Source organism: Paenibacillus sp. JNUCC-31 (genome assembly GCF_014844075.1).
Lineage (GTDB): Bacteria > Bacillota > Bacilli > Paenibacillales > Paenibacillaceae > Paenibacillus.
Genome location: NZ_CP062165.1, coordinates 173014 through 403699 on the forward strand (window position 1 = coordinate 173014; position 230686 = coordinate 403699).

The following is a 230686-nucleotide window of genomic DNA, read 5'->3' on the forward strand; positions in this document are numbered from 1 at the left end:
CCTTCACAGAGCCAAGCATGGCCCCTTTGACAAAATACTTTTGCAGGAAAGGATACACAATGATGATCGGAATGATCGCAAAAATGACGGTTGCTGCTCTCAATGTCCGCTCATTGTAATTCAGATCCACCGTTGAAGCAGCACCTGCCATCATAACGCTATCGTCGGTGATAAACTGTCTAATCTTGATCTGCAGCGGAAACCAGTTGGTATCCTGAAGAAAAAATAAAGGATGCTGAAACTGATTCCACAACACCACACCATAAAATAAGGCAAGGGTTGCCATTACAGCTTTGGACAAGGGAAGAACGAAATGGAACAGCATTCGGAAATAGCCACAGCCTTCAAGAAAGGCTGCTTCCTCCAGCTCTTTGGGAAATTGTTTGAAGAAGGTTCTCATGATGATCAAATTAAATGGATTCAGAATATGCGGTAAGATCAGGACCAGTGGATTATCATAGAGTCCAATACTGCGGACCGTGAGGAAATACGGAACGATCGGCGCTTTGAAAATCATTGCAATCACAACGCATACCATAATTACGGAGCCCCATCGAAACTCTGACTTCGACAGTGGATACGCGAACAAGGCTGTCATCAGTAGAGCTAGTACCGTTCCTATCACGGTCGTACCTACTGTCAGAAAGAAGGACCTCCATAGATCCGGACGATCAATGATGTATTTCCATGAATCTAGCGTAAATTCCTTTGGCCACAGTGTCACCAGGTTCATGTCCACGACGCTTTTGGAACTGAATGAGGTGGAAATTACAGACAATAGCGGAATAATGGCCGCAATGGAAAACAGGATGAGAAAAATGGTAACCCCGGTAACAAATGCTCGTTCTCTTCTCGCTTCAACCATTTTCACCAAAGCCCCCCATCCGACACTTTTTTGGACAGTTTATTAAATACAAATACCAGGATAAAGCCAATTACCGACTGAAATAATCCGACCGCTGTCGCGAAACTATACTGCCCTTGCTGAATACCGGTCCGGAACACGTACGTATCCAAAATATCTCCCACACTGTACGTCATTGGGGTGAGCATATTAAATACCTGATCAAATCCGAGATCCAGGAAGTTACCGATTTCGAGCAGGAAAAGCACAAGCACGGTTGGTAAGAGCAGCGGGAACGTGATATGACGAATCTGCCTTAGTTTTGATGCTCCATCAATCATTGCTGATTCGTAGAGTTGCGGGTCGATCGCGCTAATTGCTGCCATATACACCACAGTTCCCCACCCGGCGTCTCTCCAGATGGACGAGATGGCATAGATGGGTCTGAAATAGTCACTCTCCTGCATGGCCAGTACAGGATCCAGACCAAACCATCCGATTACGATATTAAACAATCCGCTTAAAGAAAAGAAATCGAACAAAATTCCGCCCACGATAACCCATGATAAAAAATGAGGGATATACAGTGCCGTTTGAATTCCTTTTTTCAACGCCGATTTGCGAATCTCGTTAATCATCAGAGCCAGTAATACAGGCACCGGAAAAACCAACACCAGTTTCAAAAATCCGAGCATTAGCGTATTTCCAAATACCCTCGCAAAATCGGGATGTTCGATTAAGGTCTTAAAATGTTTGAGTCCTACCCACGGACTGTCCCCGAACCCTTGAAATACCGAGTAATCCTTGAAAGCAATGATTGCACCGCCCAGCGGGACAAATTTAAACACAATGAGAAAAACGATACCCGGAATAGCCATCACGTATAGTGGCCAATACACTTTCATTCGATGAAACGCAAAAGCTTTCAACTTATCCCCCCCAGTATTCTCTAATGAATCCGCTTACAAGGTAACTATACAGCCAGAATAATCCTCACTCAATTAGGCATTTTTAAGTTAAAACAAGTGATTTTTAAGAAAAAAGAATGCCACTTCGTTATGAAGTGGCATCCTTGATTTTTATTGTTTTGCAAGACTTTTCCGATAATCCCTTGGCTTGAATCCGGTCCATTTTTCGAACATACGTGCAAAATGCTGCGCATCCGAATAACCTACCTTATGACAGATTTCATACACCTTCAAATCTGTCTGTTCAAGCAATTCTTTCGCTTTGCTGATCCGTATGTGGGTCAAAAAATTCAAATATGTTTCCCCTGTCTTTTGTTTGAAATATTGGCTTAAGTAATACGGGTTCATATAAAAGCGGGCAGCTAATTCGGCCAGGCTGATAGGTTCATCATAATGGTCTGTGACATATTCCTTGATCTCTGAGATCATGTCCTTTTTCTTGGGAGTACGTTGTTCCAGCAAAAATCCAATGATTCCACCAATGACTTCCACCATCCACTGCTCCAGAGACGCTAGCGTCTTAAACCGTGAAATCTCCTCCAAAGATAACAACTGACGACTTAACAACTTGTTCTGCTGAAGCTGCTGAAAAGATACTTTTCGAATGCTAAGCAAAAGGATGTTCAGGCATTGCAGCTGGAGATCTGCCGGACTGAAACCTGGGTCAGCTTCTATTCTTCTAAAGATCCGATGGATCATATCCACGCTATCCCTTTCATCCAGGTTGTCGATGGCAGCCTCCAGGTCCGCGATCATCTCCTCTGTAACCAGCTCGCTTTTCCCTGTCCGATTCATGATCTGGGTAAACGAAATGATGGGCTCTGCGCCCTTGATCACTTGATAGCTGAGGGCATTTCGCGCCTCTTCAAAGGATTGGCTAATTCCACCAGGCCGATTCTGAACGCTGCCGATGCCAATCACGCTGAAGACGTTCAGTTGTCTGAACAGAATCTCATGAAGGCGCTGTGCCGTGTTAACCATATCTCTGCTCTCCAAAGCTGCATTGTGGATCACAATCACTGCAATTTGTGCACCTGTATAGCGAAAACGATAAACACTACCGTACTGTCTAAACACCAGATCAATCTGTCTAAATACAGGATCAAAACCGAGCTCTTTTAGACCGTCTGCCTTACTGCGGATTTCAATCAGGATACAAGTAAATTGTGTGCCCTCCTTAGGCATGCATCCGATCCTTTGCAGCTCCTCTGCAATTTCGGTATGGTCGTTCCCCATATCCAGAATATCTCGCAAGCCATCTTCCTGCATACGGTGATGTGATGCCAGTTTTAATGCATCCATTTCCTGGACTTTGCTTCGCTCTATTTGAATTGTATCCATGACCTGACAAACACAGTCACGCAATTCCTGTTCCTCAACCGGCTTATTGATGTAAAAATTTACACCCAGCTTCATGCCTTTCCGGGCATATTCAAAGTCCGCATATCCACTTAGCAAGATGAATTTGCTCTGAATGTCGACCTCTTTGAGCATTTGGATCATTTCCAGTCCACCCGCCTGCGGCATTCGAATATCGGTAATAACGATGTCCGGCTGCCATTTTTGAATCAGCTCGAAGCCTTCACGTCCATTATAAGCTGTTCCGACCACTTCACATTCCGGAATATAGCGATCTATCATCTTTTTGAGTCCATCCAATATCCCTTTTTCGTCATCTACCAAAATCAGTTTCATTTCTCTCACCTTCCTTTTTCGCATCGAAACTTATGTGCTCAGGCTTGCCTATCCCGGGAATCCGAATTTCGATGGTCGTGCCATTCTCGATACCAGATAGCACCTTAATGTAATATGAATCTCCATAATGGAGCTTAATTCGTTCTGCAATATTGGTCAGTCCCAGACCGTTCTCTCCAAGGTCACTTTGGTTTTCAAGGCTGTATCTGTTTGAAGCCGCCTGTTCCAGCAGCGAATTCAGTTCCGTCCATTTCTCCGGCGACATTCCGGTTCCATTGTCCGAAATTCGGATCAGAATCTCTCCGTGTTCCGTCCAGCTCCCCTCGATTTTAATACATAATGCCTGGCTGTAGCCGGCAAAACCATGATTGATGCTATTTTCCACAATAGGCTGAAATACCAACGGAATGATGCTGCACTCCAGCATTTCACCCGGCATGTTGACGGACAATGTGAACATATCATCGAATCGGATGTTTTGAAGCTGCAGATAGTTGCCTGTGTACTCCAGTTCATGCTTAATCGAATGATGCCTTCCTTCTTTCCCAAGGGTTAACCGGAACATTCGAGCCAGAATTTTAATCATGCCTGCCGTATCCTCGTCATCTTTTACCAATGCCTTCATCCGAATCGATTCCAAGGTATTGTACAGCATATGGGGGTTAATCTGATGTTGAAGAGCGAGGAATTTGGCTTGCCGCTGCTTGATTTCTGCCACGTATACCTCTTCTATTAACGTTTTGATCGTGATAATCATTTTGTTGTAGCTGTATACCAGACTTCCAATTTCATCACTGGTCTGTTCTTTCTCTATGGGAAGATATTGACCTACCTCTGCCTGCTTCATGCTTCTTCGAAGTGCCTTGATGGGTCTTGTAATTGTATAACTGAGCCACAGCGAGATCAGAAAAATAATTAGGCAACTTGTCATGATCACAATCATGGTCAGCCCTTTCATTTGATTGATTTTCTGCAGCAATTTGGAGCGTGGTATCTCGGTTTTGATGAATAATTCCCCTTGGGCCGTATGTTCCGATAAAATAATCCGATCTTCATTTGCACGGTCTCCCGTAAGATCGAATCCTGAATGGAGCACCTGCTCCCATGTGATCCGGCCACTGGCAGCTTCGGAATGATAAACAATCTCTCTACGATCATTGCTTATAATCACGCTAATGCCATATTTATCACGAGCTTGCAGAAACTCATGCTCAAGCTGAAGCAGCGTAAAGGGATCGAGATCGATTAGAAGCATGCCGGCGTATGCTCCTTTCGAATTAAACAGTACTCTTCCCACGGTCACAACGGCTCCTGCGCCCTTATCCTCGTAATAGGAACGATCGTGCAGACCGCTAATAAAAAAGGTCTGATCCGAATTGCGGAGCTGATTGTACCAATCCTGGGATAACAGTCTGCTCTCATCGACTCGACTGGTCGTAGTCGTGTATTGGTACACGCTGTTATCCCGGCTGATCAGCATTACGGTGCCAATTTCGGATTTGAGCAATGAGACCCTCATGAGAAGCTGCTGTACGGCCACCCGCTGATTAACCTCCTCGTTCATGGGTATGCTTGACCCTTCTCCGAGCCTGTAGATCAATTCGTTTTCCACTAATACTGACTTCGTAATCTTGTCATATTCCTTGATAAATTCATTCAGCGAGGACTTGATCTGGGATGTATACAAGGAGGCAAATTCCTGTGAGGATTCTTCCAGCCCTTTAGCTGACTGATGAAAAATGAATACGCTTACAATTAATAGCGGAATGATGCAGGCCAGCAGGTAACTCAACATCAATTTGTTTTGAAACCTCAACTTTTTTATCATGGGCATCCCTTCCTTTGGTGCTCATCTTAACTTTTAATATCTATCGTCCGTCCATAATTGCGTTAACTTTAACGCTCCGACCCCTATCTTGTAAAGGGATTTTTGCTGGCTTCAAGCACAGTTTACAGCAAAATGAGACGTTGGATCATGCTCAACATGTACTGTCTTAAAAATAACTATGTATTTCCTTAAAAACAACCTGTTGATAGTGAAAAGGGAACCTCCCTTTTCCGGGAAACTGCCTTTACTTTACTGTACACTCACACGAGTCTATGGTAGGTTTAGGCAAGCATTTGGCACGAATCATTTACCAGTAAAATCCAATTCGACGAGAAAAAGCAAGGTCATGTATGGTGATTACACAACAACAAATTCTGAGGAGTAATTTTACACTATGATCAATCGATTTATCAGCTTATTTTCCATTCCTTCGTATGCTTTACTCTTTATGTGTATGGCATTACAAGGAATGGGCATTTCGCTCAGTACCCCCTTTTTATCTATTTATTTCACGGAACAGCTTGGCGTATCTATTGGCATGTTTGGGCTTTATCTAGCCGTTACACTAATTGCAGGAATATGGATCAGTACACTTATCGGGAGACGTTCTGACCTCGGCTTAAATCGAAAGAGCGTTTATCTTTTCTCTACTCTCGCTAATGCCCTGGCTTTTAGTGGTTACTTGTTCATTCATGATTTTCCAATTTTGTTCATTTACATGACTGTGTTTACTGCCCTTGGTGCACCAGGGATGCCTCAGTTGTTCGCTATTTCCAGAGAAGCAGTGATAAAGAGTCATTTTACTGAGCGTGCGTTTGCTAATTCTACCTTGCGTTCTGCTTTCTCTCTCGGCTTTATTACAGGTCCTTTAATCGGCACTTTATTACTCGCTGCTATTGGATTTAAGGGAATTTTTTTGGGTACAATCGGAGCTTTCTTGCTTGTTGCTCTGCTTGTTTTCCTGTTTCTCAAATCAAACACAGAAATGAAGAGCAATCATGCTGAAGTGAAAATAAAGAATTTCCGGCTGGCTCAAAACCGAGATATTTTGCTTCCTTTTCTAATTCTGATACTCATGTATACAGCTCATTGGATGAGCAGCATAAACACGGCTCTCTTTATTACAAACAATCTTGGGGGAACGACAAGCGATGTCGGTTTAGTCAGCAGTATATGTGCTGCACTGGAAATTCCTTTTATGATTGTACTCGGTCTACTTAGTGCAAAGTATAGTAACCGAATCTTGGTGTTTTGCGGGGCTATTTTCGGAGGAGCTTATTATTTCGTTATCCTTATTTCGAACGCGATGTGGCAAATGCTTTCAGCACAAATTTTGCTCGCTGTTTTTGTCGCCGTCATTTCTGCGATTGGAATTAGCTACATTCAGGACCTGCTGCCCAGAATGCCAGGATATGCTTCCACACTCTATTCGAATTCATCCACAATCGGCAGGCTGATTGGTAGTCTTCTTGGTGGTGGAGTAGCCAGCATTGTGGGTTACCGATACTCATTTATCTTCTGCTTTATACTTATCATTGTTGCTGTAATTATGCTTGTGGTAAGTGGACGACAGCCTGCAGATGAACCGCAAATTTCAACCTAACTACGCCGATTCAACGGGATAATGTAGATTTTTGAGCTTTTCCACCTATGGGGTTTGTCATCTTATCACTAAACTATCTGCACAAAAGTCGAACAAAGCAGCCGATCATAGATTAGCTGCTCTTGTTCGTTTTTTTGAATTTGATATCCTTATGATTTAAAAATTTCATTAAATCGTTACTCAGTAGAACAATCTCATTGTTAGCATTATTCGCATAATCCGGCAACATCATATCCCTAACCATATTCGTTCGTAGCCATGTCATAAAGAAAAGATCCAAAATTAAGTTTGGAAAATTAAGCACCATTTTAAGCATTGGTGGATCAATTGAAACACCAGCTTTTTGTATTGCCTTTAGATGCGCTTTTAAATTGACTGTTATTTTGCGTGCCGTCCTTCTGGTTCTGGCTGTTTTTTTGTCCATTATCTTATTCTCGGATTGTAAAACGCTCAACATGGCAATGTCTGATACAGAATGTGTGATTAGATACGACTGCATATCCTTTTTAATAACGTAAGGAAGCTTTGCTATTTTAAATATTTTTGCGAGGTTTTCTATGCGTTCTGTCACTACACCATTAATTTCTCCGAATGCAGTTGCCGCTATAATCTTTGGTAGAAATCGAGTATGCAATATTCCATCCTTAATCTGTCCGCCGAAGCCCGGAAAAGCGGGTAAAAGCCTATCACCTACGATATCCAGCCACGAAGAAAATCCCATTGAATTACTAATCATCGTAATTATATTTTCGCTTCGATTATCTTTTAGCGCTAACAACGCTGATTCGGACCGATCATAACGAACGGTAACGAAAATAAAATCGTATACATCGTCGTTTTCGAGTGTATCAATGACATTCACTTTTATCGATCTGACTGTACCTTTTTCCTTATACCGCAAGCCATTTTCTCTTAATGATATATATCTATTAGAACGTGCAAATAGGGTAACGTCAAACCCTGCTTCTATAAGCTTCATTGCATACATGCTCCCGATGACACCTGCACCAAAAATTAAAATTCGATCTTGTTTATTCGACATTAAAACCACTCCTACCGTTTACCATTTCTTATTTAATCATCCGACAACATGTTGTATGATGTGATTATAAATTTTCAATATTCATTGATCAACCATCAGTTTTTTATGATTTGTCGGATGATATTCTTATTCGCTAGTAGGAGGAAAACATGAAAAAGCAACCCCAAATAACGGAGAAAACAAGACAAACATTTGTTGAAGTTTTTTGTGAGTTATACAGCCAAAAACCAATTGAGAAAATTTCAGTTCAGGAAATTGCGAATAAGTCAGGATATAACCGCAGCACCTTTTATCAATACTTTACAGACATTTATGAATTACTAGAAACCGTTGAAAATGAGTTGTTAAATGACATCAAAAAAGAATTGGCGAATAAAGAGCTATCGATGCATACCGTTCAAGATACGCTCTATTGTCTGGACAAAAGAGAACATCTCCTGGTTCTTAATGCCCTTGTGGGTGATTATGGAAGTGCACGTTTCTTAAAACGTTTAAAAAAAGAAATCACTTTGGACCAATTGGAATTGAACGTTCCACAAAACCATGCCTTAACGCCATACTTAATTGAGTTTTACCTGACAACTTCCCTTTTTTTATTTCGTCTTTGGCTCCAGCGTCAAAAGGATTTATCGTCAGAAGAATTTTTTAAGTTAGTGGAGAACCTATATTCAAAAGGGATTACGCCCTATATTAAAGAATGAGTCGGTCATTTTTTAACAATGAAAAGCGCGCATAAGCTTGAATGAACAACCCACTCCCTAAAGACTAACCCACAGTTACCTGCCCGTTAACTTAACGAAACAGATAAATATCAAAAGCCGAAGTCTTTTATTATTGTGCTCACATTATCCTCAGGTTCACATAGTTAATAACGTTTTTTTAAACATTGGCAAGGCATCATGCTCGAAGCATTCCCTTAAAAGGAAACCAACCTTGTTCCTGCATAAAATAGGATCAAGGTTGGTTTCTTTAATTACAGCTGCAAGAAAATCTTATACAGAACCTGAGCAGCTTCTGCTCTGGTTGTCGTTCCAGCAGGACTCAGGGTGACATTGCTTCGCCCGTTTATGAAACCCATTTCAACCATTGCAGCCATGTCATCAACTGCGTACTTTGCTACATTTTCCGCATCTGTAAATCTCTTGAGATCCTCAGCTGTATGGGTCTGCTCAGTTTTCCCCACTGCCCGCAAAGCCCGCATGGTCAGCACAGTCAAATCTTGTCTAGCAATTTCCGTTTCCGGATAGAAGCTGCCGTTCGAGCCCAGGGCGATCCCGAGTGCTTTCGCTATTCCGATTTCCTCATAGTATAGGTCTGTTCCCTTCATATCACTGAAGGTGGTGTTGAACTCTGCTTTGAGATCCAGTGTCCTTACCAACCAAGCTAGATACTCACCTCTTGTGACCTTTTGGCCGGGACTAAAGCTTGTTGCTGATGTCCCGTCGATGAATCCTTTGGACGCCATTGTTTCAACCGCTGGTGCGTACCACGAATCCTTGATGACATCATTGAAGAACTTCTTCGTATAAACAACTGCATATTCACCTGTGTTTGCCGCTGGAAAAACAATGGCTTGTAGAGCACTGTCGTATTTGCCATTCAGTAGCTGAACAAATGTACTATTCGCAGCCACGTACGAAACTGTAAGGTATTTGGAATTGGCCAATTCTTCAACATCAGGAGCATAAGGCAGTCTGATTTCAGCCGGTGCATTCAAGGCTACCATTTCTTCTCCATCTAATTGGACAGCGAATGCAATAACAGGTCTGCTGGCTGTTACGGATTTTACTTCTGAATGTAGCTTTGCCGTATCTAGCCAGCTCAGTGTCAGTACCACACTTTTGGCACCTGACACATACTTCAGCAAATTAGAAGGTACTGCAACGGTTCCAAATTCCGTATTAATCTCGATCCTGATGTTGGCATGCTCTGCGGTTAGTGCAGCTGCAGGAAGCTCAACCGCATAGGAATTGGCACCCTTTGCTTTCGGAATGTCCACCATGATTGTTTTAATATTACTGCTATTCGCCTTTACATGCTCCAGAGCCTTATTAAGGTCTTCCTGCCGGATGGGTGCTCCTTTAGCTTTACCGGTTTTGATATCCGTCTTTGGTGCCACAATCTTAATCAAATTCCCTTCGACTTTGATGTTTTCAGGAGTCGGTGAAGGTGCGGTGACTGACACAGGTGCATCCATTGACGGCGGTGTTTCCGTCGGGTTCGGATTGATGACTGGATTGCTGATAACGACAGTAAGGGATTGGCTCGCATAATGAGTTGCCGTTTCTTTATATCTCACTTCGTAGATTCCGTTGCCAAGACCTGTAACCTCTGTGCCTGTGATCGCATGCCAGCTGTCGGCGTCTCCTCCCTCTTGCCGGTATTCCATTGCAGGACTTACACCAATGATCTTACCGTCCTTGACCCCCGCTGCACTGACATTTACAGCCTTGACCTCTGCACTGGACGGCGGATTCTGCTCCTGCTTGGTTCCGTCAGGCACAACGATCAGGATCGCAGGGCTTGGATTGCTCATATCTGTTCCGGCGTACCGGAGCTCATAGCTGCCGGCTACCAGACCTTCAATGCTGCTCCCACTGACCGGCATGTAACCACCGTGATCTGCCATCCGGTACTCCATATCGGCAGTCACATTTTCAATCCTGCCATCATTTCCGCCTGCTGCTGTAGGCGGTGTAATGACCAGTCCTTCCGCTGTTGGTGCCTCTCTGTCTTCCTTGGCTTCATTGCGAATGTCCACGGTTACCGGCGGACTTGCCTTTAGGCTGTCTGTGGCTGCGTACCGGATCTGATAGCTGCCAGGCTCCAGATCGCTGATACTTGAACCTGTAACAGGCATGTAGTCCTCTTCGCCAAGCTTCCGGTATTCCATCGTATCATTCAAACCCTCAATTTTGCCTTTTATGTCGATATCCGAATTGGCGTGTGAGATTACCCATCCACTCGCATCTGGTGCAGCCTGCTCCTGTGTCTGCCCTTCCGGTATAACGACTTCCTTATCCAGGCTGGCGCTCAGCGAACCAGTCTTCATATATCGGACATAATATTTACCGGCAGTGAGGCCTGTAACCTCAGTTTCTGCAATTGCAGTATAAACTTCTTCGCCTTCTTTCTTATACTCCATTTCGCTTGTCACACCAACCAGTTTGCCGTCATCTCCATGGAGAACGGACGGTGCCACCCCGGCTGGTGTTACTGGAGCCGCGCGATCAGGAATGGATCCGGCCTGGAGAACTTCCCATTCCCACAGGCCGACACCGTTGTCGCCTGCCTGTGATTGCTTGGCCAGGGTCACCCGCAGTGCTTTTACATTCAGCACTGGATCAAACGTGTACGGATTGGAGGATTCTGCCGGAGAATGTTCAACCACTTTGATTCCCTCCGTAACTGTTCCCGCTGTTACCCATTCATCAGTTGCGCTATCCGCCGGGATGTAGGAATACACAATTTGGGTAGGCGGCTTGATTCCGCCGGCATCTGACCACAGCACCAGATTCGAACTCCGGATGGAGGCACCCTGCGGCCATTCATATTGCACCCACTCCTCTGCGCCCTCATGGCCCCAGGTCCCCCAATGCGAAATGTTGTTGCCATCCTTCTTTCCGTCGTTTACTGCCGCCAGACTCTCCCAAGGAGAGGTATAGCTGGAAGAGGCATTTGCGAGGAAGGCCATATTGCCGTCTCTCGGACTGAGCAGACGCAAATCCGTCAGCAGCTTCTCAAGCGCCAGGGTAACTTCCTCGTCTATGGCATTCATATTCTTGATCACAGCAGATGCTTCTGTCTTCGCCGCTTCGATTGGCGCAAGGCCAGGATCTGCAAAGTTCGAAGCATTTAATGTATTTACATAGTTATAGACCTTAATCAGTTCTGACTTATCTACCGCTCCGGTATAGCCGTTTACCTTCCATTCCAGAATACCGCTGCCATTAACGGAAGGCTTCATGTCCATACGGACACCTGTAATATATGCAGGCTCAAAGGTAGTTGTATTATACTTATTTAGCTCATTGCCAAGTCCCTTAATGGCCCTTGGGGTGTACCATTTTCCATCTTCACCGCGAAGCATCATTTGCATATCCTTCGGACGGAAGTTCCCGCCGTTGTCCTGAAATACATATACATCCATGGAAGAGGCCAGGAATGGCTGATCCCATTCATACGTCACCCATGCCGGATCTCCTTCTCTTCCCCAGTTATGCCATGCACTGTTGGTGGCACCACGGTTCGGCGAGAAATCTGCCGAGCTCTTAGGTTCAATGCCGTTATTCATCGCTTCCGGATATCCGTCGCCACCAGAGAAGCTGGCGGAGGCCTTGGCTGTCAGCGCCGCATTCTGCAGCTCAGTATTCACGACATATACGGTAGCCCGAACCTCCAGAGCACTGCCATTGACGTTTCCCCTGGCTTCAAATTGGCCTGCATTCGCATAGTTGACTGGATCAATAACATCCCAAGTGATTTCCTGCTCTAGATACCCGTCCTCTGACAGAATATAGATTTGTCTAGGGAGTTCTGGCTCAGTATCCTTCTTGGTCACTACGCTGAGTGCCCGGTAAACATCAACGGTATCTTCCTTGATCTCTATCGTTATATCCTTGCTGGCCTTCTTGTCTCCGTCTGCCGCACTGAATGTAAACGTGTAGGTGCCGGCCTTGCTTACACGCGCATAGGCTGCAGCTTTGTCACCATCCACAAATGAAATGTCCGCTGAACCTTCAGGCTTTTGCTTGATGGCCCAAGTGTACTTCAACTGGGGTTCTTCTGCCTCGCCATGCACAGGGTCAGGAATGGCCTCCCCGGACAATACCACGATACTGTTATTGGCAACATCCTGAACCGCAGTCACTTGGCCAATTGCTGGAGGCTGTTTATCCGGCGGTGAAGCCAGCTCGAAGATGACTTGGCTGGAACCAGTCAGTTGTCCATCACTTGCGCTAAGCTTAACCGTATAAGAGCCTGCTTTGGTACCCGTAGCCTGTGTAATGCTTGCTTTCGGATGAGCAAAGGTTAGCTTGCCGCCTTCCGGGGCGCTGACCACTTCCCATTGGTAAGACAGAGTCCCTTCCGGCGCGCCATCATCGGTTACAATCCCATTCAGCATAAATGGAATCAACGCCTGTGGATGTTGTGTCGCCAGATCTACAGTAATTTGCGGAGCTTCATTTTCACCGCCGGCTGACTTTTCAATGATCAATTCAGCACGCTGCACGCTACCCATCTGAAACATGGCAACGCCTTCATTATTCTGAACATAGAACTGTCCGGCAGCTGCACCATTCAGCTTCATGGTATAATAGCCATTCTCCATCCCCACTCCATCGAACAAAATCCGTGAAGTATGCTCTTTCCCTGAGGGATTCAGGAGTTGGAGAGTAAAACCCTTACCATCTTTTTGAATTTGCGCGCTTTCCATTTTATCGCTTTCCAGCTCCAAATAGATTTTCTCATCGATTAGGTTGATCCGTTTGCCGAAACCGTCTTTTGGCGTAATGTTGTAGCTATCTCGTTCGTCAGTTACCAGCGCCCCATAACCAAACAGCCCGAATATCGGATCTGTAACAATATCAGAGCTGATGCTGAGAAGGGAACCATAGAGGCCTTCTTCCGATTCGCCCGAAAAATCATTCCAGCCGTTACTCATGACGCGTGAGCCGCCATCGTATACGTCCTTCGTACCTGTACCTCCCTTATACATCGAATATCTCCAAGAGGTACTGCCAACGGAATTAGCCGAAATCTGTCCCATATTGACGGCATTGAAGTTCGAAATCTTCGCGGCATAATTGCGCTGCTGTGCAATTGCCTTCTGCTCCACCGATCTGCCATCATTCTCATACCTTAACCAGTCATCCATAATGTATCCTGCTAAAGACGCAGTATATTGGAAATTCCACCAACCTTCACCGCCGCGGAAAACGGGCACGGAATAATGGAACCAGGTAGGCTGTATCCCGCGCATGGCACGTGTTTTCCAGTCGGCCATTTCCATACTTTTCTCAGCTGCACCTGTAAGCGCGTCTGCTGGATAGTACGTGCGCAGCGCCTTCGCTGCTGCATAAGCCCCTTCTTCGCCAGTATTATCATATTCAAATTCCGATCCGTAAGGATAAGTGGCTCTAGTCATATTCCGTCCCTTGTCGAGGGCGAACTTCTTCTGCAGATTGGCTGACTCGGTCTGCATCCCCTCTTCCTTCAGTGCTTCAATCATATCCGGGATTTGCTGCTCCCCATAGAATCCGATGGCCCCGGTGGAAACACGCTTATAGTAGATGTTATACGCTTTCTCCAGATAAAACTGAGGCGATTCCCGGTACTCGATCAGATTGGGATATGCCTTCTGAATCCGGTACATGTTGAAAAACCCGGTAGCTTCCATGATTTCGGAGAACGTACGTGTATAAGGCTTATCTTTGTCGGTGTAAGCTCCAGAATCTTTCAGCCAGTTCGCAACGATATGGCTATCCTGAGTATTCTTCATGTATCGTTCCCACATGAAGTCGATCAGATATGTCTCGATCGAGCGAATTTCATCAGGGTTGGGGGCCAGATAGTTCTTCATCGTCATGAAGTTGATGTTGTCGTGGCTCCAGTCATCTCCCCAATGGCTTGTATTGAGATCGATGCCGCTTGTAAGATACCAGTCGAAATAGTTCCCGTAAGTCGGACTTTCCTGATTCTTATCCTGTGTTTTCTGAACCATGAATTCGGAATGGGCATCCGAGATTGCATCCAGCTCGGCTAGAACATTGAATTCAAATTGAGTGAATTTATCCACCCATTCGTTGCCATCCTTCAGCTTATATTCGATACGAACGCTGTTGTTGCCGATCGAATCAAACTGAAGTGAATAGATATGATGCTGTTCACCATTTACGATCTTGGTCTCCACAAACTCAACTGACTCGTTGTAGCCAGGGTTTCCGTCAGGCAGTCCACGTCCGGCCCGCGAGTTGTCAACCATTTCCTTTCTGCTCTTCCCAGGCTTGATATCCGGAATATGTGCTTCGTCAAACGGATCATTCTCTTCCACATTCTGAATATCGATGGACTGTACATCAACGATACTGTCGTCATAGTGCAGGTCTAGCTTTACAGGCATATTGATCGCTGTCTGGAAGCCCGGCACCGCTAGGGCATCAATCATGCCAGATTTATATAGGATGGACCGGAGATTGGCTTCACGGTCTTCCATCGAGGTCGAACTGTTATTTGGGCTTTGGGGGCTTTCCTGCGGCGTATTGTCGCCTCCACGGACCGCTGAGAATTTGAACTTATACGTCTTGGACTCATCCGGTCCTAGGACGAGGCTGGAAGCATCGGTGAAGTATCCGCGTCCCGTTTTTTGGATTTCTTTGGAGTGGATATAGAGCACATTCAGTCCCGGATACCAGCCGCCACTGTCCCCTGTCCAGTTCTTAAAGGTATCTGCAGCACGCCGCTCTCCTGCTTCATGCATCCAATAATCCACATACTCGATTCGAGCGCCGCTCTCGGGCACTGGGGTGAAGAGCATAAAGTTCCCCTCACCACTGGTGCGGATGGCATAAGAATACCCACTGTCAGCACCTGCGAAATTATGCACTGTCACACGGTCATCATAGGTATCGGATAAGGTCTGGTATTTGTTATTCCAAGGCATCGGCAAGCCGATATCCCCGAATTCGATATACTGATTGCTCTTGTTCTTCACCGTAATCTCCCAAAGCATTGAACCGTCATTGGTCTCCATATCAAAAACGGATTTCACATCGAAACCCTTCATTACCCGCTGGTCTGTAGAGTCCAGGTTCTGTCCGATAAAGTTGACTTCTACCTTCTTGCCGTCTGCTGATGCCGTCTTGTTAATATAGGGGTTATCCGGATTGATGGTCGAATATTGTGTAGATCCTCCGGCGGCCAATGTTTTATTGATATCAACTTCTACAAAGCCGTCCCTGTTGTCAGGGAATTGTCCATTGGCACCCGTACGGTAAGAGAAGATCATTTCACCCATCCACTGGTGCTGGGTACCATTCTGCGGCGATGTAGTGTTAGGCAGGACGAAATTGATTGGCTCCCCCTGTTTATTGGCAGGATTGTTTTTGATATAGAGCTCTTCAATCTGGCCTAAGTCGCCGACTTTAGCCGACAGGCTGGCATTGGAGATACCGGTCTTTACCGCAGTGGCCGCAACCTCAGGCAAAGCGCTAACCTGCAACGGCAGACTTGGAATAGCCAGGAGCAGTGCGATCATAAGCTGCTTCCACTTCTTCGAAATCATTGTCATTATAACCTCCTGTATACATGTGATCATATCCATTAGGGGTTTAATTCTCTTAAACCGGTAAGTATAGTGTCTTCTACGAATTACCTTTGACCGATCAATCGAAAATGACGTTCATGCTTTCGTCTAAAGTAGAATCTCTAAGTCGTTTGTTAAAATATCGAATCCTATAACGGGATTTTCTTTTAACCTTTCACCCCGCCAACCGTGAGACCTGAGATAAAGTAGCGCTGAAAGAAAAGAAACAGAATCAAGATGGGCACAATGGCAAGCACGGCTCCTGAGATCAGTTCCTCATAATGATTGCCCAGCGGGGATACGAAGGAAGCCAGCCCAATCGGCAGGGTAAACTGTTCCGTTGTCCGCAGCACAATGAGTGGCCAGAGAAAGTTATTCCAGCTGTTCATGGCCTGCAAGATGGCAATTGCCCCAAATGCCGGGGCCATCAGCGGCACCATGATGCGGAAGAAGATGCCAAACTCGGTACAGCCGTCAATTCTGCCTGCATCCATAAAATCCTTGGGCAAACCCTGAGCGAATTGTCTGAAAAAGAAGATCGGCAAAGGCGCCACCACAAAAGGCAGAATAACGCCCCACACTGTATTAATCAGCTTCAGTTTAATCGTCAATTCATAAAGGGGCAGGATAATAATTTCCATCGGAATCATCATCACAACCAGCACGAGGGTGAAGATCAGATTTTGTCCTCTGAACCGGTACACGCCCAGTCCGTAACCGACCATGGACGAAAACAACAGGCTCAGTACCGTGAACAACGCGGTGATGACCAGACTGTTTTTGTACCACGTGAAGTAGTGGCCTGCCGCTCCCGATCCGGCAAAAATCGTCTTATAATTGTCCAGGCTCATTAAGGCCCAATCCCAACGAACGTTAAGGCCGTACCGGAACAGTTCGGCAGCTGGCTTCAGTGAGGCAAGTATTAATGCATACAGAGGAAACAGCATCAAGACAGCCAAAGCCGCAAACAGCGCCAGTAACAGCACAGAAGCACCATTTATTTTATTTTTTCGTGTCCCCAAGGTACTAATCCTCCTTCCTGAACATGCCCAGCACGGTAAGCTGAAGCATGCTGATCAGGAGCGTGATCACCAGCAATGTGATGCCGATGGCTGCACCGAATCCGAGATTAAAATATTGGAATCCCTGCTGATAGATATAACCCACCATCGTCAGTCCGATATTTTGTGGAGAGGGTTTGCCTGCCCAGAGCATGTAGCTCTCCGTGAACATCGCATACCCTCCATACAGCGTAATCGTAATCACATAGATGGTTATTGGCTTAAGCATGGGCACCGTAATACTCGTAAATTTCCTCATCACTCCAGCACCATCGATATCTGCGGCCTCATACAGATCCTTGGGAATGCTCTGCAGTGCCGAGAGAAAGTACAGCATGTTAATGCCCATCCAGCGCCAGCCTGCGAGCACGACCAGTGCAACCATGGCCAGTGACGAACTGTATAACCACTGCTGGCTTGGAATGCCAAAGGCATTCAGGATGGAATTCATCAGTGCTCCGTCGAGTTCTCCGAAGATGAGCCGGAATACAACCCCAGCCACAACAACCGAAGTCAGTGCAGGAATAAACAGGGCTGAGCGAAACAGGTTCCGCGCCATCATGCGACTGGAATTGAGCAATACGGCAAGCACCATGGGTACCGGAACCAACAGCAGCAGCGTCCAGAAGGTGTAACGCGTGCTATTCCATAGTGCAGCCCGAAAGTCGGCGTTCCAGAGTTTGCTGTAATGCTCCAGCCCCACAAACTGAACATCTCCAGGAAGAACTTGCTGAAAGCTCATCATGCCGGCCCGAAACAACGGATAAGCGAAAAAAATGAGAAATGAGAAGATAAACGGCAATACAAACCAATACGGAGCCCATGTTCTGGAATTGACTCTGATGCTCCGGCGCCTGTTGGCGCGTACAGAAGCTGTTTTTACCTTATGAAGCTGCACGGTGGACCAACCCCCAACCTGGAATAAGCCATATTTCCTCAATATCAAAAACGATCCCAACAATACCGTTTACCGAGTCAATTCAGCCTGCACGTCATTCAAAACTTGTTCAGGATCCTTCAGATTAATGAAGATCTCTGGCATCGCTTTATTACGCACCGCATCGAATACTTCAGGCGACTTCTCCCGAATGTGAACCGGAGCAATCTCATCCTTCACTTCGAGCAGGGTGTCGAAAATATCATCACCGAAATAATCCGTGTATTTGTTCGACTCCTTCATGGCTGCATCTGTCCAAACATCTGTGCGAATCGGGTCAAATCCAAGCTGCTTCCAGATCTGAATGTTACCCTCTTTGGACAGTTTGGCATAAGCGAGAAATTGCTCGGCGAGTTCAATCGAAGCGGACTGATTGGTAATAGACGTTGCTGTACCTCCCATGCCTGCGGAACGATTACCACCCTCTTCCCAGGCCGGCATTGGGCGAATGATCATCTTGCCCTTGAGATCCGGGATATGATCGGTGAACCGGTTCATGAACCAGAATGGCATAAACACTGCTGCTGCACTCCCCTTATCCATATATCCGAAGTATTCTTCCGTGTCATGCCCTGCACCGGGCGCGACAGCAGCAACACCTTCTTGGACCATTTTCTGAAAGAACCTCATCGTTTCAATATTGATGGGGGCGTTCACCGTTACATTGCCATCGGCATCCACCTGATCCGACTTCTGCTGGCTAATGGCCGGCCACCAGGACCAGTTCCCGTTACCTTCAAACGTGATCATCGGTTTGCCTGTCTTCTCGAGCACCTGCTTCCCTGCCTGCTCGAAATCACTCCATGTTTTGATATCATCTGCGTTAACGCCCGCTTGATCCAGAATGTCCCGGTTGTAATACATGACGGTGGCGCCCACATGATAATCGATACCGTAGTATTTACCTTCCTTGCTGTAGATCTCCACCCGGGATTGCACAATGTTATTCAGTTCGGGCTGAATCATATCCGTCAAATCCACCAGCTGCGGTACACCTTTCATAAAATTGGGGAACTTGCTCTGCTCGATATCAACCAGATCAGGTGCGCCCACACCGGATTGTAAGGCAAGCAATAGCTTGGTATGCATATCGTCATATGGAATCGTGGTTGCTTCCAGTTCAATCTGTTGGTCAGGATGCTCCTGATTCCACTGCTCTGCCATGCTCTCATAAAACTTCTGATGGGCATCCACAAACGTCCAGAAGACCAGTTTGGTCACTCCTCCGTTTCCTGCCTCTCCAGATGTCCCGCCTGCTGCTTCCTTTGTTGTACTGCAACCACTCAGAGCCATCACCACCACAAGAAGACATACCCCTAACCATACCTGCATTTTCTTCATGTTCAATCCCCTTCCCAAGGTTGTAATCTGAATCCGTTTAAGGATAGAAAACCGAATTTCGTAAGCGCTTTATTTTCTATGTTACTTGCTGTATCATAAAAAATAAATGCTTGATGCCAACATGAATTTTAAATATTTCAACCTGTTCGGAGGTGCCAATTGGACTCGCCCATCCTTCATTTCATCACCCCACCTATTCCCTACTTTATTGATTGCGGACGTGCTTATTACGAAGCTGGTGAGTATCACATCAGCCGCAGTGACATCGGTGTCTTTGATCTGATTGTCGTTACACACGGTTCACTCGCCATTAGTGAAAACGGGACAGAATGGCTTCTGAATCAAGGAGAAGCACTGATCCTTAAGCCGGATGGACACCATTACGGCAGCGCTGCCTGCAAGGCGGAAACGGAAATGATCTGGATTCATTTTCAAACCTATGGCAGCTGGAGAGAGTCTGCGAACATGGACGAATGCCTCGCCAATCAAAGTGAACTAATCGAGACACATAAGGTGAGCGCATATCTGAACCACTGTGATGTCTGTTCCATCTTCATTCCCAAACATATGCACATTGCATCCAAAGACATGGAACTGCTGGAGCATTTCTCTCAGCTTGATCAGGAGCCTCAGTCCATGCGCAACTGGAAACGACAGGCGACCTTCCAGCAATTTATGCAGCATCTGGACCTTGGGCTGTCCTCACTGTCCGACGTTGCGGCTATCCGGATCGCTGAGAAAGTTGAACTCTACATCCGCCACAATTACCCTCTACCGATCTCCAATCCGATGCTGCAAAGGGAACTCAACTACCATCCAAACTATCTCGCACGCAGCATGCTGAAAGTGTATGGCATGACACCCATGGAATATCTGCTGCATTACAGAATCGAACAGGCCAAAAAGCTGCTGCTGCAAACCGCCTGGTCCGTTGCTCGTATCGCCGAAGAGATCGGCTTTAATCATGTATCCTACTTCTCTTCCTGTTTCTCCAAAAAAGAGGGCATCTCTCCTTCCAACTTCCGCAGCAAGTTCACCAACACAGAAAATAAACCGACTCCTTCAGAACCGATACCCTGAAAAATAAACAGCGTCCGTTCACCAGAGATCGCGTTATCCTGCAACGCGTATTCTGGGTCGGACGCTTTCCCTTTTTGTCTAGCTTTTTTGAAGAAGCACTTTTCAACCTAAGCTTCACCTTTACCTTGCCCTTGCCCTGCTTCTGGTTCCTGTTCCTGTTCCGCAATCGTTACCGCGGCAACAGCTTTTAGCTCGGTCCCTTCCACTGTTCCTTGAACGGTAAAGGTACCCGCTTCTTTCGCTCACCATCTTCTCTCATGGTAGACATCCCCTTATTCGCACTCCCGAATCCAAACGCTCATTTCTCCCTCATCCCGATTGGCCCAAGTGAAGTAGGGAATGAAGCGAAGCTCGGCAGGCTGGGCATCCCAGTGGAGATCACTGCGATACAGATGTGTTCCCCAGTCTCCTTGGGATACCATTCGTCGCCCAATGGTTGTAAGTGCCGGAACTCCCAAAGGCATCCGCTCCCCGCTACCAATATGAAACTGGGCGTCCCGGGGCAGCTGAATGCGATGCAATCCGCGGCCATTGTCAACTTCTTCGAGACAGTACATAAACGGTCCCCGCTGTATGGCTACTTTTCCGAAAGTGGCTCTGATCTGATCGTGTCCTTTCATCCGCTGCAACTCCATTGGGAAGAGAAGCCTGATCTCATCACCGGCTTTCCATGTACGGGTCACTTTCATGTAACCGTATTCAAAAATAAATCCACCCTGTTCTGTCTTCTCCCCATTAATCCACAGCTCGGGAATTTCGCACCAGTCCGGCTTTCTCAGAGCTATCGTAAACTCCATACCCTCCGAGGAATCGGGCCGAACGATCAGCTTCACTTCTCCGGTGGAGGTATAGTCAGACGCCATAGTTAGCGCTGTTCTTCTACCCTTAAGTGTGAATTCCCCTTCCCCGCCGATATACAATTGCACATATAACGTAGCCTCTCCCACAGCTGGGGTATACACATATTGATCCAATGAGGCCAGTAATCGTGCAATGTTCGGCGGACAGCAGGCACAGCCAAACCACCCTTGTCGGCGTGTTCGCACGTGGGCATAATTAGGATTCACACGTTGAATCTCCGGATCGACTTCAAGCGGATTCACATAGAAGAAGCGTTGACCATCCAGGGACATTCCACTAATCACAGTATTGTATAGGGCCCGCTCCATAACGTCCGCGTACCGGCTATCATGCTTCATCTGAAGCATGCGCTTCGCCCAAAAAATCAGGCCAATCGAGGCACAGGTCTCTGCGTAGGCGGTATCTCCCGGCAGATCATAATCGCCTGTAAATGCTTCTTCTTTTGCTGATGAACCAATGCTTCCCGTAATGTACATTCGCTTGCTTACGGTGTTGCTCCACAACCGTTCACAGGCTTCTTTCAGCGATGTATCCCCCGTCTCTGCAGCTACATCTGCCATAGCCGCACACATGTACACCAGTCGAACCGCATGGCCTTCCGCTGTCGATTGCTCCCTAATGGGAAGATGGGACTGGGAGTAGGTGTGCCTGTGAACCATGTCCAACCCACCAAAATGTAGGGTACGGCCCCTTTGTTCCCATTCTTCTACAAAAAAGTGCGGACTCGCTCCCCGCTGATCCAAAAAATAACGGCTCAGTTCGAGATATTTCTCTTCCTTTGTAGTCTCATACAGCTTGAAGAGTGCAAGTTCAATCTCCTGATGCCCATCATAACCAGGCAATTGTCCCGGCTCTGTACCAAACACGGTGCCTATATGATCTGCCAAGCGAATAACCACATCCAGGAGCGTACGCTTGCCCGTGGCATGATAATACGCCACGCCAGCCTCAATCATATGTCCTGCACAATAGAGTTCATGACATTCGGCGAGGTTCGTCCAGCGCGCCCCAGGTTCACGCAAGGTAAAGTATGTGTTCAAGTAACCGTCGGCTTGCTGCGCCTTTGCTATGGTCTCTACAACGGAATCCACGAGGACTTCCAGTTCCGGATCGGGCTTCGCAGAGAGCAGATACGCAGCTGCTTCAATCCATTTCGCAACATCGCTGTCCTGAAATACCATGCCATAATGAACGCCCTCTTCCTCCCCTGCAGCGATGCGGAAATTCCGAATGGCCCGGCTTGGTTCAGCTCCTTCGATACGGTCATTGAGCGCTTCCCATTGATAGGGAACAACTACGTTGCGGACCAGTTCAATGTAATGCGACCAGAATGGATCATTGATTTTATGGCTATACCCTGGCGTCTGTGGATGGTTCGGTACATCTGGTTTTGTCATGGGAATCTCTCCTTGTTCTATTTAATATCCTTATTTTACAAATCATTACATCAGGGTGAAATCATTATTTCCAACTGAAATTTACATGATTGCAACCTATCACGACCGCCTTCCTTGCACCAATGTTCTTGTGTGGAACAAACTGGTCAGTATAACAAATCCCTTTACTTATAATGAATAATATAAATAATGGCTGCCCCTCAACAAAAATGTTGGGCAACCATTATTTTTGTAAATTTAGATTTTAGAGTTGTCCAGATTCTACTTTTCCAGGTGTGTCAGCAATCGGTAAATGACCGTCACCGCTTGCGCGCGTGTGGTCTGGCCATTAGGGATAAAGCGGCCATCCGGCATGCCCGTAATTAAACCACCCTTGCGAGCAGCCTCTACTGCTGCTGAGGATTCCGGAGAAAGATTATCCAAATCAACAAACTTCATAGAATCATCTTCCCCTTCGGTTGATAATGTAACATTTAAATTTTCTGCAAGACGATAAATCATCACAGCCATTTCCTCACGGGTAATGGGTTCATTGGGACCAAAAGTACCATCTGCTTTGCCTTTGACAATGCCCAGCTTATGCGCACTTACGATTGGAGTGTTATACCATGTGCCTTCTTTGATATCGCTAAATGCAGGTGTTGCTGTTTCATCCAACAAATCGAATGAGTTCATCAACGTTTTGAGGAATTCTGCTCGGGTTACTAGAGATGTTGGATTAAATTCTCCAGCTCCCGTTCCCTCAACAGCTCCTCTTGCTGCTAGGGCTTCAATGCCATCCACAGCCCAGTTCACATTGAATAAGTCCTTGAAGGCCACGTTTACGCCAAGTACTCCGAACATGCCGTTCTGCTGCATGTTAAACTCAAACATTTTAGTGGATGCATCATACTTACCACCGACTACAGCTTGGGCCACTCCGGCATCGTTCAGCGTAAATGCAACCACCTGGTGCCCTTTTATCCCTGCCTTCAACTGATAAGGCATAGCTAGTCTAAGTCCTTTTCCATGTAGTTCTTTAGAAGAAATACTTTTCCCATCTGCATTCATCGTGATGTTGCTGACTAAGTCTGCTTCAAGAAGTTTTCCAGCTTGTTTTGGCAACTGGCTTGGTTCCACGGCTTCAAAGACCACGCCCAGATTATTGATGTCCTTAATCGTAGTCAGGAATTGATGAGGTATCGTCAACACGGCTGATCCCATTTCAATTCTTACACTGGTTAAAGATTTCGTAGTACTAAGCGTCTTCCACGGGAGCATGGCTTCGACTTGTTGTGTTTCCAAGCCCTTTTGGATGATAATGGTTAACTTCCCGTCCTTCGTATCTTCCAGCGCTGCTTTAATATCGCTCTCTGTGAGCTGAACTTTGGCCTTACCATCTTTGTCGGTGGCAACTGCTTTTACATCGATTTTGCCTTGACCAACGGTAATCTCCGTAAGTTCTTTCGGATCCGTAGGCGTAGGAGCTGGTGCTGGAGCTGGTGCTGGAACTGGTGTTGGAGCCGATGGCGATGGGCTTGGAGTCGGTGTAGGTGTAGGCAACAGTTTTAATCCCGCAATGGCAGAATCCAGCGCGAGAACCGCAGCATCAATGTCAGCCTGTGAAGCGGATCCGCTCGTCAACAATTGTTCAGCTGATGACATCTTTTCCGCTAAGTTCTGCCAGCTTGCCGCCGTGTAGCGTTCTCGCTTCAACGCCCTTGCTTCATTCAGCTTTGCTTCGAGCGCTGCTGTATTTACTGGCGGATTTTCTGTAACCTTCAGGACAGTGTACGTCTTCGTTGTGATTTGATCAGAACCGGTTAACGTCACTTTGTATCCTGTCTTCAAATCAATTGCCGACGTCAACCCATCGGATTCGTAAACCGCAAATGTCACACTTGCGGGAACGTTTAAACCAGTTTTAAGTTCCTCCAGCGTTGTCGTTTCAGGAATTACAATTTCCTTGGTTAACTGATCCACAGAACTGCCCGGAATGTTTATACCGATAATAGATACATTGTGTTCCTCTACGGGCTCTAGAGCTTCAAAAGCTTCGAGCAACGTTTTGTACGCCGCATCGATATCTCCTTCGGTCGAAGCGTCATTTTTATAGACGTCACTAGCCATCTGCAAAGCTGCTTGCAACGTTTGCCATTGTTCCGGTGTGCCAATATAGTTCTCTTCGTTCACGGAAGGATCTGACGCAGCATCAATTGCCGCTTTTAGGCGGGACTTATCGTATTTGACATAAATACGAAGGCTTGCTCTTAGGTCGGTTCCTTCCACACTGCCAAGCACAACAAAATCAGTTGCGATGGATAGCTTATTTTCGGGAATCTCATCCCATACTACATTAGCCAACCCTTTCGTTTTGTCTTCATAAGTCACGGTAACTTGTGAAGGCAACTCAGGCATGATGTTGATGGTCGTATTGACCGATGCTGGATCAATGGCTGTTATCGCACCATGGTCCGTTTGAGGTGGTTCTTCCCCGTCAGGTTTGGCCGATATAGCACGCCATTCTTTTAAACCGGTGTATACCGAACTGCTTTGGTTTTTCATCGTTAAACGTAATTTGTCGGTCGTGACTTCATTAAAGGTGACTTGGTTGAATTTGCCCTTTTCCATTTTCTTCTCACTAAGTCCGGTAACCGCCACATACTCGCCTGTCTCCTGATCCCAATACTCAAAGTCGTAATCGGCAGGAACCTGTACGCCACCTCCATCATCATAAAAGTACATTGAACTGCCAGACAAGGTCACAGGCGTTTTCCATGTATACTCCACCCAATGACTCTGGTTAGGCGATCCCCAGTTTCCATATTGCGTTTCGATCTCTGGGTTGCCGATGCTTCCAGGGACTAATGGAATATACCCGTCATTCACCGAGTTCAAAGATTCCCATGCCGATGTATAAGAAGCACTTGGCGTAGCCAACAGGGCAGCATTGCGGTAACGAAGACTCTTCTCAGCAAGGCGCACTCGATTCGTCATGGACTGCACTTCATCAAGCGAATAATCATCTCGCGCAAGCAGTTCCTTGGCTTCAGTCAATGCTGCTTGCAACGCCTGCCAAGACTCCGGCGTGAAGTCATCCGCATTGCGGACAAGTTTGCCCTGTGGCGATACCCGGTCTGCAAACTTGGCAATGACATTAGACAATTCAGCTGTCGCTACGTATACCGTGATGGGCACTTCTACCTTCGTGATTGCATCCCCGTCGCTGACGCTCAACTCGTAGACGTATTCGCCTACCGCGCCGAATGTCACATTCAATGTCGCCTGATCCAGTGCCTCTGCCTGCACTGCACCAGCATCGCCTGATACTAGATTCCATGCATACGTCAAACGCCCGCTTGGCAGACCATCATCCGTAATTACTGGGGCCAACTTCAATGGAGCTCCTTGCTCCACGTTCACCGGCAGGTCTAGTTGCACTTTTGGTGCAAGATTCTCCGAAGGCGTAACGTTCAGGTCGTTATTGTAGATTTGAATTTCCTTAATTCCTGTTGAATAGCCCGATGCATGCGTAAAATGGACTCGGATAGCCGCTGTGTTCACCGCACTGAATTCAACATTATTGTAATTTGCGGCCACATAATTCGGATAACGGAATTGCCCTTCTACAGGCTTCCATGTGGTGCCGTCCGCGTCCAAGTATTCCACATCAAACGTTTGTGGAGCTGCATAGCCGTTTGGCCGCCGGTCATTATAAAAGTACACTTTTACATTATCCACCGTTTGGGCTCCATCAAATTGAAACGTGACTGAATCAGATGGATTCGGCGAGCCGCCGAACAACGCAGTATTCGAGGTATGGTTAATGGATGCAATCGTAGACCCGTCTGCCAGTCTGTTCACATTGGAATTGCTATGGATATAGCTGGATTCAACCGTAGTACCAGCTGCCGTTGCCAGGTTCACGCTGTTATGCTCCACATCAACTCCAGCTTTATTGAACATGTCCACTGCTTTTTCATTGCCTGCAAGTGAAGTATCGTCTGCCGAAGCCAGATTAACAGCACGACCAATTTCATAAATAACGTTGGTGTTTGTGTTGTCTCCAACCGCCCCCGGCACGTCCCCGTCCGGTTTTTCTACCTTGCCCGTTGCTGTATCAAAGATGATATGCGACATTTCATCCGTAGTCATGACACGTTCGCCATTGATGAACAATGAGTATCCCACGGGGATATCCTTGTAATATGGATCGCTATCGCTATATTTGGCCGGGTCTTGCCACACAATGGACAGATTGGCATCATGATAACGCAAATTGTCCACGGCGAAATGGTCATATTGGATATCAAGTGGCCATAGCTCGATTTTATCGTCCGCTCTTGGTTGAAGGCCTGCCATATCTTCCATGACGGAATAATTCATCATGCCCAGCGTATCGTGATGAATCCAGGCACGAACCATCTTGCCACTTGGGTTTGGCGGATTTTGTGGCGTCCAAGGTGTTCCGAAGAAATAATCCTCCAGCCAGAAAAACTCATTGGAATCCAGGTGATCCGTATTGCCTGGTTCAACCGTGTGTAACCATGCACCCCAGTCAAATAATGTTTTGTAGGTGTCGCTGTTGATATTCTCCACCGGGTAATGACGCAAGGAAGCACGAATCGTATTGATGTAATTTCCAAAGTTGCACCAAGCGAACTGGTCCGTTCCGAACGCGCTGGTCTCTCCATTCTGGAATGCTTCCACACGTTTCATGATACTGTGCTGATCTGCCGTAAAGAATGGGAAAATCGGGTAATAGTTCGGATCACCGTAATCGGATAACTGGGTCAAGTACTTGGATTCGTATCCTGCCTCCCCTTCTTTCGGCACTACACCGAAGTTAAACACAAACATATTGTTGTCACGCCATGGATTGAATACGTCTTGTTGGTTGATGACTTTTTTGTGCAAAAAGCTGCCTTCTCCGTTGGTATCGGCTTCGCCGTCACCGTCAAAATCTGCTTCGTCGTACCACATGTTGTTCAGAATGGCGTTCCGAATTCGCTGTGCCACCTCTTCCATGCGCTTCGCGTTTGCGTCATCCCCCAGTTGTTCGTACATTTGTTGGGTGGCTACTGTGTTTGCATATGCTGTAGAAGAACCGTCCAAACGCGCATAGTTTCCGTTTCCTTTCCAGTGCATGGACACGGTGTCTCCATCATTACCGGTAATTGGACCGTGATTGTAATAAACCAAATCAGGATTGGTACCCCTGAAATGATTCAGTGTGCCCGTCACATCGCTTGCCGAGAAATCGGCGAATTTTTTCAACACCTTTTCTCCGCCACCATAAATCTTGTACGCTTCCCAACCGACTTGCGAGGTATTTTGCATCATATCCCATGTCCAGATATTCGGTCTTCCCGGATTGTTTTTGTAGTTGGCGTTTTCAGAATATTCGCCTTGGGCTAGCCAAGTCCCGTATGCATAAGATGGGTCTCGTAGCCACTTCAAATCCTGCAACACCCACGGAACACTGACTGTGATGCCGTTGTTGTAACCCAGCACCCCTTCCATGTTCATCGGGAATTGCCAGTCGTTTCCGGGAATGTTCGCTTCCAGCAAGTTGAAGCGATTGGACCACCAACGATAATACAGAACCTTCTTCACATTCTCGTCTGGAATATCGATGTAGGGGATATTTTGTGCCCACCATTCGTTGTATTCCTTCACCTGATCATTGAAAGCCTTTTCATTATAGCTTGCTTTAAATTGAGCATACTGTGTTTTCGATGCCGGGATTTCTTCTGCCAACCACCCCATGACCACTTTTTCATCCACCGAGGTACCTGCAGGGACCGTAATTTCTTTCACCAAATCATTGCCAACAGGCGTCATGCCATCCCCGCTGAGATGAACGTCAACGTGGGACATCGCTTCCACATATTTCTCTCCAGCACGTCCAACCATAATTGGAGCAGCCACCCGTTTGCCGATCAATTCATCTCCCTCGGCTTCGGTTACAAATGGAGATTTGACGGTCATAGTTAGCGTAATTGGCGTATTACTGTTATTGGTTAACTTCAGTAGCGTAACTGCACTGTTAGAGGAGGTAATAAACTTACGCTGACTTATGTCCAAACGGCCACTCTTGTAGGTTTGGTCAGCATGGCTAGGGTAGTTTTTACGAGCAGCCTTGTCTTCCACTACGGCTCCCGTAGAAAGAGTTATGTTGTACATCGTATCCTTGTTGAGAGTATCCGCATAGTGTACCGTCCCAACAAAACCGAGCTGCCGGTTGTCCTGCGTTTTCATGTACAGCGCGCTCCCTCGGCTGAAGAGCGTGTTGGCACTGCCATCATCATTGTTATCGTCTGGGATGACACCCTCGTTAACCAGCAACTTATCGAGCCATGGCAAGTCGGCATGATCTGCAGCGAACTGGTCAAAATCAAAATCTTCGATGGCTTTCATCATTTGGCCGACGGTTTCCTGACTAAAATCCACGGGCTGGCTAACGATCTGATTGTTCTTCCATGTTGCATCGCCGTAGTCGGTACCTACGCCTTCATGCACAAAGTCTGTCGTGTAGTTCGCCGATGCAGGTATGATGCCTGTATTCAAGGTTACGACGGTGGCCAAAGCGGCCACCCACATTTTTGTTGCCCATTTGCTCTTCTTTGTCGCCATTGCTTCGTCTCCTCCTTATTAACCTTTAATTCCCGTCAACGTAATGCCTTCTACGAAATATTTGTTGCCGATCAGGAAAAACACCAGGCAGGGAAGTGTTACGATGAGTGCAAGCGCCATGACCTGCTCATAGTTTGGAATACGCATTCCGTTCACCATGTACAAGCCCATAGGCAAAGTATAATCGGCCTCTGTTTTCAGATAAATCATGGTATAGAAAAATTCATTCCAACAGTTAATGAAACTGAATAGAGCAACAACGATCATGGCAGGGCGAATGAGAGGCAGCATGATCCGGTAATAGATGCGGAAATAACCTGCGCCGTCGATTTTGGCCGCCTCGCTCAGTTCAGCAGGGATTGTCATAAAAAATTGTCTGAGCAGAAAAACAAAGTATGCATTGCCGCCTGCGCAAAAAAAGGCCGGAATAATTAGGGCAGGTTTGCCTGCAAGCCCAAGCGATGTATATAACGAAAATTGCGGCAGCAGTGTAACTGCACTAGGAAGCATCATACTGCTGATAACGAGCACAAACCAGGCGCCGCGCATGGGGAAACGTAATTTGGCAAACGCGTATGCTGCAAAGCTGGTCGTGATGACGGTGCCAATGACATACGGAACGACAATGGAGACCGAATTCCATAGCTGCCGCCAGAACTGAATCCGTTCCAGTCCTAGCCTGAAATTCTCGAACCCAAGCTCTTTCGGAAAAAATACAGGCGGTCTGGCCAATATTTCCGAATGACTCACCATTGCGCCACGTAACAGCCAGTACAATGGAAAAGCAAAAATGAATGCAAGCAGGAGAGATAACACAATCAAGCCGAGATGAATTGCTCTTCTTCGGTTTTTAGCCTGCTTGATGCTCGTATACTTCATCGGTGCAGGTGCCGTCTCCATTATCTCACCCACTTTCGTTTGCCCATGGCATCATCACGTTTGAGCGCGCCTTGAAAGTAAAACAACACGCCCGTAATCACCAACGTGATGAGAAATACGATCCAAGCTTCCGCCGATGCCAAACCTCGCATGCCCACTTGAACAAAGGAATGATCGTAGATCATGACGTTGATAAAGTATGTCATTCGGTCAGGCGCGCCATTTCTCGACAACACCACGCTTTGGGTATAAATCTGGATCGATGTCATCATACACATGATGAGCTGAAAAAAGAGTACGGGTTTAATCGTGGGATAAGTCACCTTTAAAAACTTGTGCCAGGCATTGCCTCCATCCATCTCAACGGCCTCCAGCAATTCTCCGGGGACATCCTGCAACGTGGCGATAAATACCACAATCGTCCCGCCGCATGTCCACAGGCTCATGATAAACAAGGTGTAAAAGATCCGAAGTGGGTCGCTCAGAAAATCCCATGGCGCAATGCCCATTTGTAGTAGAACCCAGTTGACGAGCCCGCCTTTGGCCTGATTTTGCAATAGCATCTGCCAAACGATCGTTGTCGCCAGCATCGGTACGACGGATGGAAGAAAAAAGATAGCTCTTAGCACATTTCTCCCAATAAACTTCCGGTTTAGTAGCAAAGCAACAATTAGGCAGAACACGATAACAAGCCCAACGTTTACAAAGGCATAGACCAGCGTAACCGTAATCGATTTTTTAAATTCAGAGCTCGGATTGCTGAAAATATACCTGAAGTTATCCAATCCAATCCATTCCATGACCTGACTGCCGCTCATAATCGTAATTTTATGAAAACTGTAATATAAACTGGCGAGCATTGGGTACATCGTCAGCACCAAAAATCCGATGATGGCTGGGGCAGCAAAAAGATATCCGGCAATGGCCTCTTTGGTGGCACCTTTTGCTATTCTTCTGGCAGGAACGGTTTCCGCACCGATTTTGCGTTCTGGATTCATAAGCATAGCCTCTCTTTTCGAATTCAAACTTCCTTCCTATGGCTAGGAAACCTTGCCGCTTTCCCACAGCGACTTGATTGCCGGCATAATCGCATCATAAATTTCTTTGACACTTTTCTGGCCGGATAATGCCTGGTCAATCGACTTTTCGTATTCTGTGTTCATTTTTAAATAAGCCGGGACATAATACGCAGGCCATTGGACAATGGCGCCCTCGGTCGTAGCATAGCTAAGGATGGTTTCCTTTGCGCTGGCTGGCAGATCAGCCGTCCATTGTTCAATTAAAGCGGGATCTGTATACCAGTCCGCCTGATTAGGCAGCCATGCTCCGCTTTTTAGCAAGTCTAGGCTGTTTTCTGGATTAACCATATAGGCGTAGAATTTCTTAGCCTCTTCGATATGTTTGGAGGTATTGTACACAACGAGTGGAGCTCCAGCATTCATGGTTACTGCTTTCTCCATTTTCGGGAGCACACCTACACCAATATCCTCATTGCCTTTGATATTCGCTAAATCCCAGGATCCGCTCACAGCCATAGCATAACCCCCGCTTAACGCATCCACAGCGGAGCCAATTCCAGAACTCCAGGTATAGCTAAAGGCCGAAGCAACTTTGTCTTTGTTCACAAGATCAGCCAGTTTTTGAATACCTTCTGTCGTTTGTGGTGAATCCCATTGAAACTCTTTTCCATCCGGGGATACAATGCCTCCTCCATTGGCGTTCGCTGCCCAGAAATGGTGAAATTCACGACCTGCCGTAAAACCAAGACCATAGTTTTCAGTCAATGCAGCATCGAATCCAGCATCAGCAGCTGTCTTACCACTCGAATCCTTGGTTAGCTTTTTAGCATTGGCAACAAAGGTATCCCAGTCCCAGGCTTCTTCAACCTTGGTAGGTGGATAGGGAACGCCTGCCTCATCAAATTTCGATTTGCTATAGAACAGCAGTTCCATTTGATTGGACAAGCCTACACCGATAACTTTCTGTTCTGGAGTATGGATGGTGATTGCAGGAAGTTTCTCCGGAATGGTTCCATCCGCAAGCAGGTCGGAAATGTCCTCTAAAATGCCCATCTCATTATACTTTTGAATGTCAGCTTCCCCCATGTAACTGATGTCCGGCAGTTCTCCGGATTGAAGCCTCGTCTGGATGAAGGTGTCAAATGTGCCGTCTGCCGGCAACACCTGCGCATTAATTTTCACCCCGGTGTCCGCTGTATATTTTTCTGCAGCGGATTCCACCAGTTGCTTCTGTACATCATCCCCCCAATACAACAACTCAAGGGTGATGCCCCCAGCGGACGGATCCCCCTTGCCTGCTGCTGCATTTTTGGCATTACCGGAAGTGTCCGAATTGCCAGAACAACCTGCCAGCGTGGAGAAAGCCAAGGTTAATGCGAGAGACAGAACCAACTTGCGCTTACCGAACCTCATGTTTGTTTCCTCCCTTTTTCAATGCTATTTATTTCAAGTCAACGAATTTAATCGTTTAACTTAAAAACATGGTCTTGCATCATATCCGGATGATTATGTGGTGCTGATCGTTAATCAAGTCTGTACTTCCTTTATAGAACAAGTGGGAACTGCCAAGTTAGCAGACTCGTCAAAGGCAATCGCAGAACTTTCCATTTTCCAGGCGAATGCTCTTTTGCAACGTTCCTTGAGGAGCTCTGAACTCTAAGTCTTCTTCACGGAATACGTACCTGGACGGATACGCCGCATAACTTTTCACGGTCCAACCATCATGCTCTTCTGTAACGAATCCGTTGACACATCTTAAAGTGCCTCCTTCATCTCGATAGAGGTACGTCGTAGTTCCAAACCCCAGCAAATATGCTACTAATTCCTCACCCATATCCCAATCATCCCCCGATACATCGGAGAACAAAGCGGCAAACAGCGGATCGTCTGCTCCCACGAACACCGATTGCCCAAAACGATTACGCGACAATTCCGGCATGTTCAAGTTGGGTGCAGATACACTATACGTCGATGCGGCTTCACCTTTCTCCAGCTTTCGCGGGGTGGATTTTACATTCCAGTCATAGCAATGGAAGATTGCCATTGTAGAGCGATAAGCTGCTTCCAGATATTCTGTATTACCGAGATGTTCATACGCAACCAATGCCGACGATGCCGCTAGTCCGCCCCATAAGGAATGAATCATTGGAGACAGTGCTTCCCACCATCGATCCGGATTTTGCAGCCTATAGTCGTTGCTGAATCCGATATTCGCCAAAATAAGCTGACCATATTGTGAAGCCTCGTCGGTATGCCCAAGGAAACATAATGCTGTGCACGTTGGACCAAATCCGGCATTATCATAAAAGTGCTCTGTAACGGCTCCGCCGTAGTGCCGAACACCAATTTCCATTTCTCGACCAAAGCGATCCCATAGCTGTCGTAGTTGATTATGTAATTCAGCATATCCTTTGTCTTTCAACGCTTGTAGTAGTTCACGTATGTAAAGAATAAACACGCCATTTAGACGCGATTCGTCCTTTTCTCGCTGACCTAAATGGCAATCGGGATCAAGTCGCAAACACATAACTTCGGCTGCCCATGTCAAATACTCGGAAGGAGAATGCAGATGAAGCAGCTCTTCATCCATTTGTGATAATAGATAAAAAACATGCGCGATATAATCGAAATCGTAGATACGATAGAAGTTACCGTACAAAAGTTGTGGCCGGGACAAATCACCGTCAATAAACCAGTGCACCTTCATATCCAGCACCGCTGCTGCTTCCGCCCTCATAACCTGCTCGGGAACAGGTAAAGACATCCAATTTTTCATTAATAAGAATGCCAATTTTCCCAGTGACTCACCTTGGTTAGATAACGGACGGAACGCATGGGGCCGAACCGCTGCCTCCCTGCCTTCATAGCTATTTACTGCCAGCCATTCTGCTCGCTTTTCAAGCAAGGTATGAACGGGTTCAAGGACATTCCAAACCAGCATGTCACGACGTCCGTCCTTGAGTATCAACTCCAGTTTGCGTTCTCCCGGTACGTCAGCGGGTAGGGTTACGATGAACTCCTGTTCAACGACAGGGTTGCTAATTTGAGCAGAGCCCACGTCTAGTGACATAGACTTTCCTGAAGGAATCAGTAGTGTCGAGATATCCTGCTCTTCGATGTCATTCGCGTGCCCAGGCGCACTGTATAGCTTTAACGACCTTATTTCAAGATCCCTAGGCAAACGGACTGAGGCTGTGAATTGTCCGCCTTCAGGCACAACGGGTGTAAAGCTACAGTGAGGATGTCCGAGAACCTTGCCTTGGTGGTAGAAATCCGCCAGGTTCTGGAATGATACAAATCCGTACTCCCAATTTTCCGCTTGTCCGGGCATTAACGTTAAAGAGTTGTAAGCGTCATCATATATCCAATCGGTAAGTACCAAATCTTTTAATGAGGACCCATCCTCCACCAAAGAAAGTCTGTGGTACAACAAGCCGTCCAAAGATGGAGAAACTTGTTCTAGAAAGCGGTTACAATAGCGACAAAGAGAACCCAAGGTGGATGTATTCCCTCTGAGCGTGTAGATTCCGAGATGAGGCCCTTCGTTACTTCGTCGTACAGCAGCAAATTTGGCAAAGTTCCCTCCGATGTGCGTATATACGGCGCAGGATTCATGCATGTTACGGTACACATCTTGCGTTCGAAACATAATGTAGGCGAGAGAAAACCAAACATGCAACCCTTGAATTTTAATGCTCTCATCCGATTCATTGGTCAGTTTGATACCCCAGCGGAATTGATCGCCTTCCAGCAAATATGAAAACAAGATCTTGACCTGTACGTCTTTGAACTCCACGGTAACATGGTTCGTGCTATGTTTCGTAATATTTGGCTTAAACATCGAGCTTTGAACAAACCTGTCATTCAACTGCAAACTCCATTCTCCAAAGAGCTTATCCTCATCATCTTGAAATCCAACCTCTCGCAAATAATGAGGATCTACTACCCAATTCATCTCATGGGGATCATCTTTCATCACCAATGACTGAACGGTACCACGTTCACCAAACTCGATCCTAAATTTTTCATTACTAAGAATGGTCACTTAGATCACCCTTTCATCGATCGGAATTAAGTTAAACGTTTAAATTAATTTCGAAAAGAGAAACTTAAGTTCCTCTATGGTATTGCGAAGCCTACCTGCGTTTGTTCTATGTATGGAAACTGGCATGCTCCTTTTTAGCTTTTAAGCTTCCAGAATCCGAACTGAATCACGCTCGATCAAGCGGCATTCCGGCATGGTTAGGTTTTGAACATCTTCTCCATTGATTAGGCGGTAAAGGGTTTCTATCGCTAAATATCCCATCTCATGAAGCGGTAATCCCATTGTTGTCAGACGTGGGCTCAGGTAATCGCTGAATTCCCTATCATCAAAACCAACTACAGAAATATCATCAGGGACGCTAAGCCCCTTTTCCTTCGCGGCCTGAAGAACCCCAACGCCCATAACATCGTTCATTGACAGAATCGCAGTCGGCGGATTGTCCATGTCGAGTAGCTCGTTAGCGTATCTATAGCCAGAATCTCTTTCCCAATCCCCCATCTTTATTAAGGAAGGGTCAAATGGCAGTTCAAAATCGGTAACTGCTTTGTAATAACCGTTTAATCGGCGTCTTGAAGGGATTGAATCCATTAAACCACTAATAATTGCGATGCGACTGTGTCCCTTTTGTACCAAGTACGACATCGCTTCATAAGATGCCTGTTCATCATTATACTGAATTGAAATATCGTCTTGTGTGTAACCGTAGGTATATATAATTGGTTTACCTTCAACATTGATCAGACCTGTCAAGTCGCGAGTGTGAACTCCAATATAGATAATGCCGTCTACTTGTTTACTAAGCAGTTCGGATACGGCATTGGTTGCATACTTACGATACGCTTCGACGTCCTGAAAATTGCGACCAATTCGCTTGTCTAGCCTAAGGTTGACGAGCAGGATATGAAGGTCATGACGGTCTCCAAAGTCGTTGATGCCATCGATAATATCCGGAGCATTAAATACAGTCACATCCTCCGTAATAACACCAATGGTGTTGGTACTGTTACGTTTAAGGCTTTTAGCAATCTCGTTCGGTTTGTAGTTTAATGCTTCGATGGCCTCCTGGACCCTCCTGCGCGTTTCCGGGCGGACATTGCGAGTGCCGTTAAGCACATAGGAGACTGTAGCAATAGAAACATTAGCCCTAAGTGCGATGTCCTTTATGCTGGTTTTTCTCATAAGTCTCTCCTGTCTAAGCATAAGAACCATCGTTCATTAGCTGTTTAAACGTTTAGATAAAAGTTTGATAGTTGAATAATACCTTACAATCACTGATTAAGCAATCGTTTTTTTGGGTTTTACTTCCACTTATGATGCCTAGAGATAGCGCCCATGTTGGGCACATAACAAAAAGCTCAACCAGTAAAAACTGACTGAGCTCATAAAATGACTGCCCCCGTATGACACCCATAACGTGAACGCATATCTCGATCGATTCAAAGCCTTCTTCACTTCTTCCGCGATGTGACTACGAAGTATTTGAATCACTATAGCACCATTTCATTGATGGAACAACCTCGCTGTCGACGCTTACGCGAACCAAAGAACTTTTTCACCAAGCGATCCAGCAGTCCATGGAAACAACTGGATAGACTCTTCCAGCCTAATGTGAGAACGAACTTCAGAAGATGGCCTTGTGAGCAACAATCTTCTGGAACTCAGCCATTAACTTGAAAACTCCCGCCAAGAAATTCATGGCTATATATGTCGGAGATTTTTTCCAGCACACGCTGCGCATGTTCAGTAAATTTCAAGTCCGCAATCCGATCTTTGAACAGAAACACGCCGGTCTCATTGCTGTTTTTGCCGAGTGCTCCCTCATATAATAGGTTGGCTCCATGAGTAGGCGGAGAGGAAAAAAATTTCATAAACAGTTCAAACCCTGCGGTCAGTCCGGAATCTTTTCCTTTTCTTAGCGTGTTGTTAATGCCCGGGTCAACGCTGCGGATCTTGATGTTTTCCTTGGCAAGCTGCGGTGCGATGGCTTGGGTCCACAACGAAAGAGCCAGCTTTGAAGTCGCATACGGTCCATACATTTTGCGGAAGGCTTTGGGATGCTCCAATTTGTCGATCGAAAACTCCTTCGTAAATCTAAACACCTGCGACGAAGTGTTAATCACCGTTTTTAAGCTGCCGTTCTTCAACAGCTCCTTCAATTCCATCAGAATAATATAAGGAACGACCGTCAACAATTCATAATGCAATTCGCGGCCTTGTTTCGAATAGCGCAGCTCGCTTAAGCCTCCTCCAGCGTTATTAAACAAAATATCGATCCGCTGTTCCTTGCTTTTTATTTCTTCCAAAGAGTGTCTCAAACTGTCATAATCGGTGAGATCCTTCACTTTATAGGCTCGGAGCCGTCCGTCCTTGAGATGATTTTGGAGGAATCTATCGTCTGCTGGAAAATCCGACCGGTTCAAAGCAACCACCTGCCAGTTCTCCGACAGCATTTTCCGGGTCAATGCCAACCCGATCCCGTTACTTGCCCCTGTAATCAGTGCAATATGTTCTCGTTGGTTCTTACTCAATGCATGTCCTCCTTCATTCAGAATTTCATCGGTTATATGTGCTCATCATTCGGAGTCGGGCAGGAGGATCAGTTTGCCGTGGGCACCCCCGCTCTGGCTGATTTCGACAGCTGAACGCCATGCGTCGAGTGCGAAAGTCTTCGCGACCGGAATCGTGAACTTTCCGTCTGCTGCGTACTGGGCAAAGTCGCCGACAACGTCATAACGCAGGGTATGTTCTTCTCCGTAGCTGGCGCGAGCGCCAAGTTCAACGGCCGCGGCGAAATCGCTGACGGTTAGGACGCGCTGGGGATGCCCATTGACGATATGGATCAGATCCATCATTGCGCCGCTGATTGGTGCGGTATCCAGAACAAGGTCAACCGGCTGCTCCGCCAGTTCGGTCACTCGTTCGACCATTCCATCACCGTACGAGGTCAGCAACGCTCCCATTGAGCGGAGCTTGTCGGCGTAGGTGGGACCAGCGGTTGCGATCACGCGGGCACCGCGCATGAGGGCAATCTGGACGGCGGCGAAGCCTACCGTTGTTCCAGCTCCGTGCACTAGTATGGTCTGGCCCGACCTTAACCCGAGAGTATCAATGCCTCGGTAGGCGGTTTCGACCGCCAATGGCAGTGCTGCAGCCTGTACAAAGTCGAGTCCGTCCGGTATGCGGAACCAGTAGTACATGATCGCCCGATCGGACGCACCGGCGCTCGATCCACCCATGAAATCGGCGGCACCCAGAACGGCATCGCCGATGGCGACATCGGTTACACCCTCTCCAACTGCGTCTACAATCCCTGACACGTCCAGCCCAATCCCGCGAGGCAAGGGCAGTTGACCGGCAAAGTGGCCTCGACACATCCCCCAGTCAACCGGATTTAACCCACAAGCGCGTACGCTCACGCGAATGCGTCCCGGGCCTGGTTCTGGGATCACCACCTCATCCAAGCACAAAACATCGGTTGGTTCGCCGTAGTTGTGGAACCGGATTGTCCGCATGGTATTCTCCATTGTGATATTCCCTCCATTTTGCTCTGATAGAATCGTGTTCTTGTGAACTCAAACGGTCTTCCAAGAAAAAACAACGATATCCTAAACTATAAAGTTCACTAGAAGGCAGGGTGTCTTGAGGGGAAAGCTACATGAAAATTCATGACCCTCCTACCCGCGCTTTAAAAGTAATGCGTGCGAACTTAGGGCGCTTAGATCTGGGAACCGCCTCCGTCGACAGGGAACTCAGCCCCGGTGGTATAGGTGGCCTCAAATGCCAGGAATGCTACGGCTTTGGCGACCTCGACTGGATCGCCGAAACGCAGCATCGGGATCTGCTGTTTTATCTGCGCCCCGGTCTGTTCTGCAGCTTCCTTCGGCATCGACCTCTCCAAGATGTCGGTGTCAATGGGGCCGGGGCTGACCGCGTTGACGCGAATCTTCCGCGGTAACAGCTCGCGGGCCAGACTGCGAGTCATGGAGCGCAGCGCTGCTTTACTGGCCGCGTACGCACTGATCATCGGGATTCCCAATACGTTCGTGATAGAGGTGGTAAGCACCACGCCACTTCCTGCGTTTAGCAATGGGGCAAGTTTCTGTACGGTGAAGTACGGACCTTTGGCGTTGATTGTAAGTAACTCGTCGTACACGTCTTCGGACATTGACTCGAAGGGGACATAGCGCGTGATACCGGCATTAACGAACAGAGCGTCGATCATGCCGAACTCGGCCTTGACCCGGTCGACCAACTCCTCGATATCCGTCAACGACGCGGCGTCGCTCAGCAATGCAACAGCGTTGTTGCCGAGTTGTTCACGAGCCGCATCCAGCGTCGTCTGAGTACGTCCAGTAATCAGAACGTGTGCGCCTTCATCCACTAGCAACTTCGCCGTCGCCAGGCCGATTCCGCTGCTACCTCCCGTGATCACGACCTTTTTGTCAGAGAATTTGCCTTTACTGAATGGTTCCATTTGAATCGTCCTCCCTTTGTATAATCCGTAATCGGATGATTAGGTACAGGATCGATTATATAGCAATAAATTTATTAAGTAAACTAATTTTATTAATTTAGTTCATTTAATTAATTTAATACATGAAAGGCAGCAAATTTGTTATAATAAGTTCGAGAGGCATTAAAGGGAGGCACTTATACGTGAGAAAAGCAGTGAGTGTAGATACATATGTAGAAAAAATAAAACCCGTTATAAGAAAAACAAAATTCAGCCAACTGAAAGTCGACGATCTCGCAAAATATATGGATATCAGCAAAGTGACACTCTATAAGCATTTTTCCTCCAAAGACGACATCATCGAACAAGTCGTGGATTATTACATTGATTATTCGAAGAAGGCTGACACCGTTGTCAAAGACGACTCCGTCTCTTTTTTGGATCGTTTTCAATTAACATTTTTACAATCTTTGATGTGTGCCGCGTATATCTCTGATTTGTTCTTGCAAGACCTGAAGGAATTTTATCCGCACCATTTTGAGAATCTGTCCCTTGCCCTACAGAATCGGAATAAAAGCTTACAAACTTTTTTTGAATCCGGTATGGAGCAACAGATTTTCAACAGATTGAATGCCGTGATGTTTATGGTTCAAGATGACGCTGTGTTGCGACGCTTTATCGAGCCGTCATTTTCGATTCAGTATGATATCACCTTGAAACAAGCGATAATGGATTTCTACAACATGAAGCAGTATCAATTGCTAAAACCCGAATATCTGAAAATGATAGACGACTCCGATATTGAAAGGAAGATTGTTAATATCTTGCAAGCCATTTCATAAGTGAAGCGTCCATATTCGATTCCGTTGTGGACGTCCGGCCGCGGACGGTTAGCTGATACTTGCGCAGGATGTCGTCCTGGTGTCTGTAGAAAATAAAGTATTAGATTCGATGTCTTGATACCACGCGGCTTTTAGAATTGCCATACGGCAGCCCTCATAAAATAAGTATTGGGCTGACCCTTGAAATCGAGAAAGCGACAGCCATGGACGAGAAAATAAAGTCCTAGACTGTCGCTTTTTCATTGAACTAACGTTACCCGTTAGCGGAATCGCTCAAACATACCAACGTTCGGCAATCCCTGTAATCTTTTCAATGACGGTTGGAACGTCTTCGTTACGGCTTATTAATATCAGGGTTGGAGATTACACCGAAGGTAAAGTAGAAAGGTACTTCATCCAGATTAGAGGTTAGCATAGACAACCCTCTCTTAGGCGTTATTCCGGCACTAAATGCCATAACCCCTGCCTTTAACTGCTTATCTAAGCGGTAATCGGACGATGTTCTTGTCCTTTACCGCAATCGGGACAAGAACTTGTACCGATAAAACAAAAAAGCCGCTATAATAGCGACTTGAATGGAACAATGTTCTTGTCTCTTGACAGTTCAACGCAATTACGTGTGTGTGGTCATTTAATCACATCAATTTATTTTATCATTACATTTTACTGCACGAAAACAGATATTTTGAACTACGCATCAAGCTCGCCAGGGCCAATCGGCGGGGCTCGCAACATCTCCATGATGCACAGAAGCCTTAGCCTAAAGGGCTAACCATTGTTCTGTTCAGCCTCGCACGATTCTATGTGAATTTCAAGTGCAATCGATTGGGTTCGGCAAGAGCACTCCATTTTGTCGTATCCATTGTTTTTCCTACAATGTACATTCGAATTTTCATTAATTCTTGGAGATCTTTTTCAAGTGGACCGTCATTTCTTTGAATTTTTCATGCCGTCTGAAGTTCTTCCAAAAGCTCAGCCAAACCGTTAATTGTCATTGAAAGTCCTTCCTTCATGCCCATTTTCAACGTTGTCTTGAGTTCTTCGGCTGAACCAAACGCGATCTGAACTGTAAGCTTGGTTTTTCTTTCCTGCTCAGTGAATGTGACTGTGGCCAGATGCTCCGGCTGACCTGCGACAGGATTGGCTTTTTCATCCGCAAAACCGCCAGTATAAACAATTCGTTCCGGCTTTACGATTTCCTGATAAACCGCCCTGCTCCAATGTCTGTTACCCTCTGGCGATTCCATGCAATAGTGCCAAATCCCCCCTGGGCGGAGGTCTATGTTGCAAACCGGGATTGTAAATGGTTCCGGTGCCCACCAGCGAGACACATGCTCAGGTTCGGTAAATGCCTTGAATACAAGCTCTCGAGGTGCATCAAAGACACGCTCCAATGTAAATTCCCGCTCTCCTACTTTTGAGGTAATGTTCTCCAATGCGTTGCTTTCTGTCATTACAAATCTCTCCTTATTGAATATTTGACATCGGTCTACAGCCTATTTGGTTCGCTGAAAAACGGCCGTGTCATCTTATGAATAAAATATACTCCAATAGGAATATTCCCGTCAAGGAATATTTAAATTTTTTTTATCCCTACACGTTAGTTCGCAGAGCTCAATTTTTGTGGTTATCGAATTTCAATCCTCCATCCCTTCAAACGTTCTGCACCATAGGTAAGGGTATAGTTTTGAATTAGTTGCTGTATTATTGTTATCTGTTCTGACATAACTTTACTGTTCGCTTTCACAATAAATACAGGATGAATATCGTTCTCGCTAAATTGATTTATAACCCTTGTCAGAACTTTAATATCACTGTTTAGAGAATTTAAAGTTTCTTCAAATCCAAAAACTTGATATGGGCTTAGGTTATGAACCTGAAGAATCCTATTAAAATTCTTATCTGAGTTGCGTTTAAGTAAATCAGAAATTTTAATCACATACAGAGAATTTGATTTTTGATCATAAGATCCAAATAGATCGAGGCTAATCCATTTATTTTGTTCACTGCTTATTGCTTCACAACTGTAAAATAACCCTTCATGCCTTGTTAGAACTAATGCTGGATCAATGATTTCTCTGCAGTGCTCTATCATCTCTTGCTTTTTTTTATTTTCTTGGCGAAATTCTTTCGGTCCCTCTGGGAAAATCTTATTAAATTTTTGATAAAAATATCTAGGAGAAGAAAAACTACTCTCGATTGATATTTCAACCAGACTTAAATTTGTCGTTAATAATAGTTTTATCGCATGCTCAATTCGTAAATAATGAAGTAAATTTTGCAGCGTATCTCCTATTAATAACTTAAACTGTGATGATAAATAATCTAAATTTAAATACTCCTCTGTCATTTTGGCAATTTCATTCAGAGAAGCCTTGTTGGTGTAACCTTGGTTATTAAATAAATAATCATAGATTTTCCATATTCGTTGTAGCTTAATTGGGTTGCCTTCGAAAATTCTTTTGATATCAAAATTCGTAATAAGCAGATCCAACAATGGTTCGATTATATTCATTAAGGTTAAAAAGCGTAGCTCACTCTTGTTGTTTACAACTGGAGTTATTAGTGTGCAGATCGCTTCCGTTATTTCTTTGACTCGTTCTAACCCTAGGTATGTTCCTGGGCCAAATTCGTGCGCAAACCAGATTTTAGATAAATCTGAACAGTGATCCTTAGCAAATTCAGCATCAATATTGATAATTAACACCAAATTATCTTCATTGGTATGTAACAGACGATGAACTTGATTGATATTGAAAATTTCTATCCCACCAACTCTTAATGTTCTTTTCTCGTCTGCAATGGCAGCATGAATGCTACCTTCCAGTACAATTACTACCTCAATGGAATTACTCCACCGAAACGGTTCATCTTTGATTCTTAGGAACTGCAATTTTAAGGGAGGATTTTGGGTCAAATACCTGCTCATTTTTTATGTCCTCCTTTCAATTCAACGATGATAAAGCTGCAGATCAATGATTCTAAGAAATGTACCCATAACTCTAAGAAATGTGAATTGTTCACTCTTCTTCATTTTAGGAAAATGAACTATAGAACATCAATGAAATTTAAAATGAAGGTTGGGGGAGATCACAGTGGAACAAATTGAAATTGCAATGAAGCTTAATCCACAGCAACAAGAACAAGTGGCCAATTTATTTTACGATGCTTTTCCATTGAAAGTAAAATATCTTTGGTTTTTTGCAAAATCGAGAGAACAGGCAGTTGAGCTATTAGCTCAATCCATTCAATTTGAACAAGGCATATATGCAATAAGAAATGATGAAGTGATTGGATTTCTCGGGTACAATATAGGAAAAAAGGCCTTTGCACCTGCGAATTATATCGCTTTTCGGAAGGTTTACCCTCCATTCGCATCGATGTGGCGATATTTCTTTTATACGTTTTATTTAAGGTTCCATTTGTACGACGAAGATATATTGCAGATTGACCCTATTGCTGTATCTGAAAAAGCGCCTGGTAATGGACTAGGTAAATTGCTATTAAATGAGGTGGAGAAACTGGCAAAAAGTATGAAAATCACTAAAATAAACCTAGAGGTTGTTGATACGAACCCGTCAGCACAAAAATTATATGAGCGTTTCGGTTATATTATCAAAAAAGAACTTACATCCGGTTCATTTAATGTAAAAGCTGGCTTCAAAAAAGTAATATTCATGCAAAAATATTTAGAGGTCACTACCACGACTTAATTCGACTAGTAGGCATATTCCCTTGTTCCTGGCTACGTTGTGTGGTCGCATATCGGCATCGGCTAAGATCGTCAACGGACAACTCGTCTTCGTTTCAACCAGTTATTTGTTGCACCGGGCCGTTCGTTCAATGGCATCAACAATAGTTTCATACAGTTGCGGTGGCATATCATGTCCCATGCCTTCAAGCAACATAAGCTCTGCGCCAGAAATGGCTTGTGCCGTATCTTCTCCACAGGCAGGGACAAACATTGGGTCGTCCATACCATAAATAATTAATGCTGGAACCTTCACTTTTTCAAAATGCGGACGGCGGTCGCCAGATACAGGCTATGGCTGCAAATTGCCGTCCAACACTGTCTGGATCATATGCTTGCTGAACTTCCCTCGAATGAGCGAAAGCTAATCATGGTTTAATAATCCAGGTTTTCATTTTGGAGTGTTACTTTTGAGCACAGCATTAACCTTCAAAAAGTGGGAGGTGTTACTACAGCAATAACTACCGTTTCTCCTTTCCATACATTCTTATAGCTATGCGGCGTCCTAGCATCGAAGTAGATGCTATCTCCCTCTTCCAGCGTATATCTGTCACTTCCAAGCACAAACTCCAAGCCTCCCGACTGCACATACAGAAACTCCTCGCCTTCACTGTGTCCTACACCAATATCTCCTGAGGTCGCACCTTCTTCAAGCACGCCCATTAATGGTCCCATCTTGTTTCTACTTCCCTCGCTAAGGGAATACCACGTAATACGAGAGCCTTCAGAATGTACCAGCGGTTTACGTTCGTTTTTTCTCACAACAATACTTTGCTCTTTCTGACCAAATAGATCAGTAAAATTAACGTTTAACGCATTAGCAATCCGTTTTAGCACACTGATTGATGGATTCGCTTTGTTACGTTCTATTTCGCTAAGAAAAGATAATGAGATGGACCCGGCTTTTGCCACTTCTTTAAGCGTTAATTTGTTTTGCTTGCGTGTATTCCTGATGACCTCGCCGATCGAATTCATATTTCATTTCTCCCACACATTCATTTTTTCGCTGTCAGCGAAATTTATATTTTGATATTAATCAAAATACCGAGCAATAGCAAGCTTTCTTGCTTAGGTTCAATTACGGTGTAAAAACGTTGATTTAACAGCATTATTGGACTAAGATTTTAGTAAGGCTGATGTGCAAATAAGTTCCCGGGACATTTACACATAATTCTTTTTCATATAGGATTTCATTTCCAGCGAAATTTCAACGAAAGTGATGTGGCACATGACGAAGCTACCTAAGATTTACACGGTGGGTGATACTACCGTAACTAGAGTTACTGAAATGGTAATTAGTGGTGTTCAACCTGAAATTTATTTCCCAGGTACATGGGATCCTACTCTTTTGGAAGCAAACCAACATTCCCTCCCCGAGGGCTTGATTGACGAAAATTCGCAACTGATTGTCAGTATCGGCACCTGGGTCGTGAAGACGCCCCATCATACAATTCTTATTGATACCGCTACAGGTAACGATAAAAACCTGCCACTGAATCCGGATCTTGCCAATCTGCAGTTGCCATATCTCGAACGACTCCAAGAGGCAGGTGTTACTCCAGAAGAAGTCGATTACGTGCTGTTAACTCATTTGCATGTGGATCACGTCGGTTGGAATACCAAGCTAGTTGATGGCAAGTGGGTACCGACATTCCCGAATGCAAAGTACGTATTCCCGCTTAAAGAACAAGAGTATTACTCCAGTGAAGCAAGCCATAACAAAGAAAATGAAGCAAACTTCAATGTTTACGAAGAAAGCGTACTTCCTGTCGTAGAGGCAGGTTTGACGGAAACGATTGCTCCAGAAGGCGGAACGTTTCTAGAACTATTTACATTTATTCCGACTCCAGGTCACAGTATTGGACAAATGTCCATTCGTCTTTCATCAGGTGGTGAAGAAGCTCTGTTCGGAGCCGATATCATGCATCATCCATTCCAAGTCTTAAGACCTGATTGGAATTCGATGTATTGTGAATTTGGTGATCAGGCTCGAATCTCACGCCGCTGGGCTTTAGAATATATCGCCGATCGTCCCATTATTTATTTCAGTACGCATTTCCCAGAGAGTTCAGCCGGTTATGTCACCCGAAGCAAAGATGGCTTCAACTGGCGGTTTATATAATACATCATCCATTTTATTAAAGAGAGGCGAACAATATCATGTCTAACAACACATTCAATAAATCCATTTCCATCATATCTGAGAATTTTAAAATAGCTAGTGATACGCCGGGAATTGAGTTATCCGTCCTTAATAAACGTCCTGCCTCTATGAATGTCTTCTCTAAAGAAAAAACGATCGTTATGGTTCATGGTGCAACTTATCCAGTGGGTAGCCTGTATGATGTGGAGCTTGACGGCTTTTCCTTCCTAGATTACCTTGCTAGTCACGGCTATGATGTCTATGCGGTAGATGTTCGTGGCTATGGCGGATCCACAAGACCATTGGAAATGGAACAACCTGCTGAGCAAAATCCTCCGCTTGTCCGTACAGAAACCGGAGTTCGTGATTTCGAATCGGCTGTAGACTTTGTCCTAAAACATCGTAATCTATCCAAGGTCAATATACTTGGGATGTCTTGGGGCGGTACGGTAGCTGGGGCATATACAAGCCGTAATAACGACAAGGTGAACAAGTTAACCCTCATTGCTCCTCAGTGGCTCAGCACCAAACCAATCCCGATCGATACAGGCGGTCCACTTGGCTCTTACCGTCTTGTGCCCGCAGGTTCTACGAAAGAACGATGGTTAAGTGCTGCTCCTGAAGGGAAACGTGACACTCTGCTCCCTGAGGGTTGGTTTGAGAAATGGGTTGAAGCAACTCTTGCTACTGATCCTAATACTCAGTCTGTACACCCTGAACATATTCGCGCTACCAACGGACCGATCCTAGACATCCGTGAATATTGGACGGTAGGCAAAGCTTTCTATGAACCTAAAGATATCACCGTACCTGTACTCCTCCTTCATGCGGAATGGGATATTGATGTGCCGTTAGATTTGGCACAAAACTTCTTCACTTCCCTAACCGGAGCTGCCTATCGACGTTGGGTTGAAATTGGAGAAGGTACCCATATGGTACTGCTTGAGAAAAATAGAGTTCAGGCGTTCCAAGCTGTTCAATCATTCCTAGACGAGAATTATACACCGGCGGGTCAATAACAACACAAGTAGCGGATATCAAAATACGATCTGACACCCCGCAGCTTATTGCTGCGGGTTCTTAATTACACATTACATGAACAGCAAAACATTCTGTATCGTTAGAGGAGGAAATTCATCATGAATCATACAGTTATTACATCCGCACAAGCGCCAGCGGCAATCGGTCCTTATTCACAAGCTATTAAGAATGGAAATGTGTTGTACACTTCCGGAATGCTCCCGATCGATGCTGAAGGTCAATTACAGGAAGGCATTATTGCACAAACTCAACAGATCCTGACGAACCTTCAGAATGTGTTATCTGAAGCTGGATTCTCCCTGGAAGACGTTGTGAAAACTTCTGTTTTTATGACGAACTTAGATCACTTTGAACAAATGAATGACGTTTATAGTCACTATTTTGGTAACCATCATCCCGCAAGAACTACCGTTCAGGTAGCTATGCTACCCCGTAGTGCTGAGATTGAGATTGAGCTAGTTGCTATCAAACGACAGCCTAACCAATAAGATGATCGGATTAGCTTAATTTTGAAAGAAGGCGCATTGGCTTGCGAACTTATCTGCTTCTCTTATTTTGTGCGACGCTTTATGGAAGTAACTTCGTACTCGGCTCACTCTTACTGCAGGAGTTTCCTGCAATGCATCTTTCCGCATACCGCCTTGCCGTCTCTTCCGTGTTCCTGATGGGCTATCTGATTTTGTCCAAACGTATGATACGGTTGACTGCACGGGATGTCATTTACCTCATCCCGATTGCCTTGATTGGAATGCTACTGCATCAGGTATCTTTCTTTACAGGATTGCAGACGATAGATGCAACTACGACTTCACTCATATTATCGCTCTCTCCTATATTTACTGCTCTACTAGCGAGAATCTTCTTAAGAGAATCATTCCCTCTGCGTATGGCGGTAGGATCGCTGGTTGCACTTATTGGTGTATTTTTCGTAGTCAGCCAAGGCAAAGGATTACATCTATCCCTAACAACGGGGATGGGAATCATGTTTATTTGCATGCTCGCATTCTCTGGTTCTACGATCCTGATGAGAAAACTCACGGAAAAAATGGATGCTCTCAGAGCGACTTCATATTCAACGTTGCTAGGCTGTGTGCTCGTATTTCCGGTGGCAGTGTGGCAAGAAGCTGATGAACAGAGCTCTCATTCTTTGGGATGGTGGATACTCTTGATCAGTTCGGCTCTGCTCATTCAAGGCTTATGTGCAATCATTTGGAACAATCAAATTCGGAAAGTTGGCGCTGCCAAAGCAACTGTATTTCTGAATCTCCAACCATTTGTCGCTATGGTGCTTGGATATCTCATGCTTGGTAACCCAGTCACTTTCACACAAATAGGTGGTTCCATCCTTATTGTAGGCGGCGTAGTTCTTTCTACTTTACAGAAGATACCAAGATACAATTCGCATAACAAGGCTTTATCACCAACTATAGAAAAGGAATAATTCGATTGACAACTTGTGTCCAGCTATCATGTACATGCCTACGTACAGCTGACCATAAGCTAACAAAAGCAACCGATCCATTTGGGTCGGTTGCTTTTGTTATTTTTTGGCTATGTTAATCCTCAATGTTGATATTTGATATTCACGAACAATCGTTCAGAAATTAGACAAATATCTTTTTTGTACTAAGTTAACTGAGCATGTACTTTAAATCGTATTTTTAACAAGCATCTCAATAGGAGGTATGTATTTAATGGAGGTTTCATTATGTAAAGCAGGTTTAAACGATGCAGTGACTATTCATGAAATGAAAGTCAAAGCATTTATGCCCTTGTTGAAAAAATATCAGGATTTTAAAACAAGCCCCGCCAATGAAACCGTAGAAAGAATTAATACTCAAATCAAAAAACATTTATAGATGATAGCCATTGGATTAAGTTAACCGCCTTTCAGTGGGCGGTTAACTTTTGTATGAAAATCAACAAACAAGTTTAACATAGCCATTTTTTAAAAGCATATAGATTCTGTTATCTGAATTACATTCTGTCATAACGCTGATCATTATGATAGGCTTCTTCATTAAAGTTATGTTCAAACTTTTTTTTCATTTTACTTGCTACTAAGTGGGTTCGGCGTGAATGAACAATGGCTCTAATGACAAAAAACAGAAGTAACAATACAATAATAAAATAAACGATAATCATCGAGAAACTCCTCTCTAGAAGGTAGATGTCCCTTCTTTTACCATTCAACCTGATCAAAACGCATGTCTTTGTAATAGAACTCTCGATCCAGTTCCGTAATCTCTCGTAAAACTCTGCATGGATTTCCCACAGCTATTACGTTCGCAGGCACATCTTTGGTTACGACACTACCAGCACCAATGACACTTCCTTCGCCAATCGTGACTCCAGGTAGAATAATCGCTCCGCTCCCAATCCACGCCCCATCTTCTATAACCACGGGTAAAGCAAACATCCCGCCTTCTTTACGTTTCTCAGGGTGCACAGGATGACTCGTTACAGCAATCGTTACATTGGGGCCAAACATGACATCATTCCCAATGGTAACTTTATAGTCATCAACCACGGTTAGATTGAAATTTATATATACATTATTTCCCACCGTCGTATTTGATCCATATGACATACGAAGCGGCGGCTCCATCCATACATTTTCTCCCATACTACCAAAAAGTTGTTTCATTAACGTTTTGCGCTTCTCAACATCGTCTGGATGCAAATTATTGATTTCATAGCATAAAGCCTTACCTCGCTGGCGTGCTTTAGCTAACTCCGCAGCCTCTTTCGGGTAATTCGCATCATCATCTGAAAATAATTGTTTGCTTGCCATTCGTTCTTTGATATTCATACCATCTTCTCCTCTTTGAAAAGCTAATATTTATTAGAGTAAATTACATAATCCTTAGTGAAGAGCAGGTTTCTTAAAGTTTCTAGTTAAGTTGTTCAGCCACTTATATTGACGGTATCGCGCTAAAGCAATAGGCAGTTTGATTAACTCGTCTAAGCTGATGATGACGTACAAGAAAATGGGAGACACATGCCAAACAAAAGCGCACAGGTAACTAAGTGGAAGAATAATAAGCCACATTACAATGGTATCGCACCATAATCCGAACTTGGCATCTCCACCAGCCGGGAATATACCTGCTATAGTTGTGGAGTTAAACGACTTCGCAATACAATAATACGCACTAATGTATAACATGCCATCCAGATAGCTTTGAGCGATTGGACTCAGATTGACGATGGAGTAAACCAAAGGTTTAATAAGCAAAATGGTACTGCCTGCAATGACTCCAAAAATGAAAGCATAATAACACATATGGTTACCCGCATACTTTGCTTTCTCCATTTCACCCTGTCCAAGATACTTTCCAATTAGTACAGAGCCCCCTGTGGCTATGCCGCCACAGAGAACAACCGCCAAGTTCTTAACTACAGATGCGATGGAGTTCGCCGCAACCATATCGGAGTTCACATGGCCTATAATGGCCGCCGTAGCGGTAAGCGCTCCTCCCCATACGATATAATTTCCCTGGAGAGGCAGTGTATATCTCAAGAAATCCTTCAATAAACTACGCTGAACATCGTCACGTATAGGCAAATGAAAACGAATGGTTCCCTTCGTTAAGGAGTGAAGCACACAACATGCCAGTTCAATCGTACGTGCCAACACCGTGGCAAGAGCAACAGCCACAATCGCAAGTTCCGGATTGGATGGGAACAGGACAAAGATGCAAATGGCATTAAACAAAATGTTTAAGACCAAACATAAAGAACTGATCCACGCACTGAGTTTTGCATTTTCCATACTTCGAATCACACTCAGATACATCTGCGATAATCCCATCACTAAGTAAGAAAAGGAATTGAACTGTAAAAACCTTGAACCATATTGAATCAATTCAGGATCATTGGTGAACAAGTGCATGAGTGCCTCGGGAATCAGGAAGGAAGACAAGAAAAACAGGATCGATATGCAAAAGGAGAATACACAGGCAATACTCAGAATGCGCTGTATGGCTAGTGTGTCCTTCTTCCCCCAGTACTGAGCAGTGAGGATACTCGCCCCCGCTGACAACCCCATATAAAATAATGTTAATGTGAAGGTGATTTGTCCTGCGAGCGATACGGCCGCCATTGCGGATTGACTCATCATACCCAACATGATCACATCAACAGATATCACCGTTGCTGATATTAGATTTTGTAATGCAATGGGGATCACAAGCGATATTAACTCTCGATTAAAGTCTCGTTTGCCGAAAACTTGCAGTTGCATGCGTTTTCTCACCTCTATCTGTTCTCTCCGTTATGTTCAATAATATAAGAATAGGATACATTGATTGTTGTTTCCATCAATATTGGCTATACTTTTATTAATATCGTATACATTTGTGTAAAGAAGGGATTCACAATGACAGATTTAGAAGTGTTCTCTGATTTATCAGAACGGTTGGATTATAATCTTCCTGATTTACCCCTTTATGTCCGCAAAGGAAGCCTTCATCAATTTAATAATCATGCAGCAGTTGCACATTGGCATGTGGATCTGGAGTTTATCTATATATTAAAGGGATCGATGGATTTCTCTGTTAATGGACGTATCACTCGACTGCATCAGGGAGATGGACTTTTTGTGAATAGCCAACGTTTGCATTATGGTTACGCTGTTGCGGATCACGACGATTGTTCGTTCCTAGTGGTCGTTATTCATCCCTCTATCCTTGGTGATAAAACTTCGTATCTTCAGACGTACTGGGAGGAGAAATTCAGTTCCAGAATGGCTGATTTTGTTGTACTTACGGAGCAGATGGCTTGGCAACAAGACATCGTACAGTCCATTCAGGAACTTTATCGGGAAATGCATAGAGAACATACACCTCCCAATCCACTTCGCTTGGTATCCCAAGCGTTGTCGTTGTGTGCTACAATTGGCGATCATTTAAAGCCTGTTTCCGGTCAGCCTGGCATATTAACGCATGTTCAGGAAATGACTCAATTCATTCACCAGAACTATGATCAGAAGATAACGCTTGAGGAGATCGCATCTGCCGGAGCTGTTTGCAGAAGCCGTTGTTGCAATTTATTTAACAAATATGTGGGCCAGTCGCCCAACAACTATGTCACACAATATCGACTTCAGAAAAGCTGCGAAATGTTAAGAGAAACACGGAGATCCATAAGTGAAATTGCACTTGCCTGTGGTTTCCAAAGCTCCAGTTATTTTTCTTCCATTTTCCGTAAACAGATGGGTGTAGTTCCGCAACAGTATCGTAGACAAGTGACGAACAGCGATCCAACGTAACGTTCTTATCCAATGAAAAATAGGGCAATCACATGATTGCCCTGTCATTTCGATAATACAATTCCCATTGACAGACAAGTATTACTGCAAATCCAGTGTTTTTTGAACTGTTAGAAGAACGCCATTCTCTTCGTTTGATTTCCTAATGAAGTTTGCTGCCTGGGTGCCCCTTTTCTTCACTTAACCAAAAGGCCACCCATTTCCTGCTCCAATGTCTTTAACCGATAGCTTACCGCAGCTTGTGACAGGTGCAGTCATTCGGCCGCTTTGTTTATACTCTCGGTCCGTACGATACTAAAAACGCTTCAATCCCAGGAAAATACATAGAATACCTCCTCAATATATAGAAATCATTAATATAGTTCACAAAATATTTGAGTTTTACAACATTATACTTTATGTTTAAAATTATTATTAATAAAGATGAGGGGTCAAATGTTTTTTCACTGGAGTGTCCTCGTCCAGATTGCTGTTGAAACGGCAAATGCGAAATACAGCCATAAAATTAAAGAATATGAATCTTGATTTTCCAAATTGACGGTGTGCTACAGTTTGATGCCGCTTTTTCCAAAGAGATATTGCTATATGAGAGGTGGTTTAGCAATGAAGATTCTCATCGTTGGTCATTTTAACGAGACCTCAAAATCAAATATTGCAGAGTATTTTCCGCAAGACTGGAATGTTGTAATCGTCCCGCCCGGACAAGAAATGCTGCATCATATTGAGGATTGCCAGGTAATCATCCCTGAACATATTAAAGTGGATCACAGCCTGCTTTCTATCGCCAAAAAATTAAAATTGGTACAGACGGGAGCAGGATTTGATAATGTCGATGTCCCTGCCTGTACACAGCTCGGCATTTGGGTGGCCAATGCTGCAGGAGTGAATGCACAGGCTGTGGCCGAGCACGTCATGGCATTGATATTGTCTTATTATAAAAACATACCGTTTCTTGATACTTTCATGAAAAACAAGATGGATGAAAATCAATTGGACTATACAGGGAGTGAATTAGAGGGCAAAACGATTGGGATTATCGGTTTGGGCGCTATCGGAAAAAAAGTAGCTGCGTTTTGCAGGGTTTTTGATATGAATGTGCTGGCTTATTCGAGAAATGCCATTGCACAATCGGACGGTTTTGTGAAAATGACGGATTTCGATACTCTTATAAGCACATCTGACATAGTCAGTGTACACGTACCCTTGAATCAGCAAACCAAACAGCTGATCAACAAAGCGGCATTCAAGAAAATGAAGAATACCACTCTTTTTATCAATACATCCCGCGGCGGGATTGTCAACGAAAGAGACTTGATTGATGCATTAAAAAACGGGGATATTTCAGGTGCATGCCTGGATGTGTTTGAATCTGAACCGCTTCCTATGGATAGTGAGCTCAGGAATCTGAGTAATGTGATACTTACTCCCCATACAGCAGGAATGCCTGATGGTCGGAAATTTCATAAAAAAAGATATGATTTCTTTATCAAGAATATAAAACGTGTAGAAAATGGTGAAGAGCCTGAAAGCAAGCTCAATCAGTTATTATAGTTATGGTGCAATAAAAATGAGCTATCGGACGCAGCTTCGTGTATCTGGGTGCTTTTCCGAGTTCTGCCCCAACGGATGAAATCATGGGATCTAATCGTCGTGGAAGAAGTTCTGCCAAGGCTCCTTTTTTTGATATTTAGTACTTCTAACATCAGATTGTTTTTTTCTAAGTAATTAAGTGTTTCATGATGGGATTCCAAGGGTAAAAATCAACTTTGAATCAGATAGCCAAAAAAGAAACCCGTTAATTTTCATCAATTGAAATCAACGGGTTTTAAAAACTCAATTTTCTTTACATATATATAAGATTAGTTTTAATTTTGCCGTAATGAAAATCAATTATATCTTCTAAATATCTAGAATCCTGTTGGGATGAAGCGCTCGTGCCATCGCAACCATATAACCCTGTACAGCACGCTGACTCACTTCTGTTTCAGGTGCAAAAATTTCGAAAAGGTGGAAGCAACCCGGATACAGATGAAATTCGACATCCACACCTGCTTGCGCAAGTCGGGCCACATACTCCATCGTCTCGTCTCGGAATAGATCGAGCTGACCTACACAAGTATAGGCAGGCGGCAATCCTGCCAAGCTCTCTGCTCTCGAAGGTACTGCGTAAGAAGAACTTCCACTGGCATTGTTCTCCTCACCAAGGTACATATTCCAAGCAGCCACGTTGTCCGTTCGGTTCCAGATTGAACCCTCTTCTGTAATCTCATGACTAGATGGCGTGATGTTGCGATTATCTAACATCGGGTACAATGGCATTTGGAAGATAATAGACGGACCTCCTTTATCACGTGCCATCAGCGCGAGTGCTGCTGTCAGTCCTCCACCACCGCTAGCACCGGCAATTGCAACTCGATTCACATCAATACCAAGCATTTCTGCTTCCTCCGTCATCCATACCAATCCAGCATAACAATCTTCAATCCCCGCAGGATAAGGATGCTCTGGAGCGAGCCTATAATCGACTGATACGACAATACATTCTGCTGTCTGAACAAAACGTTCGCACAATTTGTCGTCCATATCGGGATGTCCTAACACGTACCCACCCCCATGAATCCATAACATGGCTGGTAGTAAATCATTCGTTCGTTCGGCCGGCTCATAAATTTTGACCAGCATCTCACCTTTATCTCTCGGAATTTTCCGGCTAGTTGTGTTTACATGCTCTGATTTTTTCACTGATGCAGCCGATACTAAGCTTCTGCTCCACTCTAAATTTTTCTCCAATTCAAACCCTGGAAATTGTGAATATACCTCTCTTAACTCTGGTAATATACGTGTCTCAATACTCATGATAATTCCTCCAAATATAATAATGAATTCGATCATTTATGTTTTTTCAGTTAATTCTTATTTCATTTCAGCTTCCCACTTGGAAATTTCCTCTCGTACTCGCGGTGCAACCTCTTTACCGAGCAATTCTATAGCCCGCATTACCAACTCATGTGGCATCGTGCTTAAGGGAACATACATCATGAAACGTGTAATTCCTACATGCTTGCGAAGATGGATAATTTTTTGAGCGACTGTTTCCGGATCCCCTACATACAACGCACCATCAGAGCGGCGGGCAGCATCATAGCTTGAACGATCATAATATGCCCACCCCCGCTCTTTGCCGAGTTTATTCATGCCGTACTGAGTGGACGGGAAAAAGAGTTCTGCGGCCTTTTCCGTATCTTCTGCAACAAATCCGATAGAATGTGAACCTACCCGAAGCTGCGATACATCATGCCCGGCATGAGTTGCCGCCTTTTTATACAGTTCTACAAGCGGTGCAAATTTCGTTGGATCTCCACCGATAATTGCCAGAACTAGTGGCAGACCTAGAATTCCAGCACGTATGGCAGACTCCTGAGTACCTCCGCTACCGATCCATACAGGTATAGAATTCTGAACAGGACGCGGGTATACCCCCAGATTATGTATCGCTGGTCGATGGCCTCCACTCCAAGTTACTTTCTCGGATTCCCGTAATTTCAGAAGCAGTTCAATGTTTTCATTAAATAAATCCTCGTAGTCATGCAGGTTATAGCCAAACAGCGGAAAGGATTCAATGAAGGAACCCCGACCCGCTATAATCTCGGCACGTCCATTGGAGAGACCGTCAAGCGTGGCAAAATCCTGAAACACACGGACAGGATCTGCTGAAGATAGGACCGTCACAGCACTTGTCAATCGAATTCGTTTTGTTAGGGGCGCCGCAGCGGACAACACCATTGCTGGTGAAGATGCTGCATAATCATCACGATGATGCTCACCTATGCCAAACACATCAAGTCCTACCTGATCTGCAAGGACGATTTCTTCAACGACTTCTCGCAATCGCTGAGCGTGACTCATGACAACTCCGGTCTCTGTATCAGGCTTTGTTTCTACGAATGAAGTAACACCTATTTCCATAATTAATCTCTCCTTATATTTTCTTTCCTTAAGAGGAATGCTCAAGACAACGGATTAAAGCCGTCCAATCCAACTCACCATAACCATGGGCAATTCCTTCAGACAGGTGTTGATGGATAAGCTGACCTAAAGGTAGAGGAGCTTGAACCGACTTTGCTGCCTCGATAGCCAATGCAACATCTTTTAACCCGAGCTTCATTTTAAAACCGGCTGGTTCAAAGCGCTGTTCGGCCATGATCGCTCCATAGTTCTGATATACCGGAGATTGAAAAAGAGCATTCACGACATCCATATACCGGGACGACTTAATGCCGTGCTTTTCTACCATGAGCTGCGCTTCCGACAAAGCTTCCAGCATTGAAGCAATTAGAAAGTTAACTCCTATTTTGACAATGTTACCTTCTTCGCCATGATCCCCAATCTCAAATATCTCTTGACCTAGTGTTGTTAACATGGGAAGTACTCGTTGTCTTGCATGTTCCGGACCAGCTAAAATAATACGCAATGTAGCTGCTTTAGCGGCATCCGGGCGCCCCATCACGGTGGCAGACACAAAGTGTTGGTTTCTCTCCGCGTGCAAAGCGGATAATTTCCGAGCCAGATCTACGCTGATCGTACTGGCAGATACGTGAATTCCATTTTCAGATAATCCGTTCAGAACACCATTTGGTCCCTCAACAATCTCCTTCAAAGCAGCATCATCAGATAACATGGTAATTACAAGATTGCTTTCTTTCGCTGCCTCTAGTGGTGTTTGGACATATCGTGCTCCCTGTTCTATTAATGGTTCAACTTTTTCAGGGGTCCTATTGAAGAGGATTAATTCATAACCCGCGTTCAACAGGTTTTGTGCCATTGGAAGCCCCATATTTCCAAGCCCAATAAACGATACCTTCATTGGTTGCATCTCCTTATTTATGCTGGATTGTTTTAATAGCGGAATGATTGTTCCGGAATGATTAAAAAAATTTTGGCCTTACAGCTACTCTTCAAATGTGCATCTTCAAAATATGAGGAACATAATAACGGAACAATCATTCCAATATTGCCAAAAAAAAATTATATCCCTGCAATTACAAAGCTAATCATCTCTTTTGCACGTTCTGGATTCTGACCTGTTTTGGCCATAATATTTATGCTTTGATGTAAATTCAGCAATAAATAAGACAATGCTTTGATATCTGTAGTTTTATCTATCTCTCCCCATTGTTGGCCCTTCTCCAAAAGCTCACAAAATGCTTGTTCCAAATCCGAAAAACTAGTCTTTATCAAGACATTTATCTGTTCATCTGGCGACTCCAATGTTGTAGCTGTATTCGTTACAAAACATCCGCCCGGCAAGCTGGTATCGTATGCTGAAGCAATATGATACTCAAAAAATTGTAGAATTCCATCCTTAACGCTTGATGCATGTTCAAGAATAGTCTGCTTATTGAAACTCCCCTTTTTATAGTGCTCCAGGGCATCTCTATACAAAGTTTGCTTGTCGGAAAACGTATCGTAAAGACTGGATCGGCTAATGCCCATCACTTCTAGTAAATCCGGTATGCTAGCCGCTTCATAGCCTTTTTCCCAAAACAACAGCATCGCTTGATGAAGCGCTTGTTCTTTGTCAAATTCTTTTGTCCTGGCGATAAGTAACACCTCCCGTGAAAGAAATATAACATATCTGAACTGATCAGTCCAGAAAAAAGTGAGCAGATCTTACGTGCCACTCTTGGGACACACCAACTCTGCACTAAATTAGTTCCACCGCATAAAAAAATGATAGTAGTGAGTTTTCTAACTTACTCCATATGTATTATTTACATTCATCCATTCTTAACGATAAAACATATTACACAAACTAGAAAGATGAACGGTTCTTCAGCCCTTAACATCCCTCTTATTTGTTCTACCAATAAAGCAGGGGCTTTCTTTGGTCAACCCGTGTCAAACGGAAGCTGAGGATCGTATTCCAAAATCAGCTGGACTCCTTTACTCATATCTTCCAATTCCCATGCTATTAATTGAAGTGCCATATCGATACCAGAGGAGACACAGGCTGCTGTAACGATTTTGCCCTCACGAACCACTCTTTCATCTGCTGGAATTGTTCCAAGAGATTGAAGCAGGTCAAAGGACCCCCAATGACTGGTGGCTACGGTTCCATTTAACAAGCCTGCGGCGCTCAAAATCAGAGAGCCGTTACAAACCGACGTGGTCCATTTCGTTGTTTCATGCATTTGGCGAATCCAATTTAACGTTTCTTCGTCATTCATTGGAGTTTTATAATTTGGCGGGCTGCAACCTGGAACAACGAGAATACAGCTGAAGTAACTTCAGAAAAACTGTAATCTGCATGCAAATAACCCATATTTGAGTCCAGTTTGATTAACCCTTTTTTCTTAGCGACAAACTTTACTTCGACATACTATAAGATCATTTATCATCAACAAACGCCGTTGCAACAATATGCTACACGGCGTTTTTTATATATAATCATCAGGATTGAGAGTTTGTTACCTTATGCATCCATAACATCTAATAAAAAGCGATATGATGTTTCCGTTTAAATACGTGACTGTTAAGGCTACGTCCCGGTTCTGATTTACCATCCGATAGCCGCACCGTCACAGCGGGGGTCTGTGCCCCCGAGAAGGAAGCCATTGTCATCGATCATAATGGCATGCGCATGTCCCATGGCTCTAGCAAAATCTTCAACTGTGCGTACCTTGTGTCCGGCGAGCTGTAAACGCTGCTGCACTTCTCCCGCGATCCGTCCCTCCACTCTCAATTCTTGCGTCGCCTCTCCCCATGTTCTTCCCCACACCCAGCGGGGTTCACACACAGCGGTCTGGGGAGTCATACCATAATCCACCATGCGGGTCAGCAGCGCGGTCTGTGTCTGGGGCTGACCTTCTCCTCCCTGGGTACCGTACAAAATATACGGCTTCCCATCGCGGCAAGCCATCGCCGGCATCAGCGTATGAAAGGTTCTTTTGCCCGGTTCCAGCCTGTTCACATGCGACGAATCTAGCGAGAAGAACGAGCCTCGGTTCTGCAGCAATATACCGGTGTCTCCCCCAACCACAGCCGAGCCGAACTCAAAATAGAGACTTTGGATAAATGAAACGGCATTACCCTCGCTGTCTACTACCGCCGCATATGCCGTATCATGGCCTACCGGCTGGGTATTCATCGGCAGAGCTCGCTCCATATCGATGCAGGCCGCCAGCTTCGCGGCATAGGATTTGGATAGCAGTCGGTCCAGAGGAATGGAAGAAAATTGTGGGTCTGTCAAATAACGATCGCGGTCACGGAAGCTCAGCTTCAGCGCCTCCACGAGCAAGTGATAGTACTCATAGGAACCATGCTCGATACTCTCCAAATCAAACTGCTCTAGAATTTGAAGTGCCATTATACCGGTAAAGCCCTGTGAATTCGGTGGGACCTGATAAAGATCAAGCCCTCGGTAACTCCCTTTGACCGGTTCCACCCATTCACCTCTGTGTCTCGCAAAGTCCTCCAGTGTCAGCAGACCGCCCTGTTCCTTAAGTGAGCGAACAATCTCTTGACCCACACTGCCTGAATAAAATACGTCTCGACCCTGGTCCGCAACCTGGATCAGGCTCCTTCCCAAAGCAGACTGCACAAAGCGGCTGCCTAGCTCCGGGACCTTGCCTCCAGGCAGATAGATGGCGGCAGTCTGTGGATAAGCTGCCAGCACATCGAAACGCTCGCTCGTATTGACATGCTGGTCGGGCGACAGCGGGAAGCCTTCCAGTGCATAACGGATCGCGGGCTCAAGTACTTCTGCCAGCGTCATGGAGCCATATTCCTGTAATATGGCATCCCAGCCGTCCACCATCCCCGGCACGGTAATGACGCTTCGGGGTCCCCGCTGCGGAATGGCTGATTCGCCGGCAAAGCAGCTCGCGGTAATCCGGCTTCCCGAACGTCCACTCGCATTATATGCCCTTACTTTTCCCTCTTCGGTGCTATAGGTTAACCAGAAGGAATCGCCTCCCATTCCCGTCATATGGGGGTATACGACGGCAAGACAGGCGCTCACCGCCACGGCAGCATCAAAGGCGTTACCTCCCTGCTGCAAAATACGCGATCCTGCTGCGCTGGCCAAAGAATGTGGACTGACTACCATCGTCTGTGTGCCTGTGACTTGTGGAACCATCTTGCCACCTTCTTTCTCTCTTATGTTCAACTGACGGTAACTCCTGTTTGTTGTCTAATCATGTTACCCATTCAGACGCGAATGTCTGAGCTGTATGCAGAGCAGACTGCCATCTGCCGGAGGCATACACCCAGCGACTCATTTTTGTACCTGATAGCAGCTGCGTGACATCCGAAGCATCCGTAACAACAAAGTTGCAGGCGAGGCCTTCTTCTATTCCATACTCTTCGCAGCCCGTGATTTCAGCAGGTATATCCGTGATCATCCGCAGCAGCTGTACTAAATCCCGTTCACTGCCCATATGGGCAGCATAAGATGTGATTTGGGCGATCTGTATCAGATCCCCGCGGCCGAACGGATGGAACGGGTCTTGAATATTGTCGGAGGCCGCAGCAAGCGGAATGCCTTCGGCAAGCAGCTCGCGAATGCGTGTTGTGCCCCGTCTTACCAGGCCGCGATCTTCCCGTCCCTGAAGATACAGGTTCACCGCAGGCAGCGTTACCGCGTTCAGACCGGCTTCCTTCATCTTCGCCATCACATGCTGTGCTTCTTTTTCTGTCATTGCGGACAACGAGCACAGATGATCTGCCGTCACTCTGCCCTGATAACCGTAGCGAATCGTATGCTCTGCGATGCTGAGCACGGTTTTTTTTCCGGGATGATCACTTTCATCTGCATGCAGATCAATGGGTACGCCGAAACGTTCCGCTAACCGAAAAATCCTGCTAATCTCCCGTTCAGGGTCGTCTGCCAGATGAGGGGCTCCACCCAGTACATCAATTCCCATCCGCAGTGCTTCCTCGATTGCCTCATCCGCAGCTTCACGATTGCCGCGGAACGGAACCATGAGCGCATATTGGATAGCCATACTGCCCTTCAGCTTCTCCCGTACTTCCAAGGCTGCCTCGATCGTCCGAAAGGCCACCTCTCTCCCCAAATGAACAGGGAAGTCAAGGTGGCTCCTTATGGTCGTGGTCCCGTAGCTCTGTGCCATTCTGGCGGCAGTCAGCATGCGTTCCGCTAGCTGCTCCTTGCTGAATGTCTGTACAGCCTGGCTGTAATTAAGAATGGCTTCATGAAGTGTGCCGGATCGGTTCGACACCTGCGAGAGCGAAAAGGCCTTATCCAGATGCATATGACAGTCAACCAGGCCAGGAAGCATCATGCCGCCCTGCAGATCGATGCAATCCGCGTCTGCCAACCGTTTCAGATCTGATCCGGCCTGATGCGGGACCATCAGACGGGAAGCACCGCTTTCCCGTGCATCAAGGAAACGATCTTGCCGACGGATACTAACCCATTTTCCAACCTCCGCCTTTAGTTCATAAAGACAGAGGTCTTCCCGGTGCGGAAGGCGTACATTAATGAAATGCAGCCCTGCACTCATTGTGCGGTAGCCAGCGCCTGAAGCACGGCCAGATCCTCCTCGTCAAGCTCGGTGGCCGGACCCGCTTTGATCATATCCGAGAACATTTCGTCCGGTACCATGGTCGTCAGACAATACAGACGTGTGCTGCCCGTGTTAATAATATCGTGATGGTTGCCCGGTGGAATGATAATGAATGAGCCTTGGCGGATCGGAGTCTCATACTCGCTGCCAACTTTGGCTAGCCCTTCCCCTTTTAACACATAAAAATATTCATAAGCCTCCCGGTGTTCATTGGATGGAGTTCTGCCTCCAACCTCGAAAATCTCCACAAATGAAGTGAAAGGAACCTGCTCCCTGTCGCACAGCAGGATGAACTTATTCGTATCCTGTGCGGAAATTTTGTGGACGGGACAATTCTCAAAGTTACCAGCAACCAGACCTGGAATGTTCACCATATACATTCAACCTCACTTTGATTGATTTTAGTTTATGCTTCGCTTTTCATCTTTTTACCGGCAGCCTCAAACAGGATATGTCCTGTTCTGTACTGCGAACAGCCGTGGTGGCAATCTTCAACCCACCTGTTCCCGTGCTGTTCTTCTCGTCCCTAACACCGTTCGGATGCCGGGCGAATAACGGGAAGGCGCTGCCTGTCAACTCAAGCCGGACATACGAGCCAGCCGGAAGGGTAGCCGCCAAGGGACGCAGCCGGATCTGTGCTGTTCTCCATTCATTGGAAGCATCTGCTCCTTCACTGCAGATTTCCGTGCGACCCACACTGAGTAGCAGGGCCGTCCCTTGCTCGGATACGGTGGTGAGGATGGCTACCAGATCCGTCGGACCGCCCAATGTTTGGTACTGCACGGATAACTCCGGGGACCCAAAAATCGGGATATCCTCTGCAAGCGGTCCTCCCGTATATACCAGAATCTCTTGCCGTTCCTGAATGACAGCTCGGTCGGACGGCAGGTAAGAGTCCAGACGCATCGGCAGACGTGAGTCGTAAACGAATACATCCGGCACAGCCTCCTCCACATCTTCCTTATGCTTTTCCAGTCTCCCCCCTCCTGCCGCACCGTTCGCCGGGGTCTGTGACCCAGACAGATAAAACCATTCGGACGGAGAGGCCCCATCCTCAAATAGAGAAGGCAGCTGTTCCGCTGTATGCCATTCATGACTCAATTGGTCAAAATATCGGATCGGCAGTTCACCAGACAGTTCCATGTCTTCCTTGCCCTTCAGCCAATAATCAAACCAGCGCAGCTGCTCCAGATGATGACCACCATCTGCCTGCTCGCCATGATCGATTCCGCCCGCTCTGCGTCCCCATGGAATGTGGGCCCACGGGCCGACAACGAGCCGATGAAAGCAATCCGGCGTGGCCGTAGCTTGCAGAGCTTCGAACGATTGTAACGTACCCATGAGGAAACCGTCATACCATCCCCCAATATGAAGCGCCGGCACGGGTTCCTTTACGATATCGTTGATCCAGTTCATCTGCTCCCAGTACTCATCGTACGCTTGATGATCGATCCAATCATAAAATGCGGGAAAGTATTGCTCCAGAATCGGATGTCTTTCATTCAATGGCATTTTCCAAAGCATCTCATCGGGGCTGCGCATGAGTCGTGAGCATTGCTCTGCCGTTACGAAGTCACCCGCTCTTTGTGCCGTGTCACGAGCCAGCTGGAAAGCCCACGGCAGATGGTTGCCAAGTGCGAACGAGCCATGCGGATAAAATAAGCCATGATACATGTCTGCCGGACACATGCTCGGTGCAATCGCCTGGAGCGCAGGGGGGTGAAGGGAAGCTGCTGCCCATTGTGTTAGACCTTGATAAGAGAAACCGTACATGCCTACTTTGCCGGTCGAGCCGGACAGACCGGCTGCCCACTTGATGGTATCAAATCCGTCCTCTGCTTCTTGAACAAACGGATTAAATTCACCTTCCGACTCACCCCGCCCCCTGACGTCCTGGATTACAACGATATATCCCTTACTTGCATACCAGACGGGGTGGGCATGCGTAACGGTAGAAGCAATCGACCGTCCGTAGGGCTGGCGCATCAGCAGCACAGGATATTCTCCTGTCTCGTCCGGCAGGTATATATCTGAATACAACGTTATGCCGTCGCGCATCGTGCAAGGGACCTTTCGCCGGATGACCACATTTCCAAATTTCATGCAACTCGCTCCTTTGCTGTAGATACGGATTGACTATTAAAATCCGCATGGCACGTTAACTGCTGCAGGTTGCGCCATTCTTCCATCATCCGTTGATCAGACGCCACTGACAGCCGAACGCTTTAATTTCTCCTGATTCAAAATCCCCTTCGGGTCGTTGCGGTGTTTGATTTCCCATAAACGATCATGCGCGTAGGATCGCCCGCCCTCCTTCAAATCCCAAGTGTGCGGATTATTGACTATGACCCGGTTTTCCTCGTAACGTTCCATTAGCTGATTCAGGTTTTCCTCCGTTGTGAAGGGAACCAGTGGCAGGCCGGAGATCAGCAAATTTCCGTTTTGCCGGGCAAACTCGATATGATTCATCACTTCTGGATATTCCCTTTTCATTGATGAGATTTGCTCAAGGGCACTGGATGCTTCAAAATTTAGCTGCAGGTAGGTCAAGCCAGGGTCTGCCTTGCGCGCCCACAATGTCGTATGATTCCATGTGAAATCGGAGACCCCTACACCCTTATGGTACTGTTCGGCAGAAACCTTCATAGCCAAGTGACCTTCATATTCCGATAGGATACGTTCAAGCTGGGATTCGTTAGCTGTATCCACTTCCAGTAATGCGACAGCATGATCAGCGGGGAGATCAAGCGGAAGAAAATAGGACGGAACCGGCCATTCATGGATGGAAATTAGCCGTTTCACCAAGGAAGCGTCCTCAGCTACCGCCTGCCCGAAGCGAAAAGCCTGTTCAAAACGGTCAAAGGTCACTGCCCATTGCATCCATTCCACTCGGGGAGCCAGATTGATTTCCACTTCGGACAAAATGCCGATTGTACCGTAAGTATGAAGGTAAGGCAGCACTTCGTCTCCCTGGAGTTCAATGGTACGGGGATGAACCTCAACGGTCTTGATTTTTAGCGAACGTACCAACCCATCCCAGATCGTCCCCCAGCTGATCGAACCGATGCCGCCAAAACCGCCGCATAAAAACCCGCCGATCGTCGCGGATTGAAAGGTGGAAGGCATCGTACGCAGCTCATAACCTGCCTTGCGGGCAGTGGATTCCATTTTGCCGAGTCTAGCCCCGGCCTGGATCCGCATCGTGCCTTCTCCCATTTCGAGCACCTTGTTGTATTTGGCCAGATTCAGGACGATTCCGCCTGTGACCGGAACGCATTGACCATAGTTGCCGGTGCCGTTCCCCCTGATGGTTAGCGGAACTCCCAGCTCTGCTGCAATGGAGAGCAGATTGTCAAGCTCTTCCTCGGTGCGCGGACTGGCGATGCACTCGGCGACCTTACCCTGCAGCTGACTGGCCAGCACAGGAGAGAAGTGATGATAATCCATCGAATATTTGGCAAGCGCCGCCTCCTCCCACTGCAGTAATTCCGGCTCCATGCGTTCTTTCAATACGGCTATCCAATGTTCATTCATTCGGTTCCCCTCCCGTATTTGTAATACTGATCTCCCAAAGGAATCTCTTAGGAATTCGGCAAGAATTCATCCGTAAATACTTTGCTGACATCAGGCTCCTCTTTTAATGCCCCAATCTCCTTAAGCTGCTTTCCGAGCTCTGTCCAGCGTTCCTCTGTCATGTAGCCAACGCCATGTGTCGCCGCATCACCTTCATATACAAACGGGATAAGCGCTTCTGCGGCATAGTTCAGCTTTTCTTTCGTAAAATCAGGGTTTTCCTTTAGAATGACGTCATTCACGGTATCATAATTGGTCTTGTAATACTCCCAGCCCTTCATCGAAGCCTCGACATAACCGCGCACAATATCAGGATGATCCTGAATATACTGCTCCGTGGTGAACAGCACATTGGAATACGGGTTATAACCGGCATCTGCCAGTAGCAGGAAATTAATATCCACATTCTGCTGTTTCATCTCGTAAGGTTCACTGGTTACATATCCCTGAATGGCAACCGTTTCATCAGCTACAAAAGGAGCCAAAGAACCGGTATAAGCCAATTCCTTCACGTTACCCAATTGATATTTACTCTTCACAAAATCCCAAAACACCGAGCCTGTCCCCACGTATACGGAGCGGTTGTTCAAATCGGCCAGGGAGGACATGTTCTGATTGGCATGAACCATAAGTCCCTGCGGGCTTTTCTGGAATATCGTTGCAATCGCTACAAGAGGGATTCCTTCTTCACGAGCGACCAGCAATTGATCCGCTGTAGCCAGTCCGAACTGCGCCTTGCCTGAAGCCACGATCTGTGTTGGAGACACCTGCGGCCCACCTGCCTGGATGGTCATATCGAGACCAGCCTCATTGTAATATCCTTGTTCCTTTGCCGCATACAGACCCCCGTGCTCTGCTTGTGCAAACCAGTTCGTCACCTGTGTAATTGCCGTGAGTTCCTCGCTTCCCCCCGTAGCAGAGGCATTCTGAGCAGTTGGCTGTTTCCCGCAAGCTGCCAGCAATGTGGATAAGGAAAATATTGCTGCGAGTAAAACGACAGTTCCCTTTTGTCTGTACTTGTTCATCTCATTACCACTCCCCAAGGAAAATTACGGATGATTTATACGACTTCCCCTACCGGATTTCGAAGCGTCATAAAGCCACTGATTCTACACTCGGCGACATCTCCTTGCTGAATCTGGACGGACCCGGGTGTGCCTGTCATGATCACATCTCCCGGATAGAGAGTCATCATCTGTGAAAAATACGAGACAATGAACCATGGATGATACATCATGTGAGACACCGTATTGCTATGAATAACCTCATCATTCAACACCGTTTCAACGACGAGGCTCTGCAGATCACTTATTTCATCAGGTGTTATTAGTTGTGGTCCAAGACTGAAAAATGTATCGAATACCTTGGATCGCTGCAGGAATCTGGGGTTCCGTGCGTGAATGTCCTGGTTAGTCATATCCAGCGTTGCGGCAAAACCTGCAATGACCTCCTGCACACGTTCTTCCGGCACATTTTTGCAGGTTCGGCCGATGATAATGCCAAGCTCTGCTTCTGATGTCACATTCACATCCTGAGCTGTCAGCTGGATATACTCTTCCGGCCCGATCAGGCTTGAGTCCGGCTTCATGAAGCAGACTGGCTCACGCTCTGGAGGAGTAGATGCGAGATCGATCGCTTTTTGCACATAATTCATGCCAATTCCCCATATTTTACGAGGGTGGCGGAAGAGAGGAGCGGATATGGCTCCTGCTGAAGGTATGAAAGGTATTGATGAAACTGCCCTATCCCCGTGCTTCTGATACCACTGGATTAGCTCCTCTAGCTTGCCTTGCTGCAAAATCTCCATAACGGAGGTGCCCCATGAGCTTCCTTCCGCCCTGTTGATCTCCTCTAGAAGAAAGAATCGTTCCGCATGTTCAATCGCGGCCTGTTCACCATCGCCGTGTTTCAGACTGACGAGCTTCACGGGGTGCTTCCTGCTGGCTGTTGAACCGGTTCAGTCCCGCGGACATCGGTGATTTCAAAATCACACAGTTCCTCCAGCGCATCTGACAAAATCGTTGAGATTCTATCCTGAATAATGCTGCCTTTCTCAGGCGTGGCCGTCGTAGCATCACCAGCAATGCCGGTAGCGGAAATATCAGCCATCTTCCAGGCGAAGCGGATTTTCCCTTCTAATGTAAGAAAGCGGTAAGAGGACATATCAGGAAGCTCTTTGACGAGAAACTCCTCCTTCACCCAGTCCGGTTTGATGGACATCACGAGAGATGTCTCATAATCGCCACCATGAATACCGTATTCCAGTTCCTCGGAAGACAGGAGATCCTCTGCCACATTCAGACTGCTGGGACTGAGATAGAAAACCATCATCCCCGTTCTGATCCGTATTTCTCGGGATACCGTATTCAGCAAATCCACGTTGCCGCCATGGGTATTAAACAACAGTAACTTGCGAAAACCACTGGCCTTCAGACTTTCTGCAATGTCCAGCATGATGGCATGCAGTGTGCTCGCAGATAAGGAAATGGTGCCCGGGAGTCCGATATGTTCATTGCTTTTGCCATACGAGACCGGAGGCAGTAGCCAGATCTCCTTATCCGCCCGCACCCGCTCCAGCGTTTGTGATAATGTCGCTTCCCCAATCAAAGTGTCCGTATATACGGGCAGATGGGGGCCATGCTGCTCCACAGCTCCGACTGGGAGAATAATCAGAGCCTTATCCTTCGGCATTTCTTGGACCTGTTTGCTTGTCAGACGGGGCAAAAATCGTTCCTCCCAGGCTGTTCCTTCATATCGTTGAAACATAACTGACACCCTTTCTCCAGCGGCTTTAATGTTTTTTCGCGTAGCTTAATGTACATATATCGAATGATGCTCTTATCCTTTTACTTCTGAATTTACTGCTGAAAAAAAGGATGTGGCCCATTCCAGCAGACGCTGATCCTGTCCCGGACCGGCAATGATCGAAATACCCACCGGGTGGCCCAGTACCTCCGCAGCGGGAATCGTAAGCTGCGGCAGACCCGACAAGCCGGAAATGCAGGTTAAACGCATCGTTTTCACTCTTCGTTCTTCAATTAAAGGCCCGCCCAAGCCTAGCTTCGGGGCCGCTCCAGTCGTCGTCGGAATCACAAGCACCGTATCCGTTCTGAGCAGGTCAGTCATGTGCTTGCACACCTCGACTCGGCGTTTGGCTGCCTTCTCCTGATCGGCACGTTCAACAGTGCTTGCCCAGGAGAATCGCCCGGCCGTATCTGGCCCGAAGGTCGGCTGCTCACGTTCAATCCACGCCCCGTGCTCCTGCCATATTTCATAGCCCTGGATCGTCCTGAACATGGTCATCCATTCAGGTAGACCCTGCGGGGCGATGTGTACCGTTTCATGGCTCGCAGCCATGCCGCACAGCAGCTTCAGGTAAGGGGCAAGCGCCTCTTTGCTCTCCGTGTCAGCAAGCTCCCACGCATCCTCACCGATGAGCACCCGGCTAAAGCCTGTACCCGAGTCTGTCTGCGGCAAAAGCACTTCTCCTACCCGGCACAGCGTCTCGAGATCACGTGCCATCCAGCCGACGGTGTCGAAGCTGGGAGCGAGTGGGATAACACCTTTCTCGGAGACAATGCCATGTGATGGACGCATTCCATAAATTCCACAGTACGAAGATGGCACACGCACCGATCCTCCCGTATCCGTTCCAAGGGAGAAGTCAGCAAGCCCAGCGGCGACAGCAACCGCCGATCCGCTCGATGAACCGCCAGGGATACGATCGGGTGCCCTTGGATTCACTGGTGTTCCATAATGAACATTTTCACCATTCAAGCTGAACATCAGCTCATCCGTATGCGTCATCCCCGTTAGCCTTGCTCCTTGCTGCAATAGCAGGTTGAGCGTTTCCGCGTGTTCCGCCTCGGGCCCATGCGTCTGGAGCCAACATGGATTACCTGCGCCATTTATAATGTCACGGACGGCAAACACATCCTTGACCATAAAGCTGAGTCCGTTCAGCCTACCCTGTCCTGTCGGTTCAACGATCACCTGGTTGACCATGGCGTTCCATTGGTCCTTCATTGCTTCATCCCATCCTTCCGCTCAGCCTTCTAACGATGCCAGCTCTTCCGAGGTGTTTCTCTCTACAGGAGTCGCTCCCCCGCTCAGCTCTTGTACCAACCAGGTGGAATCTGTAACGAAGCCATAACATTGCTTGATATTGTACAATGTCGCTTCTATGCAGAAATCCGGGGAGCTTGTTGCCGAGCAATCCTCCAGAAGTATGCCGTCATATCCGAGACAAGCCGCGTCCTGCAGTGTATGCATGACACACTGATCGAGATTTACCCCGGCAAACAACACTGTTTGAATATTAAGATTGCGTAGAATACTGTCCAGTGGTGTATCCCAAAACCCGCTCATGCGGTATTTATCCACATAGATATCATCGGGAGATGAATCCAGGCCATCGACAATTGCCGTTCCCCAACTGCCTTTCTCCAGCACCTTGGAGCCGTTCCCTGGCAGCGGGTCCCCGATGCCGTTGCCCCGTCCATCCAAATTGTACACATGGAGCACGGATGGCGGCACGTTCATTCGGTCTTCCCGGTTGCCCCAGTTCACCCAAATCACAGGCACTCCCGCTTTACGCAGCTCGGGCATCAGTCGGTTCAGCCGGCTGACCGGGTTCAGCAGCGGCGAGGTATCGACCCCAATGGAATCCAGCCATCCCCCCGGTGTACAGAAATCATTCTGCATATCGATGACAATAACCGCTGTATGCTCGAGATCAAATATGACTTCCTGCGGCTGTGCAGGGAGGGTTACTGACTTGCCGTACTTTTGCGTTCGCCTTAGATCCACCAGCGTTTCGGACACTTGCCAATAGCTCTTTTGATTTCCAAGTTTGAACATATAAGTCCCCTCATTTTTTCTGAAATTTCTGATTTGAAGCCTTAAATACTTTTGGTTCAGGTTTATGGCTTCATCAGATACTCCGTTGTAAACGCCTGTGTAACATCTAGTGCCTTCGTTAATCCTCCACCCTTGATCATCTGATCCTGCAAGGTGCTCCAGCGTTCCTTTGTCATGTAACCAATACCGTTTGCCTCGGATTCCTTGTTAAGAATAAAGGGTTTTTCCTGCACTGCCTCATAATTCATTGCCTCTACCGTCATATCGGGATTGTAGGTTTGAATAAACGGGTTTACCTTTTCATAGTTGTCTAGATAATAACTCCAACCTTTCTGACTTGCCTGCACTACAGCTTCAACGACATCAGGGTGCTCTTTGAGGTAATCTTCAGTCGTAAAAAGAACGTCAGCATAGTTCGCATAACCGGAATCGGCGATTTTCAGATAGTCCACCTCAACCCCCTGCTGAGAAAGTGCGTAAGGCTCATTCGTGATGTAACCCTGATTGAGCGAACTGGGGTCATTGATAAAATTGACAAGCTGCCCGTTATACTTCATTTCTTTTACATCTGTCAGATTGTATTGGCTCTTGATATATTCCCAGTAAGGCACCGCTGTACCGATGTATACGGTTTTGCCGTTCAGGTCTGTGAAATCCTGAATGTTCTCCCCCTTGTGGTACATCAGAACCTGCGGTGTGCTTTGAAAACCAGCAAGGATACCGACAACAGGGATTCCCTGTTCCCGCGCCTTCAAAATTTCATCCGCATAAGAAATGCCGAATTCAGCTTTGCCTGCAGCGACTAGCTGCATGGTTGACACCTCGGGGCCTCCTGGCTGAATCGTCATGTCGATCCCTTTGTCCTTATAATAGTTCTGCTGCAATGCCGCAAAATAGCCTCCATCTTCCCCTTTGGCGTACCAGCCCTCGATCAGTTTCACCTGCTTCAAATCTGTTCCGGCTTCCCCTCCCGCCGGGGCGGCGGATTCTAGAGCGGAGGAATTGGAGCATGCGCTTAGAAGCAGTAGGATCAAAGATGCAGCCGACAGCAACCATTTCTTATAACGAAAGTTCATATGATGTTTGGACATGTTGGATCTCTCCCCCGGTTCTGGTATCATTTCATTGCTGATTCATGCCAGGACTTCAAAAGTTTGTTCGACACCATGTTGATGATTAGGAAAAATGCGATTCCTAGGGCGGATGCCGCTAAACCGCAGGCGAACAGATAAGGAGTTTGCAGGCGGGTTGCCGCAACGGTAATCCCGTAACCGAGTCCGCCTTGTCCGCCACCAATGCCTGCAATGTATTCACCAACGATCGCTCCGACAACCGAACTGGAGCATGAAATTTTCAGTCCTGCCATAATGTACGGAAGTGCCGCTGGAAATCTCAGCCTCCAAATGGTTTGCAGCTTGCTTGCATTATACAAATAGAATAAATTCTTCATGTTCTGATCCGTTGAGTTCAATCCGATGAGCGTATTTGATAAAATCGGGAAAAAGCTGATTAAGAATGAGATGATCACAATGGCATTTATTCCCGCTCCGAACCAGATTACAATGATTGGTGCTACCGCAACGACCGGAATAGTCTGTAGGATAATGGCGTACGGATATACGCTTTTTTCCACTGTTTTGGACAGAGCCAGCAGAATGGCCAATGAAATACCGAGCACGACACTGATCGTAAAACCGATCAACGCCTCAACAATGGTTGTGCTTACCGAAGCAATCAGATTTGTGCTGTTCTCAGCAGCGGCTGCGGCAATATCGGATGGCTTGGGCAAGATATATGGAGGCATTCCAAGTATCCGCACGATTAATTCCCATCCGCCGATAAACAGGACAAACACGACGATTGGCGGCAGAATTTTTTTCAGCAGTCCAATGACTGGGCTCTCTTCTGCCGGATGATGGCTGCGGATATTGTCCTTCTCGGAAGCTCGGATACCTGGTGTCGTTTCAACGGCTGGATTAGCTACCATCTCTTCCATGCTGCTTCCCTCTCCTCTCATTTCTGGCTATCAATGTTTCAGTACATTGGACACGCTGCGTACATATTCACCGAATTCAGGCTGGGTCCGGAATTCATCATCCCTCGGATAGGCAAACGGAATATCAATGAAATCCGAAATTTTACCGGGACGAGGCGTCATCACCACGACCTTTGTCGATAGGAACACACTTTCGAACACGTTATGCGTAATGAACAGAACCGACATCTTCTTGTCCTGTTCCCAAATATTTAGCAGTTCATTCTGCAGCGTCTGCCTGGTAATTTCATCAAGGGCGCCAAACGGTTCGTCCATTAACAGCAACTTGGGACGGGATATCAACGCTCTTGCAATAGATACTCTCATCTTCATTCCGCCTGACAACTCACGGGGCAGCACCTTCATATAATCCTTCAGGCCTACCAGCTCTAGAACCCGCTCCCCTTCGGTAATTCGCTCCTTTTTGGATACGCCACGCAAAGTAAGAGGCATGGTGACATTATCAATCAGCTTGGCCCACGGGAGCAGGGTATGCTCCTGAAATACAAAGGCAATTTCATTCTGTTTACGTGCTTCCTTTGGGGAAGTACCCAGCACGGTCAGATGACCGGAGGTCGGTTCCGTCAAACCGGCAATCATATTGAAAATGGTAGATTTCCCGCAACCGGAAGGACCGACAAAACATAGAAATTCTCCTTCCCCCACATGCAGATTCGCATGCTGCACAGCTACAGTGCCATTGGGGTAGATTTTGCCGACATCATCGATTACAAGCATGGAACGGCTGTCCTTTTGGGCCGCTGCCTGTTGATTTTGGGTGAGCTGCATCTGAATCCCCTCTTCTCTTTGAAGTTGTGTCCTATCATATAGCCAAAAAACATGTGTGTAAATATTCCTAACACAATTTTGGTTTTTCATCTAACGGTATACGCTTTACGTTGGTTCAAAAACAGAACATTTGATGTTTTAAGTTAACTTATATAACATACATATAACAAAAGGGATTGCAGAAATTCGACAAGACCCTATATAATTGCTTAAAAAGTTACGTGGTGTCCGGTACCTGATTCAGATATGTATCGTTTAGGAGGATGGATTGACATGCAATTAACTATAGAAGATGCGTTGGCGGTGTACCCGTTATCGGAAGGGAAGTTGGCAGCCGGTAAAAAAGGAATTTCTCGAACGATTAGCTCCATCAATTTGATGGATGCGCCGGATGTGATCAACTGGATGAAAGAAGGGGAGCTCTTATTGACTACAGCTTATGCGATTAGGGATTCACCCGAGGAATTTGTTAATTTGCTGCAAAAGCTGAATGAACGGGGGGCCTCCGGGCTTGGCATCAAGCTTGGTCGATACTGGGCGGAAATACCAGAGATAGCCCTGCTGGAAGCCGATCGGCTGGGCTTGCCCCTAATTGAGCTGCCTTTTCAATTCACCTTCTCCGAGCAGATCACCGCTCTCTACCAATCCGAGTTCCAACGCGATACCCGCCGGCTGAATGAATTGCTTGAAACGCAGAAGAAGCTGGTTGATTTTGCGATGCAGGCGGATGAGTACACCAATTACTTTCAAAGTATCACAAGCATATTAGGGGTTCCTTTAGCCATCGTTACCTCTGAAGGACAGGCCTTGTATAACATGACACGCTGTTCCGAAATGGAACTGTTGAGCGATTGGCCCTGGAATCAGGACAATCGGTTTTACAAGTCGGCGAGCAACCTGTTGTATCGGGTCCCCCTGCTGAAAAACGGAAAGTCATACGGTTACTTGCTGATACAAACTGAAAATCTGCTGGAAGCACATGAAATGGAGGGCATTTTTCACCAAGCTGCCGTTATTCTTTCCTATCATCTGGAGGTCATCCAGAATCAGGAGGCTACTGCGGCAGGCAGTCGTCTTGGCACGGCCATGGAACGTTACTTAAAGGGGAACGCCTCTCTGAAAACGGTGCTCGAATTTGCCGAAGCATTGGGAAGCACATTTTGGAGCACGCCCTACGTATGCATGGTATCTTCCACAAGAGCGGATGCTTGGGACCATGAAAGTCAGAGGCGCAAACTGAGGGAGATTCAGAATAAACTTCAGGACCATCCCAAAACGTCCTCCTTGGAATCCCATCATTTTTATGTGATGAACCGCATATATTCACTCTTACCACTTCTAGAAGAAGAAGCCAAGGAGCGAAGCCAGTATGAGAATTCGGCGCGTTTGTATGCGGATTTGATGCATGGATGGGACCACGGAGCAGGAGCATGGACATGTTATATCAGTAAAGTGAGAACGGGTATGGAGGAGTTCATCGACGGCTTCCGAGAGTGTGGGGAGGCTGAGAGAATCAGCACGGAGCTCGGTTTAAGCGAACCGGTTGTCATGTTTGCTGACCTGGAATTTATTTATCTCTTCAAGCATATTCCACAGGAGGTCATGGTCAGGTATTGCTCTTATTTGTTCCGTCCACTGCTGGACAAAGAAGAGGAATACACCAGTGAGATGATGCACACACTTGAAGCCTATTTCGCCAACAACGGCCAAGTGAATGAAACTGCACGTGAGCTATTTATCCATCGCAACACGGTGCTGTACAGGCTGGAGAAAATTTCGGGGCTGCTGAATCTGGATTTGAAGAATACCGATCATCTGCTGCTCTTAAAGCTGGGACTTATGTTTAGGCATTTGATATCGCCCGAGAGACAAATTTAAAAAAAGAGACGGGGGTATCCCGCGGAAGCCTCGATTCCTGGTCGCTGGTCAGCGCCACCCGTGAATAGTTGCAGATCGACATAACAAACAAGGCGAATGTTATAACCAAAACACCAAGTCGAACGATCTAGTTTAGACAACTATTACAAGTTAGACCCCATTTCTTTCAAGATAAATACATGGTAGGTGACGACGAATGCTCCCAATCACCATTACAGTTTTCAAGATACCAGTTCAGAAGCCAATTCAATGTTTTCATCATAGCAACTTAATTAGCTTTTCTAGCTCATCAACCAATACCTTTGCAAATTCAAAATTAGTATCTTTTAAAGCCAATTCTATTTTCATTTCAACTGATTTTTTCTTTTGTTCCGTTTCTAAATAGTCTTTGTTAAAATGACTCGCATAAATCATCTCTCTAAATTCTTGCATACTCATTTTACTAATTGTCTTATCGTCAATGATTAAAACATAATCCATGCCATTTACAACAGAATAGAAATCATGAGAATCGCACCTTTATAGTCCTCAATGGCTTTCTCGAGTGCAATTTGTGTATAGATGTCTAAATGGCTTGTCGGTTCATCAAGAAGCAGTACGTTTGCTTTACTGGCAGACACTTTAGCCAATTGAAGCATGTTTTTTTCTCCACCCGATAAAGATTCTATCTTTGAGTAAGGATTTCTCCACGTGGCGATCTCTCTAAGATTGTCGATGATGTGATCGTATCTCTCAATTTCTTCAGCTTCAGCAACTGCGATTTCCTGCAGCTCGATCTTAGTCTGAAGCAGCGAGAAGTTGTAATCAATATATCGCCCATCAAACTCTTGGATCTCCGTGTTTTCAAGGTGTAACTGAGCGGCGGCGTTCCGGCCTTCAAAGGACTTGTTCTCGTCCCTCACATATCTACATTTTCATTTTTATGGACACGACGGCTTTCCCCTTCAATCGACCTTCTCCAATATCACGAAACGCCTGAGCTGCTTCACTAAATGGGTACTGCCGATCAATAACCGGCAAAACTTGGCCTAATTCGATAAGCTCCTTCCAGACCTTCTGATCCCCATCGTTCGGTTTATGGACGAGCAGCATTATTTTCTTTTTTTCACGCCAGGAAATGAATGGAGCCCACAAAAGATTTTGGAGAATGCGTGACATAGGGCCTCCAATCATTACATACCTACCACCATTCCGTAGTGCGCGCTTCAAAGCTAAAACAGAACGGTTTCCAACGACATCAAGGATCAAGTCATATTGTTGTCCTCTTGCTGTGAAGTCTTCTTTCGTATAATCCAACACATGATCAGCCCCTAATGTCTGCAGCATATCTAGCTTCTCGCTACTGTCTACTCCAGTCACTTCTGCTCCATGCAATTTCGCATATTGGATGGCAAACGTCCCAACTCCGCCACCAGCGCCATTAATAAGAACGGTTTGCCCACTTTTGAGGCCTCCCGTATCACGTATACCTTGTAAAGCTAGCACGGCTGCCTGTGGGATAGCGGCCGCCTGTACAAAGCTGATTGCAGCAGGTTTTGGCGTCAAAACAGTCTCTTTAGCACATACATACTCCGCGAATCCACCCCATCCACAACCGGAAAGATCTCCGAACACCTCATCTCCAGATTTAAATCGTTTGACAGATGACCCAACCGCGATCACCCGCCCCGCTACGTCTGCTCCAAGAATCCTGTAACGAGGCTGACGGATTGCACCGATGCGGTTTACGAATGGTTTCCCCCGAAGGAGGTCCCAATCCCAGGAATTTACCGAAGTCGCATGAACCTCTATCAAAACTTCATTGTCCTTGGGCACAGGGATTGTGACTTGTTCAAATCGGAGAACTTCAGATGTTCCGTACGTATCATACACCATCGCATTCATTGAGTTGGTGTCCAGTTTGCTGGATGATCCCATATCAAACATATTCTCTCTCATGATCATTCTCCATTCCATAAACGAATGTGTACCGATACTGCAACCCGTGTAAGCATAAATTTAAAAGGATCATTCTCATCGTTTTTCTTCATCCAGACGACCCATAGCTTCTGACAACTAGCCCAGGTTGTTTCAGAACGATCTGAAATCGCCTTCCTGCACCTCAAAGAATACGGGGACGGTGCTGTAGCTTACCAGACCTTCAAATCAATTTTCGTGATTTGCATGTTTTCTTATCTCACTAGCTCGATCCATAGTTACGTTTCGAGTACGTTTCGCGGTTGAGCGGATGCTCTTACGGTCAGGGCGTCTACTGTGAATCTCAGACACCGTCTATTCCACTTTTTCAAAGGTGTTATCCCTTGCGCCGGGCTGTCCGTTCGATGCCATCAACAATCGTTTGGAACAGTTGCGGTGGCAGATCATGTCCCATGCCTTCAAGCAACATGAACTCTGCACCAGAGATGGCTTGCGCCGTATCTTTGCCACATGCGGGGACAAACATCGGGTCGTCCATTCCATGAATAATTAATGCTGGAACGGTTACTTTTGCCAGATGCGGACGACGGTCGCCAGAAACGGCAATTGCTGCGATTTGTCGCCCAACACTGCCCGGGTCATAAGCTCGCTGGACTTCCTCTCGAATGAGTGAACGATACTCGTTCTCTTCAAACGGATAGCTGGTGCCGGCAATGCGTTTGGCAAAAGCCAGGCTATGTGCCAAATATCCTGCCTCATCCTCCATCGGATTCGGTGCAGGCCGAGTCATCAACGCCATGACTTCCGGAGATGTTGGGGGAAGCTCGGGATTTCCTGTTGTCGACATGATGGAAGTAAGGGATAGAACTCGTTCCGGGTATCTGCTGGCTGCAAACTGGGCAATCATGCCGCCCATTGAGCGCCCAACGAAATGTGCCTTTTTAATCCCAAGGGCGTCGAGCAGTCCGACCGCATCGTTAGACATATCATCGAGTGTATATGGAATATCCGGGCGCTGTCCCGACATAAGTGTTTTAGCAAGTTCTTCAAAATCCAATGTAGCGTAATGGCTAAAGTGTGTGGATAGACCGGTATCACGATTGTCAAAGCGAATGACTCTAAATCCTCGCGCCACCAACATTTCACATAATGGAACGGTCCAACGGATCATTTGGGTTCCCAGCCCGGCGATCAGAAGAATGGTTTCGTCCGTTTCGTTGCCATAGCTGTCATAGGCGAGATCAATACCGTTTACTTTCAGAATATTCATTGTTGTTTTCTCCTTCATTTAAATGAATTTAGGAAGCTCTGTTATGGGGAGCAAGCGAGAATCTTCGATGGCCGCAGTCCGATGTCCAATACCTGCCAAGTTCGCTGTATGATTCGAAAAAGCAAGAAACGACTGCATGTTGCTCTTACGAATCAACATGACAAGATCCCACACTTTCATGTAAAAAAGGCAACATGTGTTATTTTTTCTGCTATTGTCAACAGATTTGACGTTGTTCTTAGGTTTCTTCCTCTATGAATGCATTCTCGGCTAATGTTTTGATATGGTCTCTGATATCGGGTGCCCAATCGTCAATCAATTGGTAAAAACGATCCTGATTCCCGGCATATAGTGCTCTTAAGGCCTCTTCGTGCTGAGGGAAATCGCCCGCCATTGCCGTCATAAAATGGTAACTTGCTTCTTGTGCCGTTCGTACCTTACTCTCATTTTTCCCAGAACGGCGAGCTTCATCGACCAGTTTTCGCAAAGTTACAGAAGCTCCTCCGGGTTGAGATTTAAGCCAATCCCAATGTCGAGGAAGTAAAGTAACCTCACCGGATACTACCCCCAACTTTGGACGACCAACCCGCCGCGTTGGTTGTTCACTTTCTTTCTCATCCGGTGTATGGCCAGCCTGATTGCTTAACCGTTGAAGTACCTCAGCTGTTTTTCCACGAAAATCAATATCAATTGGTTTTCCAGTAAAATCGTCAAAGATAAGCAATTGGGCAATTTCCCTATCCTCCAGGGTATCCTTTACGATAGCAACAACGTGCTGCAATGTCCCTTTGGCAATGAGTTGTCTCCCTACAAAGGCAGTACAACTTGTTTGTGTTGGTTCAGTCTGCATGCTATACCTCCTTTTTTACAGCTCTTCTTCAATGATTATACCCGGGTAAAATTTAATGTCAATATCACCCGGGTATAATTGCTTGGACGTCTCAATTCGTCATACCCTTTCCAGAGTACCTGTACTTTTTGGTTCATTACCAGTCTTATTGAAGTATTTCTTAATCCTGTATATTAAGACTCTTCTGCATTTAGGTATGCCGAAGCAAATTAATTACATGTATGCCTAATCGACATTCTGTACAAGTTCTTGTCCAGAGTCGAAGACAAGAACCTGTACGGTTAAAAGAAAAAAGCCGCTAAATTAGCGACTTCAATGGGACTATATTCTTTTCCCCGACAATATGCCATTATCAATTGACTGTTTTGCTGAGCACTTTGATGCTGATGTGGACTTGGTGTGGCTCTGGTAGGCGAGTGCGGACGCAGCTCTGATTCTCCACTCACTTTGCTAAAAATTAATGACCACAAGGAACAAGTTCTTCTCCTCCGACACCAATAGTTGCCTGTAGTTTCCAAATTGCCCCTGTCACTTCAAACATGCAATACCCGTTGACAGATAAGTATTACTGTAAATCCAGTATTTTTTGAACTGTTAGAAGAACACCATTCTCTTCGTTTGACTTCGTAATGAAGTTCGCTGCTTTTTTCGTATTTTCACAAGCATTACTTACTGCAAAACTGTATTTGGCGATAGTCATAAGCTCCACATCATTCTCACCGTCACCAAATGACATCGTTTCCTCGTATGTGACACCCAACATCTCTTGCAGTTTCTTAACGGTCTCCCCTTTATGCGTGTGCAATGCCGTAATATCCAGCCATTTAGCCTCCGAGTCAACAATGTAAATTTGTCCACTCAATGTACCCTCAACATGAGCTCTTAATGCTGTACTTCGTCCTTCCGAATCAAAGACCGTAATTTTGATAAAACGACTCTCGATATTTTCAAAGGAATCTATTTTTATTACACGTTCATAGGAGCCTTTAACCACTTTGTACATATCTTCTGCAATGGAAGAATGAACGTAAGCAGCATCGCTTGCACAGACGATAAGAGTCATCGTTTTGTCGAAGTCTTGAATACGATCAATCGCCTGCAGGGCGAGATCCCGACCAATGCTGAACTCTTTAACGACTTCACCATCTTTTTTAATTCGAGCAGCACTGTCACCCAGGATCCAAACTCCTTTGCCATGCTCGTCAAACAATTTTTCAACACGTTCACATTGTTTCCCGGTGCAAGCGACAAATGTAATTCCTTTTTGCTGCATCTCTGCATAAACTTTTTTGAAGAGTTCGACATCGTACAGACCTTTATTGTTCAGAAACGTTCCATCTAAATCAGTGACTACCAGTTTAATCATAGTTATGACCTCCATGTTTTAGTTTGACCTATTTTTCCTTTTGATTGAAATGATCTTCTTTATTCAAACGCTTTATAATGAATATTTAATAAGTGTCCAAAAAAGATTCATCAGGAGTTGCCACATGTATGATGTGTGATCTCTCGCTACAATGCAAGATTAAAATATGTAACTGGTTTCATGTCAACATTTTTTTTGCGAATGTAGATTGGTTGCTTTCTTGAAAGAAGCGAACTTGGGTCTATGTCCTTGCTTCACGACAAAAAAACCGTTGATCATTTCAGATGACGGTTTAATACATTCCATTTTATCATTCTCTTGAAGTATCTTGTTTATTGTAAGTCTTATAACTAGCACACTCATCGGTTAGTCGACGCTGCAAAGTACGATTACTCATGCCAAGTTCCTTGGCGACCATGTGTACATCAAGACTTCCTGCACTGAGCTACGCTTCATAATCCATTTGACCATCTCCGACAAGGAACGGTTTCCTTGATGTTCACAAGATTGATCGGTAACTAACCTTTTCAAATCTATTGTGCATTCCTCCCCATCTTCATTCATCTTTATACTTTCAGGAGGACAAAGTTGTTTATATCGACGATGGTTGTACCCCCTCCGGAATATCGAAATTGCAATCCTGGAATGACATTAACTTCCACGGACGAGGTATTTGCCGGATGCTGTCCATTCAGAATCTGCACTACCGTGGGAATTTCATTGGATCTTTCATAACCGGCTGAATCGTTACCCCGGCGCTATGACTCAATACCCCGGGCGTGTTGTAATGTTTCTTCCATTTCAATATAAAATTGAACTAGTAGAGGGTAACTATTCCATAACTGTAGACGTAAAAAGTCGTGAGTTATGATGAACTCACGACTTTCTAATCATCCGATTACAACCACGGTGTAACATTAACCCATTACCATTGTATGTACTTCCCGAATAAGCTTATAACATATGATCTTCTTTCTTTAATTTTCTTATCTGACTCATCTCTTTCCTAATTTCTAGTACGCGTTTGTGCGGCATACTTGGTTCTAATGACTCAGCTTCTACATTTTTGTATCGGATATCCAATTCATTCAATTGTTCCAGAGATGTTTTCTTGTTTGGATCTGGGCTAACTTGTTGTGTTCTAGGCTTGATCGATTTTGATCTCTTCGATTTCATGATTTGTTCAAATAAACTGTCTTCTTGAACCATTGCACATTCATCCCTTAGTCTGTAATGGTTCTATTGTAATCAATACTTTATATTTTGCAAACTACAAATTTGGAATCCCGCGAAAGGTTCCCGTCCCTGCTCATTATCTTCTGTTTTATATAAAAGTGGCACATCAAGTTTTTATCCCTCTACATGCATAAAGCTTGCAACCCAAAAAATGTTGATCTTTATCAGACCAACATTTTTTAGTTCGCTTTTAAATTATGTTTTTACTATAAATATCAATTGAACTTGCGCTGTCTTCTAATTCTTCATAATCAAACCAATCGAAATCGACTAATGAACAATTCTGATGATGGCCATTCTGGTTCAATGCTTCTATAAAATTAGGATCTGCTTGATCGCTTCCGTACAGACCAATGTAGGGCCCTATTCACTGTCACTGTAATCATTTCAATCAGAGAGTTGTAATTTAAAGCAACTTAATTAGCTCTTCTAGCTCATCAACCAATAGCTTTGCAAGTTCAAAATTAGTATCTTTTAAAGCCAATTCAATTTTCATTTCAACTGATTTTTTCTTTTGTTCCGTTTCTAAATAGTCTTTGTTAAAATGACTCGCATAAATCATCTCTCTAAATTCTGGCATACTCATTTTTCTAATCGTCTTATCGTCAATGATTAAAACATAATCCATCCCATTTACAACAGAATAGAAATCATGCGAAATCATGAGAATCGCACCTTTATAGTCCTCAATGGCTTTCTCCAGTGCTATTTGTGTATAGGTATCTAAATGGCTTGTCGGTTCATCCAGAAGCAATACGTTTGCTTTACTGGCAGACACTTTAGCCAATTGAAGCATGTTTTTTTCTCCACCCGATAAAGATTCTATCTTTTGAGTAAGGATTTCTCCTTCAAAGCCATAGTTTGAAAGGTACGATCTAATCTCATCGTACGTTTCAAACCCGGCATCAATGAAGTCGTTTAGTATTGTATTGGAATCCTTTAGCATTTCACCTTGAACCTGTGATAAATAAGCCACTTTGACATCGGGATTGATTTCAATTGAAGCATGATTATTTTTAAAGATTTCTCGGAGTAAAGTCGTTTTCCCGGTACCGTTTGGACCGATAATGGCTACTTTATCTGTCGATTTTATCTCAAAGTTAACATTGTCTAAAAGCAACTCATCAAAGGCAACGCTATAATGATTGACGTCAACCACAACGGTCTCTTCCATTTCCTTATCGATACCAAAACTGATATTCGGCTGCTTGATATCGACAAACGGCTCTTTTATTCGACGTGCTTCCAATCTCTCTTGGAACTTGACTCTGGCTTTTAACGCTCTGCCTCTGGAGGCTTCCGAATTATACGTGGCGATCTCTCTAAGATTGTCGATGATATGATCGTATCTCTCAATTTCTTCAGCTTCAGCAACTGCGATTTCTTGTAGCTCGATCTTAGTCTGAAGCAGCGAGAAATTGTAATCAATATATCGCCCATCAAACTCTTGGATCTCCGTGTTTTCAAGGTGTATAATTTTGTTAAAACAATGATTCAACAGATATCGGTTGTGCGTAACCACCAGCAGCATGCCCTTGTGGGAATTAATCAGCTTTTTAAGCGCATTTAGGTTTTCAAAGTCCAAAAATACATCGGGTTCGTCCATAATCATTAAGTCTGGACGATTAAGCATTTCCTTCATCACTTGAATAAGTTTGAATTCCCCACCACTCACGTCGGATATACTAAGATCTTTGAGCTTCATGAGGTTGGCCAGGTTTAGTTGCTTATTAATGGTGTTTTCGAAATTATCTCCATCCATCGAATCGAATGCGTCTAGAGCGAATTGAACTTTTTCCAGCAACGAATCCATATCCGATGTGGTTTCCATTTCAGCATAAATCGATGTGATTTTATCTTGTATCTTAATAAATTCTTCTCCGATATATTCAAAGACGGTCATTTCTTTCGTTTTGTCAACTTGCGAGAACTGACTGACATACCCGATTCTGCAATCCGGGTCTATCTCTAACTTCCCCTCGAACAAATATCTTTCCGGGTCCAACAGTATATCGATCAACGTACTTTTCCCACTGCCACTCGTTCCGATAAAAGCGCAATGTTGGCCCTCTTCAAACGTAAATGAAATGTTTTTATATAGTTCTTTTTGCGGAAATGAAAAGGATAAGTTTTCAACTTTTATCATAGTGTTACCTTTCTTTACAACTAAAATGGTGACTGTATTGTCGAACATAGACTTTTAGAGTAACACTGTTTACCACCAAGTTCAATCCATTTGTAATCCTTACCCTCACTTCGAAATTCTAATACTTTCTTTAAAATGGTGGCTTGTTGGATGATTTTCAGAATCAACCATGGCTTATGATAATGAAATCCATCAAAAACGATCAACTATATGGGGTTAACGGAACTTCATATTTCGAGTTTATATTCCATTTTTCAACATCCGTGATAAAATTGATATAGCTAAATAAACTCTATACAAGGAGTATTTATATATGAAAGCTATTCTTATTGACGATGAACTTTTAGCGTTGTCTTATTTGGAGCTTCAATTAATGAAGATGGATAACTTTAGTCTTGAAATTATTGGTAAATTCACAAACCCCTATGATGCCATGGCTATAGTAAAACATACTAAAGTGGATATCGCGTTTATTGATATTGAGTTACCTGAGATAAATGGTATTGAACTAGCAGAACGATTGTTGGAGGATCATCCTGGTCTGATGGTGGTATTTGTTACAGCCTATCAAGAGTACGCTGTGGAAGCCTTCGAATTAAACGCCATGGATTACATTGTAAAACCGGTCCGTTTTGATCGGTTGTCCAAAACGATGAATCGGATATTGAGCAAGAACAGAGTCAGTTTTAATAACCCTGACCCACATCCACCCCTTAGGATGACAATGTTCAGACAAGTCATGATAGAGGAGCCACAATCACCTGGTCAATTTTCGTTAATGCAATGGAGAACATCCAGAGCACAGGAACTTTTCCTGTATCTACTTCAGCACAGAGGACAGCTAGTTCGTAAATCATTTATCGTGGACTTACTATGGAGCAATATAGATTTAAACAAGGCATACTCACAACTGTATACAACGATTTACCATATTCGTAAAAGTCTTACCCCCTATGAAAAAAGATTTCAGATAAAGAGTGCAAATGAAGGTTATCTGTTGGAGCTAGATAATATTATTTTGGACGTAGCAGTATGGGATGACTCTTCACAGACTATTGATATTTCAGAGAATTTAGAGCTTTATCTTGAGAAGATGAGCAGCTATACAGGTGATTATTTGCAGGAATACGATTATTGGTGGGCCGAGGGAGAAAGGCAAAGACTTAAACAATTATGGTTAAATACGGCTTTACGCTTAGGCCAGTGGTATGAGGATCAGCAGAGATTTAACGATGCTTTGGCATCATATTTACAAATACGCCATCTATATCCAATGGAGGAAAAGTCTTCATTTGCCTTAATGAAGCTGTATGACAAGATGAGCGAACCACAAAAAACTCTGGAGTGTTACCAAGAACTTACGACACAACTAAAAGAGGAATACGATATTCCTCCAGGAAACGATATTCAACTATGGGTTAAGGAATGGAAAAAGAAACAACTTCCCTTAAAATCAGCATTTTTATAAACCCCACTATAAAGTATAAAAAAGGATTGTTAACGTTGCCATCATTCTTTCATATTAAGAAAAACATATCAAAACACAGGATGGCTTGGCTTATCCTCATTTACTTATTAGCTTTAATCAGTATGAGGCTGGTATGGTATACGGAGTTCTCCTCTCCCAGTCAGCCCCATGCAATTCAGGGAGAACTTGATTTATCTCACTGGAAATTTGATGATCAACAGACGGTCACACTGAGCGGGCAATGGGACTTTTACCCGGATACCTTCATGCCTTCCAGCACATCCTTTAATGACACATTACATGTTGCGAATTCAACAAAGGTTCCTGGTACTTTTAATGATACGAGTCCAGAGTCCCATTTCGGAACTTATCGACTTCGCGTACTTTTGCCTACATCAAATACGTCCTATGGCATTCATATTCCTGAAATAAAGACTGCTTATCGCTTATATATTAATGGAAGCCTTTTATATGAATCAGGCCATCCTGATGAAACTTCGATTGGAACGATCTCCAAGGTTGTACCCTATACAGGTAACTTTACAGTGGAGCAGTCCACAATGGATATAGTCATTCATGTCAGTAATTTTCACTATCATAACGAAGGTGGAATTATTCAATCCATAAAGTTTGGAACTCCATATTCTGTTGTGAATGAAAAACATTTTAGCGAGAATATGCAATTGCTAGTCTGCATTATTCTGCTGCTTCATATGTTATATATCGTTATCCTGCTTTTCGTCGGTCACCGACAGAAAGAGATCTTTTATTTTGCCGGAATTATTCTATTTGCCTTGATTGCTACGTTAATGGATGATGACAGAATGCTGCTTCAGTGGTTCCCGATTAATTTTGAATGGGCAATACGCATGAGAATTATTGGATACTCCGCCCTTTCATACTGTCTAGTATTGTGTACAAATCACCTGCTGACTGTACATAGTTTTAAGAAACTGATTTTTATTTTTTCTATTTTCTTTTACTCATATGCAACGACTACGCTTTTCTTTCCTATAGGTTGGCTGGATTACACGTCTAAGATTCTAGGTGTTTTTATGATCTCAGCTATCTTACTTGTACCTATTATTTCTAGACAGGCCGTCAGGACAGGTCAAGAAGCAGCTATTTCTATCCTACTAGCCGGAATTGCCGTTTCGTTCAATATGGTATTCAGCGGATTATTTAAGTCTTGGTTTGATAAAGATCTGCCTTATTACCCTATTGATCTTATTGTAGCTTTTGTTGTTTTTGCCTCCTTTTGGTTTGTGCGCTTCACTAAAACTGCAATACGTGCTGAAAAACAAGCGGAAGAGCTCAAAAAAGTGGACAAACAAAAAGATGAGTTTCTCGCTAATACGTCACATGAGCTTCGGAACCCGCTCCATGCGATCATTAATATGGCTCAATCGATTATTATTCGGAGGAGTAGTAAGCTAGATGCACCTGATCATGAAGATTTGATGCTAATTACTAAAGTTGGGCAACGTATGTCACATCTGCTCAATGACTTGATTGATATTACCCTTCTTAAAGAAGGCCGGATTACGCTAGATACAACAAGTGTCTCTTTACCTGCAGTGGCAAAGGGAGTAGTCCATATGCTGAACTATATGACGGTGAATAAGAACGTGAAGCTACAGAACGAGATTCATGATTCATTGCCTAACGTTGCAGCTGATGAAAACCGACTTACCCAAGTTATGTTCAACTTAGTTCACAATGCTTTGAAATATACGAAGGAAGGCAGTGTTTCCCTTCGTGCGGAGACCCAGAATGAAGCTGTTTATGTCCATATTATGGATACGGGAATTGGGATTAACGAAGAAATGCAACAAAAAATATTCTCCCCATATGAACAAGCTGATTCCAGCATAACTTCTCAAGGTAGCGGCTTAGGTCTTGGACTCAGCATATGCAAAAAATTAGTAGAACTTCATGGCGGAACATTGGAGCTTAAATCTGTGCTTGGACAAGGATCTGTCTTCACATTTTCCCTACCTCTTGCAGAGGCCATACCAGCTATAAAAGGTTTAAAGAACGGTGAAGTGATAGCGGGGCATTCTGTTCAGTTCGTACAAAACGCGATGAACGTAAATATGGAAGCAGCTGTTTCTTCAGAGAATAGATATAAGGTAGATAATGTCACGGGGGCTATCCTTTTAGTTGATGATGATGCCATCAATTTGAAGGTTATAAAGTCATTGCTGGAGCTGGACAATTATGAGGTAACCGCCGTAAATAGTGCTCAGAAGGCCCTTAAACAAATTAGCCATAAACAGTGGGATCTGGTTGTAACGGATGTCATGATGCCGGAAATGTCCGGTTACGAGCTTACTGAAATGATACGTAAGAAATTTACTATTTTCGAGCTGCCTGTACTGCTATTGACGGCAAGAATCAGACCAGAAGATATTCATACTGGCTTTCTTGCGGGTGCTAATGATTATTTAACAAAACCGGTTGAAATGGTAGAGCTACAGTCAAGAATTCGCGCATTAATCCATTTTAAACAATCCGTTGACGAGCAATTACGCATGGAAGCTGCATGGCTCCAAGCTCAGATTCAGCCTCACTTTTTGTTTAATACAATCAATTCCATTGCTTCGCTTAGTCTATTAGATCCAGATCGCATGATTACAATGCTTGAAGCATTTGGTGACTACTTAAAGGGAAGTTTTAATTCGAAGAATTTAGAACGTCTGGTACCCCTGTCCCATGAACTTGACTTACTACGAGCATACTTATATATCGAAAAGGAACGGTTTGGAGAACGATTGGAAGTGGAATGGAATCTGCCTGATCATTTGGATGCAAAACTTCCGCCACTAACCATCCAGCCTATCGTAGAAAATGCAATTCGTCACGGAATATTGAACCGTACAAGTGGAGGAAAGCTAACCCTATCGGCTTCGAAAGAAGAGGATTACATCAAGTTCATTATACATGATAACGGAGTCGGTATGGATGAGACAAAGCTGTCTTCCCTATTAGATGGCAAGAAAAAAGCTGGGACATCCGGTGTGGGATTAACGAATACGGATCGACGCCTTAAAAAAATTTATGGACAAGGCTTAACGATTCAAAGTATACCTGATGAAGGAACTACGGTTTCATTTATCGTACCGAACCCATAAGAACAGTATAAAAAGAAGGAGCGAGCATGATTTAAAATGTACCCCTTGTAAAGGACAATTAAAAAAAGGTTAGGCCACCTCAAGCTGCTGCCTGTAACGCGCAGGCGGCAGCTTCTTTAAGTTCCATTGACCTCGATAATGATTGTAATAGATCATGTAGCTTTTCACTTCTTGCGTAACTTCTTCCAAAGTCATACACGTTTTGAAATTCGTTTCATCTTTAAAATGCCCAAAGAATGATTCTTGTGGAGCGTTATCCCAACAGTTTCCTCTACGTGACATGGATTGACTTAGCCCCATTTCTTTCACAAGCTTTTGGAACTTCGGATTGGTGTAGTGAAATCCTTGATCCGAATGAATCAAGGCATCCGAGGTGAGATGGCGATGTTTCTTGAGTTGTTTCAACGTGTCGATCGCAATGTCCAAACCAAGTGAAGCAGAGACTTCATAGGCTAAAATTTCATTCGTTTCGGCGTCTTTTATCGTGGACAGATAGGCCCGCTTGTTTTTCCCATAGGTTAAATACGTGATGTCGGTTAAGAGAACTTGACCGGCGACCCCTGGCTTAAAGGCTCGCTTTAACGTGTTGGGACAGGTTCGATGCTCTTGAGTGGCTTTGGCCATACGTCGTGCAGGATTGGCTTTTCGAATCGGACAAACGATGTTGTACTTTTGCATGACTCGACGGATACGCTTGAGGTTGTATGTAACTCCATATTGGTTCTCCAGCGTCATTTTGATTTGACGAGCTCCCTTCTTCCTTCCCCGGTAACGGTAGGCTTTCAGAAGAATCGCTTTGACGTTTTCATCGTTTTGTTCCTGTTTTTGACGATGTAATTGAGCATTTTCACTACGATATCGATAGTAGCCCGAACGTGAGACCCCGGCGATTTCACATAGAACATGCACCTTTCGCTGGAGAGGGTATGCCCTCATCATCTGTTGAATCAGTTCGAATTTTTGCCACGTACTTAATTGAATTTCTTTTTTCTCATCTGCCTTTCGAGTTGATCGAGCTTTTTTAAGAATTCATTCTCCGCTTCAAGCCATTTCATTTTCGCTTCTAAACGGGCATATTTTTCTTCGAGACTTAATTCGCGGGTCAGAGGACGTCCTGAGGCGTGTTTTCTAGCGTCTGTTAATCCTGCAGGTCCTTGTTCCTGAAAAGCCGCACGCCATCGATTGGAAGCCTTTCGAATCCGGGTTGCCCCCAAAACGTCAATGGCAAAGCCCGCCTCCTGAAAAATCTCACTTGGAAACTTACCTTGATTATACTCTTGAATAAATCGTTCTTTAAAAGCATCCGTATATGTAATGGCTTTAGCACTGACATTTTTCACATAGGGATTTGTTCTTAACTGAGCTTGCTCTTGAGTTGTAAATAACTTTTTAGACATCCACTTTGACCACCGCTCGTTTTTTATTCATTGTACACAAAAAAGACCCTATAAGATGACCTTTTTAAAGTGTCCATCTTATAGGGTACATTTTATTATGCGGACACCTCTTTTTTTAATTCATATCAGAAACAATCCCTATCTGATGGTTTAAGTGTTAATGAACCTTCCCACGTATCATTAACTTTTGCCCCTATCGGAAAACCAGCTACTTCGGCTCCTAATAAAAAGTACCCGTTGACTTTAAAGTTTGCTTTATCTTTTGGAGCACACTTTTGGGAATACGTCTTGCTTGCTGATGTTTGTTCCCAAGAAATCAAGTTTAAACCACCTAAGTGCGATCCGATTTTACTTACGCCTGTATATTGAGGCCAGTTATTTACGTATTTATAACTGTACTGTACAGAGATGTTCTTAGTAGCGGTAGCACCGCCAAACCCCCATGCAGTGAATGGAGCGAACCATGAAATGGTATACGAATCCTCTACGTCTGCTAATGCCGCCGCCATTGTAACTGCATCCGATGATGCTTGAGCTTGATCGGGAACATCAACAGATACATCTGTGTTGGCATCGCTGTTTTGAGAATCAATGTCGCTTCTCAACTGAGCTAAGAAAGATTCATATTCCTCCATATCTTTAAATTTCAAAGATTCGGGGATTTCAGATGAAGATGATTTATCCAAGGACTGTACGCTGTTTGATTGAATTTTTGATTTGATGCTGTCATAAGGTACGAATTCAACATCGTATTTGGAGGATAGAACGTCCAATTGAGGATCATTCAGGATATCAGCCTTAGCCATTGCGGTGGGCTGAAAGGTAACCAATAAGAGTGCGAAACTTAGGGCGACAGGGAAAAATTTCAATTTCTTAATAATTTTTATCAATCCTTTCAAATGTGATATAATATATTTTACCATATACAATTTATTTTTGCCATACTTAGGAAATAAAATGTATATAATTGTTTTATATTCCATAGAAAGGAGTGGTAATTTGAATTCGGAAAAGATCAATGAGAAAAAATGGAGTGTCAACAAGTCTGTAATAATCCCTTTGATAATTAGTTTACTAATTCCACTTTTATCAATTTTTTTACCGATCTATACGTCAACTGATGGCTACACATACAAATTAGGATTGCCCCTTTATTTTTTTTATTTTTACGGCTCTAATTTACCTTCGGGGCTTGGTTTTTTTGATGGGGATGTATTAAGCAAACATGTATCGTTTCAGATGCTCCTTTACACGCTCAATGTATTGATATGTTATTTTGTGATATACCTCATTAGGGTAGGGATATCTAAAATGAAGACCAAATAAGTTTTTTGTTTGCATTAGTTACCTTATAGTGGTAATGTTGGATTGTACCTCATTACTGACTGGATAGGGTACACTCCAACATTCTTTCCCTTAATCATTTCAGTATGATGAGCTGGGAAAGGGGAAGGTAAACTCAAAGTATGAGTGAACTTGAAATCGTTAAGTAGATATGGTAACATACATACAAGAGTATATCATACAGGTAACAGGCAACTTGTATGTATGTTTGCATGACTCGACGGATACGCTTGAGGTTGTATGTAACTCCATATTGGTTCTCCAGCGTCATTTTGATTTGACGAGCTCCCTTCTTCCTTCCCCGGTAACGGTAGGCTTTCAGAAGAATCGCTTTGACGTTTTCATCGTTTTGTTCCTGTTTTTGACGATGTAATTGAGCATTTTCACTACGATATCGATAGTAGCCCGAACGTGAGACCCCGGCGATTTCACATAGAACATGCACCTTTCGCTGGAGAGGGTATGCCCTCATCATCTGTTGAATCAGTTCGAATTTTTGCCACGTACTTAATTGAATTTCTTTTTTCTCATCTGCCTTTCGAGTTGATCGAGCTTTTTTAAGAATTCATTCTCCGCTTCAAGCCATTTCATTTTCGCTTCTAAACGGGCATATTTTTCTTCGAGACTTAATTCGCGGGTCAGAGGACGTCCTGAGGCGTGTTTTCTAGCGTCTGTTAATCCTGCAGGTCCTTGTTCCTGAAAAGCCGCACGCCATCGATTGGAAGCCTTTCGAATCCGGGTTGCCCCCAAAACGTCAATGGCAAAGCCCGCCTCCTGAAAAATCTCACTTGGAAACTTACCTTGATTATACTCTTGAATAAATCGTTCTTTAAAAGCATCCGTATATGTAATGGCTTTAGCACTGACATTTTTCACATAGGGATTTGTTCTTAACTGAGCTTGCTCTTGAGTTGTAAATAACTTTTTAGACATCCACTTTGACCACCGCTCGTTTTTTATTCATTGTACACAAAAAAGACCCTATAAGATGACCTTTTTAAAGTGTCCATCTTATAGGGTACATTTTAATTACATGTGGCTCCTTCTTTTTACTGTCCATGAGCTTCAATATTCGTTTCAAATTCACCGTTAAACTCTTCGCCTTCGGTATTACCTTCAGGAGACTTTTTCAGTGGCCTCGAGTATCACATGGGGATCTCTGATCCCCCCTGTGAAATACCAGTGGTGTTTTTAATGAAATTTCACATTCCATCACACTTTAGTATTTTCTTTATCTATGACCGCCCTCACAATTAACCGATGTGTCGGATTAATAAGGGGATCACATGTAATTAATGTAAGTACCTTTCCCAGATGCGGGTCTTCAAGTACGGATAAATCCGTTGGTTCTACGACAGATATCTTATCCACGACGTATACGGTTTTTGATTGGTCTGTCAGAGTTACTTCAATTTGGTCCCCAATCTCAAGCTCGCCCAAGCGGTTAAATAAACGCCCTTTTTTATGTGCCCGATGAGCTGCTATTGCCGCGTTACCTTCCTCACCAATGGGTGACGTTTCCACGAGATGCGCTGCAGTTACCTTCATATTATCTGCCGTTGCATCTTCCAGGATCGGTAAACGAATATCAATCTTATCAATTTCAATGATTCCAACAGCACCCGGAGAAACATCCTGCTGCACGTCTGCATCCTCTATTTCGGATTCCATGGAGATAGGATTCTGATTAGCTTTCTCAAAGGTGTGATTGACTTTAGTCAAATCTGATTGAAGCATCTCTAAATCATCCATAACCTTGACTTGTTGCCAGTCATAATACTTTTCCTGTAAAAAAGGGTAAATGATAAAGGAAACACCTAGGAAAATGAGTAAAGAATATATCTTCTTCATGTAATAACTCCTTTGTTATTAGACAAATCGTTTTAGCATTTATATTATCTGAAGCACATATACAAAAACTGAGCACGCCTTTGCTGATTGGCCAGAGAGCTCAGCATAAAAATGAGCAACTGTTAACTCTACAGACTGCTCATTTAACGTTAGTAACAATTTTATCCATCAAAAAAATTCCGGATTACCAGGTTCCTCGTTTCCTAAATACATCTCTTTTTTGTCTCCTTTGAATAATTGCACAATTTGCTTTCGTAATTTCGAGGGAAATAACGGTTGTTCGATAAGATTTTCAATATCAAGCCATTCGTACCTCACCTGATGTTTGACGCCACGCAAAGTAGAATTATCAATTGGTTCTGTGTGTTCGCACAAAAAGACAAAATCTACACGATGAAATGCTTCACCGTATACACCTTCAATTACAAATTCCAATGATTTAGGAACGATATCTACTCCAAGTTCTTCTAAAGCTTCACGCTTAACAGCTGCGGTTAATGTCTCCCCTGCATTTTGGCTTCCACCAGGCATTATATAAAAAGCATCACCATCATCATCTATCTTAATCGCTAACATTTTTCCATCTTGAATTATTAATGCCTTTACGGAATTTCTTATCTTTCTCTCCATCTTATCTTTTATCTCCTATAGTAAATAAATTCACATCGTTTTAATTGTGATCTAATGGTCCCTTCAAATAACAAAATCAGGCGAAGCAAGGGATCTCATTATGAATTCATTATTCTGAACTCCACTTGGTAATTTTGAGTTGGGTAATCTTCATGTTTTAGGTTTGATTTGATTACCCTCTCCCTCATAGTAGATGATCAAAGCTTTAAAAAAATTATTTCTTAGCTTCAAGCTCAATGCGCTAAACGTTATGTTAGCATATTTGTCTCAACAAATTCTGAACATAGATTAGCCGGCTTTTCCATTCGTACTGCGGACGCAGAACTTAAAAGCCCCCCTCCCTCGGGAGGGGGGCTTTTTGTACTTTTAGTATTTTTTTATTTCATGTAGCGATATTCCAGGAGGTCCTTCAAATTTGAGATTTTCTGCAGCAGCTTCTCCCCAACATTGGTTTCCCTCACCAGCTTCCGTTCCAGTTCTTTATCCACCAGTCTTTTTGCAGACAATACGTCCGTTCCGTTGCATAAGACATCTTCTTTTGAATTAAATTTCTGATGGGCGACGAGCTGCATGCCAAAGGAATTAAACAACAACGTATATCCGGCGATGCCCGTTGTGGATTGATAGGCTTTGGAAAAACCGCCGTCAATGACAACCATTTTCCCGTTGGCTTTAATGGGGCTCTCTCCACGAATTTCTTTAACTGGCGTGTGACCGTTAATGATATGTCCATGATCCGGATTCAACTCAAACTCCAGCAGGATTTTCCGGCAGATCTCCTCATTTTCACGTAAATAGTAGTAAGGGTTCTTTCTCTCCTTATGGGTTTCTTTATCCTGGATAAAGTACCGTTCAAAGGTGGTCATTTCTCTCTTTCCAAAGAGCGAGGAACATTCCCCTGTCCAGATGTACCATACCATATCTGTCGCTAGATCATCTGTCTCTTCCGGGTGCGCAAAGGAGTAACGTAAGTAATATTCAAAAACATCGAGCAGCTGACGGCCCGAATATGTCTTGTCTTCAATCTGCATTTCTTCCATGTTTCCTTTTTCATCCAAAGGAATACAGCCGTGAATTAACAAATTCCCGTTGTATTTTAAATAAAGGCTGCCCTTTTTCATAAGAAAATTCATATGTTTGGCCAGCTTTTCGGAATGCTGCACGGAAAACAGCAGCTTTTCCATCACCTCCTGTTCTTCCTCCAGCAATTGTTCAGGCTGCTGTCGATTTACGGCTCTGAAACAGGTGTTTTCCAGCGGGTACGTTTTTCCGCCGATTTTGATTTCATTGTTGTTGTAATCAATCTGCTCAAGCAAAAGTCTTTCAGACATATTGAAGTATGGGCGTCTCTTGATAATCGGGATTTCAAGCTTGAACTGGATCATGGCAATAGCTTGATGAATTTTGGTAATCTGCAGGATTTCCTGCTCTGAACCGTTATGGTCGGACTGCAGCTTGGGTCTGAAGGCCGGATTGTCATCATAATATTTCTCCGCCAAGTTTAGCAGTGGGCGAAGATTGATTCCGTATACGTCTTCGATGATGTCCAGATTGTCGTATCTGGCGCCGATCCGGATAATATTCGCAAGGCAGACCAGAGAACCCGCATAGGCGCCGATCCACAGGACATCATGGTTCCCCCACTGAATGTCCACAGAATGATAGTTGATGAGCGTGTCCATAATTTTATCGGGGTCCGGCCCCCGGTCATAGATATCTCCAACCACATGAAGATGGTCAACCACTAGGCGCTGGATCGTATAAGCAAGACCGATAATGAGCTTGTCCGCCTGACCCAAGGAGATAATTTGCCGGTATATTACCTCATAATAAGGATCCTTATTGTTGGTCGAATCCGTTTTGTATAGAAGCTCTTCTACAACATATATAAACTGCTCCGGCAGAGCTTTACGCAATTTCGAGCGCGTATATTTGGAAGAGGCATAAGAAACGAGCTTAAGCATTTGTTCAATCGTTTGTCTATGCCACCGGTTTAAGGCTTTTTTATTGCACAGGTCTGCTTTAACCAGCTGTATTTTTTCTTCCGGATAATAAACTAAAGCCGCAAAATCATTGATTTCATCATCTGTCCAAACCTCACGAAATAAATCCTTGATTTTCTCCTTTACATTACCCGAACCATTTCTTAGTACATGCTGAAAAGCATGAAACTCCCCATGCAAATCACTGACATAATGCTCAGTTCCCTTGGGAAGATTGGAGATCGCTTCAAGGTTGATGATCTCTGTTATGACTTTTTCTTCCGTATCATATTTCTCGGCCAATAAATCTAGAAACTGCTCATCCAAAACAGATGTCCCCCTTCAATTTAATCCGCTCTATAAATGATTTTTTACACACGGAATATTGTTCTTTCAAAATGCCAATCTCTTCACCTGTATGGTTAACAATAAAAGTAAAATTATTTATGTGGTGATATCAGCATCGCCTTCCCCTATCATGGTAAACCCCCTTATTGCCAAACTTCGCCTAATGACGCTAGCCTTGACCACAATCTGTTCAGGCTTACAGACGCATCACTTGGTGAAAAATTATTTTCGACGTAATAGGGTTCTTCAAACTCTTATCACATAAAGCTGCACCTAATTCTACAATATCTTTGGCTAATTAACATCATAGATCCAGTACTCAACCTTGTTCTTGGTTAAAATTTGTCCATCCGCCCAGCAGCCCTGCCAATCTAGTTTAGAATAATATCACTCTCACATGCTATGTATAAATAAATCTGCAATTCGGGCAAAATGGATTAGATATATGCCTAATCAGTAATCGGACCATGTTCTTGTCCTTCGACATAATAAAACCCCCTACTAGAGCATAATTATACTTTTGCTTCAGGTAGGAGGTTTTAAACTATTGATTCAACTAGTGTTCCCCGTTAGTGTAATCATCCATCATCTATGCAGTTCCCGAAAGAGTTAATGCACAATGAGGACTGGGCAGTTTGATAGCTGTGAAACCTTGTGGCTGACACTTCCAAGCATCATTTCTTTTATGCCACTTAGTCCACGACTTCCAATAATAATGAGTTGCTGGTCAGTATCCCTTGCATATTTTAATATTTCATGTGCAGGGTTTCCCTTAAGATGAACTGTTTTCGGGTTAATCCCCGCAGATTCTAATTTGGATTTGGCTTGTTGTAATAGTTCCAAACTCGCTTTCTCCATTTCGTTCAACATTTCTTCCAAGAAATTTTCCGGTACATATGTCATGCCATTCGATACATATTCCTGGCTGACATTAATCAAGGTAACTTGGGTTTGTTTGTTTCGGACTATTTCAACGGTTGCATCGAGCATTTTGTCCGTTATTTCCGCTTGATCAATGGCCACAATAATGTTGTCAAACATATTTATCGTCCTTTCCGTGCAGCTCGTATTTATCCCGGCTACCTACAAAACGGTTTCTTGCTGCTCCTATACCGACTAAAAAGAGTAAGACCGAAGCGCCAAGCAGAATGAAAAGTGGCAGTTTCCAACTATTAGTCGCATCATGCAGATATCCTATAAGGGCAGGACCGACTGCGGCAAGAAGATATCCGATCGATTGCGCCATGCCAGATAGTTCGGCTGCTTGATGCGCATTTTCAGTACGTAATCCAAAAAACATCATGGACAAACTAAAGGCGAAGCCTCCACCAATTCCGAGTATGATGATCCACAACAATATGATATTGGAACTTCCGTAAAGAAGTCCGAGCGTCCCAGTTAAAAGCAAAGTGGTTGTGATGACCACTAACAAACGTTGGCTAGACATACGCCCAGCAATAACGGGGACCAGAAAGGTAAATGGAAGCATGGCTAACTGCATGAGCGAGAGGTACCATCCTGATTGGCTGGAGTCAATTCCTTGCTGCTTTAAAATTTCGGGCAACCATGCGATCAACACATAGAAAACCATGGATTGTATACCCATAAACAAGGTTACTTGCCAGGCAAGAGGGGATCGCCAAACATTCACATCGTTGCTGGCCTTCTGTTGACTCGTCGTTGCTGTTTGGTTCGTTTGATTTCTTAATTGGGGTAACCAACAGAGGATCGATACGAAGCTTAGAATCCCCCATATGCCCAATGCTCCCTGCCATTTTAGACCTGCGTTCACGGCTAGCGGTACACTGATTCCTGATGCGATTGCTCCACATAAACTCATTGAAATGGAGTAAAGACCTGTCATGGAACCAATTTTATTTGGGAAATCCCTTTTGATTATACTTGGCAATAATACATTACATACGGCAATTGCGAATCCAAGAATTGCAGTCCCTATATACAGATTAGCTGCGCCAGATAAAGAACGTATTACAATACCAACAGTCAGAAATATTAGTGCAATCAAAATGAGGCGTTCAACCCCATATTTTCGTCCTAATTTTGGTACTAGAGGTGATAATAAAGCAAAGGCAAGCAAGGGTAGCGTTGTTATGAGGCCTGCTAATGTATTTGAAATTTGAACGTCATCCCTTATGAGACTCACTAAAGGCCCAACCGAGGTTAAGGGAGTACGTAAATTAGCTGCAATAACAATAATGCCGAGAATGATAAACCCTAAAGAGGATGGTATGGCTTTTTTACTTTGTTTGTTCGGCATTCTTCAATGCTCCTTTCTGAATTCATACGTATTGTTTGTTTCTTGCTGATTGAAAAAACGATCAATAACATCCGCGCGGACAACAAAAGTATATTATAGTATATTATTTTTTACAATAAGTAATTTATAATATAATTAAAATCGTCTAAAAACAAAAATACAACTCTGAATTCCCGTCATGGAATTCGGAGTTGTAGCATAAGTGGAATTTTCGATTTTTAGAAACCATACTTTAAGGAGATATGGAGCACGGTTTCGCTATTCGTATGATTGGTATAAGAGTGAGGACAATCTGCACGAAAACTGATCGTATCATATTGATTCAATGTGTAAATCTCTTCATTGACTTGAATTTCAATGGAACCAGTCATTACTGTCGCAATTTCTGTTGTATTCACATGATGACCTTCAGGGTAATACGAGCTATTTGGCTGTAAGTAAGCCCGACACATTTCAATATCATTGCTTTTAAAGACTGGTTCAATGATCCAATTTTTTTGATCATTAGAAAATCGCAGTCCTTCGCCTGCTCGATACAAACTAACAGGGGCTTCTGATTTGAACAAAGCCAATAGCGGTAAAGATATGCCTTTTGAAATTTTCCATATAATCGCCAAAGTTGGATTGGTCTCGCCACGTTCGATATTCCCAAGAGTAAGTTTGCTTACGTCCGTTAATTCGGCTAAGTCATCTAAGCTCATGTTTTTTTCTTTTCTATACCTTTTCAAGGCACCACCGATTTGTAATACAAATTGTTTTGATTCATCGACTTCATTCATTTGAAATTCACCTCAACAAAAAACAGTTATAGCTAGTATATCGTCAATCTAGATTCTTTTCCATACGATTAGTAATTGATGGTGAAAATCACTCACATCTGGAGATTAACACAAGACTTCAACAGTAAATCCACCAGGGGCTTCAACATAAAAAGTATAACCGTGTGCATGCTTAGGTGCGTCTACTTCGAAGCCATTGTCTTTCAAAAGACTATATATCCTGTCAACCTCTTGTTCGGTCGGTTGGGGAAATCCGATATGAAAAGTCACTGGATAGAGTACGTTTTTACCCTTCATTAGAGTGAGAATAAAGCCTTCATCATCAAACATAACTGCAAATGCGTTTCCTCTCGTACCTTCACATTTCATACCAAAATAAGTCTCTAAAAACTCGCGAGCAGCTGGAACATCAGTAACTGTTAGGTTCAGATGATTTAATTTCATAATTACACCCTTTCCTACATATTTTGTACGTCCTCCGTAGAGCTTTATCTTCAATCCAAATAATACCACATAATGGAACTATTCGGTCCGTTACTTCAATGAAAAGTCGTTTTATTTTTGTTCTATACAGACGATCATCTAAATCAACACAAAAAGAGACTGAATTAATCAGTCCCCTGCGTCTACATATCGATTTACGACGTGTGACGTTCTCTATTTTGTTATGGTGCAAGCAGTTTATCCAACAAGCGAATAATCATCGCAACGGATTCAGCACGGGAAGCAGAATCATTCGGTTTGAACAATCCGTTGCCTTTACCACTTACAATACCTGCATTCGCGAAAGCATTGATTTGTTCAGAAGCCCAGTTCGTAACTACATCCGAAAATGGATTGGATGCGCTGGGAACATAGTTCGTCAGCCGAGAAAGCATGACAACGATCTCAGCGCGGGAGATCTCTTGATTAGGATGGAAAGCCCCATCACCATAACCCTTGATTATCCCTTTAGACTGTAATGCTGCAATCGCTTCTGAAGCCCAATGCCCTTGCGTGTCAGAGAAGGAAGAACCGACTGAATCCGTTACACCAAAAGCTTTTGCAAGCATCGTGGCGAACTCGGCGCGAGTTACCTTTTCATTGGGACGGTAAGAACCATCACGATAACCCGTTACAATACCCATCTTAGCGGCACGTTCCACTACGGAAGCACTCCACAAAGATGCTGGAACATCCGTAAATCTTACAGCGGGAGCAGATTTCTCTTTTTCCACAATAGCCTTCACTGCGTCTACATCTACCTTGTCGTTGAAGACAGGCTTCGAAGGCGTCGGAGTTGGTGTTGGTGTTGGTGTTGGTGTTGGTGTTGGTGTTGGTGTTGGTGTTGGTGTTGGTGTTGGTGTTGGTGTTGGTGTTGGTGTTGGTGTTGGTGTTGGTGTTGGTGTTGGTGTTGGTGTTGGTGTTGGTGTTGGTGTTGGTGTTGGTGTTGGTGTTGGTGTTGGTGTTGGTGTTGGTGTTGGTGTTGGTGTTGGTGTTGGTGTTGGTGTTGGTGTTGGTGTTGGTGTTGGTGTTGGTGTCGGTGTTGACGGTTCGGTTTCCGTTGTTTTTACAACAGAAAAGCCATCGATTACAGTGCCCGCACTCGTACGTGCCTCCACACGAATCTCATCCTCGGTGATTTCAATAGCAGAATATACGGGAACGTCTTCATCAAAGATATAATTCAAATAATTATATTTAGTGCCATCATAGAATTTCCAGCCTGAAGCACCGCCATCCAGATATACCGTACCCTTATTTGTAGCTTTATTCGGCTTTCCATCCAGCATTGGATAAGTGCGCGCATATACATGATCATGACCAACCAGGATCAAATCAACTTTTTTCTCTTCTAATATAGGGGCAAAATACGTTTGTGTATACTCAACAAGGGATTCCCGGCCATTTTCTGTATGGTAGGCAGGACGGTGGAACATAGCAATAGTCCATTTTTTATCATTCTGATCCAGATCTTCCTTCAACCATGCAGCTTGATCAACCATTTGTTCCTCTGTACCTTCTGAGTTCAATACGACAAAATGAGTATCATCGACCTCATAAGAGTACGCATATTGCATCTGGGATTCCGGCCCGTTCTCCGGGAAATTCGCACCTTTGGCAAATACATCTTTCCCTTCACTCTTTACATCATGATTACCCAATGTTAGAGCAGTTGGAATGGTCGTTGCATAGACCGACGAAGCTTGCCAGAACTTTTGCCATTCTTCAAATGCGCCACCTGCATCAACCATATCTCCACCATGCATAATAAACTGTGTAGATGGATAGTGTGTCAAAGCGTTAGTCATTAATTCTTGATAAATTTGTTGTCCTTGTAATTGATTCGTATGAGAATCCGTAATAAACAAGAATGAGGTCGGTGTTGATTTGTTCTGATCTACAGTAGAATATTCATGCCACTCCGACCAATTGCCCTCATAGCCTACACGATATTTGTAAGTAGTATCTGCTTTCAAGCCTTCAATCAGAGCATTATGAAACCGGATTTCACCCTTCGTTCCATTTTCCTTCATACTAAGCACTTGAAGTTCACTCTCAGCTGGATGCTGTTTTACATGAGTGACATCAGGGCTTTCCCCTGTTCCCCATTCACTTGCTTCGATGTATTGAAGATAAGTAAAGGTTTGGTCCGGATTTGTTTGCCAGGCAGCGCTCAGTTGTGAAGACATATCTTCTGCAACATAGGTTTGAACATATTGAGGTTCATCCGTACCGTATTGCTCCACGACTTCATAATGGACAACCTTACTGTTCTGATCACCGTTGACAGCTTGAACCTGATAGGTTCCTAGTGCCAATGTAGTCAGGTCTGTCGTTAATTGTCCTTTAGTATCTGTTTTACCAAGGCTGCTGTTCAATAACTGACTGCTAACATCAGCTTCAGAGATAAAGCCCGTTGTTCGACCATCTGCGAGAATAACCTCGAATAATCCATCCTCAGCTTCTGCTGAAGCGTAGTAACGTTCACCAGCTTTTGCGACCATTAATACATTAGAGGACATATTATCATCCTCATATACATTAGACGTTACAGTTTTAACTGTAACAACTGAGCTTTGCTTTAATAATCCGGTGAAAACAATATCCGCATCTTCAACCGGTTTGCCCTCTCGATCTAACACTGTAAATGTAGAAGTCGTGCCCAAACCAACTCCCGTCATTTCCAGCTGATATGGAAATGCGATTGTATAGTGAACAGGTGCAGCCAGTGGTGAGCTTGTCTGAACATCACCCGCTGTTAGACTCGAATTACTCATCGTAATGGTTTTGTACTCTTCACCGCGCTCTAACACGGCATGAGAGCTCACTCTGAAGTTAACGGTAACGACATCATGAGCTGCTGCTGATACATTATCAAGTGCTACCTGAACATTTCCGTGCTCATTATCAATATCTGAAGTTAGGGCAACCCCAGCCGCTTGAGTTATACTTTCAACTTGAAGGGTATTTGCATCATAATTTAGTGTGAATTTCGCCCCTTCTGCATTCAAGTAATCTCTGATACTGACTTGAACAGGGTAGATTTCATTACTTATTGCTTCTTTCTCAGCAGTCATGAACAACCGTTCGCCTGCATTCATTGTAAAAGTGAATGTTTTCCCTGCCGGGTTACCAACCTTATCCTTCACTTCAATAACAAGCTCATGATAACCGCCATCCACATCTTTCCCTGGATAGGTTAATACATTTGTATCTGGAGAATAGTGCACTTCATCCGTAATATCCGTGCCATCCAAAAGAACAGATAACGTATCCAAATCCAAACCTGATCCGTTATCGGTCAGCTCAACCTTTAATTCATCAAGTGGAGCATTTAATTCTTCATTCTCAACGGGGGCTATAGGTTTAATATTTGGAACGTCTTTATCCTCATCCATTTCCTCATAGATGAAGGTAATATCATCTATCCAAATAGAGCCCTTATTTTTTTTGCTCATATTTGATTGTTTCAATTGGAAAAACAATTCAAGGACAATCGGACCTGGTTTACCCTGCGGAACATCCGCCTCGATATATTTCCAACCAGACCAGTCTATACCGGTTTGATTTTCATCATAAAATTCAGCCTGGAAAGAAGATCCGCCTTGATCTCTAAATTTGGTTGTTAGCAAATGCCCTTCCTTGTTCCCATACACCCACATGCCTACTTTAGTAGGGTAACCTGTTACCGGGATATTCCCTGTTTTATACCCTACTTCAATTTGAGAGGGGTTATCTACGATGCCAATCATATCGTAATCAATTCTAGCCGAATATTGTCCATTTCTTACATGCTTCTTATTGTCTTCCAGGTGCAGTGTCGCATCATACATACGTTTAGGATTAAATTTCACATCGGAAATTCCATCTTCAAAATCTTCAACCATAACGGATGGCGCAGTTTCATCTGCTGCATAGATATAATTATTTTGACCAATACCTGTATGCAAGCTTCCTCCTAGCAACGTTACCATTGATATAATTACTATTGTCTTTTGTAGTACTTTGGCTTTCATTACTTTTCCTTCACTCCTTAGTGAAATTAGTATTCAAAGAGTACTATAACAATGCAATGTAAAATGGATACACCATTACTATTAAGAATCCTTGCAATAAGAAAGGACCTTACCATGAATTAGAGCTGGGTTTGCAAAAAAAATAAAAAGAAAACCGAACCTTTTTCCGATAGAGAGACAATATCGTGTGTAAGCTGCTTACTCAGGAGGGCCCTCTGAATGGAAAGTGAATATATGTACCAATTACTCACAAAAATGAAGGATGGTGATCAACAGGCGTTTCATACGATGTATGATGCCACTTATCAGGACGTCTATCGGACCGTCACCTTTCTGGTGGATCATCAGCAGGATCGGGAAGATGTCATGAATGAGATTTATATGCAAATGTGGACCTCACTGGCCAACTACGATACGAGTAGACCTTTCCACTTCTGGTTGCACGGCCTGGTGATCCGTCAAGTGTAGAGATTTCGGGTCAAAAGCTGGCGGAGATTCCGAATTTTTGAACGCATCCGTTCCTTCTCTCGGGAAGAACCTCATTGGGATCAACCTGCGGTGTTGATGGATGGGACGAACGACATGATATCGCAGGCCATTAAGAAACTGACCGACAAACAGCGAACGGTGATTATCCTCCGGTTTTTTCATGACTATACGCTTGAGGAAATCGCGACATTGCTCGATATTCCATTGGGTACAGTCAAGTCGAGATATCATGCTGGCCTGCAGGCGCTTCGAAAAAACATATGGAATCTCCCCCCAGAAAGGATGGAAAAGATCAATGACTATTGAACGCAAAATCCGTGAACATCTGCACAAAGAAGCCGAAACGTTGGAGTGCCCACCGGCCATTTCCAATCGAATAGAACAATCCTATTCTCAATATTTGCAACGCAAAAGGAGCGGAAAACCCATGAAAAAACGATTGATTGGTGGAATTGTTGCTGTTGCGATTTTGATTCCAAGCGCAGCATTTGCGGCACCTACCTTGATTGATATACTTACCAGAACACCAATGACTGCTGAACAAGTCAAGACGGATGAGGTTGGCAAAGCAGCACTTGAGAAGCTGTATAACGCATTTCCCGAAACAAAAGGGTTTGAGATCATCGATGCAAGCAACGTTCAAGGTGCTCAAACAAGCATCATCCTACAGGAAAAGGGAGGAACCGGCAAAAAGATTACACTTCATACAAACGGTATTACCGGTGCGATTGAACACGTGATTCAAGAGAATTGGGAGCCTAAGGAGAAACCGCTCACTGCTTTAACCGATCAGGAAATCATGTCGAAGGTAAATGCTCTCATTGATAAATTGTATGGTAACATCGAAAAGTACGAGTTTACTATGGAGGAAATGGAGAACCCGAATCAAAAAACGCTTGTATTGAATTACAGCACAAAGGGATCAACAACACCGTTCTACCAGGTAGTTGTTCAGGGCAATTCAATCAGTGTTTCTCTGATCGGAGGTGAGACTACATCTTCAAACATGAAGGTAGAAGGTTTCTTCTCTACAAATGGTAAACCGGATTATTTTGCCGATGCCTATCTAAATGATGAAAAACTGTTTGCTTTACTTAAAATCAGCCCGACAGAATTAAAACAAGAATTAGCAGAGGGTAAATCTGTTGTGGAGATTGCAGCATCTAGAAATGTCTCAAAACAACAAGTGATTGACGTCATTGCAAAAACGCAGGCTGACGGACAGATTCAAGGTGAGAAAAATGGCGATGTTCCAAAAAGCAATCGTTCAAATGAAGAAATGTTAAAAGCTGTTGAACCAAAAGTATTACAAATTATTGAGCACAAAACTGAAACACCATCGAAGTAATAATCCATTCAACAAGCGAGGATGTACGCGTATATACCGAGCTTGGTAAAAAGTAATAAGAGGCCGGTATCCTTATCATCCAGGAAACCGGCCATTTTTAGATCAAAAGAGGCTTGGCGTATCAAATTCGCAGCTTGTTGGCGGCATGTTGGTTCTCAGTAATATGATAAGCAATACGACTCGAATTAAATCATTGCTTTAATGGTATAACCATGTTCCACGTATCGGAAGCGTCCTTAAAACCATCACTGCCGTCCGAGACGGCCGCGAACAAATGAGTCGGCTTGCCGTTCTGGAACAACAGGAACGGCCGCTCCAGATTGCCCAGCGTCTGCACCGTACCGTCATCCCAACACACCGTCCGGGAATAGCCTTGCGGCTGCCCATGCAAGCTCCATTTCAGCCCGTCCGGCGACTCGGCGTAGATGCCGCCGTATTTTTCTCCGCATAGATGCCCTTCCATATCTTTGGCGATCATATTGTATCCTTCGTTTGTTTGCCAGATGAAAGGGTCTTCGATATGGAACGAATCTGGAGGGAACACCGGCTCGTCACTCAGCACCCGGTACAGCCCCTCGTAGTGATCGGCATACGCAACGCCAATCGTCATGCCGCTATGCAGGTTGCCTTCGTAGTGACGTGCTTTATAGATCAGCAGCACGGAACCGTCCTTCCGGACACACGGAGCCGGATTGGAGGTCAGAAAGCTATCGAATCGGCCGGGACGTGTTGGCAATATCGGTTCGTCCGCTCTGCGCCACGGGCCAAAAACGCTGTCCGCTATAGCCAGACCTACCCGTTTGTTTGCCCGCGCCACGATGCATTGAGGATCAGTTAACCCGAAATTCCCGGGCGGCTCTGGATCGCTTAACGGATGGGTCGAACCCGTATAATAAAGCAAATATTTGTTGTTGTGCTTGACGATATGGGGGTTGTGCGTGCAGCGACCGTCCCAATATTCCGCTCCCCTCGCCGGAAGCACCACCTCGCAGAATCGGTACGGTCCTTCGGGGGTATCCGACTCTGCCCTGACAACCTCTGAAGCTGTCATCCAGCCGGGATGCATCGGCAGTGTCTTCGGCCAGCGCGAGGCAAACATATGGAATTTGCCGTCCTCACCCTGCACGACGGAACCGCACCAAACCCAATAACCTTCCATACGGAAGCCGCCGCCACGTGGAGCCGGCAACATTGTGCTAGTATGCATGTACAGTCACCTCTTTTTTTCCGCGATTCCATAATTGTTGTGAAACATGGTTTCCCATCCTTCCAAATGAAGTAAATAACAAGACTGCTCCGTACATCAATAGATCGATATAGTCATGCCGGCGAACCAACCGCCGGCATGCTTGCACATATATTGATCCTAAGGCGTATTCAGCCCCACATCGTCAGCCGCGAGCGGGCGATTCAGTAGAGGCGCACCGGAATATTCGTCCGCTCCCACATCTGCTGTCGTTCGCATTTGACTGTCCATATCCGCCAGCACGAACGCGTATGTCCCAACAGCTGCATCCATTGCCGGGCTGCTCGCGGACAGTTTCTGAATGCCGTTCACCGCAGTCAGCAGCGGATTGATATTTCGGATCTGTTCCGAGCTGCGTGATCTGTTGCTTACCGTGCTGCCAAACCCGATGTTGCCTTGGAACAGCGTATTCGTTGTCGCCGCCTCGTAATAAAGCGTGCCGGTGCTGTTGTATACGATATTGTTTGCCACGACGGAATCCTGCGGAGCATACGCTTTGCCTGAGCCGATGACGATACCGGTTTTGCTATTTACAATTGTATTGTTGACGATAAGCGCCCGGTAAACTTTCCACTGTTTACGCAATTCTTCGACCGTCGGACTTGGAGGGGAGCCTCCAGTACCGCCGTCGAAGTCGCCGTTAGGCAAGTAGATTGCTTCGCCAGTCAAATTCTCAAAGTAGTTGTTATAAATCTTATGGTCATTGCCAAACATCCGGATGCCTTCCTGATCCGACTCCACGCCATCCCCGAGGAAAAAATTTCCATATACGCTGTTGTTATGGCCATGCCGCAGCGTCAGGCTGCCCTTGGACGTGCGGAACGTATTGAAGCGCACGGAATTGCTGCTGCTCTTGACCGATATGATTTCCGGCTCTCCATCGCAATTCTGAAATACATTGTATTGGATCGTATTATAGCCGTGGGAGAGCGTAAGACCCGACAAGCCGAGACGAATGGTCTCTTTGCCGTTAGCTACCCATGGGCCTACATCATGGAAATAGTTGTATTCAATAATATCGTATTGCGAAATTTGCCCTGAGCCGTCCTGTCCTTCGTAAGCGATTAGCGGTTCGGTATCGCTCTTCAATCCGAAGTCGTTCCGGTCGATGCGGTTATGATGGCTGTTCGTGCCCCGCACTTGCAGCCACATTAGGCCGCTCCCCGAGCTTGGAAGCGCAAACGTATTACGGGTCAGTCGCACATGGTGCGAGCCTTCCAACACCACTGCGCCATTGCTTGTGTTCGTAAACTTTAATCCGTCCAGCACCACATGCGAGGAGTTCTCGACGCGGAAGCCTGACCCTCCCGAGATGATAGCCTGACCGCGGTTTTTCGCTTTAATAACGATTGGCGCGTTGGCAGTGCCGTTTTTGTTCTGAACAGCAAACGGGCTTGTACGTGAATACGTGCCGTTTGCCAACACAATCGTTTTACCCGCCGTAGCGGTTGCAAGCTCGGCAGCCAACTGTGTGGAAGTGCTAACTTCGATGACCGTCCCTTCGCTACCGATACCGCTTGAATCGCTACCATAGATTTCGACCTCGGTCAAGCTGTTCCAGGCGTTCACCGAGTTGCCGTGGCCAACAATACGAACGTAGCGGACGGGGGCAACATCGGCAAAATCAAATGTCTGCAAGCTATTGCTCAGACTGCTGACTGCTCCCGGAAGCACTGTACTGAAGTTGTAGCCATCATATGAAGTCTGGATATCAAAAGCGAAAGTTCGCTCCGCTCCGTTGGCGAAGGCGATCTTCACGTATTCCACGCGCTTGCTCGATCCAAGGTCGTATTGGACCCACTCCCCCTCGCCACTCGCTGACCAGCGCGTGTTAAGATCGCCGTCGATTGTATACGCGACGATATTGCCGTCATCTCCGCTGGCCATAAGTTGTGGCACGGTAATCGCCAACTTGCTTGCGCCTGGCGGATTTCCGCTCGCGGTGCCGTAGAGTTCAACTTCAGAATAGCTGTTCCACAGGTTGGAAGAATTGCCGTGCCCAACGATCCTCACATAGCGGGTAGAATCGACATCCGGGAAATCGAACGTTTGCAGACCTTCCACAAGGCTGCTCACAACTCCGCTGCTGACGGTCGTAAAGGTGGAACCGTCCGTAGACGTCAATATATCAAAAGTAGAAGTGCGGCTTGACCCACTCAGAAATGCAATTTTGATGAAAGACACTTTGCGATTTACACCCAAATCGTACTGGATCCATTGCACGTCGCCATTCGCCGACCAACGTGTTAAGAAATCGCCGTCCACCGTGTTGGCTGGAACGTTGCCATCATCTCCGCTTGCCGTCACGTCGGAGCTGCCAATTGTAAACTTCGTATCAGCCGCCCTCGCCGTACCTGGCATTAACGCAACCAGCATACAGATCAAAATAATGAACTTCATACTTTTGATTCTCATAATTCTTTTTCATCCTTTCCATTATGAAATGATGGTTATAGAATCATTCCCTTCGTTCCGTCCGGCACCTCCTCTCAAGAATACGGAAGCCCGGAGGAACTTCCTGTCCTCCCGGCTTCGTAATTACGGCCTGTGACCCCGCTTAAAAAATATGCTGGCTCCAGCCTTTGCTCTTCGCCAAAGCTTCAATATAATAGTAATCGCCGTAAATCAGCGAAACGTTGATGTTGGTATTGACTGGCTTATGACCGGTTGCGCCGAGCAGGATGCCTTCATACTCCGGCTTGTCGAGCGCACTGTAGTTGTTCGACAGCGAGCGAAGAATGCGCGTAGCCGCGCGCTGGTATAAAGCAGCTTCCTCAGGAGCCACCTGCTTCGCGATATCGATCAAGCCGGATGCTGCGCAGCTCGCCGCCGAGGTGTCGCGCGGTTCGTCCGTCAAGTCGGTCGCCGCACGGAAATCCCAATGCGGCACATCGTCATCAGCCAACGCGCTGATGAAATAATGTGCCACCCCCTTCGCCGCATTCAAGTATCGCGCTTCTCCCGTATAGCGGTAGGCGCAGCTCATCCCGTAGAGCGCCCAAGCTTGGCCCCGTGACCAGGACGATTGCGGTGCAAAGCCCTGTCCGCCATCATAACGCTCCACTTCGCCCGTCTCCGGATCGAAGATAACGATATGATGCACCGATCCGTCGCCTCGGATGAATGAGCGAAGCACCATATCTGCATGGGCGACCGCAATATGCTTGAAGCGCGGATCATCGCTTTCTTCACTCGCCCAGAACAGAAGCGGCAAATTCATCATCGAATCGATGATCGACCAACCCGTCTGGTTGCGGGGCCAGGCTCGAATGAACTGTCCTGCCGGGTTGTACCTGCCCGCCAGATAGTTGGCAGCGAACAGCCCACGCCGCCGAGCGTCCGGGTCGCCTGTCAACTTGTAGCGGATAACCGATGTCGGCAGGAACTGAAAGCCGACATCGTGATGGAAATGGTTGTCCCGCAAGTAACATTGCTCCATGCATTCGTCCCAAGGCTCCGCCTCCTCCCGATAACGTTGCTCGCCAGTCATATCGTACAGAATCCATAGAATGCCCGGCCAGAAGCCCGAAATCCACTGATCCACTTTGATCTGGTCATATTTGCCCGCCGCCGAAACATGCGGCGCTTCTGTCCAGCCCGCTTCGATCATATGATCAACTTTAATCTTCACTTTATCCCACCAAGTCATCAGCTCGGATGGTTTAAGTGTCACATTTTCATTGCTCATCTCTGAATTCGGCCCCTTTTCCTAACCTTTAATGGCACCGATCAAGGCGCCTTTCACGAAATATTTTTGCAAAAACGGATAGACCAGAAAAATCGGAAGGGTCGCTACCATAATCGTGGCGTATTTCAATGTCTCGCCCAATATGATGATCTCATCCTGGGAAGCTCCTTCCGCCATGGAGTTTGCCTCGCCAATAATCAAAATTTCTCGCAGGATCAACTGCAACGGATACAGCGACCGATCCTGTAGGAAGATCATCGCGTTAAACCAGGAGTTCCAGTGGCTTACTCCGTAATACAGGCCTACCACTGCAAGCACGGGCTTGCATAGCGGCAGGAAGATGCGGAACAGAATGCCAAAGTCGTTGGCGCCGTCGATCTTGGCCGACTCTTCCAGCGCATCCGGCACTGCCTCGAACGATGTTCGCATAATAATGAGGTTAAATGCGCTTATTGCGGTAGGCAGAATCAGCGCCCACAGTGTGTCTGTAATACCGAGCCCTCTGACCAGCAAGTAGAACGGAATTAATCCACCGCTGAAAAACATGGTAAACACGATAAACAACGTAAGCTGCTTGCGATATTGCAACGTTTTTCTGGACAAGGCGTATGCGGCAAAGGAAGTAAGCAGCAAATTAAGAGCCACGCCTACAATGACAATAAATAACGTGTTTCGGTAGCCGAGCAGGATCATCGGATTACTGAATACCGCCCAATATGTTTCAAGTGAGAAGCCCAGCGGCTTCCAAAGGATGCCCTTATGCGCCATCATCAGCGCTGGTTCGCTGAAAGAAGCAAATGCCACGTATAGAATGGGGTACATTGTTACAATCATGAGCGCGGACAAAAACAGCGTATTGCAAACCCGGAATATATGTTCACCCAAGCTTACTCGCATGCGAACCCTCCTCTACCACAAACCCGTATTGTTCAACTTCCGGCTTATCCAGTTGGAGCCGATAACAAGCGCGAAGTTAATCACGGAGTTGAACAATCCGACAGCGGAGCTGAAACTGAATTGAAAATCTTGAAGCCCGATCCGGTACACATACGAGGAAATCACATCCGCTGTCACATACGTGGTCGGATTGTACAACAGAATAACTTTCTCAAAGCCAACGCTCATAATTCGGCCAATGTCCAGGATGAGCAATATAAAGAAAACGGGGAGCAGACCGGGTAGAGTAACATGAAGCATCTGCTTCCAGCGTCCACCTCCATCGATCTTGCAAGCTTCATATTGCTCAAGATCGATCGCAGACAGCGCGGCCAAATAAATAATGGTACCCCAACCTATATGCTGCCATATATTCGACGAAACGAATATTGTCCTGAAAAAAGACGGCTCCAGCAGCATCGTAACCCGCTCACCACCGAAAAATGCGATAATATCGTTGATGACGCCGTCACTGCTCGTAAAATCCTTGATCATACCGCAAATAATGACAAGCGAAATAAAATGCGGCAAATACGTAATCGTCTGAATCGAACGCTTGAACAGCGCATTTTTCACCTCATTTAGCAACAAGGCGAGAATAAGCGGAGCGGGAAAACCGAAAATGAGATCGTACAAGCTAATCATCAGCGTGTTTTTAAACACCCGCCAAAAATACATCCCGCCAAAAAAGTCTTTGAAATGCTCCAATCCTACCCACGCGCTGCCCCCAATTCCAAGCCGGGGGTTAAAATCCTTGAACGCAATAATTGAACCGTACATCGGGATATAATGAAAAATAATGAAATATAACAAAACAGGAGTAAGCATCATGTACAAATACTTGTTCTTAACTATGTCTTTCGCGATATTAAGCGGCAGACGACCGACATGCGTTACTTTGCTGCGTCCCAGCTTCAACTGAGCCATCTCCTACTCCTCCTATCCACATCCAGCATCATCGGAAGGGGATGGCTGCACCATTCCCTTACCCCCACGGCAGCCTGCAGCCAACCGTGGGACAATACATGGAGTTATCTGTTGTTGTAGCGGTCCAAGGCGCCTTGATAGATGTCGATTACCTCGCGAATCCCCATATCTTCCAGCTGCTTCACAAAGCTGTCGAACTTGTCGAGCGGCTCGTTCCCCATTACAAATTTGATAAACATTTCTTCCAGATACGTGTTGATTGCCGTCATCGTCCGCGCTACCTTCTTGCTCTCATCTACAGTAGGCGTAATGAACGCGGGCAAAACATGTTTCGCCGCATCGGTCTCTGACCAAACCTGGACCGCCTCGTCCTGTTGTGGGAACGTGTTGGTCGTTTTTTGCTCATGCATCGGAAATGGACCGTTCGGAACCGTATATTGCGCCAACATCTGCTGTGAAGTGTACTTATCGTTTTTTACGATCATATCGGTAAATTTCGGGACGCCGTTGTCCATCGTGTAGCTTTCGCCTTCAACGCCGAAGTTGTACACCATAGTCCCTTGCTCGCTAAATGCAAAGTCCAGCCATTTTACGATCGTTTCGAGGTCTTTCGCCGATGTCGTCACAGCCGCACTTGCTTTCGGGTTATATTTGAAATCGAGCTGTCCGGTGAACGGTTTTTCGCCTGCTTTCAATACCGGATAAGGAGCTGCTACGAGATCAAAAGCCGGATTTTGGGCTTTGCCGGACTCCAGCCATTTGCCCATGCCGCCGCCCAGCAGGAAGACAGTTGCGCCGGACTCGCCGTTCAGAAGCCGCTTATCCAGCGTGTTGCGCTCGACGATCGGGAAGTCTTTATCAATCAGCCCTTCGGAATACCACTGGCGGAACAACGTCATAACATCCTTGTATTGCGGATCTAACGGGCCGTATTTCACCTTGCCTTGGTCGTCAATATAGAAGCCGTGCGACGTTTTGTATGCCCCGAAGAACGCGTCCTGCAAATTCATCTTGTTCGCGTATAGCGCAGTCAGTGGTGCTACAGCGCCTTTTTTCTCTTTGAACGCCGTCAGAACCTTATGCCAATCGTCTATCGTTACAGGCAATTGCAGCCCCAACTCATCCAACCAATCTTTGCGCAGCATTGGTCCGCGGAAGACTAATCCTTCCGTGTTGCGCACCATCGGGAAGACGTAATACTGGCCACTGTCGGTTTTTACCATTTTATCCAGCTCTGGATTAGCCTCCAACATCTTCTTCAGGTTAGGCGCATATTGATCGATCAAATCGTTTAGCGGTATGATAACCCCGTCTGAAATCGCCTTCTCCGGTCCACCCGGATAAATACTCCAGTCATACTCCAGTACATCAGGCAGCTTGCTGGAAGCCAACAACAAATTAAACTGCTCTTCAGCTTGACCGTCGGTCGGGTGGATGTAGTTCACTTTCACGCCGGTAGCTTCTGCAATCGCCTTCCCGATTGGCGCTTCCGCCAGATTCGTTGTAAATGTAATCAGGTTTCCGTTGATTGGAGCCCAATACGAGAAAGTATCTTTCGTATCCAGCGGATACACCGTCTTACCCGATCCCTCGTTGCCTTTGCTTACGCCATCGCCGACCGCGCTTTGAGCCGGCTCTGTCTTATCCTTGTTTCCGGAGCCGCCATTACTGGAGCATGCGGTTATCAACAATGAAAGTACCATTACGATCCCCAGTGTGAGCTGCAGCCTTTTACGAGTTTTGCCGTTGCGATTTTTCGCCACTTGAGCCCCTCCGTTCTTTTCGTCTCGAATAAGTTGCTTTGAATACGCTTTCAACATAACGTTAATCCGGTGCCTCAAGCCATCGTTAAAACCTAAAATATACTTCATTTTCTCAAAAATGAGGGTAACAAAACCGAATGTTTGCCACTTTTTCTTAAAAGAAAAGCCCGAGAGCTACTTGACTTCCCTGTAGCGCCCGGGCGTTATCCCTTCAAACTTTTTGAATATGCGGTGGAAGGTATTCACATCGTTGTAACCAACCTTCAGCGATATTTCGCTGACCGTATATTCCCCGTCGGTTAGCAGCAATTTGGCCTGCACCAGCCGCGTCTTGTTAATATAATCGAGTAGGGATTCGCCGGTGAGATCCTTGAATAGTTTGGAAACATACGACGGTGTCATGGAGAACGCTTCCCCGATCATCGAAATGTTCAGGTTCTCGTCCTGGTAATACTCGTTGACATATTTCATGACCTTATCGATTAGCGGATTGCTGCAGTATTCACGGTTATTATTAACGTAGTCGCACAGAAGCTCCAACATATCGTAAAGCTTGCTGCGCATCTCCCCTACCGTCTGGCATTGCATCAGGCGTTCGATGGCGCGCACTCCGTCAGGCATATCCGGCTTGCCCGCGATGCGGATTTCGCCGATTACTTTTTGCAGCGTAGCCATTAGATCGAACATGAGACATTTGGTTGTATGAAAAGGAAACGGCTCCGTCGTCACATTTTTCTGAATGATCTCCCCGACGAACACTTTCGCCTTATCGAGCTGCCCCTCGCGAACCATAGCGATCAACTGCTGCTCAGCCTTGAGCGGATAAAAATAACCACCTGGAGCAGCCCCCGGGTTGTCGTTGCCGCTCAGGTCCCCATAATGAATAATTCCCCCGCTGCCTGCAATGATACGATATTCCATCGCCTCAATCGCTTCCTGGAACGCCTGGAAGATGCCATATTCGCCCTTCTGTTGTGCGCTGATAGCGGCGGTCAACTGGACATGGGCATGATTGGAAATGAACGACATCGTTTCTTCAGCGATGTGCATCAGCTCCCCCCGCTGCTCCGCCGGCGATGCAAGCTGATGGTTGACGATGCAGGCGAGCAACTCTTGGTCCAGCTCTACCGCATAGGCGTTCACTGACTTTCGCGCGACCTCCTCGACCACGTTGGCGATCAGAAAGTGCAGCAACCGCTTGTTATGGACCTGATCCTCATTCTTCCGATGGAACTTGCCGAAATGCTCGATGCGCAGCAAAATAACAGAAAACCCGCCCAGCGGGAAACGCAGATCATAAGCTGAGAATGATTCGTACAACGGGATATGGCTGTCGAGTTGCCCCTTCAGCAGTCGCTGCAAAAAGTGCGATCTAAGTGTATTGTTATGCTGATTCAGCTTGTAATGAAGCTCCTCCTTCTCATGGAAGGTACTGCTCAGCGCCTGCTCCAGAAACGAGTATTCATTGGAGCCGCGATCAAAGGTAAAACCCGCCTTGAACGACAAGCTCTGGATCAGCGCATGGATCGGTAGGTAGTTTCGCTTGAGGAGCCAATACGTCACGCCACCGCCAACAATAAGGCAAAGCAAGATGCTGGCGATCGTCAATTGCTCTACCACGTTCATCTTCTGGTGATATACGTTCGTCGGCAGTGTCATCACATATTTCCATCCCGTAATGGAAGAGGTAGTGTAGGATGCAACAAGCTGGCGACCGGCAGTCTCGATCTCAAGTTGTCCCGATTCTTCCGGCATGTCGCCGTATAGTAGAGCAGGTTCCGACAGCGACTCGCCCGTAGACGCAATGAACCGGTTGTCTTCATCCAGAATAAAGATCGTACCTTTCTCAGGCACCGAAGCCTGCTCAAGCAGCTTGCTGCGGTCAATCATGAACAGTAAGACAGCTCCAGGTTGGTTCATGATTGTTGAGTTTACATTTTGAGCATACATGACCGTAGGCCGCCACTCATTCTCTTCAGACACAACAACGGAGTGGTAGCCTTTAATGTACCATTGGTCAAAATATGCTCGAAACGAATGGAACGGCATATGCTCTTCAAGGCGAATATGGTCATATAACGATTCGATGTTTATACGGTTGTTGCGGGCGATGACCGTATCGCTATTTTTGTAGTAAATATAAATGCCTTCAAGAAAATCGTTAGCGATTTCGTATAGCCGCAAATCATTAGCGATTTGGTATATATCGTAGTGGTCTGAATCAGACAGATTGGTATCGGCCGAAATAAATGCTCCGATTCGTCTGTTGAGGCTCACCTCGAGGCTTAGATTCTCGATTCCTTTGAACTGGCTATCTATAGCTTGCTCCATCTGAAGAAGAATAGATTGATTGGCACGGTTAATTTCAGCCTTTACAACGTTCAGCGTCGCGCCGTATATAACGCCGCTGATCAGAATGGGCACGAGCAGCACCGAGACGTAGGAAAGCATCCAGGTCAGAAATACGCTGCGATTTTTATGCCGGAGCTGCTTCAGATAGATTGTCCACCGGTTTCGAGTTTGGGCCATAGGTTCTCCTCCATGTTAGCTTTATTCGGAGTCGGGACCGACGTCAATTCTTGTCAGAATAGCCGGACAACGAATATCCGCGACATCCGCTTTATGATTGTTAATACAAATCGCCGGAGACGGCCGGTATTCATAAATGGCCGACTGCTCCTTGCCGCATATTTGATTGTAAGCGATTACACATTGCTCCGGCGCATAAGGAACCCGCTTGCCGAGCGTAATGCCGTGACGACAATTGACAATCGTATTGTTCACTACACTGGCGCGATAGACGCGCCAATGTTTCCTCAGCTCCTCCTGCGTCGGCGCCTCGGGATAGCCATCCGGTCCGCCATCGTAGTTGCCGCCGTCAATGAGCAGCGCATCCAACGTTAAGTTTTCCATATAATTATCAAAAATGTGATGGTCGTTGCCGTAAATGCGAAATCCGCCCATTTCTTCCTTCACGCCATCGCCGATAAACACATTATTATGAAAGCGATTACCATGTCCGTGACGGGCTGTCACTTGGCCGGCTGAGTTAAGGAATGTGTTGTGCCGAACTGTATTATAGCAGCTTTTTACCGAAATAATCTCGGGCTCTCCGTCGCAATTTTCAAATAGGTTGTGTTGAATTGTAATATAGCCGTTCGACAGAGAGATGCCGGACAGGCCGAGCCGGATCGCTTCAAGCCCATTCACGACACGCGGGCCAATATGATGAAAATAATTATATTCAATGACATCATGCTGTGAGATTTGTCCACCGTCGCCATCAAAAATAACGAGCGGTCCGAGGTCGGCCTTTGGCCCGAACTCGTTACGTTCGATCCGGTTCCAGCCGCTGCCGCTTCCCATCACAGACAGCAGGCTATACTCCGCCCCAACCTGTCGCGGCTCAAATCTATTCCGCGCAATCCTCACATGCCGCGAACCATCCAGAATGATAGATTCGCGCTGCCTGACCTGGAAATGCAGCCCCCATACCTCTATATAAGCAGAGTTCAAGATGCGTATACTTGATTCTCCAGCTATCGTCGCTTTTCCTTTATTTATAGCGCGTATGCTTAATATTTCGGTGTCCGATCCCACTTTGCCTTCAATAATATAGTCTTCATTCCGGTCGTAAACGCCGTCTGCCAACAAGATCGAAGAACCAGGTTCTGCCCGGCCAATGGCTGCCGCCAACTCGTCGCTACTCGCTACCCAATAAATAGTAGTCATTTTCCCACCCTGCTTCCTATAGAATAGGCGGATATGATCCGTAACTTCACAACCTCTATTATGAAAGATACGTTTCCCATGCCATAGTGTAAAAAATGAAGCAATCATAAAAATGTAAACTGAGGCGAAAAATGAGTGGGATTTATCGCATTGCAAGCTGTGAATTGCAACCTGCCGGTGTACAATAAAATGAGAAAGGACGTATCCCGACATCAAAATCGTGGATACGTCCCCATTGTTGTTGCCCGCTCTCCCGCCCGCTTACCCAAAAAAGAAGTATGCAACCTTCATTTCTTCTTCTTTCAACAGCAACTTTTGTGCCGCTTCTAGCAAAGGCGTGCGGTCATAGACAAGACTTTTCATCGCTATTTTGCCATCGGTAATCGTGAAATAGTGCGCTTCTTTCGACGGATCGTCGCGCCGACGGTAAGACACGCTTCCGGGATTTAGCCATAAACTGTTGTCACTCAAATAATGAATGCATCTGCGATGTGTATGTCCGAAAATAATACGGCGACCTTCGACGGCCCCAATTGTCCTGCCGTTGCGTTCCGCCCAGAAAGCATCGTACTTGGGCAAGCTATCAATCGTCAGATAGTTTTCGTACAGATGCTGCATTGTATAGCTATAGCCGTCCATCTCGAATATGCGGTAGACAGGTATGCTTTCGAGGAAGGAAATTTCCGCTTCGCCGAGCAGCCTTGCGTTGTAATGTGCCCACTTGATCTCATCCTCCGCCACATCATGACCGCTATTGCCGTTTCGGTACAGGTCGATAATAGTGTCGTCATGGTTGCCGCGAACGCAAATTGCATCGTTCTTATGCACCCATTCGATAACTTCCCGCGGGAAAGGCCCGTAGTCTACAAGATCTCCCGCGCAATAAATTACGTCACAATCGGGTTCTGCCTTACGGATCGATTCCAGCGCTTTGACGTTGCTGTGAATATCCGAAATAATTAAAGCTTTCATAATCGATTCAACTCCCTTAGATTCAATATTCTCAGCAGTACCGTCACCACATCCGCCCACGTTGTAACCCTATCTGACCATTCCCATTAATCGGTAGCCTTCGGACAATATTCAGGACTCTCCCTCCTTTATATAAAAAAATGGAACATTGATAAATCGCCAAAAGCGAAAATTGCCCTCCAATAGTCCAACTTCTTATCTACAATTTCTGGAATGGACATCAAATCTTAAAAAATCCACTCTTATGATCGGTATTGGCATTTAGTTTTTTTGGATGCCCGAGTCCTTTCTTGCTTCGTAACTCTGCATTTGGGAGTAGACTTGCAAGAGCCTGTGCCCCACTGCGTAGTGGAGATGGACTTTCGACCCCTTCCAAAACGAGAGATGGTTGAGAAATCCCTTTTCCCAGATGAGAGGGTAAAGCACTGCCAGACATATAACCTTGCATCAATCTAGCATCGTATGGAAGCGTATGGGCAACAGACATAAGATTAGCCCATACGCCAGGCATGATTAGGTTTTCCTCCAGGTTCCGGGTAAGAAATCCGGATGGCTCCAGAACTTGGATGAAGTCCGTCTGCTTCCACTAACACCCCTGCTTTGGCCAACTCTTCATTAAACCGCATCATCGCTTCATTCTCTTCTACCTTAAATGTTTTCCTTTATCCAAGAACGCAACATATCAGCATAGAAAGAACGTTCATCAGGATCGGACGGAGAACCCTTTGACAGATAAAGTTGATCATTCACATATCTAGGGTAAACATGGAGATGATAGTGCCACACGTCTTGATTGCCTGCTGGCTCATTATGTTGTCTCGTAGAAATTCCATCACAACCATATGTACTTTTCATTGCAAATGCTGTAAGCTGAGCCGCGCGGTGAATTTCAACAGCGTAATCCGCAGGGAGTTCAAAGATGTTCTCGAAATGTTGATTAGGAACAACAAGAACATGTCCTTTATTGTTTGGCCACCATTTGCTCGCTATAAATGCCGTTACCTTTTCATTCTGATAGACGATATCCCTTTGTTTTGTTCCCTGATTAGGTTGCTCAATACCCCAAATATGACAAAATGGACATTCGTATCCTTCGGGCCTATGTGAAAATGATGCTGCCATCTTTCTCATTCAACTCCTTTCATATTTTCCCAATCCACTCACCGTAATTGCGATACCCCTTCAGACCGTTCATTACAAAGGGAAGGACAAGGTCTGTAAGACCACCGGTTTGATTATTCCCCCCAACATTTAGCCAAGAATGTGCGGCGCCATATATCGCTGATCCTGTCATCGCCGAAATCATCTTTGTATGCTGGGCATCTGGTAGCAGGTGCTTCTCCCCTTTTAAGAATATGTCTTCTATGATTTGCTGCAGCATCCTCTTGATCTTCTCATCCACGAGCGAAGCAATCGATTTGGAATCCATTCTGCAATTTCGATAAAAATCTACGATGTACTGATGCGTAAGCAGGATCAGCTGTTCACATATTTCATCTGTAAACTCATCCGCATTTATCACTTCTTCGGGAATCATCCCGAGAAAAAAATGTTCTGTGATTTCTTCTAGCAGCGCATATTTATCCTCATAATGAGCATAAAAGGTGGCACGGTTAATCGTAGCCTTTTGGGCGATATCTTTTATGGTCATGGTATCAAATCCTTTTTTCTGCAGCAAATCTCTAAAGGAGTCCCTAATTAACTGCCGTGTGCGCTTAACCCTTGGGTCTTCCTGATTTACCATATGATTCTCCCTCCAAAACCATCAAAGTTTCTAATCTGTTGTTTAAGCAGCTTTTCACCACATCTGGTGGTTGTACTCAGAAGAACAGCGTTCTATTATTGTAACCAACAGCTGTCGCTTAGACAACTTATCACTTATTTGCAGGAAGGAAGGATTCAGGTTGAACATAAACCCACGCAGAATTTTGATAGTTGGGGCCGGTGTGATCGGCAGTTTATATGCGCTCAGATTTGTACAGTCGGGGATGGACGTAACCATGCTTGCCCGGGGAAAACGGCTGGAAGTGCTTCAAAGAAATGGGCTTAGGTATTATGACAATGGTACGATAAGACAGCTCCCCGTCAAGACGATCAGCAAGCTTGCTGACAATGACATCTATGATTTCATCTTTGTTCCTGTACGTTATGATCAGGCAGAGGCTACCCTGTCTGAGATCAGGCAAAATCAGAGTACAACCATAGTGACCTTGATCAATACTGTCGGGTATGAGCCCTGGCTTGAAATCGTGGGTGACCGCTTGCTTCCGGCATTCCCTGGGGCAGGGGGTGATCTCAAAGGAGATGTGCTGCATGCGCAGTTTGGTTCCAAAACGTATTTTGGTGAAATAAACGGACAGGAGTCTGAAAGAGTCAAAGAACTTGCCGGATTGCTTGAAACTGCAGATTTGAAGTATGAAATACTAGTAGACATGCATGCCTTCCATGTTTCACATGCTGCGCTCGCTGCAGTCAATAAACATTTCTATACGGATGACGGGATGGTGGATCCGGAGACAGCAAGAAGTGAAAGAATTCTTAGCAAGCTCGCTGCAGACATTAAGCAGAATATCCGTCTGGTAGAGCAAGCTGGAATTAAGGTCATTCCGGCCGAAACGAAATCATTGGGAGACTTGCCAGAGAAGGAGATTATTTCACAGTACCGCCAGATGCTGAGCGATGACTTTGTAATTGATGTCAAGCTTGGAAATAAGGCGATTAGCAGAAAAGCAGAAATCCTGTTATTGGATGAGCACCTTCATAAAAAGCTGTCCAACGTTGCGTATTATTTCCATTCTCATCATTCCTCTCCAAGAAAAAAGTAAAAAATAAATACAATCAATGATATTAATAACTATCCATTGATTGTATTTAAGAACGATTATAGTATATTTTCAACTTTAATTAGAATCTATAGTATACTCATCTGTTGTGGTAGTGTTTACTGGTAGTTCAGTCGAAAGTCCTATGTACCAAAGGAGGTCGGAGTAAACAAAGTTACGATCCGCTTCAAATCCCCGCTTTCTTTAGAACTATTCTTTGTTTGGAGCACTGGAACTTCCAAGAACCAACTCAAATTTAGTCCCGTTTTGGGCGTTATACAGATGGAGGTCACCGCCGTGCAGCTCCGCAATTTGCTTGGCAATGGCCAAGCCTAGACCAGAGCCCCCATCCTCTCGCCGAGTGACGTCCCCTCGGACAAAGGGATCAAACACGATTTTCTTTAATTCATCAGGGATACCCACACCATTATCCGCAATTACTAGAGAGAGCCGCTGCTCCGATTTCTTAAGCTGAATGGTAACTTGCGTACCTGGAGGGTTATGCTGCAGAGCATTAGACAACAGATTAATTATTGCCCTGCGCATCAGACTCGTATCACACTCCGTCATGATTTCCTCTGCAGGAATGTCCACCTCCATCTGGAAATGTTTCTCTTCGAATGGCTCATAATAATCAGCAGCGATTTCCCTCAACAATTCGGCAATATCCACTCGTTCCGTTACAAGAGAATAATCTGGCCGATCCAGCTTGGATAGATTGAAAATCTGATCGATCAGCTCTGTTACATGTGTCGCTTTGTTAAAGATCAGCTGCAGGCACCGCTCCTTTTTTTTCTCATGTTCGAATATTCCTACCTCCAGTGCCTTGGCATACCCCAGAATCGTGGTGATCGGCGTCTTCAGATCATGAGAAAGATCGGCGAGCATTCGCCGCTTGCCATCCTGGAGTCTTCGATTCTCCGCTTCCGATTGCTCAAGCGATTCTGCCATATCATTAAAGCGTTGCTGAATGACAGAAAACTCATAGCTAGCAGTAATGTTTAGACGCTCACTATATTCACCCTCCTCCATCCGCTGTATGGCAGATGCAATCTGCTCCAACGGTCCGGTAAACCGTTTGGCTGTCCATAGGGCATACAAAAGACTGCATGTGCCAAGGAGCACCAGGAACAGAAGTAACTGCAGTACGTTTATTTCAATGGTCCGGCTATTCATATCCATTACCAGAACGAGGAAGGTCAGCGCGACTACACCAAACGAAGCAGCAAAAAATACATAGGACTTGAACAAAGCATAAAATAACTTGTTTCTGCTCACCGGATATCCCCCTTCTTGGCGAACTTGTATCCAAGTCCACGGATCGTTTGAATATAGAAGGGCTGCTTGGGAGACTCCTCGATTTTATCTCTCAGTCTGGATATATGAACCATGACCGTATTGGCATCCTCGTAATAATAATCCGACCACACTTGCTCAAACAGCTGTTTTTTGGTAAAAACACGTCCGGGAGATTGCATTAACGTGGCGAGCAGTTTGTATTCAATCGCGGTCAGGGGAATCTCGACTCCGTTCTTTCGCAGTATGTAATCAAGGTGGCTCAGGGTCAGCTCCCCAAAAACCGTATCTTTAGGCTGGTCAAGCTCAGTTTTGGATGTCTCATTAAAATCATAGCTTCGGCGCAGCATCGCCTGAATCCTTGCTACTGCCTCCAATGGATTGAAGGGTTTGGATATAAAATCATCTGCGCCCAATTGCAATCCCCTAATTTTGTCTTCGTCCTGATTTTTGGCTGACAATATAATGACTGGCAGCTTATACTCCGTACGCAACAATTGTAATAACTGCATTCCATCCAGCTCCGGCATCATAATATCCAGCACGGCAAGGTCGATTTTTTCCCGCCGCATGCATGCCCACGCCTCCGCGCCGTCATAGGCTTTCACGATCCGTATGCCTTCCTTTGCAAGAAATTCCCCCAGCAGTTCTATAATCTCGCGGTTGTCATCAACTAGCAACACTGTTCTTAACACAAACCGGCCCTCCAGTTCAACATCATATATATGTCTCCAGTGTAACACGCCAATCTGCGTTTGGGTTTCCAGTTAAGACTAATTTAAGAATAGGGACAGATTGATGTAAGTTAGCTGCGTTATTGTAAATCAATAGTAATGCACATCACTATTAGGAGGTGTATGGATTGAAGCTTAGGTGCGCATTATTCACTCTGATCTTTCTTATCTTGAATGCAATGGGGGAATTCACCAGTGTGGTGGCTGCCGATGAATCGCTCCTGTCAGCCCAACTGGAACAAACCCTGGATTCTATTGTAAACGAGGCGATGACGAAGGATCATATCCCTGGTGTAGCCGTTGTTGTAACAATGGGGGACAAGATTATTTTCAAAAAAGGGTACGGCTATGCGGACATCGATCGAAAAATCCCAATAGATCCGGAACGAACCATCATGCCAGTCGGCTCACTGACTAAGAGCTTGACAGCAACGGCAATTATGCAGTTAGAAGAACAAGGGAAATTGTCGATGGAAGAGGATGTAAACTCCTACCTCTCTTCATTCCAGATCCCTTTGTATCAACAGCATCCCGTTACCTTGCAGCATCTGCTGACCCATACCGCCGGGCTGGATGAAGCTTTATACGGTATCGCCGCCGCTTCACCATCCAAGACTGTTCCTTTAGGAGAATTCCTGAAACGATACATCCGTGAGCAGCCACCTGTCCGCACGCCTGGCAAGGAATATGCATACAGTAATGCCGGATTCGGACTTGCAGCCTATGTCCTGGAAAAGGTAAGCGGCAGATCGCTGGATGATTATCTGTCCCGCCATGTGTTTGAGCCTCTGGATATGCCAAGCGCTGCCCTCAATGCGACGGAGTCAGTCGACATGGCCCGTTCTTACACGTATCTGAATGGGGAGTACAAGCAAGTTCCCTACTCCTATGTCAATATACCAGGCGCGGGAGGCATAAGCGTAGTCCCTTCGGAATGGGCGCATTATATGATTGCTCATCTGAACGAAGGCCGTTATCAGGATAATCGTATTCTCAACCCCAACTCGGTTGAAGCCATGCATTCACGACATTTCTCGGAGCATCCGGATCTGGAGGGTTTGGGCTACGGATTTTATCGCACCCGGACGAAGAGCGGCCTGCTGACACTGTGGCATACGGGCGATATTGATGGCTTCTCAGCAAAGATGGAATTGATTCCTTCCCGGAAGAGCGGGATCCTTGTGATCAGCAATGCAACTCCAGAGGGCATCTCCGTCCATGATAAGGTAACGGCAGCCATCACTGGTTTACTTTCGGATGGCGATGATCATGATGTACGACACAGCGATGCTCCTGCCGACAATTTACAGCAATATGAACGAATGTATACAATGAATCTTGGACCTCAACATGGATGGGGAAAATGGTTTCGATGGCTTGGAGCAAAGGATTATCAGGTCAAGAGTTCGGGAGATGCTCTGGTCGTTAAGGGGGTCTTTCCAGGAGGAAGTGGAGAAACCGAGAGCAGAGTCTATATCCCCGTAAGCGAAGGCTTGTTTCAGGATCAAGTCCGCGAGGACACCCTTTCGTTTCACCAAGAGAACGGATTCTGGAAGTTAACTTTTACACAAGGTGTAACCATCCTTGAAAAACCGCCATGGTGGTTCCATCCTGCCACCTTCTTTGCTACTTATGTTGTTGTAGGCCTGTTCTGGATTCTTGTGTGCATAATCGGCATCCTGCAATATTTGCTGCGTTTCATCAAGAGAAAGAAGCAGCCCTTTCCCGGACCAGTGGCCTGGATTGCATCCCTGCAAACCGTCTATTTGATCGGACAATTCCTGTATGGAAATTCGGAAGTTTTCGCTCGTGGTTATCCAACTTGGTATGCCTGGGGATTCTCCTCTCTCCCCTTACTTGCGCTCGCTGGAGCTGTTATCTTGGGTGTCCGGACATTCCGTTTTCGGAAATCCTATACCGGGAAGCAGCAGTTACGAGCATGCTTCTCTGCGATGACGGCTATTTTATGCCTGCTCTATGACTTGTTTTTGTTCTATTGGAACATGCTCTCGATTCATTACTCTTAAAACCGGTATACATGTTTGCACGAATGAAAGCAGTGGGCTGGAACCGGCAGCCTGTTCCGTAATTTATAATAGCGAGGTTACGAACTTTGCTTCCGGAAAACGGCTATCCGGTCCTTTCATTAAGATTCCGCCTTGATTTTTCAGATACATATCGAAGAAATCCAGCATATAGGCATTGATAACGGAGTTCGCTCTTTCGGGTGCGATCTTTCCTGTAATGCCCAACATGTTGAACATCGGAGAAATGAACTGCACATCGGCAAAATTCAAATGCTCGGTATTTTCGATATAGAGAACTTGTCCCCCCTCTTCGACCGTTTCGCGCATCCGTTCAAGCTCCAACTTTTTATCTTCCGTTACTTGATCCTCCCACTCTCTTGTTGAGCCCATACGGTTAATCTCTGCATCCGTGTAGACCCGGTTATCCACCACCATTTTTAATTTTTCGAAATAGCTTTCCGAGTTGATGAACAAAAACGGCTTTCGCAGACCCTCTCTGTCACGCAGACGATAAAGCCCTCCATCCAGGTCTATTCCAACCGCGATTCGCGGATCGTAAGAAGCGTCATAGGCCGTCGCTCCGCCGATGGAATGACCGAACACCCCGACATGGCCGAGATCCATCCTGCCTTTTAGATGACTTGGAATCTGCCCCGATTGGATGAGCTCGAATTGATCCAGCGCAAAAGTTACATCGTCGGTTAAAACTTTTCCCAACTTGTCGCGAATTTTTCTACCCGTCCGGTAATCCTGCTCAGGCGAGAATAAGTCGTTGGTTGTGCTGGTTGTGATTCGACCGTCCGGAAATTTGGTTGCAAATGTATTGTAGGTGTGGTCGATCACTGCCACGATATATCCGTGACTCGCGAGATTTTCGGCTTGCGACGTGTGGAGGAACCTGGAAGATCCGTTGCCGGGATTCGCAAGGATCAGCGGGTATGAAGTCTGTGCCGAAGAGACTTCGGCCCCAGAATAAGCATGACTGGATACGTACTTCAGGTGTTGAAAAGTAAACCCGGGAAGGCCATAGTCCGCGGCCATATAACGTAAAATCTGAGTATCGGGGATAAAGGGAGCGTACTTACCGGTGCCAGCTTGAGCCGGATACCATACCTGAACCATCAATTCTCTCTTACCATCTCTGGCTTCGTCGAACATCTCTTCCCTATTTGTATCCACGAAATGAAAAGTTTGTGTTCCTACCTTAAATTCTCCTGTCGGTTCAGGTAGTTTAAATACAGGAAAAGCATACATGAGACCCGCTGTTACGACCAGCATTATCGCTATAGCGGTATACGCTGAACCCAACATGAATCGCGGGATTTTTTTTGGACCGTTTTTTTTAAAATAGCTATAACCTGAAATGGCTAAAAAAATGATCGTTATGCAATATGGGAAAAATAGCTGAACTCTGTATCCTTCCACCGTCCAATGAATGACCAGTAACAGTGTGGCGATCCCGCTTGCAACGAATACCGGAATTCTACGCCTTCCTTTTTTTAATAGGACTGTTAATGTAAACAAGCCGATGTTTGATAAAAAAAGCAACAGTTCAAACAGCCTCATCTCGATTCTCCTTTTAAAAACATTTCTATTTCCGTATGTTCCAATCTTATTCTGCCAGGCTGGCCTAAGCTATCGATTTGGCTTACATCTACCTTACAAGTTTGTAATTCGACCTTGCGGTAATGGAGGACGCGTAAAACGGTGGAATTGAAGCATACGAGCCGGTGCATATTTAGATCACCATTTAAATGGAATGACACCATGTTTTCGACCTCGGCTTGGGACAAGAACTCGGTCCTTAAAATCAGCCATCAGGAACTTTGCAAATAAAAAAGCCGCTAATGAAGCGGCTTTGCATAGAATGATGTTTTTGTCGCGTAAAAGACTTTAATCGTAAAAATTCCATCAACAATTCTCAAATTCCATCCACAGTGCGAATGCTGTATTGATCACTTTACTACGCCGCTTGCGTCAAAATAGAAGGTTCCTTTCGACACTTTATCATAGGCTTTTCCGTTCTTAGATACTTCATTTTCAAATTATTCAAGTTATTTCACAAAAAAGAAAAGAGCTGCTTGATCATTCGGCAGCTCTTTATTTATCTTTGTATTCGTTTCTTATTGTTTAGTTGGATCCACTTCCGTTAGCCTAATGATAGCGGGTATATTTCTTTAATAATCCCCAAAAATCATTTAATGCATGACGATTAAATAGAACAGAGCTGCTAAGACAAAACGGTATAGTGCAAACCATTCCAATCGGAGTCGCTTAATTAATTTAATGAACGTCACTACTGCAATCATCGCCACAAGAAAGGACGTCGTAAAGCCAATCAACATTAGAATGATATCGTCAGTATTCAGTAAATAGCGACTATCGTACAAATCCAACAAGCTTGCACCAAACATAACAGGCACGGAAATGAGGAACGTAAAGTCTGCGGCCGCTTTTTGGCTAGTCCCAAGCAAAAGACCACCTGAAATCGTCGAACCTGATCTCGAAAATCCCGGCCACAAGGCCAAACATTGGAACAGGCCAATCCCAAGAGCTTGTTTATAATTAATCCCATCCATCGTATCTGCGGTTTCGGTTCTTCTACTCCGTGCTGCGATAATCATCAATAAACCACCCGCAACTAGACCGATCAAGACAGGGGTTGGGCCGAATAATTGGCTTTTTATTGTATCCTTGAAGAGAAGATATACAATTAATGCTGGCAACATAGCCAAGATCATATGAATTACATTTAATCCTTTACTCTGGGAAAAATCCATTCTAATCAGATTAGCCCCAATCTGCAAATACCTTTTCCAATAAAGAATTAGAACCGCCATCACTGCACCCAGCTGTATAACAATTTTAAAAGTTATCGCAGCGTCTCCATCAAAGCTAAGCAAATTGCCTGCTAAAATAAGATGTCCAGTAGACGATACCGGTAAAAATTCAGTTAAGCCCTCTATTATGCCAAGTATTATTGCTTTAATTACATCTGTCATCAGTGGATGTCCCCTTTTCGGAAATAAACTGGTTTAACATTTCCCAGTATAAGGGGGACATCTACCTATTCCCATCGATTCACATAACAAAATCCTATTCAGAATGACATAATTGTCACTTTTTTCATTTTGTAGGAAGCAACTCATCTGTTCTCCCGGTAGGCTCATAAAAGTTTACCAGCATTTCGCCTTCAGCCCTCGAAATTCTCCGACTGGTTGTCATGCGCTGATCCTCGCTACGCTTGCACATTGGCTGCAAACGAAAAGAATCCGTTCGCTAAGGTGAAGATATTCCATACGCTCCGGTCTTTTCACATGTTGAACCCGTTTTTAACGCACAAAAATTCAACATGCATGTCTCTGAGCGACCTCAGTAACCGATTTCCACGCTTTCTTCGAAGAATCAGATAGCCTAAGGTTAACCCCAGGGAATGAAGAAGAACCGTCACATTCTCATGGCCGGCTCTTCTTCATTAAATTTTATAGATATCGTGAAATTATGTCTCTTGTGCAATATGTGCGTTATCTGGCACTTTTTGGTTCATGATCGGAACCATGACCAGTGCGCCGAGAAGAAATAATAATCCTGCACCGCCATAGATCGTACCCAGTGAAAAGGAATCCTTTAACGCGCCAGCGAAAGACATGGAAACGACCATCATGCCAACGAACATCGGATTCAGAACCCCATTCACCCGGCCGACAATCGAAGCCTCTGACCATTTCAGAATCATGGTGCTGATCCCAATATGAATGCAAGGGAAAACAAGTCCATTCAAAAATTGAACGGTCAGGGTGAGCGGAACGCTTGTCGAATACCCTACAATGGCTGTGCAGACTGCGCCTGCGATCATACCTATCGCGAGAAGAATCTGGGGCGGAACCCGCTTGGCGAAGACGGCTACGATCCCGCCACCAATCAGCATAGCTGCACCATTTACCATCAGCAGATATTGCAGGAACTCCTCACTCCTGCCCAGACGCTCCGTTACGATAAACAGGTTGAGCGCTTGGGCTACGCCAACAGCGAGTCCCGCGAGAATAAACGCAAGTCCGAGCATCCGCAGAACTTGGCTTTGCCAAACATAGCGGAAACCTTCAATAAATTCTTTACGGAACTGCCCTTTTACAGCGACAGTTTGAGCTCGCATATTATCCTCTGGCAGACGAATAAGAACGAGTGCGGAGAGCAGAAAAACCACGCCCATGACAGCGATCGAAATTTCAAGGCCAAACGTGCTGTAAACGAAGGTTCCGAACATGGGACCAAGCACCATGAAGATGGCCATCAGCGATTGGAATAAAGCCATCCCTTGCTGTAGCTGTTCTTCGGGCACATGATACTTAAACAATCGCATGCTTGAAGGTTGAGAGAACTGCGAAAGAATAGCCGAGATGAATGCGACAAGGTAGACGGAGTGCCAAGAACCGTAATGTATGGTCAAAAGTACTACGAATACCGATACCGCGGATAATAAATCGCACCAGATCATCGTTCGCTTCGGCCGCCAGCGGTCGGCAAATGTACCTCCAATGAACGAAAAAACAAAAATTGGCGCGAATTCTGCTACACTGATTAACGAAATGGCGTATGGATCATTGTTTGTTCTATCCGCAACGTACAGGAGAATAGCGAAATTACGTACCCAGATACCAACCTGCAAGAGTACGCTTGATAATAAAATCGTCTGTAGGAAGCGATTGCGAAACAGGCTTGGTGCATTGGTGCTGTTTTCGTGCCTATTCAATCTTTTCAACCTCCAATTTGTCTATAAAGATGTCCATTTTGAGTAAGATATGACTCTCCTTTCAATTCTTAATTATACGGATTTCACCATTGTTCACCTCCTACTAAAGACTGAAATTTCAGAGTGTGTCTCCCAAAACTAACCGTTTCCTGACGGTTCTTCGTGGCTCCTCCGGCTGCCAGTCATTCCGCGGAAGTGTTCCCTTAAAATAAAAAAACGCCAATTGTCGGCGAGTTTCCAGCGATTATAAATGTCTCCATAAAAAAGAGGAGCTGCTTTGGTCATAGCCCCGTCAAATAGACAATATAAAAAGAGAAAGTTCTATTAAGCGACGACTTCTTCCCGGAATTCAATCGGTGAAGGTCGCCGAGTTTGTCTTGGAAACGCTCCGCCTCGGGAATGCTTCCCGTCACCCATTTTCTTGGCATAGCTTTGAGTCGTATACTGAAACACTTGGTCTGAATGTGGGGATCGAAGCTCACAGTTAGAAAAAGTTATTCAGTATCTGTTCGATCTCATCTGGATTTGTGATTTCAGGACCGAAAACAGCTCTAGGTTGTTTACTGTTATTCCAAGGCTCCAACGTACAAGCATCATGAATATTTTCTATTTTCCAGGTCAGTACATTGTCAAAAGTTGTTCCTGTATTCTGTCCATGGATATGATTGATCCAGATTGGTTCCTTGATATTAATGAATTCTCGGGGAACCTTAAATGCATCGCGCCAGGTATAACGTGGCGCTTGTCCTTTCAAATACTCATTCACATTGACAAGCGTTACACCGTAGCTGGGAAGCCAGAAAAAAAATTTACCCAGTCGCTTTTGTACCGAGTCGTAGATGTAACCGTATTGTGGTACCAGGGCTACCGTGTCTTTTTGGGGTTTATAGGCATGCAGCTTTTTTATAAAATCTTTGTGATACATATCGTCACTGGACAGATAGACGCGGTACAAACACTCGCACTCTTCCATATCTTGGGTTACATAAGATTGGTAATCCTTAGGTGTGACAAAACAGATATTTGAAGGCAGGGGAGGATATTTTTTTAGTGTCTCGTGTATAAGTTTCTCAGACTTCGGATCATATAGCACGTAGCAGGTAAAATCCTGAGAAGATTGAAGGAGCAGGCTCTTGAATGCATATTTCATGAATAGATCTATTCTGTATTCTATCCAGCGCTTGGTCAGTCGATCCGCTGTCGCTCCCCAGTTATTAAAGAGCATTTCTACAATAAGCTTTTTTTCCTTAGACATTCTCTTAGCCCTCCTTTGACGTTCAGGGATGATCTACGTATTAACTGTGCCTCCTCGTTTGCCCTGAATCTATCAAGAACGCCTTTGGTCAGATCATGAATTCCCTTAATACTTGTTCAATCTCGTCTCCACTCAGCCGGTCTTTAGGTGGAACCTTTTTGACCGAGGTGTTACTGGAATGAACAACATTGATATAATTGCGTGGAGGCAGCAACTCATGTGGCAGATCAATGACATTTCCATGGGTGCCTCTCCCTGGTAATTTGACGCGGTATCCTGAGGCGTATTGCTCCGTTTTATACAGATACACATAGAATTGCGGTGAACGATGAAATGTCGGTGCCATCTCATTATTGACGCTGTCCCACAGATACCCATTCTGGTTGATTAGTGCCATCGTCTCTGTCTTTGGCTGCACGTTATATAGCTGCTGAACAAACGTTCTGTGGTACAGGTCATCCGAATCCAGTCTGGCAATGTAAATGTCTTCATGTCCTTCCGCAAAGGCGAGTATGGCACGAACACTTTCGATATGCGTTCCGAAACGGATATTGGCCGGCAAAGGTTCCTGCTCTGCCAAAATTTCCTGCATCAACTCTCCAGATTCCTTTGAGAGCTTCACTACGGTCAGGAAATCCTGATTCGTCTGCGCCTTGAGACAGTTCAGCGTAAACCTGCGAAAAATGTCCATTCTTCGCTCCAGCCATTCTCTTGTCAGACGCTGCGGGTCAAAACCATAGTTGTTGAAATTAATCTCGATCACGACTTTTCTTGTCATCATTTCGCCTCCTAATAAAATCTTTCATCTGTGTGTGGCAAGGACAACTTTCAGAAAAAAGACAAGTCATGACGTTGAATCTCTAAACCTCGCAATCCGTGCCTGTCTCAACGAATGTACTGTCTTCATCCAATTCTGCCGACTCTATAATGTATGAGTAACTAAGCAAGACGTAACGGACACTTGAACTGATCTTGATAGAGTATGAGATGAATATCCCCCCAAAAGTGCAGACAGTGTGTAAAAAGTCCACTAAAGGTTTCAACTTTACGGCATCCAATACGAAATGGTTTACCGATGTGACCTACCCTCCATTCGGCTCTTGCTTCATGACTTGTCAGTGGAATCGTAGTGGGGAACAAAATGGTTATTAAATCAGATTTGCGAGAAAAATTTTGCATAAGCTCTTACTGTTTGGTGCAATGTAGTGATGCAGGGATTTTAAAGATCTGATCACTACATGGAGGGATCATTTTGGCTAAGAGCAAACAGCAACAAGAAGCGCATGGAATAGGACAGATCGAGCAGCAGCTGAACAATCAGATGGAGACTGCCGCAGAAATTCAGGGACAATCGAAACTCGACCAAGAAATAAAAAAGGCCACTCACAGTCATATGGATCAATCGAATGAGCTTTCAGAATAAGGAGAATTCTCATGAACAAACAAAGAGCGATTGAAATTTCTGAATCGGCCATTATGAAAAATGTAACTTACAACGATACCCCTATCTTTATCCAGCATGTTAATGAGGATGAAACAGCTCGGATCTATCTGATCGGAAACTCGGAGCAGGAATTAACCGTTCCTTTGTCCAGTCTGACTGAACATCCTTAGAATAAGGCGGATGAGGAGCACTCCCACCTTTTATAGTGTAGCCGTAAAACTTTTTGCCCACAAAAAACCGGAGCATCTAAGCTCCGGTTAACAAAATATCAACTTTGCTATACATCCTCCTGACGGTAGTATACATACTTTTCATTGCACCTCTCTTCTCCTCTTTCTTGAGTAAAGAAAAGGATTAGGCAAAAGTTGATTTCTATAAGGAAAGTGTACGGTTCTTAAGGGATAAAATTAAAAAAATTCCATTGGGCCATTACCAGCACAAAACCGAAAAACAATATTACTGTCACAGTATGCGACACTTTCTGCCATCTGGATCGCGGGGGATATCCGCCCTTAACAACGGAGATCCCAAACAGCCCTGTGGCTAGCAAGGCTAGCACCCAATTGATAAAGACCCCCAAGTTCATTTGGTCCACCGTCACGTTTTCATTGATCATTGCACTCACCAGCTGGTATAGGACATTAACGACCAGAAGTGTCCCGCACAAGATAAAGGACGACATTAAATGGTTAGTTCTTACCATAGTACTCTTTCTTCTGCGCTGAAGCCACCGAATCAATAAAACGAATGGAGCCACCAGAAAAAAAAGGATAGCTAAGGAAACCCATATCAAATAGGTGATCAGGGCAGGAAGCGATCGACTTCCCTTGATCGGCAATATATCCGTGGCGATCCCTTTGCTCAATCGTAATACACCTTCGTCCGATATTTCCGCGTACAGAATCGGCGCCAACCTTTCGAAACTTGGACTGTCGGACCTAGCAAATTGGTATACATTTGGACTGGTTTGCTTGAGTTCTCCGGTCATTCCCATCACGCTCAAGATCAGATCATGCTCACCTTTCGGTTGCACCTTTATTAAACCAAGGTAGTTGATAACCTCATGGTACGTAGAGTACGTGCCACCCGACTGGACATAATATCCTGCGATTTTCCCGGAGGGAGACAACCCGGCAGCCGGTACAGTGTTTTCCGTTTCTTTCGTTTGGTCCTGAATCAGTAGATTAATGATACCAGCAGCGAGCTTCTGCTCTATCTCCATGTTGGTCAAGACTATGATGCCAAGTTGCTCTTCGGGAACGATCGCAAAGTTGCTGGAAAAACCCTTAACATTCCCACTGTGTCCAACGACGTGCGGGTCTGCCCGATATTCCCAAAAGCCATGTGCATTCGATAGGATTTCTTCGTTTGGGGTATAACTCCGGGAGAGCATCTTCCGCGCGGTGTCCGGCTGGATGAAGAGTGGGCTATTCGGGTCATACAGAGCCATGGCGAACCGAGCTAGATCTTCCGCCGTACCTTCCATGGCCCCCGCAGGATACATAGGAACATAATAGGGCGCTCTCGCTTCGAAACCGCCATCCTGTTTCATAGCGTAACCTGTTGCTTTTGTCTTCAGCAAATCCTGGTGATCCGCTAACGTCGGATGACCCGTGCTGCGGTTCATGGCTAGGGGCTTTAGGATATGGTTCATCTCGTAGTCCGAGAAAGATTCTCCGCTCACCTTCTCCACCGCCAAAGCAGCCAAAGCCGTTGCAAAGTTGGAGTAGGCAATCACTGTGCCAGGTTCATAGATTTGTTCCGGCTGGTTAGACAGTAGCGTCTCTTCCAATGAAGTCAGGCTCTCTTTCGACCGTGTAAACGTACTTAGCGGATGCTGCTCATAGCCAGCAGTGTGGCTCATAATATCCAGCATTGAAATTGGCTTGTCATAACGCAGCCTTTCCGCAATCTCTTTTGAAAAATATGCCCGAATATCTTCATCTAGCCTCATCTTGCCCGCTTCCACCATTTGCATGACAGAAGTCCAGACGAACGCTTTATTAATAGATCCGTAGGCAAATACGGTTGAAGCAGGATCAACAGCAGTCTTTTGATCAATATTGGCATATCCATAACCCTTGGAAAAAATAATCCTGTCACCCTTAGTGACCACAACCGCGGCGCCAGGAGTTGATTTTCCAATATGGGAATTTACATAGTTATCAATATTCTCCCCCAGCTCGTCATAAGGAATTCCAGAAGGGGTTTCCCCTATTTGTATTCTGGCCGTTGCAAAGGCTGGGACCGAGATAAGAAAAACAAGAAGTACACTTATAAAAAACACAAAAACAGGCTTCAATATTCTAGAACTCATGTGGTTGTTCTCCATCCAGCTCAGCGGGAATTTTTGTTATAAAATTAATGATGTAACCTACACTTCACAACTAAATATCTCTTGCTATGTTCCTAATCTCGCACTAATGTTGGAGCAACACGTGATTTACAGTGGAGTCTTACCGTTAAGCCTCCGTCATCTATAGTCCTGAAGTCAAAACTTTAATAAAGCAATCCCAAATTACCGCACTTTCCTTGCGCAGCAAAGGGTCTTTCGATCGATAGTCGATCATTCCCTCATCGTTTATTGTTACATCTGGTCCATAGATCCCTGCCCCAACGACAAACTTTACGGCTTCATCCGCCCAAGGAGCAGGTTTATCGGCTATTTCTGCCGAGATCATGGGTAAGTTTACACTCGAAGAGAGCCTCCAGAGGATTGTAGCTGCTTCTTGGCGACTGATAATACGATCTGGATAAAACAACTCATCAGAACTACCTACCAATATTCCAATGTCTGCAAGTGTTTGAATCGAAGATGCGTACTTGTGTCCTTCGGCATCTTTAAAGATTACCGGCTTATCCGAAGGTCTTAAATTAGCAAACTGAATCAATTGGGATACAAATTCACCCCTCGTAACAGCCTCATCAGGAAAATAGTGTGTAGATCGTTTTTTATTATGATGCGGCATAAACAATTTAGTTGAGCGATAAATAGCTGCTAAATATCCGTCATTTGCTACGTCAGAATATTTAGGAAGATCAGGTATTTTACTGAACCATGAGTCTGGTAAAATGTAATCCAGATAGGTGATTTTGCCGTCTGCATCTTTCTTGAAGGCTGCTTGGTTTCCTTCGTCATCAACGAACAACAGATCTCCAACTGGCTTTAAAGTATGTATTCCATTCGGACCTGAAATCGAAAGTTTCCCCTCCTGCTTCACGATGTCAAAGAACAAGTAAGGTTGCCGAAGATAGCGATAGGTTCCCGTAAACTGATCCAGCTCATTTGTATTCATCGACCATTCCGTTGTTTTCTGTTTTTCTTGAGGATAGTAGTAATCCATAAATGCAGTAAACAATTCTTCCCCAATGTCTTGGCTTGTGTCGCTATTGGTTATGACGAATCCGCCAACCTTTTTGTCTGGAATCAACCACATCCATGAATGATAGCCGGGTAAATCTCCCCCTTTTCCAATAACCATTTGGCCATGATATGCGTGCCGATAAAACTTTTCGAATCCTAAAGCCATAGTGGGTACCTGCTCTTGAACTTTGACTTGCGTGCGATGCATTTCTTCTGTTGTCGTTTTTGAGAGAATACGGGAGTTGCCGTAACTCCCTTCATTCAAATGGGCCAGCATAAATTGGGCTATGTCGCCACTCGTGCCAAACATCCCTCCGTCTGGCATAATAACGGGGTCATTTGGATACTGTTCCTTTGGTTGGCCATCTGTTCCGTAACCCGTGGCAAGCTGTTTTTTGACTTGTTCATTCATGCGGAAATCACTGTTTTTCATATTCAGGGGTTTAAAAATATGCTCCTGTATGTAATCTTCAAATGGATAGCCAACCATTCGCTGAATAATATATCCCTGAAGATTAAAAGCATAATTATCATACCGGTAACTCTCACCAGGCGTTCGTATGACTGAAGGCAGGTTACCTTTAATAAATTGCTCTAAGGGCTGTTCATCATTTACATTGTTAGCAGAAATATAATCGGTAAAATCAAACCCTGATGTATGCGTCAATAAATGCCTCATCGTGACAGGTGTTCCTGTGTGGTTCGTTATAGTCACCCCACCAAGATAGTTTTCTATATCCTCATCCAGCTTGATCTTCCCCTGCTCTACAAGTTGCATTACAGCAGTGGCTGTCATTACTTTGGAAATGGAAGCCATTCGGAAAATCGTCTGCTCCGGGTCTACTACAGATTTTGTTTTTAAGTCGGAGTAGCCATACCCTTTGTTTAACAATACCTTGTTATCCGCAACGACTGTAAAAGCTGCACCTACGAGCTTTTTTTTGATTTCCGGTTGATTAAAGAAATCATCCGCAAATTGCTCAACATCGACTGTAGTCATGGCCCCTTTATGAACGGTTGTTGGTTCTGATCTGGACTTGCTCTCACTCCAAGGAACCGAGTTGCCGAATGCCGTGGGGCCAGCAAGTAACGAGGAAAATAACACACCAACTGCCATTAGAGTGAAACCCTTTGAAGTACGTAATCTTCTTTTCTTTTTCATTTGAAAAACCTCATTTCTTAATTCATATTATTTATTTGTATATCATATAATCAGTCCCTTTATTTTCCATCATTCTCAAGCAGGATTACATATCCTATTCAAGTCCGGGTAGCTCCTCCAACTTAAGACTGGTATCTACTCGTCTTTGGTCTAAATCATATGTTTAGTCTTGAGATCACTCCCTCAATCCCTTCCATAAGTAGTCGAAGCGTAATTCATCGTAATTTCCATAACAGCAAAAAGACCGCTCTTTAATTTCAGATAACGGTCAGAGTCAAAATAATATTCAATTGATTAAACACTACTTTCAAATTCACCTTTTATTCCGAAGTGACAACTTAATCATTCAACGTTGCGCTACCACATCAGTTATACTGCATAATTTACTCAAACGAAACTGTACCATCTATGTCTGGGTGTTCAATCAATACAAATAACGTTCTGCAAATATTGCTATATAGTAATGTCTTTAACTTAAGGAAGGAGCCCATATCCCTCCCGAGCTTGGGATGCCTTTCAGATCAAGCAAACTCAGACGGTCAAGCGGTCTGGATACAGGGCGCCAGTGTACCAGATCACGGGAATGATGAATAAGTACGCCTGGAAACCATTCGAACGTGGAGGTTGCAATATAATAGTCATCACCTGTGCGAATGATCGATGCGTCCGGATTAAAGCCGCGTAGAATCGGATTTTGAATCATTAATGTCTCCTCCTTTTTCCAAAAATGTTTGTAAAGCAGCATTGAACGCATGAGGTGTCTCCATACTGGAAAAATGGCCTGCCTCCTGTAAATCAACGCACAGCGCATGAGGCAGGCATTCCAGAAGTCGATCCGCGGAGCGATGTGCCCCCTTGAAATCCTTTGCTCCATTCACTACGCATACCGGAGCTGGAGCTTGCGATGCAAGTAGCCTGGGCAGAAGTGCTTCACCCAAAATGCAGTTTGGCTCGCGGTGGGTGCATTGCCAAGCCTTCCAATCAGCAATCATAGCCCACAGCCTATCCTGATAACCGTTCCGGTCTTCCCCGCATCCCTCCAGCAGATGTGCAAACCATTCCTGCTTGAATTGCGGCACATCCGTCACTAGGGCTGGTGGAATGTCCGGTTTCGGATCAGGAATTGCCCCACTGGCGACAGTCACCGACCGCACATGCACCGGGTACAGAGCCCAAAAATCGAGCGCTACAAATGATCCCAACGACAGTCCGACTAAGTGCGGCGGAGTCGATATTCAAATGCCCCAGAAGTGCTCGCAAGTCCTCTGCATGCAGGAAGGGCTGTCCCTCCAGGGGCAAGGAAGATCTACCATACCCTCTGAGGTCATAGCAAAGAATTGAATAACGTGAAGCAAAATGCTCGATCTGCGGCCCCCACATGCGTCGATCCACCGAATGGGCGTGAATGAACACCAATGTCTCTTGGGAAGCACCTTGAACATGATATTGGTAATCCAGGAGAATGTTCTGATCCAGCTCGATATGGCCTGAGATCACTTGGTCCTTCTGCATGTTGCAAGCTCCTCTCCTAATTCTTAGCTTCATCTCCTACAGTGAAGGTAATTTCTTGTGAAAAGGCATTGATATCGAAATTTCCCTGCTCGGGCTTGAGCACAAGCTCGCCGCCACTCGAACCTCGATCGTTCCAAACATATCAAAATAAGCTACTGAGGCTTGCCTAACCTGGTGCATATCTACCTGGGCCTCATATACAAACAGCTCTTGCCAATCTTCCTCCGGTCGACGTACCCGTACCTTGAAGTCACGGTGCTCTCTGACACCCTCAGGTGTGGATAAACAATCAATTGATTCATGTTGTGCCCCCCTGCTCTCCAAAGTCTTCTTTCATTGTATCCCTGCATTGTACTTGGAGAAATACTGCTTTTTTTGGCCTTATATGTATGGTTTTTTAGCAATTGCAAGCATCCTGTGCCTAAAGGGCAAGGAGCTGTTCTCACTTCCGTTTTGTTAACATGGAGGGTGCAGGGAAGAAGATATGAGCAGGTATGATCTAAGGAGATAAATTGGTTTTCTATTATGAATTTTTCATATGTTGAAATAATATAATAAAGAGGATTGAAGGCTGCTTTTCTCAAATTCGTTGAAAATAGTGACTTACATAGGTTTTGCGAACCTGGATAGAGTACTGGATACAGTACAATGATCACTTTTTCATGATTCATATAAGAAGGATTCGACTGAATTTAAAAAATATTTACTATTGTGAATTTTTCATATGTTGAAAATATAAGGTTGTTGGCAATATAAAAGCCGCCATATGGCGGCTTTCGGCAAATGGTCTCTATTTATCCATTCTCATTGGATCAGGTGCGGCCCGTCCAATCGGCTCCGGCAACTTTTTTCCAGCGCGTTCTGATCTCATCATATATATTCTGAAGAAGTGGTCCGCGAGCTACGAGATCAGCATTCTGCTGCCAGCGGTTCGGTTTCGCTGTCCCTACAATTGCGGTGTCCACACCTTCAGTGCTTAGTGTAAAACGCAGTGCTGTTTCTACTATTGTCTGGGCATCTTCACTCAGAAAACCGTAATTCAATTCACTTAAGCGCTTCCAATAGACATAAGGGTATGCTTCTTCCGGAAGCGTATCATATGTCCACGCCGCATTGGCAATCGGCCTCTTGGCGATTACACCCATGTTTCTCTTTCTCGCCTCAGGTAACGTAAATTCGATTGCCTCCTGATCCGCAATGTTCAGCGACGTTTCCAAACTGTCGAACACTCCTGTCTGAATCGCATACAAAGCATCCGTCGTATCCCCGCTATACCCGATATACCTTGTTTTGCCGGCCTCTTTGGCCCGCTGGAGTACTTCAATAACTGCTCCTTGCCGCAATACTTCCTCTGAGCAACTATGCAAATGAATGACATCCACATAGTCTGCTTTTAACCGTTTAAGACTTCGATCAATCGTTTGCTCCAGAACTTTGGCATCCCAGTCGGGACCCTCTATCCCAGCGGCGTGTCCACATTTGGTAAACAAATAATAGTCATCTCGGCGATGCGACAGCACCTCACCGATCAATTCTTCGCTGTCCCCGTAGCACTCCGCGGTGTCAATCACATTTAATCCTGCATCCAGCGCACTGTTCAGTAGTTTCTCCACTTCCGTTTTAGATACATTTTTGCCAATTTCTGCTCCGCCAAACCCGAGTGTACTTACTTTCATGTCCGTGTTTCCGTAATTACGTAGTTCCATTGGGTTTATTCCTCCGAGCTTGGTAAATTTAGGTACAGAATTGTGAATAGTGAAAGGGTATAAAAATACTGATCCGTGTTCCGTATTTATTACCCTATACTTGGACAATATACCCGTTCTTCCTATGTGATTTATGTAAAACTTCGAAGGATTTCTTGTAGCAGTGACTACACTCGTCAATAAGTCAATCAGGTTACGAAAAACTGACTCGGGTTGCCCAGTTCAGGATGGAACTTTTCCCGAAAATGGCCTCCGGTGTAATCCCCAATAATTTTACGCCAGAACGCCTGTGCAATCACATTATTCCGAACCTGGGTCACTTTCCATCTCCCCGGAAAACGTCGGAACAATTCATAAGCGGCCCAAGTCCCCACCCCGCTACGTCGATATTTCTGCATGACAAAAAACTCGGTTAAATAATAGTCATTATCCTTGCTGCCTGGTTCACAACGTTCGACCAATGCAAACCCTGCTGGTGACCCATCACTCGTAATGAGAAAAGGAAACTTGGTGTCCTCTTCTGTCCAAAATGCGTCAAGTCCAGGGTACTCCGGGAAAATGCCATTGTTGTCTACATCAATATTAAGATACTTCGTAAAATCATATAGATAAAATTGCATCAAATGACGAATCACCTGACTTCGTTCCCGAGGAACCAGCTCTATTTTCATACTCATCCGGTTCAACTCCTCTGCTCTACTTATAATTCATACTTTAATGCCTTAAGCTCGTAAGGGCAAGGAAACATCGATCTTCATTATAGGGTTCTGTGCACTGCTGTGACGATATAAATATGGTACACTGAGTTATAGCATACCTTAGAACATATATTATCATGGAGGTGCAGAACTTGACCAATGTGCAAAAAGAGATCGACCGACGCAAGCTGGATGATAAACTTCCTTCCATGCCCTGGTTCGTTCAGCAATTCATTGATTATAAATTACCCGATTTATCACCGTCTACCTTGCTTGAGTACATAAGGGATTATGAAGCCTTTTTTGGCTGGATGCGAGCAGAAGGCTTGTCCCAGGCTGGTTCCAATAAAGAGGTTACACTGACTGAACTGGAAGTGCTGCGAATGGAATCAGTGACTTCATACCGTTTATTTCTGGCCACCAAACGTGAAGGAGCGAACTCCAGAATCACGGTCTCCCGCAAGCTTTCATCCCTGCGTTCACTGTTTCATTATTTAAGTCAGATTGCTGAAGATGAAGATTTCTATCCTCTGCTAAAACGAAACATCATGGCAAAAATTGAAATTAAACGTACCCATAAGCCAAAAGATACCGCAGCGAAATTAAAAGGAAAGCTCTTGGAAGAGGAAGAACTGCTGGAATTTATCGGGTATATCCTTGAAGGATACGCTGTGGATATGGAGAAAAACAAGCAGGCACTATATTCGCATGAGTTAAACAAAGAAAGGGATGCATGTATTGCAAGCCTCATTCTGAATTCGGGATTGCGTGTATCGGAAGTTGTGAACCTGAACGTGGATGATCTCGATTTGAACAACAAGCTGTTATACGTATATCGCAAAGGTAATAATGATGAGACCTTTAAAACACCCGTTTATTTCAGAGAGCAAGCCAAGGACGAGCTCGCAACCTATATCAATCTGCGTCAATCACGTTACCGTACACCCAAGCGGGAAAAAGGGTTGTTTATCGCTCTTCGCAACGGGGATTCCGAAGGAAGCCGGATGACCAAACGAGCGATACAGGCGATGATTATGAAGTACGCCAAACGATTTGGCAAACCGTATCTAACTGTGCATAAACTGCGTCACTCCTTTGCGACCGACTATTATCTGCAGAATGATATTTATAAAACCAAAGAGCAACTCGGACACGCATCTACAGAAACAACCGAGATTTACGCTCATCTTACTGACAAAACAATGTCGGAAGCTATTGAACGCCGTACGGATGATGGCATGTAACCTTTTTCCGGTTCAGTATCTCAAGGTATTAAAAAGAATTACGAAATAGCGATCCGTTCAGGAAGATTTTCTGGTAAGGATCGCTATTTGTCTATTCGTAATTTTCATATCATGAAAGCAACCAATCGATTATTTTTAATCGATACAATAAATGAGTTTACATAATATTTTTTACGTAAGAAAATCAAGAATTCTCCTCAACGTTACCCTCTAACGATATCAACCACTTCGCGATCTGTTCAGTCTCATCAACAGAATGCCATACAGGATTTCCCTCTGCCTGGACTAACTTATCATTTTCAAACGGCAACCATGAGATAATGCCAATCACTCCATGCAATGTCTCTATCAAAGAAGTGTCTTTCTCTTCACGTACTAGAAGCAACTTGGGAAAAGTCGCTTGTTTGTACCCTTCAATGAGAATCCAGTCGTAGTCCGCCAGGTAACTCAACATATTATCCAACCTAGTCGGTTGCTGCTCCATAATTGCTGTACGAGTCTCCGACATGATGACCACAGCTGCAGCCCCTGCCTGCGTAAAGCCATAAGAATCCGTTCCTGCATGATCCATCTCAAAATGGTCATGTCCATCATGTTTAATTACTGCTACTTTTCGTCCAATAGATGTCAGAAACCGGGTTAGAGCAGCCGTTAACGTGCTCTTACCCGTGTTTTTGTATCCGACGATCTGAACAATGTATGGTGCTGTACTACGTATCATATTCATGTATGACCTACCTTACTTGTCCTGTGGGAAGTCTAAGAATGCGTACCTGTTCACCCGCAGGAATGCCTTTTTTCTCTGGTGGAACAACAATCAGACAATCACTATCCTTAATCGTAATCATGACACTGGATTCGTCTATACGGGCAGCAGCAGGTTTGGCATACACCATCCCATTGCGTATCTCGATCCGTCCACGTACAAATCGGGTGAAATTATTCACCTTCGTGAATGCTTCATCCATAATGGCCGTCCATTCTTCCAGATATGGATGTGGATCGGCCTGCATTGAGCGAATCGCTGGCCGAACAAACAATCCAAATCCGACAAAGCACGCCCCGGGGTTGCCTGAAAGGGCAAAGAGTAACTTATCACGGATTACAGCAGCTGTTGTCACACTGCCAGGACGCATGGTTACCTTATTGAACAGCATATCCATATCCCTTTCCCGAACCAGATCACCCATAATATCATAATCCCCAACCGATACCCCGCCAGTTGTAACCACCATATCGTTATGTTCAACCGCTTCTGCCAGCTTCACACGTGCCGTTTCCACATCATCCGCAATTGAACCATACATAACCGGCTCCCCTCCTGCTTCAACGACCAGAGAGCGCAGCATATAACTGTTGCTGTTTCGAATTCGCCCCGGTTGTAACGGTTCATCCACGTCCAGCAATTCAGTCCCTGTGGCAAAAATTGCAACCTTAGGACGCTTATATACATTCACTTGAGCGAAACCGAATGTTGCCAGCACGGACTGCTCGCCTGCCTGAATGATGGTTCCTGCTTCAAGTAGTAATTGTCCTTCTTGGACTTCCAGTCCAATGGGTGTAATGTTGACACCCGTTTCAATACGTCGCTTCAGTGCAATCCAATGTTCGCCATGCTCTTCTTTGCTTTCCGTCATTTCCATCATGACAACCGCGTCTGCACCTTCCGGTACCTGAGCACCTGTCATGATCCGGGCCGCTGTACCGGATATAATCGTAAGATCTGATGTGTACCCGCATGGAATTTCATCAATAATACGCAACCATATTTGCTGCTCCGTTGATGCTTCAACTGTATCTGAGCTTAGAATAGCGAAGCCATCCATTCCGGAGCGGCGAAAGAACGGATAAGGATGAGGGGCATGGATCGTCTCCGCAAGTGTTCGGCCATGCGCGGTTTCTAGCGTTACTTTTTCTATCGGACCTGAAGTGACATGAGCTGCAATTTTTGCTTGAGCATCCGGGACCTGAATAGCCTTACGGACAAATTTGGCAGTCGTCATATCAACCGAATGTGAGTTCATTTTCAATGGTATATGATCCTCCCTAGGACATTTTAATCGTTTTAGAAAGTGTAGCTCGAAAGCCAGTTGTTGACAAGTACAACCCAACCTGTCTTCAGCCCGCGACAACTATTCACCGCGTGCGTAAATCCCAACATGTACGTAAATCGTAAAAAAAGAACAGCGTCCAAGGTAATTTTTAGTGGCAGAACTTCTCCACCTACCTCTTTCACTGTTCCTTTGCCAAACATTTAGCAATATCCATTATCAAACCACTGCCCAAGAATTCATATTACCTGCGCCTCATGATCCGGCCGCCGCCAACCCTTGTTTTCGGCTTTTTATAAGAACTCTTCGGTGAATCAAATAATCCTCCCAGGCCACCACTGCTCTTGTTACGATCGATGGTACCCTTACTTTGTTCCTTTTTCCGACTGAATAGTCCTCCACCCGAGCCTACACTCGAATCCTTATCGCTGCCACGCCGGGTAATTGATCCTTTTCGATCAACCGTAATCGGTGGGGCGGCCTTTTTATCATTATTTGTTGGCGTTCGATAAGAACCTTCACTCGGTTTGTACGTGTCTTTGTTCGTATAGCCCCGATACTTTCCGGCGGATCGATGACCTCCAAAAGTATCAAACAAATTACCAATTAACGTTGCAGTTAAGTACCCTTGCAAAAAGGATGAATCATAGTTCTGCCGAACATATTCCTTGGAATCGACTTCAACCAAGGTATCCTCCGGTTTATTCGGGTCTTGTTGTAAATGATAGTACTGGTCCTGATACACCAGGAACATCCGCTCTGTATTTTCCGCCGAAATCTGATCCGGTTTACGCTGTTCAGACAATTCCTGAGCTACCTCCGGAACCGTTCGATCGGCAGCCCGGTACACATAGGACGTTGTGTTACCACTGCCACTGACCGATTCAAGCGGATATGTGTCCTGAACGGAAGGTGCTCCGCACGCGGACAACAGGGACATCACAAGGCTGAGAACCAGCATTAATTTTAATCCGTGTGCCAAGCGCTTTTTCATTGGAACCTCTCCTAGCTCGAACGAATCACTTTGATATCCGCAGGAAGAATGGACTCTCCCTCATACAGTGTAAATCTTCTGTCTTGCCACTCCACACGCAGAAGTTTGTTATCATCCGACTGATATTGCCATACGAGCTGCTCTCCAGCCTGACCATAGGGTGTCCTTCCTGCAGTGGTTACCATTCCTCCGTATTCTTCCTCCAGGTGATACGCACGCCCATCCAGGTCCAGCAAGGTAGGCACCTCATCAGGTGCATCAAGCCGACCATCGATCGGTGTATAGAGAGCATAACGTGTCATTTCCCGTTCTTCAATATGCAAGTGCCGAATTGCTGTACCATCCTGCAATGTAAGGACAGCCGCATTCCGTGCGCGATGATGCACACGTCCAACAACTTCATAGGTTACCAGTGAAACCTCGCAGATATCACCAGGTGTCAGTTGGAGCATCGTTTTTTCTGCCCGGGGAGGTTCCGGTTTCGCTAATATCCCTTTAATCCGTTTCCACACACTCATGCCTATTACTCCTGTTCTTTATCTTATAAACAAGCTGCAATAATTAATGCGCCCACGATATGAAGTGCACCTGAGAATAAACCGTAACCTGTCTTTCCCTGCTGAATTCCCGTATCCAGATCCAGATTAGCCCACGTCCGAATCATGAAATGAACCACACTCTCCAGAATTAACAAAATGATAAACGAAACGACAGATACCAGTAACGCTTCTCCAAGATGACCCGCTGTCGATATGGAGGTAGCGAGCACATAACCTTGAGCGAAAAGCTTCATGACCATGCGTGTCGTAACGGCCATGTTGCCCGCTTTCACTTCGGCAAAATCCTTATATTTTGTGAACAACGAATCTACATACATCAAGACAAACAGCAAAACCGAACCCGATAACGTCCAGACCAGCATTGCCAAAATGTTCAAATCCATCTACATAGCCCCCACATCTCAACATGAACCGCAATTAAAAGCGAAGGAGAAACGCTGGTCTCTCCTCCGCTGGTGCCCCTGCTTATACAAGGTTTAGTTCTTATTTTCGTACTGCTTCATCAATGCAGCCAGTTCATCCTCAACAGCCTGATCTTTGCCTAGCTTTTCAAATTCATCATCCAGTGATTTTCCTTTGGATGACATTTCATTGCTGGCTTCTGCCTGAGCTTCCATCTGCATCATTTTTTCTTCCATACGCTTCATACCCGCGCTAGCTGTGTCAGAACCAAATCCGTTCATTGCCTTGTTGATTTCGGTTTGAGCTTTTGCTGCATTGTAACGCGCAACCAATGTCTCACGTTTATTTTTCATCTGAGTCAACTGTTTGCGCATTTCGTCGAGCTTGCCGCGAAGATTATCAGCAGACGCTTTGTTCTGGTCGTAGCTTGTTTTGTATTCGGCCATTTTTTCTTCAGCGACTTTCTTCTCTTCCAGCGCACGACGTGCGAGATCCATATTCTGGGCACGGGCAGCGGTGTGAGCCTGCTCTTCACGTTTTTTCACAAGAGCTTCCTGTTCTTCGAACAGTTGTTTAAATTTCTTCTCAATGGCAATCTGTGCGGCTACAGCTTTCTCTGCATCTTCCAGATCTTCCTGCATGTCACGGATATATTGATCCGTCATTTTAATCGGATCTTCTGCCTTGTCAATAATGGAATTAATGTTAGACATCGTTAAATCGCGCAATCGTTTGAAAATAGACATTATGGTATTCCTCCTAGTCGATATTACATCCTTGTATATAATCATACATACGTGGCAACCTTCTACTCGTTTCAATTTTAACAAAAAAAATCATAAAAGACGATTTTGGCTCCAATGAAACTATTGAATCAGCTGATCGAATTGAATCAACTCTTCATCAAGCAGCCTCTCTGCAGTCTGCACAATCTCATCAATCTGCATCCGTGTAATTGCATCAAAATGAATTCCCATTATAACGGTCACAGCTGTTTTCAAATGCATGGCCGCTTTACGTGCAAGCCTCTCACACAATTCTTGTTCTTTATGCCCTGGAATATGCACCGTAGCCCCGCTCACCCGTTCTCCATCCGGATAAAATGTCGCTACCGCTCCAATATGTGATTTTCCTCCAGTCACCAGAAATACTTTGTCTTCTCCAGCCTCAATCACCTGTATACGAACGGTTTTCAAGTCGTATGTGCTCATCTTGCTCCACCTATCCTTTTCTATCTGAGATATGTATGGTGGAAGTATGGATCGAATTCCATCAATCAGCAATGAAACATCTCACACATCACGAATAATTGACTGCATTCCCGGGCATACCAAAGAGAACGCAATTTGGGAAAAGGAGGCACTAACATGCGTCTACGCCTCATTATGTTATCCATCATGGTCATTCTTCTGGGAGGGAGCTTTGCCCCTGCTCAATTAAGGGCTGCTTCAAGCCCACAAGATAAACCTGTTTCGAAGTCGGATTCATCCGAGGAAGAACAATTGACACTTGGACAGCTTAGGCAGAAATATGCCGATACATTCAAAACCAATGGTCCTTCAACAAAACAGGTGGCTTTGACTTTTGATGATGTGCCTGATCCTAGGTTCACCCCGCTGGTACTTGATATTTTGAAAAGATACAAGGTACGGGCTACTTTTTTCATTGTGGGAAGTCGCGCGGAGAAACATCCGGATTTGGTGAAACGCATGGTGAAAGAAGGACATATTGTGGGTAATCACAGCTACAATCACCCGGAATTCAGCAAGCTGTCCATGAATGCATTTCGCAAACAAATCTTACATACCGGAGATATTATTCGCAATTTAGCGGGTTACACTCCCAAGATGATCCGCCCTCCTTATGGTGACATTAACGAACAACAGCTGCAGTGGGCAGCCAATCAACGTTACAGCATTGTGAACTGGAACGTTGATTCCCTGGACTGGAAGGGCCTAAGCAAAGACAAAGTAAAGAAAAACATTCTGTCGGCCGTTAAACCCGGTTCCATTGTTTTGCAGCATGCAGGTGGCGGGGTGGGTTCGAATCTGAAAGGCACTATCGAGGCGCTGCCTGAAGTTATTGAGGAATTGCGCAATCGGGGGTACGAGCTGGTCACTTTGGACGAAATGCTGGGCTTGCCAAAAGGCAAGTAAGATCTGTTTGTAAGGAGTTCGTATAAAAACAAAAGGGTGTCCTTCAATCACATCATCGTGACAGAAGGACACCCTTTACTAATTAGTAAGTTCAACGTGCAGTTGCACTGGATATGTGCGGCCATTTTTTATTGTTATTTCAAAATGTAAAGTTCAACATCCTGAATACCGAATGTACTCACAGACTGTTGGCTTCCCGGAATAAAGATATCAATCCTATGACCTTTAATAGCACTCCCCACATCCCGGGCCGTAGCAACAAATGCCTGTTTCGGAAGTCCTGGATGTGAATGACCCGTTACAAGGACCTTCGTACCCAGTGGAATAATACTCGGGTCTACTGCGATTGTGCCCAATTCGAGCGGATTACCGAAGTAATCTACAGCACCCCATCCTCCATTTTCTGAAGGATCGGCAGAGTATGCGGTTGCTTTTACATCGACTGACTTGCTGTAGTCAAATGTTTTTCCCCAGGCTTGGACTACCTTGTTATCTGCGTTGACATCAAGGCTGGCTGTAGTTATTGTTTTTGCGTTTGTAGCCGCTGCTGCAGATACTGTGTTTGTTTTGCCTGGAATCGTAATTTTCAAACCGCCGTAGATGTTGTAAGCGGAAATGTCACTGTTAGCTTTAATGAGTGTGTTTAACCCAACTCCATATTGCTTGGATAAGGTGAAGAAGGTATCCCCCTCTTTGGCCACATGAACTGAATCAGCGTGAGCCGGAACCGCCTGAATTAGCATTGCTGCTGTCAGCAAAGCTGTTGCTGTTTTGGCTATACGTTTCTTGTTAATCATGGTCTTCCTCCCTCATTGTGCCTGCGAAGTTAGTTGTCGGATTCGGATGGAGGAGACCACCCTATAGGTCCTAATTACATCAAAAGCTATATGTACGCCCTAATTCACCCCAAGCAGCGTGCCATCTTTCTTCCCCTGCACATTCTGCATCATTACATCCCCCACACTTCCTGTCCGGAAGTTTCGGCAGGAACAAATATATCACAATTTTGTAACCATGAGTCGTAGTAAATGTTACCAAATGGAGAAACAGTTCATCACAAATGCTGAAAATATGCGAATCCTTCAACATACAGTCTGACTGAAGTTGTCCCTTTGATGACAGAAACGTTACTTTTTATGTAAATCCATTCTTATGTTCACATGACAAAACAGCCTTAACGACTGTGTGTCGACAAGGCTGTTTTGTCATGTTTGAATTAAATTAGAGCACTTTGGCAAGGAAGTCCCGTGTACGAGCATGCTTGGGTTCACCAAACACTTCAGCAGGGGTTCCTTCTTCTACAATGACCCCGCCATCCATAAACAGAATACGATCTCCTACTTCGCGAGCAAAGCCCATCTCATGCGTTACAATAACCATTGTCATACCACCTTCAGCAAGACGCTTCATGACATCCAGCACCTCACCGACCATTTCAGGATCAAGTGCAGAAGTTGGCTCGTCAAACAGCATGACATGCGGCTGCATTGCAAGAGCTCTTGCAATAGCGATCCGTTGTTTCTGACCACCGGAAAGCTGATTCGGATAAGCGTCTTTTTTGTCGGACAGGCCGACCGTCTTGAGCAACTCTGCCGAGATTTGTTCAGCTTCCTTAACGGATTGCTTTTTCACTTTAATGGGAGCGATTGTAATGTTCTGCTGCACCGTTTTGTGCGGAAACAGGTTGAAGTGCTGGAACACCATGCCCATTTTTTCACGAGTCGCGTTGATGTTGTGTTTGGGGTCTGTGATTGACACACCTTCAAAATTAATTTCGCCGGAAGTCGGCTGCTCCAGCAGGTTCAGGCAGCGTAAAAATGTACTTTTCCCCGATCCGGACGGACCGATGACCACGACAACCTCACCTTTGCCGATTGTTACGTTAATGCCCTTGAGCACATCGTTATTTCCATATGATTTGTATAATTGTCTAACGTCTATCACTTGCACTCAACTTCCTTTCCAATCGACCCAGCAGCTTGGACAAAATGAACGTCAGCACAAAGTATATGGCTGCTGCAATCAGGAATGGGTTCATTCCTTGGTACGTAATATTTTTGACTACACTTGCCTGGTACATAATGTCGACCATACCAATAACCGAAATAATGGAGGACTCTTTAATAATGGTCACAAACTCATTACCGATCGCCGGTAGTACTGCTTTGAAAGCCTGTGGGAGCACGATGTAACGCATTGCAGCAGTTCTCCCCATTCCGAGCGAACGAGCCGCTTCCAGTTGACCACGATCTACCCCCTGGATACCTGCACGGAAAATCTCCGCAAGATAAGCTCCACTATTAATGGAAAGTGTAATGATACCTGCCTGAAGTGGCGTGAAATTAATACCCAGAGTCAGTGCAAGACCATAATAGATAATCATCAGTTGAACCAGCATTGGCGTACCGCGAATGACCTCAACGTAAGCTGTACCGATCCAGCGCAAAATCGCAACGTCATGCAAACGGAACAGACAGATGATCAAACCGATAATAACCCCGAATATCACACCGAGTGCAGACAGTAGAAGGGTGTAGCCCACACCTGTCGCATAAAAGCTTTTGTACTGCCAGAACACTTCAAAAATGTTCTGATTTTTGTCCAGCTTGTCTGCATTCAACTGACTCGCTTCTTTAACCATTTGCTCAATTTTATTTTCGCTTTTCAGACGTTCGAGCGTCCCGTTCACAGCGTTCAGCAATTCCGTATTTCCCTTGCGAATCCCGATCGCCGCTTCTACCTGCTCTTCATCCGGAATAGCAGGAGCTAGTCCGATAATATCATCCAAATAACCAGCAGCTACCGTATCTTCGACGATCGCCGCATTCACACGATTGGTCTGCAATTGCAGCACGATATCGGATATTTTATCGAGTGCCGTCAGTTTTGCGCCTGGGATTCCCTGACCAATCGTTTCTTGAATGGAGCCTTTTTGGACTCCAATTTTTTCATTTTCCAGTTCAGCCATCGTAGGATATTTGTCTTTATCCTTATTACGTATCATGATAACTTGTTTTGATTTATAATAGGTATCGGAAAAGTCAATACTTTTCTTGCGCTCATCTGTCGGTGTCATTCCCGAGATGACCATATCCACACGACCACTCTGCAATGCAGGCAGCAGTCCGTCAAAACCCATATCCTCGATCACAAGTTCTGCGCCAAGATCGGCCGCAATTTCTTTGGCAATGGAAATATCAAAGCCCACAATTTGGTCTTTACCATCAATGACTTTATGGAATTCATATGGCGCAAAATCGGCACTTGTACCGAGCACCAGCTTTTTACTGCTTGAATTGCCTGTGGTTCCCGTTGCCGATGCAACAGGTGCAACTGTTGTTAGCAAAACCACAAAAGCCAGCAGCATCATAGTGTAACGACTAATCAATTTCAACCCTGTTCTCCCCTTATAATACTTTGTGTGCTTCTCTTGTTGATGCCTGAGTCATTATAAAGTAGAATGCATGATTATGCAATGCATTTCGACATGAACGATTACAGCTTGTTTCTGAAAAAATTACTGCAACTATGATATAATTATTGAATTATTTTCATTTTTGCTAAGGAGTCCATCATGACACATACCAAAACACAAATTTTAACGGTTATTGATCAATATGCTTCCCGTTTTAAGGAGATTTCATCATACATTGGTGCCCATCCCGAACTCGGGAATGAAGAATATCTCGCTTCTGCTCGGTTAAAGGAAGAACTTGCCTATCACGGATTCACAGTAGAAGCTCCTGTTCTTGGATTGGATACTGCCTTCATCGGTACGTATTCTGCCTCCAAGCCAGGTCCAACCATTGCCCTCCTGTGTGAGTACGATGCACTCCCTGAAATTGGTCACGCCTGCGGTCATCATCTGATCTGCATGATGAGCCTGGGAGCTGCCGTTGGTCTTAAATCCATACTGGATGAAACGGGCGGAACGTTGAAAGTGTTCGGTACGCCCGCGGAAGAAACACGGGGTGCCAAGGTACCTATGGCTGAAGCAGGTTTATTCGATGATTGTGATATCGCACTGATGGCTCACCCGTACTACGCGTATGAGAAATCAGGCAGTTCTTTGGCGATTGACGCAGTACAATTTGAGTTTCATGGAAAATCTTCACATGCTGCTGCAAGTCCACACGAAGGGATCAATGCACTGGATGCGGTAATCCAGACGTTCAATGGAATTAATGCGTTCCGCCAACACGTGAAAAGTACGGTTCGTATTCACGGTGTAATCAATAGCGGAGGACAGGCAGCCAACATCATTCCTGATTATGCTTCGGCTCAATTCTATGTACGTGCCTCGACGAGAAAAGAATTGAATATCCTCACCCAGCGTGTAATTCAGATTGCGGAAGGCTCTGCTCTGCAAACGGGGTGCCGACTGGTTACATCCAATTATGAGACTTCTTATGATGAGATGGTTACCAATGAATCGTTATCGTCTGCCTTTAGTGCAAACTTGCTTGAACTGGGCATTCCTCAAGAGGAGATTGTGAGCGGTAACGATCACGGCTCCATGGATATTGGGAACGTTTCTCTGCGTTGTCCTGCCATCCACCCTTATATTCGCGTTGTGGACGAAGTCCATACCCTACACTCGATCGAGTTCCGTGATTTGGCGCTGCAGGAACGGGCTTTGGATGGAATGATCTTCGGAGCCAAGGCACTTGCTGCAACAGCGTATGATGTCTTGACCCAGCCTGAACTGCTGCAAACGATTCGAACAGAATTCGATGGTGTAAGTCGCTAAGTTTGTCGCAAACTGGCGTGCATTCTTCAAGGGGTGTTCTCTCAGACCCGCAATTCAGGGCTGATGGAACACTCCTTTTGTTCATTTTGATATGTATATTCAGAAACAAGCTGGAGATCCTGTGAAAAGAAAACATTGAAAGTCACTGAAAATTTCACATTTATTGCAGTAATCATGGTTCATTTGCTGTCTAACTTGGTTATTTATAGCTATAACTTTATCTTGAGTTCAGGAGGTGCTGTCATGCTGCTCGAAGCAATGTATCACGTTCCCCGCGACAAATGGGCTTATGCATATAACCCCTCTACCATTCACCTGCGTGTACGAACCAAGAGAAATGACGTTGAATATGTGACTGCACTGACTGGTGATAAGTACGATTGGGATGGAACTTACAAAGAGATTCAACTGGAGAAGGCTGCTTCAGACAGCATGTTTGATTACTGGGAGGCTGCTGTCAATCCCAAATTCAAGCGCCTGACCTACATCTTCCGCATAACCGCCGGAACAGAAAGTATTTTTTTGGCCGATAATGGAATTCATTATGATGCCCCTTATCCGACCGGAGGATATTATGAATTTTCCTACATACATGAAATTGATGTATTTAAGGTCCCCGAGTGGGCAAAAGAAGCCGTGTTCTATCAAATCATGACAGAAAGGTTTGCGAACGGCAATCCGGATCTGAATCCGGAAGGGACCCAGGAATGGGGCGGCAAGCCTGAACTGGATAACTACTTCGGCGGAGACCTGCAAGGTGTGCTTAATCACCTGGACGATCTGACCAAACTCGGTGTCAACGCCATCTACTTCACCCCATTGTTTCAAGCCAACTCCTACCACAAATACGACACCATTGATTATAAAAAAGTCGACCCCCATTTCGGGGACAATGAATTGCTCAAAAAGGTGGCAGAACAATGCCATCGCCGCGGAATCCGGGTCATGCTTGACGCGGTTTTTAACCATTGCAGCGAAGACTTCCCCCCATTTCAGGATGTACTGAAGAATGGCAAGGAATCCAAATATGCAGACTGGTTTCATATCAATGAATACCCTGTCCAGATCAAGAATGGAATCCCTACTTACGATACCTTTGGGTTTTATGGAAATATGCCCAAGTTCAATACTGCGAATTCCGAGGTTAAAGCGTATTTGCTCGACGTAGCTGAATACTGGATCAAGGAAATCAAGCTTGACGGCTGGCGACTGGATGTTGCCAATGAAGTGGATAACCATTTCTGGCGGGACTTCCGCAAAGTGGTCAAAGCAGCCAATCCGGAAGCTTATATTGTAGGTGAAGTCTGGAGTGATTCCTTGACCTGGCTCATGGGGGATCAATTTGATTCCGTGATGAACTACCCTTTTGCTGACAAAGTGCTTGAGTTTTTCTGTGGTTCTATGGATGGTTATAACTTTGCCAACGAGATGGGCTCACTCATTATGCGGTACCCGCAACAAACAAACGAAGTTATTTTCAATATGCTGTGCAGCCATGACACTCCACGCCTGCTCACTCGGTCCGGAGAAGACAAACGCAGGTTAAAGTTGTCTGTTGTATTTCTTTTCACCTATATCGGTACGCCGTGTATATTCTATGGGGATGAGGTCGGCATAAGTGGGGAGGCAGATCCGGATTGCCGCAAATGTATGCAATGGGACCCTGCCAAGCAAGATCGGGAGCTTTATGATTTCTACCGCCTGATGATTGATTTGCGTAAAAGTAATGAGGCATTACGGAAAGGTCGTTTCCGTTTCCTCAAAGCAGATCACAACGATCCCTGTATCGTGTATGAACGCGTGGACGACACGCTTCACTTTACTATATGGATGAACAATACCCCGCAAGACCGTACATTGTCTCATCCGATGGAAACGAGAGACTGGAGAGATGCTTTGACTGAAGAACCTGTAGCTCCAACGGATGGCATGATGAATATCAAACTTGATCCATACGGATATCGTATTTTGTACAGACAACTGGAAACGATCTAACTCATGCCAAAAACGTATGGAGTATTGGATGAATGATTCAATTCATCGGATGCTCCATACGTTTTTTAGGATTTTAACAAGTATGATAAAATTATAGCTTCGTGGTTTTTAAATCTCCTTTTGCATCGATCGTTATTCTCCACCGCGTAGAATTCGCACCCATCATGACAATTTCGTTTACCAGTTGATATACTGTTCCATTATTATCCTTAACCAGGTCAACCACTATGTTTTTCCCGTCTGACCAAGGACTGGAACCAAACAAATAACGCCCCGTTACATTCGCCGCTACAGTTAAGATATTGTCTCTGATAATATTGTTCTCCACCGTGTAACCGACACTATCGAGATGAACTGCCCACCACGTTCCATCATATCTCAATCGGTTTCCAGTGATAATATTGTTGGAGCCTCGTATTTGGAGACTTGTGCCTTTTCCCGCTATTGAATTATTGGTAAAGGTAACATTATCAACCAAACTGACCATTCGGTCAGGACGTTCGGAATCAATACCTGCCTCAATAATGTTATTCGAGGCAATAACCCCATTGGTAATATTCATAGCTATGCCCGCTTTGGCAATGTAATTACCTTTTACAATGATATGACCATCCGCAACAATTCCCCAGTGTTTTCCTCTTGGAATGATGATGTTGTCTGATATAATTCCGATGTCCATGCCCTCTGTACCTTTACTGGTACTGGCTTCAATGGCAGCTGTCGCACTAGACATGGAGATTGTGTCAATCAGATTACCCTGGATAATAAACAGGTGGTTGCTAACATCGTCGGGATTAAACTGTGACGGAGAGAAAGACACCGAAATGACAGAAGTTTTTTTGATATCATTAAAATAATTAGAGGTTACAAATGCACCTTCGAAACCAATTAACCCTACACCAAATGCTGTTCCGATTATGGAATTTCCGTGAATATGCATGTTTTTTGCCCCGGACTCCCCACCCTCATTGTTGCAAGTAATCCCCCCACCAACGGTGGGCATAAGAGACAGTTGTCCTCCTGAAAAACTAGCATAGTCCTGGTCACTGGATAGCACAGGTGAGTGAAGAAAGTTGTTAGTTATTGAAACATGCCACGTTGCCTTAATTAGGATTCCATCTCCGAGATATCTGGAACAATCGTTCTCACGAATCACTACAAAAACCAAGTTACTGCGAACTGCAATCGGCTCTTCTCCTAAATGATGCAGCTTATTGTTCCGTATAACGACATCTCGAGTAGGATTGTCTTGACTGTTGGAACCATTGACTGCGATTCCATCGGTAAACTTGCTAATATCATTATGTTGTAATATTACATGGCTCGAATTTTCGACGTGTAGCCCTGTCTTGTTTTTACTCCAAGCAGCTTGAGTCGTTCGCACCAAGGTCAAACCACTGATCTCTACATGATTACTTCCTTCAATCCGTATTCCTTGATCCGAGACCTCCAATATTGCTCCCGGCAGCGCCCTAATGATGACTGATCTTCCGCTAAACGTATAAAACCATCCTGTCTTCACCACCTTATAATGTCCTGGCGTAAATAATAAAACATCTCCTTCCTGTGCCGAATCAAAAAAAGCCTTGATCTGCACGGACTGGTTGCTGCCATCTCCTGGTGCAAAATTTCTCACATCAATGATATTGCCTGAGAGGGTGGATTGCACAGCGGCGATGTTGCCCATAACCTGACTAAACATTTCATTCATTTTGACCGAGTTATACCCGTCTGCACTACTTAAAGCCTGCAAATTAGGATTGTACGTAGTGTTAAAATTAATGAAGTTCATTATCATCAGCCCCCTCTTATCATCGTACAAAAAAACCGCAGTACGTTTAAACTGCGGCTCATTTGAAGGACTATTTTTTGGATTCTAGCGTAATGCGGCGATAAATATTCATATACTCTTCAGCTGATACGTTCCAGCTGTAGTCCCCGCTCATTGCGTTTCTCACAATCTTTTTCCAGTGCTCTGGTTGACGGTAAAATTCCTCGGCACGGCGAATGGTATTCATCATGTCATGGGCGTTAAAGCTTGTAAATGAAAATCCATTCCCTTCACCGCTGAATTCATTGTATGCCTGCACGGTATCGTTCAGACCCCCTGTTTCACGGACAAGGGGTACGCTGCCATAACGGAGTGCAAGCAACTGGCTAATACCACATGGTTCGAATCTCGATGGCATCAAGAACAGATCACTACCTGCATAGAAACGGCGAGACAATCCATCGTTGAATGTAATCTGGGCTGACATTTTTAGCGGATAACGATTGGCTGCCTCACGGAACCAATGCTCATAAGCCGGATCACCCGTACCCAATACGGCAAACTGAATGTCGTCATAATACAACAACTCATCCAATACTCGACATACCAGATCCAATCCTTTGGAATCCACAAGCCTTGTAACCATGACCATAAGAGGGGCATCCGGACGTACAGGCAATCCTAATTCCTTCTGCAGCTCAATCTTGTTCTCTATTTTCTTGGACAGGCTCGTTCTGTATTTCACAGAAATTTTGTTGTCTGCTGCAGGGTTGTAACTTTTGGTGTCAATCCCATTCACGATTCCACTGAATCGGTCCCCAAGCGAGGCAAGCAATCCATCTAGACCATAGCCATAATAGGAAGTTTGTACTTCCTTCGCATACGTGGGACTGACCGTCGTTACATGATTCGCATACACAATACCTGCTTTCAGGAAATTGACGTTACCGTAATACTCTGCCCCATCCACCGTAAAATACCGATCATCCAACTCCAGCAGATCACTAAATAGCTCATGTGGGAACACACCTTGATATAACAAGTTATGTATGGTGAACACCGTTCTCATCTCACTGTAGAAAGAATCATGAGCATAATGAGCTTCCAGCAATAAAGGAATCATCCCTGCGTGCCAGTCATGACAGTGCAATACATCCGGCTTGAATTCGATTTGCGGCAAAACTTCGAGAACAGCGCGATTGAAGAAAGCAAAACGCTCGCCATCATCCATATACCCGTACACACCGTCACGTCCAAAATAGTATTCATTGTCAACGAAGTAGACCGTAATGCCGTCATGCACCAACTGTTCAATCCCACAATAGGGTCTGCGCCAACCCAGAGGTACTTCCGTTGTAATAACTGGTTCCAAGGCGTCTTTGTATTCATCTGGAATACCTTTGTATTTGGGCAAAATGACACGAACATCTGCCCCGCTTTTTTTCAATGCCTGTGGCAATGCACCAATGACGTCAGCAAGACCTCCTGTTTTGATAAATGGATGTACTTCAGCAGCAGCAAATAGAATGTTCATGCCTTCGTCCTCCTCTTCGATTTACCCGATGTACTTGTAGTACTTGTAGTACTTGTTTTCCTTTCTTTCGGTGCGATGGTTCTTGATCTTACGGATTTCACTTCAAGTGTCGATGTATCCGTTTTCCGACGAGGATTCTTTTTTAAAATAACTACGCCTAGCGGAGGCAGGACCAGCTCAAGGCTATATGGCTGACCATGAAAAGGAATCTTTTCAGTAGCCACCTGCATATCATTAAGTATACCTGATCCTCCGTAATCGGAATGATCACTGTTCAGGACTTCGGTGTACATACCGGGACGCATGACGCCAATCCGGTAACGCTCCCGCTTGACAGGCTGAAAGTTAATGAGCACAAGGAGTGTATCCGCAGGTTTTTTTCCTTTGCGCACATATGAAATGACGCTCTGGTCCTGATCATCCGGAGTTATCCATTCATACCCTTCAAAGGAATGATCAAGCTCCCACAAAGCTTTTTCGCCCAAGTATAACTCGGACAGATCCCGTTCAAACTTGTGGAGTTTACGGTGACTGTCATAGTTCAGCAAAAACCAGTCCAGTTCATCTTCATCTTTCCATTCGATAAACTGGCCAAATTCTCCACCCATAAACAGCAGCTTTTTGCCTGGGAATGTCATAAAGTAACCCAAAAAGGCACGCATGCCGGCAAATTTCTGCTCGTATGTTCCTGGCATTTTGTCTAGAAGCGACTTTTTGCCGTGAACGACCTCGTCATGAGACAGAGGAAGCACGTAATTTTCAGCAAAGGAGTATACGACCGGGAATGTCAGCAAATGATGTTTGGAGGGACGCTCGTGAAAATCTGATTTCATGTAATCCAGCGTATCGTTCATCCATCCCATGTTCCATTTATAGTTGAAACCTAATCCGCCTTGATCCACTGGCCATGTCACCATCGGCCATGCACTGGATTCTTCTGCCATCATCAGTGCATATGGAAAGTATTTAAAGACGGTCTCATTAAGCTGCTGTAAAAAAGCGACCGCTTCCTTGTTTTCCAGACCACCTTCGTTATTGGTTCGGAATTGTCCCGGTTGCTTTTCGAAATCCAGTTTAAGCATGCTGGTCACTGCGTCAACACGCAGTCCATCAAAATGGTACATTTCCATCCAGTACAGGGCATTGGAAATCAAGAACGAACGAATCTCAGGTTTGGAGTAATCAAAGCTTAAGGTGCCCCAGCCTGGTCTCTCCGCTAACAGCGGATCTGCGTATTCATACAAAGGTGTTCCATCAAACAAACGCAAACCATGTGCGTCCTTTGCAAAATGTGCAGGAACCCAGTCAAGTAATACACCAATTCCGGCCTGATGTAGCGTATCGACCAGGTACATCAAATCTTTGGGCTGCCCGTAACGACTTGTTGGCGCGTAAAAACCTGTATTTTGATATCCCCACGAAAGGTCGTATGGATGTTCACTCAGGGGCATCATCTCTACATGGGTATATTTCATCTCCAATAAATAAGGAACAAGCAAGTCGGCAATTTCACGATAACTGTAGAGGGTACCGTCCTCTTTACGTTTCCATGTTCCTGCATGCATTTCATAAATATGTAGAGGTTTGTTATACATGGATCGTTGTTTGCGTCTCCACGCCCCGTCATTCCATTTGTAACCTTCTATGGAACTTGTTATAGAAGCTGTACGTGGACGGACTTCAGCATGAAATGCATAGGGATCCGCTTTAAGCAATTCGGTACCCTCTTCCGTTAATATACGGAATTTGTATAAAGTTCCTTCACTGATTTCCGGAAAAAAACGAGTCCAAAATCCAGAATCGGGTATCTTATATAATGGTTCCTGTTCACCTTTCCAATCATTGCGGTCAAGCGCTAGACCTACTTCTTTGGCATTAGGAGCCCACACGGTAAAGCGATACCCCTGACGATGATCTTCGATCGTAGGCTGTGCGCCCAATATTCGATAACTGTGATGAAGGTTTCCTTCATGAAACAAATAAATATGCTCCGGCGATATTTCCGGGTTTGCCAATGGTTGAATGGCCAAGAGATCACCTTCTTCTCCAGAAAATAGATGTAACAGTAACCATTACCCCATTCTAGCCAAGTTGAAAAGAAAAATGCGGTGTGTAAAAAAATGTTGTAATTTTTCAGGATTTTTACAGTATACATCGTTTCAATAGCTCCGCATTGCGTTTATGTATGTACTACACTGAACAAATATCTCGGGAGGGAAACGATTATGTTTAATAAAGATTGCATCGCTATGCTGTTGGCGGGAGGAGAAGGGAAGCGATTAGCCCCTTTAACCTCAAGTATCGCAAAACCCGCTGTACCGTTTGGCGGGCACTACCGGATTATCGATTTTCCTCTCAGCAACTGCGTAAACTCAGGCATCGACACAGTAGGTGTACTGACGCAGTATCAAGCTGATTCATTACATGATCACATTGGCGGAGGAGAACCTTGGGGACATGGAACTTCAGGTGAAGCTGGAATTTCCTTACTTCCATCTTATCATACAGGAAATGACGAATACTTGGGAACTGCGGATGCTATTTATAAAAATATAGACTATATTGATCAACAAAACCCCGAAAATGTTCTAATTTTGTCGGGTGATCATATCTACCATATGAATTACCGTGAGATGCTGGAAGCTCATAAAGCGAATGAAGCGGTAGCCACCATTTCTGTTATGGAGGTTCCATGGGATGAAGCACATCGTTTCGGTATTATGGCAGCGGACGCCAATTCGCGTGTTACCGAGTTTGCGGAGAAACCGGCCGAACCCAAAAGCAACTTGGCTTCCATGGGGATTTATATGTTCAAATGGGATTACCTGAAGCGTCACCTGATTGAAGATGCTGCAAACCCGGAATCCAGCCATGACTTTGGTAAAGATGTGATTCCTCAGATGCTGAACGAAAATACACCTCTCTTCGTCTACAACTTTAATGGGTACTGGAAGGATGTAGGTACGGTTAAGAGTCTGTGGGATGCACATATGGATCTGCTTCATAACGATGAAAACTGGAGCCTGCATAAAGAAGATTGGCCGATGTTCACTCGTGACTGGAGATCTAAACCAAGTGCATACAAAGCACGTAATACGCGGGCTGAACTTCTGGCATCCATGATTCATGAATCCTGCGCCATTGAAGGTCGAGCAGAACGCTCTGTTATTTTCTGCGGGGCTGAGACCGGCAAAGGTTCAGAGGTTAAAGACAGTGTAATTATGCCAAACGCACGGGTAGGCCGTGGGGTTCATATCGAACGTGCCATCATTGGTGAAGGTGCCATCATTAAGGACGGTGCCATCGTCAAAGGCACTGCAGATGAAATTGTGGTAGTAGGACCCAATGAAATTGTCACCGCCAAACCGGCAGTGCGTACACAACCTGTTCGTATGCTCAAAGAAGTGTATGAGAAAAGCGGACGCCTGCGCGCTGGTGAACTTTCCTCATAAAGATAATAAAAGGCGAGCCGAATATGGCTCGCCTTTTTGGTGCTCTTTGTTACTATTCAACCTTAAAACCTATTTGATACGCTTAGGGTATTGAAGACACGGTTACTTATTCTGACCAGATTCAGGTTGAGTTAAGTCTGAAGTGAGTTTATCTTCCACTTCATTATTCTGCACAGTGTCTTCCTCCACCGTCTCTTCCTCCTGCAAAGCTGGTAACGACACCGTTACCGTTGTTCCCGTTCCGAGTTCACTTTGCATCGTAATTGTCCCCTCATGCAGTTCGACCAATTCCTGCGTAATCGCAAGCCCCAGTCCTGTCCCTCCATTTTGGTGATTTACCTGGAAGAAACGGTCACGTACTTTAATAAGATGTTCTTCACTGATTCCGATACCGGTGTCCTGAACAGCTGCAATGATCTGACCATTCACCTCTTTGACGGACAAGAAGATCCAGGAATTCTCATGTGAAAATTTGATCGCATTATCCACAATGTTCAGGAAGACTTGTTTCAGTCTGTTGCCGTCTCCATGGACATTATAAGCACGAGTCTCATCCGTTTCCAACTTGAGATGAACCTGTTTTTGTTCTGCTTTGGCCCAGACATTTAACATCGTTTCCTGCACAATTTCACGTATGTTGACGGTTCCTTTGACCAGCTTCATCTGATTCTGTTGTAATTTGGAGAAATCCAACATCTCCTCAACAAGTCCAATCAGTCGTTCGGTTTCCTTGGAGATAATCCCCATCCCAATACGGGTTTCTTCCGGATCATAACCACCTGAATCCAGTGTCTCACTCCAGCCCTTGATACTGGTCAGGGGTGTTCTTAATTCATGTGAAATCGAAGAGATAAAATCATCCTTGATCTGATTACTTCGCACGATTTCATGTGCCATGAAGTTAAGCGTCGATGCCAATTCGCCCAGTTCGTGCTTATAATTTCCTTTAACCCTGACATCCAGCCGGCCTCGGGCCATCTGAGCAGACACTGCCGTAATGTTGTTTATCGGACGTACAATGGAGTTTGCCATACCAATACTTATAATCAAGACAATGGCAAGCACACCAATACCAACCGCAATGGCAAGCATACCCATGAACAATAACTTGGAATTTACGTTGTCGAGCGAGGTCAGGTATCGAATAACATAGGTGTTTTCGCCGCCTAGATCAAACTTGTGTGAGACGGCCATCACCTGCTCGCCAGTGCCCGGTTGTCTGCCTACCCACCGTCCCATGCCACCATTCAAAGCCTGTTGAATATCACTGGTTTGCAATACGGCACGATCAGATTCAAAAGCAGTCGAACTGGCTACCACATGACCACTCAAATCCAGAATTTCAAGTTCAGTATTATCAAGTGCCAAATTAACAAGAAGTTTGGAAAGGTTCTTCCCGTCTTCGGTATTGCTTTCACGGGCTAGAGGCTCAAAAAAATCCTTTGAGTTGGAGATATGGGTACTGATTGTATTATAAATACTTTCATAATAATATCTTTGAATCGCCAGCATAAATACAAATTCCACCAACAGCAGAGCCAGAAACACTACAATAAAATAATGTAGTACGATCTGCCGGGTAATTCCTTTTTTGATCATTGATCCCGGCCCTTCCATTTATACCCGTGACCCCATACAGTCTGCAGGTATTCAGGTTCGGAAGGATTGTTCTCAATTTTCTGGCGCAAGCGACGAATGTTTACATCTACAATTTTCGGATCACCCATATACTCTTTGCCCCACACATGATCCAGTAACACATCACGACTAAGTGGTGTATTTTCTTTTTCCAGGAAAAATTGGATCAGTGAGAACTCTGTCGGTGTTAGTTCAATTAATTCATTCTGCTTTTTAAATTGCTTCGAGATCAGATCCAGTGAAAACGGTCCTGACTGGAACGTTACCTTGGCAGCCGTTTCCCGATGTACGTTCACCCGGCGCAGCAAGGATTGTATCCTTGCGATCAGCTCTGTTGGACTGAAAGGCTTACTTACATGATCGTCCGCTCCGACTGATAACGCATATACCTTATCTTGTTCCTGTACCTTCGCTGTCAGAAAAATAATGCCAAGCCGCTCATTCGTTTCACGAATGCGCCGACACACTTCGAATCCGTCAATGCCAGGGACCATAACATCTAGCAAAGCCAGATCAATATCTGGTACAGTTTGCAGTATGCGAAGGGCTTCATGCCCGTCCCCTGCCTCAAGTACTTCAAATCCATTTCTTTTTAAATTAATAACAATAAAACTGCGGATGGATTCTTCATCCTCAAGAATAAGTACTTTACTCATTAAGTTCTTCCTTTCTATTCAGTTGCAATATTGTTAAGCAATCCCTCATCCGCATCCAGTTGCGCACCGCGTGAAGCGATGACCCGATCATTGGTACGAGTTATTTCCTTCCAATTTTTACCCTTTTCCTGATCCCACTGAGAAAGAGTAAAATATTTGATTTCTCCTACCGTTTCATCTGTGTCAATCATTTTGAAACGAATATATTTTTCTTTTTCCGATTTCGTATCAATGGTAATCTTTCCATACCATTCAGGTTTCAGGTTTAAGTGGAATAGGTCGGCATCGTCCCGGTATTGGAAGGAGACAAATTTCTTATCATTTTTACCGTCCCATTGATAGAAGGTATAGAACCACATCCGGGAATCAAATACATAATGCTCCCAGCCTTTAGGTGTTTCCTTCAATCCAAACTCAATAATACCATCATTGTTGACATCACCGCTTAAAATTTTGTCATCTCTGTAGGTTTGATCAGGCGATTTGAATGCATTCACTAATTTGTTATCTTTTACATATACGATCTGTGAGAATGTACTTCGATCATCCAGCTCCAAATCCAGTACTACACCCATTCTACCTTTCGCAATCTGACCACCTAAAGCATTATAGATCTCTTTCACCGTATAGTCCGTCTGCATCCTGTCAACTTCCTTGAAGCTGCCCTCGTCGTATTGATACAACGCAATGGATACAAACCCGCTATTGTTCAAAGATAAGATCGTGAAGTCATTTTTGTTGTCCCCGTTCAGATCCAGCGTGTTCCCCTGAACGTCATCTATAATATATTGGTTGTATGGAACACCACCCAATACTTGCTCAAGCGCTCCACCTTTATAAGAATACGCAGTTAATGCTTTCTGTTCCTGCAAACTGACACCGAGAATAATATCCGGGTTCCCATCATTTGTAATGTCCAACACCTTGAAAGATTGCAATTCATTTCCCGGAACGTCAAAAGTCAGCTTTTTAACCCAAGAGCCCACCTGTTCTTCCAGTAACATGCCATGAATTCGCACATTTTCATTAGGAGTCTCATAGAAAACGATAGCTTCTCGAGTACCATCTCCATTCAGATCTTCTACACGAATCATACTGGTATTATTCATGTCTTTCGGACGAATCAATTTGCTTTCAGGTGGCTGCTCGTGCTGGACCACATTTAATAATTTTTCCTTGTCTGTAGACATCAATGGTTTTCTCATCATGCCTTTAGGATCGCTTATGACAGTACATCCGCTAAGGACTGAACCGAGCAAGATACTTACTGCTCCGCCTGCCAACAGCCGTCCCCACCGTGAATTAAGCAAATTCATCACTCTTTTCAATAGTTTAAATCATATTTTTTTCTTGCTGTGTCAATCGACGCCCCCGAATGTCGAAAACAATTTTGCCTTCTGATAGCCCCCAAATGCGGGTGGCATGTTTCTCTGCCAGTTCAATCGGCAATACCGCAATTACGGTAGCCCGTTCTTCTTCGCACAATTTGCGCAGTGTCTCCAGGACCGCATCTGCGGTATGAGGATCAAGACCGACTACCGGCTCATCCGCCAAGACAACTTTGGCGCCATGTGCAAGCGCCCGGGCAATGGCAACACGCTGCTTCTCACCACCACTGAGCTTCTCTGCCGTCATGTGCGCTTTATCCAGTAATCCCAATCCCTCCAGATAATCCATGGCGCCCATATAATCATCGGAACGTACCATGCCCGTCACCATTCTCCACAAAGGGGTCTGACCCGACCTACCGATCAATACGTTCTTCAAAGCAGTACGTCTCGGATACAATTGCGGATTCTGTTCCAAGTATGCCCATTCCCGTTTAATTTTCCGTTTTCCGGACCAGCCCTCTTTCAAAATCTCGGCACCGTCCACCGTAAATCGGCCGCCATCCCATTTCTCCATCATGGCAAGGCATTTAAGCAGCATGCTTTTTCCGCTCCCGCTTGAACCGACTATTGCAATCATTTCTCCCTGTTGCATATCAAATCGAATATCCCGCAGAACCGGAACCCGGTCCGCCCCTACGGATTTGCTTAAGCCTTCCACTCTGATCATCGCGATGTCTCCTCTTGTCCATGTTTTTCCCTAACTACTAGTGTACTCGGAAATGGACATCAATTTCCATGCGAACACCAGCTTCTATTTTAACACAGATTCGAGCGCAGGTTTACGACGAAATAACACACCTGCTGCACCAAAAAGAAGATACATGAATCCAAGCAAAGTAAACATGCTTCCCGGTGAGATCCAGTTGATGACTTGCCCACCCAGATTCGGTCCTATAATGCTCCCAATCGTAAAATGAAACGAAGCAACCACGTTCGCTGCAGGCAGAAGCGCTTTAGGGAGAATATCTGCGGCATAGGCCAAGCCAAGCGAGAAAAACGACCCTACCAAACCACCAGCTATCGTCAGCAGCACAAGTGTCCACCAGAAGTGTGTGCCTGCCACGGGAATTAGCATAAAGACGATGCCGCCCGTTATACCGGCAAACATCAACGTCTTCTTCCGACCATATCGGTCGCTTAACATACCCAGAGGTAATTGAAGAAACAAACCACCGATTCCGACGAACGGCAGTAACGAAGATATCTGATTGGCATCGAATCCAATACGCAGTCCGTAAACAGGGAAGTTGCTATTCATCCCGGCTTCCATGTATCCATATAACAAAGCAGGCAACAATGCATACCATGCCCACGCCAGGCTTCGACGGAATCGACGTTCAGGCAGCTGCCCATGCTCTGTTTTTTCGGGCTTCGTATCGGGAAGCTTCATTAATACCAGGCAGAGTACAGCCGCCATACAAACAAATAATACCCAGAATGGAACAGCATCACCAAAGCCGAGCAGCTTGATTCCCAAAGGCCCAATACTGAATCCAAGTCCATAGGACATGCCGTAAAGAGAAATGTATCGTCCCCGCTTCTCGGGTGCCGTAACCAGGAGAACCCATAATTGCGCAGCATAATGAAGTGCACTGTCACCGATTCCGACAACCAGACGCAAAATGAACCAGATTTTGATATCTGGAAAATAAGGAAACAACATGAGGGGAATCATGACAAATAACAGACCGCCGATGATCAGCTTTTTGAAACCGATCGCTCCCAGCAGTCGTTCAGCGACCAGAGTCATGGCAAAAGAACCAACGTATAATGCGGCAGCATTTAATCCGTTCAAACCCGAAGAAACTCCCTTTTGCTCCAGGAAAATGGACAGCACTGGCAATAAAAGTCCCTGACTTATACCCGCTACAACAATAACGGTTATCAGTACGAGATAGTTCGATGTAGAATTTGACAATTTGGTTTTGGTTGTAGATGACACTAAATTTCATTCCTCCTGCAAGCATACAAAGAAAAATCGCCATCACTGACGACCTTTCGCATGTTATAACTATTCTGTTAATCAGGCATGGTTACACCGGGGCTTTGCCCCGGACTTGAACATTATAGTGGACAACGCCCTGCAAAACAAGCCATAATAGTACTTAAGTCGCTGCGTACATTTAGATGTGACGGGAGGATTCTGCAACATATGGCTTATCATGTTAAAATTGATGTTTCACCGATATATGAAATGCTCAACAGTTTTTTGGTATATGTAACGAAGAAATGGATTCAACATCTCGATGTTGGTCCAGAATGGATTATTGAAGTGGAAGGCAAACTAAGTTCCAATGTACGAGCTGCGCTCGCACCTGCTTCTACTTGGCCTTTTGATGACTTTGACGTCCTGTTCGCATGGGCTGCATACCGAGATGCTTCCACAGAAAATCGCGATTTTCTGGACATGCTTGCGGGCCAGTCAGCCAATGAACTGTTCGCACGCGTTTCACCTTTGCTGCCCAGTCTTACCATAGAAGAATCAACTCGTATTCGGGACAGCTATGTTCCCCTGCTTCGACTCTGGGATCAGCATTACTGCCAGCATATGAGTGAGGATTATCGTACCTGGTTGGAGGAAGACGCTGAGGAAAAACGCATTTTGCTTGATAAAATGGGACCGGAATTACTCATTGAGTATGCCACTGCCGGTGTTTTGGTTGAACCGATGCCTGGGCTGGATGAGGTCATTCTATTTCCAACCGTTCACAACCGCCCCATTAATATGTACTGTTTCTACGAGGGCATGATGATTATGCAGTATCCCGTGGATGCTCCCGAAGAAGATGAGGATCAGCCGCCAACCTGCCTGCTTCGTTTCACCCATGCTCTGGCTGATCCAGAAAGACTCCGTCTGCTTCGTTATGTATCAGAGGAGCCGAAATCGCTTGCTGAGATGTGTGAAGAACTGGGCAAAGACGAGGATATGGTTAAAGACCAGGTTATGGCTCTTCGTATCGCCGGTTTGCTACGAACTCATCTGCTTGGCAGTAACCGCAAAGAGAAATATAGTATCCGGCCGGATGGCGTATCTGAATTGAATATGTTCCTGGAATCCTATATTCGCATAGACATGTGAACATCTGTGGACCTGCTGGCTGCAAGGAGTGAATTTTGATATGAAAATAATTAAACAGCATATTATGTTTGATCTTGACGATACATTGGTGTATTGCAATAAATATTTTAACCTGGTGCTTGGCGAGTTCTTTGAGAACATGCAAGAATGGTTTGACGGACATGCCCTGACCGTTCAACAGATCCGGGAGAAACAGCTGGAAATCGATGTGACCGGAGTCAACAAAGTGGGATTTGCAAGCCACCATTTTCCACAATCCCTTATTGATACGTACCGTTACTTTTCCAAGAAGTTTGCTAAGCCGACTTCTCTCCAAGAAGAGTCTTATCTCACCAAACTGGGCATGAGTGTGTACGACCAAGAGGTTGAACCTTATCCGCATATGGTTGAAACGTTGGAAAACTTAAAATCGGCCGGACATGCCCTCTACCTGTACACAGGCGGAGAAACCGTAATTCAGCAACGGAAAATTGACCAAATGAAGCTATCGGCTTACTTTGATGACCGAATTTACATTCGTCAGCACAAGAACATTGAGGCGCTTGAAGGCATCCTCTCAACCGGCCCGTTTGAACGTCGTGCAACATGGATGATTGGAAATTCACTGCGCACGGATATCATGCCAGCAGTGACCGCCGGCATCCATAGCATATATATCAAACAACCTAACGAGTGGCAATATAACATTGTGGAACTACAGCCCAATCCTGAGACATCGATGTATACCATCACGGCATTGGAAGAGGTGCCGAAGGTCATCCACGAAAATATCCAACAGCAGCAACAACAAAAAAGGACCCTTTAACAGAGGGTCCTTTTACTTATATCCAGGGTGAAAATAAACAACTTCTGCTTCATTACATGAAGCTTACATTCCTGCCTTCAAGTCCACGACTTATGTTTCTTGCCTTTCAGCAGATAGTTTACCGGTTGTCGGGTCCTGCAAAATAATACGTGCCTTCACTGTACTTCCGTCTTTTCGTTTAAAAGACAGTACCTGCGTACTCCCCTTTTCAATCAACGCTTTCAACATGGTACTGGTAATTTTCTTGCCAACATATTCTTTCCAAATGACAAAACCACAGCCTTCTTTAAATCGTGTACAGCCATAACCTTTCTTGCCTTCAATAATCTGCCCCGTACAACCTGGAGATGGACAGGATGCCAGCGTTTCGCGGACACCCGGTTGAACAGCACTCGAAGCTTGCGTTTTGGCAGTTGCTGTCTTGACACTGCCCGTTCTCCCTGTTGCTCCTGAAACTTGACGTGACGCCTTCGCTCCCCCGCTTGTACTCGTGCCGGACGTCTTGGTAGACGTTGTTGCGCTACTCTTCTGGGTTCGGGCTCCTTTGCCTTTCCCCCGCCCTCCACGTGAATCTTCGCCAAAAGCATCCGCTGGTGCTGGGGCTTGCACTCGCACCTTATCAATGATGGACATCGTGAATTTCTTGACGTTCTCCATAAACTTGTCCTGACCTGCTTCACCTTTGGATATTTGGTATAATCTTCTCTCCCATTGGCCTGTCATCTCAGGGGAGGTTAACAAATCTACACCCGCCTTGCGGATTAGTTCGATGGCTGTTCGCCCCTTCAACGTCAGTTGCATCTTTTTACCCTGCATCGTAATGTAACCCACATTCTTGAGACGCTCAATCGTTGCTGCACGAGTAGCTGGAGTGCCAAGGCCACTGTCTTTCATTGCATCACGCAGCTCTTCATTCTCAATCTGCTTGCCTGCACTCTCCATCGCTTTCAGCAAGGTTCCTTCGGTATAACTCTTTGGAGGCTGTGTTGCCTTCTCCTTGAATTCACTTTTTGTACAGTGAACAGGCATTTCAGGCTGTACAGAAAAGGCCTTGTCCGTCCATTCCTCGGCTTCCTCTTCTTCATTACTGTTTTTCTTCGTCTTTTTCTTGCCAGAGCCACCCTGCTCCTGATCTCCAGAGCCCAGTACCACCTTCCAACCCAGGGACAGCAGTTCTTTCACAGATGTCTTGAACTCGTGCTTCTCAACGTCAGTGAGCACAGTATGCTGCTTATACTCGGCTGGCGGATAGAAATGGGACAAAAAACGTCTGACAATCAGATCATAGATATTCTGTTCATCCTTGGATAACGTACCCGGTCGTTTCAACGTAGGTAAAATCGCATGGTGATCCTCCACCTTGGACGGATTACATACGCCTTTATTATTTTTGTGAACGAGTTCAGGCTTCGCTCCTTGCGCCAGTTCACTATAGGTCCCATTTTTGAGCAGATTGAGTGTTTTGTGCATTCCTTCGATGTTTTGTTCTGTAACATAGTTGGAATTGGTCCGCGGATAGGAAATGACCTTATGTTTCTCATAAAGCGCCTGCGCAATATCCAGTGTTTTCTTCGCTCCATAACCGTACTTGGCATTCGCCTCTCGTTGCAAAAGGGTGAGATCATACAGCCGATACGGATACTCCTTGGTCTGTTTTGCTTCATACTTGGTAATCCGTCCTTGCTTGCCCTTCACACTGGCAGCAATGGATTCGGCAACCGACGGATCGGTTAACTTGTCCCCTTGACGCAGCCCTCTATACTCTACTCCCTCCTGGCGAAACCATGCGGCCACTTCATAAAAGGTTTGGGACTGGAAGGCTTCAATTTCGATTTCACGATCATATATCAAGGCCAGTACCGGAGTCTGAACTCGTCCTACAGACAGCAATGCATTATGACGCGTGGTAAACGCCCGTGACGCATTCATGCCGATGAGCCAATCCGCTTCACTGCGGGCCCTGGCAGCTTGGGTTAAATTTTCAAATTCCGAGGCATCCTTCAATCCTTCGAAACCACGCTTAATACTTTCAGCCGTAAGATCCGATATCCACAAACGTTTTACGGGCTGACGCAGCTTTAACTGCTGTTGAATCAAGGCAAAGATATATTGTCCCTCTCGCCCCGCATCACAAGCATTAACGATGGCTGACGCCCTCTTTGCAAGTTCACCGATTATCTTCAGCTGATCTTTGGTTCTGGGGTTGGGCACAATCTTGAACTGATCCGGGATGATCGGCAGATCCCCGATATTCCACCGCTTATACTTCGTATCATAGGCATCCGGTTCAGCCAGTCCCAATAGATGACCAATCGCCCAAGTGATGATATAATGCTCACCCTCCAAATAATTGCGATTGTTCTTGGCCCTTGGCTCTATGACGGCGGCAATGGTTCGGCCCATGTCGGGCTTTTCCGCTATAACCAGTGTCTTCATCCGTCCATCTCTCCTCCTTCACCGCCCGAATGACGGCAAAAAGGGGCCTTCCGCCTACGGAAGCCCCTTGCTTCTGAACCTTATTATATCAGATTTTGATTGCAGGAGCATCCTCTCCAGTGGAATTAGCCCGCTTCCTGTTCATTCACAGCCCGCTTTGCCCTGCATTCTTTGCATACGCCCTGAAAATCAAGCCGATGATCCGTTACAGCAAAGCCATACTGTCGCTCAATTTGTTGTTCCAGACGAAGCAAGCCGTCTTCCATAATTTCTTCCACACTACCACAATCTGTACAGATCAGATGATGATGGTGATGTGATCCATCCGTACTTCTCAGATCGAAGCGCGCAGCACCGTCTCCAAAGTTAATCTTTTCGACCACATGGAGATCACTTAGCAGTTCAAGTGTACGATACACCGTAGCCAAACCAATCTCCGGAAATTGTTCTTTTACCAGCAAGAATACTTCCTCTGCACTAAAATGATCCTTTTCATGCTCAAGCAATACACGTACGGTAACTTCCCGTTGCTGTGTCAACTTATATCCTTTTTCAACCAGTTGATGTTTAATGTCATAAATCTGCTCTGAAATGGATTTGCCCCGATTACTAGCCATAAGGTTGCACCTCCGAATTTAATAACTTCACCAATCAAAATGTTCAAGTCAATTTCAAGATATACTATTCATTCGTAATTTAATCATGTTCACACTCTTATTTATAATAATTATAATATAATAATAAATCTTTATGGATTAAAAAGCAATGCTATAACGCACACATGCAAAAGATAAATGAGACCAACTCTCAATTTCTTATAAACAAAAACAACCCTCGTATAAACACAAGGGTTGTCATTTTATGAAATTCATCTTTTAGATGATATGAGTGCAATTACGATTACATCGCAGAAGACTTCATCCGCTCTTTACACGAGAACTGTAGCACCCATCAAGTATTTGTCCACTTCACGGGCAGCTTCACGACCTTCATTGATAGCCCATACAACCAGACTTTGACCACGACGCATGTCGCCTGCTGCAAATACTTTATCCACATTGGTATTATATTTGCCATAACGGGCTTTAACGTTAGTACGACGGTCTGTAGCAAGTCCAAGCTGCTCAATCAAAGTTTGTTCTGGTCCATCAAAACCAATAGCAATCATTGCCATTTGAGCCGGGAATACACGCTCTGTTCCAGGAATGGGCTGATAAATCTTGCGACCGGTTTCATCTACAATACGCTCGATTTGCACGGTGTGCAATTCTTTGAGGTTACCATCTTCATCACCAACAAATTTGGTTGTCATGATAGAGAATTCGCGTGGATCTTGACCAAATAACGCTTTGGCCTCCTCTTGGGCATAGTCAAGTGTATATACGTTAGGAAATTGCGGCCAAGGGTTGTTGATGCGATCACGCTCCATAGGAGCCTGGGTGTGCGTACCAAATTGAGTAATGGTACGGCAACCGTGACGGAGCGATGTAGCGACACAGTCAGAACCTGTATCCCCGCCACCGATAACGATTACATCCTTGTCCTGTGCAGACAGGTAGTTTCCATCCTCCAGGTTGGAGTCCAGGTAACTTTTGATGCTGCCATTCAGGAAGTCCATAGCGTAGTGTACGCCTTTCAGATCACTGCCTTCAATGTTAAACTCACGCGGTTTGGTTGCACCACCGCACAACACAACGGCGTCATAATCGTCTACCAGCTGCTGAGCGGCAATGTCCTTCCCGATCTCCGTGTTTGTTACAAATTGAATGCCTTCAGCTTCAAGCAAATCAACACGTCTCTGAACTACGTTTTTGTCCAGTTTCATGGTTGGAATGCCGTACATCAGCAAACCGCCGACACGGTCGGAACGCTCGTATACAGTTACCGAATGGCCCGCTTTGTTCAACTGAGCTGCTGTAGCTAATCCCGCAGGACCTGAACCAACGACCGCTACACGTTTACCCGTACGTTTCTCCGGAGGTTGGGGAACAACCCATCCTTCTTCAAAACCTTTTTCTATTATCGCTTCCTCAATGGTTTTAATCGTTACAGGCTCACCAATCAGCCCGACTGTGCATGATCCTTCACAAGGAGCAGGACAGACACGACCTGTAAACTCAGGGAAATTGTTCGTTTTGTGCAAGCGATCAAGTGCCTCTCTCCATAATCCACGATACACCAGATTATTCCATTCCGGAATCAGGTTATGCACCGGGCAGCCCGACGTTCCGCCAATCATATCTATACCTGTATGGCAATACGGTGTACCACAATCCATGCATCGTGCACCTTGTGTTCTGAGCTCTTCTTCAGCCATATGTTTATGAAACTCTTCCCAATCCTTAACCCGCTCTGACGGCTCGCGGTCCGCAGGCAGTTGCCGTTTGTATTCCATAAATCCAGTAGGTGTAGACATCTTACGTTTCCCCCATCCGTTCTTGTCTTAATCCCTTCATCTGCATGGTTCTATATGAAATGGATTACTCTCATTACCTGAGTTTTTGTATATTGTATCACAAAATCTTCTCGAAGATATTTCAATTATAGTAGCACTTTGCTTGTTGAATATTAAATGGATTATCCGCATAATTATTTGTATTTTATACATCATATCGTTCTAGTCTACCAAGGGTCAATACCCTTAATTTGGTCTTTATCCAGGTTTAGATCCAGTAAAATAAGCGTTTGATTTCGTACCCGAAAGTTCGAATGTCAATTAAATGTGAGCTAATTTATCACTTAAAACAACAAATTTCCTTGTATTGTATTACCAATTCCGAATATTATCCTAATTTTAGGGCTTTACAACGGTAAAACTCTACATTATTTATACTTTTTCACTAAAAGACCAGTAGAACTATGTATAATATTCTTCCGCATCGTCAATTTAACGTAAATACAATGTTAGTTTTGTGTCATTTCGTATGGAGATCTATTTATTTTTTTAAAAAAAGACGCTGTTCACGAATAATTCGTAAATCAGCGTCCCAAATCATTTACTTATAGAAAATGTTCGGGTTCTGCCGGCCCAGCTTATGCCCCTTTAGCGTTTTCGTTCATAAAATTCAAACGTATACGCATAAACATTTTTTTCATCCTGTTCGCCTTCAATCTGTTCCTTCAATTCCCACTCCGACCAGTCCACTTCCGGGAAAAAGGTATCTCCTTCAAAATTCTCATGAATTTTGGTCACCACCAAGCGATCTGCGAGTGGCAAAAACTCACGATAGACCTGGGAACCCCCAATGACACAAAGCTCTTCACCTTTTGTAACTTCCAGGCCCTCTTCAATCGTGTGCACCACTTCAGCCTGATTCGCTTTGTAGTTCAAATCTCTGGTTACTACAATATTTCGGCGCTGTGGAAGTGGCTTGCCCCCAAAAGACTCCCATGTATTACGTCCCATGATAATCGTCTTGTTCAATGTACGCTGCTTAAAAAAGGCCATATCTTTAGGCAGGCGCCATGGAATGTCATTATTTAGACCAATAACACCGTTTTCTCCCATCGCCCATACGAGTTCAATGCTCAAAGATTACACACTCCTTCAACTTGTGTCTATTTATACCGCAATCGGGGCTTTAATGCCCGGATGATGCTGATAGTTCTCAAACTCAAAATCTTCAAACGTATAATCGAAAATGGAATCCGGCTTGCGCTTGATCACCAGTTTAGGTAACGCATAAGGTTCGCGCTCCAACTGGGTTTTCACTTGTTCCACATGGTTCGAGTAGATGTGTACATCCCCTCCCGACCAGATGAATTCTCCGACCTCAAGGTCACACTGCTGGGCAATCATGTGTGTGAGAAGCGCATAACTGGCAATGTTAAATGGCAACCCAAGGAACGTATCTACAGAACGCATGGTAAGCATACACGATAGTTTACCCTCAGCCACATAGAACTGAAACGCAAAATGACATGGTGGCAGCTTCATATTGTTAATCTCCGCCACATTCCAGGCACTGACGAGGTGACGTCGTGAATCTGGATTGTTTTTGATCGAATCAATAACCGCTGCAATTTGATCAATTTTCTCTCCATTGGGTGCTTCCCAAGTACGCCACTGCGAACCATACACTGGTCCCAAGTCGCCGTTCTCATCTGCCCAATCGTCCCAAATTTTAACGCCATTATCCTTCAAGTAGGATATATTCGTATCCCCGCTCAAAAACCACAACAGCTCATGAATAACCGATTTCAAATGGATTCGTTTGGTCGTAACAAGTGGAAAACCTTCGGAAAGATCATAGCGAAGCTGTCTACCGAAAACAGACTGTGTTCCGGTTCCAGTACGATCTCCCTTATGCACGCCTGTATCCAGGATATCCTGTAATAAATCGAGATAGTTTTTCAAATTATATTCCCCTCGCACTTCTTATTTCATAGCAATAAAAAACAAACGAGAACATTCACAGAGGTTGTGTTTGCTCCAATTTGCCTTATAGAAAACAGCACAGAACTAAGGTCTATGCCGTCATATTCGTTGTTACAGTGTACCACATTGAGATTCAGATTGCATGATTCTTGTGCTGTTATAGCTTCATTTTTTCGAGTCTTAAATAGCCTCTTACTTTAGATGTTAAGATAAAAAAAGGACAGACAACGTCGAATGACGTTATCCATCCCTTTTTAATTTACGAATAATGCCAGACGAATCCGGAGCTTAGACGATCTTAACGGGAAATGATGTGGATCGGGTGACCCATAACCAATTCCGCAGCTTCCATCACGATTTCGCCCAAAGTTGGGTGAGCGTGAATAGTCAGCGCCAGATCTTCCAGAGTAGCGCCCATCTCAATTGCCAGACCAAGCTCAGCAATCAGGTTGGAAGCTTCCAGACCTACGATTTGGCAACCCAACACAAGGCCGCTTTCTTCGTCAGCTACGATTTTCACGAAGCCTTCAGCATGGTTCAAAGATACTGCACGGCCATTACCCGCATAAGGGAATTTGCCTGCTTTAACTTTGTAGCCTTTTTCTTTCGCTTCTTTCTCGGTGTAACCTACGCTGGAGCACTCAGGATCTGTGAATACAACTGCAGGCATACATTTGTAGTCAACTACAGATGGTTGTCCTGCGATCGCTTCAGCAGCCACTTTACCTTCATAAGAAGCTTTGTGAGCTAGTGCCAGACCGGATACGATATCACCAATTGCGAAGATGTGAGGAATGCTTGTGCGTCCTTGGTGGTCAACTTTGACAAATCCACGCTCGTCAACGTCTACGCCAATCAGGTCCAAACCAAGCTCACCGTCTGTATTTGGACGACGTCCAACCGTAACGAGCAGGTAATCTGCAGTCACTTCTTTGGACTCACCATTTACAGAATATTTAACAGTTACATCTTTATCCGTTTGCTCAGCACTTTCAGCTTTTGCACCCGTTACGATTTCGATGCCTGTTTTCTTCATGTTTTTAGCAACGAGGCTAGTCATGTCTTTATCGAAACCTGGCAGTACTGTATCCAAACCTTCGATGATGGTTACTTTCGCACCGAATTTGGAGTACATTTGACCAAGCTCGGCACCGATATAACCACCACCGATAACGATCATGCTTTTTGGTACTTCAGGCAAGTTCAGAGCTTCTGTCGAAGACAGAATGCGTCCGCCAAACGGGAAAGGTTTCAGTTCGATTGGACGGGAACCTGTTGCAATGATTGCATTTTTGAATTTGTAACGCGGTGACTCGTGATCGTTAAATACACGAGCTTCGTTTTCGTTGATGAACATGCACTCACCGTTGAAAACTTCAACTTTGTTGCCTTTGAGCAAACCAGCTACGCCGCCAGTCATTTTCTTAACAACGCCGTTTTTGAATTCTTGAGTTTTGCTAAAGTCCACTTTTACGTTCTCAGCAGAGATACCAAATGCTTCACCGTGAAGTGCAGACTCGTATTGGTGTGCAGCAGAGATCAGAGCTTTGGATGGAATACATCCGCGGTTCAAACAAACGCCGCCCAGTTCGGATTTGTCTACGATCAATACGCTTTGGCCCAATTGAGCAGCACGGATGGCAGCTACATAGCCGCCAGGTCCTGCACCAATTACTAATGTGTCGATATTGAGAGAAGCGTCGCCTACTACCATATCTTACACCTCCATAACAAGCAGCTCAGGGTTAGCGAGCAGCTGTTTAATGTAATTCATAAAGTTTTGTGCTGTTGCGCCATCGATGATACGGTGATCAAAGCTCAGGGAAAGAGCCATTACAGGTGCTGCAACTACTTCGCCGTTTTTGATAACCGCTTTTTCGCTGATGCGTCCTGTTCCGAGAATAGCAACTTCAGGGAAGTTGATGATTGGAGTGAAGAACATACCGCCAGCAGAACCAATGTTACTGATGGAGATTGTGCTTCCTCTCATTTCGTTCGCGCTCAATTTGCCGTCGCGGCCACGAGCTGCCAGATCACGGATAGAATCAGCGATCATCCAGATGGATTTACGATCAGCATCTTTGATAACAGGAACGATCAGGCCGTTGTCTGTATCTGTAGCGATACCGATGTTATAGTATTTTTTGTAAACAATTTCGTTAGCTTCTTCATCAATCATCGCGTTCAAAGCAGGGAATTGACGGGAAGCCGCAACCAGTGCTTTAACGATGAATGGCAGATACGTAACTTTTGTACCTTTTTTCTCAGCGATAGGTTTCATGCGAGTACGGAAAGCAACCAATTCAGTTACGTCCACTTCGTCCATGATGGTAACGTGAGGTGCTGTGTAAGCCGACTTAACCATCGCATTGGCAATCGCTTTACGGATACCTTTGAATGGTACGCGCTCTTCTTCAAGGCGTTGATCAGCTGCTGCAGCTGCTGGTGCTGCGGATTTCTTCTCTTCTTGAGCCGGAGCTTCGGAAGATGCCGCTGCGGAAGAACCGCCACCGTTTTTGAAAGATTCAACATCTTCTTTGGTTACTTTACCGTTGTTGCCAGTACCGTTAACCTGAGCGATGTCCACGCCTTGTTCGCGAGCAAATTTACGCACGCTTGGCGTTGCCAGAACGTCTTTGGCAGGTACTGCCGGAACGCTGTTGTTGCCGCCTTCTTTAGCTGCATCAGAACTGGATGCTGCTGCGGAAGAACCGCTTGTGTCAGCTCCGCCTTGAGCTGCATCTTTTTCTTGCTCGCCTTGATCGCCAGCTGGAGCGTCGTCTTGCTCAGGAAGCTCGCCTTCTGCTTCGATAATAGCAACAACTTCGCCTACGTGGCAAACTTGACCATCTTTAGCAAACACTTCTGTTACTGTTCCGTTAACCGGACAAGGTACTTCAACGACTGCTTTGTCGTTCTGTACTTCCATGATGATATCGTCGTCAGTTACTTTGTCACCGACTTTGATGTGCATCTTAATGATTTCGCCTTCGTGAAGGCCTTCGCCCAGTTCAGGGAATTTGTATTCAAATTTAGCCAACTGAAAAACCTCCTTGATTATGTCTCAATCCTGAAAACAACCCTTAACTCCAAGAAACAACCGTTACTGCTAGTGCAATAAACTGTTACTCAAGGGGCTAATGGCTGTTTACAGTGCAGCTTGCGCTGCGGTGTGGATCACCATACTGCGCCTTGCGGCATGTCAGATGATTAAATTAGAAATTTACGACTTTGTTAACCGCAGCAACGATACGTGCTGGGTTAGGAAGCCATGTATCTTCGATTTGTGCAAATGGATATACAGTATCCGGACCAGCTACACGCAGAACCGGTGCTTCCAAGTGCAGGATTGCTTTTTCATTGATTTGTGCAATGACTTCAGCTGCAACACCTGCGCTTTTTTGAGCTTCTTGTACAACGATTGCACGATTTGTTTTCTTAATGGAAGCAACGATAGTATCGATGTCGATCGGGCTAACCGTACGAAGGTCGATAACTTCAACTTTGATTCCTTGTTTTTCGAGCTCTTCTGCTGCTTTCACAGAAGTGTGAACCATCATACCGTAAGTAATGATAGTTACATCAGAACCTTCACGAACAACGTTCGCTTTGCCCAGCTCAACGGTGTAATCTTCTTCAGGCACTTCTGCACGGAATGCATGGTACAAGTTCAAGTGCTCCATGAAGAATACAGGGTCGTTGTCGCGAATAGAAGCGATCATCAGACCTTTTGCATCGTAAGGGTTAGAAGGAACAACCACTTTGATACCCGGAGTTTGCGTGAGCAAACCTTCAAGGGAATCCGTGTGCAATTCTGCCGCTTTTACACCGCCACCGAATGGTGTACGGAATACGATTGGAGAATTGTATTTACCGCCGGAGCGGAAACGCATACGAGCTGCTTGAACTACCATTTGGTCAAGTGCTTCGAAGATAAAACCAACGAATTGGATCTCAGCAACCGGACGGAAGCCTTGAACACCCAAACCTACAGCCAGACCGCCAATAGCGGACTCAGCTAGTGGTGTATCAAATACACGCTCTTCGCCAAATTCTTTTTGCAGACCTTCCGTTACACGGAAAACGCCGCCTACATTACCTACGTCTTCACCGAAAAGCAGAACGTTAGGATCACGTTTCAACTCAACGCGAAGCGCATCACGGATTGCTTCTTTCATGTTCATTTGTGCCATTTGCTTCATTTCCTCCTTAAACATTGACAGTTCACATTTGAATTCATACATGTATACCGGGACACCGGAACCCGTCCCGGATGTTTATGCTTTATCGGAAAAAACTTATTGGAAATCAGCTTTTTGCTCTTCCAAGTGCTTAGGCGTTTGTTCGAACATGCTGTCGATCAAGCCTGAAATCGTCATTTTCTCGGTTTTTTCCGCTTTTTTGATCTCTTCGTTCACTTTTGCTTTTGCTTCTTCTTTCACACGTGCTGTATCTTCTTCAGTCCACAGACCTTTTTTCTCCAGATATTTAGCAAAACGTGCGATTGGATCTTTCGCATTCCATTCAGCCTCTTCTTCTTTTGTACGATACTTGGAAGCATCATCCGAAAGGGAGTGAGGACGGAAACGATATGTTACTGCTTCGATCAATGTTGCGCCTTCTCCGTTACGTCCACGTTCAGCAGCTTCCTGAACCGCTTTGATAACCGCAAAGATGTCCATACCGTCAACTTTAACGCCTTTGATCCCTGCTGCTACCGCTTTGTGAGCGATGGACAGAGCTGCCGTTTGTTTGGCAAAAGGAGTTGTGATGGCATAACCATTGTTTTGCACGAAGAAAATAACAGGCAATTTGTAAACACCAGCGTAGTTCAGACCTTCATAGAAGTCGCCTTCTGAAGAACCACCATCACCTGTGTACGTAATTACAACTTGTTTTTGTTTCTTCAATTTGTAACCCATTGCAATACCCATTGCATGCAGAATTTGTGCACCAATGATGATTTGCGGCATCAATACATTAACGCCATCCGGGATTTGTCCACCATGTTGGTGTCCACGGGAGTACAGAAACGCTTGATAAAGAGGAAGTCCATGCCACACGAGTTGCGGAATGTCGCGATAGCCAGGACATACAAAGTCTTCTTTTTCAATTGCAAATTCACTACCAACCATTGTAGCTTCTTGACCAGATACTGGAGCATAGAAACCAAGACGACCTTGACGGCCCAGGTTTACTGCACGGTCATCCCAAGTACGGGTAAATACCATGCGATACATAATTTCTTTTAATTGATCGTCGGAAAGTTTAGGCATCATGTCTTTGTTAACGATTTCGCCGTCAGGAGACAGCACGGACAGAGCTTCTACATCCTCCGTATATACTTCATAAGGAACCTTGCTCATTTTTTTCTTCACCTCAACAAAAAATTTGAATATCAAGTTCCGCTGTTATAATATTATTATACACCTGTTTCACTGCATACGTCAAAGATATCCGTAATTTTTTTATGTTTCCTTCCGGATTGTATGTATAACAGGGGCTTAATATTGGTATAACAGCATAATACATGTTTGCATGTTTAACCTATCCCCGCACACGGTTAATCTTACCGTATTGCGCGGTCGATTGCAAAAATTAACCGAGAAAGGTGACGTTTTATGACGGATTCCCGCTATTTGAAACGTACGATTGTGAAAGAAGAGATTGAGAGTCGCTATCTCGGAGAGAAGCGTACACTGCGAATTTATCTTCCCCCGGGCTATAACGAATTGTTAAGCTATCCTGTAGTATACTGTCAGGACGGTGAAGAATTTTTCAACTTTGGTCGTATTGCCACCACTGCCAACCGTATTATTCTTGACGAGGGAGCCGAACCATTCATTATAGTAGGGGTTCAGGTTGACGTTTCCGTGAGAACTCAGGAATATGCCCCCTTCGGCAATCGATTCAAGGCATATACGGCATGTTTCGCTGAAGAGATTATTCCCTATGTAGAAGAGAAATATCCTGTACGCCGATCTCCCCAGGAACGTATCCTTGCCGGAGACTCACTCGGTGGTAGCGTTTCACTTCATCTTGCCCTGCTTTACCCTGATCTGTTTACACGTGTCATCAGTATGTCCGGCGCATTCTACTCTGCTTCTCAGGAAATCTATGCTGCAGAGCAGGACTTGTCCTGGCTCTCGATCTGGATGATCGTTGGATTACAGGAAACGGCTTTCGAAGCTGACACTGGAACCTATAATTTTGTACAATTGAATCAGGATACTCGCGATTTGCTTGAAAAACGCGGTGCACTCGTCTCCTATCGGGAGAAAGACGGTCATCATCAGTGGGGATTCTGGCAGAAGGAACTGCCCGAAGCTTTGCTTTATTTTCTACAGGAAAACTAACTCAATCACTTAACAGGCGGCTGAAAGCCGCTTTTGTTTTGCAACCAAATGATATCGCTTACATAAACATTCAAAAAAGAAGCAGGCTCTCCTGCTCGTTTGTTGTCCAGCTTCTTGTCTTGTATTATGTTTGTCAATGTTCAGCAAATGCACCCTCTAGGTTATACCAATGAATGCTCCTTCGTGATCCGGTCCAGTAACACGTCGCAGCCTGCATCAAGCAGCCTGTACACTTCTTCAAAATTCCCCGTATAATACGGATCTGGAACTTCACGGAGTGTCTCGTCCGGCAGCATATCCATCATCTTGATAATTTCTGCTTCTTCACCGCCGGTCACACTTCTTACATTCGCTGCGTTGGAATCATCCATACATATGATGTAGTTAAATTTTGAGAAGTCTTCGCTCTCAAATTGTCTTGCAGCCATATCAGCATAAGAAATTTGACGTGAATCAAGCAATTTGCGAGTCCCTTCATGCGGAGGTTTACCGACATGCCAGTCGCCTGTACCTGCCGAGTCCACTCGAATCTGCTGAGCCAGTCCTCTTTCATTAACTTTGTGACGGAGGACGGCCTCAGCCATCGGCGATCGGCAAATATTGCCCAAACATACAAACAAAACGTGAATCATGTTATTCCCCCTTACTCAAGGTGCGGTTAAGTGGCGCTGTTGCTGTCTGAGGTTTCACACTCTCCGTTTGTACCAGAGAACGACGGGGCAGCTTCCATTTATAATGAACCGAACACATCCGAAAGAACACAACAGCACCAAAGCATATGAGCAGCCCAACATTCGTTGTGAACCACCCCATGCCGATTGCAAAACCAGCTGTAATTGCCCAGACGGCATAGATTTCATCACGGAGCACAAGCGGTTTCCGTCCTGCCAGCAAATCGCGAATGATCCCTCCGCCTATTCCGGTCATTACTGCGGCTACGATAACTGCACTAATGGGATGACCCATATTGGCCGCATATAATGCCCCCTGAATCGCAAAAGCAGCAAGTCCAATCGCATCGAACAGCGCTTCCGTTCGCTTCCAGTGACCAATCCACTTGAGCGGCAGTATGAATGCTATGGCTACAGATACAAGGGCCAACATGATAAGCGCTCCCTGGCTCCATAGTGTTGTCACAGGTACACCAATCAGCACGTTACGAATCACGCCGCCTCCAAATGCGGTGACAAGACCAAGCACCAGTACTCCCAAAATATCATACTCTTCTTCCATTGCTACGAAGGCCCCTGACATTGCAAAGGCAATGGTGCCTATAATGCTGAATACTTCAAAAATGTGCAAGTCCAACCTGTTCAAACCTCACTTTTCAAGTCATCTCCATGTCGCTCTACCCATTGTATCCGCGAGGATCGAAATTGTGCAACTACATTTTGTGGATTATACTGGTTTTGTGAATGATTCTTGTACAGGTCGACCACATTGTATAAGAAGGGAACCAGTTTCTTCATTAATCAGGAAGGATGAAATGGAATGACTAAGAAACGAGTTATTATTTTTACAGGTGGAAGCCTTTCTCCTGAGTTCCTCAAGGAAATCAGTAAAGACGATACTATAATCGCAGCCGACCGCGGTGCCCTATTTCTAATAGAACATGGGATTCAACCTCATATATCTGTTGGAGATTTTGATTCTATTACCGAGCAGGAGCGCGAAACTGTACGTCAGCATAGCGAACAAATCATCACCTGTGACCCCGTTCATAAAGATTTGACGGATACCGAGATGGCTTTTGAAACAGCGCTGGATCTTGAACCTACCGATATTCTGATGCTGGGTGCAACAGGTACACGCATGGATCACACACTCGCCAACGTACATATTATGGTTCGCGCTATGCAGCATCATATTTCCTGTACACTTCAGGATGAACACAATTATATGATGCTAACGACCTCCGAAGCTTTTGTGGAAGACCGTGGTTATGAATATATCTCCCTGCTACCACTAACCAATGAAGTGACCGGTATTACATTGGAGGGATTCATGTACCCGTTAGATCATGCCACCATACGCATGGGGCAGTCTTTGGGAATTAGTAACAAACTGCTCGGAAAGTCGGGTAACGTCTCGATCGAAAGCGGGTTATTACTTATTATTCAGAGCAAAGATTAACGTTTTGAATATACTTATTACGATTCTGTAATCTATAACTATGGTTTAAAATAATCGTCAAAACGTCAAAAGACCCTTGATATCAAGGGTCTTTTGACGTTTATAATATGGGTTGACTCGTCAATGATTAATTTTTTGACATTTTTAATGGTATTTTAATAAACAAACCGAAACCGTTGCGGCCCTAAGCTTTGTCGCTACTCATCCAATTTTTAGGCTGTTACAAAGCTGTTATACTCGCTCTAGCAACTAAACGAAAACGAATTTTGGAGGTACTCACATGAAAACAAACATCTTTGTCCAAAAGGCCGTAACCGTCGGGTTGTGCGCTACACTAGGTTTTGGAGCTGTATTAATGACTAATGCACCTGTTGCACAGGCAGCAAGCGCTTCTGTTTCCACAGGGCAACAAATTGTAAATTATGGTAAGAAATTCACAGGAACTCCATATAAATTTGGTGTTTCAACTTCTACTACCAAAAATTTTGACTGCTCTTCTTTTATGAAATACATCTTTAAAAAGTATGGTGTAGACTTGCCGCGTACATCCGTTAAGCAATCCAAGGAAGGCGTAGCAGTGTCCAAAGCAAATCTGCGTGTTGGAGATCTGGTATTCTTCTCCAGCGGTAGTCGCTCCACTGGCTCCAATATTACTCATGTTGGAGTATACGCAGGAAACGGAAAAGTTCTGCACACGTACGGTTCTCCTGGTGTAACGCTTTCCGATTTGAACTCGGGACACTGGAAAAAGACTTATATCAAAGCTCGCCGCGTATTGTAGTTCAAATTCAAAAATGTACCAAAGCGAGTGGGGCCGGATCTATTGATCCGGTCCTTTTATATTTACCCGATAAACTGCCCTCCCCAAACTGGAGGTATGTGGAAAACATGATCCGGTTTTTGGTTTATACTCACTTTTATTCGGTATGCAGCATATAGCCGACTCCACGAACCGTATGAATTAATTTCATGTCCCTCCCCTTATCCACCTTTACCCGCAAATGTTTGATATATACGTCTACCACATTGGTATCCATTGCAAAATCATATCCCCACACTTCTCTTAAAATGACGCTCCGCGCACATGCCTCGTTGACGTGACGGGCAAGAAATTCCAGCAATTCGTATTCTTTCGGAGTAAGCATTAGATATTCACCTGCTCGGCTCACTCGACGTGAACGCAGATTCACTTTTAGATCATGCACTACAATGACTTCTTCATCTTCCTGTGAGACATGTGCAAACACACGTAACAGATTTCGCACTCTGGCCATCAGCACATTACGATTTATTGGCTCTTCCATCACATCGTTAGCGCCATAGTCTAGCCATTCCACAATTAATTCAGGAGAGATCTTGGGAGTTATAACAAGAAGTGGAGAAATCGCGCCAATCTGTACTAACGATTCCAGTCCAGCCTTCACCTGATCTTCCTGATTTTTTTCATTAACTAATATGATCATGCTCAGTTCCGTCAATGGTATTTTGGAACCACGCTTCAATTCAGACCATTCCATTAGTTCAACATGATATCCTTCAGCACAAAATACGTCTTTAATATTTGTAACCTGCTCTCCGCTGCCAACCAGTAACATGGATGTTTTCATTTTTTCACCCGGCCTGTCTCTATACGCTTGCTGCATGGTTTCCTTGCTAACGGTCAATTTCTTCTTGTTATCACGTAGCATCGCAGCAATGTTGTATGTCTATCATGCCGTAAAATGAAAAAGTCCATTCCTCAAAGGAACAGACTCAGAGCATTATGTTTCAACCAAAATATCTGTGAACCAGTGTACGGGCCTCTGCGGTATCTTTTGTTCCATGAACAAGAACCCGCCCATCCTGAAAAATGACCATTCGGTACGTTCCAGTTGTAAAAGAGACCAGAAACGGATTGGCTTCCACTTTGCCATCATCCAGTTTCTCCAGACGAACAGCCGTTTGTTGCAAATCCAGTTTCATTTGGCGTGAAGGGCGGATCTGGACTGTATCCCTGCCACATAACACGTCTGTTTTTTCCAGATTGGAGGCAGACAGGTACGGATATGTAGCTTTTTGACCACATGATGGGCAATCTGCTTTTCTGGCACCGTCAACGTTAATGGATATGTATTCATTCCTCCACACGTCAAATGACAGTAACTTGCGTCTCAAGGCATCTGAATTGCCACTAAGTAACTTCATGGCTTCTGCTGTCTGATTTGCCGTAACCATCTGCACCGCTTGAGGGATAATACCTGACGTATCACAGGTGTCTCCACCTAACGGAACCTCACCTAACAAACAGTTTAAGCACGGGGTTTCTCCTGGCAGAAACGTGTAGGTAATTCCATAACTGCCGACACATCCGCCATAAATCCAGGGAATGCGGTACTTCTGAGACATGTCATTAATTAATAAACGTGTATCAAAATTATCCGTTGCATCCATAATCAAATCTGCACTTTGAACCAATTCTTCCAGTTCATCCACTCTCACGTCCATTACTTTGCCTACAACTTCAACGGTAGAGTTAATGTCAGACAGACGCTTCTCGGCTGCCAACGCTTTGGGCATTCGCTGAATGGCATCTTGTTCTACATATAACTGTTGTCGCTGGAGGTTGCTCCACTCCACATAATCACGATCTGCAATGGTAACGTGGCCAATACCTGAACGTACCAGTGTCTCTGCAATGCCAGTGCCAAGCGCACCTGCACCAACAATTAATACTCTGCTGTTACTCAATCTGTCCTGACCTTCCTTACCGATCGGAGCGTACCGTTCCTGTCTGGAGTAACGGTCTGCCTGCTCGGAGGGTCGTGTCTGATTTGTCATGTATGAACCATTCCTTCCGCCGGACTACTTGCTGCCGCGTAACGCTTAATGGGAATCATGCCTGCCTCATAAGCCATTCTGCCTGCTTCAACCCCCATTCTCATGGCCTTAGCCATCTTCACAGGGTCTCCCGATCCGGAGACAGCCGTATTCAACAATACACCGTCTGCTCCCAATTCCATCGCATGAGCCGCATCTTTGGGTGCTCGAAGCCCTGCATCCACAATGACAGGAACGACGGCTTGTTCAATAATTATCTCCAGATTATAGGGATTAATAATTCCTCTCCCTGCCCCTATGGGTGAAGCCCCAGGCATGACAGCATGTACACCGAGTAGTTGCAATCGCTTGGCCAAAATAACATCATCCGAGATATAAGGCAGTACCGTAAATCCCTTTTCAAGCAATATCTCACATGCTTTATACGTTTCAATCGGGTCAGGAAGCAATGTGATTCCATCGCCGATGACTTCTACTTTTATCATATCACAAAGTCCTGAAGCCCGGGCAAGTTCAGCGATTCGCACTGCCTCCTCTGCCGTTGAAGCACCCGCTGTATTGGGAAGCAGGGTATACCTTTTCAAATCCAGCGTGTCCAGAAAATGTTGTTTGTTTCGATCTTCCAGATTCAAACGCCGAACAGCGAACGTTAACACTTCCGTACCTGCCGCTTCAACCGCCTGGCTCTGCACGTCCAAATCCGAAAATTTGCCTGTACCCAGAAGTAGTCTAGATCCGAACGTATAATTCCCAATCTTCAACATAGTTAACCGCCTCCCACAAAATGTACAATTTCAATCCGATCTCCGTCTCTTAATGCCGTCGTCTCATGGTATTCCCTCGTTAAAATTTGCCGATTCAATTCAACCACTACGGTTTTTACTTGCAGATTAAACGAATGGAGCAATTTGTCCACACGATTTAAGCTATCTTCAATTTGCATGGTTTGTCCGTTGACAATGATATTCACTGCAATATCTCCTTTCGATTCATACGATCCGGACTAAGGTCCTGAATTCCCAACGCTTCGGAAGTTTTACCGTAGATTATATCAGCCATTAAGCTGCCCGTAATCGCACTAAGCAGTATGCCATTACGATAATGTCCAAAAGCAGTGAATAACCCGGGAATACTTTCACAAGCCCCTATGTAGGGCAATCCATCCGGAGTCGAAGGTCTAACACCCGCCCATGCCCGGAGAAAATGCGCTTCCTTCATGCCAGGCACCCAGCTTGTCGCAGCTGTAAATAGCTTCTGAATCCCCTGTACCGAGACTTTTGTGTCTGTTCTTCCGGGAAGGCTGGTTGCACCGAGCCACACTTCCCCATTGGCTTTTGGGACAATATATATATCATCTGCATACACCGTTTTGTCAGGTCTGTATCCGATGTGGCGAGGTGAGAAATGCACCGCTGCAATCTCTCCTTTCACAGGCAAAACAGGCAAAATCAGCCCTGCATGTCTCATCAACTCTTCTCCCTGTAACCCTGTTGCAACAATGACGTTCTTCGATGTCATCGTTCCAATGGAAGTTCGGATCCCTTGAACTCCGTTCACATCTATATGCAAACGGACATCCTGTACGCCTTCCATAACCCTTGCACCCATGGCTTGAGCCGCCCTGACATACGCCTGCGTGAGATTAACAGGAAGGATCTCGCTCTCGGAAGGTCTGTAATATGCACCATAGATATCCCTGTTTAACCATGATGCTTCCTGTTGGACAGAGACACGATCCCACCAAAAAGGTTCATCAGAGGAGTTCGAAGATCTGTTATTTTTGTAATTGCTGACCTCACTGTATGAACGAAAGGGAGTAATAAACCCATATTGCTGCAAACCCATCTCCACTCCACTAAGTGAACTGATTCGTTCCTTCTGTTTATGAAGTAATTCTCTGCTCTCCTTCGCGAGCCTCGCCATAACGGCATGAGTGAATCTCTCACTGTCAGCAGCAAGCATCCCGGCAGCTGCACAGGAAGTTCCTCCAGCGATCCGCGAACGCTCAACCAAAAGAACATCATGGCCTCGGGTAGCGAGCTCACATGCAATAGCACAACCGATCACTCCACCGCCTACAATAATGGTTTCAGCATGAAGATTGCCTCGAATTTCCGATCCAATTCTACTCCTTGATACTGCTCTTGGATGATAACCTGAACGTTTCCTTATACTTCTTGCTCCCTCTCTCATGATCTCATCTCCCTGGTTCGGCATACTTCTGTGAATTCGTGATCGCCCGCCGCAATGAAGCTGCTGCCAGTTCCGGGTTGTTGCTTGTCCAAATCGTAGAGATTACCGCAGCCCCTTTGGCGCCAGCAGTTCGGATAGCAGCAATATTCTCCGTTCCAATCCCACCAATCGCGATCACTGGAATTGAAACTTTGGTGCATACCTCAGCCAACGAAGCAAGTCCTCTAGGCTCGCAATTCGGTTTACTGGGTGAGGCGTACACATGCCCGTAAAATAGATAATCCGCCCCACGTTCTTCTGCAACTTTTGCTTCTTCCAGAGAATGAACCGACACCCCTACGCGAAGCCGATCGACTCTCCCCAGCTCCTTATCGTAGCTATGAATAGCAGCTTGGCCCCAATGCACACCACCAAACACCCCATGTTTAGCCAGCTGATCTGAGCCATTCATGATGATTCGGTTAGATGGAACACCCTTTTTTTTCAGGCTTTGGGCCCATTGTATCTGTTGCTCCAGGGTCAGTTTTTTTTCTCGAATGTGGATATAATCGACCCAGCGCCATACATCCGTGGCAGCATGCACAAAAGAGTTCATGTCACCTTTTCCTGGTGAAAGAGCATGCAGTTCGAATGATCCTCTTGTTACATGTTCGTGGAAGATTTCCGTATTGTTCGCCCTCCTCTTGCATATGATTACGCTGAAATAAACAACAAAAAAAGCCACTCCCGCAGGGGAGTGGCCACGAATTTAGTATTCATGGATCAACTGAATGACTGCTGCATACGGTTACTCACTGCATAACAACTACGGAACCCATAATTGTAACAATGTGTATATGCATGTTTCACACTGCAGGCAACATCGCAATAAAATCAACGATAATTGCTCACTTTGTCATTAGCTGAAACGGCCACTTCCCTACGCTGGTATGATCCAGATCAGGTGCAAAGGGTCCGGAATCTAATTCTTCCATCTCAGCCGCATCGTGCGGCCCCCCTAGTGTTCATATGAAGTTGTAGCCTATGTTACCATAGACACCTTTTTTTGTCACCGTACATTTCCATTGATTACGTTGTTCATTCATGCTTAGGGTTGATGTAGTTATAAAAGTAGCTGATCTTGTTCGAGGTTCGAAGATACATACTATTGTTTCTCGGACCAAGCTTCAACATCCCATGTTTTGGTTACCCAGCTTTCATAGAACTCAGGTTCATGTGATACGAGCAACACGGTACCCTTGAATTCTTGCAAGGCGCGTTTTAGCTCTGCTTTGGCTGTCACATCCAAATGGTTGGTCGGCTCATCGAATAAAATCCAGTTGCTTTCACGCATAAGAAGCTTACACAAACGAACTTTTGCCTGTTCTCCACCACTAAGCGCGTTAAGCGGACGGGTGATATGCTCATTTTTCAATCCACATCGTGCGAGATGGCCCCGGACTTCATTCTGTGTCAGATGAGAAAATTCATTCCACACATCTTCGATCGGAGTAATATTACCTGCACGTACTTCTTGTTCGAAATAGGCTGTTTCCAGATAGTCACCCAAGAATGTCTTACCGCTGATTGGCGGGATTTTCCCAAGGATGGTCTTCAGCAGAGTTGATTTACCTACACCGTTACACCCAACAATGGCAATTTTCTCACCACGCTCAATCGTCATCGTCATTTTGGGCAATAATGCATATGAATATCCAATTTCAAAATCAATACCCTCAAAGACGGTTTTGCTGCTCGCCCGGGCATCCTTGAATTTGAATGTGGGTTTGGCTGCTTCGTCTGGACGATCGATCCGTTCAATCTTGCCAAGCTGCTTCTCACGGCTCTTGGCACGACCGGAAGTGGAAGCGCGGGCTTTGTTCCGCTGAATGAAATCTTCCTGCTTCTTGATAAATTCCTGCTGTTTCTCATAAGCATCAATATGCTGCGCCTTATTCATGTCGGCCATTTCAAGGAATTTGTTATAGTTCGCTGCATAACGCGTCAACTTGGCAAATTCCAGATGATATATAACGTTAACGACCTCATTCATAAACTCCGTATCATGCGAAATCAGAATAAACGCATACGGGTAATCCTTCAGGTAACGCGTCAGCCATTCAATGTGTTCCACATCGAGATAGTTCGTTGGCTCATCCAGCAGAAGAGCCGTTGGTTTCTCCAGTAAGAGCTTGGCAAGCAATACCTTCGTACGTTGACCACCACTAAGCGCGGCCACGTCACGATCCAGACCGATAGCGGACAAGCCAAGTCCATTCGCCATCTCTTCCACTTTCACATCAATCAGATAAAAATCACCTTGCTCTAATTGTTCCTGAATGTCACCCATTTCTTCCAGCAACAATTCAAGCTTGTCCGGATCGGCGTCTGCCATCTGATCCGTGATGGACATCATTTCTTTTTCCAACTCAAGCAAGGGCAGGAACGCCTCTTTGAGCACATCACGAATCGTTTTTCCAGGCGTGAGCTTGGTATGCTGATCCAGATATCCATAGCGAACTTTTGGGGTCCATTCAACCTTCCCTTCGTCCTTTAACAATTTCCCGGTAAGGATGTTCATCAATGTGGACTTGCCCACACCATTTGCACCAACAAGGCCTACACGCTCTCCGGCGAGTAAACGAAAAGAAACATTTTTAAATAACGTGCGGTCGCCAAAATTGTGACTCACGTTCTCAACTGACAATAAACTCATAAGATGAGGTTGCTCCTATCTATTTGGACATTACTATCGTTCCGAAACCTTATTTTATCACAGGTATCGCCTTTTCTGAAAGTAATGTAAACATCTCATGCAACCTCACTTTCATATTACAAACAAACTGCCCTAATTTATGGAACACTTATACTCAAAATAGCCTTGAGCTGCTGCTTGTTTCGCATCTGTAAACACTTCTCCGGCCCTGTAACCATTGCGGCATGTGGAGGGATAATAATATTTGATTCCACTTGCCGGATCAACTCCGCCAATAATTGCTGTTTTCTTCACCAGTCTGCCACCACCGATGGCATAATTGTTAATCTTTTCATTCCCTACAGGTACCCCCTGAATAAAGGCCATAAGTCCTGTATCACTAATTGTATTGTACCAATCCTCTTGAGAAATCAAAGGCATGGTGAAGGTGTAGGAAACACCATTCCTTCTTGCAAACTCATTATGCCTGTTGATAACCTCAGCCAAATCTTCCTGCACACTTGTTACGATCCGGCTTCGTCTGACCTGTTCAAAGAGCTCGGCATCTTGAAGAAGAGGGATTTGCGTGCTGGAGGCCAGTTCTTTTTGGAAGCCTTCTACCCATTTGCCCAAGCTTGCATCATAGGCATACACATACCCATCGAGCGTGAAGTTAATACTGCTGCCATTTGAATCAGAATATGTATAAGGTTTCTTGGGGCTCCACACGTGCCGGAATGAATCTTCAAGGTTTCCTGTCATTTCAGTTTCTTTCGCCAAAATATAATAACCGTCATAATCCAGCAGAACTATTGCAGGTAAGTAATTAAACATGGCCTTTATCGCAGCAGGATCATCCTGAATCCCCATATTAAGCGCCATTGTTTGGGTAAACGTAAGTAATGCAAGCTCTTTGTCCGCTTTCACGAACTTGGTTGAATCATACCCCGCTTCATCGTTTTGCTTCTCATTCTGATGCATCACAGCCCCTGCATCCATTACAGCAGTCTGAAGTGCCGCCCTGTAACGATTGCTTAAATATTGAGCCTCTTGGGCATTGTCGGTATTGTGAGATATAACCCAGAAAATAGGTAAAAAGATAAGCACAAACACAATGGAAAGATCAGTAATCTTCATTTAGAACCATACCTCCATATGTGGTAAATACGGCTGCTGCCTGCGCAGACCCGTTTAACCACTCACGAATCAGCATGGCAGGTGTACGATTTGTATTTTTGACGGTCACTGTGAAAAAATCCCCCATAACCAAAGTATATCTGCGCCCAGGATCATCTGAAGCCAGTACACTGGACGATGGAAATAGCTTGGCTTTAATCTGAGCTGAATAATAGCCGTCCTGTACAGTCTCATAAGTTCCAGAGAATGTACTCTGATCCAGCGGGTCTGAATAATGGGGTACATACTTTTTGTGTAGGTGTTCCATGGCAATTTCATAGGAATTACCCGTTCGGGCCATCTGTTCTTCGAACTCTGCATACATGTCAGGGGAAATATACCCCTTTGTTCTGACTGCATCAACAAAACGGGTAACCGTCTGTACAACGGTCATGCGTGCCATGTCATCCTGCCGATCAGCTGACTCTGCTGCCGGATATACATACAGCAATACGACTGCCAGAAGAACGGCAAGCAGCTTGGATGCGGCATTAATCAAGGTATGCTGGCCTCCTTCCAAAACGCAATCTTTAGCACTTCGCCAGTATCACTTCTAATGAACTCCGGTCTGTACGATGCAACAAGTTGGACAGGGATAGTCACTGTTCTATTTAAAAGGGGATCCATAACATAGGCTGTCCCGTCTACCTCCACTCTGATCGTTGTCCCTGTCATCTGTCTTACCGTATGTAAGACTTCAGCACCGCTGTAGTGTTCTGGCTGGCTTATGTGCAAAGTTGTATTTAGTCGTCCTTCCATGTTTGCAGTGGTCTGCACCATGTGGTTCAAACCGTCTGACAAAACCTTCACATTTTGTTGCCCGTACAGGCAGGCTGTCACAAACAGGACAACCGCCGTACAAAACAACATGAGCTGCTGTGTATTCTGGGACATCATCAACCAACTCCTGTCAGGATTGCTGGAAAATAAGCCCTCTTACTACATTAGATCTGTCTTTTACAATAATTGCTTTGAATTTACCGCTTGGATTGACATACTGATTATCTTTTTCACTCATAGTCTGGTTGATAACGCCCACTTTCTCGTCAGGTTTAATAACAGAGCCATAATCCGCATTATTGAGATCCTGGGAAATGTTTAACTGATTACCATACCATTGGCCTCCTTTATTTTTACCTGTAATAACTTGAATCCCGAATTGATCCTTGTCCGCATATTTACGCAACGCGTTCGTAACCTGTGATCCGCTAATGGTAGTTCCGTCATACACCGTAAATGCAGCTTGGGACAACTCGGTCTGGATATCCGCAAAATTGTTTTGTGCCGTTTTGGTCGCCTCCTGAGCCGAAATAAACAACAAAACCACAATTGTAATAAGGGCGATGGTCAGAAAGATGCCTGCTGCCACCTTTAAAGCGCTTGATGCATTGTTCATGATAAATCCTCCTAAATTTATTGTTATTTATTTCAGACTGCGACGTACTTAGTCGTTACAGTTTCTGAATCTGTTCATAATAAATGTTCATTTGCAGGAAACTCATGCCTACCAGCGGAATGACCAGATAGAGGAAGATCAGGGCATACATCGGTGTAAACCCGATCATTCTTCCCCATGATGCTTTAACATCTATCATCTTGGTATATTCCTGTTTGCGTTGTTCAAAATAAAAGGCCATCATGCTATCCAGATCGTCAAAAGCTTCCCGAATCGAAATTTTCCCAAGTGCAAGTTGCAGTTTATCAACCAGACGCTGAAATTCAGGCAGACCCGCCTCTTCTTTCAATTGTTCAAGTGCTTGCTCCGGCCCATGCTCAAAGTGCAACAAACATTTTTGAAGTGGCCTTTTGAAAATGACTGCAAATCGATTGAGCCATTCTAATATTTCCTCGACAGACATACGGTCCATTTCCCGCAAGATTGATATAACGGTCTGAAATTGATAAATTTCATGCCTCATGTCCATGCTGCGCATTTTGCGCTGGAACATCATAAGCCAGATCGGCATGTGATAACCCGCTAAACCCGTTATGACTGCAATCATCAGCTCCCACCAGTGGAGGTATTGTTTGTTGTATACCTCCAGCTTCTGCATGATGCGCGCGATGGTTTCAGCCTGTGTATCATGATCCAGCTGTATGGGGTTCAGGGCCTGCAAAGCATTCGATATTTCATCATAGGTTGCTCCCCGCCTCATTTCGATGCTCTCAAGCACGGCTTGATCCAAGCTTGTCTTTTCTCTAGCCTGCTTCAATTCCACCTCTCCCATCGCGCCAAACATCCGGTCATCTCTCACAGGATCATGCAAGACGTGATTTCGTTCAATCTGATGCAGCAGCAAGACACAGCCAATAGTCAGGACAAAACAACTTGCAAATAACATTAATCTGCGTATAGCCAGCCATTCGTATTTTAGTTCTGAGCTGCTTTCCCGCATCAGCCTTATCGTTTGACTGTAGTTGGTACTGCCAGGTTTAGGCGCGAACAACATTGAAACTTTACGAATGAATGTCTGCCTGTACAGAAACTGATCGATTCTGGAGTGTTTGCGTCCTGTCCGATAGCGGGTTTCATCATATTGCTGTAGTCTTTGCAAAAGCAAGTAGGCAAGTATAATAATGATGTAGATCGATATTTTGGTTACAAATCCGATTTTGCTGCGATAAAATTCATCCATTGTCGGAAAACTTCCTCTGGCCCAGCGTTCAATTGGAGCTGTGAACAGAACGGGAGCCAGTGCAATGATGTTCAGTCCTTTTAAGAGATAGTCCAGTTTGTCCCGCCGCAAAATCTCCAGATGAATTTCCTGCGTCAGATTCCCAAGACCTTTCAAGTAGATTGAACCCTGTGCCCTGTCTTTGTCCCCAAACTCCATCACCATATATGAAATGCCGGCAAACCCCTTGAGAAAACGATTCGGTGCAATCTCATAGTATCGTTCCAATGCTTCGTTCGGATCTGGTGAAGTCAATGCCTCATAGATCAAAAGTACTTGCTCTGCAGCTTCTCCTTTACCTGCTTCAGCTGCTTCATACAGTGCTTCTTCTACCATTCCATGCTGGTGATAACGATGTCTCACGTCGGCAAACAGGTCCAGCATCTGCACCAACAATCGCTTCTCTATACGATTCAGACACATATCCAGTACAAGACTGTTCAGAACTACAGCGCAAAGTACCGACAATACCACAAAGGCGATACCTGGTTGCATAAGAAACAGAATTACACTGATGCTTCCGTATCCTCCGAAAATAATGAGAACCACGCTCATGGTCATTCGTCTTAATGCTGGTTCGTCGCCAACATGCCGGAATGAGATTCGTTTCTTCACTTGTAAAATATAAGCAGAGAGCAGCGGCACTTTCATGCCCCATCGATAGGACTGTAACAGGAATGTTCCCCACTGCAGCGTACGATTTCCGTTCAACGTAGCAATCCCTACAGATTTACTTGCAGTGTCACCTCCTCTATGACGCAGCAGATTCAATACAAGTAGCGTGATCACCAGTCCACCTGCACATATCCCCAGCACCAAAAGAAGAACCAGCTTAACGGTCATAGGTATCACTCCAATATTGCTTGATGAACTGTTCGAACAGTGCAGCGTCGTGTAGTGTCATCTGATCTCGCATATCCGCAATACTCCCTAATGAGATCGGAGCTGTGACGACGTAATTGCCGTCCCTGTACTCGATCACATTGCGAAACGCAAAACCAGCTCTTTCTTCCACACTGTCGCCTTTATCCGCACGTGGAAGACATTCCGTGATTCGTTCTATATATCTTCGTCCCTCAGCATCCTTTTTCATATGTACATCGAAATTAATAACACTAACCACTTGTTCCTCGGCAATATGTTCATGTTGAAACATACCTGTTTTGAGCAGTGAATTACGGAGAGAGAAGACCAGATCGCGAAACGTTTTGGCATGATGGGTAAACAGGGTGAACAGACTGGCTACCTGGGACATCTGAATCATCCAAGCAGCTACTTCATCACTTGCAACTTCACCAAGAATATTCACTGTACCATCCGTCTTTTTCTGTAAGTCCAGTCCCTGTTGACCTGAAATGTGCTCCGTCTCCCGGAAACTTAGAATGTTACGCCGACTGTATATACGCCTCAGCTGTAGTTCGAAAGCCATCTCCTGTACCCTTAGGGTATACGAGGCGTAAATATGCTTCACCATCGCCATAAGCAGCGTCGTTTTGCCCGACCCTTGTGCTCCGGTTACGGCTGTAATTCGACTGCCTTTCATCAGATACTGCAGCAACGTAATTGGCAGATCTGCATTATTTCCGGTAATCAGCTGTTCCAGTGAAGCATTGGGAATATCAAATTTCCGGACAAAGAAAGCCCATGATTCAGCAAAGGGAGGACGCACAACAACGACACGTGAGCCGTCCTTCATCTCGTTCACTTTGTATCCATTCGCTTCTGAAAGCTGCCCTGGATAGTTGTATTTGTAAATATTTTGACATACCCTTTTCAGTTCACGGATACTCCCAAAAGACAGGAAGGACAGATGAATGGATTTACCTTTATAGAAAATCCAGACACTTTCCATCCCACTAAGTGGTTCTTCAAGGGAAACATCTTCGAGTCCATCCTCCAACAGATCGTTCCACGAAGCCGGCTGCCGCAGCCCCATATCCTGAATGGCATCCAGCATGCCACTAACACCACCACTAACCCCATCAATCCGTTGGTCCCTTATTTCATCAACTACCGAAAAGCCTTTGTAATGCTGGTAGATGCGCTGAACGATAATATCCGTTTTTTCTCTGATTCCCAGCTCTCTATACTCACACTCGAACACATACCGGATGTCCTCTTCGGAGATATAGTAACTTCCTCCGTCATCAGCACGTTCATCCAGCCTCAATCTGCCAAGGTCATACGTGTCAATCATGCGTGACAAAGCATCGACACCGAATTGCTGGCGATATAAATAAAACACAATTTCAAACTGATCCTGGATCGTCAGCAACTCGGTTTCTTCAAAATAAATGACTTCATCTATATTTGACTTGTTCAAGCCTATACTGCGAGTCAGCAGATCACCGATCAGATTTTTGACATACGTTTTGTCACTGATGCTGCCGGATACACAGCCTTTAAGAGCCTTCCGCATTTCCGCGCGCTGATTGATTCTCCGGCGATATTCTTCCTCATGCAGTCCCGCGTCAGCAAGTTGGCTATGACTGAGCTCATGAAGTGAATGTTTCACTTTCTCTGTCAATCCTTCAATCGTGAAAGACTCTCGTTCAGGAGAACGGTTAATCTTTTCACGATGGGAAGCTCTATATTTGAACCAGATATAAGCAAGGCATAACAGCAAAATTAAAATTAAACAGAGGGTATTCCAGAGCATGGGAAGTTCAGGCGCCCCTTTCGAGCCTCTTCAGAACGGTACGCATTCCAGCACCGTCCATAATGAAGCGAGCGAGTTCAGCCATACTTGCAGCAAAGCTCCCTTTACGAATGTCCTTATGGTCCCTTAAGCCTTCCAATTGCAAGTATGCCGCCGCATCGCGACGATTGAACGCATCCAGAAATTCGGTTGTATACGGCAATACCGATATCGCCCCCTTGTATTGAAAGCGCCGCCGAATGTTGGTAATGGTTGAGCGAGAATGGGGATCATACTTGTTCAATACGACATGCATGTTCTGATTACTCATGCGCTCGGGTTTGATTTCTTCAAAAAATTTCTCCAAATCCCTCATATTTTGATTCAGGTTTACAACAATATAATCAGCCTGATCCAACAGAATTTGAGCACTTACGCCTGCCCGGTCTGCGTCCAGAAGAACCAGATCATAATATTCATTCGCTACGTCCAACAGTCTTTTCAAAGTCTCCACATGCTCCTGTGGGGAACGTTCCATCCTGTTAATTCTGCCGGTCAACAAGTCTAGACGATCTTTGAGAAGCGGCTTGGTATAATCCCTCAAATTATGCTTATTCAGACTCCCACTGATATGGAGACGTTCAATCGCATCCCAACCTCCCTCTTCAAAAGTAAATTCTGACCCTGTTACTCCTACTTCATTGAGTGGCAGGGCAGCCTCTGCACTGCTCCCTACAGGCCCTGTATTTACAAGCAGGACTCTTGTTCTATAGTGAAGTGCCATCGCATACGCGGCGATTAATACACATGACGTGCTGCCCGTTCCTGCGAAAGGGCTCCAAAACGAAATAGTGCTCATGCCCTCATCCTTTCAGCTTCTTTAATGGCCCGACGACTCTGGACATTTTCCCAACCCGTCAACTGTTCCACTAATCTGCATAGCGATTTTTTATAGTTCCGTGATAATGGCGCCAGATGGATTCGACGGTGATGCTCGTTTTCCAGCTTGACTGCTGCAGTCAACTCATCCCATGGAAGCATCAACGATTCCCCCGTCCATACAAACGGACTGCCTTCCAGATACGCCCAGAGATATCGTGCCTCCAGTTTGCAATCAACTGCATTAATCAAAATCCGTTGAAATGGTAATTCTGCTGGCAGAGATTGTTCTTCAAGCAATCGCCTTAGCCAGCCTTTGCCCCGTTCCAGGTTGTAACGTTCATAGTCACTAACCCAGATACGTATATCTGCTTTCAGCCATAGCTCACGTGATGCAAAGTGTGATGTCTCCATGTCATAAAGAACGTAATCATATGCTTCCAATTGCTCACCACTCGCTTCAAGGTGACTTTCAACAGCGGTTGAGGTTACAAATTGACAGGCTATATCAAAGCCTTCAAACTCTGTAATTCGCAAAGATTGCTGACTTTCTCCAACACCGTACCCATATTTTTGTTGTAATGTTCCATCAACGAGCAATACACGTTTACCAGAAGAGGCCAGTATTTTGCAAAGATACAGCATCAGGTCATTCTTCTCGCATAACCCGGCAAAAATCCATGTTGGCATAGCTCTAAAAATCTCCTTTCAGGTTTTATAACTCATTGTTATATGAACTAATTATTAATAAATTCGGCTTTTTTATTCTCCACCCGTCAGCAAGCTTTTCTGCTCATTCGTACTCGCAGCTGACGCTGAAGAATCATTGCTTCCTTTGCCAGTCGTTCCAGCGCTACCTGAACCGTCATTCCAGATAACACCATCGGTACCTGAAGAATTATTCGCTCCAGGACGTTTATTGTACGAGACAGAGGATTGCGCAACGTCCTGCTCCACACCTTGGGACGGTGCTGACAAGGAGGCAGCAAGAGAGCTTTCGAGTGAACTTCGCACCTGTCGTGCTAACTCCACTTCAGCCCGTCGCACAAGATTCGGATCACTCTCCAGCAGTTTTAACACTTCATTATTGGCAGGGTATGTCGGGATTGCTGGTGTCTGGAACTGTGGTTCTACATAGGTTAGGGCGTAGATTGAAGCTTTATGTAAATAAGCATCTACAATTGCACTTGAAAGGGCAAGAATCTCCTCCTCCGTCATCGTAATCCATAGTGTAGCTGCATTTAATCTTTCGACTTTCTTTTTGGACAGGAGAATATAGTCTTGCCCCGTTGGAAACTGAATACGAATATCAATGATGTCACCCTTCACAAGAGAAGATGGTAATAAAACAACCTGTAGTTCACGGTTTCTTAAATCTGGCGGTGCCGGGGTATCCTCATACACCATTTCAGTTGTAATAGCCGTTCCCTTTTTTAATTCTATTTTCGCCACTTGGCCATCCATCTGCTTGGAGCTGGACCACAGATTCCTTGGTGCTTGTGCATCCGGAACGGCTATCAGTTTGATATCCTCGGGCAATATCGGCTCTCCTGCTTCAACATCCCGTATAGTTACCCATCCCTGTGCCCCCGAGTTCCATTGTTGCATCAATTCAGCTTCTTTTTGTTCGAAGGCTGATGAGTAACGGGCCTCCACTTCAGCCCTCGTGTCGCTCATGGTTTTGACATTGTAAATAACATATGCCCCAAACAACAAACCAATTGCTCCTGCTCCCGTCAATCCAGCGTAAATCAGTTGACGGCTTTGTTTTCTTAATTTAGACAAAAGAGGCTCTCCTTTCGCAATCTCTACTAATCATGTACTCTTTTTCTTGCAAAGAATGAACGTTTCTTGGGAAGCTGCCCAATCATATGAGTCAGAATATGAGCAAAAACCTTATCCATCTGCGGTTCCCGATCGAATGGATCGATATGTAAAGGTAATCCGTATACACTGGAAGTGTCCAACGTTTTGCGTATGCGTTGAACGGCTTCAGCTGCTGCAAGCGGCAGGCAGTAGATCCATTTGTCTCTCGGGTACCGGTTGTGTGAACGGACAAAAGATCCAATCTCCGCTTGTCTCCATTCAGCACCGGAACCTATAACAATGGGCAAGTCGGCTCTGAGAAACTCTTCAAGTCGGTTCTGATCCTGACCACTGCCCAGATCCATCACAATGAACTGATAGCTGCCTCCCAATAAAGACAGGATGTCTGCACGTCCCGATTGTTTCCAATAATGCACGCCATCCACAGCAAACTGTCTGCCGGATGGCACTGGTTTACCCATATAAGCCACTTGTTGAATACGAGCAAATGACTGAGACCGGGGAGACATCTCGATTACGGCCACTTTGAAATTCTGCCGTTCCAGGTAGTGACTGATGGCTATAGCCGTATGCGTTACCCCAACACCGGATGATGCGCCCGTCAGAGCGATCACCCTGGTTCCTCCGCTTATGGTCACCGTGGTTTCTGCACCACCAGCTGCTATACCCGGTCTGCGCAGCAGTTCCTTGCGGACTTCATCTGCAGATTGAAAACGCTCATTCGGATTCAGGCGCAGTAACCTTCGCACAACCGGGAGATAGGTACGTGGAACATCACTGCGAATGGAACTCTCCACTCCCTGAATCCATTCCGTATAAGCTCCACAAGTCATAAGATAGAGCAGCAATGCCCCAAGCCCGTACAGGTCTGAACGCGCATCCGTCTGTCCTGAGCCATATTGTTCAGGTGCAGCGAAGCCCGCCGTTCCCAATTTAACCGTATCATCGACTTTTTGTGCTTTATAGCTCCTCGCTATTCCAAAATCAATCAGCCTGACTTCATGTTCCGGTGTAATCATAATGTTAGATGGTTTCAAATCCCGATAGATGACAGGCGGGTCCAGACTATGCAAATAACTCAATACATCCAGCAACTGAAATACAAACTCTGTCATATGTTCAAGCGGAATCTTTCCACGACATTGCTTGAAATAGTCACTAAGTGTCAATCCCTCAATGTACTCCATAACAAGATAGGTATACCCAAGCTCATCCGGGACAAAAAAATCTACGATTTGTGGTAATCTGGGATGCCTCAGAGATGTCAGGAGAGCAGCTTCAGACTCCATACTGCCTTCATATGGCATCGCCGTCACACTTTCTTTGATCGCCCAGGTTTTGCCTGGCAACTTCAAATCCTCTGCTTCATATACATGACTCATTCCACCCGAACCCAGAATGGACACGATACGATATCTTCCTCCCAGCAGGCTTCCGTGCCCGAGCCTAGCCGGCTGTCTCATATGAACTCCTCCTTGGTTACATAACAAAAAAGGGAAAGCTTCACCGAAGCGCAACAGACCGGATAACCGGACTTGTTCACCTTCGGGATGCTTTCCCTCAACTTGTTATGGTTAATATTGATATCATTATAGTATAGGCAATGAGGTATTGTAAAGCATAAAGTTTAATGCCTTTAATAACTTAATACTTAATCATATACAACGTGATCTCTTCCCTGTTGTGGAACAACTGCTTGGAGCGTTGAATTTGCATTCTTGAGCGCTCAAATGTGTCGATGACTTCCTTAATCAACGCGAGCGGCTTCTTATGCAGCAACTTCACCGTAACAACTGCTGTTCCTCCCGATTGAAGGCTATATAACAGGTCCGATACAAGGCGGCTCATCAGCTTTGGACTCCAACTCATATCACATACGAGCAGATCGAACTCTCCTTCGCGGAAGCGTACATCGCCTGCGTTTTTTTTCAAAAAGGTCAGTTTGGGCGATTGTAGCAGGGACGCATCCATCTTCGCCGGATCAACCGCTGTAACTTCAAGCCCGCGCTCAAGCAGAAAAGAAGTCCATCCACCTGGTGCAGCACCAATATCCAATGCTCTATGGAAAGATGTAAAGTCAATGCCAAATGTCTGCTCCGCTTCAAGCAATTTGAACTTGGCCCGGGAGATCTGTCCGTCCTCCTTCTGAAAACGAACTGCCCCCCCACTCCAGTCAGACAAATTTTGTTCAGGTTTGGATACTCCGGCGTATATCGTGTCATTCGCAACAAAGACAGATATCACATATTCCGCATCACGAACAACCCACTCACAGCCAAGATCATCCAGCTTCTCGATCAGAAGCTGTTTCAAAGAAGCCGCATTTTCCTGCCAGAAGGCCCCTTCAGTTTTACGAACTTGTAATGCAACATTCGTGCCTGTTAATTCAGTATGGTTAAGCACAAATGAAATTAACTTTTCCATCGCTTGCGCTGAATCTTCCGTGTTTTCCTGAAATTGAACAGGCTGAATATGACGTAAAAACGTTGGGTTAGCCTGCAAAAGCGTAATCGGCACCTCTTCTTCGGCAACCGGAAGACCGGCAAGCAGTATTTCACCCGGTACGAGTACCGTGCTCTTGACTGCACCAAACGTACGGCGCAATTCCTCCTGAGCGTAGGGTGCAAAGCCATGGTTGGCTGTGCAGATAAAACGGGAGAAGTCTCCTTCTCCCCAAGATGACTGTGTACTCAAATTGTGTTACCCTCCAGAACGTACGCGGATCCAAGGACGTCCATTATCCCACTGGATATCAACTGGAACATCGTACGTATGCTTAATTGTTTCTTGTGTTAAGACTTCATGTTTGGGACCTTCCGCAGCAATACGTCCATCACGGATCAAGGCCACATGTGTGAACAGTGGTACGATCTCTTCGACGTGATGAGTCACATAAACGACAGTGATATTACGCTTATGCAGCCGATCAATTTCGGCCAACATTTTCTCGCGTTCATACAGATCTAGGCCGGCACAAGGCTCGTCCATAATCAGCAATTTAGGATCTGCCATCAGTGAACGAGCCAGCATTACTTTTTTACGCTCCCCTTGAGAAAGGGTGCCTAGCGGATGATTAGCCAATTTTGCAAAGCCCATTTCATCAAGCAGACTCATTGCTTTGGCCTTCACATCGTCCGGGATTGTTTGATAGAAACGCAAAAAAGCATAAGCTCCTGTTGCAACCACTTCCCATACCGGATCACGTAGCGTCAGTTTTTCAATCAAGGTCTGACTGATATAACCAATGTCTTTACGAACCTCCCGAACGTCGCACTGACCATAGAGGTTGCCCAGTACTTCAATGCGCCCCTGACTTGGAAACATATATCCATTCATCATTTCAAGCAGCGTTGTTTTGCCCGATCCATTGCGTCCGAGAATGGCCCAGTGCTCACCTTCCTTGATATGCAGATGAACGTCATCCAGAATCTGATTATCTTCCCGTCTAAGAGATACATGCTCCATCGAGATCATACTCATTTTACCACCGCCTTTCGGATTTCCCCTAGCAGATGCTCGACAGAGTTCATACGATAGACCATTTTGGGCACATCATGTTCACCATCAAACAACATAACCGCAGGTACACTCGAAATCTGAAACTGCTGGACCAGTTCAGGTATATCGTGAATATTCATCTCAGTCAAAATCCCTTCAGGCAGTAAATGCTCGGCAATTTCCAGCATTCGTCGGGCTGCTCCGCAAGTTCCGCAGAGCGGGGTATAAATAAATACAGCCTGAGGCATACCTTCCCATACACCGCGCATTAACATTTTGGTCGTAATAGGCCTCATCAGCTTTCTTCTCCCGAAGCAACACGAAGCATTATCTCCCCAGACATCGGACCATTATGGACCGTAACAGAGTCTGGTTTATTGCTGTATAACAATTCGTACATCTGACGTTTGCCATACATGCTGGACGTGTGCAGATAGATCTGTCGCGGGAATAAACCTTCCCGGACGATGGAAGCAGCAACTTCACCGCCATTCGGGGAATCCGGACCCAGTTCATAATCCAGGGATAAAATGTCCACGTCACCTTCCCTAAGCAGGATTAGGCATTCTTCTGCATTCGTAGCCAGAACAAATCCTTTTGGACAAGCTCGGTAATCATCCAAAAAAACATGCATTACAATCGCTCCTCTCCCCATTTAAAGCCAGGAACGCATGAGCTCAATGTCACCGCGGTGTGTTCCATCTTCGCCTGATTCGGTCTCCAGCACAACTACAGCTTGCTGAAACTCGGGCGCACATAACAGTTCCTGCATCGCTTCTTTTCCTATATAACCCTGTCCGATCCGTGCATGTCTGTCCTTGCATGAACCGGATGGATATTTCGAATCATTAAAGTGAACAGCCGCAAGAGCATCCCAGTATCCCAGCAGTCTGCCTTTCTCCAGCATCGATGCCTCATTGCCTGTCGTCCACATGCCTGAAGCAAAAGCATGACACGTGTCAAAGCAAAAAGCAATATGCTCGGGATACCGGCTTAGCTTGCGAATTTGTATCAATTCTTCCATCGTCGTACCCATGGGACCATGATCTCCAGCCTGATTTTCAAGCAGAACCTTTGCCTGTCCATCCCACTCCGCTAATGCGGTATCCAGACAGGATATGAGATTCTGATATCCTTCGAGTGGTTCATTGCTCTTGAGATGTCCAAAGTGAACTACAGTCCCAACCGAACCGCAGGCATCTGCAATGTGCAGATCATTACGTATCGATGCGATGGTAGCATGAAAACCCGCCTCTCCTCGGGTTTTGCCCAAAGCCGGATTCGTGGGGTAGGGTGAGTGGGCAATTGAAGCAAGACCCTGCTTCTCACACCAATCCCGACACTGTTCAGCATCTTTGAGGTCCAGTTCTTTCAAGCCAAGGCTCCGAGGGTTCTTTGGAAAATATTGAAATGCCGTAGCCCCCATCTCATATGCCCGCTTGGCTGCCTGAAGAAATCCGCCTCTGGTGCTGACATGTGCCCCGATTCCGCTTTTAGGCCTCATGCTGGCAATCTGGACAGAAGAAAGCCTTCTTGCCCGTAATTTCCACGCGTGCTATCGTTCCCCCGCAGCGAGGGCAAGTTTCCCCTTCACGATCATACACCCGGCACTGCTCATCATAACTTCCCGTCTTGGTATCTCCCTGCATCAACGGCATTTCCATATAACCGCCTTCCGATGCAGCTTCTCGCAATACGGATTGCACAGAATGGTACAAACGTGCTGTGAGTTCAGGCGAAGCAGCAATATTTTGCGTTTTGGAGCTTGGTCTCAGGCCTGCTGCAAATGCAATCTCATCCGAATAACAATTTCCGATGCCTGCAATAATATGCTGGTTGACCAGTGTCGTTTTGAGTGTGCCCCGACGTCCCTTCAACAGGGCAGCAAAGCGTTCTATATTCATGCGCCGATCCAAAGGTTCAGGGCCAAAATCTGACATGGCCTCTTCTGTTTCTTTCGACGTCAGCAGATGCAGATATCCCAAACGAAGCCCAATAAAGAATAAAGTGTAGTCTCCAAACTGAATCTCTACTTGAGTGGTACGATCAGGCCGTTCAGCTTCCGTGCCCCAGAAAATCATTCCGCCCAACATGAGGTGCAGTACCAGACGCTTACCATTAGCCAGATGAAAAATCAGATGCTTGGCCCGGCGTTCTACAAATATGATACGATTACCTGTCAATTCGCGGGTAAACACATCAGGCTCGGTATTAATCGATTTATCACGATTAACCACCACACCTGTAATCGGTAAATCAAGTATGTTCTCGGACAGCAAGGTCCGGTAGTTTTCCATTTCCGGCAATTCCGGCATCGTTCATCTACCCCTTCTTGGATGCTTGGCCTGTCGTCTGCGACAGCCACTCAATCAGTTTATGCAAATCTTCAAAGACATGATCAGGACGAACCTTGGCCGCCTGGATGTGACTGTCCATGTTATCGCGTGTTGTAATTCCGGTAAGAACCAGAATAGTCTCACAACCCGCTGCTGCTCCTGCCGCAATATCTGTACGCATATTGTCTCCGATTACAGCAACTTCATCAGACTTTAAGTTCAAACGGCTAATGGCAGACTTCATAATAATACTTGATGGTTTGCCAATTACGGTAGGGTGAACTCCGGTGGCTGCTTCTATTGCTGCCCCAATTGTCCCCGCTCCTGGTGTAAGACCATCATCAGAAGGAAGCTGTAGATCAGGGTTGGTCAGAATGGATTTGGAGCCGCCATTGATCCAACGAAGTGCCTTGGTCAGTTTATCATAGGAAAATTCACGATCAATGCCTTGTATAACGTACTCCGGTTTATCATCCGTGAGTTTAAGCCCTGCTGCTTGTAGCGCTTGCAACAGTCCTTCCTCTCCGATACAGGCCACTTTCGCACCAGGAGCTTCTTCAGCCACATATTCCGCAGCTGCCACCGCAGATGTACAAACCTGAGATGCTTCGGCCGGGATACCCATCCCCTTCAAATGATCTGCCACACCTTGGGGGGTACGCGAAGAATTATTAGTCACAAACAAATAAGGCATGCCTTGTTCATTTAATGTCCGAATAAGCTCATCAGCTCCTTCAATACGATGTCTGCCATGATAGAGTGTACCATCCAGATCAATCAGGTAGGCCTTAATCATATACAGCACTTCCCTTCTTTTATCCCGTTAACATTTCATGTCCTTAACCATTCGCATTTAAATTCAATGCTATCCTATGTATACAGTACCAAACAACGACTTGCTCGCATCTGCACGCAACCCGTCGAATCGAATCGAACACGGACGTCTGGGCTTGCGCGTCTTCTGTACATGCTTGTCATTTCCTGCGCTTTCCCGGAAAATAATTTGAATCATTTCCCTCTTTATATTGCCCATCCTACACGCTTTCCCGTCCAATTGCAAAAGGGACCGCGGGTGTAATCCCCCCTCAGTCCCGTACAATTAACGGCTTCTTCTCCGGTTGTGTTTGGCTGTTCTGCTTCGCACATCCACTACTGAGATTCATCCTTGCGGTGAACCACTGGAATAAGCTCGTGTTCAATCGCAAGTTTCGTATTTGGGAATATCAACTGCGCTTCTTCCAGAAGTGGCTGCAACTGATCTTCATCTTTGTAGCGGGAACTAAAATGGGTCATGATCAGCTGTCCTGCATCTGCTGCTCTCGCCGCCTCGGCCGCTTGCTTCGAGGTACTATGATAGTATTCATGAGCCGTATCAGCCAAATCATGCAGAAACGTAGCTTCGTGTACGAGGACATCCGCATGACGAGCTAGTGGCTGTACATTGTCACATGGGCGTGTATCCCCCAAAATGGTAACGACCATTCCACGCTTTGGCGCCCCCAATACATCTTCTGGGCGAAGTGAGTCACCGTTGTCTAAAGTAATGGTTTCTCCACGTTTCAAACGACCAAATAACGGCCCAGGCTTCAAGCCATACTCAGCCAGTTTCCCAGGGTCCAGACTGCCTGGACGATCCTTCTCGGTAATTCGATACCCATAACTGTCGATACGGTGTTCCAGCAACGCTGATTCCACGATAAAGGTCTCATCTTCAAAAAGCACTCCGCCTGTATGTTCTACAATGCTTAGATCATAGTTTAGACGTGACTGGCTAAGTTCCATCGTAGTCATGATCATTCGTTCAGTGCCTGGCGGACCATACACCGTTAACGGTGTAGTGCCACCTTGATAAGCTCTGCTGGAGAGTAGACCCGGAAGTCCAAATACATGATCTCCATGAAGATGGGTTATGAATATTTTCTCCAATTTGCTCAATTTAAGCGGAGAACTTAAAATCTGATGCTGGGTTCCTTCCCCGCAATCAAACAACCACAATGCTCTGCGCTCATCCAACATGCGCAGCCCTATGGACGTTACATTCCGCTGAAGCGTAGGTACACCAGCGTTAGTTCCCAGGAAATATAGTTCCACTCTGGATCGCACCTCTTTCTGTTGCCAGCAAAAAGCCTCCGACAATGCGGAGGGCTTTGCCTGACATTTTACTTTTATGCCTTATCTACGTTAAAATACTTCGCTTGCGGATGACTGAACACCATCGCCGATACAGATGCTTCAGGTTCCATCATGAAACCTTCAGTCAGCTCCACACCGATATCCTCAGGCTGTAACAACTTGAACAACGGTCCTTGGTCCTCCAAATCAGGACAGGCCGGATATCCGAATGATACCCTTATTCCCTGATAGCGTGCTCCATGACGTTGCTTCATGGTCATCTGGGCTGGATCAGGGAATCCCCAGATATCTCTCATCATATGATGAACCCGCTCTGCTAATCCCTCTGCTACTTCAAGCGCTACGGATTGCAGAGCATGTGAACGAAGATAATCGCCTTGATCCTTCCAAGCAGTTGATAATTCTCTTACACCGTGTCCGGCCGTTACAACCATAAAACCAACGTAATCCATTTGTCCGGATTCTACCGGCTTCAGGAAATCAGACAGGCACAGGAAGGGTTCAACTTTTTGGCGCGGGAACGTGAATGTATGCAAGATATTGCTCGTATTCTCAGGGTCATAGACGATGACACTATTACCGCTGGATTGGGCCGGGAAGAAACGATACATGGCATGCGCCTGAATAATTCCGTCACGAACAGCCTCCTGCATAATATCATCCACTACCGCTTTCAGATCCGTTGCTTTCTGATCACCCGACGCAAGCAGCTGCTCTACCGAGCCGCGCAAACCAAGATGATGTCCGAGCAACATCTGCATGTTCACATACGGTAATATGTGTGACAACGGATAGTTTCGCAAGACATGTCGGTCCAGATCCGGCGGAATGAGAACCGGATTGTCGATTGCGATATCCGAACGCTCTACCCGAGTAAGCTCGGGAAGTGGTTGTACATTTTCTGCACCTGAAGCGTCAGCCTCTTTTTCAGCCTCCATCTCAAGTTGCATCACTTCACGCGTGCTTGGATTCATCAGCTTGTTGGCCAGATCCAGGCCGTCCATGGCATCTTTTGCATAGACAACCATTCCGTTATATTCGGGACGTATACGGTTTTTTGTGAATTTACGTGTTAATGCCGCACCACCAACCATAATAGGTACATCAATACCTGCTGTTCGCAAATCCTGAGCTGTAAGAATCATCTGCTGCGCCGATTTAACCAATAGACCGGATAGACCGATCGCATCCACTTTTTCTTTTCTATACGCCTCGATAATTCGCTCTGGTGGTACTTTTATACCCAAATTGATGATCCGGTAACCGTTATTGGAAAGGATGATCTCCACCAGGTTTTTGCCGATGTCGTGTACATCGCCCTTCACCGTCGCTAGGATGATCTTACCTTTTACTGACGTCTCGTTCTTCTCCATGAACTGCTCCAAATAAGCGACAGAAGCCTTCATGACCTCCGCGCTCTGCAACACCTCTGCCACGATCAGCTCATTGTTGTTAAACAGTCGCCCTACTTCTTCCATCCCCCGCATCAGGGGACCATTGATCACTTCAAGCGCTGTATACTTGGCGAGTGCCTGCTCCAAATCGGGCAGCAATCCTTCTTTACTTCCCTCAACAACATATGAAGCGAGACGTTCTTCTAGCGAAAGGTTCGAAATTTTTTCTTTTTTCTCGACCTTTTTATTACGAAAGGCGGCAACGAAAGCGGCCAGTGTTTCGTCATTTGTATTGTATAACAGCTCTTCCGAGAGTCTGCGCTCTTCCTCCGGAATGGAAGCATAACGCTCCAGCTTCTCTGTGTTAACAATGGCATAATCGAGACCCGCTTTGGTACACTCATACAAAAATACAGAGTTCAACACTTCCCGCCCTGCTTCAGGCAGACCAAATGAAATGTTGCTAATGCCCAGTATAGTGTGACATTCAGGCATTGCTTCTTTAATGACACGAATACCTTCAATTGTTTCTTTGGCCGAACCGATATATTGTTCATCGCCCGTACCCACCGGAAACACCAGGGTATCAAAGATCAGGTCTTCTGCTTTTAGTCCATATTTGTTCACCAGCAAATCGTAAGATCGTTTGGCTACCTCCAGCTTGTCCTCACGGCTAATCGCCTGTCCACGTTCATCAATCGTTCCGACAACGACAGCACCGCCGTATTTATGCAACAATGGAGTGACCAGCTCGAACTTTTCCTCGCCGTCCTCAAGGTTAATGGAGTTAATTATCGCTTTACCTTGTGAGTATTGCAGTGCAAGGTCAATGACAGCTGCATCTGTCGTATCAATCATAAGCGGTACCTTTACTTTTTTGACAACCAGTTCAAGGAACTTCTCCATATCTTCGGCTTCTTCACGGTCCGGGTCCTGAACACAAACGTCGACAACATGTGCCCCATTTTTTACCTGAGCCCGAGCAATTTCCGATGCTTCTTCATATTTCCCTTCAACAATAAGACGCTTGAATTTCCGTGATCCAAGTACGTTCGTACGTTCCCCAACCATATATGGGCGATTGTCCTGTTCAACGTATACTGGATCAATTCCCGACAATGCTGGTGGATGTGTTCCGTTCATTTCTCTTGGAGGGTACTTGGCAAGTGTATCCCGCATTGCCCGAATGTGCGCAGGAGTTGTCCCACAACAGCCACCCGCGATGTTCAACCAGCCCTGTTCGGCAAAAGCACCGATCTTCTGAGCAAGCGAATCAGGGGATTCATGGTAATTACCGTTCTCATCCGGAAGACCTGCATTTGGATAACAACTTACCGCAACTGAAGCCATCCCGGATAGCGAGCGAATATGGTCTCGCATGAATTCCGGACCTGTAGCACAGTTTAGTCCCACTGAAATTGGGTTAAGGTGTTCTAGGGATATATAAAAGGCCTCAATGTTCTGACCAGCTAGTGTTGTACCCATCGGTTCGATCGTTCCTGAGATCATCAAAGGAAGCTTGATACCACTTTGCTCGAATGCTTGTTGAATTCCAATGCTTCCTGCTTTTACATTAAGAGTATCTTGTGAGGTTTCGAGCAGCAGCGCATCAACGCCTCCCTCAATTAAAGCGAGCGCTTGCTCGAAATAACTGTCGATGAGCTCCTGAAACGTTACTCCGCCTGTTACAGAAAGCGTTTTGGTTGTAGGTCCCATGGCACCCACCACATAACGCGGAGACTCCGGTGTCGAAAATCGATCCACGGCTGCTTTTGCAATTCTGGCTGCTTCGAGATTGATTTCACGTGCACGGTCTTGAATGTCGTATTCAGCAAGTACAACAGATGTTGCACCAAACGTATTCGTCTCAATTAAATCTGCACCGGCTTCCAGATATTCTTCATGAATACGCTGGATTAGCTCTGGACGTGTAAGTACAAGCATTTCATTACATCCGTCGAGGTCTTCTCCGCCAAAATCTGCGCCTGTGAGATCAACCTGTTGAATCATGGTCCCCATTGCACCGTCGAGGATTAATATTCGTTGTTTTAATGCATCATGTAGGCTAAGCTTATCCAATATCGTCACCCCCGCAAAACGTTAAATCTTAGTTTAACAGAAACTACCTTAATGTGAAAGATCGGTTTTGGTCCGTCACGTGGCGGGTTTATATGAATGTGAGATGATTTGCGAATCGACAAAAACAGAACATTCCGATATAATAGCAATTAAACCAAGTGGAAAAGAGGGGAAGAACATGGCTGAAATTGTAATCCGTAATACGAACGAACGTATCACTGGAGACGAAAATGTTCGAAATTTCTTAAACAAATATGAAGTATTATATGAAAAATGGGACGCGTCCAAATTAAACACAGATCTACAAAATAACTTTGGACTCACGGATGAACAAAAAGAAGAAGTACTCAAAACATATGACTATGAAATCAGAGATTTGGCCGCACGTCGCGGGTACCAAATATGGGATGTAATTACGTTGTCTGAACAAACTCCAGACATTGAAGAGAAGCTTGCCAAATTTGAAGAAATTCATACGCATGCTGAAGATGAAATCCGTGCAATTGTAGCCGGCAAAGGAATCTTTGTCATCAAAGCTACAGATGATGTAGGTTACTTTAATGTAGAATTGTCTCCTGGAGACGTTATCTCGGTACCTGAGAATACGCCACACTTCTTCACATTAATGGAGAACAAACAAATCATTGCGGTGCGCCTGTTTATTGAAAAAGATGGCTGGATCGCAGACCCTTACCCGGATCCTACTTTTATTAAACAAGCATAATCAGCAAATTCTAATATGTGCTCAACAAACCCCTGTCCATTTCGAACAGGGGTTTCTTCATATTGAGATCGTATACAACATTTGATATTCATATAAAATAATGCGGATATTTTGCTTTCATCTTCTCTTGTTCCACAACAACAAGTCTGAGATGTGCTTCCATAACCTGAACAGCTTGATCCGTCTTACGTTCCGTGATGAGCCGGTAAATCTCTTTATGTTGTGAAATAATTACCTCCGCATCGGAATCTTCAGACAGCCGTAATAAACGAAGGCGATTAAAGGGAATATTCAATTGCTGCAACATTTTCCACGTTCTCATTTTCCCTGTGCCCTGAAACAATATCTGGTGAAACTCTTCATCCAGTTCAAAAAGACGATAGAAATTATTTTTCCCTATACATACTTCCTGCATGGCAATATTGGTTTCGAGTCTGAATCTGAATTCTTCCGGAAAAGATGCACAAGCCAGTGTGACAATTTCCTTCTCCATTTTCTCTCTCATAAACCGGCCTTCTTCAACATGCTCCAAATTAATATGGGAGACAATGGTTCCACTCTGTGGGATGATATCAAGTAATTCTTCTTCAGCAAGCTTCATGAACGCTTCACGTACTGGTGTTCTGCTTACTTGCAATTCATCCGCAATTTCCTTCTCGGAAATCTTTGTACCGGGCTCAAGTTCAAGGTGCAGAATTCGTTCCTTTATCAGATGGTATGAATAAGCCCGGGTCGAACCTCTAATCTTTTGATTAAGTGACATTCCTTAACCTCTTCCTCTCAGCCGTATTCCTCCATATTAGCACAATTTGCCGCTCCACTAAAATCTTCTCAGTGAAACGGCAATTGAGCAAACTTCAGTTTACAACTATTGTTGCTTACTTTCTTTGTACTTCTTATACGTGTCGTTGGCAAGCTGCATATATTGAGACAATCCTTGGCTCTCCAATTCTTTTACAAATGCATCAAACTCGGTAAGACTGCGTTCTCCCAGAATAAATTTAAGGGTATTTTGATCCGAGAAATCTTTGAGTGGTGTGCTAAGCAATGTCACCTGTTCACGATCGATATCAGAGTAAGGAATTGGTGGCTCAGCAGGAATCACTTCTTTTGTATCTTTCATGTCTTGTTGGAATTTCAGTTCTTCCTCACTAAACATGGATTGCAGCAAATCTGTCGTGCCTCCATAGGCAAACACACCACCAGAGAAGCCGTAATCTATACGCAAATCTTTCGTGCCCTTCGGATTCAATCCGTTATAATTCACGTCTTCTGCCAGTTTACGAACGCCATCCTTTTTGGTGAAGGTTTCCCCTTCAACACCCCATTTGGCAAATTCCTGACCTTCATCACTATAGTATAACCAATCAATAAATTGCAGGATTGCTTTAAAATTGTCACTGTCTTTAACTTTCCCGGAAATCATGACACCGTTTTCAAGTCTGGAGCCAGACATCAGCTGGCCTTTTGGACCACCAGGGACTGTAATTTTGGCGATGGAGAAATTCTCTTCTCCCAACGTTTTGTTCATGTCATTGCGGTGCAGAACTAACGTTTGCGAGTTACCATTAATCATGAAGGATTTTCCCGAAACAAATTTTTGAGTAGCCTGGTCATCGTCCTGGGTGAAACTTTCCTTATCCAGAAGTCCTTCGGATACCAGTTTGTTAAAGTAAGTCAACATATCTTTATATTCCGGTGTTGTAGCCGTGTACACAAATTCATCCTTGTCTGCCTTGTACGTCAGACCATTACCAAATCCCCATCCGGCTTTTGTCCCAAAGCCAATAGCTGCAATACCCAGCGTACTATTGAACTTGAACCGATCTGAGAATGGGATGGAATCCGGGTAAATCTCCTTCAGCTTTTTGGCTGCACTATACAATTCATCCCATGTCTTTGGAATGGCAATGTTATTTTTTTCGAAAATATCAGTTCTAACAATGAGCGTATAATCCGGCCAAACCTCTTCATGTAAACCTGGAAGCACATAATATTTCCCATCTTCTTGCCGAAGGCCCTCAAGTTCATCCTGAAGTCCCCATTTCTCTACTTTATCCTTGAAATTAGGCATCAAGTCAATATAATCACTCACTGGCAAAATCGCACCAGAGGATACAAAAGCAGATTCTTCACCCGGATAGGTTTTTGGAATAACCAGCGGTGCATCTCCTGAGCTGATGAGAAGGGATCTTTTCTGGGAATAGTCACTCATTGGAACGATAGTTGGGTCCAACGTGACACCGGTTTTTTCCGTGATTTTTTGGAACAGAAGCCAATCCTTCTTGTACGGATATGCTGGCTGGTCACTGTAAAGGATAGATAGATTAAATGGCTCAGTGGCTTTAAATGTCTCTCCAACACCATAAGATTCCATTGCCCCCTTGGATTCTGGTTCGACTTTCTCTCCACCAGTTCCGCTGCTACATGCTGCCAGAACGACACTCATCATTGTTGCCAATACCATCTTGCCTACCAGCTTACGTGGTCTCTGTTTCATTTAATTCTCCCCCTGCATGTGGTTTAGATTGGCCTTACCATCAAGATGTTGAACTATATCGGATTAGGATTACTGCTTAACAGATCCCAACATGATACCGGTTACAAAGTACCGTTGAACAAATGGATAAATCGTAAGAATAGGCAAAATGGTCAGTACCATCGTGACCGATTTAATATTCGCAGAAATTTGAGTCAAACTGTCTGCTGAAGCACCAGCCGAAGCACCACCAGTCGCACCTGCAATCATATTGCGCAAGTAGATTGTAACGGGGAACAGTTCCTTTTTGTCGAGATACAGGAAGGCTGGAAACCAGGAATTCCAGTGCCCTACAGCGTAAAATAGAACCATTGTTGCCATGACAGCTTTACTCAGTGGTAGAATGATCCGTAACAAAATACCATACGTATTCAAACCATCGATAGCTGCCGCTTCCTCAAGCTCTTCAGGCATGTTTTCGAAGAATGATTTCATTATTAGCATGTTATAAATACTGATTGCACCAGGGACAACCAATGCCCACATCGTATTATTGAAACCCAGAGAATTAATTAGGACATAGTTTGGAATCAAGCCGCCACTGAAAAACATGGTGAACACCGCGAACATCGTCAGAAACTTGCGTCCCATTAATCTTTTTTTGGATAAGGCATAAGCAAAAATGGTTGTCATGAACATAGAAATCAAAGTACCTACAACAGTATATATAATTGTATTTTTATAATTGGTCCAGAACATGTTGTCACGAGAGATCGTCTTGTAGGTTTCTACATTAAAGCCTCTGGGAATAATGCTTACCTTGCCTGAATTGATATAAGCCTCGCTACTGAAGGATTGGGCCACGACATTCAGAAATGGATAGAGTGTGATGAACACCACAAGCAACAAAAAGATGGCATTGAACACTTTAAATACTTTGTATGATTTTGATTCCAACATATTGCTCCTCCTTTACCACAAGCTTCGTTGTGTCAATCTCCGTGAAATTGCATTAACCGAGAATACCAGGATCAGTCCAATAATGGATTCAAATAAACCAATGGCGGTTGCGTAGCTGAAGTTGCTTGATTGCAAACCTACACGGTACAAATAAGTGGAAATCACGTCAGATGTCTCGTAGATCAGCGGATTGTAAAGGAGTAAGATTTTCTCAAATCCAACTGCAAGAAAATTACCCATGTTCAGGATCAGCAACGTAACAATGGTAGGCAAAATGCCCGGTATGGTTACATGGATGGTTTGCTTCCAACGATTCGCACCATCGATTCGTGCAGCTTCATACAAAGAATCATCAATTGTTGTCAACGCAGCCAAGTATAGAATTGCTCCCCAACCCATACCCTGCCAGACCTCAGAGGTGATATAAATTGTTCTGAACCATTCAGCGCGCTGCATGAAAGGAATACTGTCTCCGGTAAAAAATGAAACCAATCCATTAATCGATCCATTGACTGCTGTTAATTGCAGAACCATTCCGGCAACGATGACGATGGACAAGAAGTGTGGAAGATAAGATGCGGTCTGCACAAACTTTTTGAATCGTTTACTTTTCACCTCATTCAACAGCAATGCAAAAATGATCGGAACGGGGAAGGTGAAAAGTAACGCGAGTCCACCAAGCATAAGCGTATTTCCAAATACCTTCCAAAAGGTTGGGTCCTGGATGAACATCTGAAAATACCTGAATCCAACCCACGTCTCTCCGAAAATACTGCCTCCGGGTACGAACCGTCTAAAGGCGATAATGTTACCGAGCATCGGACCGTATTTAAAAATAATAAGATAGATAATTGGAAGGATTAACAGTGAGTACAACTGCCAATCTTTGCGAAGTAAAGCTGCAGCCGTTCTTAACCTGCTTTCTTTGCGTACAGAGGTCATCGTTAGCGTGGTTTTAGCGGTTTCCGACTCCATATATTATTTCACTCTCCGTTCCTTGGCTTGATAAAATAAAAGCGTTTTCGATTTCAATTCTTTCTTTGGATCTTTATCTTTTGTAGAAGACTACCTTGATGAACTTCCCCCCCACTGCGGAATAAACTAAAAAACAGATAATGTAAGCGATCTCAATTATGGTAATCATAAGGGATTTAGGTCAGTTAAGATGCTTAACGTCATTTTGGTACTAGCATTACCTGTTATATCTCCAAAACAAAACAGTTCCCTTTAATTATGTAAAGCGCTTACAATCAATATCAAAACAATAGCGAATAACTTTCGCTTCCACTTCATTCGAGTAAGTCAACAGATATCCGCTAAATCCAACCGCATACTAGTCATACTAGTATGTTAGTTATATTCTAAAGCAGCCGTTCTATAATTTCAATAACTTTTACTAAAAAAAATTATGATTACGTTAATGCGTTATAATCAATCTTTCCGAAAACAAAAAAACATTGTTAGGTTCATGGATGAAAAACATCTCATGGAACCTAACAATGTTTGGACAGAACACAAAAATACGATTTATGATGCACTAATTGAGAATTCAGCAATGATGCGTTCCAATTCAGATAAATGCTTGATTTCATGGTCAGGCACATACGATTCGGTATTCACTTTATTCTCACGGTTAATCCAAACAGACTTAATGCCAGCTGACAACGCTCCACGAATGTCCGTTGTCAGCTTATCGCCAACCATCACACTTTCCTGAGGCTTCACTCCAAGCCTGCTCAAAGCATGCTTGAAGATCGAAGGGTCAGGTTTTCCTTTACCAAAATTACCCGAGATAATAATTTCATCAAAAAAGGGAGCTAATTCAGGAACACCATCAAGCTTCTCCTGTTGTAATGCAGGACACCCGTTAGTTAAAAGCAAAAGCTTGAACTTTCCTTGTAGATGACTTAACGTCTCCATCGTTTCTTCATAGACATGGGGTCTCGATCTCCGCTCTGCCCCGAATTGCGAGGCGAGTCGTTCTGCCAGATCTTCGCGATCAATACCGAGCTTTAACAATCCACGATGCCATGATTCTTTACGATATGCAGGTGCAAGTTGTTCCAATTGGCGGAATTCCGGCTGATCTCCACCCGTAAAGTTAGCCCAAAGACCTTCAAACGGGTTGATTCCAATCATTTTGGTAAACGAAAAGGTTTCATAGGATTCATACAAATTACGTGCCTCATTACGAACTGCTTCTTCAAGTTCTTCAGGTTTAACCCCTGTCTCTTGCGCTGCGATCAGGCAAGTCTCATGAAATGCCTCACGAACACTGCGCTCATCCCACAGCAAAGTATCATCCAGGTCGAACAAAATCGCTTTTAACGCCATTTCGGTCATCTTCCCCTTTATGCAATAATTACTTTTTCTCGTATGTTTCCACAGTGATCTGATGTGCTTTGGCGAATTTCAGAAGACGTTCAGTGATTGCATCGGTATCATAACGATTGAGTAGTTTGGTAAATACCCATCTCTTGCCTCGTGCATTATGCTCAATAACAACCGTGCCTGGCTCAATTCTGAATTTCACAATATCATCGACTCCAATTGAACGCTCACGGTTTCCTTTAGTCGTCAAGATTCGGTTACTTCCTATCTTGATATAAGGTCGACGAAGCATGAAGATAACTGCCAAAAATACATACAGCAGCATCGTCACCCAATCCCAAGTGGTCATCGGAGCTTTGACAAGAAACGTACTCATAAAGAGATACAGGAATGCGAGTCCGATCAGAAAAATAGGAAACAGAAGGCTGCGTCCTTTAAATACGTCCTCACCTGGTGTACCTGAAATCGGTTGACCGTTCTTTTTACGTTGCTGGTTCAACTGCTTTGAATTTTTCCGAACCGTTCTCTCGAACGAACGCGACATGAGAATCCCCCTTAGATGTTCTTTGTATCGGCTTACATCATTGCAAACCAATGTTCCCCCTATAATTTGCATTCTCTAAATAACAGGAAGAAACCTAAATATCATAATGATATCATTAGGTTTCCTTAATGTTTGAGTTTGCCTTGGTGGCCTTGATCGTTCTCATCATCTACAATTTCAATCGAATCCAATTGCTGTCTGAAATTGCTGCGAATGTTATTCAAATAGATTTCTCTAAGCTTGGCACGTTCAGTGAGCTCTTCCTCTGTCAAGCCAGTGGATTTTTGCTTACGGGCCAATTCATTAATACGTGCTACCAGACTATCTATATCCAAGCTTGTCCCCTCCAAAAATACAAAGTCATATTAACTTTGACATGATAAAGGCTGCTTGTCAAGTTGATACGCGTTTATGCGTATAGATATGCAATTTACTCAGTGAATTGAGGCAGTATAAGCACTTGCCCTACCTGTATTGAAGTCGACTGAAGTTGATTCACTTTCTTAATTGCTTCTATATATATACGTGTATCCATACTTTCCGGTTTGTGATCCAATGATATACTCCAAAGCGTATCACCTTGCGAAACTACCGTCTTCCCGCCAGGTAAAAGGTTGTTCTCATTGCCTGCAAATACAGTAAGTACTGTGCTGCATCCAATAAATATGATTAAAGATACGATTACTAATTTCAACATCCATGTTGGTGTTTTGCCTTTTGTAAATACCTTCTTGAAGTTCCCTATGTTTGTTTTAACCAATTCTGTATTAACCGGTTCGTAAATGCTTTGATAAGTAGAATATCTCATAATTATTAACCTCCAAACGTTTGTTCCTATCTGTTGAAACCAATATAACACGAACATTTGTTTTGTTCAATAACTTTTTAGAACAATTGTTCGCTTTTTTTTATTTGTAGATAACCTCTTATCTCTTTCTTCTATAATATGAAAACTTTCATTTGCAGTATTTGAATAGATAGACAGAAAAAAATCATGTTAATTTGCAAAAAAACATTGATTTTATGCCTTATTATTTAGAACTTATGTTTGTACGAACGGAGGTTCTATGTTATAATTTTCCCAAACGTTACTAAAATGGGGTTGATACGGTATGTCGAAGATATCCAGCAGGCAACAGGCTATTCTGGAATTTATACGTAATGAAGTCCGGTTGAAGGGGTATCCTCCTTCCGTACGCGAAATTGGTGAAGCTGTTGGATTGGCTTCCAGCTCTACAGTACATGGACATCTGGATCGTTTGGAGAAGAAAGGTCTCATAAGACGGGACCCGACCAAACCAAGAGCCATTGAACTTCTAAGCCAGGAAGAGTCAGAGCATTCACATCAGTTTGCTCACAGTGTCGCTCGTATTCCTATTGTTGGTAAGGTTACTGCTGGGGTTCCAATTACAGCAACAGAGAACATCGAAGATTACTTCCCTCTTCCTACGCATTATGTAGGTGAGCAAAAAGTATTTATGCTTTCGGTTGTGGGAGACAGTATGGTTGAAGCAGGCATTGTTAACGGAGACTATGTTATCGTACGTCAGCAGCAAACTGCGGATAACGGCGATATCGTTGTAGCCATGACTGAAGACGATGAAGCTACGGTGAAGACGTTCTACAAGGAGAAAGATCATATTCGTCTTCAACCAGAGAATGCGACCTTTGAACCTTTGCGTTTGAAACACGTCAGTATTCTGGGTAAAGTCATTGGCCTTTTCCGTGATATTCATTAATAGGATTGTAGTTCGTCCGTTAGTTCGTATCATAAGAAATACGCAAAGAGGTTGCCCTGTTCATCAGGACAACCTCTTTGTCTGCGTACTGCTTATTATGATTTATTTGCTGCGTTTGGGCACGCTCTTATGCTGTGAGAACACATCGAAACACAGCTGACCGTGGTAAGAACCCATTCCACTTTCTCCTACTCCGCCAAACGGGAGATAATGTGATGTCATATGAGACAACGTATCATTAATACAACCGCCACCGAAAGATACTTGGTTCAAAACCTGATTTTGGAAAACCTCATCCTGAGTGAAGAGATATAATGCCAGTGGTTTTGGACAACGAATAATCTCCTCTAGTCGGGTTAAGATCACTATATTTAAACACAGGAAGAATTGGACCAAAGATCTCTTCTTGCATAACAGGTGACTTCCAATCCACTTCACCCAGTACTGTTGGTTCAATGAACAGTTGATCACGTTTAGAACGCCCACCGATCAATGTTTTGCCATCTTGGATACGGAAATCCGGCTTGTTTTGTAAATTTTCGGAAGAGGTGTGCTTTAACCTTACAACACTATTTGACAAGACGGGCATTTACCCAATCGGCATGGTCACTATTTATACCATCTCCACTATCTGTTACTTTAAGTTTTAGCTCATTCTTTCCGGAAAGATTAACGTTTACCTCTTTTGCCGCTGTATTTCTATTCATCACACCACTGGAAAATACAACTTGATTGTCTACAACAACTTGGAACTCCACAGTACCTACAGAACCTACATCACCATCTACCCCGACTAGCGCGGTAAAGGATGTGTACTTCCCATCCAGTTTGTAAACAATTTCACTGTTAGCATGTGTGCCCAAACCTTTGGTATAGGTCTTGTCATTTAACTTAAGTGTATTTCCATCAGCATTACGATCTTTTTGAATTGTTCCCCAACCTGTTGTGGCAGAAAACCAATCAATATCGCTGAGATACGTTGTTACAGGTGTTATTGGATCGGTTTCAAAGATTTTAATCTCACTTGCAGAGGCAAAACCATTTGTTCCACCTCCTTGAGGTACTTCAAGGCGAACATATTTAGCAAGCGTAGGTGTGAAAGTTACTGTCTTTTCTGTTTTGTCCTTTGCCCAAGTGCCTGTTGCAACCTGAGAGAAGGATACCCCATCAAGACTTGTGAGAATTTTATAATTTGTAATAATACCATTTTCTTCACTTTGACGTGGTAAATATGTCAGCTTGTTGAAAGTTAGCGGAGTTGCATACTTTGCTGTAATATTGAAAGGAAATTGATTTTGCTTAGACCATTCACTGTGCCAGATACTATTTGTATTTCCATCAAATGCATTTATTGCGGTATTATTAGCACTTGAAGTCTCTTGGCTATTTGTTGTTACCCCAATGATACTTTTTACCTTATCCATTCCATCAGTCGGTTTAATGATGTTATATTCTGACCCAAACCAAATTGGTGCAGTTAGAAGAGGTAAATTCAATGAGTTAATCTTGTTTCGTGTTTCATTTGTTGCAGACAAACCCCATTTATCAAAGAATGGCGTCAAATCATAGTGAGCTACTTTTGAAGTGTTTAGAATAAATGCCTGTTTTTTCTGATCATTTGTAGTTGGCAAATCAGCTTTTGCCGTCTCACGATATAATCGGTGTAAATCTGGGTAGAAGTTATCACCAAAAGCAAGATTAAGTTGCCATAACATTTCTAATTTTGAATTAGAGTCTGAAAAATTCTTGGTTGGCTGATCTACAAACGTGAAAGCAGTAAAGTACTCGAATGGTGACCTTGCAGTCTCAGTAGATTTAAGAACCTTCTTAGCAGCTAGAGAATATAGATTTACGGTCACCTCACCCATCTCATCCCAAGTCCAGGGTCCTTGTTGCCTCAAATGACCTGCCTCATGATACTGCCCCCAACCCATTCTTGTAAGGTCTAAAGAATCTGCATTTGCTCCAGTACTTGTAGGCATAATCGCCCCATCCCAAGTTGCATATGCATATGCTCCGCCTGTGTAGTTTGGTTGTTCAATAATGCCAATCAAATGTTTATCTAAATGATGTCTAGGATCAGAATCAGAATTTGATAGTCCAGAAATTTTATCCTGTGCTGCTATAAACGTATCATAAGTCTGTAAAACAGGAACTGGGTCTTGATTCAAGATATGGTCTCTAGCAGAAGCATACGTGAAGACTAAGAGAGCTTTTTCTGATTGAAGAACAACAGAGGGTGCATCAGGATAAGCATTCATCATTTCCTGCCAATCCGCTTTTGTGTTCTTGCCTAATACAAAGAATGGAACTGGACTCCCCCCACTCACTACATTTACATTAATACTACCTTCATTGTTGCTGTTATCAAAAGACAACAAACCGCCATTTGGTGAGGAAATTGTGTTTATACCTGCTTGTAATGGATACTGAATCGCCCACTCTTGATCATGACGATGTGTCCCAATAACCGCTGTAATTGGTTTGTTACCTATAACTTCAATCTTAATTTGTTCATTAGCTTTTGCATATAGACCTGTTGGCTGAAATATTTTTCGCGCATCTGCATACCCCGCCGCTCTGCGCTCTCGCTCACCTTCCGCCCATATATCTCCAAGAGCTTTTACTTCAATATTTCGCTGAACAACAAGATTACTTTGCTGCGTGATGGCTGCCTCTGGCGGTGTAATAGCTGCCTCTGAAGTTTCGGGTAGTACTTCAGATGCCGAGACAGGTGCTACAACTGCTGTTGCTGTTACCAACATAAGAGATAAAACCTGAAGTGACTTCTTAAATTTCCTCATAAAATCCTCCTAATATATTTTAATTTATGCATAGCTAGCATTTAAATGCTGGCATATCCACCTTGGTAAGTATTCAATAGATTTCAGACAAACCAGACCCTGCTTTATTACATTTTCAACAAATTATTTTCCGACTTTTGCAGCTTAACTCCATACAAACCCTTGATATAGCTGGGCTAACCAGAGTTCCATTTTTGTAGTTGGACGAAAAACAGTCGTATAGTTTACTTTTTGGCTTGAGACATTTCAAGAATAGACTCATGAGTTGTTGAAGTGCCGTCTGGAAGTCCAGATTGCGGACTTCGTCAGCAAAGAGAAAAAAAGACATGCGAGTTTTCGTTCATCACCCGATTCACGTCGCTCATCACGAAGCAGTAGGGTTTGCGTATACCAGCCATCCATGTACCTGTAGTCAACTATGAACCTTGCATGCAAAGCCTGGTCCAACATGGGTACAGCTCCATCCATAATTTGGAAGTAAACTTCCGGTTGTACCCGTTGCTTCGTTTGGGTAGATTCGAAGCCATTTCGCAAAAACGATTGGTCAGTTAGCCGATAAAAGCATGACAAAATCGAGCGGAGCGAAGCTAAAACCGCCTAAGCCAACCGGCGTAATCACCGTTATTAAATAAACACCATTAATCCTATTTCTCCTATTACATTTTTATTCTCATTTTAATTACATAAATTTAATTATAAATATTTTATTACTATATTTTCTATATTCAATCCCGCAAAACGAGCAAGATCCCATTGTTCTTCATACAAGAACATTGATCTGACTTACGGCATATCTAAAGTCACCGTAGCACCCCGGTAATTACTGTTAGTATCTAGCCATGAAAAGAGGGCATTAGATAAGGTAATTCGTGATCAGATTCGCTACCCTGCCTTTTTCATCTTGATAATGTACTGTTAATGGAATACATGAGGTCCCGTGTACTATCCACTTGCTTCAATAAAATGTATAACATTTTATTGGTTAATTATGTATATAAAGCATAAAAAGGTTTTAATGTGTGCAACAATATTGAGGAATTATTGGGGAAGTAAATTAGAGCTTCATCTGGAGGGACACACTAGCGGTAATTAGGAAAAAATACGGAAATCTAAATAGTTTGCTACACTATTCTGAATTAATTACATAGTTGGAGGAGTATGTCATGATTCATAACATCAGTTAGGTTTTGGTAATTTTTCTCACTTGATTTGCTATACCAAAACTTTTTATTTCTGTACTTGCCGACTGCTTGTTCCATCAAAAACAAGAACTGCTTTCGGGATTAACAATTTTATGTATTGGGTCAACACCTGTACTCTTCTCCACTTCACTATATTGTGCATATGTTCTAAGCAGTGTCTTCTGCCAAGATGAACGAGGACACAACATGATGTTTAGACAAATGTATACAGATCTCACTGACCAAGACATTTCAGGTGAGAGTAACGAACAATATTCCAATAAATTCATATATAAGTGGACTACAAAGGGCGTTTGAAGGTGAATTAGCAGCTATAGAAATGTACAGAAGGATTGGGTTTGGACTTCCTTATGGAATCTATAAGGATACCCTCGGGAGGGGATCATTCTTGACGAACAAAAACATGCTGATAAATACAACAATTTGTTAATTTATAAATTGGCAAGATGAAGAAATAAGATAAATTCAATGAGAAATTAAAGAGGGGTAGCTTTAGTAACCTAAAGCTGTTCCTCTTGGTTAAATCCATCATGAAAGCTATACACAGTGCGTAGAAAATTTTAAACAATTTACATTCCGGCTAGATGTAAAACTTCTTCTAATGTCAGTTTTCCAATAACCTTATACCCTTTTTGATCTCCCAGCGGTTTAATAATAACTGTCTCCATACTCGAAAGTTCTCCTAGTCCCACCCCGGGAGGAAAAGAGTGAGCTACTATTAGCCTGTTAAAATGAATTGGAGGTGCCTCTTCAACTTCATTTGTAAATGCTTGAAGTGTACTGTCTATAGTTTCAGTGCTCGGGTTTTGACTGAGTTTATATATGTTTAACCAGAAACCATTTACTTTTACATTTTGTGTACCAAAAGCAGTCTGAGCCGTTTGGAGGGTTCTACATAAGGGGCTTGCTTCTACGGGCATATGGACAGGAATATTTAGTTTTCGAATAGCATTGCCATACTTCTCAGCCTGTTCCTTTCCCGTAGCACTTAGATTCCTCTGTGTAGAGCAATCTGTCAGACTAAAATCTTGTTGATCTTCCCCTACAGTTGCGTCTCCATGACGGGTATAGAGTATGTACCCACCTTTTTGAAGATCATTTATAAGAAAAGATCCAGAAAATTCTGATCCTCTGGCGTTACAAGTTGTTCCAAGCAACAGAAGAAGACAGGGTACAATAATGAATAAACGGTACATTTCTCTACCACCTTTTTCCCTCTACTCTCCCCTTATTACGATATTATATACAATGTTTCATCATTCAGAGGTGGATCGGCTACCATTAGTTGGCCAATAAAAATGAGAGCTTATAGAATAAATCTATTACTCTGAAGACTACAATGCCGAAACAAAGACGTACGTATACAGCAGAGTTCAAGAAACAAATGGTATTGTGTGTAAACGGAAAAATACTCGGTATCAGCAGTGTGTGACGTCCTGCAAATCCCTAGAAGTACATTTTACTATGAAGCCCCCAAGAAGAGTTACTCGGAGACGATATCACCACAGCCATTATAGAGGTGTTCACAAATATCGAAAAGCATATTGCACCCGAAAGATCAAAGCTAAATTTCACGAACAAGGGCTGGTTGTTTGCAGGCGTCGAATCGGTCGGATCATGAACGAACAGGGATTGGTTTCGACATACACGGTTTCCCGCGCCTTTGCGAACGTGAAAGGAAATCTGAGTCAGATCCAATGGTTTCATACCGACCGTGGCGGTGAGTTAAAGATCAAGAGATGGATGAGCTTTAGAGACGTTTGAGATCGGCCGATCGTTGAGTGCAAAAGGCTGTCCTTATGACAATGCCATAGCTGAAGCCACTTATAAAATTATGAAAACGAAGTTCGTGAACCAGATGAATTTTCAGAGCATATTTCTTCTAAAACCAAAAAATAATATGCGCAAGTCCGAAAAATTCACTAAAGGTATTCTGCAAGAATAAAAGTTCAACAATCCATTTACCCACAAAAAGAAAAACCCCTCAGCGCTAGAGCGCCAAGGGATGCAGCTATTAGTACAACGTGATATATTGATCGCTTTCCCATTGGTGAACTTGTGTACGGTTTATGTTCCATACTTTTCAAAACTAATCATAATCATTCAGACTTTTGCGGGCATTTTGTGGGCGCCCTTTTTTCTTATTATAATGAAGAAACTCGTTTCAAATACTCATTTTGATTACATTACTACTTTGACATCATCTGAAATAAAGGTACTAAGCGTCATCTATATGACTCTGTTCAATCCGAATTCTCCCAATTTAAAAGCCATACAAATTCATTAGTTAACAGAGACTATTTCGGCGCCAACCAAGCCTCTCTATACTCTAGCATAATCATCCTTGAGCTTTCATATAATACGTTTCCTTCAAATCTACTACGTATGACAAGCGCCTCCCCTAATATTCAGTCCAATAGTCAATGTTCCCCGAAGGTGGAGTGTAGTCAACCTTGGGTCCTTCCAAAATAGACTTTGTTGGACGTATCCGTCTTGTCATCCCAATGTATGAATTCGCGTCTATAAGAGCTTCGAGAACAGCCAAGACGTCTGGTTTATATTTGCCGTCAACTCGTGGACTGCGGGAAACCTGCGCCGCCACCTTTGAAGTTGTATAAGATCCATAGGACCTTACATTGATAATCCGTTAGCAAGTTAATCACCTAGTGTTCACTTATGTACGAATATACGTTCCCTTATAAACAGTGAAATCATAGATATTTAGAATTACATATAGAAACATTTTCCTAGGTCTGATAGACTATATAATAAGAACATATATAGGAGGATTATTAGTAATATGAGAATAGTATCAGGTATTTTGCTTGTTACCGCATTTTTAACACTTGTCGCTTGCTCACCTCAATCTAAAGCCGATTCAAAAAGTGATGGTGGCGTTGCGAATAAAGTAGAATCTACTTTGTCACAAACAGAATCCAAAGAAGAGCCAGCAGTTGAAACATCTGCAGATTCTGTTGATCAAGAACAAGAAAGTACTGCAACTTCAATTAAAAAAGGAGAAACAGTAACGATAGACGGGTTTGCGGAAATTTCAGTATCTAAACAAAAGTTTTCTAAAAAGATTGAACCTTCAAAACCAGGCAATTTCTATACATACTACGAATCAAAAGAAGATGATTCTACATATTTTGCACTCACAATCAAAGCCAAAAATTTATATACAACCGGCATTGATGCAGATGAAATAGCAAACGTCACCTTAATATTTGATAATCAGTATGACTACCCTACTTTCAGTACCGTTGAGGAAAATGGAGGAGAAGACTTCACTTACAGTAACATTACCAGCGTCAATCCTCTAAAAACCACCACGTTATATTTTCTTGCAGAAATACCAAACGAGGTCGCTAAAAGTGACAAACCATTAAAAGCTGTAATTAAGATACAAGATGAAGTTTTTGAATATACAGTAAGATAATAAAAGGCTCTACCAGTTATAAAGCGTAACCTTTGTAAAGGACATTTGAAAAAACTAGACAACCTGTTGAAGCTGCTGTCTGTATCTTACAGACGGCAGCTTCTTCAAATTCCACTGCCCTCGATAATGATTGTAATACGTCATATCACTCTACGGAGAAATACTGTCGAGATATTTTTCATTCAAGCCAATAATTCCAGAATATCATTTGTCGCTCTATCTGCCTTAAGTCGATATTATAAAATCGAACGGGG

189 protein-coding genes, 5 pseudogenes and 2 riboswitches (1 of these 196 cut by a window edge) are annotated in these 230686 nt (G+C 44.8%); of the genes and pseudogenes, 35 read left to right on the forward strand and 159 right to left on the reverse strand.

Annotation, left to right across the window (positions count from 1 at the left end; translation table 11 throughout):
• The 4 genes from JNUCC31_RS00680 to JNUCC31_RS00695 all read right to left on the reverse strand — a co-directional run.
• A protein-coding gene (locus JNUCC31_RS00680; RefSeq protein WP_192272618.1) for a carbohydrate ABC transporter permease crosses the window boundary here: on the reverse strand, positions 1 to 865 show its 5' portion. It extends 5 nt beyond the left edge of the window; the window shows 865 of its 870 coding nt (coding positions 1–865); it begins with the start codon at positions 863 to 865; its stop codon lies off the left edge, out of view.
• Between the two features lie 2 nt (positions 866 to 867).
• Entirely contained in the window at positions 868 to 1773 is a 906-nt protein-coding gene (locus JNUCC31_RS00685; RefSeq protein WP_095357822.1) for an ABC transporter permease, read from the reverse strand.
• A gap of 150 nt (positions 1774 to 1923) precedes the next feature.
• Entirely contained in the window at positions 1924 to 3507 is a 1584-nt protein-coding gene (locus JNUCC31_RS00690) for a response regulator (RefSeq protein WP_192267613.1), read from the reverse strand.
• Positions 3485 to 5335: a cache domain-containing sensor histidine kinase gene (locus JNUCC31_RS00695; RefSeq protein ID WP_228469406.1), complete on the reverse strand. Its 1851-nt coding sequence runs from the start codon at positions 5333 to 5335 to the stop codon at positions 3485 to 3487. Before JNUCC31_RS00695 ends, JNUCC31_RS00690 begins: the two co-directional genes overlap by 23 nt.
• A gap of 394 nt (positions 5336 to 5729) precedes the next feature.
• Here JNUCC31_RS00695 and JNUCC31_RS00700 point away from each other — a divergent pair, with 394 nt between their 5' ends.
• Positions 5730 to 6938 (forward strand): sugar efflux transporter, encoded by a 1209-nt coding sequence (locus tag JNUCC31_RS00700; protein WP_192267617.1) that lies wholly within the window; start codon positions 5730 to 5732, stop codon positions 6936 to 6938.
• Positions 6939 to 7050: 112 nt separating this feature from the next.
• Here JNUCC31_RS00700 and JNUCC31_RS00705 read toward each other — a convergent pair whose 3' ends face one another.
• Positions 7051 to 7980 carry a ketopantoate reductase family protein gene (locus JNUCC31_RS00705; protein ID WP_192267619.1) on the reverse strand — a complete coding sequence of 310 codons (930 nt, stop codon included), beginning with the start codon at positions 7978 to 7980 and terminating at the stop codon, positions 7051 to 7053.
• A 149-nt stretch (positions 7981 to 8129) separates the two neighbouring features.
• Here JNUCC31_RS00705 and JNUCC31_RS00710 point away from each other — a divergent pair, with 149 nt between their 5' ends.
• Positions 8130 to 8681: a TetR/AcrR family transcriptional regulator gene (locus JNUCC31_RS00710; protein WP_192267621.1), complete on the forward strand. Its 552-nt coding sequence runs from the start codon at positions 8130 to 8132 to the stop codon at positions 8679 to 8681.
• Positions 8682 to 8953: 272 nt separating this feature from the next.
• Here JNUCC31_RS00710 and JNUCC31_RS00715 read toward each other — a convergent pair whose 3' ends face one another.
• From JNUCC31_RS00715 to JNUCC31_RS00730, 4 genes are all read right to left on the reverse strand, one after another.
• Complete coding sequence (locus JNUCC31_RS00715; RefSeq protein ID WP_192267623.1) at positions 8954 to 16270, reverse strand: DUF5695 domain-containing protein; 7317 nt, start codon at positions 16268 to 16270, stop codon at positions 8954 to 8956.
• A 182-nt stretch (positions 16271 to 16452) separates the two neighbouring features.
• Entirely contained in the window at positions 16453 to 17307 is an 855-nt protein-coding gene (locus tag JNUCC31_RS00720; protein WP_416234355.1) for a carbohydrate ABC transporter permease, read from the reverse strand.
• 4 nt (positions 17308 to 17311) lie between these two features.
• Positions 17312 to 18244, reverse strand: coding sequence for a carbohydrate ABC transporter permease (locus JNUCC31_RS00725; protein WP_192267625.1), 933 nt, complete (start codon positions 18242 to 18244; stop codon positions 17312 to 17314).
• A gap of 69 nt (positions 18245 to 18313) precedes the next feature.
• Positions 18314 to 19624: an ABC transporter substrate-binding protein gene (locus JNUCC31_RS00730; protein WP_192267628.1), complete on the reverse strand. Its 1311-nt coding sequence runs from the start codon at positions 19622 to 19624 to the stop codon at positions 18314 to 18316.
• A 159-nt stretch (positions 19625 to 19783) separates the two neighbouring features.
• Here JNUCC31_RS00730 and JNUCC31_RS00735 point away from each other — a divergent pair, with 159 nt between their 5' ends.
• The gene (locus JNUCC31_RS00735; RefSeq protein WP_192267630.1) at positions 19784 to 20704 is read left to right on the forward strand and encodes a helix-turn-helix transcriptional regulator; all 921 of its coding nucleotides are present in this window, start codon (positions 19784 to 19786) and stop codon (positions 20702 to 20704) included.
• 272 nt (positions 20705 to 20976) lie between these two features.
• On the opposite strand, the gene JNUCC31_RS00740 is transcribed toward JNUCC31_RS00735, so the two are convergent.
• The 10 genes from JNUCC31_RS00740 to JNUCC31_RS00785 form a co-directional block, all read right to left on the reverse strand.
• Entirely contained in the window at positions 20977 to 22962 is a 1986-nt protein-coding gene (locus JNUCC31_RS00740; protein WP_192267632.1) for a glycoside hydrolase family 127 protein, read from the reverse strand.
• A gap of 261 nt (positions 22963 to 23223) precedes the next feature.
• Complete coding sequence (locus JNUCC31_RS00745) at positions 23224 to 29577, reverse strand: S-layer homology domain-containing protein (protein WP_192267634.1); 6354 nt, start codon at positions 29575 to 29577, stop codon at positions 23224 to 23226.
• Between the two features lie 18 nt (positions 29578 to 29595).
• The gene (locus tag JNUCC31_RS00750; protein WP_228469408.1) at positions 29596 to 30489 is read right to left on the reverse strand and encodes a carbohydrate ABC transporter permease; all 894 of its coding nucleotides are present in this window, start codon (positions 30487 to 30489) and stop codon (positions 29596 to 29598) included.
• A complete protein-coding gene (locus JNUCC31_RS00755) occupies positions 30477 to 31454 on the reverse strand; it encodes a carbohydrate ABC transporter permease (protein ID WP_192267638.1) in 978 nt (325 codons plus the stop codon). Before JNUCC31_RS00755 ends, JNUCC31_RS00750 begins: the two co-directional genes overlap by 13 nt.
• Before the next feature lie 42 nt (positions 31455 to 31496).
• Positions 31497 to 32888 carry an extracellular solute-binding protein gene (locus JNUCC31_RS00760; protein ID WP_192267640.1) on the reverse strand — a complete coding sequence of 464 codons (1392 nt, stop codon included), beginning with the start codon at positions 32886 to 32888 and terminating at the stop codon, positions 31497 to 31499.
• A 169-nt stretch (positions 32889 to 33057) separates the two neighbouring features.
• Complete coding sequence (locus JNUCC31_RS00765; protein WP_192267642.1) at positions 33058 to 35520, reverse strand: hypothetical protein; 2463 nt, start codon at positions 35518 to 35520, stop codon at positions 33058 to 33060.
• 141 nt (positions 35521 to 35661) lie between these two features.
• Entirely contained in the window at positions 35662 to 36699 is a 1038-nt protein-coding gene (locus JNUCC31_RS00770; RefSeq protein WP_416234356.1) for a LacI family DNA-binding transcriptional regulator, read from the reverse strand.
• Between the two features lie 479 nt (positions 36700 to 37178).
• Positions 37179 to 38048 (reverse strand): SDR family NAD(P)-dependent oxidoreductase, encoded by an 870-nt coding sequence (locus tag JNUCC31_RS00775; RefSeq protein WP_192267646.1) that lies wholly within the window; start codon positions 38046 to 38048, stop codon positions 37179 to 37181.
• 45 nt (positions 38049 to 38093) lie between these two features.
• On the reverse strand, positions 38094 to 39044 hold the full coding sequence (locus JNUCC31_RS00780) for an NADP-dependent oxidoreductase (protein ID WP_192267648.1): 951 nt from the start codon (positions 39042 to 39044) through the stop codon (positions 38094 to 38096).
• Positions 39045 to 39235: 191 nt separating this feature from the next.
• On the reverse strand, positions 39236 to 39994 hold the full coding sequence (locus JNUCC31_RS00785; RefSeq protein WP_192267650.1) for an SDR family oxidoreductase: 759 nt from the start codon (positions 39992 to 39994) through the stop codon (positions 39236 to 39238).
• A 182-nt stretch (positions 39995 to 40176) separates the two neighbouring features.
• Between JNUCC31_RS00785 and JNUCC31_RS00790 the strand changes: the two genes are divergently transcribed.
• Positions 40177 to 40815, forward strand: a complete 639-nt coding sequence (locus JNUCC31_RS00790; protein WP_192267652.1) for a TetR/AcrR family transcriptional regulator — start codon at positions 40177 to 40179, stop codon at positions 40813 to 40815.
• Between the two features lie 944 nt (positions 40816 to 41759).
• Here JNUCC31_RS00790 and JNUCC31_RS00795 read toward each other — a convergent pair.
• Positions 41760 to 42269, reverse strand: coding sequence for an SRPBCC family protein (locus JNUCC31_RS00795; protein WP_192267654.1), 510 nt, complete (start codon positions 42267 to 42269; stop codon positions 41760 to 41762).
• Between the two features lie 173 nt (positions 42270 to 42442).
• Positions 42443 to 43744, reverse strand: a complete 1302-nt coding sequence (locus JNUCC31_RS00800) for a helix-turn-helix domain-containing protein (RefSeq protein WP_192267655.1) — start codon at positions 43742 to 43744, stop codon at positions 42443 to 42445.
• 166 nt (positions 43745 to 43910) lie between these two features.
• Here JNUCC31_RS00800 and JNUCC31_RS00805 point away from each other — a divergent pair, with 166 nt between their 5' ends.
• Entirely contained in the window at positions 43911 to 44528 is a 618-nt protein-coding gene (locus JNUCC31_RS00805) for a GNAT family N-acetyltransferase (RefSeq protein WP_192267657.1), read from the forward strand.
• 102 nt (positions 44529 to 44630) lie between these two features.
• Here JNUCC31_RS00805 and JNUCC31_RS33035 read toward each other — a convergent pair whose 3' ends face one another.
• Complete coding sequence (locus JNUCC31_RS33035) at positions 44631 to 44792, reverse strand: alpha/beta fold hydrolase (protein ID WP_228469410.1); 162 nt, start codon at positions 44790 to 44792, stop codon at positions 44631 to 44633.
• Positions 44793 to 44995: 203 nt separating this feature from the next.
• On the reverse strand, positions 44996 to 45541 hold the full coding sequence (locus JNUCC31_RS00810; RefSeq protein WP_192267660.1) for a helix-turn-helix domain-containing protein: 546 nt from the start codon (positions 45539 to 45541) through the stop codon (positions 44996 to 44998).
• Positions 45542 to 45794: 253 nt separating this feature from the next.
• Between JNUCC31_RS00810 and JNUCC31_RS00815 the strand changes: the two genes are divergently transcribed.
• The 5 genes from JNUCC31_RS00815 to JNUCC31_RS00835 all read left to right on the forward strand — a co-directional run bounded on the left by JNUCC31_RS00815 (position 45795) and on the right by JNUCC31_RS00835 (position 49609).
• Positions 45795 to 46688 (forward strand): MBL fold metallo-hydrolase, encoded by an 894-nt coding sequence (locus JNUCC31_RS00815; protein ID WP_192267662.1) that lies wholly within the window; start codon positions 45795 to 45797, stop codon positions 46686 to 46688.
• A 38-nt stretch (positions 46689 to 46726) separates the two neighbouring features.
• Positions 46727 to 47728, forward strand: a complete 1002-nt coding sequence (locus tag JNUCC31_RS00820) for an alpha/beta hydrolase (protein WP_192267664.1) — start codon at positions 46727 to 46729, stop codon at positions 47726 to 47728.
• Positions 47729 to 47848: 120 nt separating this feature from the next.
• The gene (locus tag JNUCC31_RS00825) at positions 47849 to 48238 is read left to right on the forward strand and encodes a Rid family detoxifying hydrolase (protein WP_192267666.1); all 390 of its coding nucleotides are present in this window, start codon (positions 47849 to 47851) and stop codon (positions 48236 to 48238) included.
• A gap of 41 nt (positions 48239 to 48279) precedes the next feature.
• Complete coding sequence (locus JNUCC31_RS00830) at positions 48280 to 49191, forward strand: DMT family transporter (RefSeq protein ID WP_192267668.1); 912 nt, start codon at positions 48280 to 48282, stop codon at positions 49189 to 49191.
• Positions 49192 to 49444: 253 nt separating this feature from the next.
• Positions 49445 to 49609, forward strand: coding sequence for a hypothetical protein (locus tag JNUCC31_RS00835; RefSeq protein ID WP_192267670.1), 165 nt, complete (start codon positions 49445 to 49447; stop codon positions 49607 to 49609).
• A gap of 323 nt (positions 49610 to 49932) precedes the next feature.
• Here the strand turns inward: JNUCC31_RS00835 and JNUCC31_RS00840 are convergent, their stop codons facing one another.
• On the reverse strand, positions 49933 to 50562 hold the full coding sequence (locus JNUCC31_RS00840) for a sugar O-acetyltransferase (protein ID WP_192267672.1): 630 nt from the start codon (positions 50560 to 50562) through the stop codon (positions 49933 to 49935).
• A gap of 54 nt (positions 50563 to 50616) precedes the next feature.
• A complete protein-coding gene (locus JNUCC31_RS00845; protein WP_192267674.1) occupies positions 50617 to 51996 on the reverse strand; it encodes an MATE family efflux transporter in 1380 nt (459 codons plus the stop codon).
• Positions 51997 to 52131: 135 nt separating this feature from the next.
• On the opposite strand from JNUCC31_RS00845, the gene JNUCC31_RS00850 reads away from it, so the two are divergent.
• Entirely contained in the window at positions 52132 to 53022 is an 891-nt protein-coding gene (locus JNUCC31_RS00850) for a helix-turn-helix transcriptional regulator (RefSeq protein WP_192267676.1), read from the forward strand.
• A gap of 603 nt (positions 53023 to 53625) precedes the next feature.
• Positions 53626 to 54573 carry an NAD(P)-dependent oxidoreductase gene (locus JNUCC31_RS00855; protein ID WP_192267678.1) on the forward strand — a complete coding sequence of 316 codons (948 nt, stop codon included), beginning with the start codon at positions 53626 to 53628 and terminating at the stop codon, positions 54571 to 54573.
• A gap of 348 nt (positions 54574 to 54921) precedes the next feature.
• On the opposite strand, the gene JNUCC31_RS00860 is transcribed toward JNUCC31_RS00855, so the two are convergent.
• From JNUCC31_RS00860 to JNUCC31_RS00945, 18 genes and pseudogenes are all read right to left on the reverse strand, one after another.
• A complete protein-coding gene (locus tag JNUCC31_RS00860) occupies positions 54922 to 55878 on the reverse strand; it encodes an alpha/beta hydrolase (protein ID WP_192267680.1) in 957 nt (318 codons plus the stop codon).
• A gap of 57 nt (positions 55879 to 55935) precedes the next feature.
• Positions 55936 to 56988, reverse strand: coding sequence for an LLM class flavin-dependent oxidoreductase (locus JNUCC31_RS00865; RefSeq protein WP_192267682.1), 1053 nt, complete (start codon positions 56986 to 56988; stop codon positions 55936 to 55938).
• Between the two features lie 28 nt (positions 56989 to 57016).
• Complete coding sequence (locus JNUCC31_RS00870) at positions 57017 to 57895, reverse strand: NAD(P)-dependent oxidoreductase (RefSeq protein WP_192267684.1); 879 nt, start codon at positions 57893 to 57895, stop codon at positions 57017 to 57019.
• Positions 57896 to 58047: 152 nt separating this feature from the next.
• Positions 58048 to 58632, reverse strand: a complete 585-nt coding sequence (locus JNUCC31_RS00875) for a TetR/AcrR family transcriptional regulator (RefSeq protein ID WP_228469412.1) — start codon at positions 58630 to 58632, stop codon at positions 58048 to 58050.
• A 167-nt stretch (positions 58633 to 58799) separates the two neighbouring features.
• Positions 58800 to 59392 (reverse strand): annotated as a pseudogene (locus JNUCC31_RS00880) (DJ-1/PfpI family protein); the annotation flags it as partial.
• Positions 59393 to 59578: 186 nt separating this feature from the next.
• Positions 59579 to 61159 carry a gamma-glutamyltransferase gene (gene ggt / locus JNUCC31_RS00885; RefSeq protein WP_192272622.1) on the reverse strand — a complete coding sequence of 527 codons (1581 nt, stop codon included), beginning with the start codon at positions 61157 to 61159 and terminating at the stop codon, positions 59579 to 59581.
• A 58-nt stretch (positions 61160 to 61217) separates the two neighbouring features.
• The gene (locus JNUCC31_RS00890; RefSeq protein WP_192267686.1) at positions 61218 to 62546 is read right to left on the reverse strand and encodes an amidohydrolase family protein; all 1329 of its coding nucleotides are present in this window, start codon (positions 62544 to 62546) and stop codon (positions 61218 to 61220) included.
• Entirely contained in the window at positions 62543 to 62983 is a 441-nt protein-coding gene (locus tag JNUCC31_RS00895) for a cupin domain-containing protein (RefSeq protein WP_192267689.1), read from the reverse strand. The genes JNUCC31_RS00890 and JNUCC31_RS00895 overlap by 4 nt, the downstream gene beginning before the upstream one ends.
• 46 nt (positions 62984 to 63029) lie before the next feature.
• Positions 63030 to 64712, reverse strand: a complete 1683-nt coding sequence (locus tag JNUCC31_RS00900) for a CocE/NonD family hydrolase (protein ID WP_192267691.1) — start codon at positions 64710 to 64712, stop codon at positions 63030 to 63032.
• Positions 64713 to 64808: 96 nt separating this feature from the next.
• A complete protein-coding gene (locus JNUCC31_RS00905; protein ID WP_192267693.1) occupies positions 64809 to 66143 on the reverse strand; it encodes an FAD-binding oxidoreductase in 1335 nt (444 codons plus the stop codon).
• A gap of 47 nt (positions 66144 to 66190) precedes the next feature.
• The gene (locus JNUCC31_RS00910; RefSeq protein ID WP_192267695.1) at positions 66191 to 67207 is read right to left on the reverse strand and encodes an ABC transporter substrate-binding protein; all 1017 of its coding nucleotides are present in this window, start codon (positions 67205 to 67207) and stop codon (positions 66191 to 66193) included.
• A gap of 35 nt (positions 67208 to 67242) precedes the next feature.
• Positions 67243 to 68109 carry a fumarylacetoacetate hydrolase family protein gene (locus JNUCC31_RS00915; RefSeq protein ID WP_192267697.1) on the reverse strand — a complete coding sequence of 289 codons (867 nt, stop codon included), beginning with the start codon at positions 68107 to 68109 and terminating at the stop codon, positions 67243 to 67245.
• The gene (locus JNUCC31_RS00920) at positions 68106 to 68948 is read right to left on the reverse strand and encodes a creatininase family protein (protein WP_192267699.1); all 843 of its coding nucleotides are present in this window, start codon (positions 68946 to 68948) and stop codon (positions 68106 to 68108) included. The genes JNUCC31_RS00915 and JNUCC31_RS00920 overlap by 4 nt, the downstream gene beginning before the upstream one ends.
• A gap of 72 nt (positions 68949 to 69020) precedes the next feature.
• Positions 69021 to 70208, reverse strand: a complete 1188-nt coding sequence (locus tag JNUCC31_RS00925) for an amidase (RefSeq protein ID WP_192267701.1) — start codon at positions 70206 to 70208, stop codon at positions 69021 to 69023.
• A 21-nt stretch (positions 70209 to 70229) separates the two neighbouring features.
• Positions 70230 to 71042, reverse strand: coding sequence for a cysteine hydrolase family protein (locus JNUCC31_RS00930; RefSeq protein WP_192267703.1), 813 nt, complete (start codon positions 71040 to 71042; stop codon positions 70230 to 70232).
• Between the two features lie 62 nt (positions 71043 to 71104).
• Positions 71105 to 72133, reverse strand: a complete 1029-nt coding sequence (locus JNUCC31_RS00935; RefSeq protein WP_192267705.1) for an ABC transporter substrate-binding protein — start codon at positions 72131 to 72133, stop codon at positions 71105 to 71107.
• Positions 72134 to 72159: 26 nt separating this feature from the next.
• Positions 72160 to 73038: an ABC transporter permease gene (locus JNUCC31_RS00940; protein WP_192267707.1), complete on the reverse strand. Its 879-nt coding sequence runs from the start codon at positions 73036 to 73038 to the stop codon at positions 72160 to 72162.
• Positions 73039 to 73068: 30 nt separating this feature from the next.
• On the reverse strand, positions 73069 to 73866 hold the full coding sequence (locus JNUCC31_RS00945; protein ID WP_175398624.1) for an ABC transporter ATP-binding protein: 798 nt from the start codon (positions 73864 to 73866) through the stop codon (positions 73069 to 73071).
• 273 nt (positions 73867 to 74139) lie between these two features.
• On the opposite strand from JNUCC31_RS00945, the gene JNUCC31_RS00950 reads away from it, so the two are divergent.
• On the forward strand, positions 74140 to 75744 hold the full coding sequence (locus JNUCC31_RS00950; protein WP_192267709.1) for a PucR family transcriptional regulator: 1605 nt from the start codon (positions 74140 to 74142) through the stop codon (positions 75742 to 75744).
• A 166-nt stretch (positions 75745 to 75910) separates the two neighbouring features.
• On the opposite strand, the gene JNUCC31_RS34010 is transcribed toward JNUCC31_RS00950, so the two are convergent.
• From JNUCC31_RS34010 to JNUCC31_RS00990, 9 genes and pseudogenes are all read right to left on the reverse strand, one after another.
• The gene (locus tag JNUCC31_RS34010; protein ID WP_192267711.1) at positions 75911 to 76006 is read right to left on the reverse strand and encodes an Imm53 family immunity protein; all 96 of its coding nucleotides are present in this window, start codon (positions 76004 to 76006) and stop codon (positions 75911 to 75913) included.
• Positions 76003 to 76646: pseudogene (locus tag JNUCC31_RS00960) on the reverse strand (ATP-binding cassette domain-containing protein). Before JNUCC31_RS00960 ends, JNUCC31_RS34010 begins: the two are co-directional and overlap by 4 nt.
• Positions 76647 to 76650: 4 nt before the next feature.
• Complete coding sequence (locus JNUCC31_RS00965; protein WP_228469414.1) at positions 76651 to 77700, reverse strand: NAD(P)-dependent alcohol dehydrogenase; 1050 nt, start codon at positions 77698 to 77700, stop codon at positions 76651 to 76653.
• A 337-nt stretch (positions 77701 to 78037) separates the two neighbouring features.
• The gene (locus tag JNUCC31_RS00970; protein WP_192267713.1) at positions 78038 to 78931 is read right to left on the reverse strand and encodes an alpha/beta fold hydrolase; all 894 of its coding nucleotides are present in this window, start codon (positions 78929 to 78931) and stop codon (positions 78038 to 78040) included.
• A gap of 18 nt (positions 78932 to 78949) precedes the next feature.
• Complete coding sequence (locus JNUCC31_RS33040) at positions 78950 to 79111, reverse strand: hypothetical protein (protein WP_228469416.1); 162 nt, start codon at positions 79109 to 79111, stop codon at positions 78950 to 78952.
• A gap of 58 nt (positions 79112 to 79169) precedes the next feature.
• Positions 79170 to 79781, reverse strand: a complete 612-nt coding sequence (locus tag JNUCC31_RS00975; protein WP_192267715.1) for a DUF2239 family protein — start codon at positions 79779 to 79781, stop codon at positions 79170 to 79172.
• Positions 79782 to 80346: 565 nt separating this feature from the next.
• Positions 80347 to 81147: a Cof-type HAD-IIB family hydrolase gene (locus JNUCC31_RS00980; RefSeq protein ID WP_192267717.1), complete on the reverse strand. Its 801-nt coding sequence runs from the start codon at positions 81145 to 81147 to the stop codon at positions 80347 to 80349.
• 954 nt (positions 81148 to 82101) lie between these two features.
• Complete coding sequence (locus tag JNUCC31_RS00985; RefSeq protein WP_192267719.1) at positions 82102 to 82356, reverse strand: hypothetical protein; 255 nt, start codon at positions 82354 to 82356, stop codon at positions 82102 to 82104.
• A gap of 433 nt (positions 82357 to 82789) precedes the next feature.
• Positions 82790 to 84529, reverse strand: coding sequence for an ABC-F family ATP-binding cassette domain-containing protein (locus JNUCC31_RS00990; RefSeq protein ID WP_192267721.1), 1740 nt, complete (start codon positions 84527 to 84529; stop codon positions 82790 to 82792).
• Between the two features lie 313 nt (positions 84530 to 84842).
• On the opposite strand from JNUCC31_RS00990, the gene JNUCC31_RS00995 reads away from it, so the two are divergent.
• Positions 84843 to 85997, forward strand: a complete 1155-nt coding sequence (locus JNUCC31_RS00995) for a response regulator (RefSeq protein WP_192267723.1) — start codon at positions 84843 to 84845, stop codon at positions 85995 to 85997.
• On the forward strand, positions 85955 to 89131 hold the full coding sequence (locus tag JNUCC31_RS01000) for a hybrid sensor histidine kinase/response regulator (RefSeq protein ID WP_228469418.1): 3177 nt from the start codon (positions 85955 to 85957) through the stop codon (positions 89129 to 89131). The genes JNUCC31_RS00995 and JNUCC31_RS01000 overlap by 43 nt, the downstream gene beginning before the upstream one ends.
• Before the next feature lie 69 nt (positions 89132 to 89200).
• Here JNUCC31_RS01000 and JNUCC31_RS01005 read toward each other — a convergent pair.
• The 12 genes from JNUCC31_RS01005 to JNUCC31_RS01060 all read right to left on the reverse strand — a co-directional run bounded on the left by JNUCC31_RS01005 (position 89201) and on the right by JNUCC31_RS01060 (position 104173).
• Positions 89201 to 90528 (reverse strand): IS3 family transposase gene (locus JNUCC31_RS01005; RefSeq protein ID WP_416234357.1). Its coding sequence is split into 2 segments (ribosomal slippage): positions 89201 to 90159 and positions 90159 to 90528, totalling 1329 coding nucleotides; the frame shifts between segments, so codons are not numbered across the junction.
• Between the two features lie 125 nt (positions 90529 to 90653).
• Positions 90654 to 91511, reverse strand: a complete 858-nt coding sequence (locus JNUCC31_RS01010; protein WP_228469422.1) for a hypothetical protein — start codon at positions 91509 to 91511, stop codon at positions 90654 to 90656.
• Positions 91512 to 91987: 476 nt separating this feature from the next.
• On the reverse strand, positions 91988 to 92347 hold the full coding sequence (locus tag JNUCC31_RS34015; protein WP_192267727.1) for an IS3 family transposase: 360 nt from the start codon (positions 92345 to 92347) through the stop codon (positions 91988 to 91990).
• A 32-nt stretch (positions 92348 to 92379) separates the two neighbouring features.
• Positions 92380 to 92805, reverse strand: coding sequence for an HTH domain-containing protein (locus tag JNUCC31_RS01020; RefSeq protein WP_192267729.1), 426 nt, complete (start codon positions 92803 to 92805; stop codon positions 92380 to 92382).
• 279 nt (positions 92806 to 93084) lie between these two features.
• Entirely contained in the window at positions 93085 to 93723 is a 639-nt protein-coding gene (locus tag JNUCC31_RS01025; RefSeq protein ID WP_192267731.1) for a class D sortase, read from the reverse strand.
• A gap of 168 nt (positions 93724 to 93891) precedes the next feature.
• Positions 93892 to 94353: an NUDIX domain-containing protein gene (locus JNUCC31_RS01030; RefSeq protein WP_192267733.1), complete on the reverse strand. Its 462-nt coding sequence runs from the start codon at positions 94351 to 94353 to the stop codon at positions 93892 to 93894.
• Between the two features lie 377 nt (positions 94354 to 94730).
• Positions 94731 to 96662 (reverse strand): fructose-1,6-bisphosphatase, encoded by a 1932-nt coding sequence (locus tag JNUCC31_RS01035; protein WP_192267735.1) that lies wholly within the window; start codon positions 96660 to 96662, stop codon positions 94731 to 94733.
• Positions 96663 to 97292: 630 nt separating this feature from the next.
• Positions 97293 to 97724, reverse strand: coding sequence for a universal stress protein (locus JNUCC31_RS01040; protein ID WP_192267737.1), 432 nt, complete (start codon positions 97722 to 97724; stop codon positions 97293 to 97295).
• Positions 97717 to 98961: a CynX/NimT family MFS transporter gene (locus JNUCC31_RS01045; RefSeq protein WP_192267739.1), complete on the reverse strand. Its 1245-nt coding sequence runs from the start codon at positions 98959 to 98961 to the stop codon at positions 97717 to 97719. Before JNUCC31_RS01045 ends, JNUCC31_RS01040 begins: the two co-directional genes overlap by 8 nt.
• Before the next feature lie 218 nt (positions 98962 to 99179).
• Positions 99180 to 99740, reverse strand: a complete 561-nt coding sequence (locus JNUCC31_RS01050; protein WP_192267741.1) for a helix-turn-helix domain-containing protein — start codon at positions 99738 to 99740, stop codon at positions 99180 to 99182.
• A gap of 105 nt (positions 99741 to 99845) precedes the next feature.
• Positions 99846 to 100184, reverse strand: a complete 339-nt coding sequence (locus JNUCC31_RS01055) for a VOC family protein (RefSeq protein ID WP_062323243.1) — start codon at positions 100182 to 100184, stop codon at positions 99846 to 99848.
• A 221-nt stretch (positions 100185 to 100405) separates the two neighbouring features.
• Complete coding sequence (locus JNUCC31_RS01060; RefSeq protein ID WP_192267743.1) at positions 100406 to 104173, reverse strand: S-layer homology domain-containing protein; 3768 nt, start codon at positions 104171 to 104173, stop codon at positions 100406 to 100408.
• Positions 104174 to 104458: 285 nt separating this feature from the next.
• Between JNUCC31_RS01060 and JNUCC31_RS01065 the strand changes: the two are divergent.
• Together JNUCC31_RS01065 and JNUCC31_RS01070 are read left to right on the forward strand one after the other, a co-directional pair.
• A pseudogene (locus tag JNUCC31_RS01065) lies at positions 104459 to 105034 on the forward strand (sigma-70 family RNA polymerase sigma factor).
• On the forward strand, positions 105024 to 106076 hold the full coding sequence (locus JNUCC31_RS01070) for a hypothetical protein (protein WP_192267745.1): 1053 nt from the start codon (positions 105024 to 105026) through the stop codon (positions 106074 to 106076). Before JNUCC31_RS01065 ends, JNUCC31_RS01070 begins: the two are co-directional and overlap by 11 nt.
• 190 nt (positions 106077 to 106266) lie before the next feature.
• Here the strand turns inward: JNUCC31_RS01070 and JNUCC31_RS33050 are convergent, their stop codons facing one another.
• From JNUCC31_RS33050 to JNUCC31_RS01135, 13 genes and pseudogenes are all read right to left on the reverse strand, one after another.
• Positions 106267 to 106893 (reverse strand): glycoside hydrolase family protein, encoded by a 627-nt coding sequence (locus JNUCC31_RS33050; protein ID WP_228469425.1) that lies wholly within the window; start codon positions 106891 to 106893, stop codon positions 106267 to 106269.
• A 549-nt stretch (positions 106894 to 107442) separates the two neighbouring features.
• Positions 107443 to 109737, reverse strand: a complete 2295-nt coding sequence (locus JNUCC31_RS01080; protein ID WP_192267764.1) for a chondroitinase-B domain-containing protein — start codon at positions 109735 to 109737, stop codon at positions 107443 to 107445.
• 142 nt (positions 109738 to 109879) lie between these two features.
• Positions 109880 to 111010, reverse strand: coding sequence for a glycoside hydrolase family 88 protein (locus tag JNUCC31_RS01085; protein ID WP_192267766.1), 1131 nt, complete (start codon positions 111008 to 111010; stop codon positions 109880 to 109882).
• A 21-nt stretch (positions 111011 to 111031) separates the two neighbouring features.
• The gene (locus tag JNUCC31_RS01090) at positions 111032 to 111907 is read right to left on the reverse strand and encodes a carbohydrate ABC transporter permease (RefSeq protein ID WP_192267768.1); all 876 of its coding nucleotides are present in this window, start codon (positions 111905 to 111907) and stop codon (positions 111032 to 111034) included.
• Positions 111908 to 111919: 12 nt separating this feature from the next.
• Positions 111920 to 112873: an ABC transporter permease gene (locus JNUCC31_RS01095; protein WP_192267770.1), complete on the reverse strand. Its 954-nt coding sequence runs from the start codon at positions 112871 to 112873 to the stop codon at positions 111920 to 111922.
• Between the two features lie 104 nt (positions 112874 to 112977).
• The gene (locus JNUCC31_RS01100; RefSeq protein WP_228469427.1) at positions 112978 to 114636 is read right to left on the reverse strand and encodes a type 2 periplasmic-binding domain-containing protein; all 1659 of its coding nucleotides are present in this window, start codon (positions 114634 to 114636) and stop codon (positions 112978 to 112980) included.
• Between the two features lie 174 nt (positions 114637 to 114810).
• Positions 114811 to 117165 (reverse strand): AraC family transcriptional regulator, encoded by a 2355-nt coding sequence (locus tag JNUCC31_RS01105; protein ID WP_192267772.1) that lies wholly within the window; start codon positions 117163 to 117165, stop codon positions 114811 to 114813.
• Positions 117166 to 117186: 21 nt separating this feature from the next.
• The gene (locus JNUCC31_RS01110; RefSeq protein ID WP_192267775.1) at positions 117187 to 118368 is read right to left on the reverse strand and encodes a polysaccharide lyase 6 family protein; all 1182 of its coding nucleotides are present in this window, start codon (positions 118366 to 118368) and stop codon (positions 117187 to 117189) included.
• A 261-nt stretch (positions 118369 to 118629) separates the two neighbouring features.
• Positions 118630 to 119340 (reverse strand): metallophosphoesterase family protein, encoded by a 711-nt coding sequence (locus tag JNUCC31_RS01115; RefSeq protein ID WP_192267777.1) that lies wholly within the window; start codon positions 119338 to 119340, stop codon positions 118630 to 118632.
• 220 nt (positions 119341 to 119560) lie between these two features.
• A complete protein-coding gene (locus JNUCC31_RS01120; RefSeq protein ID WP_192267779.1) occupies positions 119561 to 119851 on the reverse strand; it encodes a hypothetical protein in 291 nt (96 codons plus the stop codon).
• A 4-nt stretch (positions 119852 to 119855) separates the two neighbouring features.
• Positions 119856 to 119975 (reverse strand): annotated as a pseudogene (locus tag JNUCC31_RS01125) (YciI family protein); the annotation flags it as partial.
• Between the two features lie 13 nt (positions 119976 to 119988).
• Positions 119989 to 120462 carry an HIT family protein gene (locus JNUCC31_RS01130; protein WP_192267781.1) on the reverse strand — a complete coding sequence of 158 codons (474 nt, stop codon included), beginning with the start codon at positions 120460 to 120462 and terminating at the stop codon, positions 119989 to 119991.
• A gap of 19 nt (positions 120463 to 120481) precedes the next feature.
• Entirely contained in the window at positions 120482 to 121084 is a 603-nt protein-coding gene (locus tag JNUCC31_RS01135) for a TetR/AcrR family transcriptional regulator (protein ID WP_192267783.1), read from the reverse strand.
• A gap of 160 nt (positions 121085 to 121244) precedes the next feature.
• Between JNUCC31_RS01135 and JNUCC31_RS01140 the strand changes: the two genes are divergently transcribed.
• Positions 121245 to 122165 carry a ketopantoate reductase family protein gene (locus JNUCC31_RS01140; protein ID WP_192267785.1) on the forward strand — a complete coding sequence of 307 codons (921 nt, stop codon included), beginning with the start codon at positions 121245 to 121247 and terminating at the stop codon, positions 122163 to 122165.
• Positions 122166 to 122372: 207 nt separating this feature from the next.
• Here JNUCC31_RS01140 and JNUCC31_RS01145 read toward each other — a convergent pair whose 3' ends face one another.
• Complete coding sequence (locus tag JNUCC31_RS01145) at positions 122373 to 123440, reverse strand: HAMP domain-containing sensor histidine kinase (RefSeq protein WP_228469429.1); 1068 nt, start codon at positions 123438 to 123440, stop codon at positions 122373 to 122375.
• Positions 123437 to 124153, reverse strand: a complete 717-nt coding sequence (locus JNUCC31_RS01150) for a response regulator transcription factor (protein ID WP_192267787.1) — start codon at positions 124151 to 124153, stop codon at positions 123437 to 123439. The genes JNUCC31_RS01145 and JNUCC31_RS01150 overlap by 4 nt, the downstream gene beginning before the upstream one ends.
• Positions 124154 to 124320: 167 nt before the next feature.
• Here JNUCC31_RS01150 and JNUCC31_RS01155 point away from each other — a divergent pair, with 167 nt between their 5' ends.
• Positions 124321 to 126219 carry a serine hydrolase domain-containing protein gene (locus tag JNUCC31_RS01155; RefSeq protein ID WP_192267789.1) on the forward strand — a complete coding sequence of 633 codons (1899 nt, stop codon included), beginning with the start codon at positions 124321 to 124323 and terminating at the stop codon, positions 126217 to 126219.
• 63 nt (positions 126220 to 126282) lie between these two features.
• Here the strand turns inward: JNUCC31_RS01155 and JNUCC31_RS01160 are convergent, their stop codons facing one another.
• The 5 genes from JNUCC31_RS01160 to JNUCC31_RS01180 all read right to left on the reverse strand — a co-directional run bounded on the left by JNUCC31_RS01160 (position 126283) and on the right by JNUCC31_RS01180 (position 133002).
• Positions 126283 to 127785 carry an alpha/beta hydrolase family protein gene (locus tag JNUCC31_RS01160; protein ID WP_192267791.1) on the reverse strand — a complete coding sequence of 501 codons (1503 nt, stop codon included), beginning with the start codon at positions 127783 to 127785 and terminating at the stop codon, positions 126283 to 126285.
• A 632-nt stretch (positions 127786 to 128417) separates the two neighbouring features.
• Positions 128418 to 129221, reverse strand: coding sequence for an undecaprenyl-diphosphate phosphatase (locus tag JNUCC31_RS01165; RefSeq protein WP_192267793.1), 804 nt, complete (start codon positions 129219 to 129221; stop codon positions 128418 to 128420).
• A gap of 497 nt (positions 129222 to 129718) precedes the next feature.
• Complete coding sequence (locus JNUCC31_RS01170) at positions 129719 to 130969, reverse strand: MFS transporter (protein ID WP_192267795.1); 1251 nt, start codon at positions 130967 to 130969, stop codon at positions 129719 to 129721.
• Positions 130970 to 131453: 484 nt separating this feature from the next.
• Positions 131454 to 132224, reverse strand: coding sequence for a hypothetical protein (locus JNUCC31_RS01175; RefSeq protein WP_192267796.1), 771 nt, complete (start codon positions 132222 to 132224; stop codon positions 131454 to 131456).
• Positions 132225 to 132312: 88 nt separating this feature from the next.
• Positions 132313 to 133002, reverse strand: coding sequence for a glycosyltransferase (locus tag JNUCC31_RS01180; RefSeq protein WP_192272634.1), 690 nt, complete (start codon positions 133000 to 133002; stop codon positions 132313 to 132315).
• A 474-nt stretch (positions 133003 to 133476) separates the two neighbouring features.
• Between JNUCC31_RS01180 and JNUCC31_RS01185 the strand changes: the two genes are divergently transcribed.
• Both JNUCC31_RS01185 and JNUCC31_RS01190 read left to right on the forward strand, forming a co-directional pair.
• The gene (locus tag JNUCC31_RS01185) at positions 133477 to 133647 is read left to right on the forward strand and encodes a hypothetical protein (protein ID WP_192267798.1); all 171 of its coding nucleotides are present in this window, start codon (positions 133477 to 133479) and stop codon (positions 133645 to 133647) included.
• Positions 133648 to 133658: 11 nt separating this feature from the next.
• Positions 133659 to 133838 carry an H-type small acid-soluble spore protein gene (locus JNUCC31_RS01190; RefSeq protein ID WP_192267800.1) on the forward strand — a complete coding sequence of 60 codons (180 nt, stop codon included), beginning with the start codon at positions 133659 to 133661 and terminating at the stop codon, positions 133836 to 133838.
• 224 nt (positions 133839 to 134062) lie between these two features.
• Here JNUCC31_RS01190 and JNUCC31_RS01195 read toward each other — a convergent pair whose 3' ends face one another.
• The 7 genes and pseudogenes from JNUCC31_RS01195 to JNUCC31_RS01225 all read right to left on the reverse strand — a co-directional run bounded on the left by JNUCC31_RS01195 (position 134063) and on the right by JNUCC31_RS01225 (position 142089).
• Entirely contained in the window at positions 134063 to 135985 is a 1923-nt protein-coding gene (locus tag JNUCC31_RS01195) for a serine hydrolase domain-containing protein (RefSeq protein ID WP_192267802.1), read from the reverse strand.
• Between the two features lie 160 nt (positions 135986 to 136145).
• Positions 136146 to 138194, reverse strand: a complete 2049-nt coding sequence (locus JNUCC31_RS01200; protein WP_192267804.1) for a serine hydrolase domain-containing protein — start codon at positions 138192 to 138194, stop codon at positions 136146 to 136148.
• A 472-nt stretch (positions 138195 to 138666) separates the two neighbouring features.
• Positions 138667 to 138897, reverse strand: a pseudogene (locus JNUCC31_RS01205) (family 43 glycosylhydrolase); the annotation flags it as partial.
• Complete coding sequence (locus JNUCC31_RS01210; RefSeq protein ID WP_192267808.1) at positions 138866 to 139396, reverse strand: alpha/beta fold hydrolase; 531 nt, start codon at positions 139394 to 139396, stop codon at positions 138866 to 138868. The pseudogene JNUCC31_RS01205 and the gene JNUCC31_RS01210, both read right to left, overlap by 32 nt.
• Positions 139311 to 139706: an alpha/beta fold hydrolase gene (locus tag JNUCC31_RS01215; protein ID WP_192267810.1), complete on the reverse strand. Its 396-nt coding sequence runs from the start codon at positions 139704 to 139706 to the stop codon at positions 139311 to 139313. The genes JNUCC31_RS01210 and JNUCC31_RS01215 overlap by 86 nt, the downstream gene beginning before the upstream one ends.
• 812 nt (positions 139707 to 140518) lie before the next feature.
• Positions 140519 to 141412 (reverse strand): aldo/keto reductase, encoded by an 894-nt coding sequence (locus JNUCC31_RS01220; RefSeq protein ID WP_192267811.1) that lies wholly within the window; start codon positions 141410 to 141412, stop codon positions 140519 to 140521.
• A 188-nt stretch (positions 141413 to 141600) separates the two neighbouring features.
• Positions 141601 to 142089, reverse strand: coding sequence for a GNAT family N-acetyltransferase (locus JNUCC31_RS01225; protein ID WP_192267813.1), 489 nt, complete (start codon positions 142087 to 142089; stop codon positions 141601 to 141603).
• A gap of 158 nt (positions 142090 to 142247) precedes the next feature.
• Between JNUCC31_RS01225 and xerS the strand changes: the two genes are divergently transcribed.
• Complete coding sequence (xerS, locus tag JNUCC31_RS01230) at positions 142248 to 143354, forward strand: tyrosine recombinase XerS (RefSeq protein WP_192267823.1); 1107 nt, start codon at positions 142248 to 142250, stop codon at positions 143352 to 143354.
• Positions 143355 to 143538: 184 nt separating this feature from the next.
• Here the strand turns inward: xerS and mobB are convergent, their stop codons facing one another.
• The 7 genes from mobB to lpdD all read right to left on the reverse strand — a co-directional run bounded on the left by mobB (position 143539) and on the right by lpdD (position 148572).
• Positions 143539 to 144081: a molybdopterin-guanine dinucleotide biosynthesis protein B gene (gene mobB / locus JNUCC31_RS01235; protein WP_192267825.1), complete on the reverse strand. Its 543-nt coding sequence runs from the start codon at positions 144079 to 144081 to the stop codon at positions 143539 to 143541.
• 7 nt (positions 144082 to 144088) lie between these two features.
• A complete protein-coding gene (locus JNUCC31_RS01240; protein ID WP_192272636.1) occupies positions 144089 to 145378 on the reverse strand; it encodes a molybdopterin molybdotransferase MoeA in 1290 nt (429 codons plus the stop codon).
• A gap of 271 nt (positions 145379 to 145649) precedes the next feature.
• Entirely contained in the window at positions 145650 to 146399 is a 750-nt protein-coding gene (locus tag JNUCC31_RS01245) for a DUF4247 domain-containing protein (RefSeq protein WP_192267827.1), read from the reverse strand.
• 11 nt (positions 146400 to 146410) lie between these two features.
• Positions 146411 to 146917 (reverse strand): DUF4178 domain-containing protein, encoded by a 507-nt coding sequence (locus JNUCC31_RS01250; protein ID WP_192267829.1) that lies wholly within the window; start codon positions 146915 to 146917, stop codon positions 146411 to 146413.
• Between the two features lie 23 nt (positions 146918 to 146940).
• The gene (locus tag JNUCC31_RS01255) at positions 146941 to 147342 is read right to left on the reverse strand and encodes a DUF350 domain-containing protein (protein ID WP_192267831.1); all 402 of its coding nucleotides are present in this window, start codon (positions 147340 to 147342) and stop codon (positions 146941 to 146943) included.
• Positions 147343 to 147435: 93 nt separating this feature from the next.
• On the reverse strand, positions 147436 to 148107 hold the full coding sequence (locus JNUCC31_RS01260) for a PspA/IM30 family protein (protein ID WP_192267832.1): 672 nt from the start codon (positions 148105 to 148107) through the stop codon (positions 147436 to 147438).
• A 120-nt stretch (positions 148108 to 148227) separates the two neighbouring features.
• A complete protein-coding gene (gene lpdD, locus JNUCC31_RS01265; RefSeq protein WP_192267834.1) occupies positions 148228 to 148572 on the reverse strand; it encodes a prenylated flavin chaperone LpdD in 345 nt (114 codons plus the stop codon).
• Positions 148573 to 148728: 156 nt separating this feature from the next.
• Between lpdD and JNUCC31_RS01270 the strand changes: the two genes are divergently transcribed.
• Positions 148729 to 149517 carry a polysaccharide deacetylase family protein gene (locus JNUCC31_RS01270; protein WP_192267836.1) on the forward strand — a complete coding sequence of 263 codons (789 nt, stop codon included), beginning with the start codon at positions 148729 to 148731 and terminating at the stop codon, positions 149515 to 149517.
• A gap of 134 nt (positions 149518 to 149651) precedes the next feature.
• Here JNUCC31_RS01270 and JNUCC31_RS01275 read toward each other — a convergent pair whose 3' ends face one another.
• The 3 genes from JNUCC31_RS01275 to JNUCC31_RS01285 form a co-directional block, all read right to left on the reverse strand.
• Positions 149652 to 150314, reverse strand: a complete 663-nt coding sequence (locus JNUCC31_RS01275) for a 3D domain-containing protein (RefSeq protein ID WP_192267838.1) — start codon at positions 150312 to 150314, stop codon at positions 149652 to 149654.
• 2 nt (positions 150315 to 150316) lie between these two features.
• Positions 150317 to 150513: riboswitch (cyclic di-AMP (ydaO/yuaA leader) on the reverse strand.
• A gap of 225 nt (positions 150514 to 150738) precedes the next feature.
• Positions 150739 to 151461, reverse strand: a complete 723-nt coding sequence (locus JNUCC31_RS01280) for an amino acid ABC transporter ATP-binding protein (RefSeq protein WP_192267840.1) — start codon at positions 151459 to 151461, stop codon at positions 150739 to 150741.
• Positions 151448 to 152911: an ABC transporter substrate-binding protein/permease gene (locus JNUCC31_RS01285; protein ID WP_192267842.1), complete on the reverse strand. Its 1464-nt coding sequence runs from the start codon at positions 152909 to 152911 to the stop codon at positions 151448 to 151450. Before JNUCC31_RS01285 ends, JNUCC31_RS01280 begins: the two co-directional genes overlap by 14 nt.
• 180 nt (positions 152912 to 153091) lie before the next feature.
• Between JNUCC31_RS01285 and JNUCC31_RS01290 the strand changes: the two genes are divergently transcribed.
• Both JNUCC31_RS01290 and JNUCC31_RS01295 read left to right on the forward strand, forming a co-directional pair.
• Positions 153092 to 154267, forward strand: a complete 1176-nt coding sequence (locus JNUCC31_RS01290) for a M20 family metallopeptidase (RefSeq protein ID WP_192267844.1) — start codon at positions 153092 to 153094, stop codon at positions 154265 to 154267.
• A 243-nt stretch (positions 154268 to 154510) separates the two neighbouring features.
• A complete protein-coding gene (locus JNUCC31_RS01295) occupies positions 154511 to 156262 on the forward strand; it encodes an alpha-glycosidase (RefSeq protein WP_192267846.1) in 1752 nt (583 codons plus the stop codon).
• A 91-nt stretch (positions 156263 to 156353) separates the two neighbouring features.
• Here the strand turns inward: JNUCC31_RS01295 and JNUCC31_RS01300 are convergent, their stop codons facing one another.
• From JNUCC31_RS01300 to glgB, 3 genes are all read right to left on the reverse strand, one after another.
• Positions 156354 to 158054 carry a NosD domain-containing protein gene (locus JNUCC31_RS01300; protein ID WP_192267848.1) on the reverse strand — a complete coding sequence of 567 codons (1701 nt, stop codon included), beginning with the start codon at positions 158052 to 158054 and terminating at the stop codon, positions 156354 to 156356.
• A gap of 70 nt (positions 158055 to 158124) precedes the next feature.
• On the reverse strand, positions 158125 to 159567 hold the full coding sequence (glgA, locus tag JNUCC31_RS01305) for a glycogen synthase GlgA (protein WP_192267850.1): 1443 nt from the start codon (positions 159565 to 159567) through the stop codon (positions 158125 to 158127).
• Entirely contained in the window at positions 159564 to 161597 is a 2034-nt protein-coding gene (glgB, locus tag JNUCC31_RS01310; protein ID WP_192267852.1) for a 1,4-alpha-glucan branching protein GlgB, read from the reverse strand. The genes glgA and glgB overlap by 4 nt, the downstream gene beginning before the upstream one ends.
• A gap of 195 nt (positions 161598 to 161792) precedes the next feature.
• Between glgB and JNUCC31_RS01315 the strand changes: the two genes are divergently transcribed.
• Positions 161793 to 163019, forward strand: a complete 1227-nt coding sequence (locus JNUCC31_RS01315; protein WP_192267854.1) for a glucose-1-phosphate adenylyltransferase — start codon at positions 161793 to 161795, stop codon at positions 163017 to 163019.
• Between the two features lie 102 nt (positions 163020 to 163121).
• Here the strand turns inward: JNUCC31_RS01315 and JNUCC31_RS01320 are convergent, their stop codons facing one another.
• The 5 genes from JNUCC31_RS01320 to JNUCC31_RS01340 form a co-directional block, all read right to left on the reverse strand.
• On the reverse strand, positions 163122 to 164618 hold the full coding sequence (locus JNUCC31_RS01320; RefSeq protein WP_228469431.1) for a sensor histidine kinase: 1497 nt from the start codon (positions 164616 to 164618) through the stop codon (positions 163122 to 163124).
• A complete protein-coding gene (locus tag JNUCC31_RS01325) occupies positions 164615 to 165313 on the reverse strand; it encodes a response regulator transcription factor (protein ID WP_024634004.1) in 699 nt (232 codons plus the stop codon). Before JNUCC31_RS01325 ends, JNUCC31_RS01320 begins: the two co-directional genes overlap by 4 nt.
• Positions 165314 to 165327: 14 nt before the next feature.
• Entirely contained in the window at positions 165328 to 166629 is a 1302-nt protein-coding gene (locus tag JNUCC31_RS01330; protein WP_228469433.1) for a hypothetical protein, read from the reverse strand.
• Between the two features lie 16 nt (positions 166630 to 166645).
• Positions 166646 to 167371, reverse strand: a complete 726-nt coding sequence (locus JNUCC31_RS01335; protein ID WP_192267858.1) for a phosphonate ABC transporter ATP-binding protein — start codon at positions 167369 to 167371, stop codon at positions 166646 to 166648.
• 84 nt (positions 167372 to 167455) lie between these two features.
• Positions 167456 to 168646 carry an MFS transporter gene (locus JNUCC31_RS01340; RefSeq protein ID WP_416234358.1) on the reverse strand — a complete coding sequence of 397 codons (1191 nt, stop codon included), beginning with the start codon at positions 168644 to 168646 and terminating at the stop codon, positions 167456 to 167458.
• A gap of 210 nt (positions 168647 to 168856) precedes the next feature.
• On the opposite strand from JNUCC31_RS01340, the gene JNUCC31_RS01345 reads away from it, so the two are divergent.
• Both JNUCC31_RS01345 and JNUCC31_RS01350 read left to right on the forward strand, forming a co-directional pair.
• On the forward strand, positions 168857 to 169783 hold the full coding sequence (locus JNUCC31_RS01345) for an ArsR/SmtB family transcription factor (RefSeq protein ID WP_192267860.1): 927 nt from the start codon (positions 168857 to 168859) through the stop codon (positions 169781 to 169783).
• Positions 169784 to 169823: 40 nt separating this feature from the next.
• Positions 169824 to 170588 (forward strand): HAD family hydrolase, encoded by a 765-nt coding sequence (locus JNUCC31_RS01350; protein WP_192267862.1) that lies wholly within the window; start codon positions 169824 to 169826, stop codon positions 170586 to 170588.
• A 90-nt stretch (positions 170589 to 170678) separates the two neighbouring features.
• Here the strand turns inward: JNUCC31_RS01350 and JNUCC31_RS01355 are convergent, their stop codons facing one another.
• From JNUCC31_RS01355 to pdhA, 9 genes are all read right to left on the reverse strand, one after another.
• The gene (locus tag JNUCC31_RS01355; protein ID WP_192267865.1) at positions 170679 to 173024 is read right to left on the reverse strand and encodes a type IA DNA topoisomerase; all 2346 of its coding nucleotides are present in this window, start codon (positions 173022 to 173024) and stop codon (positions 170679 to 170681) included.
• Between the two features lie 125 nt (positions 173025 to 173149).
• The gene (gene fur, locus JNUCC31_RS01360) at positions 173150 to 173617 is read right to left on the reverse strand and encodes a ferric iron uptake transcriptional regulator (protein ID WP_192272640.1); all 468 of its coding nucleotides are present in this window, start codon (positions 173615 to 173617) and stop codon (positions 173150 to 173152) included.
• A 335-nt stretch (positions 173618 to 173952) separates the two neighbouring features.
• Positions 173953 to 175440, reverse strand: a complete 1488-nt coding sequence (locus tag JNUCC31_RS01365; protein ID WP_192267867.1) for a glutamate synthase subunit beta — start codon at positions 175438 to 175440, stop codon at positions 173953 to 173955.
• A gap of 627 nt (positions 175441 to 176067) precedes the next feature.
• Positions 176068 to 176556 carry a dihydrofolate reductase gene (locus JNUCC31_RS01370; protein WP_192267869.1) on the reverse strand — a complete coding sequence of 163 codons (489 nt, stop codon included), beginning with the start codon at positions 176554 to 176556 and terminating at the stop codon, positions 176068 to 176070.
• Between the two features lie 30 nt (positions 176557 to 176586).
• On the reverse strand, positions 176587 to 177381 hold the full coding sequence (gene thyA, locus JNUCC31_RS01375) for a thymidylate synthase (protein WP_192267871.1): 795 nt from the start codon (positions 177379 to 177381) through the stop codon (positions 176587 to 176589).
• Between the two features lie 319 nt (positions 177382 to 177700).
• Complete coding sequence (lpdA, locus tag JNUCC31_RS01380) at positions 177701 to 179116, reverse strand: dihydrolipoyl dehydrogenase (RefSeq protein ID WP_024630356.1); 1416 nt, start codon at positions 179114 to 179116, stop codon at positions 177701 to 177703.
• 3 nt (positions 179117 to 179119) lie between these two features.
• A complete protein-coding gene (locus JNUCC31_RS01385; RefSeq protein WP_192267873.1) occupies positions 179120 to 180442 on the reverse strand; it encodes a dihydrolipoamide acetyltransferase family protein in 1323 nt (440 codons plus the stop codon).
• 175 nt (positions 180443 to 180617) lie between these two features.
• A complete protein-coding gene (locus JNUCC31_RS01390; protein WP_062325380.1) occupies positions 180618 to 181595 on the reverse strand; it encodes an alpha-ketoacid dehydrogenase subunit beta in 978 nt (325 codons plus the stop codon).
• A gap of 105 nt (positions 181596 to 181700) precedes the next feature.
• Entirely contained in the window at positions 181701 to 182768 is a 1068-nt protein-coding gene (pdhA, locus tag JNUCC31_RS01395) for a pyruvate dehydrogenase (acetyl-transferring) E1 component subunit alpha (RefSeq protein WP_062325382.1), read from the reverse strand.
• 255 nt (positions 182769 to 183023) lie between these two features.
• Between pdhA and JNUCC31_RS01400 the strand changes: the two genes are divergently transcribed.
• Positions 183024 to 183758, forward strand: a complete 735-nt coding sequence (locus JNUCC31_RS01400) for an alpha/beta hydrolase (protein ID WP_192267875.1) — start codon at positions 183024 to 183026, stop codon at positions 183756 to 183758.
• Between the two features lie 161 nt (positions 183759 to 183919).
• On the opposite strand, the gene JNUCC31_RS01405 is transcribed toward JNUCC31_RS01400, so the two are convergent.
• Both JNUCC31_RS01405 and JNUCC31_RS01410 read right to left on the reverse strand, forming a co-directional pair.
• Positions 183920 to 184390, reverse strand: coding sequence for a low molecular weight protein-tyrosine-phosphatase (locus JNUCC31_RS01405; RefSeq protein WP_192267877.1), 471 nt, complete (start codon positions 184388 to 184390; stop codon positions 183920 to 183922).
• A gap of 1 nt (position 184391) precedes the next feature.
• Complete coding sequence (locus JNUCC31_RS01410) at positions 184392 to 185066, reverse strand: trimeric intracellular cation channel family protein (protein ID WP_267132512.1); 675 nt, start codon at positions 185064 to 185066, stop codon at positions 184392 to 184394.
• A 183-nt stretch (positions 185067 to 185249) separates the two neighbouring features.
• On the opposite strand from JNUCC31_RS01410, the gene JNUCC31_RS01415 reads away from it, so the two are divergent.
• Positions 185250 to 185891: a thiamine diphosphokinase gene (locus tag JNUCC31_RS01415; protein ID WP_192267879.1), complete on the forward strand. Its 642-nt coding sequence runs from the start codon at positions 185250 to 185252 to the stop codon at positions 185889 to 185891.
• A 280-nt stretch (positions 185892 to 186171) separates the two neighbouring features.
• Positions 186172 to 186672, forward strand: coding sequence for a C40 family peptidase (locus JNUCC31_RS01420; RefSeq protein WP_192267881.1), 501 nt, complete (start codon positions 186172 to 186174; stop codon positions 186670 to 186672).
• A 136-nt stretch (positions 186673 to 186808) separates the two neighbouring features.
• Here the strand turns inward: JNUCC31_RS01420 and JNUCC31_RS01425 are convergent, their stop codons facing one another.
• The 27 genes from JNUCC31_RS01425 to metH all read right to left on the reverse strand — a co-directional run bounded on the left by JNUCC31_RS01425 (position 186809) and on the right by metH (position 214210).
• Positions 186809 to 187579, reverse strand: coding sequence for a winged helix-turn-helix domain-containing protein (locus tag JNUCC31_RS01425; RefSeq protein WP_228469435.1), 771 nt, complete (start codon positions 187577 to 187579; stop codon positions 186809 to 186811).
• A gap of 79 nt (positions 187580 to 187658) precedes the next feature.
• Positions 187659 to 188708, reverse strand: a complete 1050-nt coding sequence (locus JNUCC31_RS01430; protein ID WP_192267885.1) for a MoeB/ThiF family adenylyltransferase — start codon at positions 188706 to 188708, stop codon at positions 187659 to 187661.
• Entirely contained in the window at positions 188705 to 189472 is a 768-nt protein-coding gene (locus tag JNUCC31_RS01435; RefSeq protein ID WP_192267888.1) for a thiazole synthase, read from the reverse strand. Before JNUCC31_RS01435 ends, JNUCC31_RS01430 begins: the two co-directional genes overlap by 4 nt.
• A 2-nt stretch (positions 189473 to 189474) precedes the next feature.
• Positions 189475 to 189678 carry a sulfur carrier protein ThiS gene (thiS, locus tag JNUCC31_RS01440; protein ID WP_063562837.1) on the reverse strand — a complete coding sequence of 68 codons (204 nt, stop codon included), beginning with the start codon at positions 189676 to 189678 and terminating at the stop codon, positions 189475 to 189477.
• Entirely contained in the window at positions 189675 to 190901 is a 1227-nt protein-coding gene (thiO, locus tag JNUCC31_RS01445) for a glycine oxidase ThiO (RefSeq protein ID WP_192267890.1), read from the reverse strand. The genes thiS and thiO overlap by 4 nt, the downstream gene beginning before the upstream one ends.
• Positions 190902 to 190905: 4 nt before the next feature.
• Positions 190906 to 191496, reverse strand: coding sequence for a thiamine phosphate synthase (locus JNUCC31_RS01450; protein WP_192267892.1), 591 nt, complete (start codon positions 191494 to 191496; stop codon positions 190906 to 190908).
• Positions 191497 to 191800: 304 nt separating this feature from the next.
• Positions 191801 to 191910, reverse strand: a riboswitch (TPP riboswitch).
• Positions 191911 to 192045: 135 nt separating this feature from the next.
• A complete protein-coding gene (locus JNUCC31_RS01455; protein ID WP_192267894.1) occupies positions 192046 to 193596 on the reverse strand; it encodes an ABC-F family ATP-binding cassette domain-containing protein in 1551 nt (516 codons plus the stop codon).
• Between the two features lie 132 nt (positions 193597 to 193728).
• Positions 193729 to 194712, reverse strand: coding sequence for a hypothetical protein (locus JNUCC31_RS01460; RefSeq protein ID WP_192267896.1), 984 nt, complete (start codon positions 194710 to 194712; stop codon positions 193729 to 193731).
• Entirely contained in the window at positions 194699 to 195250 is a 552-nt protein-coding gene (locus JNUCC31_RS01465) for a hypothetical protein (protein WP_192267898.1), read from the reverse strand. The genes JNUCC31_RS01460 and JNUCC31_RS01465 overlap by 14 nt, the downstream gene beginning before the upstream one ends.
• The gene (locus tag JNUCC31_RS01470) at positions 195247 to 195648 is read right to left on the reverse strand and encodes a hypothetical protein (protein WP_192267900.1); all 402 of its coding nucleotides are present in this window, start codon (positions 195646 to 195648) and stop codon (positions 195247 to 195249) included. The genes JNUCC31_RS01465 and JNUCC31_RS01470 overlap by 4 nt, the downstream gene beginning before the upstream one ends.
• A 13-nt stretch (positions 195649 to 195661) precedes the next feature.
• The gene (locus JNUCC31_RS01475) at positions 195662 to 196147 is read right to left on the reverse strand and encodes a hypothetical protein (RefSeq protein WP_024630375.1); all 486 of its coding nucleotides are present in this window, start codon (positions 196145 to 196147) and stop codon (positions 195662 to 195664) included.
• A gap of 55 nt (positions 196148 to 196202) precedes the next feature.
• Entirely contained in the window at positions 196203 to 198269 is a 2067-nt protein-coding gene (locus tag JNUCC31_RS01480; protein ID WP_192267902.1) for a hypothetical protein, read from the reverse strand.
• The gene (locus tag JNUCC31_RS01485; protein ID WP_192267904.1) at positions 198259 to 200085 is read right to left on the reverse strand and encodes an ATPase, T2SS/T4P/T4SS family; all 1827 of its coding nucleotides are present in this window, start codon (positions 200083 to 200085) and stop codon (positions 198259 to 198261) included. Before JNUCC31_RS01485 ends, JNUCC31_RS01480 begins: the two co-directional genes overlap by 11 nt.
• A 7-nt stretch (positions 200086 to 200092) precedes the next feature.
• A complete protein-coding gene (locus tag JNUCC31_RS01490; RefSeq protein ID WP_192267906.1) occupies positions 200093 to 200923 on the reverse strand; it encodes a CpaE/TadZ family protein in 831 nt (276 codons plus the stop codon).
• Entirely contained in the window at positions 200920 to 201633 is a 714-nt protein-coding gene (locus JNUCC31_RS01495) for a hypothetical protein (protein ID WP_192267908.1), read from the reverse strand. Before JNUCC31_RS01495 ends, JNUCC31_RS01490 begins: the two co-directional genes overlap by 4 nt.
• A gap of 72 nt (positions 201634 to 201705) precedes the next feature.
• Entirely contained in the window at positions 201706 to 202728 is a 1023-nt protein-coding gene (locus JNUCC31_RS01500; protein WP_192267910.1) for an SAF domain-containing protein, read from the reverse strand.
• A gap of 26 nt (positions 202729 to 202754) precedes the next feature.
• Positions 202755 to 204233, reverse strand: a complete 1479-nt coding sequence (locus tag JNUCC31_RS01505) for a serine/threonine protein kinase (RefSeq protein ID WP_192267912.1) — start codon at positions 204231 to 204233, stop codon at positions 202755 to 202757.
• A gap of 181 nt (positions 204234 to 204414) precedes the next feature.
• On the reverse strand, positions 204415 to 205464 hold the full coding sequence (locus JNUCC31_RS01510) for an SAM-dependent methyltransferase (RefSeq protein ID WP_192267915.1): 1050 nt from the start codon (positions 205462 to 205464) through the stop codon (positions 204415 to 204417).
• Between the two features lie 6 nt (positions 205465 to 205470).
• Positions 205471 to 206244 carry an ABC transporter ATP-binding protein gene (locus JNUCC31_RS01515; protein ID WP_192272644.1) on the reverse strand — a complete coding sequence of 258 codons (774 nt, stop codon included), beginning with the start codon at positions 206242 to 206244 and terminating at the stop codon, positions 205471 to 205473.
• Positions 206245 to 206246: 2 nt separating this feature from the next.
• Complete coding sequence (locus JNUCC31_RS01520) at positions 206247 to 206564, reverse strand: thioredoxin family protein (protein ID WP_192267917.1); 318 nt, start codon at positions 206562 to 206564, stop codon at positions 206247 to 206249.
• Positions 206564 to 206902: a cyclic-phosphate processing receiver domain-containing protein gene (locus JNUCC31_RS01525; RefSeq protein WP_192267919.1), complete on the reverse strand. Its 339-nt coding sequence runs from the start codon at positions 206900 to 206902 to the stop codon at positions 206564 to 206566. The genes JNUCC31_RS01520 and JNUCC31_RS01525 overlap by 1 nt, the downstream gene beginning before the upstream one ends.
• A 21-nt stretch (positions 206903 to 206923) precedes the next feature.
• Positions 206924 to 207772 (reverse strand): deoxyribonuclease IV, encoded by an 849-nt coding sequence (locus JNUCC31_RS01530; protein ID WP_192267921.1) that lies wholly within the window; start codon positions 207770 to 207772, stop codon positions 206924 to 206926.
• Entirely contained in the window at positions 207762 to 208583 is an 822-nt protein-coding gene (locus JNUCC31_RS01535) for an Fpg/Nei family DNA glycosylase (RefSeq protein ID WP_192267923.1), read from the reverse strand. The genes JNUCC31_RS01530 and JNUCC31_RS01535 overlap by 11 nt, the downstream gene beginning before the upstream one ends.
• A gap of 7 nt (positions 208584 to 208590) precedes the next feature.
• Positions 208591 to 209400, reverse strand: coding sequence for a TIGR01457 family HAD-type hydrolase (locus JNUCC31_RS01540; protein ID WP_192267925.1), 810 nt, complete (start codon positions 209398 to 209400; stop codon positions 208591 to 208593).
• A gap of 69 nt (positions 209401 to 209469) precedes the next feature.
• The gene (locus JNUCC31_RS01545) at positions 209470 to 209616 is read right to left on the reverse strand and encodes a hypothetical protein (RefSeq protein WP_228469437.1); all 147 of its coding nucleotides are present in this window, start codon (positions 209614 to 209616) and stop codon (positions 209470 to 209472) included.
• A gap of 137 nt (positions 209617 to 209753) precedes the next feature.
• The gene (gene rnz / locus JNUCC31_RS01550) at positions 209754 to 210695 is read right to left on the reverse strand and encodes a ribonuclease Z (RefSeq protein ID WP_192267929.1); all 942 of its coding nucleotides are present in this window, start codon (positions 210693 to 210695) and stop codon (positions 209754 to 209756) included.
• Between the two features lie 74 nt (positions 210696 to 210769).
• Entirely contained in the window at positions 210770 to 214210 is a 3441-nt protein-coding gene (gene metH, locus JNUCC31_RS01555; RefSeq protein ID WP_192267931.1) for a methionine synthase, read from the reverse strand.
• A 178-nt stretch (positions 214211 to 214388) separates the two neighbouring features.
• Here metH and JNUCC31_RS01560 point away from each other — a divergent pair, with 178 nt between their 5' ends.
• Complete coding sequence (locus tag JNUCC31_RS01560) at positions 214389 to 214934, forward strand: cupin domain-containing protein (RefSeq protein ID WP_192267933.1); 546 nt, start codon at positions 214389 to 214391, stop codon at positions 214932 to 214934.
• Positions 214935 to 215022: 88 nt separating this feature from the next.
• Here JNUCC31_RS01560 and JNUCC31_RS01565 read toward each other — a convergent pair whose 3' ends face one another.
• From JNUCC31_RS01565 to JNUCC31_RS01600, 8 genes are all read right to left on the reverse strand, one after another.
• The gene (locus JNUCC31_RS01565) at positions 215023 to 215697 is read right to left on the reverse strand and encodes a GntR family transcriptional regulator (protein WP_192267935.1); all 675 of its coding nucleotides are present in this window, start codon (positions 215695 to 215697) and stop codon (positions 215023 to 215025) included.
• A gap of 105 nt (positions 215698 to 215802) precedes the next feature.
• A complete protein-coding gene (locus tag JNUCC31_RS01570) occupies positions 215803 to 217434 on the reverse strand; it encodes an ABC transporter substrate-binding protein (protein WP_192267937.1) in 1632 nt (543 codons plus the stop codon).
• Between the two features lie 69 nt (positions 217435 to 217503).
• Positions 217504 to 218373, reverse strand: coding sequence for a carbohydrate ABC transporter permease (locus JNUCC31_RS01575; RefSeq protein WP_192267939.1), 870 nt, complete (start codon positions 218371 to 218373; stop codon positions 217504 to 217506).
• 12 nt (positions 218374 to 218385) lie between these two features.
• On the reverse strand, positions 218386 to 219315 hold the full coding sequence (locus JNUCC31_RS01580) for an ABC transporter permease (RefSeq protein WP_379383085.1): 930 nt from the start codon (positions 219313 to 219315) through the stop codon (positions 218386 to 218388).
• A 585-nt stretch (positions 219316 to 219900) separates the two neighbouring features.
• Complete coding sequence (locus JNUCC31_RS01585; protein WP_192267943.1) at positions 219901 to 220707, reverse strand: HAD family hydrolase; 807 nt, start codon at positions 220705 to 220707, stop codon at positions 219901 to 219903.
• A gap of 28 nt (positions 220708 to 220735) precedes the next feature.
• Complete coding sequence (locus JNUCC31_RS01590; RefSeq protein ID WP_192267945.1) at positions 220736 to 221248, reverse strand: hypothetical protein; 513 nt, start codon at positions 221246 to 221248, stop codon at positions 220736 to 220738.
• 125 nt (positions 221249 to 221373) lie between these two features.
• Complete coding sequence (locus JNUCC31_RS01595; RefSeq protein WP_192267947.1) at positions 221374 to 221583, reverse strand: DUF896 domain-containing protein; 210 nt, start codon at positions 221581 to 221583, stop codon at positions 221374 to 221376.
• A gap of 95 nt (positions 221584 to 221678) precedes the next feature.
• On the reverse strand, positions 221679 to 222056 hold the full coding sequence (locus tag JNUCC31_RS01600) for a LysM peptidoglycan-binding domain-containing protein (protein WP_192267949.1): 378 nt from the start codon (positions 222054 to 222056) through the stop codon (positions 221679 to 221681).
• 304 nt (positions 222057 to 222360) lie between these two features.
• Here JNUCC31_RS01600 and lexA point away from each other — a divergent pair, with 304 nt between their 5' ends.
• On the forward strand, positions 222361 to 222987 hold the full coding sequence (gene lexA, locus JNUCC31_RS01605) for a transcriptional repressor LexA (RefSeq protein ID WP_192267951.1): 627 nt from the start codon (positions 222361 to 222363) through the stop codon (positions 222985 to 222987).
• 102 nt (positions 222988 to 223089) lie between these two features.
• Here the strand turns inward: lexA and JNUCC31_RS33740 are convergent, their stop codons facing one another.
• The 4 genes from JNUCC31_RS33740 to JNUCC31_RS01620 form a co-directional block, all read right to left on the reverse strand.
• Entirely contained in the window at positions 223090 to 223353 is a 264-nt protein-coding gene (locus tag JNUCC31_RS33740) for an aldehyde dehydrogenase family protein (RefSeq protein ID WP_267132494.1), read from the reverse strand.
• Entirely contained in the window at positions 223280 to 223576 is a 297-nt protein-coding gene (locus JNUCC31_RS33745) for an aldehyde dehydrogenase family protein (protein WP_267132495.1), read from the reverse strand. The genes JNUCC31_RS33740 and JNUCC31_RS33745 overlap by 74 nt, the downstream gene beginning before the upstream one ends.
• Complete coding sequence (locus JNUCC31_RS01615; protein ID WP_192267953.1) at positions 223557 to 225791, reverse strand: NPCBM/NEW2 domain-containing protein; 2235 nt, start codon at positions 225789 to 225791, stop codon at positions 223557 to 223559. The genes JNUCC31_RS33745 and JNUCC31_RS01615 overlap by 20 nt, the downstream gene beginning before the upstream one ends.
• 1771 nt (positions 225792 to 227562) lie before the next feature.
• On the reverse strand, positions 227563 to 228189 hold the full coding sequence (locus JNUCC31_RS01620) for a histidine phosphatase family protein (RefSeq protein WP_192267955.1): 627 nt from the start codon (positions 228187 to 228189) through the stop codon (positions 227563 to 227565).
• Between the two features lie 421 nt (positions 228190 to 228610).
• Between JNUCC31_RS01620 and JNUCC31_RS33055 the strand changes: the two genes are divergently transcribed.
• Positions 228611 to 228757, forward strand: a complete 147-nt coding sequence (locus tag JNUCC31_RS33055) for a hypothetical protein (protein ID WP_228469438.1) — start codon at positions 228611 to 228613, stop codon at positions 228755 to 228757.
• A 1036-nt stretch (positions 228758 to 229793) separates the two neighbouring features.
• Entirely contained in the window at positions 229794 to 230432 is a 639-nt protein-coding gene (locus JNUCC31_RS01625) for a bZIP transcription factor (protein WP_192267957.1), read from the forward strand.
• Positions 230433 to 230686: the final 254 nt, after the last annotated feature.

Coding starts and splice junctions, on each gene's coding strand:
- JNUCC31_RS01085 (WP_192267766.1), bottom strand. CDS start 111,010: ATGAGCAATGAAAATGTGACACTTAAACCATCCGAGCTGATGACTTGG.
- JNUCC31_RS01425 (WP_228469435.1), bottom strand. CDS start 187,579: ATGCTACGTGATAACAAGAAGAAATTGACCGTTAGCAAGGAAACCATG.
- JNUCC31_RS01180 (WP_192272634.1), bottom strand. CDS start 133,002: ATGACAAGAAAAGTCGTGATCGAGATTAATTTCAACAACTATGGTTTT.
- JNUCC31_RS00710 (WP_192267621.1), top strand. CDS start 8,130: ATGAAAAAGCAACCCCAAATAACGGAGAAAACAAGACAAACATTTGTT.
- JNUCC31_RS01525 (WP_192267919.1), bottom strand. CDS start 206,902: ATGCATGTTTTTTTGGATGATTACCGAGCTTGTCCAAAAGGATTTGTT.
- JNUCC31_RS01350 (WP_192267862.1), top strand. CDS start 169,824: ATGAAAATAATTAAACAGCATATTATGTTTGATCTTGACGATACATTG.
- thiO (WP_192267890.1), bottom strand. CDS start 190,901: ATGAGAGAGGGAGCAAGAAGTATAAGGAAACGTTCAGGTTATCATCCA.
- JNUCC31_RS01435 (WP_192267888.1), bottom strand. CDS start 189,472: ATGTTGAAGATTGGGAATTATACGTTCGGATCTAGACTACTTCTGGGT.
- JNUCC31_RS00965 (WP_228469414.1), bottom strand. CDS start 77,700: ATGGAATGGAGAATGATCATGAGAGAGAATATGTTTGATATGGGATCA.
- JNUCC31_RS00895 (WP_192267689.1), bottom strand. CDS start 62,983: ATGGTGAACATTCCAGGTCTGGTTGCTGGTAACTTTGAGAATTGTCCC.
- JNUCC31_RS01090 (WP_192267768.1), bottom strand. CDS start 111,907: ATGCGAGTAAGCTTGGGTGAACATATATTCCGGGTTTGCAATACGCTG.
- JNUCC31_RS01105 (WP_192267772.1), bottom strand. CDS start 117,165: ATGGCCCAAACTCGAAACCGGTGGACAATCTATCTGAAGCAGCTCCGG.
- JNUCC31_RS33035 (WP_228469410.1), bottom strand. CDS start 44,792: ATGGACGACCCAATGTTTGTCCCTGCCTGTGGAGAAGATACGGCACAA.
- JNUCC31_RS01315 (WP_192267854.1), top strand. CDS start 161,793: ATGTTTAATAAAGATTGCATCGCTATGCTGTTGGCGGGAGGAGAAGGG.
- JNUCC31_RS00755 (WP_192267638.1), bottom strand. CDS start 31,454: ATGAATCCAGAACGCAAAATCGGTGCGGAAACCGTTCCTGCCAGAAGA.
- JNUCC31_RS01040 (WP_192267737.1), bottom strand. CDS start 97,724: ATGTTTGACAACATTATTGTGGCCATTGATCAAGCGGAAATAACGGAC.
- JNUCC31_RS01575 (WP_192267939.1), bottom strand. CDS start 218,373: ATGTTGGAATCAAAATCATACAAAGTATTTAAAGTGTTCAATGCCATC.
- JNUCC31_RS01470 (WP_192267900.1), bottom strand. CDS start 195,648: ATGATGTCCCAGAATACACAGCAGCTCATGTTGTTTTGTACGGCGGTT.
- JNUCC31_RS01255 (WP_192267831.1), bottom strand. CDS start 147,342: ATGGATTTGAACATTTTGGCAATGCTGGTCTGGACGTTATCGGGTTCG.
- ggt (WP_192272622.1), bottom strand. CDS start 61,159: ATGGTTCCACAAGTCACAGGCACACAGACGATGGTAGTCAGTCCACAT.
- JNUCC31_RS01415 (WP_192267879.1), top strand. CDS start 185,250: ATGACTAAGAAACGAGTTATTATTTTTACAGGTGGAAGCCTTTCTCCT.
- JNUCC31_RS01130 (WP_192267781.1), bottom strand. CDS start 120,462: ATGGCAGCATCATTTTCACATAGGCCCGAAGGATACGAATGTCCATTT.
- JNUCC31_RS01030 (WP_192267733.1), bottom strand. CDS start 94,353: ATGGAGAGAAAGATAAGAAATTCCGTAAAGGCATTAATAATTCAAGAT.
- JNUCC31_RS01475 (WP_024630375.1), bottom strand. CDS start 196,147: ATGAACAATGCATCAAGCGCTTTAAAGGTGGCAGCAGGCATCTTTCTG.
- JNUCC31_RS00930 (WP_192267703.1), bottom strand. CDS start 71,042: ATGTTCAAACTTGGAAATCAAAAGAGCTATTGGCAAGTGTCCGAAACG.
- JNUCC31_RS01565 (WP_192267935.1), bottom strand. CDS start 215,697: ATGTCACTTAATCAAAAGATTAGAGGTTCGACCCGGGCTTATTCATAC.
- JNUCC31_RS01045 (WP_192267739.1), bottom strand. CDS start 98,961: ATGCCGAACAAACAAAGTAAAAAAGCCATACCATCCTCTTTAGGGTTT.
- JNUCC31_RS00950 (WP_192267709.1), top strand. CDS start 74,140: ATGCAATTAACTATAGAAGATGCGTTGGCGGTGTACCCGTTATCGGAA.
- JNUCC31_RS00940 (WP_192267707.1), bottom strand. CDS start 73,038: ATGGAAGAGATGGTAGCTAATCCAGCCGTTGAAACGACACCAGGTATC.
- JNUCC31_RS01010 (WP_228469422.1), bottom strand. CDS start 91,511: ATGGAATATAAAACAATTATATACATTTTATTTCCTAAGTATGGCAAA.
- JNUCC31_RS01195 (WP_192267802.1), bottom strand. CDS start 135,985: ATGAGTTCTAGAATATTGAAGCCTGTTTTTGTGTTTTTTATAAGTGTA.
- JNUCC31_RS01490 (WP_192267906.1), bottom strand. CDS start 200,923: ATGAGCACTATTTCGTTTTGGAGCCCTTTCGCAGGAACGGGCAGCACG.
- JNUCC31_RS01070 (WP_192267745.1), top strand. CDS start 105,024: ATGACTATTGAACGCAAAATCCGTGAACATCTGCACAAAGAAGCCGAA.
- JNUCC31_RS01455 (WP_192267894.1), bottom strand. CDS start 193,596: ATGAGTTTATTGTCAGTTGAGAACGTGAGTCACAATTTTGGCGACCGC.
- JNUCC31_RS01250 (WP_192267829.1), bottom strand. CDS start 146,917: ATGAGTGTGTGGAAACGGATTAAAGGGATATTAGCGAAACCGGAACCT.
- JNUCC31_RS01290 (WP_192267844.1), top strand. CDS start 153,092: ATGACACATACCAAAACACAAATTTTAACGGTTATTGATCAATATGCT.
- JNUCC31_RS01545 (WP_228469437.1), bottom strand. CDS start 209,616: ATGATTCAAATTATTTTCCGGGAAAGCGCAGGAAATGACAAGCATGTA.
- JNUCC31_RS00820 (WP_192267664.1), top strand. CDS start 46,727: ATGTCTAACAACACATTCAATAAATCCATTTCCATCATATCTGAGAAT.
- JNUCC31_RS01515 (WP_192272644.1), bottom strand. CDS start 206,244: ATGATCTCGATGGAGCATGTATCTCTTAGACGGGAAGATAATCAGATT.
- JNUCC31_RS00770 (WP_416234356.1), bottom strand. CDS start 36,699: ATGAGAAAAACCAGCATAAAGGACATCGCACTTAGGGCTAATGTTTCT.
- JNUCC31_RS01530 (WP_192267921.1), bottom strand. CDS start 207,772: ATGAGGCCTAAAAGCGGAATCGGGGCACATGTCAGCACCAGAGGCGGA.
- JNUCC31_RS34010 (WP_192267711.1), bottom strand. CDS start 76,006: ATGATGAAAACATTGAATTGGCTTCTGAACTGGTATCTTGAAAACTGT.
- JNUCC31_RS01225 (WP_192267813.1), bottom strand. CDS start 142,089: ATGAGTATGAAAATAGAGCTGGTTCCTCGGGAACGAAGTCAGGTGATT.
- JNUCC31_RS01245 (WP_192267827.1), bottom strand. CDS start 146,399: ATGAAAAAGCGCTTGGCACACGGATTAAAATTAATGCTGGTTCTCAGC.
- JNUCC31_RS00985 (WP_192267719.1), bottom strand. CDS start 82,356: ATGGTTCAAGAAGACAGTTTATTTGAACAAATCATGAAATCGAAGAGA.
- JNUCC31_RS01120 (WP_192267779.1), bottom strand. CDS start 119,851: ATGCCTGGCGTATGGGCTAATCTTATGTCTGTTGCCCATACGCTTCCA.
- JNUCC31_RS01450 (WP_192267892.1), bottom strand. CDS start 191,496: ATGAACTCTTTTGTGCATGCTGCCACGGATGTATGGCGCTGGGTCGAT.
- JNUCC31_RS01430 (WP_192267885.1), bottom strand. CDS start 188,708: ATGACAAATCAGACACGACCCTCCGAGCAGGCAGACCGTTACTCCAGA.
- JNUCC31_RS33055 (WP_228469438.1), top strand. CDS start 228,611: ATGAACGAACAGGGATTGGTTTCGACATACACGGTTTCCCGCGCCTTT.
- JNUCC31_RS01220 (WP_192267811.1), bottom strand. CDS start 141,412: ATGGAACTACGTAATTACGGAAACACGGACATGAAAGTAAGTACACTC.
- JNUCC31_RS01000 (WP_228469418.1), top strand. CDS start 85,955: ATGGAAAAAGAAACAACTTCCCTTAAAATCAGCATTTTTATAAACCCC.
- JNUCC31_RS01200 (WP_192267804.1), bottom strand. CDS start 138,194: ATGAAAAAGAAAAGAAGATTACGTACTTCAAAGGGTTTCACTCTAATG.
- JNUCC31_RS01215 (WP_192267810.1), bottom strand. CDS start 139,706: ATGCAGAAGGACCAAGTGATCTCAGGCCATATCGAGCTGGATCAGAAC.
- JNUCC31_RS01460 (WP_192267896.1), bottom strand. CDS start 194,712: ATGAAGATTACTGATCTTTCCATTGTGTTTGTGCTTATCTTTTTACCT.
- JNUCC31_RS01325 (WP_024634004.1), bottom strand. CDS start 165,313: ATGAGTAAAGTACTTATTCTTGAGGATGAAGAATCCATCCGCAGTTTT.
- JNUCC31_RS01260 (WP_192267832.1), bottom strand. CDS start 148,107: ATGTCTATTTTCAAACGATTGCGCGATTTAACGATGTCTAACATTAAT.
- JNUCC31_RS00840 (WP_192267672.1), bottom strand. CDS start 50,562: ATGAATATCAAAGAACGAATGGCAAGCAAACAATTATTTTCAGATGAT.
- JNUCC31_RS00905 (WP_192267693.1), bottom strand. CDS start 66,143: ATGAATGAACATTGGATAGCCGTATTGAAAGAACGCATGGAGCCGGAA.
- JNUCC31_RS01295 (WP_192267846.1), top strand. CDS start 154,511: ATGCTGCTCGAAGCAATGTATCACGTTCCCCGCGACAAATGGGCTTAT.
- JNUCC31_RS01540 (WP_192267925.1), bottom strand. CDS start 209,400: ATGATTAAGGCCTACCTGATTGATCTGGATGGTACACTCTATCATGGC.
- JNUCC31_RS01620 (WP_192267955.1), bottom strand. CDS start 228,189: ATGTACCGTTTATTCATTATTGTACCCTGTCTTCTTCTGTTGCTTGGA.
- JNUCC31_RS00990 (WP_192267721.1), bottom strand. CDS start 84,529: ATGATAAAAGTTGAAAACTTATCCTTTTCATTTCCGCAAAAAGAACTA.
- JNUCC31_RS00910 (WP_192267695.1), bottom strand. CDS start 67,207: ATGAACAAGTACAGACAAAAGGGAACTGTCGTTTTACTCGCAGCAATA.
- JNUCC31_RS00795 (WP_192267654.1), bottom strand. CDS start 42,269: ATGACAGAAAGCAACGCATTGGAGAACATTACCTCAAAAGTAGGAGAG.
- JNUCC31_RS01615 (WP_192267953.1), bottom strand. CDS start 225,791: ATGAGGAAATTTAAGAAGTCACTTCAGGTTTTATCTCTTATGTTGGTA.
- JNUCC31_RS01330 (WP_228469433.1), bottom strand. CDS start 166,629: ATGAATTTGCTTAATTCACGGTGGGGACGGCTGTTGGCAGGCGGAGCA.
- JNUCC31_RS00780 (WP_192267648.1), bottom strand. CDS start 39,044: ATGGAGAATACCATGCGGACAATCCGGTTCCACAACTACGGCGAACCA.
- JNUCC31_RS01390 (WP_062325380.1), bottom strand. CDS start 181,595: ATGGCACAAATGAACATGAAAGAAGCAATCCGTGATGCGCTTCGCGTT.
- JNUCC31_RS00695 (WP_228469406.1), bottom strand. CDS start 5,335: ATGATAAAAAAGTTGAGGTTTCAAAACAAATTGATGTTGAGTTACCTG.
- JNUCC31_RS01570 (WP_192267937.1), bottom strand. CDS start 217,434: ATGAAACAGAGACCACGTAAGCTGGTAGGCAAGATGGTATTGGCAACA.
- JNUCC31_RS33040 (WP_228469416.1), bottom strand. CDS start 79,111: ATGAAAGTGTGGGATCTTGTCATGTTGATTCGTAAGAGCAACATGCAG.
- JNUCC31_RS00995 (WP_192267723.1), top strand. CDS start 84,843: ATGAAAGCTATTCTTATTGACGATGAACTTTTAGCGTTGTCTTATTTG.
- JNUCC31_RS00760 (WP_192267640.1), bottom strand. CDS start 32,888: ATGAGGTTCGGTAAGCGCAAGTTGGTTCTGTCTCTCGCATTAACCTTG.
- JNUCC31_RS01480 (WP_192267902.1), bottom strand. CDS start 198,269: ATGACCGTTAAGCTGGTTCTTCTTTTGGTGCTGGGGATATGTGCAGGT.
- JNUCC31_RS01320 (WP_228469431.1), bottom strand. CDS start 164,618: ATGATCAAAAAAGGAATTACCCGGCAGATCGTACTACATTATTTTATT.
- JNUCC31_RS00745 (WP_192267634.1), bottom strand. CDS start 29,577: ATGGCGACAAAGAAGAGCAAATGGGCAACAAAAATGTGGGTGGCCGCT.
- JNUCC31_RS01240 (WP_192272636.1), bottom strand. CDS start 145,378: ATGAACTCACATTCGGTTGATATGACGACTGCCAAATTTGTCCGTAAG.
- JNUCC31_RS00825 (WP_192267666.1), top strand. CDS start 47,849: ATGAATCATACAGTTATTACATCCGCACAAGCGCCAGCGGCAATCGGT.
- JNUCC31_RS00870 (WP_192267684.1), bottom strand. CDS start 57,895: ATGCAACCAATGAAGGTATCGTTTATTGGGCTTGGAAATATGGGGCTT.
- JNUCC31_RS00900 (WP_192267691.1), bottom strand. CDS start 64,712: ATGAAATTTGGAAATGTGGTCATCCGGCGAAAGGTCCCTTGCACGATG.
- JNUCC31_RS00975 (WP_192267715.1), bottom strand. CDS start 79,781: ATGCAGACTGAACCAACACAAACAAGTTGTACTGCCTTTGTAGGGAGA.
- JNUCC31_RS00935 (WP_192267705.1), bottom strand. CDS start 72,133: ATGTCCAAACATCATATGAACTTTCGTTATAAGAAATGGTTGCTGTCG.
- JNUCC31_RS00920 (WP_192267699.1), bottom strand. CDS start 68,948: ATGTTTCAACGATATGAAGGAACAGCCTGGGAGGAACGATTTTTGCCC.
- JNUCC31_RS01160 (WP_192267791.1), bottom strand. CDS start 127,785: ATGAGGCTGTTTGAACTGTTGCTTTTTTTATCAAACATCGGCTTGTTT.
- JNUCC31_RS01080 (WP_192267764.1), bottom strand. CDS start 109,737: ATGAGAATCAAAAGTATGAAGTTCATTATTTTGATCTGTATGCTGGTT.
- JNUCC31_RS01135 (WP_192267783.1), bottom strand. CDS start 121,084: ATGGTAAATCAGGAAGACCCAAGGGTTAAGCGCACACGGCAGTTAATT.
- JNUCC31_RS01165 (WP_192267793.1), bottom strand. CDS start 129,221: ATGACAGATGTAATTAAAGCAATAATACTTGGCATAATAGAGGGCTTA.
- JNUCC31_RS00810 (WP_192267660.1), bottom strand. CDS start 45,541: ATGAATTCGATCGGCGAGGTCATCAGGAATACACGCAAGCAAAACAAA.
- JNUCC31_RS01535 (WP_192267923.1), bottom strand. CDS start 208,583: ATGCCGGAATTGCCGGAAATGGAAAACTACCGGACCTTGCTGTCCGAG.
- JNUCC31_RS00700 (WP_192267617.1), top strand. CDS start 5,730: ATGATCAATCGATTTATCAGCTTATTTTCCATTCCTTCGTATGCTTTA.
- JNUCC31_RS01520 (WP_192267917.1), bottom strand. CDS start 206,564: ATGAGGCCTATTACGACCAAAATGTTAATGCGCGGTGTATGGGAAGGT.
- lpdA (WP_024630356.1), bottom strand. CDS start 179,116: ATGGTAGTAGGCGACGCTTCTCTCAATATCGACACATTAGTAATTGGT.
- JNUCC31_RS01560 (WP_192267933.1), top strand. CDS start 214,389: ATGGCTGAAATTGTAATCCGTAATACGAACGAACGTATCACTGGAGAC.
- JNUCC31_RS00730 (WP_192267628.1), bottom strand. CDS start 19,624: ATGAAGAAAATGCAGGTATGGTTAGGGGTATGTCTTCTTGTGGTGGTG.
- JNUCC31_RS01625 (WP_192267957.1), top strand. CDS start 229,794: ATGAGAATAGTATCAGGTATTTTGCTTGTTACCGCATTTTTAACACTT.
- JNUCC31_RS00715 (WP_192267623.1), bottom strand. CDS start 16,270: ATGACAATGATTTCGAAGAAGTGGAAGCAGCTTATGATCGCACTGCTC.
- JNUCC31_RS00980 (WP_192267717.1), bottom strand. CDS start 81,147: ATGATTAAACTGGTAGTCACTGATTTAGATGGAACGTTTCTGAACAAT.
- JNUCC31_RS00815 (WP_192267662.1), top strand. CDS start 45,795: ATGACGAAGCTACCTAAGATTTACACGGTGGGTGATACTACCGTAACT.
- JNUCC31_RS00890 (WP_192267686.1), bottom strand. CDS start 62,546: ATGAGTGCAGGGCTGCATTTCATTAATGTACGCCTTCCGCACCGGGAA.
- JNUCC31_RS01190 (WP_192267800.1), top strand. CDS start 133,659: ATGAACAAACAAAGAGCGATTGAAATTTCTGAATCGGCCATTATGAAA.
- JNUCC31_RS01345 (WP_192267860.1), top strand. CDS start 168,857: ATGGCTTATCATGTTAAAATTGATGTTTCACCGATATATGAAATGCTC.
- JNUCC31_RS01025 (WP_192267731.1), bottom strand. CDS start 93,723: ATGAAGAAGATATATTCTTTACTCATTTTCCTAGGTGTTTCCTTTATC.
- lpdD (WP_192267834.1), bottom strand. CDS start 148,572: ATGAGCACATACGACTTGAAAACCGTTCGTATACAGGTGATTGAGGCT.
- JNUCC31_RS00945 (WP_175398624.1), bottom strand. CDS start 73,866: ATGCAGCTCACCCAAAATCAACAGGCAGCGGCCCAAAAGGACAGCCGT.
- lexA (WP_192267951.1), top strand. CDS start 222,361: ATGTCGAAGATATCCAGCAGGCAACAGGCTATTCTGGAATTTATACGT.
- JNUCC31_RS01580 (WP_379383085.1), bottom strand. CDS start 219,315: ATGACCTCTGTACGCAAAGAAAGCAGGTTAAGAACGGCTGCAGCTTTA.
- JNUCC31_RS00850 (WP_192267676.1), top strand. CDS start 52,132: ATGACAGATTTAGAAGTGTTCTCTGATTTATCAGAACGGTTGGATTAT.
- JNUCC31_RS00785 (WP_192267650.1), bottom strand. CDS start 39,994: ATGGAACCATTCAGTAAAGGCAAATTCTCTGACAAAAAGGTCGTGATC.
- JNUCC31_RS01175 (WP_192267796.1), bottom strand. CDS start 132,224: ATGTCTAAGGAAAAAAAGCTTATTGTAGAAATGCTCTTTAATAACTGG.
- JNUCC31_RS01050 (WP_192267741.1), bottom strand. CDS start 99,740: ATGAATGAAGTCGATGAATCAAAACAATTTGTATTACAAATCGGTGGT.
- JNUCC31_RS01115 (WP_192267777.1), bottom strand. CDS start 119,340: ATGAAAGCTTTAATTATTTCGGATATTCACAGCAACGTCAAAGCGCTG.
- JNUCC31_RS00800 (WP_192267655.1), bottom strand. CDS start 43,744: ATGAGCAGGTATTTGACCCAAAATCCTCCCTTAAAATTGCAGTTCCTA.
- JNUCC31_RS01420 (WP_192267881.1), top strand. CDS start 186,172: ATGAAAACAAACATCTTTGTCCAAAAGGCCGTAACCGTCGGGTTGTGC.
- JNUCC31_RS01365 (WP_192267867.1), bottom strand. CDS start 175,440: ATGTCTACACCTACTGGATTTATGGAATACAAACGGCAACTGCCTGCG.
- JNUCC31_RS01270 (WP_192267836.1), top strand. CDS start 148,729: ATGCGTCTACGCCTCATTATGTTATCCATCATGGTCATTCTTCTGGGA.
- JNUCC31_RS33745 (WP_267132495.1), bottom strand. CDS start 223,576: ATGCCCGTCTTGTCAAATAGTGTTGTAAGGTTAAAGCACACCTCTTCC.
- pdhA (WP_062325382.1), bottom strand. CDS start 182,768: ATGAGCAAGGTTCCTTATGAAGTATATACGGAGGATGTAGAAGCTCTG.
- JNUCC31_RS01300 (WP_192267848.1), bottom strand. CDS start 158,054: ATGAACTTCATTAATTTTAACACTACGTACAATCCTAATTTGCAGGCT.
- JNUCC31_RS01590 (WP_192267945.1), bottom strand. CDS start 221,248: ATGTCGCGTTCGTTCGAGAGAACGGTTCGGAAAAATTCAAAGCAGTTG.
- JNUCC31_RS01585 (WP_192267943.1), bottom strand. CDS start 220,707: ATGGCGTTAAAAGCGATTTTGTTCGACCTGGATGATACTTTGCTGTGG.
- JNUCC31_RS00860 (WP_192267680.1), bottom strand. CDS start 55,878: ATGAGTATTGAGACACGTATATTACCAGAGTTAAGAGAGGTATATTCA.
- JNUCC31_RS01600 (WP_192267949.1), bottom strand. CDS start 222,056: ATGAGATATTCTACTTATCAAAGCATTTACGAACCGGTTAATACAGAA.
- xerS (WP_192267823.1), top strand. CDS start 142,248: ATGGAGGTGCAGAACTTGACCAATGTGCAAAAAGAGATCGACCGACGC.
- JNUCC31_RS34015 (WP_192267727.1), bottom strand. CDS start 92,347: ATGATGAGGGCATACCCTCTCCAGCGAAAGGTGCATGTTCTATGTGAA.
- JNUCC31_RS01020 (WP_192267729.1), bottom strand. CDS start 92,805: ATGTCTAAAAAGTTATTTACAACTCAAGAGCAAGCTCAGTTAAGAACA.
- JNUCC31_RS00855 (WP_192267678.1), top strand. CDS start 53,626: ATGAAGATTCTCATCGTTGGTCATTTTAACGAGACCTCAAAATCAAAT.
- JNUCC31_RS01095 (WP_192267770.1), bottom strand. CDS start 112,873: ATGGCTCAGTTGAAGCTGGGACGCAGCAAAGTAACGCATGTCGGTCGT.
- JNUCC31_RS00865 (WP_192267682.1), bottom strand. CDS start 56,988: ATGGAAATAGGTGTTACTTCATTCGTAGAAACAAAGCCTGATACAGAG.
- JNUCC31_RS01335 (WP_192267858.1), bottom strand. CDS start 167,371: ATGATCAGAGTGGAAGGCTTAAGCAAATCCGTAGGGGCGGACCGGGTT.
- JNUCC31_RS01110 (WP_192267775.1), bottom strand. CDS start 118,368: ATGACTACTATTTATTGGGTAGCGAGTAGCGACGAGTTGGCGGCAGCC.
- JNUCC31_RS00845 (WP_192267674.1), bottom strand. CDS start 51,996: ATGCAACTGCAAGTTTTCGGCAAACGAGACTTTAATCGAGAGTTAATA.
- JNUCC31_RS01355 (WP_192267865.1), bottom strand. CDS start 173,024: ATGAAGACACTGGTTATAGCGGAAAAGCCCGACATGGGCCGAACCATT.
- JNUCC31_RS01405 (WP_192267877.1), bottom strand. CDS start 184,390: ATGATTCACGTTTTGTTTGTATGTTTGGGCAATATTTGCCGATCGCCG.
- JNUCC31_RS00970 (WP_192267713.1), bottom strand. CDS start 78,931: ATGAATATTCTGAAAGTAAACGGTATTGATCTCGCCTATGACAGCTAT.
- JNUCC31_RS01400 (WP_192267875.1), top strand. CDS start 183,024: ATGACGGATTCCCGCTATTTGAAACGTACGATTGTGAAAGAAGAGATT.
- JNUCC31_RS00740 (WP_192267632.1), bottom strand. CDS start 22,962: ATGACAAAACCAGATGTACCGAACCATCCACAGACGCCAGGGTATAGC.
- JNUCC31_RS01275 (WP_192267838.1), bottom strand. CDS start 150,314: ATGATTAACAAGAAACGTATAGCCAAAACAGCAACAGCTTTGCTGACA.
- JNUCC31_RS01055 (WP_062323243.1), bottom strand. CDS start 100,184: ATGAAATTAAATCATCTGAACCTAACAGTTACTGATGTTCCAGCTGCT.
- JNUCC31_RS00690 (WP_192267613.1), bottom strand. CDS start 3,507: ATGAAACTGATTTTGGTAGATGACGAAAAAGGGATATTGGATGGACTC.
- JNUCC31_RS00925 (WP_192267701.1), bottom strand. CDS start 70,208: ATGAAGGACCAATGGAACGCCATGGTCAACCAGGTGATCGTTGAACCG.
- JNUCC31_RS01505 (WP_192267912.1), bottom strand. CDS start 204,233: ATGAGACAGCCGGCTAGGCTCGGGCACGGAAGCCTGCTGGGAGGAAGA.
- glgA (WP_192267850.1), bottom strand. CDS start 159,567: ATGAACATTCTATTTGCTGCTGCTGAAGTACATCCATTTATCAAAACA.
- JNUCC31_RS01485 (WP_192267904.1), bottom strand. CDS start 200,085: ATGCTCTGGAATACCCTCTGTTTAATTTTAATTTTGCTGTTATGCCTT.
- mobB (WP_192267825.1), bottom strand. CDS start 144,081: ATGAATATGATACGTAGTACAGCACCATACATTGTTCAGATCGTCGGA.
- JNUCC31_RS01495 (WP_192267908.1), bottom strand. CDS start 201,633: ATGCCAACATGGATTTTTGCCGGGTTATGCGAGAAGAATGACCTGATG.
- JNUCC31_RS00705 (WP_192267619.1), bottom strand. CDS start 7,980: ATGTCGAATAAACAAGATCGAATTTTAATTTTTGGTGCAGGTGTCATC.
- JNUCC31_RS00835 (WP_192267670.1), top strand. CDS start 49,445: ATGGAGGTTTCATTATGTAAAGCAGGTTTAAACGATGCAGTGACTATT.